This is a genomic window from Variovorax sp. RA8, from assembly GCF_901827175.1.
Classification (GTDB): Bacteria; Pseudomonadota; Gammaproteobacteria; order Burkholderiales; family Burkholderiaceae_C; genus Variovorax.
The window spans coordinates 5312560-5534545 of the sequence record NZ_LR594662.1; the positions used below are offsets into that span (position 1 = coordinate 5312560).

At 67.1% G+C, this 221986-nt stretch carries 219 protein-coding genes, 2 tRNA genes and 5 pseudogenes (2 of these 226 running past the window's edge); 109 read left to right on the plus strand and 117 right to left on the minus strand.

Annotated features, from left to right (window positions below):
- The 4 genes from E5P3_RS25325 to E5P3_RS25340 form a co-directional block, all read left to right on the plus strand.
- Positions 1 to 376: the 3' portion of an ABC transporter ATP-binding protein gene (locus E5P3_RS25325; RefSeq protein ID WP_162588477.1), read on the plus strand. It extends 611 nt beyond the left edge of the window; 376 of the gene's 987 nt are visible here — the last part of the coding sequence; its start codon lies off the left edge, out of view; the stop codon is at positions 374 to 376.
- A complete protein-coding gene (locus E5P3_RS25330) occupies positions 373 to 1179 on the plus strand; it encodes an ATP-binding cassette domain-containing protein (RefSeq protein WP_232073302.1) in 807 nt (268 codons plus the stop codon). The genes E5P3_RS25325 and E5P3_RS25330 overlap by 4 nt, the downstream gene beginning before the upstream one ends.
- 86 nt (positions 1180 to 1265) lie before the next feature.
- A complete protein-coding gene (locus E5P3_RS25335) occupies positions 1266 to 2759 on the plus strand; it encodes an ABC transporter substrate-binding protein (RefSeq protein ID WP_162588478.1) in 1494 nt (497 codons plus the stop codon).
- Between the two features lie 2 nt (positions 2760 to 2761).
- Complete coding sequence (locus E5P3_RS25340) at positions 2762 to 4162, plus strand: amidase (protein ID WP_162588479.1); 1401 nt, start codon at positions 2762 to 2764, stop codon at positions 4160 to 4162.
- Between the two features lie 14 nt (positions 4163 to 4176).
- Here E5P3_RS25340 and E5P3_RS25345 read toward each other — a convergent pair whose 3' ends face one another.
- On the minus strand, positions 4177 to 5040 hold the full coding sequence (locus E5P3_RS25345) for a LysR family transcriptional regulator (protein WP_162588480.1): 864 nt from the start codon (positions 5038 to 5040) through the stop codon (positions 4177 to 4179).
- Between the two features lie 106 nt (positions 5041 to 5146).
- Here E5P3_RS25345 and E5P3_RS25350 point away from each other — a divergent pair, with 106 nt between their 5' ends.
- The gene (locus E5P3_RS25350; protein ID WP_162588481.1) at positions 5147 to 5545 is read left to right on the plus strand and encodes a tautomerase family protein; all 399 of its coding nucleotides are present in this window, start codon (positions 5147 to 5149) and stop codon (positions 5543 to 5545) included.
- A gap of 53 nt (positions 5546 to 5598) precedes the next feature.
- Here the strand turns inward: E5P3_RS25350 and E5P3_RS25355 are convergent, their stop codons facing one another.
- Positions 5599 to 6126, minus strand: a complete 528-nt coding sequence (locus tag E5P3_RS25355; protein WP_162588482.1) for a hypothetical protein — start codon at positions 6124 to 6126, stop codon at positions 5599 to 5601.
- Between the two features lie 194 nt (positions 6127 to 6320).
- On the opposite strand from E5P3_RS25355, the gene E5P3_RS25360 reads away from it, so the two are divergent.
- Positions 6321 to 7694 carry a tetratricopeptide repeat protein gene (locus E5P3_RS25360; RefSeq protein WP_162588483.1) on the plus strand — a complete coding sequence of 458 codons (1374 nt, stop codon included), beginning with the start codon at positions 6321 to 6323 and terminating at the stop codon, positions 7692 to 7694.
- A gap of 14 nt (positions 7695 to 7708) precedes the next feature.
- On the opposite strand, the gene E5P3_RS25365 is transcribed toward E5P3_RS25360, so the two are convergent.
- Positions 7709 to 8071: an SPW repeat protein gene (locus E5P3_RS25365; protein WP_162588484.1), complete on the minus strand. Its 363-nt coding sequence runs from the start codon at positions 8069 to 8071 to the stop codon at positions 7709 to 7711.
- A gap of 149 nt (positions 8072 to 8220) precedes the next feature.
- Here E5P3_RS25365 and E5P3_RS25370 point away from each other — a divergent pair, with 149 nt between their 5' ends.
- Positions 8221 to 11223 carry a transglycosylase domain-containing protein gene (locus tag E5P3_RS25370; RefSeq protein ID WP_162588485.1) on the plus strand — a complete coding sequence of 1001 codons (3003 nt, stop codon included), beginning with the start codon at positions 8221 to 8223 and terminating at the stop codon, positions 11221 to 11223.
- Positions 11224 to 11279: 56 nt separating this feature from the next.
- Here E5P3_RS25370 and E5P3_RS25375 read toward each other — a convergent pair whose 3' ends face one another.
- On the minus strand, positions 11280 to 11951 hold the full coding sequence (locus tag E5P3_RS25375) for a histidine phosphatase family protein (protein ID WP_162588486.1): 672 nt from the start codon (positions 11949 to 11951) through the stop codon (positions 11280 to 11282).
- A gap of 82 nt (positions 11952 to 12033) precedes the next feature.
- Here E5P3_RS25375 and E5P3_RS25380 point away from each other — a divergent pair, with 82 nt between their 5' ends.
- The 12 genes and pseudogenes from E5P3_RS25380 to E5P3_RS25435 all read left to right on the plus strand — a co-directional run bounded on the left by E5P3_RS25380 (position 12034) and on the right by E5P3_RS25435 (position 30359).
- The gene (locus E5P3_RS25380; RefSeq protein ID WP_232073303.1) at positions 12034 to 12738 is read left to right on the plus strand and encodes an alpha/beta fold hydrolase; all 705 of its coding nucleotides are present in this window, start codon (positions 12034 to 12036) and stop codon (positions 12736 to 12738) included.
- Positions 12739 to 12975: 237 nt separating this feature from the next.
- The gene (gene aceE, locus E5P3_RS25385) at positions 12976 to 15648 is read left to right on the plus strand and encodes a pyruvate dehydrogenase (acetyl-transferring), homodimeric type (RefSeq protein ID WP_162588488.1); all 2673 of its coding nucleotides are present in this window, start codon (positions 12976 to 12978) and stop codon (positions 15646 to 15648) included.
- Positions 15557 to 16945, plus strand: a pseudogene (locus E5P3_RS25390) (dihydrolipoyllysine-residue acetyltransferase); the annotation flags it as partial. The gene aceE and the pseudogene E5P3_RS25390, both read left to right, overlap by 92 nt.
- Positions 16946 to 16958: 13 nt before the next feature.
- Positions 16959 to 18728 carry a dihydrolipoyl dehydrogenase gene (lpdA, locus tag E5P3_RS25395; protein ID WP_162588490.1) on the plus strand — a complete coding sequence of 590 codons (1770 nt, stop codon included), beginning with the start codon at positions 16959 to 16961 and terminating at the stop codon, positions 18726 to 18728.
- 9 nt (positions 18729 to 18737) lie between these two features.
- Positions 18738 to 19532 (plus strand): alpha/beta fold hydrolase, encoded by a 795-nt coding sequence (locus E5P3_RS25400; RefSeq protein WP_162588491.1) that lies wholly within the window; start codon positions 18738 to 18740, stop codon positions 19530 to 19532.
- 39 nt (positions 19533 to 19571) lie between these two features.
- Positions 19572 to 21854: an NADP-dependent malic enzyme gene (locus E5P3_RS25405; protein WP_162588492.1), complete on the plus strand. Its 2283-nt coding sequence runs from the start codon at positions 19572 to 19574 to the stop codon at positions 21852 to 21854.
- Positions 21855 to 21891: 37 nt separating this feature from the next.
- The gene (locus E5P3_RS25410; RefSeq protein WP_162588493.1) at positions 21892 to 23235 is read left to right on the plus strand and encodes a dicarboxylate/amino acid:cation symporter; all 1344 of its coding nucleotides are present in this window, start codon (positions 21892 to 21894) and stop codon (positions 23233 to 23235) included.
- Positions 23236 to 23267: 32 nt separating this feature from the next.
- A complete protein-coding gene (locus E5P3_RS25415) occupies positions 23268 to 24602 on the plus strand; it encodes an NAD(P)/FAD-dependent oxidoreductase (protein ID WP_162588494.1) in 1335 nt (444 codons plus the stop codon).
- A gap of 195 nt (positions 24603 to 24797) precedes the next feature.
- Positions 24798 to 25982, plus strand: a complete 1185-nt coding sequence (locus E5P3_RS25420) for an acetyl-CoA C-acetyltransferase (protein ID WP_162588495.1) — start codon at positions 24798 to 24800, stop codon at positions 25980 to 25982.
- Between the two features lie 176 nt (positions 25983 to 26158).
- On the plus strand, positions 26159 to 26911 hold the full coding sequence (gene phbB / locus E5P3_RS25425; RefSeq protein ID WP_162588496.1) for an acetoacetyl-CoA reductase: 753 nt from the start codon (positions 26159 to 26161) through the stop codon (positions 26909 to 26911).
- A gap of 251 nt (positions 26912 to 27162) precedes the next feature.
- Entirely contained in the window at positions 27163 to 28998 is a 1836-nt protein-coding gene (locus E5P3_RS25430; RefSeq protein WP_162589861.1) for a sensor histidine kinase, read from the plus strand.
- Positions 28995 to 30359 carry a sigma-54-dependent transcriptional regulator gene (locus tag E5P3_RS25435; RefSeq protein ID WP_162588497.1) on the plus strand — a complete coding sequence of 455 codons (1365 nt, stop codon included), beginning with the start codon at positions 28995 to 28997 and terminating at the stop codon, positions 30357 to 30359. Before E5P3_RS25430 ends, E5P3_RS25435 begins: the two co-directional genes overlap by 4 nt.
- Before the next feature lie 44 nt (positions 30360 to 30403).
- On the opposite strand, the gene pcp is transcribed toward E5P3_RS25435, so the two are convergent.
- The 8 genes from pcp to E5P3_RS25475 all read right to left on the minus strand — a co-directional run bounded on the left by pcp (position 30404) and on the right by E5P3_RS25475 (position 37651).
- Positions 30404 to 31057, minus strand: coding sequence for a pyroglutamyl-peptidase I (pcp, locus tag E5P3_RS25440; RefSeq protein ID WP_162588498.1), 654 nt, complete (start codon positions 31055 to 31057; stop codon positions 30404 to 30406).
- Positions 31058 to 31072: 15 nt separating this feature from the next.
- Positions 31073 to 31813 (minus strand): 5-oxoprolinase subunit PxpA, encoded by a 741-nt coding sequence (pxpA, locus tag E5P3_RS25445; protein WP_162588499.1) that lies wholly within the window; start codon positions 31811 to 31813, stop codon positions 31073 to 31075.
- Entirely contained in the window at positions 31803 to 32822 is a 1020-nt protein-coding gene (locus E5P3_RS25450) for a biotin-dependent carboxyltransferase family protein (RefSeq protein WP_232073305.1), read from the minus strand. Before E5P3_RS25450 ends, pxpA begins: the two co-directional genes overlap by 11 nt.
- 20 nt (positions 32823 to 32842) lie before the next feature.
- Positions 32843 to 33499 (minus strand): 5-oxoprolinase subunit PxpB, encoded by a 657-nt coding sequence (gene pxpB / locus E5P3_RS25455; RefSeq protein ID WP_162588501.1) that lies wholly within the window; start codon positions 33497 to 33499, stop codon positions 32843 to 32845.
- Positions 33496 to 33999 carry a pantetheine-phosphate adenylyltransferase gene (gene coaD / locus E5P3_RS25460; RefSeq protein ID WP_162588502.1) on the minus strand — a complete coding sequence of 168 codons (504 nt, stop codon included), beginning with the start codon at positions 33997 to 33999 and terminating at the stop codon, positions 33496 to 33498. Before coaD ends, pxpB begins: the two co-directional genes overlap by 4 nt.
- 44 nt (positions 34000 to 34043) lie before the next feature.
- Positions 34044 to 34697: an RsmD family RNA methyltransferase gene (locus E5P3_RS25465; protein ID WP_162588503.1), complete on the minus strand. Its 654-nt coding sequence runs from the start codon at positions 34695 to 34697 to the stop codon at positions 34044 to 34046.
- Between the two features lie 120 nt (positions 34698 to 34817).
- On the minus strand, positions 34818 to 36167 hold the full coding sequence (locus E5P3_RS25470; RefSeq protein WP_162588504.1) for a M16 family metallopeptidase: 1350 nt from the start codon (positions 36165 to 36167) through the stop codon (positions 34818 to 34820).
- A gap of 20 nt (positions 36168 to 36187) precedes the next feature.
- A complete protein-coding gene (locus E5P3_RS25475) occupies positions 36188 to 37651 on the minus strand; it encodes a M16 family metallopeptidase (protein WP_162588505.1) in 1464 nt (487 codons plus the stop codon).
- A 29-nt stretch (positions 37652 to 37680) separates the two neighbouring features.
- Between E5P3_RS25475 and ftsY the strand changes: the two genes are divergently transcribed.
- The 3 genes from ftsY (at position 37681) to rpoH (ending at position 40537) form a co-directional block, all read left to right on the plus strand.
- Complete coding sequence (gene ftsY / locus E5P3_RS25480; protein WP_162588506.1) at positions 37681 to 38916, plus strand: signal recognition particle-docking protein FtsY; 1236 nt, start codon at positions 37681 to 37683, stop codon at positions 38914 to 38916.
- Between the two features lie 61 nt (positions 38917 to 38977).
- Positions 38978 to 39439 (plus strand): Mpo1 family 2-hydroxy fatty acid dioxygenase, encoded by a 462-nt coding sequence (locus E5P3_RS25485; RefSeq protein ID WP_162588507.1) that lies wholly within the window; start codon positions 38978 to 38980, stop codon positions 39437 to 39439.
- Between the two features lie 162 nt (positions 39440 to 39601).
- On the plus strand, positions 39602 to 40537 hold the full coding sequence (gene rpoH, locus E5P3_RS25490; protein ID WP_162588508.1) for an RNA polymerase sigma factor RpoH: 936 nt from the start codon (positions 39602 to 39604) through the stop codon (positions 40535 to 40537).
- Between the two features lie 85 nt (positions 40538 to 40622).
- Here rpoH and E5P3_RS25495 read toward each other — a convergent pair whose 3' ends face one another.
- Genes E5P3_RS25495 through E5P3_RS25515 form a run of 5 tightly spaced genes read right to left on the minus strand, consistent with a single transcriptional unit; the run spans position 40623 to position 44737 of the window.
- Positions 40623 to 41231 carry an SCO family protein gene (locus tag E5P3_RS25495; protein WP_174263099.1) on the minus strand — a complete coding sequence of 203 codons (609 nt, stop codon included), beginning with the start codon at positions 41229 to 41231 and terminating at the stop codon, positions 40623 to 40625.
- 8 nt (positions 41232 to 41239) lie between these two features.
- On the minus strand, positions 41240 to 42145 hold the full coding sequence (gene cyoE / locus E5P3_RS25500; RefSeq protein WP_162588510.1) for a heme o synthase: 906 nt from the start codon (positions 42143 to 42145) through the stop codon (positions 41240 to 41242).
- Entirely contained in the window at positions 42142 to 43338 is a 1197-nt protein-coding gene (locus tag E5P3_RS25505) for a COX15/CtaA family protein (protein WP_162588511.1), read from the minus strand. The genes cyoE and E5P3_RS25505 overlap by 4 nt, the downstream gene beginning before the upstream one ends.
- 21 nt (positions 43339 to 43359) lie before the next feature.
- Positions 43360 to 44085: a hypothetical protein gene (locus tag E5P3_RS25510; RefSeq protein WP_174263100.1), complete on the minus strand. Its 726-nt coding sequence runs from the start codon at positions 44083 to 44085 to the stop codon at positions 43360 to 43362.
- Complete coding sequence (locus tag E5P3_RS25515; RefSeq protein ID WP_162589864.1) at positions 44024 to 44737, minus strand: SURF1 family protein; 714 nt, start codon at positions 44735 to 44737, stop codon at positions 44024 to 44026. The genes E5P3_RS25510 and E5P3_RS25515 overlap by 62 nt, the downstream gene beginning before the upstream one ends.
- A 114-nt stretch (positions 44738 to 44851) precedes the next feature.
- On the opposite strand from E5P3_RS25515, the gene E5P3_RS25520 reads away from it, so the two are divergent.
- Complete coding sequence (locus tag E5P3_RS25520) at positions 44852 to 45073, plus strand: twin transmembrane helix small protein (protein ID WP_174263101.1); 222 nt, start codon at positions 44852 to 44854, stop codon at positions 45071 to 45073.
- A gap of 68 nt (positions 45074 to 45141) precedes the next feature.
- Here the strand turns inward: E5P3_RS25520 and E5P3_RS25525 are convergent, their stop codons facing one another.
- The 8 genes from E5P3_RS25525 to E5P3_RS25555 form a co-directional block, all read right to left on the minus strand.
- Positions 45142 to 46023, minus strand: a complete 882-nt coding sequence (locus tag E5P3_RS25525; RefSeq protein WP_162588513.1) for a cytochrome c oxidase subunit 3 — start codon at positions 46021 to 46023, stop codon at positions 45142 to 45144.
- Positions 46024 to 46077: 54 nt separating this feature from the next.
- A complete protein-coding gene (locus E5P3_RS25530) occupies positions 46078 to 46293 on the minus strand; it encodes a DUF2970 domain-containing protein (protein ID WP_232073307.1) in 216 nt (71 codons plus the stop codon).
- Positions 46290 to 46922, minus strand: a complete 633-nt coding sequence (locus tag E5P3_RS25535) for a cytochrome c oxidase assembly protein (protein WP_162588514.1) — start codon at positions 46920 to 46922, stop codon at positions 46290 to 46292. Before E5P3_RS25535 ends, E5P3_RS25530 begins: the two co-directional genes overlap by 4 nt.
- Before the next feature lie 7 nt (positions 46923 to 46929).
- Positions 46930 to 47040: a cytochrome oxidase small assembly protein gene (locus E5P3_RS35890; RefSeq protein ID WP_219910073.1), complete on the minus strand. Its 111-nt coding sequence runs from the start codon at positions 47038 to 47040 to the stop codon at positions 46930 to 46932.
- Positions 47041 to 47052: 12 nt separating this feature from the next.
- Positions 47053 to 48690: a cytochrome c oxidase subunit I gene (ctaD, locus tag E5P3_RS25540; RefSeq protein WP_162588515.1), complete on the minus strand. Its 1638-nt coding sequence runs from the start codon at positions 48688 to 48690 to the stop codon at positions 47053 to 47055.
- 51 nt (positions 48691 to 48741) lie between these two features.
- On the minus strand, positions 48742 to 49920 hold the full coding sequence (coxB, locus tag E5P3_RS25545) for a cytochrome c oxidase subunit II (protein ID WP_162588516.1): 1179 nt from the start codon (positions 49918 to 49920) through the stop codon (positions 48742 to 48744).
- 64 nt (positions 49921 to 49984) lie between these two features.
- Entirely contained in the window at positions 49985 to 50461 is a 477-nt protein-coding gene (locus E5P3_RS25550; RefSeq protein ID WP_162588517.1) for a DUF2244 domain-containing protein, read from the minus strand.
- Positions 50462 to 50644: 183 nt separating this feature from the next.
- Entirely contained in the window at positions 50645 to 51595 is a 951-nt protein-coding gene (locus E5P3_RS25555) for a biotin synthase (RefSeq protein WP_162588518.1), read from the minus strand.
- 22 nt (positions 51596 to 51617) lie between these two features.
- Here E5P3_RS25555 and E5P3_RS25560 point away from each other — a divergent pair, with 22 nt between their 5' ends.
- Both E5P3_RS25560 and trmL read left to right on the plus strand, forming a co-directional pair.
- On the plus strand, positions 51618 to 52352 hold the full coding sequence (locus tag E5P3_RS25560) for a ComF family protein (RefSeq protein WP_162588519.1): 735 nt from the start codon (positions 51618 to 51620) through the stop codon (positions 52350 to 52352).
- 13 nt (positions 52353 to 52365) lie between these two features.
- Positions 52366 to 52827: a tRNA (uridine(34)/cytosine(34)/5-carboxymethylaminomethyluridine(34)-2'-O)-methyltransferase TrmL gene (trmL, locus tag E5P3_RS25565; RefSeq protein ID WP_162588520.1), complete on the plus strand. Its 462-nt coding sequence runs from the start codon at positions 52366 to 52368 to the stop codon at positions 52825 to 52827.
- A 23-nt stretch (positions 52828 to 52850) separates the two neighbouring features.
- Here trmL and E5P3_RS25570 read toward each other — a convergent pair whose 3' ends face one another.
- Together E5P3_RS25570 and E5P3_RS25575 are read right to left on the minus strand one after the other, a co-directional pair.
- Positions 52851 to 53309: a MaoC family dehydratase gene (locus E5P3_RS25570; RefSeq protein WP_162588521.1), complete on the minus strand. Its 459-nt coding sequence runs from the start codon at positions 53307 to 53309 to the stop codon at positions 52851 to 52853.
- A 145-nt stretch (positions 53310 to 53454) separates the two neighbouring features.
- Positions 53455 to 54075, minus strand: coding sequence for a ParA family protein (locus tag E5P3_RS25575; protein ID WP_162588522.1), 621 nt, complete (start codon positions 54073 to 54075; stop codon positions 53455 to 53457).
- Positions 54076 to 54158: 83 nt separating this feature from the next.
- Between E5P3_RS25575 and kefF the strand changes: the two genes are divergently transcribed.
- Positions 54159 to 54803 carry a glutathione-regulated potassium-efflux system oxidoreductase KefF gene (gene kefF, locus E5P3_RS25580; protein ID WP_162588523.1) on the plus strand — a complete coding sequence of 215 codons (645 nt, stop codon included), beginning with the start codon at positions 54159 to 54161 and terminating at the stop codon, positions 54801 to 54803.
- Complete coding sequence (kefC, locus tag E5P3_RS25585; protein ID WP_162588524.1) at positions 54803 to 56653, plus strand: glutathione-regulated potassium-efflux system protein KefC; 1851 nt, start codon at positions 54803 to 54805, stop codon at positions 56651 to 56653. Before kefF ends, kefC begins: the two co-directional genes overlap by 1 nt.
- Before the next feature lie 56 nt (positions 56654 to 56709).
- Here kefC and E5P3_RS25590 read toward each other — a convergent pair whose 3' ends face one another.
- Positions 56710 to 57576, minus strand: a complete 867-nt coding sequence (locus E5P3_RS25590) for an amidohydrolase family protein (protein ID WP_162588525.1) — start codon at positions 57574 to 57576, stop codon at positions 56710 to 56712.
- A gap of 117 nt (positions 57577 to 57693) precedes the next feature.
- On the opposite strand from E5P3_RS25590, the gene E5P3_RS25595 reads away from it, so the two are divergent.
- Genes E5P3_RS25595 through E5P3_RS25625 form a run of 7 tightly spaced genes read left to right on the plus strand, consistent with a single transcriptional unit; the run spans position 57694 to position 66112 of the window.
- Positions 57694 to 58470 (plus strand): crotonase/enoyl-CoA hydratase family protein, encoded by a 777-nt coding sequence (locus E5P3_RS25595; protein WP_162588526.1) that lies wholly within the window; start codon positions 57694 to 57696, stop codon positions 58468 to 58470.
- Complete coding sequence (locus tag E5P3_RS25600) at positions 58467 to 60335, plus strand: feruloyl-CoA synthase (RefSeq protein WP_162588527.1); 1869 nt, start codon at positions 58467 to 58469, stop codon at positions 60333 to 60335. Before E5P3_RS25595 ends, E5P3_RS25600 begins: the two co-directional genes overlap by 4 nt.
- Positions 60332 to 61096, plus strand: coding sequence for an SDR family NAD(P)-dependent oxidoreductase (locus E5P3_RS25605; RefSeq protein ID WP_162588528.1), 765 nt, complete (start codon positions 60332 to 60334; stop codon positions 61094 to 61096). The genes E5P3_RS25600 and E5P3_RS25605 overlap by 4 nt, the downstream gene beginning before the upstream one ends.
- Before the next feature lie 50 nt (positions 61097 to 61146).
- Positions 61147 to 62136, plus strand: a complete 990-nt coding sequence (locus E5P3_RS25610; protein ID WP_162588529.1) for a tripartite tricarboxylate transporter substrate-binding protein — start codon at positions 61147 to 61149, stop codon at positions 62134 to 62136.
- Positions 62133 to 63854, plus strand: coding sequence for a tannase/feruloyl esterase family alpha/beta hydrolase (locus tag E5P3_RS25615; RefSeq protein ID WP_443083267.1), 1722 nt, complete (start codon positions 62133 to 62135; stop codon positions 63852 to 63854). The genes E5P3_RS25610 and E5P3_RS25615 overlap by 4 nt, the downstream gene beginning before the upstream one ends.
- Positions 63851 to 65578, plus strand: coding sequence for an acyl-CoA dehydrogenase family protein (locus tag E5P3_RS25620; protein WP_162588530.1), 1728 nt, complete (start codon positions 63851 to 63853; stop codon positions 65576 to 65578). Before E5P3_RS25615 ends, E5P3_RS25620 begins: the two co-directional genes overlap by 4 nt.
- 48 nt (positions 65579 to 65626) lie before the next feature.
- On the plus strand, positions 65627 to 66112 hold the full coding sequence (locus E5P3_RS25625; protein ID WP_162588531.1) for a MarR family winged helix-turn-helix transcriptional regulator: 486 nt from the start codon (positions 65627 to 65629) through the stop codon (positions 66110 to 66112).
- A gap of 31 nt (positions 66113 to 66143) precedes the next feature.
- On the opposite strand, the gene E5P3_RS25630 is transcribed toward E5P3_RS25625, so the two are convergent.
- The 4 genes from E5P3_RS25630 to E5P3_RS25645 form a co-directional block, all read right to left on the minus strand.
- Positions 66144 to 66512, minus strand: coding sequence for a hypothetical protein (locus E5P3_RS25630; RefSeq protein ID WP_162588532.1), 369 nt, complete (start codon positions 66510 to 66512; stop codon positions 66144 to 66146).
- A gap of 29 nt (positions 66513 to 66541) precedes the next feature.
- On the minus strand, positions 66542 to 66760 hold the full coding sequence (locus E5P3_RS25635) for a hypothetical protein (RefSeq protein ID WP_162588533.1): 219 nt from the start codon (positions 66758 to 66760) through the stop codon (positions 66542 to 66544).
- An 86-nt stretch (positions 66761 to 66846) separates the two neighbouring features.
- Positions 66847 to 67608, minus strand: coding sequence for a sulfite exporter TauE/SafE family protein (locus E5P3_RS25640; protein WP_162588534.1), 762 nt, complete (start codon positions 67606 to 67608; stop codon positions 66847 to 66849).
- 141 nt (positions 67609 to 67749) lie between these two features.
- The gene (locus tag E5P3_RS25645) at positions 67750 to 68976 is read right to left on the minus strand and encodes an RtcB family protein (RefSeq protein WP_162588535.1); all 1227 of its coding nucleotides are present in this window, start codon (positions 68974 to 68976) and stop codon (positions 67750 to 67752) included.
- A gap of 49 nt (positions 68977 to 69025) precedes the next feature.
- On the opposite strand from E5P3_RS25645, the gene E5P3_RS25650 reads away from it, so the two are divergent.
- A complete protein-coding gene (locus E5P3_RS25650; RefSeq protein WP_162588536.1) occupies positions 69026 to 69958 on the plus strand; it encodes an ornithine cyclodeaminase family protein in 933 nt (310 codons plus the stop codon).
- A 66-nt stretch (positions 69959 to 70024) separates the two neighbouring features.
- Here E5P3_RS25650 and pcaF read toward each other — a convergent pair whose 3' ends face one another.
- Genes pcaF through E5P3_RS25665 form a run of 3 tightly spaced genes read right to left on the minus strand, consistent with a single transcriptional unit; the run spans position 70025 to position 72605 of the window.
- A complete protein-coding gene (gene pcaF / locus E5P3_RS25655; protein ID WP_162588537.1) occupies positions 70025 to 71230 on the minus strand; it encodes a 3-oxoadipyl-CoA thiolase in 1206 nt (401 codons plus the stop codon).
- A 26-nt stretch (positions 71231 to 71256) separates the two neighbouring features.
- Complete coding sequence (locus E5P3_RS25660) at positions 71257 to 71901, minus strand: 3-oxoacid CoA-transferase subunit B (protein ID WP_174263162.1); 645 nt, start codon at positions 71899 to 71901, stop codon at positions 71257 to 71259.
- A gap of 2 nt (positions 71902 to 71903) precedes the next feature.
- Positions 71904 to 72605, minus strand: a complete 702-nt coding sequence (locus tag E5P3_RS25665) for a 3-oxoacid CoA-transferase subunit A (protein ID WP_162588539.1) — start codon at positions 72603 to 72605, stop codon at positions 71904 to 71906.
- A gap of 149 nt (positions 72606 to 72754) precedes the next feature.
- Here E5P3_RS25665 and E5P3_RS25670 point away from each other — a divergent pair, with 149 nt between their 5' ends.
- The 4 genes from E5P3_RS25670 to E5P3_RS25685 all read left to right on the plus strand — a co-directional run bounded on the left by E5P3_RS25670 (position 72755) and on the right by E5P3_RS25685 (position 75882).
- Positions 72755 to 73537, plus strand: coding sequence for an IclR family transcriptional regulator domain-containing protein (locus E5P3_RS25670; RefSeq protein ID WP_162588540.1), 783 nt, complete (start codon positions 72755 to 72757; stop codon positions 73535 to 73537).
- Positions 73538 to 73832: 295 nt separating this feature from the next.
- On the plus strand, positions 73833 to 74282 hold the full coding sequence (locus E5P3_RS25675; protein WP_162588541.1) for a hypothetical protein: 450 nt from the start codon (positions 73833 to 73835) through the stop codon (positions 74280 to 74282).
- 1 nt (position 74283) lies between these two features.
- Positions 74284 to 74616: a hypothetical protein gene (locus E5P3_RS35895; protein ID WP_232073309.1), complete on the plus strand. Its 333-nt coding sequence runs from the start codon at positions 74284 to 74286 to the stop codon at positions 74614 to 74616.
- A 261-nt stretch (positions 74617 to 74877) separates the two neighbouring features.
- Positions 74878 to 75882: a PRC-barrel domain-containing protein gene (locus tag E5P3_RS25685; protein ID WP_162588543.1), complete on the plus strand. Its 1005-nt coding sequence runs from the start codon at positions 74878 to 74880 to the stop codon at positions 75880 to 75882.
- 606 nt (positions 75883 to 76488) lie between these two features.
- Here the strand turns inward: E5P3_RS25685 and E5P3_RS25690 are convergent.
- The 4 genes from E5P3_RS25690 to E5P3_RS25705 all read right to left on the minus strand — a co-directional run bounded on the left by E5P3_RS25690 (position 76489) and on the right by E5P3_RS25705 (position 79795).
- A complete protein-coding gene (locus E5P3_RS25690; protein WP_162588544.1) occupies positions 76489 to 77724 on the minus strand; it encodes an NAD(P)/FAD-dependent oxidoreductase in 1236 nt (411 codons plus the stop codon).
- Positions 77725 to 77809: 85 nt separating this feature from the next.
- Positions 77810 to 78175, minus strand: a complete 366-nt coding sequence (locus tag E5P3_RS25695) for an HU family DNA-binding protein (RefSeq protein ID WP_162588545.1) — start codon at positions 78173 to 78175, stop codon at positions 77810 to 77812.
- Between the two features lie 149 nt (positions 78176 to 78324).
- Positions 78325 to 78897, minus strand: a complete 573-nt coding sequence (locus E5P3_RS25700; RefSeq protein WP_162588546.1) for an RBBP9/YdeN family alpha/beta hydrolase — start codon at positions 78895 to 78897, stop codon at positions 78325 to 78327.
- Between the two features lie 46 nt (positions 78898 to 78943).
- Entirely contained in the window at positions 78944 to 79795 is an 852-nt protein-coding gene (locus tag E5P3_RS25705; RefSeq protein ID WP_197894026.1) for a TauD/TfdA dioxygenase family protein, read from the minus strand.
- 185 nt (positions 79796 to 79980) lie between these two features.
- On the opposite strand from E5P3_RS25705, the gene E5P3_RS25710 reads away from it, so the two are divergent.
- The 3 genes from E5P3_RS25710 (at position 79981) to E5P3_RS25720 (ending at position 83254) form a co-directional block, all read left to right on the plus strand.
- On the plus strand, positions 79981 to 81012 hold the full coding sequence (locus E5P3_RS25710) for an AraC family transcriptional regulator (RefSeq protein ID WP_162588548.1): 1032 nt from the start codon (positions 79981 to 79983) through the stop codon (positions 81010 to 81012).
- Positions 81013 to 81184: 172 nt separating this feature from the next.
- Positions 81185 to 82243: a 3-keto-5-aminohexanoate cleavage protein gene (locus tag E5P3_RS25715; protein WP_162588549.1), complete on the plus strand. Its 1059-nt coding sequence runs from the start codon at positions 81185 to 81187 to the stop codon at positions 82241 to 82243.
- An 18-nt stretch (positions 82244 to 82261) separates the two neighbouring features.
- Entirely contained in the window at positions 82262 to 83254 is a 993-nt protein-coding gene (locus tag E5P3_RS25720) for a Bug family tripartite tricarboxylate transporter substrate binding protein (protein WP_162588550.1), read from the plus strand.
- 32 nt (positions 83255 to 83286) lie between these two features.
- Here E5P3_RS25720 and E5P3_RS25725 read toward each other — a convergent pair whose 3' ends face one another.
- Complete coding sequence (locus E5P3_RS25725) at positions 83287 to 84057, minus strand: IclR family transcriptional regulator domain-containing protein (RefSeq protein WP_269473994.1); 771 nt, start codon at positions 84055 to 84057, stop codon at positions 83287 to 83289.
- Positions 84058 to 84176: 119 nt separating this feature from the next.
- Here E5P3_RS25725 and E5P3_RS25730 point away from each other — a divergent pair, with 119 nt between their 5' ends.
- Both E5P3_RS25730 and E5P3_RS25735 read left to right on the plus strand, forming a co-directional pair.
- On the plus strand, positions 84177 to 85151 hold the full coding sequence (locus E5P3_RS25730) for a Bug family tripartite tricarboxylate transporter substrate binding protein (RefSeq protein ID WP_162588552.1): 975 nt from the start codon (positions 84177 to 84179) through the stop codon (positions 85149 to 85151).
- A 34-nt stretch (positions 85152 to 85185) separates the two neighbouring features.
- A complete protein-coding gene (locus E5P3_RS25735; protein WP_162588553.1) occupies positions 85186 to 86094 on the plus strand; it encodes a fumarylacetoacetate hydrolase family protein in 909 nt (302 codons plus the stop codon).
- Positions 86095 to 86159: 65 nt separating this feature from the next.
- Here E5P3_RS25735 and E5P3_RS25740 read toward each other — a convergent pair whose 3' ends face one another.
- On the minus strand, positions 86160 to 87155 hold the full coding sequence (locus tag E5P3_RS25740; protein ID WP_162588554.1) for a Bug family tripartite tricarboxylate transporter substrate binding protein: 996 nt from the start codon (positions 87153 to 87155) through the stop codon (positions 86160 to 86162).
- A 31-nt stretch (positions 87156 to 87186) separates the two neighbouring features.
- On the minus strand, positions 87187 to 88029 hold the full coding sequence (locus E5P3_RS25745; RefSeq protein WP_162588555.1) for a TauD/TfdA dioxygenase family protein: 843 nt from the start codon (positions 88027 to 88029) through the stop codon (positions 87187 to 87189).
- Positions 88030 to 88239: 210 nt separating this feature from the next.
- Here E5P3_RS25745 and E5P3_RS25750 point away from each other — a divergent pair, with 210 nt between their 5' ends.
- Positions 88240 to 89259 (plus strand): AraC family transcriptional regulator, encoded by a 1020-nt coding sequence (locus E5P3_RS25750; RefSeq protein ID WP_162588556.1) that lies wholly within the window; start codon positions 88240 to 88242, stop codon positions 89257 to 89259.
- Here the strand turns inward: E5P3_RS25750 and E5P3_RS25755 are convergent.
- The 6 genes and pseudogenes from E5P3_RS25755 to E5P3_RS35905 form a co-directional block, all read right to left on the minus strand.
- Positions 89256 to 90812 (minus strand): acetolactate synthase large subunit, encoded by a 1557-nt coding sequence (locus E5P3_RS25755; RefSeq protein ID WP_162588557.1) that lies wholly within the window; start codon positions 90810 to 90812, stop codon positions 89256 to 89258. The two genes, E5P3_RS25750 and E5P3_RS25755, sit on opposite strands and share 4 nt — an antisense overlap.
- An 18-nt stretch (positions 90813 to 90830) precedes the next feature.
- Positions 90831 to 91889, minus strand: a complete 1059-nt coding sequence (locus tag E5P3_RS25760; protein ID WP_162588558.1) for a 3-keto-5-aminohexanoate cleavage protein — start codon at positions 91887 to 91889, stop codon at positions 90831 to 90833.
- Positions 91890 to 92051: 162 nt separating this feature from the next.
- Positions 92052 to 92999: a universal stress protein gene (locus E5P3_RS25765; protein WP_162588559.1), complete on the minus strand. Its 948-nt coding sequence runs from the start codon at positions 92997 to 92999 to the stop codon at positions 92052 to 92054.
- A gap of 111 nt (positions 93000 to 93110) precedes the next feature.
- The gene (locus E5P3_RS36200) at positions 93111 to 93233 is read right to left on the minus strand and encodes a hypothetical protein (protein ID WP_269474012.1); all 123 of its coding nucleotides are present in this window, start codon (positions 93231 to 93233) and stop codon (positions 93111 to 93113) included.
- A gap of 79 nt (positions 93234 to 93312) precedes the next feature.
- Positions 93313 to 93597: pseudogene (locus E5P3_RS35900) on the minus strand (integrase); the annotation flags it as partial.
- 208 nt (positions 93598 to 93805) lie between these two features.
- Positions 93806 to 94071 (minus strand): annotated as a pseudogene (locus tag E5P3_RS35905) (hypothetical protein).
- Positions 94072 to 94392: 321 nt separating this feature from the next.
- Between E5P3_RS35905 and E5P3_RS25770 the strand changes: the two are divergent.
- A complete protein-coding gene (locus tag E5P3_RS25770) occupies positions 94393 to 95010 on the plus strand; it encodes a YdeI/OmpD-associated family protein (protein ID WP_162588560.1) in 618 nt (205 codons plus the stop codon).
- A gap of 261 nt (positions 95011 to 95271) precedes the next feature.
- Positions 95272 to 95346 (plus strand): annotated as a pseudogene (locus E5P3_RS25775) (glutathione S-transferase family protein); the annotation flags it as partial.
- A gap of 484 nt (positions 95347 to 95830) precedes the next feature.
- Here the strand turns inward: E5P3_RS25775 and E5P3_RS25780 are convergent.
- The 5 genes and pseudogenes from E5P3_RS25780 to E5P3_RS25800 form a co-directional block, all read right to left on the minus strand.
- Positions 95831 to 96520: an alpha/beta hydrolase-fold protein gene (locus E5P3_RS25780; protein WP_162588561.1), complete on the minus strand. Its 690-nt coding sequence runs from the start codon at positions 96518 to 96520 to the stop codon at positions 95831 to 95833.
- 796 nt (positions 96521 to 97316) lie between these two features.
- The gene (gene alr / locus E5P3_RS25785; protein WP_162588562.1) at positions 97317 to 98399 is read right to left on the minus strand and encodes an alanine racemase; all 1083 of its coding nucleotides are present in this window, start codon (positions 98397 to 98399) and stop codon (positions 97317 to 97319) included.
- Positions 98396 to 99706 (minus strand): annotated as a pseudogene (locus tag E5P3_RS25790) (D-amino acid dehydrogenase); the annotation flags it as partial. The gene alr and the pseudogene E5P3_RS25790, both read right to left, overlap by 4 nt.
- A gap of 244 nt (positions 99707 to 99950) precedes the next feature.
- Positions 99951 to 101468 (minus strand): CoA-acylating methylmalonate-semialdehyde dehydrogenase, encoded by a 1518-nt coding sequence (locus E5P3_RS25795; protein ID WP_162588564.1) that lies wholly within the window; start codon positions 101466 to 101468, stop codon positions 99951 to 99953.
- 50 nt (positions 101469 to 101518) lie between these two features.
- Entirely contained in the window at positions 101519 to 102868 is a 1350-nt protein-coding gene (locus E5P3_RS25800) for an aspartate aminotransferase family protein (protein WP_162588565.1), read from the minus strand.
- A 104-nt stretch (positions 102869 to 102972) separates the two neighbouring features.
- Between E5P3_RS25800 and E5P3_RS25805 the strand changes: the two genes are divergently transcribed.
- Entirely contained in the window at positions 102973 to 103917 is a 945-nt protein-coding gene (locus E5P3_RS25805; RefSeq protein ID WP_162588566.1) for a LysR family transcriptional regulator, read from the plus strand.
- 106 nt (positions 103918 to 104023) lie between these two features.
- Here the strand turns inward: E5P3_RS25805 and E5P3_RS25810 are convergent, their stop codons facing one another.
- A complete protein-coding gene (locus E5P3_RS25810; protein ID WP_162588567.1) occupies positions 104024 to 104311 on the minus strand; it encodes an alanine racemase C-terminal domain-containing protein in 288 nt (95 codons plus the stop codon).
- A gap of 158 nt (positions 104312 to 104469) precedes the next feature.
- On the minus strand, positions 104470 to 105282 hold the full coding sequence (locus E5P3_RS25815) for an IclR family transcriptional regulator (RefSeq protein ID WP_162588568.1): 813 nt from the start codon (positions 105280 to 105282) through the stop codon (positions 104470 to 104472).
- Between the two features lie 85 nt (positions 105283 to 105367).
- Between E5P3_RS25815 and E5P3_RS25820 the strand changes: the two genes are divergently transcribed.
- The 4 genes from E5P3_RS25820 (at position 105368) to E5P3_RS25835 (ending at position 109407) form a co-directional block, all read left to right on the plus strand.
- Positions 105368 to 107431, plus strand: a complete 2064-nt coding sequence (locus E5P3_RS25820) for a metallophosphoesterase (protein WP_162588569.1) — start codon at positions 105368 to 105370, stop codon at positions 107429 to 107431.
- A 22-nt stretch (positions 107432 to 107453) separates the two neighbouring features.
- The gene (locus E5P3_RS25825) at positions 107454 to 108425 is read left to right on the plus strand and encodes a Bug family tripartite tricarboxylate transporter substrate binding protein (protein ID WP_232073311.1); all 972 of its coding nucleotides are present in this window, start codon (positions 107454 to 107456) and stop codon (positions 108423 to 108425) included.
- 401 nt (positions 108426 to 108826) lie between these two features.
- Positions 108827 to 109237: a YidH family protein gene (locus tag E5P3_RS25830; protein WP_162588570.1), complete on the plus strand. Its 411-nt coding sequence runs from the start codon at positions 108827 to 108829 to the stop codon at positions 109235 to 109237.
- The gene (locus tag E5P3_RS25835) at positions 109189 to 109407 is read left to right on the plus strand and encodes a DUF202 domain-containing protein (protein WP_162588571.1); all 219 of its coding nucleotides are present in this window, start codon (positions 109189 to 109191) and stop codon (positions 109405 to 109407) included. The genes E5P3_RS25830 and E5P3_RS25835 overlap by 49 nt, the downstream gene beginning before the upstream one ends.
- A 588-nt stretch (positions 109408 to 109995) precedes the next feature.
- Here the strand turns inward: E5P3_RS25835 and E5P3_RS25840 are convergent.
- Positions 109996 to 111444 carry an IS1182 family transposase gene (locus tag E5P3_RS25840; RefSeq protein ID WP_162588572.1) on the minus strand — a complete coding sequence of 483 codons (1449 nt, stop codon included), beginning with the start codon at positions 111442 to 111444 and terminating at the stop codon, positions 109996 to 109998.
- 591 nt (positions 111445 to 112035) lie between these two features.
- Here E5P3_RS25840 and E5P3_RS25845 point away from each other — a divergent pair.
- Positions 112036 to 112314 (plus strand): hypothetical protein, encoded by a 279-nt coding sequence (locus E5P3_RS25845; RefSeq protein ID WP_162588573.1) that lies wholly within the window; start codon positions 112036 to 112038, stop codon positions 112312 to 112314.
- Between the two features lie 600 nt (positions 112315 to 112914).
- On the opposite strand, the gene E5P3_RS25850 is transcribed toward E5P3_RS25845, so the two are convergent.
- On the minus strand, positions 112915 to 113226 hold the full coding sequence (locus E5P3_RS25850; protein ID WP_162588574.1) for a polyhydroxyalkanoic acid system family protein: 312 nt from the start codon (positions 113224 to 113226) through the stop codon (positions 112915 to 112917).
- A gap of 630 nt (positions 113227 to 113856) precedes the next feature.
- Here E5P3_RS25850 and E5P3_RS36510 point away from each other — a divergent pair.
- From E5P3_RS36510 to E5P3_RS25895, 10 genes are all read left to right on the plus strand, one after another.
- Positions 113857 to 114066: a hypothetical protein gene (locus E5P3_RS36510; protein WP_162588575.1), complete on the plus strand. Its 210-nt coding sequence runs from the start codon at positions 113857 to 113859 to the stop codon at positions 114064 to 114066.
- 117 nt (positions 114067 to 114183) lie between these two features.
- Positions 114184 to 114534, plus strand: a complete 351-nt coding sequence (locus tag E5P3_RS25855) for an RNA recognition motif domain-containing protein (protein WP_162588576.1) — start codon at positions 114184 to 114186, stop codon at positions 114532 to 114534.
- A 563-nt stretch (positions 114535 to 115097) separates the two neighbouring features.
- Complete coding sequence (locus E5P3_RS25860) at positions 115098 to 116048, plus strand: MurR/RpiR family transcriptional regulator (protein WP_162588577.1); 951 nt, start codon at positions 115098 to 115100, stop codon at positions 116046 to 116048.
- Positions 116045 to 117001: an isoaspartyl peptidase/L-asparaginase family protein gene (locus E5P3_RS25865; RefSeq protein WP_162588578.1), complete on the plus strand. Its 957-nt coding sequence runs from the start codon at positions 116045 to 116047 to the stop codon at positions 116999 to 117001. The genes E5P3_RS25860 and E5P3_RS25865 overlap by 4 nt, the downstream gene beginning before the upstream one ends.
- The gene (locus E5P3_RS25870; protein ID WP_162588579.1) at positions 116998 to 118896 is read left to right on the plus strand and encodes a dipeptide ABC transporter ATP-binding protein; all 1899 of its coding nucleotides are present in this window, start codon (positions 116998 to 117000) and stop codon (positions 118894 to 118896) included. Before E5P3_RS25865 ends, E5P3_RS25870 begins: the two co-directional genes overlap by 4 nt.
- A gap of 21 nt (positions 118897 to 118917) precedes the next feature.
- Positions 118918 to 120453, plus strand: a complete 1536-nt coding sequence (gene gsiB, locus E5P3_RS25875; RefSeq protein ID WP_162588580.1) for a glutathione ABC transporter substrate-binding protein GsiB — start codon at positions 118918 to 118920, stop codon at positions 120451 to 120453.
- Between the two features lie 19 nt (positions 120454 to 120472).
- Complete coding sequence (gene gsiC / locus E5P3_RS25880) at positions 120473 to 121393, plus strand: glutathione ABC transporter permease GsiC (RefSeq protein WP_162588581.1); 921 nt, start codon at positions 120473 to 120475, stop codon at positions 121391 to 121393.
- A gap of 24 nt (positions 121394 to 121417) precedes the next feature.
- On the plus strand, positions 121418 to 122350 hold the full coding sequence (gsiD, locus tag E5P3_RS25885; RefSeq protein WP_232073313.1) for a glutathione ABC transporter permease GsiD: 933 nt from the start codon (positions 121418 to 121420) through the stop codon (positions 122348 to 122350).
- A gap of 11 nt (positions 122351 to 122361) precedes the next feature.
- On the plus strand, positions 122362 to 123471 hold the full coding sequence (locus E5P3_RS25890; RefSeq protein ID WP_162588582.1) for a DmpA family aminopeptidase: 1110 nt from the start codon (positions 122362 to 122364) through the stop codon (positions 123469 to 123471).
- Complete coding sequence (locus tag E5P3_RS25895) at positions 123468 to 124286, plus strand: M55 family metallopeptidase (RefSeq protein WP_162588583.1); 819 nt, start codon at positions 123468 to 123470, stop codon at positions 124284 to 124286. Before E5P3_RS25890 ends, E5P3_RS25895 begins: the two co-directional genes overlap by 4 nt.
- Positions 124287 to 124336: 50 nt before the next feature.
- Here E5P3_RS25895 and E5P3_RS36515 read toward each other — a convergent pair whose 3' ends face one another.
- From E5P3_RS36515 to E5P3_RS36530, 8 genes are all read right to left on the minus strand, one after another.
- Positions 124337 to 124669: an energy transducer TonB gene (locus E5P3_RS36515; RefSeq protein ID WP_162588584.1), complete on the minus strand. Its 333-nt coding sequence runs from the start codon at positions 124667 to 124669 to the stop codon at positions 124337 to 124339.
- 719 nt (positions 124670 to 125388) lie between these two features.
- Positions 125389 to 125979 carry a hypothetical protein gene (locus E5P3_RS25905; protein WP_162588585.1) on the minus strand — a complete coding sequence of 197 codons (591 nt, stop codon included), beginning with the start codon at positions 125977 to 125979 and terminating at the stop codon, positions 125389 to 125391.
- Positions 125980 to 126025: 46 nt separating this feature from the next.
- Entirely contained in the window at positions 126026 to 126208 is a 183-nt protein-coding gene (locus E5P3_RS36520) for an HNH/endonuclease VII fold putative polymorphic toxin (RefSeq protein ID WP_197893984.1), read from the minus strand.
- The gene (locus E5P3_RS25915) at positions 126205 to 127002 is read right to left on the minus strand and encodes a DUF6531 domain-containing protein (protein WP_197893985.1); all 798 of its coding nucleotides are present in this window, start codon (positions 127000 to 127002) and stop codon (positions 126205 to 126207) included. Before E5P3_RS25915 ends, E5P3_RS36520 begins: the two co-directional genes overlap by 4 nt.
- Complete coding sequence (locus E5P3_RS36525) at positions 126906 to 127409, minus strand: trypsin-like peptidase domain-containing protein (protein WP_443083268.1); 504 nt, start codon at positions 127407 to 127409, stop codon at positions 126906 to 126908. The genes E5P3_RS25915 and E5P3_RS36525 overlap by 97 nt, the downstream gene beginning before the upstream one ends.
- Positions 127410 to 127628: 219 nt before the next feature.
- Entirely contained in the window at positions 127629 to 128186 is a 558-nt protein-coding gene (locus E5P3_RS25920) for a hypothetical protein (protein ID WP_162588586.1), read from the minus strand.
- The gene (locus E5P3_RS25925; RefSeq protein WP_162588587.1) at positions 128174 to 128656 is read right to left on the minus strand and encodes a hypothetical protein; all 483 of its coding nucleotides are present in this window, start codon (positions 128654 to 128656) and stop codon (positions 128174 to 128176) included. The genes E5P3_RS25920 and E5P3_RS25925 overlap by 13 nt, the downstream gene beginning before the upstream one ends.
- Positions 128657 to 128727: 71 nt before the next feature.
- The gene (locus E5P3_RS36530) at positions 128728 to 128859 is read right to left on the minus strand and encodes an RHS repeat domain-containing protein (RefSeq protein ID WP_197893986.1); all 132 of its coding nucleotides are present in this window, start codon (positions 128857 to 128859) and stop codon (positions 128728 to 128730) included.
- 515 nt (positions 128860 to 129374) lie between these two features.
- On the opposite strand from E5P3_RS36530, the gene E5P3_RS25935 reads away from it, so the two are divergent.
- Positions 129375 to 130088, plus strand: coding sequence for an autoinducer binding domain-containing protein (locus E5P3_RS25935; protein ID WP_197893987.1), 714 nt, complete (start codon positions 129375 to 129377; stop codon positions 130086 to 130088).
- A 37-nt stretch (positions 130089 to 130125) separates the two neighbouring features.
- On the opposite strand, the gene E5P3_RS25940 is transcribed toward E5P3_RS25935, so the two are convergent.
- Positions 130126 to 130398: a hypothetical protein gene (locus tag E5P3_RS25940; RefSeq protein WP_162588589.1), complete on the minus strand. Its 273-nt coding sequence runs from the start codon at positions 130396 to 130398 to the stop codon at positions 130126 to 130128.
- Between the two features lie 440 nt (positions 130399 to 130838).
- Here E5P3_RS25940 and E5P3_RS25945 point away from each other — a divergent pair, with 440 nt between their 5' ends.
- Positions 130839 to 131264 carry a nuclear transport factor 2 family protein gene (locus E5P3_RS25945; RefSeq protein WP_162588590.1) on the plus strand — a complete coding sequence of 142 codons (426 nt, stop codon included), beginning with the start codon at positions 130839 to 130841 and terminating at the stop codon, positions 131262 to 131264.
- A 236-nt stretch (positions 131265 to 131500) separates the two neighbouring features.
- Here the strand turns inward: E5P3_RS25945 and E5P3_RS25950 are convergent, their stop codons facing one another.
- From E5P3_RS25950 to E5P3_RS26015, 14 genes are all read right to left on the minus strand, one after another.
- On the minus strand, positions 131501 to 132544 hold the full coding sequence (locus E5P3_RS25950; RefSeq protein WP_197893988.1) for a branched-chain amino acid ABC transporter permease: 1044 nt from the start codon (positions 132542 to 132544) through the stop codon (positions 131501 to 131503).
- Positions 132545 to 132608: 64 nt separating this feature from the next.
- A complete protein-coding gene (locus E5P3_RS25955) occupies positions 132609 to 133469 on the minus strand; it encodes a branched-chain amino acid ABC transporter permease (protein ID WP_162588591.1) in 861 nt (286 codons plus the stop codon).
- A gap of 17 nt (positions 133470 to 133486) precedes the next feature.
- Positions 133487 to 134188, minus strand: a complete 702-nt coding sequence (locus tag E5P3_RS25960) for an ABC transporter ATP-binding protein (protein ID WP_162589873.1) — start codon at positions 134186 to 134188, stop codon at positions 133487 to 133489.
- Positions 134188 to 134907: an ABC transporter ATP-binding protein gene (locus tag E5P3_RS25965; protein WP_162588592.1), complete on the minus strand. Its 720-nt coding sequence runs from the start codon at positions 134905 to 134907 to the stop codon at positions 134188 to 134190. Before E5P3_RS25965 ends, E5P3_RS25960 begins: the two co-directional genes overlap by 1 nt.
- Positions 134904 to 136160: an ABC transporter substrate-binding protein gene (locus E5P3_RS25970; protein WP_162588593.1), complete on the minus strand. Its 1257-nt coding sequence runs from the start codon at positions 136158 to 136160 to the stop codon at positions 134904 to 134906. The genes E5P3_RS25965 and E5P3_RS25970 overlap by 4 nt, the downstream gene beginning before the upstream one ends.
- A gap of 47 nt (positions 136161 to 136207) precedes the next feature.
- Positions 136208 to 137275 (minus strand): maleylacetate reductase, encoded by a 1068-nt coding sequence (locus E5P3_RS25975; protein ID WP_162588594.1) that lies wholly within the window; start codon positions 137273 to 137275, stop codon positions 136208 to 136210.
- A 29-nt stretch (positions 137276 to 137304) separates the two neighbouring features.
- The gene (locus tag E5P3_RS25980) at positions 137305 to 138279 is read right to left on the minus strand and encodes a tripartite tricarboxylate transporter substrate binding protein (RefSeq protein WP_443083269.1); all 975 of its coding nucleotides are present in this window, start codon (positions 138277 to 138279) and stop codon (positions 137305 to 137307) included.
- Between the two features lie 28 nt (positions 138280 to 138307).
- Positions 138308 to 139771, minus strand: coding sequence for an aldehyde dehydrogenase family protein (locus E5P3_RS25985; protein WP_162589874.1), 1464 nt, complete (start codon positions 139769 to 139771; stop codon positions 138308 to 138310).
- 71 nt (positions 139772 to 139842) lie between these two features.
- Positions 139843 to 140319, minus strand: a complete 477-nt coding sequence (locus tag E5P3_RS25990) for a nuclear transport factor 2 family protein (protein ID WP_162588596.1) — start codon at positions 140317 to 140319, stop codon at positions 139843 to 139845.
- Positions 140320 to 140336: 17 nt separating this feature from the next.
- Positions 140337 to 140708: a c-type cytochrome gene (locus E5P3_RS25995; RefSeq protein WP_162588597.1), complete on the minus strand. Its 372-nt coding sequence runs from the start codon at positions 140706 to 140708 to the stop codon at positions 140337 to 140339.
- A complete protein-coding gene (locus E5P3_RS26000) occupies positions 140705 to 142453 on the minus strand; it encodes an FAD-dependent oxidoreductase (RefSeq protein ID WP_162588598.1) in 1749 nt (582 codons plus the stop codon). Before E5P3_RS26000 ends, E5P3_RS25995 begins: the two co-directional genes overlap by 4 nt.
- Positions 142454 to 142525: 72 nt before the next feature.
- Positions 142526 to 143533: a hydroxyquinol 1,2-dioxygenase gene (locus E5P3_RS26005; RefSeq protein ID WP_162588599.1), complete on the minus strand. Its 1008-nt coding sequence runs from the start codon at positions 143531 to 143533 to the stop codon at positions 142526 to 142528.
- 23 nt (positions 143534 to 143556) lie between these two features.
- Complete coding sequence (locus tag E5P3_RS26010) at positions 143557 to 144069, minus strand: hydroxyquinol 1,2-dioxygenase (protein ID WP_162588600.1); 513 nt, start codon at positions 144067 to 144069, stop codon at positions 143557 to 143559.
- A 161-nt stretch (positions 144070 to 144230) separates the two neighbouring features.
- Positions 144231 to 145181: a LysR family transcriptional regulator gene (locus tag E5P3_RS26015; protein ID WP_162588601.1), complete on the minus strand. Its 951-nt coding sequence runs from the start codon at positions 145179 to 145181 to the stop codon at positions 144231 to 144233.
- Positions 145182 to 145242: 61 nt separating this feature from the next.
- On the opposite strand from E5P3_RS26015, the gene E5P3_RS26020 reads away from it, so the two are divergent.
- Positions 145243 to 145677 (plus strand): DUF1841 family protein, encoded by a 435-nt coding sequence (locus E5P3_RS26020; RefSeq protein WP_068677557.1) that lies wholly within the window; start codon positions 145243 to 145245, stop codon positions 145675 to 145677.
- On the opposite strand, the gene E5P3_RS26025 is transcribed toward E5P3_RS26020, so the two are convergent.
- Positions 145653 to 146612: a LysR substrate-binding domain-containing protein gene (locus tag E5P3_RS26025; protein ID WP_162588602.1), complete on the minus strand. Its 960-nt coding sequence runs from the start codon at positions 146610 to 146612 to the stop codon at positions 145653 to 145655. The two genes, E5P3_RS26020 and E5P3_RS26025, sit on opposite strands and share 25 nt — an antisense overlap.
- 102 nt (positions 146613 to 146714) lie before the next feature.
- Between E5P3_RS26025 and pcaH the strand changes: the two genes are divergently transcribed.
- Both pcaH and pcaG read left to right on the plus strand, forming a co-directional pair.
- Positions 146715 to 147446, plus strand: coding sequence for a protocatechuate 3,4-dioxygenase subunit beta (pcaH, locus tag E5P3_RS26030; protein WP_162588603.1), 732 nt, complete (start codon positions 146715 to 146717; stop codon positions 147444 to 147446).
- Between the two features lie 16 nt (positions 147447 to 147462).
- Positions 147463 to 148071, plus strand: coding sequence for a protocatechuate 3,4-dioxygenase subunit alpha (gene pcaG, locus E5P3_RS26035; protein WP_162589875.1), 609 nt, complete (start codon positions 147463 to 147465; stop codon positions 148069 to 148071).
- A 58-nt stretch (positions 148072 to 148129) separates the two neighbouring features.
- Here pcaG and E5P3_RS26040 read toward each other — a convergent pair whose 3' ends face one another.
- Positions 148130 to 148813, minus strand: coding sequence for a c-type cytochrome (locus tag E5P3_RS26040; RefSeq protein WP_162588604.1), 684 nt, complete (start codon positions 148811 to 148813; stop codon positions 148130 to 148132).
- 160 nt (positions 148814 to 148973) lie between these two features.
- Here E5P3_RS26040 and E5P3_RS26045 point away from each other — a divergent pair, with 160 nt between their 5' ends.
- The 16 genes from E5P3_RS26045 (at position 148974) to E5P3_RS26120 (ending at position 165298) form a co-directional block, all read left to right on the plus strand.
- Entirely contained in the window at positions 148974 to 149816 is an 843-nt protein-coding gene (locus E5P3_RS26045) for an AAA family ATPase (RefSeq protein WP_162588605.1), read from the plus strand.
- Complete coding sequence (locus tag E5P3_RS26050; protein ID WP_162588606.1) at positions 149813 to 150058, plus strand: hypothetical protein; 246 nt, start codon at positions 149813 to 149815, stop codon at positions 150056 to 150058. Before E5P3_RS26045 ends, E5P3_RS26050 begins: the two co-directional genes overlap by 4 nt.
- 5 nt (positions 150059 to 150063) lie before the next feature.
- Complete coding sequence (locus E5P3_RS26055) at positions 150064 to 150684, plus strand: GNAT family N-acetyltransferase (RefSeq protein WP_162588607.1); 621 nt, start codon at positions 150064 to 150066, stop codon at positions 150682 to 150684.
- Positions 150678 to 151865 (plus strand): vWA domain-containing protein, encoded by a 1188-nt coding sequence (locus tag E5P3_RS26060; RefSeq protein WP_162588608.1) that lies wholly within the window; start codon positions 150678 to 150680, stop codon positions 151863 to 151865. The genes E5P3_RS26055 and E5P3_RS26060 overlap by 7 nt, the downstream gene beginning before the upstream one ends.
- 156 nt (positions 151866 to 152021) lie before the next feature.
- Positions 152022 to 152939, plus strand: a complete 918-nt coding sequence (locus E5P3_RS26065; RefSeq protein ID WP_162588609.1) for a 2OG-Fe(II) oxygenase — start codon at positions 152022 to 152024, stop codon at positions 152937 to 152939.
- A gap of 60 nt (positions 152940 to 152999) precedes the next feature.
- A complete protein-coding gene (locus tag E5P3_RS26070) occupies positions 153000 to 154895 on the plus strand; it encodes an autotransporter assembly complex protein TamA (RefSeq protein WP_162588610.1) in 1896 nt (631 codons plus the stop codon).
- Between the two features lie 2 nt (positions 154896 to 154897).
- A complete protein-coding gene (locus E5P3_RS26075) occupies positions 154898 to 158941 on the plus strand; it encodes a translocation/assembly module TamB domain-containing protein (protein ID WP_162588611.1) in 4044 nt (1347 codons plus the stop codon).
- Positions 158942 to 158974: 33 nt separating this feature from the next.
- A tRNA-Arg gene (locus tag E5P3_RS26080) sits at positions 158975 to 159049 on the plus strand.
- A 177-nt stretch (positions 159050 to 159226) separates the two neighbouring features.
- Positions 159227 to 160450 carry a tyrosine-type recombinase/integrase gene (locus E5P3_RS26085; protein WP_162588612.1) on the plus strand — a complete coding sequence of 408 codons (1224 nt, stop codon included), beginning with the start codon at positions 159227 to 159229 and terminating at the stop codon, positions 160448 to 160450.
- Positions 160451 to 160581: 131 nt separating this feature from the next.
- Positions 160582 to 161835, plus strand: a complete 1254-nt coding sequence (locus tag E5P3_RS26090) for a hypothetical protein (RefSeq protein WP_162588613.1) — start codon at positions 160582 to 160584, stop codon at positions 161833 to 161835.
- Between the two features lie 142 nt (positions 161836 to 161977).
- Entirely contained in the window at positions 161978 to 162202 is a 225-nt protein-coding gene (locus tag E5P3_RS26095; RefSeq protein WP_162588614.1) for a helix-turn-helix transcriptional regulator, read from the plus strand.
- Between the two features lie 8 nt (positions 162203 to 162210).
- Positions 162211 to 162534, plus strand: coding sequence for a helix-turn-helix domain-containing protein (locus E5P3_RS26100; protein ID WP_162588615.1), 324 nt, complete (start codon positions 162211 to 162213; stop codon positions 162532 to 162534).
- Between the two features lie 580 nt (positions 162535 to 163114).
- Positions 163115 to 163591: a hypothetical protein gene (locus E5P3_RS26105; RefSeq protein ID WP_162588616.1), complete on the plus strand. Its 477-nt coding sequence runs from the start codon at positions 163115 to 163117 to the stop codon at positions 163589 to 163591.
- On the plus strand, positions 163588 to 164196 hold the full coding sequence (locus tag E5P3_RS26110) for a hypothetical protein (protein ID WP_162588617.1): 609 nt from the start codon (positions 163588 to 163590) through the stop codon (positions 164194 to 164196). The genes E5P3_RS26105 and E5P3_RS26110 overlap by 4 nt, the downstream gene beginning before the upstream one ends.
- A gap of 383 nt (positions 164197 to 164579) precedes the next feature.
- Positions 164580 to 165041 carry a hypothetical protein gene (locus E5P3_RS26115; RefSeq protein ID WP_162588618.1) on the plus strand — a complete coding sequence of 154 codons (462 nt, stop codon included), beginning with the start codon at positions 164580 to 164582 and terminating at the stop codon, positions 165039 to 165041.
- Between the two features lie 20 nt (positions 165042 to 165061).
- Positions 165062 to 165298 (plus strand): hypothetical protein, encoded by a 237-nt coding sequence (locus E5P3_RS26120; protein ID WP_162588619.1) that lies wholly within the window; start codon positions 165062 to 165064, stop codon positions 165296 to 165298.
- A 499-nt stretch (positions 165299 to 165797) separates the two neighbouring features.
- Here E5P3_RS26120 and E5P3_RS26125 read toward each other — a convergent pair whose 3' ends face one another.
- Together E5P3_RS26125 and E5P3_RS26130 are read right to left on the minus strand one after the other, a co-directional pair.
- The gene (locus E5P3_RS26125) at positions 165798 to 166043 is read right to left on the minus strand and encodes a hypothetical protein (RefSeq protein ID WP_162588620.1); all 246 of its coding nucleotides are present in this window, start codon (positions 166041 to 166043) and stop codon (positions 165798 to 165800) included.
- 878 nt (positions 166044 to 166921) lie between these two features.
- Positions 166922 to 167698 carry an SOS response-associated peptidase gene (locus E5P3_RS26130; protein WP_162588621.1) on the minus strand — a complete coding sequence of 259 codons (777 nt, stop codon included), beginning with the start codon at positions 167696 to 167698 and terminating at the stop codon, positions 166922 to 166924.
- 243 nt (positions 167699 to 167941) lie between these two features.
- On the opposite strand from E5P3_RS26130, the gene E5P3_RS26135 reads away from it, so the two are divergent.
- From E5P3_RS26135 to E5P3_RS26150, 4 genes are all read left to right on the plus strand, one after another.
- Positions 167942 to 168346 carry a hypothetical protein gene (locus E5P3_RS26135; RefSeq protein WP_162588622.1) on the plus strand — a complete coding sequence of 135 codons (405 nt, stop codon included), beginning with the start codon at positions 167942 to 167944 and terminating at the stop codon, positions 168344 to 168346.
- A gap of 80 nt (positions 168347 to 168426) precedes the next feature.
- Positions 168427 to 168648 (plus strand): hypothetical protein, encoded by a 222-nt coding sequence (locus E5P3_RS26140; protein WP_162588623.1) that lies wholly within the window; start codon positions 168427 to 168429, stop codon positions 168646 to 168648.
- Between the two features lie 378 nt (positions 168649 to 169026).
- Positions 169027 to 169425, plus strand: a complete 399-nt coding sequence (locus E5P3_RS26145; RefSeq protein WP_162588624.1) for a hypothetical protein — start codon at positions 169027 to 169029, stop codon at positions 169423 to 169425.
- 12 nt (positions 169426 to 169437) lie between these two features.
- The gene (locus tag E5P3_RS26150) at positions 169438 to 169716 is read left to right on the plus strand and encodes a hypothetical protein (protein WP_162588625.1); all 279 of its coding nucleotides are present in this window, start codon (positions 169438 to 169440) and stop codon (positions 169714 to 169716) included.
- A gap of 1027 nt (positions 169717 to 170743) precedes the next feature.
- Here E5P3_RS26150 and E5P3_RS26155 read toward each other — a convergent pair.
- The 6 genes from E5P3_RS26155 to E5P3_RS26180 form a co-directional block, all read right to left on the minus strand.
- Positions 170744 to 172351 carry a hypothetical protein gene (locus E5P3_RS26155; RefSeq protein ID WP_162588626.1) on the minus strand — a complete coding sequence of 536 codons (1608 nt, stop codon included), beginning with the start codon at positions 172349 to 172351 and terminating at the stop codon, positions 170744 to 170746.
- 52 nt (positions 172352 to 172403) lie between these two features.
- The gene (locus E5P3_RS26160) at positions 172404 to 172652 is read right to left on the minus strand and encodes a hypothetical protein (protein WP_162588627.1); all 249 of its coding nucleotides are present in this window, start codon (positions 172650 to 172652) and stop codon (positions 172404 to 172406) included.
- Between the two features lie 12 nt (positions 172653 to 172664).
- The gene (locus E5P3_RS26165; protein WP_162588628.1) at positions 172665 to 172895 is read right to left on the minus strand and encodes a hypothetical protein; all 231 of its coding nucleotides are present in this window, start codon (positions 172893 to 172895) and stop codon (positions 172665 to 172667) included.
- Positions 172896 to 172929: 34 nt separating this feature from the next.
- Complete coding sequence (locus tag E5P3_RS26170; RefSeq protein ID WP_162588629.1) at positions 172930 to 173133, minus strand: hypothetical protein; 204 nt, start codon at positions 173131 to 173133, stop codon at positions 172930 to 172932.
- Between the two features lie 80 nt (positions 173134 to 173213).
- Positions 173214 to 173363, minus strand: coding sequence for a glycoside hydrolase family protein (locus tag E5P3_RS35915; RefSeq protein ID WP_232073314.1), 150 nt, complete (start codon positions 173361 to 173363; stop codon positions 173214 to 173216).
- Positions 173364 to 173542: 179 nt separating this feature from the next.
- On the minus strand, positions 173543 to 173743 hold the full coding sequence (locus E5P3_RS26180) for a hypothetical protein (RefSeq protein ID WP_162588630.1): 201 nt from the start codon (positions 173741 to 173743) through the stop codon (positions 173543 to 173545).
- A gap of 320 nt (positions 173744 to 174063) precedes the next feature.
- Between E5P3_RS26180 and E5P3_RS26185 the strand changes: the two genes are divergently transcribed.
- Together E5P3_RS26185 and E5P3_RS26190 are read left to right on the plus strand one after the other, a co-directional pair.
- Positions 174064 to 174399 (plus strand): hypothetical protein, encoded by a 336-nt coding sequence (locus E5P3_RS26185; RefSeq protein ID WP_162588631.1) that lies wholly within the window; start codon positions 174064 to 174066, stop codon positions 174397 to 174399.
- A 355-nt stretch (positions 174400 to 174754) separates the two neighbouring features.
- The gene (locus tag E5P3_RS26190) at positions 174755 to 175837 is read left to right on the plus strand and encodes an NUDIX domain-containing protein (RefSeq protein WP_162588632.1); all 1083 of its coding nucleotides are present in this window, start codon (positions 174755 to 174757) and stop codon (positions 175835 to 175837) included.
- A 33-nt stretch (positions 175838 to 175870) separates the two neighbouring features.
- Here the strand turns inward: E5P3_RS26190 and E5P3_RS26195 are convergent, their stop codons facing one another.
- From E5P3_RS26195 to E5P3_RS26230, 8 genes are all read right to left on the minus strand, one after another.
- Positions 175871 to 176188, minus strand: a complete 318-nt coding sequence (locus tag E5P3_RS26195) for a hypothetical protein (RefSeq protein WP_232073315.1) — start codon at positions 176186 to 176188, stop codon at positions 175871 to 175873.
- 25 nt (positions 176189 to 176213) lie between these two features.
- Positions 176214 to 176657, minus strand: a complete 444-nt coding sequence (locus tag E5P3_RS26200) for a hypothetical protein (protein WP_162588633.1) — start codon at positions 176655 to 176657, stop codon at positions 176214 to 176216.
- Between the two features lie 312 nt (positions 176658 to 176969).
- Positions 176970 to 177713: a lysophospholipid acyltransferase family protein gene (locus tag E5P3_RS26205; protein WP_162588634.1), complete on the minus strand. Its 744-nt coding sequence runs from the start codon at positions 177711 to 177713 to the stop codon at positions 176970 to 176972.
- A gap of 16 nt (positions 177714 to 177729) precedes the next feature.
- Positions 177730 to 179001: a dihydroorotase gene (locus E5P3_RS26210; RefSeq protein WP_162588635.1), complete on the minus strand. Its 1272-nt coding sequence runs from the start codon at positions 178999 to 179001 to the stop codon at positions 177730 to 177732.
- The gene (locus E5P3_RS26215) at positions 178998 to 179960 is read right to left on the minus strand and encodes an aspartate carbamoyltransferase catalytic subunit (RefSeq protein WP_162588636.1); all 963 of its coding nucleotides are present in this window, start codon (positions 179958 to 179960) and stop codon (positions 178998 to 179000) included. The genes E5P3_RS26210 and E5P3_RS26215 overlap by 4 nt, the downstream gene beginning before the upstream one ends.
- The gene (pyrR, locus tag E5P3_RS26220; protein ID WP_162589877.1) at positions 179960 to 180460 is read right to left on the minus strand and encodes a bifunctional pyr operon transcriptional regulator/uracil phosphoribosyltransferase PyrR; all 501 of its coding nucleotides are present in this window, start codon (positions 180458 to 180460) and stop codon (positions 179960 to 179962) included. Before pyrR ends, E5P3_RS26215 begins: the two co-directional genes overlap by 1 nt.
- A 68-nt stretch (positions 180461 to 180528) precedes the next feature.
- Positions 180529 to 180951: a Holliday junction resolvase RuvX gene (gene ruvX / locus E5P3_RS26225; protein ID WP_162588637.1), complete on the minus strand. Its 423-nt coding sequence runs from the start codon at positions 180949 to 180951 to the stop codon at positions 180529 to 180531.
- A gap of 11 nt (positions 180952 to 180962) precedes the next feature.
- A complete protein-coding gene (locus tag E5P3_RS26230) occupies positions 180963 to 181562 on the minus strand; it encodes a YqgE/AlgH family protein (RefSeq protein WP_068683590.1) in 600 nt (199 codons plus the stop codon).
- Here E5P3_RS26230 and E5P3_RS26235 point away from each other — a divergent pair.
- On the plus strand, positions 181561 to 183063 hold the full coding sequence (locus tag E5P3_RS26235) for a cryptochrome/photolyase family protein (RefSeq protein ID WP_162588638.1): 1503 nt from the start codon (positions 181561 to 181563) through the stop codon (positions 183061 to 183063). The two genes, E5P3_RS26230 and E5P3_RS26235, sit on opposite strands and share 2 nt — an antisense overlap.
- A gap of 18 nt (positions 183064 to 183081) precedes the next feature.
- Here E5P3_RS26235 and E5P3_RS26240 read toward each other — a convergent pair whose 3' ends face one another.
- The 6 genes from E5P3_RS26240 to E5P3_RS26265 all read right to left on the minus strand — a co-directional run bounded on the left by E5P3_RS26240 (position 183082) and on the right by E5P3_RS26265 (position 193001).
- Positions 183082 to 189036 carry an Hpt domain-containing protein gene (locus E5P3_RS26240; RefSeq protein ID WP_162588639.1) on the minus strand — a complete coding sequence of 1985 codons (5955 nt, stop codon included), beginning with the start codon at positions 189034 to 189036 and terminating at the stop codon, positions 183082 to 183084.
- 16 nt (positions 189037 to 189052) lie between these two features.
- Entirely contained in the window at positions 189053 to 191392 is a 2340-nt protein-coding gene (locus E5P3_RS26245) for a methyl-accepting chemotaxis protein (protein WP_162588640.1), read from the minus strand.
- Positions 191393 to 191433: 41 nt separating this feature from the next.
- The gene (locus tag E5P3_RS26250; RefSeq protein ID WP_162588641.1) at positions 191434 to 191961 is read right to left on the minus strand and encodes a chemotaxis protein CheW; all 528 of its coding nucleotides are present in this window, start codon (positions 191959 to 191961) and stop codon (positions 191434 to 191436) included.
- Positions 191962 to 191989: 28 nt separating this feature from the next.
- Positions 191990 to 192355, minus strand: coding sequence for a response regulator (locus E5P3_RS26255; RefSeq protein WP_068683498.1), 366 nt, complete (start codon positions 192353 to 192355; stop codon positions 191990 to 191992).
- A complete protein-coding gene (locus E5P3_RS26260) occupies positions 192355 to 192753 on the minus strand; it encodes a response regulator (RefSeq protein WP_068683500.1) in 399 nt (132 codons plus the stop codon). The genes E5P3_RS26255 and E5P3_RS26260 overlap by 1 nt, the downstream gene beginning before the upstream one ends.
- 77 nt (positions 192754 to 192830) lie before the next feature.
- Complete coding sequence (locus E5P3_RS26265) at positions 192831 to 193001, minus strand: rubredoxin (protein WP_088955233.1); 171 nt, start codon at positions 192999 to 193001, stop codon at positions 192831 to 192833.
- A gap of 109 nt (positions 193002 to 193110) precedes the next feature.
- Here E5P3_RS26265 and thiD point away from each other — a divergent pair, with 109 nt between their 5' ends.
- On the plus strand, positions 193111 to 194070 hold the full coding sequence (thiD, locus tag E5P3_RS26270) for a bifunctional hydroxymethylpyrimidine kinase/phosphomethylpyrimidine kinase (protein ID WP_162588642.1): 960 nt from the start codon (positions 193111 to 193113) through the stop codon (positions 194068 to 194070).
- A 149-nt stretch (positions 194071 to 194219) separates the two neighbouring features.
- A complete protein-coding gene (gene hemL / locus E5P3_RS26275) occupies positions 194220 to 195515 on the plus strand; it encodes a glutamate-1-semialdehyde 2,1-aminomutase (RefSeq protein ID WP_162588643.1) in 1296 nt (431 codons plus the stop codon).
- 37 nt (positions 195516 to 195552) lie between these two features.
- Here the strand turns inward: hemL and purH are convergent, their stop codons facing one another.
- From purH to dusB, 3 genes are read right to left on the minus strand one after another with little or no spacing between them, the layout of a single operon-like run.
- Positions 195553 to 197130: a bifunctional phosphoribosylaminoimidazolecarboxamide formyltransferase/IMP cyclohydrolase gene (purH, locus tag E5P3_RS26280; protein ID WP_162588644.1), complete on the minus strand. Its 1578-nt coding sequence runs from the start codon at positions 197128 to 197130 to the stop codon at positions 195553 to 195555.
- A gap of 4 nt (positions 197131 to 197134) precedes the next feature.
- Entirely contained in the window at positions 197135 to 197371 is a 237-nt protein-coding gene (locus E5P3_RS26285) for a Fis family transcriptional regulator (RefSeq protein WP_068683508.1), read from the minus strand.
- Between the two features lie 30 nt (positions 197372 to 197401).
- Positions 197402 to 198460, minus strand: a complete 1059-nt coding sequence (gene dusB / locus E5P3_RS26290) for a tRNA dihydrouridine synthase DusB (protein ID WP_162588645.1) — start codon at positions 198458 to 198460, stop codon at positions 197402 to 197404.
- A 165-nt stretch (positions 198461 to 198625) separates the two neighbouring features.
- Between dusB and E5P3_RS26295 the strand changes: the two genes are divergently transcribed.
- A complete protein-coding gene (locus E5P3_RS26295; RefSeq protein ID WP_162588646.1) occupies positions 198626 to 199096 on the plus strand; it encodes a YqaA family protein in 471 nt (156 codons plus the stop codon).
- A gap of 62 nt (positions 199097 to 199158) precedes the next feature.
- Here the strand turns inward: E5P3_RS26295 and ychF are convergent, their stop codons facing one another.
- Complete coding sequence (ychF, locus tag E5P3_RS26300; RefSeq protein ID WP_162588647.1) at positions 199159 to 200250, minus strand: redox-regulated ATPase YchF; 1092 nt, start codon at positions 200248 to 200250, stop codon at positions 199159 to 199161.
- A 57-nt stretch (positions 200251 to 200307) separates the two neighbouring features.
- The gene (locus E5P3_RS26305; RefSeq protein ID WP_162588648.1) at positions 200308 to 201192 is read right to left on the minus strand and encodes an MOSC domain-containing protein; all 885 of its coding nucleotides are present in this window, start codon (positions 201190 to 201192) and stop codon (positions 200308 to 200310) included.
- Between the two features lie 69 nt (positions 201193 to 201261).
- Between E5P3_RS26305 and E5P3_RS26310 the strand changes: the two genes are divergently transcribed.
- The 4 genes from E5P3_RS26310 (at position 201262) to E5P3_RS26325 (ending at position 205784) form a co-directional block, all read left to right on the plus strand.
- Positions 201262 to 202371, plus strand: a complete 1110-nt coding sequence (locus tag E5P3_RS26310) for an FAD-dependent monooxygenase (protein ID WP_162588649.1) — start codon at positions 201262 to 201264, stop codon at positions 202369 to 202371.
- An 82-nt stretch (positions 202372 to 202453) separates the two neighbouring features.
- Positions 202454 to 203164, plus strand: a complete 711-nt coding sequence (locus E5P3_RS26315; protein WP_162588650.1) for a DsbC family protein — start codon at positions 202454 to 202456, stop codon at positions 203162 to 203164.
- On the plus strand, positions 203164 to 204957 hold the full coding sequence (locus tag E5P3_RS26320) for a M61 family metallopeptidase (protein WP_162588651.1): 1794 nt from the start codon (positions 203164 to 203166) through the stop codon (positions 204955 to 204957). The genes E5P3_RS26315 and E5P3_RS26320 overlap by 1 nt, the downstream gene beginning before the upstream one ends.
- A 47-nt stretch (positions 204958 to 205004) precedes the next feature.
- Positions 205005 to 205784 carry an enoyl-CoA hydratase gene (locus E5P3_RS26325; RefSeq protein WP_162588652.1) on the plus strand — a complete coding sequence of 260 codons (780 nt, stop codon included), beginning with the start codon at positions 205005 to 205007 and terminating at the stop codon, positions 205782 to 205784.
- 1 nt (position 205785) lies between these two features.
- Here the strand turns inward: E5P3_RS26325 and E5P3_RS26330 are convergent, their stop codons facing one another.
- Positions 205786 to 207048, minus strand: a complete 1263-nt coding sequence (locus E5P3_RS26330; protein ID WP_162588653.1) for a hypothetical protein — start codon at positions 207046 to 207048, stop codon at positions 205786 to 205788.
- Positions 207045 to 207713, minus strand: a complete 669-nt coding sequence (locus E5P3_RS26335) for a sigma-70 family RNA polymerase sigma factor (protein ID WP_232073316.1) — start codon at positions 207711 to 207713, stop codon at positions 207045 to 207047. Before E5P3_RS26335 ends, E5P3_RS26330 begins: the two co-directional genes overlap by 4 nt.
- A 134-nt stretch (positions 207714 to 207847) precedes the next feature.
- Between E5P3_RS26335 and E5P3_RS26340 the strand changes: the two genes are divergently transcribed.
- The 3 genes from E5P3_RS26340 (at position 207848) to E5P3_RS26350 (ending at position 210109) form a co-directional block, all read left to right on the plus strand.
- Positions 207848 to 209395, plus strand: a complete 1548-nt coding sequence (locus tag E5P3_RS26340) for a vWA domain-containing protein (protein ID WP_162588654.1) — start codon at positions 207848 to 207850, stop codon at positions 209393 to 209395.
- A gap of 33 nt (positions 209396 to 209428) precedes the next feature.
- A tRNA-Met gene (locus E5P3_RS26345) sits at positions 209429 to 209505 on the plus strand.
- Positions 209506 to 209668: 163 nt separating this feature from the next.
- Positions 209669 to 210109 (plus strand): hypothetical protein, encoded by a 441-nt coding sequence (locus tag E5P3_RS26350; protein WP_162588655.1) that lies wholly within the window; start codon positions 209669 to 209671, stop codon positions 210107 to 210109.
- Positions 210110 to 210167: 58 nt separating this feature from the next.
- Here the strand turns inward: E5P3_RS26350 and E5P3_RS26355 are convergent, their stop codons facing one another.
- A complete protein-coding gene (locus E5P3_RS26355) occupies positions 210168 to 210365 on the minus strand; it encodes a hypothetical protein (RefSeq protein WP_162588656.1) in 198 nt (65 codons plus the stop codon).
- 155 nt (positions 210366 to 210520) lie between these two features.
- Between E5P3_RS26355 and E5P3_RS26360 the strand changes: the two genes are divergently transcribed.
- Complete coding sequence (locus E5P3_RS26360; RefSeq protein ID WP_162588657.1) at positions 210521 to 210727, plus strand: hypothetical protein; 207 nt, start codon at positions 210521 to 210523, stop codon at positions 210725 to 210727.
- Positions 210728 to 210741: 14 nt separating this feature from the next.
- Here the strand turns inward: E5P3_RS26360 and E5P3_RS26365 are convergent, their stop codons facing one another.
- The 4 genes from E5P3_RS26365 to ruvB all read right to left on the minus strand — a co-directional run bounded on the left by E5P3_RS26365 (position 210742) and on the right by ruvB (position 215049).
- Positions 210742 to 211935 carry a glycosyltransferase gene (locus tag E5P3_RS26365; RefSeq protein ID WP_443083298.1) on the minus strand — a complete coding sequence of 398 codons (1194 nt, stop codon included), beginning with the start codon at positions 211933 to 211935 and terminating at the stop codon, positions 210742 to 210744.
- Between the two features lie 116 nt (positions 211936 to 212051).
- A complete protein-coding gene (locus E5P3_RS26370; RefSeq protein WP_162588659.1) occupies positions 212052 to 212930 on the minus strand; it encodes a UDP-2,3-diacylglucosamine diphosphatase in 879 nt (292 codons plus the stop codon).
- Between the two features lie 88 nt (positions 212931 to 213018).
- The gene (dmeF, locus tag E5P3_RS26375) at positions 213019 to 213981 is read right to left on the minus strand and encodes a CDF family Co(II)/Ni(II) efflux transporter DmeF (RefSeq protein WP_162588660.1); all 963 of its coding nucleotides are present in this window, start codon (positions 213979 to 213981) and stop codon (positions 213019 to 213021) included.
- Positions 213982 to 213990: 9 nt separating this feature from the next.
- A complete protein-coding gene (gene ruvB, locus E5P3_RS26380) occupies positions 213991 to 215049 on the minus strand; it encodes a Holliday junction branch migration DNA helicase RuvB (protein WP_162588661.1) in 1059 nt (352 codons plus the stop codon).
- A 108-nt stretch (positions 215050 to 215157) separates the two neighbouring features.
- Here ruvB and E5P3_RS26385 point away from each other — a divergent pair, with 108 nt between their 5' ends.
- The 6 genes from E5P3_RS26385 to E5P3_RS26410 are packed head-to-tail and all read left to right on the plus strand — an operon-like array spanning position 215158 to position 220965.
- Entirely contained in the window at positions 215158 to 215796 is a 639-nt protein-coding gene (locus E5P3_RS26385; RefSeq protein ID WP_162588662.1) for a CDP-alcohol phosphatidyltransferase family protein, read from the plus strand.
- Positions 215793 to 217553, plus strand: coding sequence for a bifunctional alpha/beta hydrolase/class I SAM-dependent methyltransferase (locus tag E5P3_RS26390; protein WP_162588663.1), 1761 nt, complete (start codon positions 215793 to 215795; stop codon positions 217551 to 217553). Before E5P3_RS26385 ends, E5P3_RS26390 begins: the two co-directional genes overlap by 4 nt.
- Positions 217550 to 218878 carry a phosphatase PAP2/dual specificity phosphatase family protein gene (locus tag E5P3_RS26395; protein WP_162588664.1) on the plus strand — a complete coding sequence of 443 codons (1329 nt, stop codon included), beginning with the start codon at positions 217550 to 217552 and terminating at the stop codon, positions 218876 to 218878. The genes E5P3_RS26390 and E5P3_RS26395 overlap by 4 nt, the downstream gene beginning before the upstream one ends.
- Positions 218871 to 219305: a hypothetical protein gene (locus E5P3_RS26400; RefSeq protein ID WP_162588665.1), complete on the plus strand. Its 435-nt coding sequence runs from the start codon at positions 218871 to 218873 to the stop codon at positions 219303 to 219305. Before E5P3_RS26395 ends, E5P3_RS26400 begins: the two co-directional genes overlap by 8 nt.
- 26 nt (positions 219306 to 219331) lie before the next feature.
- The gene (locus E5P3_RS26405) at positions 219332 to 220012 is read left to right on the plus strand and encodes a lysophospholipid acyltransferase family protein (RefSeq protein WP_162588666.1); all 681 of its coding nucleotides are present in this window, start codon (positions 219332 to 219334) and stop codon (positions 220010 to 220012) included.
- The gene (locus tag E5P3_RS26410; RefSeq protein WP_162588667.1) at positions 220012 to 220965 is read left to right on the plus strand and encodes a phosphatidate cytidylyltransferase; all 954 of its coding nucleotides are present in this window, start codon (positions 220012 to 220014) and stop codon (positions 220963 to 220965) included. Before E5P3_RS26405 ends, E5P3_RS26410 begins: the two co-directional genes overlap by 1 nt.
- A 17-nt stretch (positions 220966 to 220982) precedes the next feature.
- Here E5P3_RS26410 and ruvA read toward each other — a convergent pair whose 3' ends face one another.
- Entirely contained in the window at positions 220983 to 221555 is a 573-nt protein-coding gene (gene ruvA, locus E5P3_RS26415) for a Holliday junction branch migration protein RuvA (protein WP_162588668.1), read from the minus strand.
- A gap of 33 nt (positions 221556 to 221588) precedes the next feature.
- Here ruvA and E5P3_RS26420 point away from each other — a divergent pair, with 33 nt between their 5' ends.
- Positions 221589 to 221986, plus strand: the 5' portion of a protein-coding gene (locus E5P3_RS26420; protein ID WP_162588669.1) for a PhoH family protein. Its footprint extends 550 nt past the window's final position; the window shows 398 of its 948 coding nt (coding positions 1-398); its start codon is at positions 221589 to 221591; its stop codon lies beyond the right edge, outside the window.

Consider the following 221986-nt stretch of genomic DNA (forward strand, 5'->3'; position numbering starts at 1 on the left):
GGCGCTGATCCTGATCTCTCACGACCTGGGCGTGATCGCGCAGAACGTCTCGAAGATGCTGGTGATGTACGGCGGCAGCGTGGTCGAGAGCGGACCCACGGCGGCCGTCTTCGCCGAGCGCGCGCATCCCTACACCCAGGGGCTGTTCGCCGCCCGTCCGGCGCTCGGCGCGCCGCGCGGGCTGAAGCTGGCCACCATTCGCGGCAGCGTCCCCGATCTTCTCGACCTGCCGGGCGGATGCCCCTTCGCCGGCCGCTGCCGCTTCACCATCGACGAGTGCCACGCGACGCGGCCGCCGCCCACGCCGATGCCGCACGGCCATGAGGTGCGCTGCATCCGGCTCGCGGATGTGATCGCCGAAGGAGCGCCGGCGTGACAGCATTGCTCGAAGTCACCGACCTGGTGCGCCACTACCAACTGCCGCGCGAACGCCTCTTCGGTCCCCCGCCGACGGTCAAGGCGCTCAACGGCGTGAGCTTCAGCCTGCAGCCGGGCCGCAGCATGGGGATCGTCGGTGAATCCGGCTCAGGCAAGTCGACCATCGCGCGCCTGGTGATGGCGCTCGACACCCCCACGGCAGGCACCGTGAAGCTGCTGGACCGCGACCTCCACGCCCTGTCCGCGGATGCGCTGCGCGCTGCGCGCCGCGACGTGCAGATGGTGTTCCAGGACCCCTACGGCTCGCTGGATCCGCGCCAGACCGTGGCGCGCATCGTCGCCGAGCCGTTGGAGGCGCTGGCCAGGACCAGCCGCGCCGAGCAGCGCGAGCGAGCCGGCGAATCGCTGGCGGCCGTGGGGCTGCGCACGGGCGACCTCGACAAGTACCCGCACGAGTTCTCCGGCGGCCAGCGCCAGCGCATCGCGATCGCCCGCGCGCTGATCACGCGGCCCAAGCTGATCGTCGCCGACGAGCCGGTGAGCGCGCTCGACGTCTCGGTGCAGGCCCAGGTACTGAACCTGATGCAGGAGCTGCAGCAGAAGTTCGGCATCAGCTACCTGCTGATCAGCCACGACCTCGCGGTCGTCAACCACCTGTGCGACGAGGTCTGCGTGCTGCACCGCGGCCTCGTCGTCGAGCGCGGCACGCCGCAGCGCCTGTTCGCGCATGCCGAACATCCCTACACGCAGGCACTGCTGGCCGCCGTGCCGCGCGCCGAGCCCGCGGCGGCACTCCCTTGAGCAGGTGCTTGTCCCGAGCACGCGCCCCCCGCGCATGATGTAACGTCGTATTTCCCCTTCTCAGCTTTTTGCCTGGAGCCTCGACCATGTTGAAACGCCGCACCCTCCTGACCACCGCCGCCCTTGCCACCGTGCCACTCGCCCTGCCGCAGGCGGTGCTGGCCCAGGGGCGCAAGGACGCGTTGGTGATTGGCATGACGCTCGAGCCGCCAGGCCTGGACCCGACCACCGGCGCGGCGTCCGCCATCGCCGAGATCACCCACTACAACATCTACGAGACACTCACCAAGATCAACTCCGACGGCAAGGTCACGCCGCTCCTGGCCGAGAGCTGGGAGGTCTCGCCCGACCTCAGGACCTACACCTTCAAGCTGCGCCGCGGCGTGAAGTTCCAGAATGGCGAGCCGTTCAATGCGCAGGCCGTCAAGTTCTCGTTCGATCGCGCCGGCGCCGAGAAGAGCACGAACAAGGACAAGCGCACCTTTGCCAACCTGAGCACGCAGGTGGTCGACGACAACACCGTGGTGCTGATCAACAAGGAGATCGACCCCGATCTGCCCTTTCTGCTGGGCCAGGCGACCGCCATCATCGTCGAGCCCAAGAGCGTGGACACCAATGCCACGAAGCCCGTCGGCACCGGCCCCTACAAGCTCGACAGCTGGGCCAAGGGCTCCTCGGTCGTGCTGAGCAAGTGGGACGGCTATCGCAATCCGGGCGAGGCCAAGCTCCGGCGTGTCACTTTCCGGTTCATCTCCGACACCGCCGCGCAGGCGGCAGCGCTGATGGCCGGCGATGTCGACGTGTTCAAGCCCATCGGCACGCGCGCGGTGGCCCAGTTCAAGAACAATCCGCAGTTCCAGGTCATCCAGGGCGGCTCGCGCGCCAAGACCATCCTGGCGATCAACAGCAGGAGGAAGCCGCTCGACGACGTGCGCGTGCGCCGCGCCATCCTCGCCGCGATCGACCGCAAGGCGGTGATCGAGGGCGCCGCGGACGGCTTCGGCACGCCCATCGGGAGCCACTACGTGCCCGGCGCGCCCGGCTACGTGGACACCACGGCCATCAACCCCTACGACGTGGAGAAGGCCAAGAAGCTCCTGGCCGAAGCCGGCGTGAAAACGCCGCTCGAACTCACGATGACGCTGCCGCCGCCGCCCTATGCGCGCCAAGGCGGCGAAGTGATCGCGGCCGAGTTGGCCAAGATCGGCATCAACGTGAAGATCCAGAACGTCGAATGGGCCCAATGGCTCAGCAACACCTACGGTGGTGCGCACGACTACGATCTCACCATCGTGTCGCACGTCGAACCCTTCGACCTGGGCAACTATGCCAAGCCGGACTACTACTGGGGCTACGACTCCAAGGAGTTCACGGCGCTCTACGCAAAGATCAAGGCCACCGCCAACGAAGCCGAGCGCAACAAGCTCCTGGGAGAGGCGCAGAAGCTGCTGGCCACCGATGCAGCGAACGGGTTCCTCTACCAGCCCCAATTCCCCGCCGTTGCCAAGAAGGGCGTCAAGGGGCTTTGGAAGGAGATCCCGATCTTCGTCAACGACCTCTCGGCGCTGTCCTGGTCGTGAGCATGCCGCTGAACGACCTGTCGGCCCACGAACTGGTCGGCGCCTATCGGAAGGGCAGCCTCTCCCCGGTCGAGGTCACGCAGGCCGTGCTCGACCACATCGCGCGCTGGGAGCCGAAGCTGCAGGCCACCTGGCTGCTGCGTCCCGAGTCCGCGCTCGAGCAGGCGCGCGCCTCCGAGGCACGCTGGAAGCACGGCGAGCCGCTGGGCCCGCTCGACGGCGTGCCGACCACCATCAAGGAGAACATCGCCACCCGGGGCGACCCGATGCCCGCGGGCACGGCCGCCGTCGAGTTGCGGCCCGCCGTGGCGGACGCTCCGCCGGCCGCCCGGCTGAAGGAAGCGGGCGCGGTGATCGTGTCCAAGACCACGATGCCCGACTACGGGATGCTGTCCTCCGGCCTCTCGAGCTTCCATGCGCTGGCGCGCAATCCCTGGGACCTGACGAAGACGCCAGGCGGCTCGAGCGCCGGCGCTGGCGCCGCCGCAGCGGCCGGCTACGGCCCGCTGCACATCGGCACCGACATCGGCGGGTCGCTCCGGCTGCCGGCCGGCTGGTGCGGCATCTTCACGCTCAAGCCCAGCCTGGGCCGCATTCCGATCGACCCCCCCTACATGGGCCGCGCCGCCGGGCCGATGACGCGCAGCGTCGCCGATGCCGCGCTCATGATGCAGGTGCTGGCCCAGCCCGACGCGCGCGACAGCATGAGCCTGCCGCCCCAGGACATCGCCTGGTCGTCCTTCGAGGTGGGCGCAGAGCATCTGCGCGGCCTGCGCATCGGCCTCCTGCTCGATGCGGGCTGCGGCCTGGCGGTCGATGCCGAGATCCGCGCCGCCGTCGAGGAGGCGGCGCGCCTGTTCGAGCGCGCCGGCGCCGCCATCGAGGTCCTGCAGCCGTTCATGTCGCAGGCCATGCTCGACGGGATGGACCACCTCTGGCGCATGCGCTCCCTGGTGGACATCAATGCCCTGCCCGCGGACCGGCGTGCCAGGGTGCTGCCCTACATCCGCGCATGGGCCGAGAGCGCGGCAGACTTCAGCGGCGAGCACGTATTCCGCGCGTTCAGCCAGTTCCATGTGACGCGCGTGGCGGCGGTGTCCGCCTGCGCGAAGTACGACTACGTGATCTCGCCCACCGCGCCGAACCTGCCCGCGGAGGCCGAACTGCCCTCGCCCACCAACGACCCGCTGCGGCCGCTGGAGCACATCGGCTTCACCGTGCCCTTCAACATGTCCGAGCAGCCGGCCGCCTCGATCAACTGCGGCTACAGCCGCAGCGGCCTGCCGATCGGCCTGCAGATCGCGGGGCAACGCTTCGACGACCTGGGCGTGCTCAAGATCTCGCGCGCCTTCGAGCTGATCCGCGGCCCGCAACGGCCCTGGCCACGGCCGCCTGGCGCCTGACTCGCGCTCGCCCCTCAGACGAGGTGGGAGGCCAGCAGTTCGCGTGCCCGCGTCACGAACTCGGTTTCGCCGCGCCGCGGCGGCAGGAAATGGAAGGCCACGCGCGGCAGCGCCGGTAGCCCGTGCGGCGGCGTCAGGCGCGCCACGCCCTCGCACAGGGAAGATTCATTGAGGCAGGCGACGCCCAGTCCCGCCGCCAGGGCCGACTGAAGACCCGCGACGCCCGAGGCGACATGCGCCACCGCGAAGGGCACGCGCCGCTGCTTCAGCAGCTTGACCGTGAACTGGTGCAGCGAGCAGGTGTCGGGCAGCACCAGCAGCCGCAGCGGCTCGCCGCGCGCAACGCGCAGGCCGGTCGCACCCATCCAGGCGAGCGATTCGCGGCGCAGGGCCGGTGCGTTCGAGGCGGGCGTGCCGCCTTGCCCTGCGATGCGCATCGACAGGCCCACGTCGAACTGCCCCTGCGCGTAGCCCGCCTCGATCGCGCCGATCTTCATGACGCTCACGTGCAGCCGCACCTGCGGGTAGCGCTCGCCGAGCCGGCCCAGCAGCCGCGCCAGCTCGCCCGGCCTGAAGTAGTCGGTCACCGCGAGGCGAAGCTCCCCATGGAGCGTTTCACCGCGAAGGTCGCGCAGGGCCTCGTCCGCGAGCGCCAGCAGGCGCTGCGCATGCCCCAGCAGCCGCGTGCCCGCGACGGTGGGCGCCACGCCGGCCTTGCTGCGCGTCAGCAGCGGCTGGCCGGTGCGCTCCTCCAGCTTGCGCATCTGCTCGCTGACGGCCGATTGCGACAGGAACACCTGCGGCGCGGCGGAGGTCAGGCTGCCCGCCTCTACGACGGCGACGAAGGTCCTGAGCTGCTCCAGGTCGAAGGTCTGCATGGCAACATCCATCAAGGAAACGAATGATATCCATCATATCTTCCCGCTTTTCCGATGGCACGAGCTTTCCCACAATGAAGCCTCGACGATTCGAAAGGAAAACACCATGCCTCATATCGTGATTCATCTCTCCGGCCAGCCCGATGCACAGCTCACGCGCCGCACCGTGGACACGGTGGCCGAGCTGACCCAGAGCGTGCTGGGCAAGAAGCTGCCGGTGATCGCCACCACCGTGCAATACATCGCCGACGATGCCTGGTTCATCGGCGGGCGATCCCTGGCCGAGCTCGGCAAGTCGGCCTTCCACCTGGACATCAGCATCACCGACGAGACCAACACCAAGGCGGAGAAGGCGCGCTACCTGCGCGAGATCTACGGCGCCATGGCGGCGCTGCGGAAGAACCTGCACGAGGTGTCGTACGTGCATCTGATCGATGCGCGCGCTGCAGCCTACGGCTACGGCGGGCTCACGCAGGAGTACCGCCATCAGCAGGCCGGGGTCTAGGCGATCCAGTCTGGCGGGGCACGTGCACGTTGCACGCCCGCTTCCGCAGGCGCTCACCCGAGCAACTCGAGCACCCGGCCTTCGCCCACGAACGATTCGGCCACCAGCATCCGGAATGCCTTGTCGCGCTGGAAGCGCTGTAGTGCGATCGCCGGTCTCATGAACTCGACCTGGAACGTTTGCGCCGTTCCGCGCCTGAACGCTTGCCCCGGCGCCACGATCCAGCGCGCCGAAAAGCCCTCGTTGTCCACCACGAGGACGCAGCGATGCTCGCCTTCGAGGACTGGCGAGTCTTCGGACGGCAGTTGGGGCATGCGCATCGTGAACTCGACGAGGGCATGGGGGTGGAAAGCGCTGCCCGACTCGAAACCCGCCGGCTCGACAGCCACCGGGCGCCGCACCTTGGCAATGAGCCACGCGATGACGTTGCCGATGATCGGCAGCCACAGCAGCATCAACAAGGTGCCGACGTCGCGGGCCGTCGAACCCGGCTCGGACAGCTGTCGCAACAGTGCACCACCCAGGGCCACGCACAGCAGCGCGATGACGATGAACCTGCGCTTGGCCTGGATGCCCGTCATGACGCCGTGCTGCTCACGTCTTCGGTCCCCCCATTGCGATGGCCGGGCCTTGCGGGAAGCCGGTCGGCCCCCTTTCCTTCGATGTGCGGCAGGAATGTCTTTTTCATGGGTGATCGTAGCGCGTCGATGCCACACGCGGCCGCAGGAGTGAGCGGCTCACAGGCAAGGAGCAGATCCTGGGCAAAAATGCGCCCATGCAAGACAGCCTGGGCAACCCCATCACCGTGACCGACCCTGCCGGCCTGCGCGCGGTCAACGACTTCGTCGAGGGCTTCATCGCCTGCGAGGCGCGCGCGGCCGACGTGCTGGCGGCCGCGCAGGACGACAGCCCTCTCGTGCAGGCCTACTGCGCGACGCTGCACCTGTTCGCCGAATCGCGCGATGCCGTGCCCAATGCGCGCCCCTTCCTCGAACGCGCGCGGGCCGGCGCCTCCCACGCCAGCCCGCGCGAGCGGCGCTACATCGAAGCCGTCTCGGCCTGGGCCGAGGGCGACATCGCGCGCGCCATCGCCTTGCACCACGAGCAGGCCCGCGAGCATCCGCGCGACCTGGCCTCGCTCAAGCTGGGGCAGTACCACTGCTTCAACATCGGCGACTGCCCCGGCATGCTGCGGCTCGCGCTGGCGGCGCTGCCGGCCGCGACCGATGTGCCCTACCTGCACGGCATGGCAGCCTTCGGCTACGAGCAATGCCACCTGCTGCGCGAAGCCGAAGCCAGCGCACGCCGCGCGATCGCGATGGAGCGCAAGGAACCCTGGGCCCACCATGCGCTCGGGCATGTGATGCTGACCGAGGGTCGGCTCGCCGAGGGTCTGGACTTCATGCGTGGCGTGAGCGACAGCTGGGTCGGGCTGAACTCCTTCATGGTCACGCACAACTGGTGGCATGTGGCGCTGTTCCTGATCGACCTGGGCCGCGATGCCGAGGCGCTCGCCGTCTACGACGAGCAGGTGTGGGGCGTGGCCAAGGACTACGCGCAGGACCAGATCGGCGCCGTGTCGCTGCTCGCGCGCCTCGCGCTCGCCGATATCGACGTGGGCGAGCGCTGGCAGGCGCTGGCCGGCTATCTGACGCCGCGGCTCGACGACCATGTGCTGCCCTTCCTCGACCTGCAGTACCTCTACGGCCTGGCGCGCGCCGGCCGGCCCGAGGCCGAGCGCCTGCTGCACAACATCGAAATCTTCGCGCCGCGGGCCGCGCCTTCGACGCGAGCCGCCTGGCAGCGCGTGGCGGTACCCGCCGCCCGTGGCCTGCTGGCCCATGCGCGAGGCGACGCCGCCGGCGCCGTCGAGGGGCTGGGCCAAGCGCTGCCGCGCCTGGTGGAAATCGGCGGCAGCCATGCGCAGCGTGACCTCTTCGAGCAGTTGTACCTCGACGCCCTGATCGCCACCGGAACCGCAGCGGCGCTGGCGAGCGCCCAGGGTCTTCTGCAGCAGCAGGTCAACGCCCAGCCGGAATCCCGGCGCCTGCGGCGCCAGGCCGACAAGGTCTACGCATCGCTGGGACTGCCGCAACTGGCGTCCAACGCCATCAGCGAATCACCCAGGCAGTCCTTCCATGCCCAATGAAATCCGGACCGCGCTCAGTGCGCGGCGCGATGCCACCAACGGCTGTATTCCTCGTCGGTCAGCAAAGTCCACGCCGCCAGCACCAGCACCACCAGGCCCGTGATGACCGCGGTGAGCATCGCGTCGGCGTTGCCGTTGAAGCGCAGCACCCAGGGCGACGCCATCAGCCACAGGCCGAGCGCCGCCTCGGTCCACTCCTCCCAGGCGCGGGGAAGCAGCATGGCGCCGAGCGCAGTGGCGATCAGCGCGATGCCGACGATCACCGCGTTGGGCATCGCGGCCGCCTCGCCGGCATAGCCCAGGATCCAGGGCGAAAGAAGCAGCCAGGCACCCAGCGCCCCGTTCACCGGGTCTTGCCAATGTTTCAGTTGGAACATGGTTCGTACCTCCTGCCGGCTGGAACGCCGGTTCTTCTTGGAGCCTTGCACCCGTCGCAGGTTCCGGCCCTCCCGTTCCCAAAATGGCCGCGAAAGGAGCATCATCGAGCCTAGGAACGCACGGTACGGGCTCAACAGCGAGGCAGTTCGTGGCAAGGCTCAAGACGGTCTTCTGGCTTGGCGCGGGGCTCGCCATGTTGGCCGCGCTCGTCGCCTTGACCGTGGACGAGTTCAAGACCTCCAGGCTGCAGTCGGCCTTTTGGCGCGACCTGGGACGCGATGCGCGCTTCAGCCTGGATGCCGGGCCCAGCGACGCCATCCGCTTCCCCCATTCCGGGCCCTACGACGAGCGGCTCGGCTACCGCCAGCTTCCGGAGTTCATCGAGCGCCTGCAGGCCCGCGGCTACGAGGTGACGCAGCAGGCCCGCATGTCGCCGCGGCTGGTCGAGCTGCACGAGCGCGGCCTCTACGGCCCCTACCGCGAGAAGAACCAGGCCGGCCTGACGGTGCGCGACTGCCGCGCGCGGACCCTGTCGCAATCGCGCGTGCCCGAACGCGTGTACGAACGTTTCGAGGACGTGCCGCCGCTGCTGGTGGACGCCCTGCTCTTCGTCGAGGACCGCCACCTGCTGGACACGCAGCCGGCGCAGCGCAATCCCGCGGTCGACCCCGAGCGCTTCGCGAAGGCGACATTCGAGCAGTTGCACCGGGCGCTCGGTGCGCGGCAATCGGCCTCCGGCGGCAGCACGCTGGCCACCCAGATCGAGAAATACCGCCACTCGCCCCAGGGCCGCACCCACTCGATCGGCGACAAGCTGCGGCAGATGGCATCGGCCTCGCTGCGCGCCTACCAGGACGGCGAAGACACGCAGGCGCGCAGGCGCCAGGTCGTGGTCGACTACCTGGACACCGTGCCGCTGGCCGCGCGGCCGGGATTCGGCGAGGTACATGGCCTCGGCGACGGCCTGTGGGCCTGGTACGGGCGCGACCTCGCCGAGGTCAACCGCCTGCTGGCCGACAACGCCGAGGGGGCCGCGCCGTCCGACGAGGCGCTGCGGCGCCAGGCCGAGGCCTTCAAGCAGGCGCTGTCGCTGATGGTCGCGCAGCGCCGGCCTTCGCAGCACCTGCTGGACAAGGGCGAGAGCCTGGGCCGGCTCACCGACAGCTACCTGCGGCTGATGGCCGACGCGGGCGTCATCGCGCCCTCCCTGCGAGACGCGGCATTGCAGGTCTCCCTGCAGAGGTCGGCCGCACGGCAGGCGACGCCTCGGCCCGACTTCGTCGAGCGCAAGGGGCTGAATGCCCTGCGCGGCGAGGTGTCCGCCTTGCTGGAGGTGCCGCGTGCCTACGACCTCGAGCGGCTCGATCTCGAGGTGGAAGGCAGTGTGGACAGCGACGCGCAGGCGATCGCCGCACGGGCGCTGGCCTCGTTGCGCACCCCGGCGGGCGCGAAGGCGGCAGGGCTGTACGGCCATCACCTGCTCGACCCCGGCGACGACCCGAGCCACCTGGTCTACAGCTTCACCCTCTACGAGCGCGGCGCACAGGCAAACCTGCCGCGCATCCAGGCCGACAACATCGACCAGCCCTTCGACGTGAACCAGGGCGCACGCCTGGACCTCGGCTCCACCGCCAAGCTGCGCACGCTGGTGAGCTACCTCGAACTGGTCGCCGAGCTGCACGCACGCTGGGCCGGGCGCGATGCATCCGGCGTCGCCGCGTGGACGCCGAGCAAGCGCGATCCGCTGGGCACCTGGGCGCGCGAATACCTGCTGCGTGCCGGCGACCGCAGCCTCGCCCCGATGCTGGAGGCGGCGATGCAGCGGCGCTACTCGGCAGGCGCGGGCGAGGCCTTCTTCACCGGCGGCGGCCTGCACAGCTTCAGCAATTTCGATCGCACGCGCGGCGGGCCGATGACCGTGCAGGAAGCCTTCAGGCACTCGGTCAACCTGGTGTTCATCCGCGTGATGCGCGACATCGTGCGCCACCGGATGTACGGCGACGAAGCCGTCGGGCGCCAGATGCTGGATGATCCGTCCGACCCGGGCCGGCGGGAGATGCTGGTCCTCTTCGCCGATCGCGAGGGCTCTGCCTATCTGACGCGCTTCCACCGGAAGTACAAGGGCAAGTCGCCCGCCGAGGCCGAAGCACTGCTGCTCAAGGGCGTGCATCCATCGGCACCGCGTCTCGCGAGCGTGCTTTTCACCCTCCAACCCGAGGCCGACGAGGCGCGGCTCGACCAGTGGCTCACCCGCCGCCTCGGGCGCGGTGCAGGCCCGCCGCGCGCGCTGCGTGCGATGCACAACACGTATTCGAGCCTTTCGCTGGCCGACCGCGGCTACGTGGCGCGCGTGCATCCGCTGGAGCTGTGGCTAGTCGGCTACCTGCAGCGCCGTCCCGGCGCGACGCTCACCGAGGTGCTGGACGCGAGCGTGCAGGAACGGCAGGACGCCTACGCATGGCTCTTCAGGACGCGCCACAAGAGCGCACAGGACCGGCGCATCCGCGAGCTGCTCGAGCGCGATGCCTTCGCCCAGATCCATCGCTCATGGCAGCGCCTGGGCTATCCCTTCGCCTCGCTGACTCCCTCGTACGCCAGCGCGATCGGCGCCTCGGGCGACCGGCCGGCAGCGCTGGCCGAGTTGGTCGGCATCCTGGCGAACGACGGCTGGCGGTTGCCGCAGCAGCGGGTAGGCGCGCTGCACTTCGCGCGCGGCATGCCCTACGAGACGCGGCTCGAGCAGCGCGGCCCGGCCCCGCAACAGCTGTTGGCGCCGGAAGTGGCGCGGGTCGCACGTAGCGCATTGGCCGACGTGGTGAACAACGGGACCGCGCGGCGCCTCAAGGATGCCGTGCCGGATGCGACGGGGCGCCCCATCGAGCTCGCCGGCAAGACCGGCACCGGCGACCACCGCTACCAGGTCATCGGACGCGGCGGGCGTGTGATCGCGGAACGCAAGGTCGAACGCACGGCCACCTTCGTCTTCACGCTCGGCGACCGCTATTTCGGCACGCTCGTGGCCTACGTGCGCGAGCCGTACGCAGGGCGCTACCGCTTCACCAGTGCGCTGCCGGTGCAGTTGCTCAAGTCGATGATGCCGCAGCTGCTTCCGGTTCTCCAGCGCGAGGGCTGCGCCACCGATCGCGGCTGACCGGAGCGGCCGTGCGGCTCACTGGAGTACCTTCGCCTTCGGAACGGCCGTGCGGCTCATGACTTGCCCAGATGCCGCCGCTGGTCGTAGTTGGGCTGCGCCGGCATGCCGTCGAGATGAGCGGTATCGGCCCAGTCGACGATCTCGATCTGCGCAGGCGCAGCGGCATCGGCGATGCGGATGCGGTTGAATCCCGCATTGGGGATTGCGCTCTGGCGCGGCCCGTTGAGCCCCAGTCCCTTCGCGGTGCGCCAGACCATGTCGAGCACCCCGCCGTGCGTCACCACCATCACCGTCTGCTGCTCGTGCGCCGCCGCGATGCGGCCCAGCGCGTCGATGATGCGCGCATGAAACTCGCGCGGCGACTCGCCCTCGGGCATGCGGTGGTCCTCGCTGAACTTGAGCCAGTCTTCCCAGGCGCGCGGGTGCAGGCGCTGGATCTCGTCGGCCCGCATGCCCTCGACCAGTCCGAAGTTCTGCTCGCGCAACTCCACCGAACCGACGACGTCGAGTCCGAGCTGCTGCGCCGCCGGCGCTGCCGTCTGCTGCGCTCGCAAGAGGTCGCTGCTGACGAGGTACTGGACCGATTCGCGCGCGAGCCGCAGGCCCAGCCGGCGTGCCTGCTCGTGGCCGGTGTCGTTGAGGGGAACGTCGATGTGGCCCTGGAAGCGCAGCTCGCGATTCCAGTCGGTCTCGCCGTGGCGGATCAGGATGAGTTCTGTGGACATGGGATGAAGCTATTGTCCTCGCAACACATGTCGGCTCGACGGCATGGGGCCGGGCGGCATGCGGATGGCCGAGAATCGGCCCATGCCCTGTCTTGTCCTGTTGCCCGGCCTCGCCTGCGACGAGCGCCTCTGGGAAGCCCAGCTGTCCGCCCTGCCCGCCGGCATCGACGTTCGCGTGAGCGACGTCCACATGCGCCACCCGAGCATCGAGGCCATGGCCGAGGCCGTGCTGCGCGAGCATGAAGGCCCGCTGGTCCTCTGCGGCGCCTCGATGGGCGGCATGATCGCGATGGAGGCCGCGCGCCAGGTGCCCGGGCGCATCGCAGGCCTCGCGCTGCTGGGCACCAATCCGCGGCCCGAGACGCCCGAGATGGTCGAGCTGCGCGCCTCGGCGATCGAGCTCTTCGAGCAGGGCGAGGCGCGCGACGTGATCCAGTTCAATGCGGGCTTCGCCTTCCATCCCAAGCAGGCCGGCGATGCCGCGCTGGTGCGGCGCTATGTGGAGCTCGTGCTCGATGCGGGCGCGCAGCAGCTCATCAGCCAGAACCGTGCGCTGATGGCACGGCCGGACCAGCGTCCCTCGCTCGCGTCGCTGCACTGCCCGGTGCTGGTGGTCTGCGGCGATGCCGATCGCCTGACCCCCCCCGAGTGCTCACAGGAGATCGCGCAGTTGGTGCCGCGGGCCGAGCTCGTGTGGATCGAGAACTGCGGCCACATGCTGACCATGGAGAAGCCTGCCGAGGTCAATGCCGCGCTGATGCCGTGGCTGCAGCGCCTGGTGGCCTGAGGACCCGCGAGCTTTGCAGGGTTTGCCCCAATCACCGGTCCGGTGAATCGGACAGCCGTTTCGCTCCGCATCCGGATCGTCGGCGCAGCGCTCGCCTCATCGCCCCCGGACCCCTCATGAAATCAACCACTTAACGCGCCTTCCTCGCCGCGCCCCGCGTGGCACATCGATTGCTCTGTACCAAGGCCGACCGCGTCGCTCGACACGGGTCATGGGCATGACACAGGAGACAAATCGATGAGCACCATGGGTGACACTGACCCCACGGAAACTGGCGAATGGATCGACGCGCTCGGCGCTGTTCAACAGCATCGCGGCAGCGAGCGCGCGAATTTCATCCTGAATCGCCTCGTCGACGAGGGCCGCCGCGACGGCGTATACGTGCCCCGCTCGCTGAACACCGCCTACAAGAACACCATCCCTCCCGAGAAGGAGGAAAAGTCGCCCGGCAACCGCGAGATCGAACACCGCCTGCGCTCGATCATTCGCTGGAACGCGATGGCGATCATCCTGCGCGCCAACAAGGATTCGTCCGAGCTCGGCGGCCACATCGCGAGCTTCCAGTCGGCGGCCACGCTCTATGACATCGGCTTCGGCCACTTCTGGCATGCCGCCACCGACACGCACGGCGGCGACCTGCTCTTCATCCAGGGCCACAGCTCGCCCGGCATCTATGCGCGCGCATTCCTCGAAGGCCGCCTGAGCGAGCAGCAGTTGCTCAACTACCGCCAGGAGGCCGAGGGCATCGGCATCCCGTCGTACCCGCACCCCTGGCTCATGCCCGACTTCTGGCAGTTCCCCACCGTCTCGATGGGCCTGGGCCCGCTGATGGCGATCTACCAGGCGCGCTTCCTCAAGTACCTGCAGGGGCGCGGCCTCGCCGACACGGCGCCGCGCAAGGTCTGGGCCTTCATGGGCGACGGCGAGATGGACGAGCCCGAATCGCTCGGCGCCATCTCGCTCGCGGGCCGCGAGAGCCTGGACAACCTGGTGTTCGTCATCAACTGCAACCTGCAGCGCCTCGACGGGCCGGTGCGCGGCAACGGCAAGATCGTGCAGGAGCTCGAGAGCGTGTTCCGCGGCGCCGGCTGGAACGTCATCAAGGTCCTCTGGGGCAGCGGCTGGGACGCGCTGCTCGCCAAGGACAGGAGCGGCAAGCTGCTGCAGCGCATGGAAGAGTGCGTCGACGGCGAATACCAGGACTTCAAGAGCAAGAGCGGCGCCTATGTGCGCGAGCACTTCTTCGGCAAGTACGACGAGACCCGCGCGCTGGTTGCCGACATGAGCGACGACGAGATCTGGGGTCTGACGCGCGGCGGCCACGACCCTGAAAAGGTCTTCGCCGCCTACGCTGCGGCCGTCAAGCACAAGGGCCAGCCCACGCTGATCCTGCCCAAGACGGTGAAGGGCTACGGCATGGGCGAATCGGGCGAGGGCCAGATGATCGCGCACCAGGCCAAGAAGATGACGCAGGACGCGCTGCGCGGTTTCCGCGATCGCTTCCAGATCCCGGTGTCCGACGAGGAGCTGCCCGACGTGCCGTTCATCCGGCTCGCCGAAGACAGCCCCGAGATGAAGTACCTGCGCGAGCGCCGCGCCGCCCTCGGCGGCTACCTGCCGCAGCGCCGCCGCAAGTCGACCGCGCTCGAGATTCCGCCGCTGGCCACCTTCGAGCGCCTGCTCAAGGACACCGGCGAGCGCGAGATCTCCACCACCATGGCCTTCGTGCAGATGCTCGGCACGCTGGTGCGCGACAAGGCCATCGGCAAGCACGTGGTGCCCATCGTGCCCGACGAGTCGCGCACCTTCGGCATGGAGGGCATGTTCCGCCAGCTCGGCATCTGGTCCTCGCTCGGCCAGCTCTACAAGCCGCAGGATGCCGACCAGCTCATGTACTACCGCGAGTCGAAGGACGGGCAGGTGCTGCAGGAAGGCATCAACGAGGGCGGCGCGATGTCCAGCTGGATCGTCGCGGCGACCTCGTACAGCACGAACAACGTGCCGATGATCCCGTTCTACATCTACTACTCGATGTTCGGCCTGCAGCGCGTGGGCGATCTGGCCTGGCTGGCCGGCGACATGCGTGCGCGCGGCTTCCTGCTGGGCGGCACCGCGGGACGCACCACGCTCAACGGCGAGGGCCTGCAGCACGAGGACGGCCACAGCCACATCCTGGCCGGGACCATCCCCAACTGCGTCTCGTACGACCCCACCTTCGCCTACGAGGTGGTAGCGATCGTGCGCGACGGCATGCGCCGCATGTACGCCGAGCAGGAGGACGTCTACTACTACATCACCCTGATGAACGAGAACTACCCCCACCCCGCCATGCCCGAGGGCAGCGAGGCGGGCATTCTCAAGGGCCTCTACCAGCTCAGCGACGGCGGCAAGACACCAAAGAAGGGCCAGCGCGTGCAGCTCATGGGCAGCGGCACCATCCTGCGCGAGGTGATGTACGCGGCCGAGTTGCTCAAGAAGGACTTCGGCATCGCAGCCGACGTGTGGAGCGCGACCAGCTACAACGAGCTGCGCCGCGACGGCATGGCCGCCGAGCGCTGGAGCCGGCTGCACCCCACCGAGCCCGCGCACAAGAGCCATGTCGAGCAATGCCTCCAAGGGCACGACGGCCCCGTGATCGCGGCTACCGACTACATGCGCAACTACGCCGACCAGGTGCGCGAGTACGTGCAGGCCGCAGGCCGGCGCTACACGGTGCTGGGCACCGACGGCTTCGGCCGCAGCGACTACCGCCGCAAGCTGCGCCGCTTCTTCGAGGTCGACCGCTGGCACGTCGTGGTGGCCGCGCTCAAGGCGCTGGCCGACGACGGCGTGCTCAAGCCGGCCATCGTTGCCGAGGCGATCGCGAAGTACGGGCTCGATGCCGAGCGCGCCGCCCCCTGGACCGTCTGAGGCACGACAGAACATGAGCAACGCAATCGACATCAAGGTTCCCGACATCGGCGACTTCAGCGATGTGCCCGTCATCGAGATCTTTGTGAAGGTCGGCGACACGGTGAAGGCCGAGGACCCGATCGTCTCGCTCGAATCCGACAAGGCCACGATGGACGTGCCCGCGCCGCTGGCGGGCGTCGTGACCGCCATCGGCGTCAAGATCGGCGACAAGGTCAGCGAGGGCTCGGTGATCCTGTCGCTCGCGACCGGCGATGCCACGGCCGCGACGCCGGCCGCTGCGCCGGCCGCGCCCGCCGCAGCCGCACCCGCACCGGCGCAGGCCGCCGCAGCCGCCGGTGGCGCCATCGACGAAGCCGCCTTCGCACTCGCCTACGCCGGCCCCGCCGTGCGCAAGCTCGCACGCGAGCTCGGTGTCGATCTCGGCAAGGTCGAGGGCACCGGCGACCACGGCCGCATCGTGCGCGCCGACGTCGAGGCCTTTGCGAAGGGCGGCGGTGCAACCGCTGCGCCGGCCGCCGGCAAGACCGCCGCAGCATCCGCCGCCGGTGGCGTGGGCGGCATCGACCTCTTGCCCTGGCCCAAGGTGGACTTCGCCAAGTTCGGGCCGACCGAGCGCCGGGAGCTGCCCCGCATCAAGAAGATCAGCGCAGCCAACCTGCACCGCAACTGGGTCGTCATTCCGCACGTGACGACGCACGACGAGGCCGACATCACAGAGCTCGAGCCCTTCCGCGTGCAGATGAACAAGGAGCTGGAGAAGTCGGGCGTGAAGATCAGCATGCTGCCCTTCATGATGAAGGCAGCCGTCGCCACGCTGAAGAAGTTTCCCGAGTTCAACGCCAGCCTCGACGGCGACGCGCTGGTGCTCAAGAACTACTGGCACATCGGCTTCGCAGCCGACACGCCCAACGGCCTCATGGTGCCGGTGATCCGCGACGTCGACAGGAAGACCGTGCCCGAGATCGCCAAGGAGATGGGCGAGCTCGCCAAGCTCGCGCGCGACGGCAAGCTCAAGCCCGACCAGATGTCGGGCGGCACCTTCACCATCAGCTCGCTCGGCGGCATCGGCGGCATCTACTTCACGCCGATCATCAACGCCCCCGAGGTCGCCATCATGGGCGTGTGCAAGAGCTACTGGAAGCAGCATTCCAGCGACGGCAAGAGCTACGCCTCGCGCCTCACGCTGCCGCTGTCCCTGTCGTGGGACCACCGCGTGATCGACGGCGCCGCCGCCGCGCGCTTCAACGTCCATTTCGCCAACGTGCTCGCCGACCTGCGGCGCGTGCTGTTCTGAAGGAAGCTTCCCAATGGCACAAACCTCGCATTCGGTGGAAGTCAAGGTCCCCGACATCGGCGACTTCAAGGATGTCGCGATCATCGAGCTGCTGGTCAAGCCCGGCGAGGTCATCGCGGTCGATACCGGCCTGGTCATGGTGGAGTCCGACAAGGCCTCGATGGAGATTCCGTCGAGCCATGCGGGCACTGTGAAGGAGCTGAAGGTCGCGCTGGGCGACAAGGTGAGCGAAGGCTCGGTCATCCTGGTGGTCGAAACATCGGCAGCCGGTCCCGCCGTGGCGCCGACCCCTGCGCCCGCACCGGCAGCTGCCGCAGCATCGGTCGCCGCCGCTCCCGCACCCACGGCCGGCAGCTACGCCGGCAAGGCCGACATCGAGTGCGAAGTGCTCGTGCTCGGCGCCGGGCCCGGCGGCTATTCGGCCGCGTTCCGCAGCGCCGACCTCGGCATGAAGACGGTGCTGGTGGAGCGCTACGCCACGCTCGGCGGCGTGTGCCTCAACGTCGGCTGCATCCCCTCGAAGGCGCTGCTGCACACGGCCGGCGTGATGGACGAGGTAAAGCTGCTCGGAAAGCACGGCATCAAGTACGCCGCGCCCGAGGTCGACATCGATGCGCTGCGCAGCTTCAAGGACGGTGTCGTCAAGAAGCTCACCGGCGGCCTGGCAGGCATGGCGAAGGCGCGCAAGGTCGAGGTCATCACCGGTGTCGGCGCCTTCCTCGATCCGCACCACGTCGAGGTGGTTGGCCAGGGCGGCGCGAAGAAAGTGGTGAAGTTCGCCAAGGCCATCATCGCCGCGGGCTCGCAGTCCGTGAAACTGCCCTTCATGCCCGAGGACGAGCGCATCGTCGATTCCACCGGCGCGCTGCTGCTCAAGGGCATTCCGAAGCGCATGCTGGTGGTCGGCGGCGGCATCATCGGGCTGGAGATGGCGACCGTCTACTCGACGCTCGGCACGCGCATCGACGTGGTCGAGATGCTCGACGGCCTCATGCAGGGCGCCGACCGCGACCTCGTCAAGGTGTGGGAGAAGTTCAACACGCCGCGCTTCGACAACGTCATGCTCCAGACCAAGACGGTCGGCGGCAAGGCCACCAAGGCCGGCATCGAAGTCAGCTTCGAAGGCGAGAAGGCACCGAAGGAGCCGCAGGTCTACGACCTGGTGCTCGTGGCCGTGGGCCGCAGCCCCAACGGCAAGAAGATCGCCGCCGACAAGGCCGGCGTGGCCGTCACCGAGCGCGGCTTCATCGATGTCGACAAGCAGATGCGCACCAACGTTCCGCACATCTTCGCCATCGGCGACGTCGTCGGCCAGCCCATGCTCGCCCACAAGGCGGTGCACGAGGCGCACGTGGCGGCCGAGGCGGCGCACGGCGAGGCGGCGTTCTTCGACGCGCGGCAGATTCCCTCGGTGGCCTACACCGATCCCGAGGTTGCCTGGGCCGGCAAGACCGAGGAGCAGTGCAAGGCCGAGGGCCTGAAGATCGGCAAGGCCGTGTTCCCCTGGGCCGCATCGGGCCGTGCCATCGCCAACGGGCGCGACGAGGGCTTCACCAAGCTGATCTTCGACGAGGCCACCCACCGCATTGTCGGCGGCGGCATCGTCGGAACGCATGCGGGCGACCTGATCGGCGAGCTGTGCCTGGCCATCGAGATGGGCTGCGAGCCCGACGACATCGGCAAGACCATCCACCCGCACCCCACGCTCGGTGAATCCATCGGCATGGCGGCCGAGCTCTTCGAGGGCGTCTGCACCGACCTGCCTCCGGTGAAGAAGAAGTAGGCCGCCCGCATGCCGCTAGAACTCGCTTTCGAGGCGCTGGGGTCCGGTCCTCCGGTCGTGATCCTGCATGGTCTGTTCGGTGCCGGACGCAACTGGGTCCATATCGCGCAATCGCTGGCTGCGGACTACCGGGTCTACCTGCCCGACGCGCGCAACCACGGCGCCTCGCCCTGGGCCGAGTCCATGTCGTACGCCGAGATGGCGCACGACGTCCTCGCGCTCATCGAACAGGAGGGGCTGCAGCGGCCCTTCGTCGTCGGCCACAGCATGGGCGGCAAGACGGCGATGACGCTGGCACTCTCGCACCCGCACGCCCTCGGCGGCGTGGCCGTGATCGACATCGCTCCCGAAAGCTACACCGGGCAGTTCTCCTCGTACATGTCGGCCATGCGCAGCCTCGACGCGGCCGGCGCCGCCGGCCGCCGCGAGATCCGCCGGGTACTGGCCGAAAGCCTGAACGCCAATGCGCCGGTCGACTTCATGATGCAGAACCTGCGCAGGGAGCGCGACCGCTTCGACTGGCGGCTCAATCTGCTCGCGACCGGCCTGTGCATGCGTGATCTTTGCGACTTTCCCCCGACGCTGCGCGATGCACGCTACGAAGGACCCGCGCTCTTCATCGCGGGAGCGGAATCCGACTACCTTCAGCCTGCATCCCTGCCGGGCATCCGGGCGCTGTTTCCAGGCGCCGGGCTCGAGCGCATCGCCGATGCCGGCCACTGGGTGCACGCGGACCAGCCGGACGCCCTGCTGCGCGGATTGAACGACTGGCTGCGCGACGCCTGCGCGCTCGCCCAGAACTGATCTTCAGCCACGCCCCTACAGACGAACGGAGACCGCCCCATGTCCGACAAGCTGCGCGAAGCCGCCCTCGACTACCACCGCTATCCCACGCCCGGCAAGATCTCGGTGAACCCGACCAAGCCGATGGCCACGCAGCGAGATCTGGCGCTCGCCTATTCGCCGGGCGTGGCCGACGCCTGCATGGAGATCGCCCGCGACCCGGCGCAGGCCATGCATCTCACCTCGCGCGCCAACCTGGTGGCGGTCATCACCAACGGGACGGCGGTGCTGGGCCTGGGCAATATCGGCGCGCTGGCCGGCAAGCCGGTGATGGAAGGCAAGGCCTGCCTGTTCAAGAAGTTCGCCGGCATCGACGTCTTCGACATAGAACTCGACGAGACCGACCCCGACGCGCTCATCGACACCATCGCGCGCATGGAGCCCACCTTCGGCGGCATCAACCTCGAGGACATCAAGGCGCCCGAGTGCTTCTACATCGAGAAGAAGCTGCGCGAGCGCATGAAGATCCCGGTCTTTCACGACGACCAGCACGGCACCGCCATCGTCGCCGCGGCCGCCATCCTCAACGCGCTGCGGCACGTGAAGAAGGACATCCGCGAGGTGAAGCTGGTGGCCTCGGGCGCCGGCGCGGCGGCACTGGCCTGCCTCGACCTGATCGTGAGCCTCGGCGTGCCGATGCACAACATCTACGTGTCCGACAGCGCGGGCGTGGTCTACACCGGCCGCAAGGAGCAGATGGACCCGAACAAGGCCCGCTATGCGCAGGACACCTCGGCGCGCAAGCTGGCCGACGTCATCGGCGGTGCCGACATCTTCCTCGGACTTTCGGCCGGCGGGGTGCTCAAGCCCGAGATGGTCAAGGAGATGGCGCGCGATCCGATCATCCTCGCGATGGCCAATCCGACGCCGGAGATCCTGCCGGAAGACGCGCTGGCCGCGCGCCCCGACGCCATCCTCGGCACCGGGCGCTCGGACTATCCGAACCAGGTCAACAACGTCCTGTGCTTTCCGTTCATCTTCCGCGGCGCGCTCGACGTGGGCGCGACCACCATCAACGAAGAGATGAAGCTCGCCGCGGTGCGCGCCATCGCCGAGCTCGCGCATGCCGAGATTCCCGAAGTGGTGGCCCAGGCCTATGGCGCGGCCGGCCTGCGGTTCGGCCGCGATTACCTCATCCCGAAGCCCTTCGATCCGCGGCTGATCGAGGCGGTCGCGCCGGCTGTGGCGCAGGCCGCGGTCGACAGCGGCGTGGCGACGCGGCCGATCGCCGACATGAAGGCCTACCGGCAGCGCCTGTCGCAGTTCGTCTACCAGTCGGGCAGCAGCATGCAGCCGCTGTTCGCAGCCGCCAAGCAGTCGCCCAAGCGCGTGGTCTACGCCGAGGGCGAGGACGAACGCGTGCTGCGCGCCGCGCAGGTGGTGGTGGACGAAGGCCTGGCGCGGCCGCTGCTGCTGGGCCGCCCCGAGGTGATCGCCGAGCGCATCGCGCAGTACGGGCTGCGCCTGGCGCCGGGCAGCGATTGCGAGGCAGTCGACCTGCTCGACCCCGCCGTGCACGGCGATGCCGCCGAGGCCTACTACCAGCTCAAGCGCCGCGACGGGGTCTCGCGCCTGGTGGCGCAGACCGAGATGCGCAGCCGCGGCACGCTGCTCGCCGCGATGCTGGTGCGCCAGGGCCGGGCCGACGCCATGCTGTGCGGCACGCTGGGCGGCTACGGCGATCACCTGCGCCACGTGCGAGACGTGATCGGCCTGCGCCCCGGCACCAGGACCATGGCCGCCATGCAGATGCTGATGCTGCCGGGCCGCCAGCTCTTCATCTGCGACACGCACGTCAACCGCGACCCGGATGCGGCGCAGATCGCCGAGATCGCATTGCTCGCGGCGGAGGAGGTGCGCCGCTTCGGCGTGACGCCGAGCGTGGCGCTGCTGTCGCACTCGAACTTCGGCGGCTCCGACGCGGCCTCCGCCGTGAAGATGCGCGAGGCGCTCGCGCTCATCAAGGCGAGCGATCCGCAGCTCGCGGTCGAGGGCGAAATGCGCGGCGACGCGGCGCTTTCCAAGTCGATCCTCGACCACGAGTTCCCGGACTCGGCCCTGGACACCGAAGCCAACGTGCTCATCATGCCCAACGTCGATGCGGCCAACATCTCCTACAACCTGCTGCGCATGGCAGCCGGCAGCGGCATCACGGTGGGCGGCATCCTGCTGGGCGCGGCGCGCTCGGTGCACATCCTCACGCCGTCGTCCACCGTTCGCCGCATCGTCAACATGACGGCGCTGGCGGTGGTCGATGCCGACTCGCACCGCGGCGCGGCCTGACGACACGGCCATGAACTGAATTTTCTAGGAGACCTTCGTGGACCACCAACCCGTATCCAAGCCCTTCTACAAGTCCCTGTACTTCCAGGTCATCACAGCCATCGTCATCGGCGTTCTGCTGGGCCATTTCTATCCACAGACCGGTGCGGCCATGAAGCCGCTGGGCGACGGCTTCATCAAGCTGATCAAGATGATCATCGCGCCGATCATCTTCTGCACGGTGGTGGTCGGCATCGCCGGGATGGAAGACATGAAGAAGGTCGGCAAGACCGGCGGCCTGGCGCTGCTGTACTTCGAGATCGTCAGCACCATCGCGCTGGTCGTCGGGCTGGTCATCATCAACGTCGTGCGGCCTGGGGCGGGCATGAACATCGATGTGAGCCAACTCGACACCAAGGCGATCGCCGCCTATACGGCGCCGGGACAGATGCAGGGCACGGTCGACTTCCTGCTGCATGTGATACCGAGCACGGTGGTCGATGCCTTCGCCAAGGGCGAAATCCTGCAGGTGCTGCTGTTCGCCGTGATGTTCGGCTTCGCGCTGCACAAGTTCGGCGGCCGCGGCACGCTGGTGTTCGACTTCATCGAGAAGTTCTCGCACGTCCTTTTCGTCATCGTCGGCTACATCATGAAGGTGGCGCCGATCGGCGCCTTCGGCGCGATGGCGTTCACGATCGGCAAGTACGGCGTCGGCTCGCTGCTGCAGCTCGGCCAACTGATGGCGACCTTCTACGCCACCTGCCTGCTCTTCATCTTCGTCATCCTCGGCGGCATCGCGCGGGCGCACGGCTTCAGCATCTGGAAGTTCATCAAGTACATCAAGGAAGAGCTCCTGATCGTGCTGGGCACTTCCTCGAGCGAATCCGTGCTGCCGCGCATGATGGCCAAGCTTGAGAACCTGGGTGCCAAGAAGTCGGTGGTCGGCCTGGTCATCCCGACCGGCTACTCGTTCAACCTCGACGGCACCTCGATCTACCTGACGATGGCGGCCGTGTTCATCGCGCAGGCCACCAACACCGACATGACGCTGACGCAGCAGATCACCCTGCTGCTGGTGCTGCTCCTGACGTCCAAGGGCGCCGCCGGCGTGACCGGCAGCGGCTTCATCGTGCTGGCAGCCACCCTGTCGGCCGTGGGGCACGTGCCGGTGGCAGGCCTGGCGCTGATCCTGGGCATCGACCGCTTCATGTCGGAGGCGCGCGCGCTGACCAACCTGATCGGCAATGGCGTCGCCACGGTCGTGGTCGCCAAGTGGACCAATGACCTGGACGCCGCCCGCATGAAGCGCATCCTGGACAACGAGACGCCGGCCGAGGCCGACGCTCCCGAGGCGGTGCTGGACCAGGTCGAGACCCACATGCCCGTGGCCCAGCCGCGCTGAGTCGATCGCATGCCCGGACGGAGCCCCGCACCATGAGCAACCCTGTGCACAGGCACCGAGTCGTCATCGTGGGCGGCGGCGCCGGCGGCCTGGAGCTGGCCACGCGTCTCGGCGATTCACTGGGCAAGCGCGGCATGGCGGACATCACGCTGGTCGACATGCACCGCACCCACGTGTGGAAGCCCAAGCTGCACGAGATCGCCTCGGGCAGCATGGACATGAGCGCGCACGAGGTCGACTACCTGGCGCAGGCGCACTGGCACCGCTTCCGCTTCCGGCTCGGCGAGCTCACGGGCATCGACCGCGAGCGGCGCGAGGTGCACGTGGCGCCCTACATGGATGACGAAGGCCGGCTGGTCACGCCGGCGCGTGCCTTCGGCTACGACACGCTGGTGGTCGCCATCGGCAGCCTCAGCAACGACTTCGGCACGCCCGGCGTGCGCGAGCACGCGCTGCGGCTCGAGTCGAAGGCGGACGCCCAGCGCTTTCACCAGCGCATGGTCAATGCCTGCATCCGCGCGCATGCGCAGACCGTGCCGCTGCGGCCCGAGCAGCTGCACGTGGCGATCATCGGCGCGGGCGCCACCGGCGTGGAGCTGGCCGCCGAGCTGCATCGCACCACGCGCGAGGTCGTCGCCTACGGACTGGACCGCGTGGACGCCGAGAAGGACATCCAGGTCAGCGTGATCGAGGCCGCCGACCGCGTGCTGCCTGCGCTGCCGCCGCGCATGTCGGCCGCCACCGAGGCGCTCCTGCGCAAGCTGGGTGTGGACGTGCACACCTCGGCCAAGGTGGCAGAGGTGCTGCCCGAGGGCGTGCGCCTGGCCGACGGCCGCACGCTGCCGGCCGAGCTGGTGGTGTGGGCCGCGGGCGTGAAGGCGGCCGACTTCATGAAGGACATCTCGGGACTCGAAACCAACCGCAGCAACCAGCTGGCGGTGCTGCCGACGCTGCAGACCACGCGCGATCCCGACATCTTCGCCATCGGCGACTGTGCGGCCTGCGAGTGGCCCGAGGCCAACGGCGGCAAGGGCGGCCTGGTGCCGCCGCGCGCGCAGGCAGCGCACCAGCAGGCCTCGCACGTCGCGGCGCAGATCCGCCGGCGCCTGGGCGGAAAGGCGCTGAAGCCCTACCGCTACCGCGACTTCGGCTCGCTCGTGTCGCTCGGCGAGTTCAGCACCGTGGGCAACATGATGGGCGGCCTGATCGGCGGCAGCCTGATGATCGAAGGGCTGTTCGCGCGGCTCATGTACATGTCGCTCTACAAGATGCACGAGCTGGCGCTGCACGGTGTCGTCAAGGTCTCGCTCGACACGCTCGCCCGCCTGATCACGCGGCGCACCGAACCCCACGTCAAGCTGCACTGAGAAGTCACGCCATGACGCGACCTTCACCCGATTTCGCGGGCTCGTGGCTGCAAGCCTGGCAGCAGAGGCTGTCGCAAGGTCATCTGCACAAGCGCCCGCTGGTCATCTCTGGCCCTACGTGGTCAACGGCTACCTCCAAGAAGCAAGGCCTGGGCCGCTGCCATTTCCTTCACGTCAACCCCCAAGGAGATTCTCATGTCAGACGATATCGTGATCGTTGCCGCGCAACGCACGGCGGTCGGCAAGTTCGGCGGCTCGCTCGCCGGCACGTCCGCCCCCGAGCTGGGCGCGCACGTGGTGAAGGGCCTGCTCGCCAAGGCCGGCGTGCCGGGCGAAGCGGTGTCCGAGGTGATCATGGGCCAGGTACTGGCGGCCGGCTCGGGCCAGAACCCGGCGCGGCAGACGGTCGTCAAGGCGGGGCTGCCGATCGGCGTGCCGGGCCTCACCATCAACAAGGTCTGCGGTTCGGGCCTGAAGGCCGTGATGCTGGCGGCGCAGGCCGTGAAGTGCGGCGACGCCGAGATCGTGGTGGCCGGCGGCCAGGAGAACATGAGCGCCGCGCCGCACGTGCTGCCCAACTCGCGCAACGGCCAGCGAATGGGCGACTGGAAACTGGTCGACACCATGATCGTCGACGGCCTGTGGGACGTCTACAACCGGTACCACATGGGCACCACGGCCGAGAACGTGGCGAAGAAGTACGGCATCACCCGCGAGATGCAGGACGCGCTGGCGCTGGCCTCGCAGCAGAAGGCTGCCGCCGCGCAGGACGCGGGGCGCTTCGACGACGAGATCCTGCCCTTCAGCATTGCGCAGAAGAAAGGCGACCCGATCGTCTTCGCCGCCGACGAGTTCGTGAACCGCAAGACCAATGCCGATGCGCTCGCTGGCCTGCGCCCCGCCTTCGACAAGAGCGGCTCGGTCACGGCCGGCAATGCCTCGGGCCTGAACGACGGCGCGGCCGCGGTGCTGGTGATGTCGGCATCGCGCGCCGCCGCGCTCGGCCTGCAGCCGCTGGCCGTCATCCGCGCCTATGCGAGCGCGGGGCTGGACCCGTCGCTCATGGGCATGGGACCGGTGCCCGCTTCGCAGCTGGCGCTGAAGAAGGCCGGCTGGAAGGCGCAGGACCTCGACCTGATGGAGATCAACGAGGCCTTCGCCGCACAGGCCTGCGCGGTCAACCGCGAGATGGACTGGGACACCAGCCGCATCAACGTCAACGGCGGCGCCATCGCCATCGGCCACCCGATCGGCGCATCCGGCTGCCGCGTGCTGGTGACGCTGCTGCACGAGATGCGCCGCCGCGGCGCGAACAAGGGCCTGGCCTCGCTGTGCATCGGCGGCGGCATGGGCGTGGCGCTGGCGGTAGAGCGGGGTTGACGCCCACCCCCGAAGCGCCTTCGGCGCCTCCCCCTCAAGGGGGCGACACCAGCGGCCGGGCGAAGCCGGTTCCGCGCTGTCTCCCGACCTGATTGCGACAGTTTCGCGCGTTGCAGAGCGCGCACAGCGCAGTGGTTCAAGCGGAATCTTTTTATTTCATGTCAAGGAGAAAGCAGATGAGCGAGAAGCAGCAGAAAGTGGTCCTGGTCACCGGCGGCATGGGCGGCCTGGGCGAGACGATCTCCACCAAGATGGTCGATGCGGGCTACAAGCTCGCGGTGACCTATTCGCCGGGCAACAAGTCGCATGCCGACTGGGTGTCGCAGATGGCGCAGCGCGGCTACGAGATCCTGGCCGTGCCCTGCGACGTGGCGGACTTCGATTCGTGCGTGAGCGCGGTGTCGCAGGTGCAGGAGCGGCTGGGCCCGGTCGACGTCCTGGTCAACAACGCCGGCATCACGCGCGACATGACCTTCAAGAAGATGGATCGCGTCAACTGGGACGCCGTGCTGCGCACCAATCTCGACAGTCTGTTCAACATGAGCAAGCAGGTGGCCGACGGCATGGTGGACCGCGGCTGGGGCCGCATCATCAACGTGTCGTCGGTGAACGGCTCGAAGGGCGCCTTCGGCCAGACCAACTACTCGGCGGCCAAGGCCGGCGTGCATGGCTTCACCAAGGCGCTGGCGCTGGAGGTGGCGAAGAAGGGAGTCACCGTGAACACCATCTCGCCGGGCTACATCGGCACCAAGATGGTCACGGCCATCCCGAAGGAGGTGCTGGACAGCAAGATCCTGCCGCACATTCCCGTGGGCCGCCTCGGCAAGCCCGAGGAAGTGGCGGGCCTGATCATCTACCTCGCCTCGGAAGAGGCGGCGTTCGTGACTGGCGCCAACATCGCCATCAATGGCGGCCAGCATATGCAATGAGCCGACGACCATCGACAAGGACGGCGCGATGGAGCAGGCGGTGCTGGCCAGCCAGCGCGCGCTGCAGCAGCTGGTCGACTGGGCGTGAGCCTGCGCGAGACGCAGCTCAAGAAGGCGCTCACGAGACCTGGCTGGCGCTGGGCGTGGGCATCCCGCTGGTCGCCATGGGTTGGCGGCTGGCTGAACTGACTGACACGCGCCACCGGGCAGCCACCGATGCGGCCCACACGGCCTTGTGCAATAACGCCTTCATGATTCCATGGGAGCCGGCCCGGCGCTTCGATGTGCCTTCTGAGACCGCAAGACGCTGGCGCGGGCTACCGCGGTGGTGCGGCGCGCTGGCACTGGTGGCGCTGGCCGCCGTTGCCGGCCATCAGCTCGCCATGCAGAACGGCCTGGCGCGGCTGCGCGAAGCGGCCGAGCATCGGCTCGACATGCTTGCGACCGGGCTCGATGCCGACCTGGCCCGTTTCGAGTACCTGCCCGCGCTGCTGGAGATGACGCCCATCGTCCCGGCGCTGCTCGGCGCGCCGTCGGATGTGGGCCTGCGCGATGCGGTCAACCGCTATCTCGACGGCGTCAATGCCACCGCGGGCGCCGAGATGCTCTACGTGCTGGACGCCGCCGGCACCTCGCTGGCCGCCTCCGACTGGAACCGGCCGGGCACCACTGTCGGCCAGGACCTGTCGTTCCGGCCCTACGTGATCGATGCGCTGCGGCAAGGCAAGGGCCGCTTCTACGGCGTCGGCATCACCAGCCGCAAGCCCGGCTACTACCTTTCCTACGCCCTGCGCCGCGACCAACCGGCGCGCGGCGTGGTGGCAGTGAAGGTCAATCTCGAGGAGGCCGAGCGCGCCTGGCGCCTGCTGCCGGGCCATGTGATGCTGATCGACCAGCGCGGCGTGGTGATCTTGGCCACCCGCCAGGACCTGAAGTTCCGTCCGCTGCGAGCGCTCGAGTCATTGCAGCGCGCCGAGGTGCAGCGCTCGCGACCCTATGGCGAGGCCGGACTGGAGCCGCTGCAGTGGGTGCAGAAGGAGGCGCTGGCACGCGACGTGCAGATCATCGCGCTCGACGGCGTGGACCAGCTCGCCTCAACGCGCGCGCTGCGCGGGGCGCCCTGGCAGCTGGTGGTCCTGGACGACCTGGCGCCGGTGCGCGTGGGCGCGCGCTACACGGCCATCACGGCGAGCCTGGGCATGGCAGTGGTGCTGCTGATCGCCGTGACGCTGTGGCAGAGGCGCCGCGCCGTGCGCCAGAAGCTGGCCAACCAGGCCGCGCTGCAGGCGGCGCACGACAGCCTCGAATCGACCGTGGTCGCGCGCACCGCGCAGCTGCGCGCGGCCCAGGGCGAGCTGGTGCATGCCGGCAAGATGGCCGCGCTCGGCCAGATGTCGGCCGGCGTGGTGCACGAGCTGAACCAGCCGCTGACGGCCATGCGCACGCTCTCGGAGAGCGCCGCCATCCTGCTCGACAAGAACCGCTTCGACGAGGTGCGCGGCAACCTGCGGCGTATCCGCGGCATGGTCGACCGCCTGGCACGCCTGACCTCGCAGCTCAAGACCTTCGCGCACAAGAGCGAGCTGCAGCTCGCTCCGGTGGCGCTGGCGCAGGCGGTGGCCGATGCGCAGCTCATCGTCGCCGTGGCGGCCAAGAAGAACGCCATCGCCATCGAGCTCGATGTGCAGCCCGCCACCCTCGCCGTGGTGGCCGAGGAGGCGGCGCTGGGCAGCGTGCTTGTGAACCTGATGCGCAACGCCATCGACGCCATGCAGGACTCGCCGCGGCGCACGCTGCGGCTCGAGGCGAGGCAGCAGGAGGGCCGGGTGACCCTGCGCGTGAGCGACACCGGGCCTGGCATTGCGCCGGACATCCTGGCGCGCCTGTTCGAGCCCTTCGTGACCAGCAAGCCGGCGGCCACCGGGCTGGGCCTGGGCCTCGTGATCTCGGCACAATTGGTGCGGGCCATGGACGGCGCGCTGCGTGCGGCCAACCTGCCGCAGGGCGGTGCCTGCTTCGTCGTCGACCTGCCGGTTGCCATCCACAAGGTTCCCAGTCACCGGTTGGAGGGAGTGATCAACAAGTGAGCGACGCTCCCGTCATCCGAGTGCTGCTGGTCGAAGACGACGAGGACGTCCGGCTCAGCACGACGCAGATGCTGACGCTGGCCGGCTTCGAGGTCGACGCCTTCGCGAGCGCGGAGCGCGCGCGTGCGCAGATCAGCTTCGGCGTGCCTGCCGTCGTGGTCAGCGACGTTCGCCTGCCGGGCCTGAGCGGCACCGATTGGCTGCTCGAGCTGCGCAATGCCGATGCCGAACTGCCCGTGATCCTGGTCACCGGCCACGGCCACATCGCCATGGCGGTGCAGGCCATGCGCGAGGGCGCCTACGACTTCATCGAGAAGCCTTTCAGCTCCGAGCGGCTGGTGGCCATCGTGCGTCACGCCATCGAACGCCGGCAGCTCACGCTGCAGGTGCGCGCGCTGCGCGACGCGCTGGAGAACTGGCACGGCATCCAGGCGGTGCTGATCGGCCGCTCGGCTCAGATGCAGCAGGTGCGCCGCACCGTGATGACGTTGGCCGAGACCTCGGCCGATGTGCTGATCTACGGAGAGACCGGGACCGGCAAGGAGCTGGTCGCCCGCTGCCTGCACGAGCACAGCGAGCGGCGCCGCCAGCATTTCGTGCCGCTCAACTGCGGCGGCCTCCCCGAGGCGCTGGCCGAGAGCGAGCTGTTCGGCCACGAGGCCGGCTCCTTCACCAGCGCCAACCGCGTGCGTGTGGGCAAGTTCGAGTACGCCCACGGCGGCACGCTTTTTCTCGACGAGATCGAGAGCATGCCGATGGCGGTGCAGGTCAAGCTGTTGCGTGCCCTGCAGGAGCGCTCGATCGAGCGCATCGGCTCCAACCGGGCCATCCCCTTCGACTGCCGCGTGGTGGCTGCGAGCAAGGAGGACCTCAAGGACCTGAGTGACCGGCAGAAGTTCAGGGCCGACCTGTATTACCGCCTCGGCGTTGCCTTCATCGAGATGCCGCCGCTGCGCGAACGCCGCGAGGACATCCCGCTCCTGTTCGAGCATTTCACGCTGCTGGGGGCCGCGCGCTACGGGCGCGTCGCGCCGATCCTGAGCGGCGCACAGGTCGCCGACCTGATGGCCTACGCCTGGCCCGGCAACGTGCGCGAGCTGCGCAACGTGGCCGACCGCTTCGTTCTCGGCCTGCTGGGCGAGCGCCTGACGCAGGCGCGCGGAACCCCCGAAGGGATGCCCGCGCTGCCGCGCAGCCTGCCGCAGCAGGTCGAGTCGTTCGAGCGGGCGGTGATCGTCGACGCGCTGCGCAAGCACCAGGGCGACCAGTCGGCCACGGCCAACGCCCTGGCGATCGCGCGGCAGACGCTGCACGACAAGCTGCGCAAGCTCGGCATCACCGCGGAAGAATTCAAGTCCTAGTGTGCTGTTGCGTCAATAGCTGCAGCTATGTGCGGGACAGCACACTAGCTCAGTTGGCCACCGGTCTCGCGCACGTCCTCGCGCACCACGAGCGCCGTGGCCACCGCGATGCGCAGCGCAGCGATCACCGTGTCGAGCGCCATGCTCGGCGCGCCGGGAAAACGCGCCGCCTGCTCCGGCAGATAGGGGATGTGAATGAATCCCCCACGCACGCCTGTTGCGACCGGCCGGGTCGCGATGCGATGCATGAGGCCGAAGAAGAGGTGGTTGCAGACGAAGGTGCCGGCGCTGTTCGACACCGCGGCCGGTATGCCGCCCGCGCGCAGGTCGCGCACCATCGCCTTGATCGGCAGCGTCGAGAAGTAGGCCGCCGGCGCGCCCGCCACCACTGGCACATCGATGGGCTGGCAGCCTGCGTTGTCGCAGATTCGGCCGTCGTCGACGTTGATCGCCACGCGCTCGGGCGTGATCTCGCTGCGCCCGCCGGCCTGGCCGATACCTATCACCAGTTGCGGCTGCAACTCGTCGATGGCCGCTCCGAGCTCCCGCAGCGCAGCGCCGAAGACGCAGGAGATGCGGCGGGCCTGCACCATGGCGCCTTCGCAGCGCCAGCCTTGGAGCGCGCGCACTGCTTCCCATGAGGGATTCAATGCGTCCTTGTCGAAGGGCTCGAAGCCCGTCAGCAGCACGTTCGGCACAGGCGGCCCGGACGCTCAGGCCGTCGCAGCGACCGCGATGCCTTCGCTCTCGAGCCGCTCGCGGATGCGGCGCGCAAAGGCCAGCGCATGCGCGCCGTCGCCATGCAGGCAGACGGTCTGTGCGTTGACGCTGACCACCGTGCCGTCGATCGCGGTCACGCGGTGATCGCGCACGAGCGACAGCGTCTGGGCCAGCGACTGCTCTTCGTCCTCTATCAGGGCGCCGGGCCGGCTGCGCGGCACCAGGCTGCCGTCGGGCATGTAGCCGCGGTCGGCGAACACCTCCTCGACCGGCTCCAGCCCCGCGCGCTCGGCGGCGCCGATCATGCCGCTGCCGGCGAGGCCGAAGAAGCGCAGGCCGGGGTCGAAGCGTCGCACCGCCTCGCACAGGGCGTCGGCCAGCACGGGGTCTTTCACCGCCTGGTTGTAGAGCGCGCCGTGCGGCTTGACATGCGCCAGCGTGCCGCCCTCGGCCTTGACGATGGCCGCCAGCGCGCCGACCTGGTAGAGCACGCCCGCGACGATCTCCTCGGGCGGCAGATGCATCTCGCTGCGGCCGAAGTTCTCGCGGTCGGGGAAGCTGGGGTGGGCCCCGATGGCAACGCCGTTGTCCAGCGCCCAGCGCACGCATTGGCGCATGGTCTTCGGGTCGCCCGCATGCCAGCCACAGGCGATGTTGGCGGAGCTCACGAGCTTGAGCAGCGCCTCGTCGTTGGCGCAGCCCTCGCCGAGGTCGGCGTTGAGGTCAATCCGCATGGTGGCTTTCTCCTTCGGCCGGATTGTGCGCCGGCACCGGCCACCCCGCAGCGGCCAGGGCTTGCCCGACCTGCGCGAGGTAACGCCGCTGCCCGGCCCAGGCCTGCAGGGCCGCTGCGGCATCGACTTCGGCGAGGCGCAGGCGGCCGTTGAGCGGCGCTCGGGCGAGCTTCCAGAGATCGGCGCGGATCACGACGCCGATGCGCGGATAGCCGCCGGTGGTCTGGGCATCGCCCATCAGGATGATGGGCTGCCCGGAGGGCGGCACCTGGATCGTGCCGGGAATCACGGCGGAGGACAGCATGTCCGCGTTGCGCTTGCGCTTGAGCTCGGGCCCGTCGAGCCGGTTGCCCATGCGGTTGCTCTGCGGCGTGATGCGCCAGGACGCACTCCACAGCTGCTCGCGCGCAGCGACGGTGAACTGTTCGAACTCGGGGCCCGGCATGACGCGCAGGACGACCGCGCCCTCGCTGTCCTGCTCCCACCCGGGCGCGCGCAGGCCGAAGGCACGCCGCGCCAGGTGCGTCGCATCCAGCTTCGACGCGCCCAGGGGCAGGCGGTCGCCCTTTTTCAACGCACGCCCCAGATGGCCGCCGAAGCCGGCCTTGAGATCGGTGCTGCGCGAGCCGATGACCTGCGGCACGTCGATGCCGCCGGCAACGGCGAGCCAGCTGCGCAGGCCCGCCTTCGCGCTCCATTCGTTCGCAGGTCCGAGCCGGAGCACCTGGCCGGCCTGCACCGGGACGCTCCAGCAGGGCCACAGCGGCGAGCCATCAAGACGGGCTCCGAAGTCGTCGCCCGTCAGCGCGATGCGGGTGGGCGTATCGAAGCGGATCTCGCAGCCGCCCAGGGTGAGCTCGAGGCCGGCCGCGCCGTCGCCGTTGCCCACCAGCCGATTGGCCAGCGCGAGCCCGAGCGCGTCGAGGGCGCCGCCGGGGCAGATGCCCTGCTGCCGGTGGCCATAGCGGCCCAGGTCCTGCACGGAAGCCAGCAGGCCGGGACGCAGCACGGTGAGAGCACCCGCGGCCCTCACAGCTCGGCACTTTCGACGACGAAGCGCACACGGTCGCCCGGACGCAGCAGCGTGGGCTCGGCCGCGCGCGGATCGAAGAGCTCGAGGGGGGTGCGGCCGATCAGCTGCCAGCCGCCGGGCGAGACCAGCGGATAGATGCCGGTCTGCGCCCCGCCGATGCCGACCGAGCGGGCCGGCACCGCCACCCGGGGTTCCGCACGCCGTGGGGTCGCCAGTTCCGGCGGCAAGCCGCCCAGGAAGGCGAAGCCCGGCAGGAAGCCCAGCAGGTAGACCACGTAGTCGGCGTCGCTGTGGCGCCGCACCACCTCGGCCGGCGCCAGCCCGGTGTGCGCCGCCACATCGGCCAGGTCGGGGCCGGCCTCGCCGCCGTAGGCCACGGGGATGCGGATGTCGCGCCCTTCGATCGCCATGCCGGCCAGTTGCGGCCAGGCCGACAGCACCTGCATCTCCAGCTCGGCGGCGTCGACCTCTTCGGGATCGAAAAGAAGGCTCAGGTTGTTCATGCCCGGCAGCACCTCGTGCACGCCGCGCCATTGCAGGGCTTCGTTCGCCAGCGCCCAGATCTGTTGCTGCTGCGCCAGCGTTGCTGGCGCCGGCAGCTCGCACAGCAATGCCGCATCGCCCAGGGCGTGCAGACGCGGCCCGTGCGTCATTCGCGGCCCAGGCTGCGCACCTTGGCCATCAGGCTGTTCTGCACGTTGGGGGAGACGAACTTGTCGACCTCGCCACCGAGCATCGCGATCTCGCGCACGAAGGTGCTGGAGATGAACTGGTACTTGTCGCTGGGCGTGAGGAACACGGTCTCGACATCGGGCATGAGCGAGCGGTTCATGCCGGCGAGCTGGAATTCGTAGTCGAAGTCGGTCACGGCGCGCAGGCCGCGCACCATGGCCTTGCCGCCCCGCGCCACGACGAAATCGCGCAACAGGCCCGAAAAACTCTCCACCGAGACCTGGTCGCTGAAAGGCGCCACCGCATTGCGCGCCATGTCCATGCGCTCCTGCAGCGTGAACAACGCCTTCTTGTGATGGCCGGCGGCCACCGCGACGATGACCTTGGAGAACAGCTGGGTCGCCCGGCGCACCACGTCCTCGTGGCCGAGCGTGATGGGGTCGAAAGTGCCGGGGTACACCGCGATCACGTTGCTGGACATGGTTGCTTCCTCCTGGTGCAGCCGACGCGGCCGATTCCGGCGGATTATGCAGCGGTGTCAGACGCAAGTATCAAGAGATGTGCATGCACCGCGCCGGCCTTGAGGTATCGGAACACGCCGAGGCCGAAGGCTGCGAGCTCTTCGTCGGGCCATCGACGCGCCGCTTCGAGGTAGACCACGCCCTGGGGCCGCAATGCGCGCGCGGCGGCGCGCAGGGCTGGCGCGTAGAGCGCCGTGCTCTCGAAGGGCGGATCGAGGAACACCGCATGCAGACTGCCCGACGCGGCGCGCTCGAGTGCGGTGACGCCGTTGCCGCGCTCGATGCGGACGGCATCGGCTTCCAGCTTTGCTTTCAGCGCCTGGAATTGCGCGACCAGCGCTGCGTCCTGCTCGCACAGCAGCACGGAGGCCGCGCCGCGCGAGGCAGCCTCGAAGCCGAGCGCGCCGGTGCCTGCGAACGCATCGACGCAGTGCCAGTCCGGCAACTCGCCGCCGCTGGCCCCGGCGAGACTGGCGAGCCAATTGAAGAGCGTCTCGCGCACGCGGTCGGGCGTGGGGCGCAGGCCGGGCTTGTCGGCCACGGCCAGGCGCGTGCGTTTCCATCGGCCACCGATGATGCGGACCTCGTTGCGGCGCGCATCGGCCGGCCTGGGGGTCGGCTTCACGGCACGGCTGCGGGCAGGTGTCCGTTTACTCATCGTCGTCGACGCACTGCATCTCGGCTCCGTGGATCTCGCAGTCCACCACATCCTTTGCCATTTTGTCGCTCCTCGTTGCGCTGTGAGGCGAGGATGGTAGCCAAGCGGCGTGCGGCGCCTTCAAGGCCTTCCGCCGACCACCACCGTGACCATGCGATCGGGCTGCAGCTTGCGCGCGAAGGCGGCCTTGACATCGGCCGCGGTGACCGCGTTCATGCGCGCGGTCCAGGTCTCGAGGTAGTCGAGCGGCAGGTCGTTCCACGCGATATTGGACACGTTGCCGAGCAGCTTGCGGTTGCTGTCGAGCAGCAGCGGGAAGCCGCCGATCAGGTTGTCCTTGGCGGCCTTGAGCTCGGCCGCGGTCGGCCCCTCCGCGACGAACCTGGCGAGCACCTCGCGTGAGACCTTCACCGCGTCGGCCGCCTGGTCGGGCCGGGTCTGGAAGCCGATGCGGAACGAGCCCGCGTGCAGGCCCGGCGAGAAGGTGCTGTAGACGCTGTAGGCCAGGCCGCGCTTCTCGCGCACTTCCTCGGTCAGGCGCGAGACGAAGCCGCCGCCGCCGAGGATGTAGTTGCCGACGGTGAGCGCGAAATGGTCGGGGTCGCGGCGTGCGTAGCCCGGCTGGCCGATCCAGACATGGGCCTGGGCCGAGTCGAAAGGCAGGCGCACGTCCTTGGCGGCAGCCAGCGGCGCCACTTCTGCAACGGGGGGCAGCGCGGCGCAGCCGCCAGCCGGCGCTGGCAGGCGCGACAACAGCGTGTTCGCGATCGTCTCCGCCTGCGCGCGCGTGACCGCGCCGACGATGCTGAGCTTGGCGCGGCAGGGCTGGATCAGTTGCTCGTAGCGCTGGCGCATCGCAGCCGTGTCGATGCGCGCCAGCGTGGCCTCGGTCGTGTCCAGTCCGTAGGGGTGGTCGCCGTACACGTTCTGCGAGAAGGTGCGCGCCGCCAGGGTCGCGGGCTTGGTGTTGGCTTCGCGGATCGAGGCGTTGAGGCGCTCGCGCTCGCGCTGCCAAACGTCTTCGGGAAAGGCCGGCTCGCCGATCTCGCGCGCCGCGAGATGCACCGCCTTTTGCAGCAGGGCCGGCTCGGACAGCGTGCGCAACGAGAAGCTCATGCGGTCGGAGCCGGCGCTGGCATCGAAGTCGGCGCCCAGATCGGCCCAGGCCTCGCCCAGCGCATTCTGATCCATGGCGGGATCGCTGCCATTGGCCCGGATTCCTTTCTCGACCATGCCGGCAGTCACGCCGGCCAGCCCGGACTGCGCCGGCGGGTCGCGCCGACTGCCGGCGTCGAAATCGATCTGCACGTCGACGATGGGCAGGGCGTCGGTGGCAGCGAGGTAGACCTTGGCGCCGCTGGGCAATGTCCAGTGCTCGATGGGCACGGCCGCATGCGCTGCAGCGCCGGCCAGCGCCAGTGCCAGGTAGGCCAGGCACCGCAGGGTTCGGATGTTCTTGAAGCTCGACATGGTGGGGCCGCTCCGGGTCTTCAACGCAGGTCGCCCGCCGGCGCCGCGAAGCCGCGCGCGCGGCGTTGGGGATCGGGCGGCAGCGGCCGCAGGGTGGCAGCCGTCAGCTGGTCGTCGCCGAAGTACTTGGCGGCGACCGCCTGCACCTCTTCGGCGGTCACCTTCTGCAGGCGCGCGATGATGCGCGCGCTGGCATCGAGCGGCAGGCCCTGGACCCAGTGGCTGCCGAGCTCGCGCGCCTGCGCCATGACGGAGTCGAGCTTGTAGGTTTCGCTGGCCGTCCACTGGGTCTTGACGCGCGCCAGCTCGGCCGCGCCGATGCCCTCGCGGGCGATCTTCGCCACCTGCTCGCGCAGCGCGGCCTCGACCGCTTCAGGCGTCTTGTCGGCGGCGGGCACGCCGTCGAGCACGAAGATCTGCGGGCCGCGGCCGACGAAGCCCGCGTACGCGCCGGCGGAGTCGGCCACGCGGCCCGGGCCCTGCGTGAGCGCGCGGTCGAGCCGCGCGCCGGGATAGCCGTCGAGCACGGCGGACAGCACCGTCAGTGCATAGGCATCGCTCGCGCCATCGAACTGGTCGGTGGCCGGGATCTGGGGCGCGCGGAAAGCGAGCGACACGTAGGCCTGCTCGGCCGGTGCCTTGAACTCGAGGCGCCGGATGCCGCGCTGCGGCGGCTCGATGCGCGGCTTGCGCTCGGGCATCGCGCGAGCGGGGATACGGCCGTAGTACTTCTCGGCCAGGGCGCGCACCCGCTCCACATCGACGTCGCCCACCACCACGACCGCCGCATTGGCGGGCACGTACCAGCGCTCGAAGAAGGCACGCGCGTCGGCCGGCGTCATGGCGTCGAGGTCGCTCATCCAGCCGACAACGGGACGTCGGTAGGGCGAGGCCGTGAAGATGACGGCGTTCTGCTGCTCGCCGAGCAGGGCGCGCAGCTGGTCGTCGGTGCGCAGGCGGCGCTCTTCCTTGACGACCTCGATCTCGCGCTTGAATTCTTCATCCGCCCACTGGTTGTTGGCGAAGCGGTCGGACTCGAGGGCCATCACCTGCTCCAGCTTGTCGGCCGGGATCTGCTGGTAGTAGCCGGTGTAGTCGCGCGTGGTGAAGGCGTTCTCGCGGCCGCCCAGCGCGGCGACCCGGCGCGAGAACTCGCCGGGCTTGAGCGTCCTGGTGCCCTTGAACATCATGTGCTCGAGCACATGCGCCACGCCCGAGGTGCCGTCGACCTCGTCGAAGGAACCGACCCGCAACCAGAGCATCTGGACCGCCGTCGGCGCGCGCCGGTCGGGCTTGACGATCAGGGTCATGCCATTGGCGAGGGTGAACTGGCGGGCCTGGACCGGCTGGGTGGCCGAGGCAACGGCGGCAGCGGGGGCGTCCGGCGGGGATGTCTGCGCCAAGGCGGCCCCGGCCCAGGGCGCCATCAGCACCGAGGCCAGCACCGCACCAGACGCAGCGCGGCGTGGCGAGGGGTGTTTCATAGAATGGGTCGGATTGTAAAAACGCCCCGATGTTCAGTTTCTTCAAGAAAAAGCCGGCCCCCGACAGCTCTGCGCCGGCGCCTGCGCCTGTCGAGACGCCGGCCGAGCCGCCGGCGCCCGCCAGGTCCGTGTTCTCGCCGTCCAGCTGGTTCGGCACCAAGCCCGTCGAGCCGCCACCCGCGGTGGCCCCTCCCCCCGCTGCGCCTGCTGCCCCTGCAGCGCCCGCACCTTCGCCCAGTGCCGAGGCGCCCGCGCCGGTGCCGGTGCCGGTGCCGGTGCCGGTGCCGGTGCCGGTGCCGGTGCCTGTGCCTGTGCCTGTGCCGGTGCCGGTGCCCGCGGTGGTGCCCGCGGAAGCCGCGCCTCCGGAGCGCAGCGGCTGGCTCGGGAAGCTCAGGACGGGTTTGCGCAAGACCGGCAACAGCATCACCGCCGCCTTCGTCAACGCCCAGATCGACGACGCCCTCTACGAGGAACTCGAAGAAGCCCTGCTGATGGCCGACACGGGCGTGAAGGCCACGGAATACCTGCTGGACGACCTGCGCCGGCGCGTGCGCAGCAACATGGCGACCGAAGCCTCGCAGGTCAAGCTCCTGCTGGCCGACGCCATTGCGGACCTGCTGCGCCCGCTCGAGAAGGAACTGGTGATCGGCGAGCACACGCCCACCGTGATCATGGTGGCGGGCGTCAACGGCGCGGGCAAGACCACCTCGATCGGCAAGCTCACGAAGCACCTTTCCAACGAGGGCGCTTCGGTGCTACTGGCGGCGGCCGACACCTTCCGCGCTGCGGCGCGCGAGCAGCTGCTGGTCTGGGCCGACCGCAACACGGTCGAGATCGTGAGCCAGGAGGGCGGCGATCCGGCCGCCGTGAGCTTCGACGCGGTCAATGCCGGCAAGGCGCGCGGCAAGGACGTGGTGCTGGTCGACACCGCCGGCCGGCTGCCGACCCAGCTGCACCTGATGGACGAGCTCAAGAAGATCAAGCGCGTGGTGGCCCGGGCCGACGCCACGGCGCCGCACGAGGTGCTGCTCGTGATCGACGGCAACACCGGGCAGAACGCCCTGGCCCAGGTCCGGGCCTTCGACGAAGCGCTGGGCCTGACGGGCCTGGTCATCACCAAGCTGGACGGCACTGCCAAGGGCGGCGTGCTGTGCGCGATCGCGCGCGAGCGGCCGATCCCGGTGTATTTCATCGGGGTGGGCGAGAAGCTGGAAGACCTGGAGACCTTCAAGGCCCGGGAGTTCGCGCAGGCCCTGGTGGGATAGCCCGGGTGGTGGCGCTTCTGGCATCATGCTCAGGGGCCGCAGAGCCCGCCAGGAGACCGCCATGCACAGCGCTGCCACGCCCCTGCCGGGCACGGACCGCAAGGTCGACCGCCTGCTCGCCCACTACGGCGAGAGCCACCAGAACCCGACGAACGAGGCGATCCACATGATCGCCATCCCGGCGATCATGCTGAGCATCGTCGGGCTGCTGTACGCCCTGCATCCGTGGGTGGCCTACGCCTTCGTGGCCGCCAGCGCGGTCTACTACCTGTTGCTGCGCTCCGCGAGCTTCGTGATCGCGATGGTCATCTGCATCGCGCTGGCGCTGGCCGCGGTGCATGCGATGGGGGACCTTGTGCTCCCGATTTCCGCCGCCATATTCGTCGTGGCCTGGATCTTCCAGTTCATCGGGCACAAGATCGAGGGCAAGAAGCCCTCCTTCTTCGAAGATATCCAGTACCTGTGGGTCGGCCCGCTGTTCGTGCTGTCCAGGCTCTTCCTGCGCCTGGGCGTCCGCTGGTAACAGTTGATTTCCGGGGCGTCGAGAGGGCGCCGTCCTATTCACAAGGCTCGGCAGAGGGATAGGTTGTGCCTATCCACCCCATTGAAACCCTCGGGGGAACCCTTGGCTTAGCACTCCATCCAACCGAGTGCTAATATGTCCCTGAACGAAGGAGTTTGCCCAATGACAGCAATGTCCGGAGCCCCCGCCAACCAGCTCGCCGTCGCCAATCCCTGGTCGATGGTGCCTTCGCTGGGTAACCTGGACGCCTATATTTCCGCGGCCAATCGCCTCCCCCTGCTGACGCAGGAGGAAGAGCAGCGCTACGCGCGCCAGCTGCGGGACCACAATGACCTGGAAGCCGCCGGTGCCCTGGTGCTTTCGCACCTGCGCCTGGTGATCTCGATTTCCCGCCAGTACCTGGGGTACGGGCTGCCGCACGGCGACCTGATCCAGGAAGGCAATGTCGGCCTGATGAAGGCGGTCAAGCGCTTCGACCCCGACCAGGGCGTGCGCCTGGTCAGCTATGCCATGCACTGGATCAAGGCCGAGATCCACGAGTACATCCTGAAGAACTGGCGCATGGTCAAGGTCGCGACGACCAAGGCCCAGCGCAAGCTGTTCTTCAACCTGCGCTCGATGAAGCAGGGCTTCAAGGCCGGCTCGGCCGACGGCGACACCCACCGCGACACGCTGAGCGCGGACGAGGTTTCCCAGATGGCGAGCCGCCTGAACGTCAAGCGCGAGGAAGTGCTCGAGATGGAAACCCGCATGTCGGGCGGCGACGTGCTGCTCGACCCCAGCCCCTCGGATGACGGCGAGGACGGTTTCGGCCCCATCGCCTACCTTGCGGACGCCTCGCAGGAGCCCACGGCCCAGATCGAATCACGTCAACGCGACCGGCTATCGACCGACGGGATCTCGACAGCCCTGGCGACGCTGGACGATCGCAGCCGCCGCATCGTGGAAGAGCGCTGGCTCAAGGTCAACGACGATGGCTCGGGCGGAATGACCCTGCATGACCTGGCCGCGGTATATGGGGTGAGTGCCGAGCGCATCCGCCAGATCGAATCGGCGGCCATGAAGAAGATGAAGAAGGCGCTGGCGGAATTCGCCTGAGCATCCATCGAAGCCCGGCACCGCCCGGGCTTTTTTGTGGCCTGACCGACCCAACGCTTGGCCGACGCGGCAGCGCGCCTGCGCCTCAGGCGGACTTCAGCAGGGTCTTGAGATCCGACACCATCGCCGGCACGCCCGCGCCGTAGCGGGCGTAGAGCCGCAGCCGGCCCTCGGTGTCGTAGACGAAGCTGGCGGCAGAGTGGTCCATCGAATAGCTGGTCGGCGTCTTGCCCTCGACCTTCTTGTAGTAAACCTTGTAGTCCTTTGCCAGGGCGGGCAGTTGCTCCGGCGTCGGGATCAGCGCGACGAAGCCTGGATCGAAGGCACCCATGTAGGCCTTCATCACAGCCGGCGTATCGCGTTCGGGATCCACCGTGACGAACAGGACCTGCAGCTTGTCGCCGTCGCTACCCAGCTGCTGCTTGACTTGCGCCATCTCGCTCATGGTGGTCGGGCAGACATCGGGGCACTGCGCATAGCCGAAGAACATCACGACGACCTTGCCCTTGAAGTCGGCCAGCGTGCGCTGCTTGCCGTCGGCATCGCTGAGCGTGAAGCCCTTGGCGTAGTCGGCGCCGGTGATGTCGACGGCATTGAAGCTGGGCTTCTTTTCAGAGCAGGCCGCGAGGCCCGTGCCCGCGAGCGCCGCCAGCCCGGTCCAGGCCATCAGTCGAAGTGCGTGGCGCTTGTTCATGGATTGATTCATCGCAGGTAGTGGTCGATCAGCAGCGCGGCAAAGAGCACGCTCAGGTGGATCAGCGAGAAGCGGAAGGTCTTGCGGGCCAGCGTGTCCGAGTAGCTGCGCCATAGTGCGAAGGCATAGCCGGTGAAGCCGATGCTTACGGCCACCGCGACTGCCAGGTAGAGCCAGCCGCTCATGCCGTAGACGAAGGGCATCAGGCAGGCAGCAAACAGGATGAAGGTATAGAGCAGCACCTGCAGCCGCGTGAACTCGTTGCCGTGTGTCACCGGAAGCATCGGCAGGCCCGCCTTGCGGTAATCTTCCACCCGATACAGGGCCAGCGCCCAGAAATGCGGAGGGGTCCACAGGAAGATGATGAGGAAGAGGATCAGCGCCTCGGGGCTCACCTCGCCCGTCATCGCGGCCCAACCCAGCACCGGCGGCATCGCGCCTGAGGCACCGCCGATCACGATGTTCTGCGGGGTCAACGGCTTGAGGATCACGGTATAGATCACCGCATAGCCGACGAAAGTCGCGAAGGTGAGCCACATGGTGAGCGGATTCACCGCGAACCACAGCAGGGCCGAGCCGGCCGCGCACAGCGCCCCGGAGAACAGCAGCGCTTGCCGGTCGCTCAGCTCCCCGCGGGCCGTGGGCCGCCAGGCGGTGCGCTTCATCTTGGCATCGATGCCCTTCTCGACCAGGCAATTGAAGGCCGCCGCAGCGCCGGCGACCAGCCAGATGCCGATGCAGGCCACCACGATGCGCTGCAGCTCGGCCAGGTCGGGCAGGCCTGGCACCGCCAGCACCATGCCGATCAGGGCGCAGAACACGATCAGCTGCACCACGCGCGGCTTCGTCAGCGCATAGAACTGGCGCAGCACGCTGGCCGCGCTGTGGCTGTGGATCGAGGCCGGCGTACTCATTGGATAACCTCCACCCTGCGGACTGCGGTGCCACGAGCCTTCGTGGCGGCAGTCACGGCGCCTTGCGCGCGTCGGCTTTCGCACAGCGCCCACGTCAGCACCACCGCCAGCGCCGCGGCGCCCCCGGTATGCAGCACGGCAGCGACCAGCGGCCAGCCCAGGAGCACATTGCCGAGGCCGGTGGCAAGCTGCAGCAGCGCCAGCCCGGCCAACCATCGGGCCTGCGGATGCAGGGGTGCGACGCGCCGCAGTTGCCAGACCAGCAGGGCGATCGCGACGAACACCAGGTAGGCCATGAGGCGATGCACGTAGTGAATGGCGGTGAGCGCCGCGAAGTCGATGGTCCCGCCGCCGGCGCCCTCGCCCAGCGAGCGCCAGATGTGGAAGGCCTGGGCGAAGTTCATCGGCGGCCACCAGCTGCCCTGGCAGGTCGGGAACTGGGTACACGCCAGGACCGCGTAGTTGGTGCTAACCCAGCCGCCGAGCGCGATCTGCAGCAGCAGCAATGCGCTCACCACGATCAGCAACGTGCGCAATGCCGAGGGAATGGGCGTGGGCTGCCGCTCGGCCGCTGCCTGCCGGTAGCGCACGGCCTGGATGCACAGCAGCGCCAGCAGCACCACGGCGCCGAGCAGGTGCAGCGTGACGATGGCCGGATACAGCTTCCAGGTCACGGTCAACGCTCCGAATGCTCCCTGCAGGCAGACCCACACCAGCGTGCCCGCCGGCCACCAGGCGCTGAGCGGGCGTTCGCGTGCATGTTCCGGATAGCGTTGGTTGCGCCTCGCCACCCAGGTGGCCACGGCCAGCACGAGGATCAGGAAGCCGACGCCCGTTGCCAGGTAGCGATGCACCATCTCCACCCAGGCCTTGCCGTGCGTCACCGGGCCGGTGGGCTGCGCCGCCTCCGCCATGGCAATGTCGTGGCGCGCACCGAAGGGGCTGGCGTTGCCGTAGCAGCCGGGCCAGTCGGGGCAGCCCAGGCCGGAATCGGTCAGGCGCGTGAAGGCGCCGAACAGGGTGAGGTCGAAGGTCAGGAACAGCGTGAGCACGGTCAGCACGTGCAGGCGCCGGGCAGCGCCATGGCCAGCGCCGCGGCGCCAGACCCAGATCAGCGGCCCGAGCGCCAGCAACACGCCGACCGCCAGGAGCCAGGCGATGGGCTTGAGGTCGTAGAGCGAGTTCGTATCCATGCTGTGCGGCGGCCGGCGCGTCTAGCGGCCCGGCTCGTCCCAGGAGGCCGAGGCGCGCAGGAGCCGCTCGAGGTCGCGCTTGGCGCGGCCCGCGCCGGCGGTGTCCATGCGGGCGGGGAAGCGCATCATCCAGTTGCCCATGGGGTCGATGACAAAGAAGTGCTCCGCCAGTGCATAACCGGGTGCGGGCGCGAGCCATTGAGCCAGCTGTGCCGCCGGCACCCGCAGCACGGTCGCGCCATGCAGGCCGTTGTCCAGGCGCGCGGGCACCGGCGCGGCGTCGCTCACCAGCCAGACGCGATCGAGCCGGTCCTTTTCGCGGCCCAGGCTTTCGCGCAGCTGGCGCTGCAGATAGAGCTGCTGTTCGCACAGCGCGTCGCAGCCGGCATCGGCCACCGCGACGAGCAACCACTGGCCCTTCAAGGTGGAGAGACGTACGGGCGCGCCCTCCCGGCTCGTGGCGATCAGCTCGGGCATGGTGCGCTGCGGGTCGATCAGTTCGCCGTAGACACGCCGCCCCTCCGGCCGGATCACGTAGTAGGTGAAGTAGGAGGCGATCACCGGCGCCGCGCAGCACAGCATGACCAGGATCATCTTCCAACGGCCGAAGACCGTGCGCCGGCCCTCGGCGCCATCGAGCGCCTGGCGCGGTGAGGGCATCGAATGCACCGTCAGCCCGAGCGGCTCATCGGCCATGGCGGAGGCGGCGCGCGCTGCGGTAGGGGGCGATGAATTGAAACCAGACATAGAGGATGACGACGAGGGCGGCGAGCCCGAACCACTGGAACGCATAGCCGTAGTGCTTTTCGATGCCCAGCGCGGGGGCCGGCCAGTCGCGCTGCAAGCCCTCGGAGGCCGGGCCGGTCTGCAGCAGCGAGACATCGGTCCGCAGCGGCAGCCCGGTCTGCTCGCGGAAAGCTTCGAGATCGAGATTCTGCCGGATGGGCGAAGACCCCGGCGCCGCGGCGGGCGGCGGGGCTTCCTTGCCCAGTTCGAGCAGGTGGGCCGGGGGCGGTGCGACCCGGGCAACCAGCTCGACCAGGCCGCTCGGCGTCTGGACGGGAGCGAGCTGCGTGCGATCGGTGAAGTTGCGCTGCACCCAGCCCCGCTGCACCAGCACGGTCTTGTTGCTGTCCTCGATGGCAAACGGTGTCAGCACGTAGAAGCCGGGCAGGCCATGCATCTGGCGGTTGTCCAGGTAGACCGTGTGCGGCGCGAGCCACAGGCCGCGCAGCCGCACCGGCCGGTGCATGGCGGAAGTCGCCGGATCGAGCGCGAGGAAATCCTCCTGCTGGAGCGGCGGCAGGGTCTTCCGCATCTCGATTTCGGCCTGCAGCGCCTCCTTCTGCGCGGCGCGCGAAAGCTGCCACCGGCCCAGCGACACCGTGGCCGCGAGCATGATCAGGGCCGCCAGGGTGACCAGCCAGAAGCGCCCGGCGCGCGACTGCCCCGCAGCGGGCCTCGTTCCATCGTTCAAGCCGCGGGAGGGCCGGTGCGGCCGATAATCGGAATCATGAAATACCTTGTCGCCCTGGCCTTCATCGGCATCCTGGCGAGCCTCGGTGTCGCGCTGTTCTTCATGCTGAGGGATGGGCGCGAGGGCCGCGCCAAGAGCGGCGGAATGGTGCGCGCGCTCACCGTTCGGATCGGGCTCTCGGTGGTTTTGTTCCTGTGCCTGCTGCTGGCCTGGAAGCTCGGCTACATCCAGCCGGGAGGGCTGCCCGTCGGCAAGTAGGTCGTGCTCGTTCCACAAGCCCCATGAAAAAAGCGCCTTACGGCGCTTTCTTTTTGTGCCGTGCAAGCTCAAAGCCAGTAGACCAGGAAGTACAGGCCCAGCCAAACCACGTCGACGAAGTGCCAATACCACGCCGCACCCTCGAAGCCGAAGTGGCGCTCCGCCGTGAAATGGCCGGCGCGCAGGCGCAGGGTGATGAACAGCAGCATCAGCATGCCGATGAACACGTGCAGGCCGTGGAAGCCGGTCAGCATGAAGAAGGTAGAGCCGTACGCGCCGGAGCTGAGCTTGAGGTTCAGCTCGGTGTAGAGATGGAAGTACTCGTAGCCCTGCACGCCGAGGAAGATGGCGCCCAGCAGCACGGTCAGCCACATGAAACGGATCGCCTGGGCGCGATGGTTGGCGCGCAGCGCGTGGTGCGCGATGGTCAGCGTGACGCCCGAGCTCAGCAGCAGCGCGGTGTTGATGGTCGGCAGCCAGAAGGGCCCGACCGTCTGGAAGGGCTCGATGATGTCCGCCGGCGAACCGGTGGCGCCCGGCGCAAGCGTTGGCCAAACGGCCTTGAAGTCGGGCCACAGCAAGGCGTTGTCCAGGCTGCCGAGCGTAGGCAGCGCGTGGGTGCGCGCCCACCACAGCGCCGTGAAGAAGGCGCCAAAGAACATCACCTCGGAGAAGATGAACCAGCTCATGCTCCAGCGGAAGGAGAGATCCACCTTGTGGCCGTACTGGCCGCTCTCGCTCTCGCCGATGGCGCGGCGGAACCAGACAAAGAGCGTGGCCAGCCACCACACCATGCCCACCAGCAGCGACCAGGCGCCCCACTGGTGACCGTTGATCCATTGGGCGGCGCCGAAGATCACGAAGAGCAGGCCGATCGACGCCATGACCGGATACGGCGATGGCGAAGGCACGAAGTAGTAGGGCGTGGTGCCGTGGGTGCTTGAACTCATATCAGGTCCTGGTCTCTTCTCTCTCGATTCAAATCTGTGGGGCACTTGCCGCCGTCAGGGTGCGACGACGAACTTCACCAGCAGGATCAGGCCAACCACGAAGAGCACCGCCGCCACCAGCCCGACGACCACGATGTGCAGCGGCGTGAGCTTGGCGATGTCTTCCTGGTAGTCGCTGTTCTTGCGCACGCCAAAGAAGCCCCAGGCCACCGCCTTGACGGTGCGCCACAGGGAGCCTTTCTTGGGCGGCGGTGTCTCGGCCATGATCATGAACGCGGCTCTGCGGCCGGGGCAGGCGTGGCGGCATTGGCCGCCACGGGCGCGGGCGGCGTCTTGCCGCCGACCTCGAAGAAGGTGTACGACAGCGTGATCGTCTTGACGTCCTTGGAGATCTTCGGGTCGATCACGAAGGCGACCGGCCACTGCTTCTTCTCGCCCGCGTCGAGCGTGTACTGGTTGAAGCAGAAGCACTCGAGCTTGTTGAAGTAAGGCGCGGCCTGCTGCGGCGCGTAGCTGGGGATGGCCTGCGCGGCCATGCGGCGGTTCTGCACGTTCTGGAACTCGTACATCACGGTGTTGAGCTCGCCCGGATGGACCTCCATCGAGCGCTGCGCCGGCTTGAAGTCCCAGAGGCCGCGCACGTTGGCGTCGAACTCGACGGTGATGGTGCGGCTGGTGTCGACCTGCGTGTTATCGGGCAGGCGCACGTTCTTGCCGCCGCTGGCGCCGCCCGGCACCTCGAGCTCGGAGAGCGCAAGGATGTTGATGCCGGTCATCTCGCAGATGGCGCGGTACAGCGGCACCAGCGCATAGCCGAACGCGAACATGCCGGCCGCGACCACGGCCAGCTTGCCGACCATGCGGACGTTCTCGCGGCGGATGCGTTGACCGATGCTCATGTGCGATTCAGTGGCCGATCCAGACCATCCGGACGACGAAGCCGATGAAGAACAGCACCGCAATGGAGGCAAGCGTAAGCCCCATGCGCCGGTTGTTCCTCTTCTGTTCAGGCGTCATCGCGCGCATCTCTCAGCCGATCACCTTGGTGGCGGTGGCGTCCAGCTTGGGCGGATTCTCGAACGTGTGGAACGGCGCGGGCGAGGGCACTTCCCACTCCAGCCCCTCGGCCGCTTCCCAGGGCTTCTGCGAAGCCTTCTCGCCCTTGCCCATCATCGTGGGCAGCACGACGAACAAGAAGAAATAGACCTGTGCCAGACCGAAGGCAAACGCGCCGACCGAGGCGACCGCGTTGAAGTCGGCGAACTGCATCGGGTAGTCGGCGTAGCGGCGCGGCATGCCGGCCAGGCCCAGGAAGTGCATGGGGAAGAAGGTGATGTTGAAGGAGATCAGGGACCACCAGAAGTGGATCTTGCCGCGCGTCTCGTCGTACATCACGCCGGTCCACTTGGGCACCCAGTAGTAGAAGCCCGCGAACATCGCGTAGAGCGAGCCGGCCACCAGCACGTAGTGGAAATGGGCGACGACGTAGTAGGTGTCCTGCAGCTGCGTGTCGATGGGTGCGATGGCCAGGATCAGGCCCGTAAAGCCGCCCATGGTGAACACGAAGATGAAGCCCACGGCGAACAGCATCGGGGTCTCGAAGGTCATCGAGCCCTGCCACATGGTGGCGATCCAGTTGAAGATCTTCACCGCCGTCGGCACCGCGATCAGCATGGTCGCGTACATGAAGAACAGCTGGCCGGTCACCGGCATGCCGGTGGTGAACATGTGGTGCGCCCACACGATGAAGGACAGGATCGCGATCGACGAGGTCGCATACACCATCGATGCGTAGCCGAACAGGCGCTTGCGCGAGAAGGCCGGCACGATCTGGCTGATGATGCCGAAGGCCGGCAAGATCATGATGTAGACCTCGGGGTGGCCGAAGAACCAGAAGATGTGCTGGTACATCACCGGGTCGCCGCCGCCCGCGGGGCTGAAGAAGCTGGTGCCGAAGTGGCGGTCGGTCAGCGTCATGGTGATGGCGCCGGCGAGCACGGGCATCACGGCAATCAGCAGGTAGGCGGTGATGAGCCAAGTCCAGCAGAACATCGGCATCTTCATCAGCGTCATGCCTGGGGCGCGCATGTTGAGGATGGTCACGATGATGTTGATCGAGCCCATGATCGACGAGGCGCCCATGATGTGCATCGCGAAGATGCCGGCGTCCATCGAGGGGCCCATCTGCAGCGTGAGCGGCGCGTAGAGCGTCCAGCCTGCCGCGGGTGCGCCGCCGGGCATGAAGAAGGAACCCACCAGCATGATGGCTGCGGGGATGAGCAGCCAGAAGCTGAAGTTGTTCATCCGCGCGAAGGCCATGTCGGAAGCACCGATCTGCAGCGGGATCATCCAGTTCGCGAAGCCTACGAAGGCCGGCATGATCGCGCCGAACACCATGATCAGGCCGTGCATGGTGGTGAACTGGTTGAACAGTTCGGGGTTCACGACCTGCAGGCCGGGCTGGAACAGCTCGGCGCGGATCAGCAGCGCGAGCACGCCGCCCACCATCAGCATGGTGAAGGAGAACAGCAGGTACAGCGTGCCGATGTCCTTGTGGTTGGTGGCGAACACCCAGCGCCGCCAGCCGGTCGGCGCGGCGTGATGTTCGTCGTGGGCATGGTCGCCGTGGCCGGGTGCGTGGCCGTGGGGATCGATGACTGCGCTCATTGTGATATTCCTTGCAAACTCTTCGTCGTGGCGTCGTGGGGCAGCGCCGGCTTACTTGCCGCGCTGCGCCAGCACCTCGGCCGGCTGCACCAGCTGGCCCGTCTTGTTCGACCAGCTGTTCTTGGTGAAGCTCACCACGGCTGCGATGTCGGTGTCGCTCAGCTGCTTCCAGGCCGGCATGGCGCCGTTGTTCGCGCCGTTGAGCACGATGTGGATCTGCTTGTTGTGGTCGGGGTCGACCACGATCGCCGAGCCGTCCAGCGGCTTGATCGGACCAGCGCCCTTGCCGTTGGCCTGGTGGCAGGCCGCGCAGTTGGCCGCATAGACCTTCTCGCCGCGCGCCAGGATCTCGGGCAGGGTCCAGACCTTGCTCGGGTCGTCCTGCTTGGCGGCCGCCTCCTTGCGCTTGCCGTCGACCCACGCCGTGTAGTCGCCCTTCGAGACCACCTTCACGTGGATCGGCATGTAGGCGTGCTCCTTGCCGCAGAGCTCCTGGCATTGGCCGTAGTAGTCGCCCACCTTCTCGGCGCGGAACCACGTGTCGCGCACGAAGCCGGGAATGGCGTCCTGCTTGACGCCCAGCTGCGGCACGGCGAAGGCGTGGATCACGTCGTTGGCGGTGGTGATGATGCGCACCTTGGTATCGACCGGCACCACCATCGGGTTGTCGACCTTCAGCAGATAGTCGTCCGGCACATCGCCCTTGGCGCCGGCGTCCGACATGGCCCGGTGCGAGCTGTCCAGCGTCGAGATGAAGGCCAGGCCCTCGCCCTCGCCCTTGATGTAGTCGTAGCCCCACTTCCACTGGTAGCCGGTGGTCTTGATGGTGAGGTCGGCGTTGGTGGTGTCCTTCTGGGCCACCAGCACCTTGGTGGCCGGCAGCGCCATCAGGATCACGATGATGAACGGCACGATGGTCCAGAGGACTTCGACCACCACCGACTCATGGAAGTTGGCCGCCTTGTGGCCCACCGACTTGCGGTGCTTCCAGATCGAATAGAACATGACCGCGAAGACGGCGATGAAGATCACCGTGCACAGCACCAGCATCACGGTGTGCAGGAAGTGCTGCTCTTCCGCGATCTTGGTGACGCCCACCGGCAGGTTCAGCTGGCGCACCGACGGGCCGCCGGCAAGATCGTTGACTGCATGCGCCGCGCCGCCCCACATCGCGCCGGCCGCCAGCAGCAGATTCGCCGGCCACTTCTTGTTGCACCAATTGCTCTTCATCGTGTTCACTTCTTCAATTTTCAAGTAACCCACCGGTCCCCACGGTCCGCACTGCGCAACCCTTTCAGGCGCCACGCAATGCCATGCGAATCTCGCGCGCCAGCGCCGCTCGCAACTCCGGACGCACATAGCGCCCCACCTTGACCGAACGACCCTGTCCCGAGACCTCGATCAGCGAGCGGTCGCCGAGCTGAGGTTCGACCCGCACCTGGTGCGGCAAGAATTCGGTGCGCTCGTAGTGCCCACCGTTTTCGAGCTCGACCACCAGCCGACCGCCCTGCAGCGCGATGCGCTCGCCGTCGGCGGCGTGGCGCGCATAGAGCAGAAAAGCGAAGCCGACCGCGCCCAACTCCAGCCAGGCGAAGGGCAGCACCAGAGGCGCGCCATGCACCCAGAAGATGGTTCCGATGCCCAGCGAGATCACGCACAGGGACGCGTAGAGCCAGCCTAGCTGGCTCGGCGTCACCGAGCAGTTACGCTTCAGGAACCAGTGGATGTTCTGGCCTGAGACGGTGGCAAAACGAAACACGGAATTCGACACGGGCGAGCGAGTTCAGCAAATCGGTGCGTCGATCGCCGTCAAACCCATGTCCGACAGGCCTCGATCACGGGACAATACCCGGAGTTCACGCAACGGCGGATTGTAGCGGGTGAACAGAAGGGGCCATTCGATGGGCCCCATGCTGCGCACCACGGCATTCACCTTCAGGAGCAACCCGGCGGCTCACTGAGTACCTTCGCCTTCGGAGCGGCCGTGCGGCTCAGCCCCCGGCCGTCCGCGCTGGAGCATCGAACGCATCTCGCGCAGCGAGACCGCGCTTTCGGCCGCCAGGGCCACCCGCGGCGCCGGCTTGAAGGCATGGCCGTAGATGATCTCGAAGGTCAGGGCAATCCGCCCCGCCCCTTCCGCGGACAAGGCCACGTCGGGCAGCGCACGGCGCAGTGCGCGATGCCAGGTCCGGCCTCGCAGCCCGGGAAAGCGCGAGCGATGGAGGTTGCGCCCGAGCGTGCGCAGCTCGGCCAGCGCCGCCTCGGCGCTCGGCCAGGTGAGGACGATGCGCTCCATGTCCATCACCGGCTCCGCGAAGCCTGCGTGGACCAGCATGTCGCCCCAGTCGTGCATGTCGGTGAATTCGTGGCTGGCGGGCGGCCAGCCCTGGCGTTCGTGCAGCACGCGCAGTTCGCGCACGGTGTCCGGGCCGAAGCAGGAGAACATCAGGAAGCCGTCGGTCGCCACCAGACGGTGCCAGCGGGCGATGAGCGCCTGCGGATCGGCCGCCATGTGCAGCGCCATGTTGGCCCACAGCAGGTCCACGCCCTCCTCGGGCGGCGCGTCGAAGCTCGGCCGGGCGCCCTGCCAGCGCCGCGCGCTCCACCAGGGCGCGGCGAGCGCCGCGCGGGTGGGCGCGAGCAGCGTCGGCTCCGGCTCGATCACGAAGGCGGCGGCGTCACGGTAGCGGTGCGCGAGCAATGCATGCGACTCCAGCCCGCCGCGCAACGGGGACCAGTCGGCCCAGTGGCGCGGCTGCGCCTTGATCCACTGGAGACGGTCCTCCATGCGGCGGCCGATCTCCTCGTGCAGCCAGGGCGAACCGCCGGCGGGCGCCAGACGGCCCCAGCGTGCGGCGGCCGCGGCATCGATGGTCGGCGGTCGCTGTGGGGGGGTGATGTCCATCGGGCGCTCAGTATATTGAGGCATGTCCAACCCTTGGCGCGAGCGCCCTTCTCGGCTCTCCTCCCTGCTCTCCTCCGTGCTCGAGCGCGTGCCGAGCCAGTGCGCGGTGTGCCGCGCCTGGCCCTCGCGTCCCGTGTGCGATGCCTGCGTGACGCGCTTCGCCCCGCCCGCCTCGCGCTGCGTCAGCTGTGCCCTGCCGGTGCCGCCGGGCGTGGCCCGGTGCGGCGAGTGCCTCGCCCATCCGCCCCCGCTGGACGCCTGCCTGGCGGCCTGCGCCTATGCCTGGCCCTGGCCCGACTGCATCGCGCAGTTCAAGTTCCAGGGCCGCGCGGGCTGGGCCGCACCGCTGGCGACCCTGCTGCGAAGCGCCCCCTGGGTCGAGCCGGCCCTGGAGCAGGCCGACCTGGTGCTGCCGATGCCGCTGGCGAAAAGCCGGCTGCGCGAGCGCGGCTTCAACCAGGCGCACGAGCTGGCGCGCCGGCTGGCCCCGCAGAAAACCGATCCAGGGCTGCTGTTGCGCACACGGGAAACGCCGCCGCAAAGCGGCCTCGCGCGCGCCGATCGCTTGCGCAACCTGCGTGGCGCCTTCGCGCTCGAGCCGCTGCGCGCAGAGGCCGTGCGCGCGCGGCGAGTCGTGCTGGTGGACGATGTCATGACCAGCGGCGCATCGCTGTTCTCGGCGGCGCAGGTGCTGCGCACCGGCGGGGCCGCACAGGTCACCGCGATCGTGCTGGCAAGGACCGATCCGCCGTCTTGAAGAGAATCGGCCCATGTTCCACATCGTCCTGGTCGAACCCGAGATACCGCCCAACACCGGCAACGTGATCCGGCTGGCCGCCAACACCGGCTGCACCCTGCACCTGGTCGAGCCGCTGGGTTTCTCGATGGACGACCGGCTGCTGCGGCGCGCTGGCCTCGACTACCACGAGTACGCCGAGGTTCGGCGCCATGCCGGCTGGGAGGCGCTGCTGTCGGCCGAGCAGCCCGCGCCGGAGCGGCTGTTCGCGCTCACGACGCGGGGCACGCGCGCTGTCCACGAAGTCGGGTTCCGCCCCGGCGACTGGCTGGTCTTCGGCTCGGAGACGCGCGGCCTCGCGCCGGAACTGCGCGAGCGCTTCCCGGCGCCGCAGCGCCTGCGCCTGCCGATGCGCGAAGGCCAGCGCAGCCTGAACCTGTCGAACGCGGTGGCGGTGACGGTGTTCGAGGCCTGGCGGCAGAACGGCTTCGCCTGAGGAGCCCGGTTGCCGCGCCGCCCTCAGCGGAAGCGGCGCACCACCGATTCGGCGACGCAGGCCGGCTTGGGCGCGCCCTCGAGCTCGATGGTGGTCTCCCAGACCATCTGGACGCCCTCGCCCGCGATCGGCTCGCAGCTCAGCAGCTTCATGCGCCCACGCAGCCGGCCGCCGACCGGTACCGGCGTCATGAAGCGCACGCGGTTGAGCCCGTAGTTCACGCCCATGCGCGACTCGACCACCTCGAAGGCCGACTCGTAGAAGCGCGGCAGCAGCGACAGCGTCAGGAACCCGTGCGCGATCGGCGCGCCGAAGGGCCCGGCCTTGGCGCGTTCCACATCGACGTGGATCCACTGGTGGTCGCCGGTGGCCTCGGCGAACTGGTTGACCTGCTCCTGCGTGACCGTGATCCAGTCGCTCACCGCGACTTCCTGGCCGACGCAAGCGGCGAGGTCCTGCAGGGTCTGGAATGTCTTCTTCATGCTCTCACTCTATCTGGCCAGCGCTTGCGTCGCTGTAGCCGGCGTGACAGTTCGGGGAACACCGCGGAACCGGCTTCGCCGGCCGCTGGTGTTGCTCCCGGTAGGGGGTGGGCGGCTACACGAAGTGAGCCAACCTGGGGGAGAGCTAAGCCTCCAGCCACTGGCGGATGGGCTCCCACTGCTCCAGGTCGCGCTGCACCCGGCCCGGCGCGATGTCATAGAGCGTGAGCCCGCGCGCCGCCAGCTGCACGTAGTTCTGCGTGTCGCGCAGCTCGCCGAGCACCGGCACGCCCAGCCCGGCGACGAACTCCCGCAGGCGCTCGGCCGCCAGCGTGCGGCCGTCGACGCGCATGCCGACCACGCCGACCTGCGTCTTGCCGACATGGCGATTGGCCAGCAGCTTGTCCAGGAAGTCGCGCGTGGCATATATGTCGAAGATGCTGGGCTGCAGCGGCACGAGCACCTTGTCGGCCATCGGCACCACCTCTTTGAGCCGCGCCCCATGCAGGCCCGCCGGCGTGTCGATCACCGCGTGCGTGGTGCCGCGCGGCGGCCGCACCACCGCGCCGTCTTCCGAAGCCTCCCAGCTCCTGATCTCGCGCGCCGCCGGCGTGCGCAGGCCGAGCCACAGCCGGGAGGACTGCTGCCGGTCGATGTCACCCAGCATCACCGCATGGCCGCGGCTCGCGAAATAGCCCGCAATGTTGGTTGCGAGCGTGGATTTGCCGACCCCACCCTTGGGGTTGGCGACCAGGACCACCGGCATGACAGGCTCCTTCCGGGCTGAAGAGACAGGCGCCATGGTAGCCGCGCCCGCCGGCCGTCCGAGTTGCGCTATGTTCGCGCACCATGACCACGACAACACCAAGCCCGGCCCGTTCCGCACGCGGAATCTACCTGCTCGCCGCCCATCCCCATTGGCGCGATTCGCGCGTCAACTGGCAGTTGCTGCAGGCGGCCCGCAGCCTACCCGGCGTCGACGTCAACGACCTCTATTCCAGCTACCCCGACTACGCGATCGACGTCCAGGCCGAGCAGGCCCGCCTGGCCCGCGCCGAGTTGCTGGTGCTCCTGCACCCGATCCAGTGGTATTCGATGCCGGCGCTGCAGAAGCTCTGGCTCGACGATGTGCTGAGCTACGGCTGGGCCTACGGCGGCGGCGGCATGGCGCTGCAGGGCAAGGACTGCTGGCTGGTGGCCACCACCGGCGGGCCCGAGCACAGCTACCACCCGCAGAGCTACAACCGCTACTTCTTCGACGCCTTCCTGCCGCCCTACGAGCAGACCGCCGCCCTCTGCGGCATGCGCTTCCTGCCGCCGCTGCTGTTCCACGGCGCGCGCAGCGCCAGCCCCGAGATGCTCGCGGCGCACATCGATGTCTTCAGGCAGCGCCTCTCGAGCTACCCCGACTGGCCGGAGATGGAGGACATCCCCGAATGCGCCGCCTGCGAAGTCCCGGCCACTGACCGGCCGCTGGAACACGAGGAGGCCTGATGGAACACGCACCGGTCTGGCTCGTCAATTCGCTGATCTACCTGGGCGCCGCCGTGCTGGTGGTGCCGCTGTCGAAGGCGCTCGGCCTCGGCTCGATCATCGGCTATCTCGCGGCCGGCATCGTCATCGGCCCCTGGGGTCTGGGCCTGGTGACCAACGTCACGGACATCCTGCATTTCGCCGAGTTCGGCGTGGTGCTGATGCTGTTCCTGGTCGGCCTCGAGCTGGAGCCCAAGCGCCTGTGGAGCCTGCGCCGGCCGATCTTCGGCTGGGGCACCGCGCAGGTCGTCGCGTGCGCGGCCGTGCTCTTCCTGGCCGGCTGGGCGGGCGGCGCGAGCTGGCGCGTGGCCCTGGTCGCGGCGCTGGGCCTGGCGCTGTCCTCGACCGCCATTGCGCTGCAGGTGCTGGGCGAACGCAACCTGCTGCCGACGCCGAGCGGCCAGGCCGGCTTCTCGATCCTGCTGTTCCAGGACGTGGCGGCGATCCCGATCCTAGCGCTCCTGCCCCTGCTGGCAGTGGGCTCCGAGACCGCGCCGGCCCTCACCGGCGCCGACCGCGCGCTGGAGGGCCTGAAGATCGTCGCGGTCGTCGGCGGCATCGTGCTGGGCGGCCGGCTGGTGCTGCGCCCGCTGCTGCGCTGGATCGCGCGCAGCGACACGCCCGAGATCTTCACCGCCGCCTCGCTGCTGCTGGTGGTGGCGATCGCCGCGCTGATGCAGTTCGCCGGCCTGTCGATGGCACTGGGCGCCTTCCTCGCCGGCGTGCTGCTGGCCGAGAGCGAGTACCGGCGCGAGCTGGAAACCGACATCGAGCCTTTCAAGGGCCTGCTGCTGGGTCTCTTCTTCATCGCGGTCGGCATGAGCATCGACTTCGCCGTGCTGCTGGACCAGCCAGGGCTGATGGCGCTGGTCGTCGTCGGCTTCATGCTGCTGAAGACCGTCGTGATCTTCACGCTCGCGAAGCTGATGGGACTGCCCTACCAGCAGCGGCCGGTGTTCACGCTTTTGCTGGCGCAGGGCGGCGAGTTCGCCTTCGTCGTCTTCCAGGCGGCCGGCCCGCAGGTCCTGCCGGCCGGCGTGGCTTCCTTCCTGATCGGCGCCGTGGCCTTGTCGATGCTGCTGTCGCCGCTGCTGCTGGTGGCGCTCGACAAGTGGGTGCTGCCGCGCTACAGCGACAGGGCGCCCGTCACGATGGAAGAGATCTCCGAGCAGCAGGATGCCAAGGTGCTGATCTGCGGCTTCGGGCGCTACGGCCAGATCCTGGGGCGCATGCTCAGCGCCCAGGGCCTGAAGCTGACCGTGCTGGACCACGACCCCGACACCATCGAGAGCCTGCGCGAGCTCGGCTTCCGCGTCTTCTACGGCGACGCCACCCGGCTCGACCTGCTGCGCACCGCCGGCGCCGGCACGGCCAAGGTGCTGGTGGTGGCGGTGGACGGCGTGGAGCAGTCGCTCGCCATCGTCGACATGGCGCGCGAGCATTTTCCCAACGCGCGCATCATCGCCCGCGCCCGCAACGTGGGCCATCTCTACCAGTTGCTGGACCGCAAGGTGGAATTCGTCGAGCGCGAGCTTTTCGAGTCCTCGCTGCGCAGCGCCCGCTCGGCGCTGGAAGGATTGGGCTGGCCGGCATACGAGGCGCGCGAGGCGGCGATGCGCTTCCGCCGCCGCAACATCGAGCTCATGCATGAGCTCTATCCGCACTACAAGGACCGCGCCAAGCTGATCGCGGTCTCGAAGGAAGGGCGCCAGCAGTTCCAGGAGCAGATCGCGCGCGAACGCGAGGAGCGCAAGCAGCGCTCGGGTCAGGACTGGAACCGGGCGACGGAAAAGGAGGAGCCCGTTCCGTGAAGAATCTCAGCCGGTGCGATCAGCACTGAAAGCAGACATTCGGACCTTCGGCACCCTCAAGCGTCGAGCTTCAGCAGCCGCACCGCATTGCCCTTGAGGATGCCGGGCATCACCTCCGGCTTGAAGCCGGCCTCCTCGAAGTCCTTCATCCACCGGTCGGGCGTGATCAGCGGATAGTCGCTGCCAAAAAGGATGCGGTCCTTCAGCAGCGTGTTGGCATACTGCACCAGTTGCTTCGGGAAGTACTTCGGGCTCCAGCCCGAGAGGTCGATCCAGACGTTGGGCTTGTGCGTCGCCACGCTGAGCGCTTCGTCCTGCCAGGGGAAGCTGGGATGCGCCATGATGATCTGCATGTCGGGGAAATCGATGGCCACGTCGTCCAGGTGCATCGGGTTGCTGTATTCCAGCCTGAGGCCGCCGCCGCAGCGCATGCCCGAGCCGATGCCGCTGTGGCCCGTGTGGAACACCGCCGGCAGCCCGTGCTCGGCGATCACCTCGTAGATCGGCCAGGCCATCCGGTCGTAGGGGTGGTAGCCCTGCACCGTCGGATGGAACTTGAAGCCCTTGACGCCATGCTCCTCGATCAGGCGCCTCGCTTCGCGCGCGCCCATCTTCCCCTTGTGCGGATCGATGCTGGCGAAGGCAATCATGATGTCGCTGTTCTTCTGCGCCGCCTCGGCGATCTCCTCGTTCGGGATGCGGCGCCGGCCGAGGTTCGACTCGGCGTCGACCATGAACATCACCAGGCCGATCTTCCGCTCGCGGTAGTAATCGATGCTCTCCTGGATGGTCGGGCGCCGGCTCGACCGGAAATACTTGTCGGCCGCGCGGTCGTACTCCTCGCCGTAATTGTCGAAAGGATTCCAGCAGCTCACCTCGGCGTGCGTGTGGGTGTCGATCGCGATCAGGTTGCGGTGGTCCATGAGGCTTGTCTCCAGGCTGTGCAGCGACTAAGGGTAAATCCGGGTGCCGAGCCTGTCGACTCGGCTTGAATTAGTTATTTCCAATAACCATAATCGATCATGAAAGGGAGCGCAACCATGACCACCACCACAGACCTGCAACTCGAGCTGCGCGACGAGATCGCCATCATCCGCCTGACGCGCGCCGCCAAGCGCAACGCATTGTCAGATTCCCTCATCCTCGCCCTGCGCGACACCTTCCAGAACCTGCCTTCCACCGTGCGCGCGGCGGTGATCGACGGCGACGGCCCGCACTTCTGCGCCGGCCTCGATCTTTCCGAGCTGAAGGAGCGCGACGCCGGGCAGGGCATGCAGCACTCGCGCCTCTGGCACGCGGCCCTCGATGTCGTGCAAGGCGGGCCGGTGCCGGTGATCGCGGCGCTGCACGGCGCGGTGGTCGGCGGCGGACTCGAGCTCGCAAGCGCCTGCCACATCCGCGTGGCCGACACCACCACCTTCTATGCCCTGCCCGAGGGCTCGCGCGGCATCTTCGTCGGCGGCGGCGGCTCGGTGCGCATCCCCAAGCTGATCGGCACCGCACGCATGATGGACATGATGATGACCGGCCGCGTCTACGACGCCGAGTCGGGCGAGCGCGCCGGCTTCGCGCAGTACCTGGTGGCGGAAGGCGGCTCCTTCGAGAAGGCGTTGGAGCTCGCCCGCAAGGTGGCCGGCAACGCGCCGCTCACCAACTACGCGCTGATGCACGCGCTGCCGCGCATCAGCGAGCAGCCGGCGGACCACGGCTTCTTCACCGAGGCGCTGATCTCCGGCATCGTCCAGAGCGCGCCGGAGGCCAAGGAGCGCGTGCGCGCGTTCCTCGAAGGCCGTGCCGGCAAGGTGACGAAGGAATGAGCACGATGGTCCGCTACCGGCCGCTCGACTTCGGCGTGACGCGCGCCGTGCTGCGCGAAGGCGCGCCCGGCACCCGCTACCTGCGGGCCGACGCCGAACTCGCGCCCTATGCCGAGCGCATGACCGATCGCCTGCGCCACTGGGCCGAAGCCGCGCCCGATCGCACCTTCATCGCCCGCCGCGAGCGCCTGCCCGGCGGCGGCACTGGCGACTGGATCCGCGTCAGCTACGCCGAGGCCCACCGCAAGGCCCGCAGCATCGGCCAGGGCCTGCTCGCGCGCGGCCTGGGCCCCGAGCGCCCCGTCGCGATCCTCAGCGAGAACGGCATCGAGCATGCACTCATGGCCCTGGGCTGCCTCTATGCCGGCGTCCCGTACTGCCCGGTTTCGCCGCCCTATTCGCTGGTGAGCCAGGACTTCGAGAAGCTGCGCCATGTGCTGGACACGCTGACGCCCGGCCTGGTGTTCGCCGCGGACGCCCAGCGCTTCGAACGCGCCATCACGGCCACCGTGCGGGCCGACATCGAGCTGGTGCTCGGCGACGGCGAGGTCGAGGGCCGTCCCGTCACGAGCCTTGCGGACCTGGCCGCCACGCCGGCGACGCCCGCGATCGACGCCGCGATGCAGGCCACCGGCCCCGACACCATCGCCAAGTTCCTCTTCACCTCGGGCTCGACCAAGCTGCCCAAGGCGGTGATCAACACGCACCGCATGTGGTGCGCCAACCAGCAGCAGCTGCGCCAGTCGATCCCGGCGCTGGGCGAGGAACCGCCCGTGCTGGTCGACTGGCTGCCCTGGAACCACACCTTCGGCGGCAATCACAACGTGGGTATCGTGCTGGACAACGGCGGCACGCTCTACATCGACGACGGCAAGCCCACCCCCAGCGGCATGGCGGAGACCCTGCGCAACCTGCGCGAGATCGCGCCCACCATCTACTTCAACGTGCCGACCGGCTTCGAGGCCATCGCCCACGCCATGGAAAGCGATGCGGTGCTGCGCCGCAACCTCCTGTCGCGCGTCAAGATGTTCTTCTACTCGGGCGCCGCGCTGGCGCAGCCGGTGTGGGACAGCCTGCACCGCACGCAGGAGGCCGAGGTCGGCGAACGCATCGTGATGGGCACCGGCCTGGGCATGACCGAATCGGGGCCGTTCGCGCTCTACGTCACCGGCCCCGAGGTCAAATCGGGCGACCTGGGCCTGCCGGCGGCCGGTATCGAGATCAAGCTGATCGACACCGACGGCAAGACCGAGGTGCGCTATCGCGGCCCCAACATCACGCCGGGCTACTGGCGCGCCCCCGAGGCCACGGCCGAGGCCTTCGACGAGGAGGGCTTCTTCTGCACCGGCGACGCAGTGACGTGGATCGACGAGAGCAACATCCACCGCGGCCTGCGCTTCGATGGCCGCATTGCGGAAGACTTCAAGCTCGCCACCGGCACCTTCGTGAGCGTGGGCCCGCTGCGCGCCAGGATCATTGCGGCGGGCGCACCGTACGTGCAGGATGCCGTGCTGACCGGGCTCAACCTCAAGGAGGTCGGCGCGCTGGTCTTCCCGACGCAGAAGGTCCGGGAGCTCGCGGGCCTAGCCGCCGATGCCGGCATGCGCGAGGTCGTCGAGAGCGCCCCGGTGCAGGCCCACTTCCAGCGCGTGCTGGACGAGCTCGCCAAGACCGCCACCGGCAGCGCCAACCGCATCGCACGCCTGCACCTGGAGCACGAGCCGCCCTCCATCGATCGGGGCGAGGTCACCGACAAGGGCTCCATCAACCAGCGCTCCGTACTCAAGCACCGCGCCGATACCGTGGAAGCCTTCCACGCCGGCAGCCTGCCTTTCACGCTCAAACCGCAAGGAGACAAGCCATGAAGATCGAAGCACAAGCCGCGCTGGTCACCGGCGGCGCATCCGGCCTGGGCGAGGCGACCGCGCGCGAGCTCGCCCGGCTGGGCGCCAAGGTCGCCGTACTGGACCTCAATGCCGCTCTTGCGGAGAAAGTGGCAGCCGAGATCGGCGGCGTCGCCTGCCCCTGCGACATCACCGACACCGACAGCGTGAACGCCGCGCTCGACAAGGCCGCCGCCGCGCACGGCCCGGCCCGCATCCTGATGAACGTGGCCGGCATCGGCAGCGCCAAGCGCATTGTCGGCAAGGACGGCAACCCCGCGCCGCTGGAAGACTTCGTGCGGGTCGTCAACGTCAACCTCGTCGGCGCCTACAACATCAGCCGCCTCTATGCGGTGCAGTGCGCGAAGCTCGACCCGCTGGAAGGCGGCGAGCGCGGCGTGATGATGTTCACCGCCTCGGTCGCGGCCTTCGACGGCCAGGTCGGCCAGCAGGCCTACAGCGCCTCGAAGGGCGGCCTGGTCGGCATGACGCTGCCGATGGCGCGCGACCTCGCGCAGCACGGCATCCGCGTGTGCACCATCGCGCCCGGCCTGTTCGCAACGCCGCTGCTGAAGGAGCTGCCCGAGCCGGTGCAGCAATCGCTGGCTGCGTCGATCCCGTTCCCGCCGCGCCTGGGCAAGCCTTCGGAGTTCGCCGAGCTGGCCTGCCACATCGTCACCAACGGGCACCTCAACGGGGAGGTGATCCGGCTCGACGGGGCGTTGCGGATGGCGCCGCGCTGAATACCGGACATCCGGACTTGCGACCCCGAATTCACCAAGGAGACATCGCCATGCAACACCGTCGCCATTTCCTGCACGCCCTGGGCAGCGCTGCCATGCTGGGCAGCCTGTCGCCCCTCTCGGCACTGGCCCAGGCGCTGGACCAGGTCAAGATCATGTACGGGTTCCCGCCCGGCAGCGCCGGCGACAGCGTCGCGCGCCGAGTGGCCGAGAAGCTGGGCGGCACGCCCTACAGCAAGAACCCCGGCTTCGTGGAGAACAAGCCCGGCGCGGGCGGCCGCATCGCCGTGGAGACGCTGAAGAACTCGCCGGCCGATGGCTCGGTCCTCACGCTGGCGCCGGTCTCCGCGCTGGCGGTCTATCCCTACATCTATCCCAAGCTCGCCTACAAGCCAGAAGACGTCACCCAGGTGTCGATCGGCGCCATCATGTTCCACGGCCTGGCGGTGGGGCCGGCGGTGCCGGCCGAGGTGAAGACGCTGAAGGACTTCCTCGCCTGGGCCAAGGCCAACCCGGCGCAGGCCAGCTACGGCTCGCCCGGCGCGGGCTCGATGCCGCACCTGCTGGGCGCGCTGCTCGGCCTGCGCGCGGGCGTGGAACTCAAGCACGTGCCCTACCGCGGCACCGTGCCCAGCATCACCGACCTGGTGGGCGGCCAGATCGCCGCCGCCATGAACCCCAGCGGCGACTACCTGCAGTACATGAAGGCGGGCCGCGTGCGCGTGCTGGCCACCTCCGGCCGCAAGCGCTCGCCCTACCTGCCCGATGTGCCGACCTTCACCGAACTGGGCTACCCGGACGTGACCTCCGAAGAGTGGTTCGGCTTCTACGCCCCTGCGAAGACGCCGCCCGCCACCATCGCCGCCGCCAACGCCGCGATCACCGCGGCGCTGAAGGACAAGTCCGTGATTGACGCCCTGGCCCTCGTCGGCCTGGTGGCGAACGGCAGCACGCCGCAGGAGATGGCGGCCGACCAGAAGGCGGAGTACGAGCGCTGGGGGCCGCTGGTCAAGCAGATCGGCTTCACGGCGGAGTCGTGAGGAGCGCCCGGCCGCCCAGAGGCGGGCTGCGCCTCGGCCTGCTGAGCCTGGCCTCGGCGCTGGCGGCCTGCACTGCATCGGGCCCTGGCGCGCCGATGCCGCAGCTCTCGGCGGCACAGCCCGGTCCACTGCTGTCCTGCACCGACCTCGCAGCCAAGGCCGCGCGGCCGGGCACGGTCTACACCAGCGCGGTCGAAGTCGCTGCCGGTCCCGTCACCGTCGGCAACGCCAGCATCCCAGCGCCTGCGCATTGCCTGGTGCAGGGCCACATGAATGAGCGCCTCAGTACGGTCGATGGCCAGCGTTACGCCATCGGCTTCGAGCTGCGTCTGCCGCGCGCCTGGAACGGCCGCTTCTTCTACCAGGCCAATGGCGGGCTGGACGGCGTGGTGGTGCCGGCGATGGGCGGCATCGGTGGCGGCGGCCCTGCGAGCACCGCCCTGCAGATGGGCTTTGCCGTCATCAGCTCGGATGCCGGCCATGCGGGCTCGATGGGCCCGCGCTTCGGCCTTGATCCGCAGGCGCGGCAGGACTACGGCTACAACGCCGTCGCCCAGCTCACGCCCATGGCCAAGCACCTGATCGCGCAGGCCTATGGCCGCGGCCCGGACCGCTCCTATATCGGCGGCTGCTCCAACGGCGGCCGGCATGCGATGGTGGCGGCTGCCCGTTCGGCGGCGCAGTACGACGGCATCCTGGCCGGCAATCCAGGCTTCCAGTTGCCGAAGGCAGCGGTCGCACAGCTCTACGGCGCGCAGCAGTACGCCAAGGTCGCAAGCGCCACCACGCCCACGGGCCAGCCGGATCTCCAGAGCGCCTTCACGCCGGCGGAGCTGCAGCTGGTGGCCCGCCGCCTGGTCGCGCGCTGCGATGCGCTCGACGGGCTGGCCGACGGCATCGTCTCCGACGTGAAGGCCTGCCAGGCGAGCTTCAGGCTCGACGCCGACGTGCCCACCTGCAGCGGCGCGCGCGACGGCAGCTGCCTGGCACCGGCGCAGAAGACTGCACTTGCCAATGTCTTCGCCGGTGCCCGCAACACCGCCGGCCGAGCCATCTACAGCAGCTTCCCCTTCGACGCCGGCATCGCGGGTGCCAATTGGCGCGAATGGAAATTCGCGAGCCCGGCGACGCGCGACGCCGGCGCCGTGGCCTTCATCTTCGCGACGCCTCCGCTGGCGGAACGGCCGGGCGGCCTGCCCTTCGCGCTGGGCTTCGGCATGGACCGCGATGCGCCGCTGATCGAGGCCACGTCCGGCATCTATCGCGAGTCGGCCATGGCCTTCATGGCCCCGCCGGAGGCCACGAAGCTCGACGCGCTGCGCGCACGCGGCGCCAAGATGATCGTCTACCACGGCACCAGCGATCCGGTCTTCTCTTCCGACGACACCGCCGCCTGGTACGAGCGACTGCAGGCGAACCACGGCGGCAAAGCTTCATCCTTCGCGCGCTACTTCCCGGTCCCCGGCATGAACCATTGCGCAGGCGGCCCGGCCACGGACCAGTTCGACATGCTGAGCGCGTTGGTGGACTGGGTCGAGCAGGGCCGGGCGCCGCAGTTCGTCACCGCCAGCGCGCGCGGCCCGGGCGCCGCGGTGCCCAATGCAGAGATACCGGCCGACTGGTCGCCCCGGCGCACCCGTGCGCTGTGCCCCTATCCGCGCGTCGCGGTCTACACCGGCGGCGACCCCGAGATCGCTTCCAGCTTCGCCTGCCGATGAACTACCAGCCCCATCCGGACGATCAGCGCTTCCTGCTCGACGCCGTGCTCGGCGCCACGCCGCGCCTGCGCGCGCTCGGGCCCTTCGCCGAGTTCGACGACGCGCTCCAGGCGCAGGTGCTCGACGAGGCCGGCAAGTTCGTAGCCGAAGTGGTCGCGCCGCTGAACCGGATCGGCGACGAAACGGGCTGCCGCCTGGCCGGCGGCGAGGTGCTCACGCCCCCCGGCTTCCGCGAGGCCTACCAGGGCCTGGTCGACGGCGGCTGGCTCGCGCTGTCCGCGGCACCCGAGGACGGCGGACAAGGCCTGCCGGCCGTGCTCGAGGCCATCCTCTTCGAGTGGCTGAGCGCGGCCAACCACGGCCTGACGATGGCGCCCGGCCTGCTGCATGGCGCCTACGACTGCATCCGGCACCACGGCAGCGCCGAGTTGCAGCGGGCCTATCTGCCCAAGATCGCCAGCGGCGAATGGCTGGCCACCATGTGCCTGACCGAAGCCCATGCCGGCAGCGACCTGGGCCAGGTCCGCACGCGGGCCCTGCCGCAGCCCGACGGCAGCCTGCGCGTGAGCGGCAGCAAGATCTTCATCTCCGGCGGCGAACACGACCTGACGCCGAACATCGTGCACCTGGTGCTTTGCCGGCTGCCCGGTGCGCCGGCGGGCCCCAAGGGCCTCTCGCTGGCCCTGGTGCCCAAGCTGCTGCCGGATGGCACCCGCAACCCGGTGCACTGCGAGCGCATCGAGGAGAAGATGGGCCTGCACGGCAGCCCCACCTGCGCCATGCGCTTCGACGAGGCCACCGGCTGGCTGGTCGGCGAGCCGAACCGCGGCCTGGCCGCGATGTTCGTGATGATGAATGCAGCGCGCCTGCATGTGGCGCTGCAGGGCATCGGCCTGCTCGACGCCGCCTGGCAGAAGGCCGACGCCTACGCCCGCGAGCGGCGCCAGATGCGCGCGCCCGGCCCGGCGCCGGCCAGCCGCGGCACCGAGGCAGCCGACCTGATCGTCGAGCATCCGGCCGTGCGCCGCCTCCTCGAGACCCAGCGCGCCTGGATCGACGGCGCGCGCCTGCTGGCCTACCGCAGCGCGCTGCAGCTGGACATCGCGCGCCACGATGCCGACCCGGCACGGCGCGAGCGCGCCGAACGCTGGTGCGCGCTGATCACGCCGGTGCTGAAGGCGGCCTGCACGCAGCAGGCCTTCGAGGGCGCGAGCGCCTGCCTGCAGGTCTTCGGCGGCCACGGCTATGTGCGCGAGTGGGGCATCGAGCAGGTGCTGCGCGACGCCCGCGTGACCATGATCTACGAGGGCACCAACCAGATCCAGGCCATCGACCTGGTGGTGCGCAAGCTTGTGCCCGACGGCGGCGCCGGCATGGCGAGCCTGCTGATCGAGCTGCGCGACGAGCTCGATGCCGCGCGCGAGTTCGACGCCGAGGTGCAGCGCCGCTTCGCGCAGCTGCGCTACCTCGGCACCACGATCGCCCTGGCGGCCCAGCGCGACCCGGCCCTGCCCCATGAGGTGGCCGACGACTACCTGCGGGTGGTGGCGCTGTCCCTGCTGGCCTGGGCCTCGGCGCGCATCGCGCATGCCGCGCCGGAGACATCGCGCTGGACGGCGCCCGCGGCGGCCTTCCGCCGATACGTGCTGCCGGAGTTCGAGATGCGGCTCGGCATGGTCAAGCGCGCCTGCGAGGTCGTCATGGCGGCCGACGCCGCCGCATAAGGGGCACGCCCCCTACGTCTGCTGCGCAAAGGCAGTTACCCTCGGCCCATGCCTGTCCCGCGCAAGAAAGCCGCCATCCCCGCAGCCTCCGCCCAGCCCTCGCGCCCGGACCGGCTCGACACCCGCGTGCTCGAAGCCCTGGTGGGCTACAACGCGCGGCGCGCCTGGCTGACGGTGAGCACCGTCTTCGCCGAACGCATGGCGGTCTACGGGCTCAAGCAGGTGGATTTCTCGGTGCTCTCGCTGCTCGCGCACAACCCCGGCGCCACCTCGCGGCAGCTCTGCGCCACCCTGGATATCCTGCCGCCCAACCTGGTGAGCCTGATCTCCGCCATGGACAGCCGTGGCCTCATCGAACGCCGCCCCCATCCCTACGATGGCCGCGCCATCGGCCTGTACCTGACCGCGGCCGGCGAGTCCCTGGTGCGCGACGCTGAGCGCACGGTGGTCGAGCTGGAAGCGGAAGCCAGCGCCAAGCTCACGGCGCGCGAGCGCGAGACGCTGATACGGCTGCTGCAGAAGATCTATCACTGAAGGGGCGCCCCGCCGCGGGCAGCCCGGGGCGTCAGAAGCGCTCCGTCAGCATCAGCACCTGGTGCGCCGCGCCAGCCACCAAGGCGGGGTTCGGGTAATAGAGCTCGCCGTCGATCTCGTTGCGGGAAAAGGCCTTGCGCGCCTCGAAGTAGCGGGTGCGCGCGGCCTCGAACACCTGCCGCCGCCACGAGGGCTGCACCGCCTCCAGGCGAGCCCAGTGCTCGGGGCCGAGCGTCGGGCACAGCGGCACGGGCGCAGCGCGCTCGCGCAGCAGCAGCTCGCGCGCCTCGTGGGTGATCGGGTCGAACACCAGCGCCTTCTCGCGCCGGCGGGCGAGCATGTTGGAAAGAAGGGTTGCCAGGAAAAGGCTCGCCAGGGCCAGCGAGATCGCAAAGTCCATCGGCGGTCAGGAAAATCCGTGGGGCTGCGTCACCAGAATTTCCACCAGGGCGCCGAGGCGGAGGAACGTGCCGGAGGCAGCAGTTGCAGGCCGGAATCGCGAATGCGCCGGCGCTGCTCGGCCTCGAGGGCCTGCGCCATGCGGTGCGCCAGCTGGTCTCCCTGCATGGCGCGGATGCGCCACTCGGCAGCCAGGCTCTGCAGCTCGGAATCCTCGAGCTTGGCGGGCGTGGTCATCGATTCGGACATGTGTGAAATTTTGCACACGCGGCGACGGCGCGGCAATCGTAGAGCTTTGCATTACATGGCCGATAAGGGCCTATGTCATACGCTCCTCACGCTGCCAGGAATCCATCCCAGCTCAGCTTGATGCCGGTCAAAAGCATACCGAGGTACACAAAGCGGTAGAACCAGACCGCGTCGATCCGGCGCGCGATCCGGACGCCGAGCCGAACGCCCAACGGCGCGATCGGCAGCAGCACCAGCGAGGTCGCCATGTTGCGCCAGTCGAGCAGTCCGAGCCATGCGTAGGGGATCCACTTGCTCAGGTTCACCACGAAGAAGAAATAGGCCAGCGTCGCGGTATAGACCATCGGCCTTAGGCGCAGCGGAATCACGTAGGCATTCACCGGCGGGCCGCCCGCATGCGCAATGAAGCTGGTGAAGCCGCCGATGGCGGTCAGAACGGCACCCGTGACCTTCGACGGCGGCGGCGCATCCGCGCGCGGCGGGAAGAGCACACGCTGCGCCAGGAACAGCAGCGTGAAAACGCCGACGATGCCCGCCACCGCGTGCGCGGGCAGCACCCGGAACAGCACCGTGCCGACCAGCGTACCGACCAGGCCGAAGGGAATCAGGAAATACAGCAGCGAGCGATCGAAGTCGCGCCGGAAGGCGGCGATGCCCAGCAGGTCCATCAGCAGCAGCACCGGCATCAGGATCGCCGCCGCCTGCGGCACGGTGACCGCCAGGGCCAGCACGGGCACTGCCAGCGAACCGAAGCCGGCGCCGAAGCCGCTCTTGCTGACGCCGAGCATGAGCACGGCGGGAACCGCGACCGCATAGAAATACCAGTCGCTGATGATGAGGGATGCCATGAAGACGCAGGAAATGGAGGAAAGCCGCCTTGCGCGGCACCGGTGAGCGTAGCAGGCTGCTTTAGGGCGTCGACTCTTCAAACGACGTGAACTCGCGCAAATAGAGTTCCGTCTGCTTCAAGAGACCTTGCGGCAAATGCCCTACCCCTTGACACACACCACCTGCCTGAGTGTGTACACCACGTCCACCAGGTCCTTCTGCGCCTCCATCACAGCGTCAATGTCCTTGTAGGCCATCGGGATCTCGTCGATCACGTCGGCATCCTTGCGGCACTCGACGCCTTCAGTCGCGGCGATCTGGTCGGCCACGGTGTAGAGCTTCTTCGCCTTGGTTCGGCTCATCTTGCGACCCGCACCGTGGCTGCAGCTCATGAAGCTCTCCGGGTTGCCCTTGCCGCGCACGATGTAGCTCTTGGCGCCCATGCTGCCTGGGATGATCCCCAGTTCGCCGGCCTTCGCGCTCACCGCGCCCTTGCGGGTCACGAGCACATCCTGGCCGAAGTGCGTCTCGCGCTGCACGTAGTTGTGGTGGCAGTTCACCGCTTCCACGTGGGCCTCGAAGGGCCTGCCGATCACCTTGCGCACGACCGCAACCACGCGCTGCATCATCACCTCCCGATTGGCACGCGCGAACCTCTGGGCCCAGCCCACCGCACGCACATAGTCGCCGAAGTACCTCGCGCCTTCCTCGAAATACGCCAGGTCGACATCGGGCAGGTTGCGCTGGTGCTGCTCGGCGTCCTTCCTGGCGAGCTCGATGAAGTGCGTGCCGATGGCATTGCCCACGCCGCGCGAACCCGAGTGCAGCATGAACCACACCGAACCCGCCTCGTCGAGGCAGACCTCGATGAAGTGATTGCCCGTACCCAGCGTACCCAGGTGCTTGTGGTTGTTGGTGTTCTTCAGACGCGGGTAGTCCTCGCAGATCGCCTCGAACTCATCGACCAGCGTTGCCCAGGCGGCATCGGTCTCGTCCGGCGGCGTTTCCCATGCGCCCTTGTCGCGGCCCATGCGCTTGGGGTTGCTTCCGTGCGGCACGGCCTTCTCGATCGCCGAGCGCAGCGGGCCCAGGTTGTCGGGCAGGTCGTTGGCATGCAGCGTGGTCTTGCACGCCATCATTCCGCAGCCGATGTCCACGCCCACGGCGGCCGGGATGATGGCCTTGAAGGTCGGGATCACCGAACCGACGGTCGCGCCGATACCGTAGTGCACGTCGGGCATGGCCGCGATGTGCCTGAACACGATGGGCAGGCGCGCCGCGTTCTCGAGCTGCTTGCGCGCCTCGTCCTCGACGGGCACGCCCCGGGTCCACATCTTCACCGGCACGCCGTTCTCGACCGCGTGCTCTTCATAATTCTTCTGTTGCATGTCTTTCTCCCTTCAGGGCCTCTGCCATTGTCCGCGGCCCGGTTCTTCCATGAAGCATCTCGACGCCCAGACCACGCGCTCCGCCTTGGATCTCGATCGGCTGATCCCGGCGCTGCGCACCGCCTTCGCGGGCGATACCACGGTGCCCGCCCGCCATGTCCACACCGTCGAGGCCGGCGCCGACCGCGGCACGGTGCTGATCATGCCGGCCTGGAACGAGGCCGGCTACCTCGGCATCAAGACCATCAACATCTTTCCCGGCAACGGCGCCCGCGGGCTGCCCGGGCTGCACGCCACCTATGTGCTCTACGACGCGCACACCGGCGTGCCGTTGGCGACGATGGACGGCAACGAAATCACCGCGCACCGGACGGCGGGGGCGTCGGCGCTGGGCGCATCCTTTCTCGCGCGCACGGACGCGCGGCGCCTGCTGGTGCTGGGCACCGGCCGCGTCGCGCGCCTGCTGCCGGCAGCGCATGCGAGCGTGCGCGCGATCGAGGAGGTCCAGGTTTGGAACCACCGCCCCGAGGGGGCGCAAGCCCTGGCAACCCAATGGCGCAGCGAAGGCTGGAACGCGCAGCCCGCGGCCGATCTGGAAGCCGCCGTGCGCGCCGCGGACATCGTGAGCTGCGCCACCCTCGCGACTTCGCCCCTGGTGAAGGGAGAATGGCTCGCGCCGGGCTCGCACCTGGACCTGATCGGCAGCTTCACGCCTCAGATGCGCGAGGCCGACCCGGCCTGCTTTGCCGGCGCGCGGACCTTCGTCGATACCGAGGAGGCCTTGCTGAAGGCCGGCGACCTGCTCGAAGCGATGGCGGCCGGCACCCTGTCGCGCGACGCGGTGCAGGCCACGCTGGCCGACCTGTGCAAGGGCCGGCACGCGGGGCGCGCGAACGGCGCCGAGCGAACAGTCTTCAAGGCCGTCGGCAGCGCGCTCGAAGACCTCGCGGCCGCCACGCTGGTGTGGCAGGCCGCGTCCTAGCACCCTCGCCCGCGAGCGCCACCTTCAGGCGGGCGACGCGTCAGCTCCCGCCCGGGGCGCGTCCGGTCAGACCCGTTCGAGGATGACCGCGATGCCTTGGCCCACGCCAATGCACATGGTGCACAGCGCATAGCGCCCGCCGCCCTTGTGCAGCTGGTTGACCGCCGTGGTCGCCAGCCGCGCGCCGCTGGCGCCCAGCGGGTGGCCCAGCGCGATCGCGCCGCCGTTGATGTTGACGCGCGCGTCGTCGTCCTTCAGGCCGAGCAGGCGCAGCACCGCCAGGCCCTGCGCGGCGAAGGCCTCGTTGAGCTCGATCACGTCGATCTGGTCGAGCTTCAGGCCTGTGAGCTTCAGCACCTTCTCGGTGGCCGGCGCCGGGCCGATGCCCATCACGCGCGGCGGCACGCCGGCGGTGGCCATGCCCACCACGCGGGCGCGCGGCGTCAGGCCGTACTTCGCGGCGCTCGCCTCGTCGGCCAGCAGCAGCGCGCAGGCGCCGTCGTTCACGCCGCTGGCATTGCCGGCCGTCACCGTACCGTCGGGGCGCACCACGCCCTTGAGCTTGGCGAGCGCTTCCAGGCTGGTGTCGCGCGGATGCTCGTCCTTGTTCACGACGACCGGGTCGCCCTTCTTCTGCGGCACGAGCACCGGCACGATCTCGGCATCGAAGAAGCCCGACTTCTGCGCCGCGACCGCGCGCTGCTGCGAGGCCAGCGCCATGCGGTCCTGGGCCTCGCGCTCGATCTTGTAGTCGGTCGCCACGTTCTCGGCCGTCTCGGGCATGGAATCGACGCCGTACTGCGCCTTCATCAGCTTGTTGACGAAGCGCCAGCCGATGGTGGTGTCGTACACCGCGTTGCTGCGGCTGAAGGCGCTCTCGGCCTTTGGCATCACGAAGGGAGCGCGGCTCATGCTCTCCACGCCGCCCGCGATCATCAGCCCGGCCTCGCCGGCCTTGATGGCACGCGCCGCGCTGCCCACGGCATCGAGGCCCGAGCCGCACAGCCGGTTGATGGTGGCGCCACCCAGTTCCAGCGGCAGGCCCGCCAGCAGCGCCGACATGCGCGCCACGTTGCGGTTGTCCTCGCCGGCCTGGTTGGCGCAGCCGTACAGCACGTCGGTCACGGCCTGCCAGTCGACTTCCTTGTTGCGTTCCATCAGCGCCTTGAGCGGCACGGCGCCGAGGTCGTCGGCGCGCACGCTCGAGAGGGAGCCGCCGTAGCGACCGAAGGGGGTGCGAACTGCGTCGCAGATGAAGGCTTGGGTGGTCATGGTGTGTCTCTGGTTGAACGGGGGTGTCAGACAGCGATCGGCAGGCCGACCAGCTTCTCCAGCTCGGCATGCTCGAGGCCCTCGACCTTGTCGATGAGCTTCAGGCCCGCGGGCGTGCATTCGAGCGTGGCAAGGTCGGAATACACGCGCTTCACGCAGCCGATGCCGGTCAGCGGATAGGTGCACTGCGCGACGATCTTGCTCTCGCCCTTCTTGGTGAGCAAGTCCATCATGACCCAGGTCTGCCTGGCGCCGATGGCCAGGTCCATGGCGCCGCCCACCGCGGGGATCGCGCCCGCCTCGCCGGTGCTCCAGTTGGCCAGGTCGCCGGTGGCGGAGACCTGGAAGGCGCCCAGCACGCAGATGTCCAGGTGCCCGCCGCGCATCATGGCGAAGCTGTCGGCGTGGTGGAAGTACGCGCCGCCCGGAAGGAGCGTGACCGGCTGCTTCCCGGCGTTGATGAGGTCGTAGTCCTCCTCGCCCGCGGCCGGCGCGGGGCCCATGCCGAGGATGCCGTTCTCGCTGTGCAGGATGACCTCGCGGCCGGCCGGCAGGTGGTTGGCCACCAGCGTGGGCTGGCCGATGCCGAGGTTGACGACGGCGCCGTCGAAGATGTCCTGCGCGACCCGCGCTGCGAGCTGGTCCTTGGTGCGGCGTTGGTAATTGCTCATGGTCATGCTGCCTTCTTGAAACCGCCGGCCTGGGTTGCCACGCGGTCGATCTTGACGATGCTGCTGACGAAGATGCCCGGGGTGACGATAGCCTCGGGGTCCATCTCGCCGAGCTCCACGATCTCGTGCACCGTGGCAATGGTGCGTTCGGAAGCCATCGCCATCACGGGCCCGAAGTTGCGCGCCGCCTTGCGGTACACCAGGTTGCCCCAGCGGTCGCCCTGCTCGGCCTTGATCAGCGCCACATCGCCGCGGATCGGGTACTCCAGCACGTACTGCTTGCCGTCGATCATGCGCGTCTCGCGCTCGCCGGCCAGCTCTGTGCCATAGCCCGTGGGGCAGAAGAAGGCACCGACGCCCGCGCCGGCCGCGCGGATGCGCTCGGCCAGGTTGCCCTGCGGCACCAGCTCCAGCTCCAGCTTGCCGGAGCGGTAGAGCTCGTCGAACACATAGCTGTCGGCCTGGCGCGGGAAGCTGCAGATGATCTTGCGCACCCGCCCGGCCTTGAGCAGCGCGGCCAGCCCGGTGTCGCCGTTGCCGGCGTTGTTGTTGACGACGGTGAGCTCCTTGGCGCCCTGCTCGATCAGGCCGTCGATCAGCTCGTTGGGAATGCCGGCGGTGCCGAAGCCGCCGATGAGGACCGTGGCGCCGTCGGGGATGCCGGCCATGGCATCGGCGATCGAGCGGGCGATCTTGTTGATCATTGAATCTGTCTCCGGGGTAAGGGAAAAGCCGAAAGCCTCGGCTTCAGGCATGGAGCACAATGTTCCCGATTGTTCGCATATCGAACATGTGTTCGTATAATGAATTCTAGAGAAGATCGCTCCACATGGCAACCCGCACGACAACCCACATGGCAACCCGGAAGAAGCCCGCCGCCCCCACGCCCGGCGACAGCTACGTGCAGTCCTTCGCCCGCGGGCTGCAGGTCATCCGCTCCTTCAGCGAGCGTGCGCCGCGCCAGACGCTCAGCGAGGTCGCGGCCGCCACCGGCCTCACCCGCGCCGGCGCTCGCCGCATCCTGCTCACGCTGCAGACCCTGGGCTACGTCCAGTCCGACGGCAAGCAGTTCGCGCTGACGCCGCGCATCCTCGACCTGGGCTTCGCCTACCTGTCGTCCATGCCGATCTGGAACCGCGCCGAGCCGGTGATGGAGGCGCTGGTGCAGCAGGTGCAGGAGTCGTGCTCGGCGGCGGTGCTCGACGACACCGACATCGTCTACGTGCTGCGCGTGCCCACGCACAAGATCATGCGCATCAGCCTGGGCATCGGCTCGCGCCTGCCGGCGTGGTGCACCTCCATGGGCCGGCTGCTGCTGGCCGACCTGGACGACGACGCGCTGCGCGCGCGCCTCGAGGCGTCGAGCATCGCCCCGCTCACGCGCCACACGCTGACCGACATCGACGCGCTCTTCGCCAAGGTGCAGCAGGCCCGGCGCCAGCGCTGGTGCCTGGTGAACCAGGAGCTGGAGGAAGGACTGGTCTCCATCGCCGCGCCCATCGTCGACCGCGGCGGACGCATGGTGGCCGCGCTCAACATCAGCGGGCAGGCCAATCGCACGAGCCCGAAGGTGATGCAGGAGACGATGCTGCCGGCGCTGATGGGGGCGGCGCAGGAAATCTCGCGGCTGCTCTAGTCGGGCACGGACTCCGCCCCTCGGGTGAACCCGCGCCAGCGCTGACCCTTTCGCGCCAGGAGGCGCGGACGATTCCGTTCGTGAGGCGAAGCACGCGCCGCAGAGAAGTAGTTGGCGCCCTCGTTCGCGCCCGAGACTTCTCTCGGCATTGCGTTCCGCGACCTCGCCACGCGGCTGTCGCCGCTCCTGATTCCCGAACGCCTCGGGAATACCCCGATCGCCGCATGCGCAGATAGCCAGAACCGCCGACGCCGCCGCGCCTCCAACTCTTTTTCACGGCAGAAAGGAGTTGATCATGAAAGCGCTTTCCGTGACGAAACTCTGCAGCATGGCCTGCGTTGCGCTGGCCTGCGCATCGGCATCGGCGCTGACCCGCACGAGCTTCGGCGAGGGACGAGCCGCCGTCTCCGGCGGCGTTGGTGATCTCGAGCAAAGCAGGCTCAAGGACGAGCGCAATCAATACAGCCTGTGGGCCGTCACGGCTGCGCGCGGCTCGGGCGCCTACTTGTCGGATGTCCGCATCCAGATCACCGACCGGACCGGTCGGACGGTTTACACCGGCACGCTTGACGGCCCCTGGCTGATGGTGGACCTTCCGCGCGGCAGCTATACCGTAGAAGCACGCTTCCAGAATCAAGCGCAGCGCAAGACCACCACGATCGATTCGGATCGGGACCGGCACCAGATGGTCTTCCATTTCGATGCGCCGGCAGAGAGACTGTCGGGCGCGCAAGCCTCCAAGTAGCTTGAGGACATCCTGGGCGCAGGCACCTGGCCCGGCGACCGGCGGCAGTGCTGGTGCTGGTGCTGGTGCTGGTGCTGGTGCTGGTGCTGAGGCGAGCAGCCTCACCCTGATCGGGCCGGTGGAGATGCTGAAAATCAACATTCCCGGGGGCCTCTGGATCAACTGGAGCAGCGCGGCGGTGGGCCCGAATGCGACGGCAACCACCTTCGACTACGAGCATTTCCAGAACCGCACCGCCGTGCTGCGTCCTGGCCGACAGGTCCCTGATCTCGACGACCGCAAGCTCGGCCAGTTCGAGGACATCCATTCAGCACGCATCGCATGCAAGTCATGATTCAGGGGTGGGTTTAACCTGCTGTGGCGACGCGGTGCGCGCAGGCAATCTCCCGCGGCTCCTCTTCGTCCTGTCACCACGATTGGCCGGAAGTGTGCTTCCACGGCATTGAACACCACGCGCAAACGCCGCAGCGCCACAACCGGTGACTGGTGCCGAGGAGGCGTGATCTGTCCTACAGACCCAGGCTCGAAATGCCGACGAACTGGCGTTGAGCGCAAACCTCCAACAAGACCATCCACCCACTCCAAGGAGACTCAGATGAACCGCTTCTCTCTTGCCCTCCTTCACGCCGCGCTGGTGCCGGCACTCGCCGTCGGGCTGGCGGCCCCTGCATCTGCCCAGAGCGGCAAGAGCGACGCGCCCTCGGCGAGCGCCGCCGGTTCGACCCAGGCGACGCAAGGCTACCGCGCATTGCGCGCCAGCAAGCTGATTGACAAGAGCGTTCGCGGTGTCGATGGCAAGAACATCGGCCAGATCCGCGATCTGATCGTCAACATGAACACAGGCGACGTGCGCTACGCCATGCTGGAATTCGACCCCGGCATCTTCAAGGCCGAGCAGTTGTTCGCAGTGCCGACCAAGGAGTTGCGACTGGCGGCCGACGGCGACGACCTGAGCTACAACATGTCCAAGGAGCGCCTGGAGCGCGCCAGCGTCAACAAGGCTGACTGGAACACCGCGCTCAAGGATCGCCGCTACATCGACCGGGTCGACAAAGCCTACGGCGTCATGCAGCCGTCGCGCGATGCCCGGGCGTTTCGCGCCAGCGAGCTGATCGGCAAGGACGTCATGAGCCGCGACGGCAAGGACATCGGCGACATCAAGGACCTTGTCATCAACATGGCGACAGGCAAGGTGCACTACGCCGCGCTCGCCTTCGACCCGTCTTGGGCGGCTCCCGAAGAACTCTATGCGTTTCCGCTGAAGGCCTTCAACCTGACCGCCGACAAGGACGAACTGGTGCTCGATGTGGACAAGTCGAAGATCCAGGCCATGAAGAAGTTCGATGCCCAGCGCTGGGCCAACCTGAACGATCGCGTGTGGGTGGCCGACGTGGATCACTACCTGATCACGGTCACCGGCACGGCCGATTCGCCCGCGACAGTGTTTGCCCGCCTGGACGACGACAAGAACGGGGTCCTGAGCGAGACCGAAGCCAAGGGCAACACCGGCGTGCGCAGCGCGTGGACGCAGTTGGACAAGAACAGCGACGGCAAGGTCAGCCGCAGCGAGTTCACCTCCAACTACAAGATGGAGCGCTGAACACGGGCTCGCCTTGAGCGGTGCCTGCCTCCGGCGTCTAACCATCAACGCCGCGCGTGCGCGACAAAGCAATCGGGCGCGGCGCGGTCTTTGGAGCGGGCTCCGCCTCCGACCATGCAGGCGACCAGCGCCTGCACGACCGGGGCGTGCCGCGCCGGAAGGCGGATGGAACCACTTCAGACTATTGCCGTACCAGAGGACGGAACACCATGAAGACAGTACAACTCGTCAGGGCCGCCACCCTCGTCGCGCTGTGTCCCGGCTTGGCTGCTCAACCCGTGCCGCGGGCTCATGACCCTGCGCCGCCGGCGCCGGTGGCATCTGCTCCCGCTCCCGCTTCCGCTCCCTCAGGGGACCCCGGCATTGTGAAAACACCCCCGGCTCATGTCGACCCCGAATCCATCAATCGGCCACCGCCGCGAGTGGACCCCGGGATGATCGAGAAGCCGCCAACGGCCAGGAAGCCAGTGGATCGCGGCGCGATGCCGAAGGCGGGGCCGTCCGGTGGGCACGACTGCCCGGGCCCGGCCGAGCGCTGCAAACGGGACTCGGCGCGATAAGGACACCTGCTGCTGCTGCGCACCCGGCAGATCGACGAGCCCCTGATCAGAACCGCGATGGCAGGAATGCAGCCGGGTCGACGAGAGGCGTCGTCCCCTCGATCATCTCGGCAATCAGGCGACCACTGACCGGGCCCAGGGTGAAGCCTTGGTGCCCATGACCGAAGTTGAACCACAGCCCCGGATGCTTCGGCGCCGGCCCGATCACCGGCTTCATGTCCGCCGTGCAGGGGCGGTTGCCCAGCCACGGCTCGGCCTCGACCGGCTCCGGCAGGTCGATCAGCTCGCGCGCTGCCCGCTCGGCCTTGTCGAGCTGCACCGGCGTCGAAGGCGCCCCGATGCGGGCAAACTCCGCCCCCGTCGTGAGGCGCATGCCGCGCGACATCGGCACGATCACGAAGCCGCGTTCTGCGTCCAGCAGCGGGAGCCGCAAGCCCGGACCGCCCCGGTAGTGGCGGTGGTATCCGCGCTTGACGAAAAGCGGCAGCTTGTACCCGAGCGTGGAGGTCAACTCGCCAGCCCAGGGGCCCAGCGCGACGACGGCGTGGCGTGCGACCAGCGGACCGGCCGCGGACTGCACTTGCCATCCGCCCGCAATGCGCGTCAGGCTCGCGGCGTTGCCTTCGGCCAGGTGGCCGCCGAGCGCGATGAATCTATTGACGTAGTGTTCCACCAGCGCTCCGGGATCGCTCACCGACCACGGGTCCAGCCAGTGCAGCGCGCCGGCCAGCCGTGCGCGAAGACCGGGCTCCGCCCGCGACAACGCCTCACCGTCCAGCAGTGCGTGCCGCACACCGTAGCGCTCTTGAAGTTGGACGGCCCGCGACGCAGCGCCGTCCATCGCCGCCTGGCTGTGAAAGGCCATCCGAAAGCCTTCCTTGCGCACGAGGGCGCCCGCGCCAGACTCGGTGATGAGCGCCTGGTGCTCGGTCAGGCAGTGTTCGATCAGGCGGCTGTAGTCGCGGGCGATGGGCGCGTAGCGCGGTGTGGCCGAGGCATGCCAGTACCGCGCCAGTGGCGACATGACCGATGGCAGGGCGCCAAGGTGGTAGTTGACATCCATGCCTCGCTTGAAGGCGACGTTGAGAACCGCCAACCAGTCGCGAGGAAATGCGTAGGGTTCGACGGCCTCGCGCTGGATGATCCCCGCGTTGCCGTAGGACGTCTCGCGGCCAGGCGCTCGCCGGTCGACCAATGCGACGGAATGCCCACGCAGGGCCAGTTGCAGGGCGGTGCTCGCGCCGACCATGCCCGCACCCAGTACCAATACATCAGTGACCATTGCACGCGCCCCAGAAAAAAGCCGCCCGGTGGGCGGCTCCGGTACAGCATGGCCTGCCCTGCGCAGGACCGGCCATCGCCGTGGCTTACTTCTTCTTGGCTGCCGCCTTCTTCGCCGGCGCAGCCTTCTTCACCGCAGGTTTCGCTGCAGCCTTCTCGGCCTTGCGCTTGGCGGCCTTCGGGTCGATGGCGGCCTTGAAGGCGGCGCCGGCCACGAACTTCGGCACCTTGGTCGCCGCGATCTTGATCTTCGTGCCTGCCTGGGGGTTGAAGCCGGAGCGCGCCGCGCGGGCGACCTGCTTGAAAGTGCCGAAGCCGACGAGCTGGACAGGGTCGTCCTTCTTCACGGCATTGACGATGGAGCTGGTGACTGTTTCGAGCACGCGCGCGGCCTCGGCCTTGCTCAGGTTGTGGGCGGTGGCGATCTTCTCGACCAGTTCGATGCGATTCATTCAGATTCCTTGGATTTAGAGATGCGCCGCGTTGCCTGCGGCGACCCCGGCCGATGCCGGCGCCGGCGGAGTTTACCGGGTGTCCACTCCTGGGGGCACCAGCGGGAGCCGCCGACGCCTTGCGGAACTCCCGCCCTCGCCACGAAAGATCAGGACTCCAGGGACTGCATGAATCGCTCCGCCAACGGCCACTCGCCATAGCCCGACGCCGGATTGATATGGCCCACCGCTCCCACGTTGACCAGTTCGCTGCCCCAGTCCTTCGCCATCTGGGTGACGCGGTCGAGGGTGCCGAGCGGATCGTTGGTGCTGGCGGCCACGATGCTGCGGAAGGGCAGCGGGCGCCGGGGTACCGGCAGCCAGCCATTCGCCTGCAGGACATCCAGGGTCGGATAGCCCGCCGGAAGCGGCGACTCGAAATCCGGCGGCGCTGCCAACAACGCGCCCTCGAGCTTCCGGGTGTGCTTTTGCGCCCAATGCACCATCATGATGACGCCGGCGCTGTGCGCGACGACCATGAGGGGGCCTTCGATGGCCTCGATGGCCTGCTGGACCGCCGAAACGCGCGCCGTGCAACTCAGCTTGTCGGTCTCCAGCGGCGGCACGGAGACGACCTTGCGCACGGAAGACAGCTTGCGCTCCAGGCACGTTTGCCAGTGGTCCTCGACATGGTCGCGCAGGCCGGGAACGATCAGGATCGTTGCTTGTCGCGTGGCGTTCATCGGGTGGGTTCTTTCCTCGAAGTTCGTGTCGTTCGTGTCGGCCGTTTCAGTACGGCGCGTCACCGACGATGGCCGTGCGCTCCATCTTGCGGTGGCACGGCGGGTAGTCCATCACTGCGTAGTGCTGCGTGGAGCGGTTGTCCCAGAACGCCACGCTGTTCTTCTTCCAACGAAAGCGCACCTGGTACTCGGGGATGAGGGCCTGGCTGACAAGGAAGTTGAGCAGGTGACTGGCGCCCGGCGACTTGTCCAGGCCGAAGCGCACGTTGTCCGGCGTATTGAAATTGGTGAAATGCGTGGTGAAGCTGCCATTGACGAACAGCACCTTCTCGCCGGTTTCGGGATGGGTGCGGACCACCGGGTGCTCGGCGTCCGGGTACTGCGCCTTCAGCGCAAGGCGCTTATCGATCGGCATGGCCGCGCCAAAGCTCGACTCGATGCTGTGCCGCGCGCGCAGCGGCGCGATCTTCGCCTTGACGTCCTCGGGCAGCTGCCGATACGCCTCCACCATGTTGACCCACATGGTGTCGCCGCCCACAGGCGGGCATTCGACACAGCGCAGCACGCAGCCCAGCGGTGGCTTCTCGCGCCAGGTGGCATCGGTGTGCCAGGAATTCTCGTGACGTTCGGGCGGACTCTCGGGAGTCTTGTAGATCTGGACCAGCCCCGGATGGTCGGGATGGCTGCCCACCACCGGGTGGTCCTCCAGCTCGCCGAAGCGGCGCGCAAAGGCCACGTGCTGGGCGCGCGTGATGTCCTGGTCGCGAAAGAACACGACGCGATGCTCCAGCAGCAGCGCCCGGATCTCGGCCATCAGCAGGTCATCCTCCGCCGCCGCGCCCAGGTTGACGTTGCCGAGCTCGGCGCCGATCGAACAGGTGAGTGGCTCGACGTGGATCGAGTTGCCCAGGGAGGTCGCGCGGACCACGGCGGGCGCCGGTTTGATCTCTTGCGTCATGAGGCTTGTCTCCTGTTGTCGAATGCGCGTTGATGCCTCGGAGTGTGGTTGTGTCGGGCTTCTCTCGCTTGACAATGCATGACTGGCACTTATCCTTCGATGCCAATTCCCATCCCGCTTCTCCGATGTCGTCACTGGTCCGCGCTGCGTGCCTCACCAACTACAGCGAGGTCGCGCGTGCCGGTGGCCTGGACCCCGCCCGGATGCTTCTTGACGCGGGCCTCAGCCCGAGCGTGCTGCACGAGCCGGACCTCATGATCCCGGTCGAGTGCGCCGGGCAACTGCTGCAGGCGTCCGCGATCATGTCGGGCAACGAGAGCTTCGGTCTGTGCATGGCCGAATCGCGACGGCTGTCCAACCTCGGCGCGGTCGGGATGCTGATCCGCGACCAGGCCACGTTGCGCGACTCGCTCGACGTGCTGATGCGCTACCAGCTCCTGCTCAATGGCTCGCTGTCGCTGATGATCGAGGAGCGCGCCGGCGTGGTCGTTCTCCGTGAGGAGGTCAAGGCCGGCAACGCGCAGCAGCCCACGCGCCAGAGAATCGAGCTGGCCCTCGGCGTGATGCTGCGGTTGATGCGCCAGTTTCTCGGGGCCGACTGGCAGCCGCGGCGCGTGTGCTTCGAGCACCCGGCACCGCGCGATGCCAGCGTGCATCACCGGCTGTTCGGCCATTGCGTCGAGTTCGACTCCGACTTCAACTGCATCGTCTGCGCGAAGACCGACCTCGATGCCCGCAACCCGTCCGCCGATCCGGCGATGGCGCGCTACGCGCAGCAGCTGCTCGACGCCTCTGCCATGCCGCAGAGATCCACCATGCTCGAGGACGTGCGGCGGACGATCCTGCTGCTGCTGCCCAGTGGGCGCTGCACCATCGAACAGGTGGCCGAGCACCTGGGCGTGGCGGGCCGCACGGTCCAGCGCAGGCTCGCGGAACAGGGGCAGGACTTCTCCTCGATGGTGAACGGGATCCGCAAGGAGCTCGCCACGCGCCATGTCATCGAGAGCGACCGTCCGTTGACCGAGGTGGCGATGCTCCTCGGCTTTTCCGCGCCGAGCGCACTCTCGCGCTGGTACCAGGCGCAGTTCGGTTGCAGCGCCAAGGAGAGCCGGGCTGCCCGCGCCGCCCGGCAGCGCGGGCAACGCGAAGCGCGATGACTTTGCGCGTCGCGCAGGCGTAGCCGGCCGGCACCGCCCGGAAGGGGCGGACCGATGTCATGAAAAGCCAAGTACGAGGCATGCAATGTCAAGCATGGGCGCGATGACGGGGAGATGATTTGCCGCGTCGGTTCGCCCCCGTGCTCGCATTTCAACTTGGAGACCCATCAACATGAACTTCCTCGACGGCCACCTGTATCCCGAGAACCAGCAGCCGCTGATCATTACGGCCGCTCCCTATGCACCGGGCTGGATTCCCTCAGACTTCCCGGAAGATATCCCGGTCACGATGGAAGACCAGATCCAGAAGGCGGTGGACTGCTACGAAGCCGGCGCCACCGTGCTGCATCTGCATGTGCGGGAAGCCGACGGCAAGGGCAGCAAGCGCCTGTCCATGTTCAACGAGCTGATCGCCGGGGTGCGCGCCCGCGTGCCGGAAATGGTCATCCAGGTGGGGGGTTCCATCAGCTTCGCGCCGGAAGACGATGGCGCGGCTGCCAAGTGGCTGAGCGACGACACGCGGCACATGCTGGCCGAACTCACGCCCAAGCCCGACCAGGTGACGGTCACCGTCAACACGACGCAGATGAACGTGACGGAGCATGCAGGCATCGACGACTTCAAGGGCGTTTCGCGCGGCTTCCCGCACCTCTACAGCACCTACAGGGACATGATCGTTCCCTCGAACCCCAGCTGGGCCGAGGAACACATCCGGCGCCTGTCGGCCGCGGGAATCCAGAGTGCGTTCCAGTGCTACAACATCAACAGCTTCGAGACGATCGAGCGGATGATTCGCCGCGGCGTCTACAAGGGACCGCTGGTGATGAACTGGGTGGCCATCAGCGGCGGCATGGACCAGGCGAACATCTACAACCTGGCCAACTTCCTGCGCGCCGCGCCCGATGGTTCGGTGATCACGGTGGAGAGCTCGGTGCTCAACGTGCTGCCCGTGAACATGATCGGCATGGCCCTGGGCCTGCATGTGCGCTGCGGCATCGAGGACGTGCTCTGGAACCAGACCCGCACCGGCAAGATGAGCTCCGTCGAGCAGATCAGGCAACTGGTGCGCATCGCCGGCGAACTCGGCCGCCCTATCGCGACAGCGCAGCAGGCACGGGACATCTTGAAGCTCGACGTCTTCTACGAGACTGCGGACGAGACGCTTCGGGAAAACGGCTTCGCGCCCAACCGCAACGGGGGCACCCAGGGCTTCCTGCGCAAGCCGATCTGAACCCCTGGGGGAATTGACATGGTTTCAAAGTTCCTGACACGGCGAACTCTCACGATCGCTGCCCTGTCCTGGGCGGCAGCACTTCCGCCTGCGCTGGCACAGCAATGGCCCGACAAGCCCATCCGGCTCATCGTGCCCGCGCCGCCCGGCGGCGTCTCCGACCTGGTGGCTCGATTGCTCGCCGAACAGCTGCGGCCGAACCTGGGCCAGACCGTGCTGGTGGAGAACAAGCCAGGCGGCTCGGCCGTGGTGGCCGAGCGGGCCGTGATGGCGGCCCCCGCCGACGGCCACACCTGGATGGTGGGGCCGTCGAGCATCATGTCCGACATCCCCCTGGTCGTGAAGACGCCGTACGACGTGTTCAAGACCTTCACCTACGTCGCAGAAGCCAGCAGCATGATCCACGTGCTGGTCGCCAACGCGGGCTTTCCGCCCAACACCATCAAGGAAGTGCTCGACTACGCCAAGCACAACCCCCGATCGGTCAGCGTAGCGAACCACGGTGCCGGCACACGCTCCAACCTCATGGGCGAAATGCTGAGGGAAAAGAGCGGCAACGACATGCTGATCGTTCCGTACAAGGGCTCGGCGCCCATCCTGGTCGACCTGCTGGGAAACCAGGTTCAGATGACCTTCGAAGTCGTGAGCAACGTCGTGCCGCACATCAGGAGCGGCAAGCTCAAGGCCTATGCGGTCGCCTCGTCGACGCGCTCCCAGCACCTGCCCGACGTGCCGAGTTTCGGCGAACTGGGGTTGCCCGATTTCGTCCTTCCTCACGCGAGCGTCGGTGTCTTCGTCTTGAGCAGCACGCCCAGGCCGATCGTCGATCGAATCCAGAGCGAGATGGCAAAAGTCGTACGCACACCGAAGTTCCGCGCAGCGCTGGCCGCCCAAGGCCTGGACTTTCCGCAGGATGCCTCGTTGGACCAGCTTCGGCAGACCTTGGATTCGACCACGGCGCACAACCAGGCCATCATCAGGAAGCTCCAGCTCAAGATCGCGCCTGAGTGAGGCTTCCGCATCCGAATGCGAATCGTGACCGCTCAGCCTGTCGAACCGGCAAGCTTGGTGGTCTGGGCCGCGCTCGAGATTTCGGCGGCCGCGGCCTTCATCAGCTTGAGATAGCGCGACGCTGCTTCCTTTGGCGTCATCACCGACGCGATGAAGGTGATGTTGAGACACGCGATGACACGCTCATCGAGCATGAGCGGCACAGCAATCGCCGAAGTCTTCGCGACAAATTCGTTCCGTCGCTCGCCATAACCTTGCCGCCGCGTGAATGCAAGAACACCGTTGATGATGCGCGGCTGCTTGGCTTGGGCATCTTCCGGTGCCGAGGACGCACGCAGGTTGCTCAGAATGAGGTCACGCTCGCCTGCGGGGCAATACGCAAGATACGCCTTGCCCGTCGCGGTGAGAAGCATAGGCAGCCTTGTTCCCACAGTGATGCCATCGATAGTCATCGGGCTCCGGCGTCGCGTGGTCTCGCGCAGGTACATCGCGTTGTCCTGAAACACGGCCAGGTCGGTTGGCCAGACCACCTGCTGCTGGAGTCGCTCAAGGACCGGACTGGCCACCTGCAGCATCCAATCCTCTTCCTTGTAACCCTCGCTGAGAGAGCGAACGAGCGCGGTGAGGTCGTAGCGTTCGGGATTCTCGCGGCGGCGCACGTATCCGTCCGCGACCAGCGACTCGAAGATCCGGTAGATCGCCTGTCGAGAGATGCGCGTAGCGGCAGCGATCTCGGCAACGCTCGAGCCGTTGCGTTGGTTCAAGGTGCGCAGCACCAGCAGTGTTCTTTCGGTTCCCCGCACATGTGCCTCGCATTGCTGTCCGGTAGCCGGACAAAGTCGAAATAAATTCGCTTGATTCTAGGTCGCACTCGTAGCATCCGACTCGCCTGAGCAATTCAAACCAACGAGACGGAGACATCATGAAACTGCTACTGCGCGCCGTCGCTGCGCTTGTCGTCACGGCAGGCAGCCTGACCCTGGCCCTTGCACAGTCATTTCCGACGAAGCCGGTTCGACTCATCGTGCCGTATCCCGCCGGCGGAGCCACCGACTTCTTCGCACGGACCGTCTTTGGCAAAGTGGGCGAGGTCCTCGGCCAGCCCATCGTGATCGAGAACAGGCCAGGTGCCGGAACAACCATCGGCTCCGAGCTGGTGGCAAAAAGCCCACCGGATGGGTACACCCTGCTCATTGGAGACATGGGTACCTACGCCCTGAACGCTTCCCTGTACAAGAACCTGAAGTTCGACCCGCAGAAGAGCTTTGCGCCTGTCAGCCTCACGGGACGCTTCCAGATGCTGCTGGTGGTCAACAAGGCCACCATGCCAGCCAGCACCCTCGCAGAGTTCCTGGCCTACGCGCGCGCCAACCCGGGCAAGGTCAACTACGCCGCGCCAGGCCCGGGCAGTCCATTGCATGTCGCCATGGACCTGTTCAAACAGCGTGCGGGTTTGAACCTCGTGGCGGTCCCGTACAAGGGCGGAGGCGACGCCATCAACGACTTGCTCAGTGGCCAGGTGCAGGCGATGTTCCTGGACATTGCCACCGCACAAGCGCAGTTGAAGGGCGGGCGCATTCGCGCTCTCGGCATCGCAAGCGACCGCCGCAATCCCGCGATGCCCGATATACCCACGATTGCGGAGAGCGGCGTGCCAGGCTACGTGGCCTACGCCTGGCAAGGATTTGTCGCACCCGCCGGCACACCTGCGGACGTCATAGCGAAGCTGAACACTGCCTTCGCCACGGCCATGCAGGACGCCGACATCCGTCGCAAGCTGGCCGAGGCCGCAGTTGATCCGTTGACGGGAACCCCGGAGCAGTTCGCCAGCTACATGGCGGCGGAGACCTCCCGCTGGGCTTCTGTCATCAAAGCCAGCAACATCTCGCTCGACTGAGCAATACCACTGAAAGGCACGAAACATGCGACTCTTGAGCTACGGCGACTTCGGCCGCGAGCGCGCGGGCTTCCTGGACGGGGACCGCGTCTTCGACCTGGAAGCAGCGATGGCGCGCATCGGCTGCATGAGGCCGGTCAGTGACACGCGGCTATTCCTGGAACAGCAGGAATGGCGTGCAACTCTCGAACGCGCCTGGGACGCACGCGCCTCGATACCGTCGGTCGCAATCGACAACGTCCGGCTCGGAGCGCCTGTGCCCGTGCCGCGCAAGCTCCTGATTGCCGGCGCCAACACGTACACGCACATTGCAGAGGCCGGGGCGGTGCTGAAGGACCCCAATCCCCCACGCAAACCGATGATTCTCGCGAAAGCTACGTCAAGCCTCTGCGGGTGCGCCGACGATGTCATCCATCCTCCAGAGACGACGAAACTCGACTACGAGGTCGAACTGGGCGTCGTCATCGGCAGGACCGCACGGCGCATCAAGGAGCCGGACGTCAAGAGCTACGTGGCGGGCTTCAGCGTCATCAATGAGATGTCGGCGCGCGACCAACAACTTGCGGAGCACGAGTCCAACCCCTTCTTCCGGGTGCATTTCATGGGGAAGAGCTTCGACACGTTCAATCCCATGGGGCCGCACCTGGTGACAGTGGACGAGTTCGAATGGAACAAGCCGTTGCGGATGAAGACGTCCGTTGATGGTCAGATCCGCCAGGAAAACGACACGCGCGACCTTGTCTACGGCGTCGAGCAGCTGGTGTCGTACATCACGCAGTTCATGACGCTCTTTCCAGGTGATGTCATTGCCACGGGGTCGCCGGCCGGCGTGGCGTGCTTCATGAATCCCCCCCAGTTTCTGAAGCCGGGCCAGACCGTGCGCTGCGAGATCGAGGGTATCGGCTTCGTCGAGAATCGAATCACGGCAGAACGCTTGAGCTGACGGTCTCGCCATAGGGAATGCCGGCCGCCATCAGGCGCACCGGCAGAAGCCCAGGCCTGCAGCCTTTACTCCGGCTGGTAGTCGATGGATTTCAACAGCGCAGCCTGCTGCTCATAGGCCTGCTTCAGCTCCGCCATCATCTCTTCCGAAGTCTCGGAACTGCCCTGCTCCATGCCCATTTCCTTGATTCGGCTCTTCACCGTGTCCCGCTTGAAATAGGCCAGCGTCAACTCGCGGACCTTCTGCTGGACCGCCGCAGGAACATCGGGGCGAGACCACACGGCGAACCAGCCTGCTTGTGCCAGCTGCGGGTAGCCCAGCTCCTTGAAAGTGGGCACCTCGGGCAACGCGGCGATCCGCGTCGGATAGTTCACCGCGATCGCCTTGATCTTTCCGGCCTTGATCAGCGGCAGCGAGGTGGTCACCCCATCGAACATCAACGGCACGTGGCCGCCCATGACATCGGTCAGCGCCGGGGGAGACCCCTTGTAGCCCACATGATTCATCTGCATGTGCGTGAGCTTCCCGAGCAGCATGCCCGAGGTGTGGCCCTTCATTCCCGTCGCGTAGGAGGCGAAGCTGACGCCGTCCTTTCGAGACTTGCCGTACTCCACGACCTGCTGCAGGTTGGAGATGGGAAGGTTCTTGTTGGCGACCAGAATCAGCCCGGTGCGGCTGAGCTGGGCCAGCGGCTTCAGGTCCGCAAAAGGCTTGTAGTGAACCTTGTAGGCCAGCGGCGTTTCGCTCACGGCACCGCCCTGGATGACCAGGAGGGTGTGGCCGTCCTTGCCGTTGGCCATCAGATCGCTGATCGCCAGCGCGCCGGCGGCACCGGGCTTGGATTCGACGATGACGGGCTTGCCCAGGTCCTGCATGCCCTCCATCAGCAGCCGCGCCAACGCGTCGGCACTGCCGCCGGCAGGCCCGGCCACCACCAGGCGAATCGGCTTGGTGGGCCAGGCCTGCTGGGCCTGGACCTCTGCCGTCCACCCCAGCACACCCATGCCGACCGCCAGGGCGAGTCCACGCCACCACAAGTAGTCCTGCTTCTTCACGTTCATCTCTGTCTCCTCGATTGCTGCGCTTGCGCGCTTAGAAAGGCTTGTCGCCGATGATGGCCGTGCGCTCCATTTTTCGGGGCGCCGGCCAGTAGTCCTGGACCGCGTAGTGCTGCGTGCAGCGGTTGTCCCACATGGCCACGCTGTTGGGCTTCCAGCGGAACCGGACCTGGTACTCGGGAATGGCCGCCTGGCTGGTCAGGTAGTTGAGCAGCAGGCTGGCGCCCGGTGTCTTGTCCTGGCCGTAGCGCACGTTGTCCGGCGTGTGGTAGTTGGCGAAGTGGGTTGCGAACCCACAGGCGTACAGGATCTTTTCTCCGGTCTCCGGATGGGTGCGCACCACGGGGTGCTCCACCATCGGATGCTCCATCCCGAGTGCCCGGCGCTTTTCGTCCGGCATGGCGGCACCGAACGAGTGCTCGATGCTGCACTTCACCTTCAGGCCATCGATCTTCTTCTTGATGTCGTCCGGCAGGTGGCTGTAAGCCTCCACCATGTTGACCCAGATGGTGTCGCCCCCTACCGGCGGGCATTCGATGCAGCGCAGCACGCACCCCATGGGCGGTGCCTCGCGCCACTGGCCATCGGTGTGAAAGCTGTTCTCGTAGTTCTCGCGCTTGTCGCTGCGGTAGATCTGAACCAGCCCCGGATAGTCCGGATCGCTGCCGGCCACGGGATGGTCCTCCAGCTCCCCGAAGTGGCGGGCAAAGGCCACGTGCTCGGCCCGCGTGATTTCCTGGTCGCGGAAGAACAGCACCTTGTGCCGCAGCAGCAAGGCATGGATCTCGTTGGCCAGGCCCGCGTCGCGCGACGCATCGCCCAGGTGCACGCCCGACACTTCCGCACCGATGGTGCACGTCAATGGCTCGACTTTCATTGCCTGTTCCTTGGATGGTGAAGACCGATGTCCCCGCGGCTCTCGAGATTCAATGCATCATGCGGCGCGTGTCGGCTGGAGGAATTCTCGGACGACACGGTGCAAGCGGCTTGACCGATCACGACACCCACTTACCCAGTCACGCCTGGTACTAACGCCATTGACCACCCTGCGCAGCGTGGCTATACGTCAGGGCCTGGACTCGCCACCATGACGCCCCGCATCCGAAGCATCAGCCTGAACAAGTACTCCAAGGTCGCGCAAGAACTCGGCATCGATCCGCTGCGCATGCTCCGGCAGGCAGGCCTGGACCACGGCTGCCTGAACTCGCCCGACCTGCTGGTGCCCGAGACCGCCTTCGCCCAGCTGCTGGAGGCCTCTTCGGCGCAAGCCGGCAACGCATCGCTCGGCTTGCTCATGGGTTCGTGCTGGCGGCTGTCGGACTTCGGGCAGATCAGCCTGCTTCTGCAGCACCAGGCGAGCCTCGCCACGCTTCTGCAGACGCTCAAGGACTATCACCACCTGCTCAGCACCACCATCACCACGCAGACGGTGACGCAAGGGGGAATCTCCGTCATCCAGCTCCACCTGGACACCGAGCGGGAGACGCCTGGGCGCCACCCCATGGAGCTGGGCATCACGGCCTTGCTGAGCCTTTGCCGCCATCAGCTGGGGAAGGGCTGGAAGCCCGTCGGCGTGCATTTCTCGCACGCGCCGCCCGCGAGCACGGCCCATCACCGCCGCGTGCTCGGCAACGACATCGTGTTTGCCTCGGACTTCGACGGCATCGTGCTGACAACGCAAGACCTGCAGGCGCTCGACCCGGAGCACGACAGCAACATGGAGGGGCACGCGCGGCATTTGATCGACATGCACGCGCCCGACAGATCGCCCAAGTCCATCGAGCAGCAGGCGCGAAGCGCCATCCAGTCACTGTTGCCGCACGGGCGCCACAGCATCGCCCAGGTGGCCAGCGCGCTGGGCTGCACATCGCGCTCGCTCCAGCGCCAGCTGGAGAACAGCAGCACCAGCTTTCAGGAGACCCTGGACGACGTGCGCAGGCAGGTCGCCGTCCGCGCACTGAAGAACCCGCAGCTCTCGGTCAGCGAGGCCGCCGCGCTTGCCGGCTTTGCGGAAAACAGCTCCTTCACCCGGTGGTTCAGCAAGCATTTCGAACAAAGCCCGAGCGGTTGGCGCCAGCAGCACCTTTCCGTGGCCGCTAGAGGCTAGAGAATTGCTTCGATGAGCGTCGGCCCCGGCGTGCCGTAGGAGCGCACGAGCGCCTGGGCCAGCGATTCGAGGTCGCCGGCCCTGGTGGCGTTCACACCCATGCCCCTGGCCAGGCTCGACCAGTCCAGTGCGGGCCGCTCGAGCGACAGCATGTCGCGCGCCCGAACGCCCGGCGTTCCAGCGCCGACCGCCGCAAGCTCGCCCCGCAGGATGCCGTAGGCGCGGTTCACGAAGATCACGACCGTGACCTTCAGGTTTTCGCGCGCCATGGTCCAGAGCGATTGCAGCGTGTACATCCCGCTGCCGTCGCCTTCGAGCGCAAGCACCCGGCGCTCCGGAGCGGCCATCGCCGCCCCCACCGCGGCGGACAGGGCAAAGCCGATCGCGCCGCCGCAGCTGGTCAACCAATCATGCGGGGCGGCCTGCGCGGTCAGCGCATCGAAGCCCCGCCCGGTGGTCATCGCCTCCTCGACGACGATCGCCTGCGCAGGCAGCGTTGCCGCCAGCGTCCGGCCGATCCCTTCGGGGCTCAACGCGCCGGCGAGGGGCGCCTGCGTGTCTTGCTCGGCCACGTTGGCCGGCGCAAGACGACTTGCCCCCAGCGCGTCGCACAGGGCCGAGAGCGCGTCCTCCGGGATGTCTTCGGGCGTCGAGAGCGTCAGGAATTCACACGCCGGCGCCGACAGCCGCCCTGGCTTGTTCGGATATGCGAAGAACGCGACCGGCGCCTTGGCGCCGACGAGGACGATTCGCTTGAACTTCGCCAGCGCCGCCAGGCCGGCATCGACGGCGTAAGGCAGGCGCGGCACGACGACGCGTCCGGCGCCACGCTCCAGCCGCGCGGCATAGAACTCCGCACGCAGCGCGCAGCCCGTGGCCGCGGCGATCCGGCCTGCGAGGTTCGTGCATGACGTGCGCAGCGCGCGATCGCCGAGAAGCAGCAGGGTGGACCGAGGATCGTCACGCAGTGCCTTGACGATCCGGTCCAGATCATGCGGGTCCTGCGGGGCCGGCTGGGGCGGTGCCTCCCTGGCCGTCCGCTGGCCACTGGTGACTTCGGACCACCCCACATTCGCCGGAAGAATGAGCGTGGCGATCCGCCCGGGGCGCGCATTCGCCTGGCGCACCGCCTCGGCGCCATCGGACGCGATGTCATCGACGGTCGGGCTCGTGCGGACCCACTGGGACATCGAGTCCGCAATGGCGTGGATGTCGGACGTGAGCGGCGCGTCCAGCTTCAGGTGGTCGACGGCATGGTCGCCGACGATATTGACGATGCCGGATCGCGCCTTCTTCGCGTTGTGGAGATTGGCAAGTCCGTTGCCCAGCCCGGGACCCAGATGGAGCAATGTGGCCGCCGGGCGATCCGCGATCCGGTAGTAGCCATCGGCTGCCCCGGTGACCACGGTCTCGTGCAGGCCCAGTACGCAGCGCATGCCCTCGATCTTGTCGAGCGCGGCGACGAAGTGCATCTCCGAGGTGCCGGGGTTCGTAAAGCACACATCGACCTTGTTGTCGATGAGCGTGTGTACAAGCTGCTCGGCACCGTTCACTGGAAATCCTTTTGAAGTTCAGGCGGCCTTGCGCAGGAAGCCCTGGTTGCCGCCGTTGCGGTTGGGGGCGAAGCCGTTGGCCTGCAGGCTTTCATCCACGGTATCGTAGAACACGCCGATCTTGCTGATTTCGCGCGCCTGCCGGGCCGTGGCGATCTCGCGGCCGAACTCGCGCGAGATGCGCACCAGCTGCTCGATCTGCGACACCGTGCTCGCCTTGGCCGTGCGCGACTGGTTCCACAGGACGTCTTCGGTGCCGCAGCGCACATGCAGGCCCATCGCAATGCCCATCATGTTGATCGGCAGCACGTTGCGAACCGAGCTTTCGACCGTCAGCACCGCACCGTCGGGCACGGCACGCACGATATTGGCCAGGTTGTAGATGTTGGGCGCATCCATGCCGCCACTGATGGCGACCCAGTTCATGACCAGCGGACCCTTGTAGACGCCACGGCGCATCAGGCGCTCCACCGACTCGAAGCTGTTGATGTTGTAGCACTGGAAGGCGCTCTGGATGCCCGCCGCGGTCAGCCGGCGGATGTGCTCCTCGACCCAGCCGGGCTGGGAGGGCACCGTCATTTCCTTGTAGGCATTGAAGATGGCGGGGATCTCCCGGGAGGTGCCCTGGAAGTCGGCCAGCTCCGCATGCTCGGTCACGTTCATCTGCGAGGTGTTCACCGTCACCGTGACCTGGTCGGGCTTGGGGTCGAGCTCGGCCAGCATGTGGCGCGTGTCGTCGCTCAGCCACTTCGCGGCGGCGCCCTCCGATTCCGGCGCAAAGCTGATCGAGCCGCCCACCTGGATCACCATCTCGGGCACGGCCTTGCGCACGCCGGCGATCAGTTCGTTGAACTTGGACAGGCGCTTGGAGCCCTTGCCGTCGAGCTCGCGCACGTGCAGGTGCAGCACTGTCGCGCCGGCGTTGTAGCAGTCCACCGCCTTCTGGATCTGCGCTTCCATCGTGACGGGAATGTCTTCCGGGAAGTCGGAGGGCAGCCAGCCCGGCGCATAGGGAGCAGCCGTGATGATGAGCGGCTGCTGGTTCTCGGGGAACAGGTGTCCGTCGAGGAAATTCATTGCTCAGTCTCCGGTGAGTAGTGGACCACCAAGGACATCCCGCGTGGGCGGCGTGAGGATTCCGAGGGCGCATTCACTGTAGGACGGGCAGGCAGAAGGCCGCTTGCCGGATCGCGCCGCCCGTTTGGCATTTCGCGCCAACCCACCGGCCGTGAAGCGACATCACCCACCCAGGGGTCGCATCGTCCGCGGGCGCTGTTCGAGCCGGCGCACGGCGGCGGCCCGCGTTGCAGCCTCGACGTCGTGAGGCACCACCAGAACGTCGATGGAGGCATGGCGCAGGACGCGCTGCGCCACGCTTCCGAACAAGAAGTCCGACAGCGCGGAGGCCGGATGCTTGCCCACCACAATGAGATCGGCGCCACTGTGCTGCTGCTGCACGATGGCCTGGCGCGCGGGGTCGCCATGCCCGATGGCCGAGTACACGCGGTTGCGGCGCGCGTCGGTCGAATCCGTCAGCCGGAACATCCTGCCCTGGGCATAGCGCCTGCATTCCTGCCGGTACGCCTTGATGGCCTGGTCCGAGACCTCCGCATACCGGAGCTTGCCCTCGTTGGCCGTGCTGATGGCGTGGAACAGTTCCACCTGCGCAGACTTGCCGAGCGCGAAGGCCGCCCCGATCAAACGGCGCGATGCCTCCGAGAAGTCCACCGCGACGAGCAAGCGCCGATAGGCCGCCTGTGCCGGTCCGGCTGCCTGGCTCACCACCAGGACGGCCCGGCGCGCCGCCCGCAGGAGCCGCTCCACGGGCTGGCCGCGCAGGAAGGACCGCAGCGAACGTTCGCGGCTCGCGCCCGCGACGACCAGGTCGGCACACCGCGCCGCATTCGCAACATCGTCGTCGGTGTTGAAGGTCCGGCTCACGGTGCGCACGTCGATCCCGTGGCGCTGGCGCAGTTGCAGTGCGTGGTGGGACAGCCGGCATGCGGCATCGGGGCAAGGAAGTTCGCCGGCCGGGGCCACATACATGAGCTTCAGCGTCGCGCCATGCTCGGCGGCCAGTTGCGCCGCGCGGGAGAGGACGGCATCCGTGCCGACTGAGAAATCGGTGATGGCGAGAATCGAGTCAAGGTCGGTGAGCGTGCGCTCGCCGTGAATCGTTGCATGCATTGACGCACTCCATTCGTGCGGCGCCTGTGCATGAAGGCGACCGCGGACGCGCGGGACTTGTGCCCGGCGGTGAATGGTTGCGCTGAAGAGGGAAGGAGCGGACCGCCGGGCTCAGTGATCTGCGGGCGTCTGCTTGCGACGCACCGCTGCGAGCCTGCGCGCCCGAACGGTTGCGGCGGCAACGAGCAGTGCCGCCGCTGCGGCGTGGGCCAGGATGAGGGTGGTGGTCAGCATGCGGCCAGTCTAGAGTGCGGGTCTGGATCGGGCAAGCAATGACCTCAGGGTTCTTGCCAGATAGCGGCTCAGGCACTTGCGTGATCTCGAACTGAACCGGTCTTTGGGTGGTCTTCCGCTGCATGACCATCGCACGATTCGAAACCCGATCCCCGTGGCAAACGTCCCGAACGCGCAAAGCGACAAGGTCACAGTCGCGCAGCTTGCTGTCGAACCCAAGATTGAACAATGCAAGGTCCCGAATGCGCTTCGCCATCTGCAAGTGCGTACGTATGGACCAAACTTCCTTCGCTTTGAGCGGCGCCTTCTGGCCAATCAGCTTTCCCTTGTTCGATGGCCCACTGGTACTGACGTGCGTTTCCATGATGCACTCCTTCTCGAAAGGACGACATTGGCCATCCCTCCAATGAGGCCGCAGCCACCCGCGGCTGCCCACTGGAGCCATGAACTATTTGGATGCTATGGAGCAGAGAGGCCTAGTGCTTGCAAAGGGCCGCGCCGCCTGATCGACCCGATCAGCGGATTGACTGCCTTCGACCAACAGCAGTCCTTCGACCCTGTCCGCAGCGAGCCTACTGCCCCACGACCGACCAGCCTGCCTGTTGGTTCGACTTATCGTTTTCGTACTCCCACCGCGTGCCGCAGGCGTCGCAGCGGTAGCTGGTGACGGTGACTGTGTGCCCCCCCTGTCACCATCGCTGCGCTCCACCTTGCGACTGGACATCTGAACAAGTTCGGCGTGCCCGGGCGCGCGGCGCCAGTTGCGCTGGATTCCGGCGCACGACGCGCAGAGCACCATCTTTTTTAGTTCGTCTCTTCGATTGAACTCATTCGGCATGCGGCTTGTGCTCTCTCTATCGGTCGACCATTCAAACGACCCATGTTAGCAACACATCAGTTCCGCTGCCCGGCCAAATCGCACGAGCCCCCGAAGGCAGAATGCGGCCAAGACCAGCCGGTTATGGCCGACTCCTCGCTGGCACCGCGGCCGATGCCGAGGCGCAGGCGCGTAGGGTAGCGCGATCGAACGCCGTCGTGTGAGCTGCGCGATTGCCGCGCGGGCTCTGGCCAGGCCGGCCTTTCTAGGCCGTGACAATGCACCAAGGCCCATGCCGCGGTGCAGCGAATTGCGCTGGCTCGCTGCGGCACACTCCATGCGATGCCTGCCGCCAAATCCGCCATCCAACCCGACTCCTCCCCGACCTTGTTCAAGAGTGCCAAGGCTTTCGAGACCTGGCTGAAGAAGAATCACGCCACCTCCGACGGCCTCTGGCTCAAGATCGCCAAGCGGGGCGCCAATGAACCCAGCGTCACCTACCCCGAGGCGGTGGAGATCGCGCTCTGTTGGGGCTGGATCGACGGCCAGAAGAAAGGCTTCGACGACCAGCACTTTCTCCAGCGCTTCACGCCGCGGCGCGCGCGCAGCATTTGGTCGAAGATCAACGTCGACAAGGTCGCGGCGCTCATCGAGGCGGGCCGCATGCAGGCGCCGGGCTACGCGCAGATCGAGGCCGCCAAGGCCGACGGACGCTGGGCGCAGGCCTACGACGGAGCGCGCACGTCGGCGGTGCCGGAGGACCTGTTGGCGGCGCTTGAAGCCGAGCCGAGGGCCAAGGCCTTCTTTGCAACGATCAACGCGGCCAATCGCTACGCGGTGCTGTGGCGAATACAGACGGCCGTGAAGGCCGAGACGCGCGCCAGACGCATCGCCCAATTGGTGGAGAAGCTCGCGCGCGGCGAGACCATCCACATCTTCAAGCCCAGTGCCAAGGCATGACCGCGAGGCTCACGCGTGGTCTCCTGGGCCACAGCTCTTGAAGCGCGGCCACGGGGCTTCACCGGATGCCACCGACGGTCTCGGGACTTCCTTCGGAACCAACTTTCAGGTCGAGACAGATGTCGAACATTGGGCTCGAGAGCCTCACTGCTCGCCAGCGGCCAGGACCGGTCTTTCGACTAACGAGTCCAATCCTGATTGCACTAGCGCACAGCCCCTTCCTGCAGAGCGATGATCCGCGGCGACGAAAGGACACTCACGATGACCATCACCATCACCGCTTTTGAACGGTCGCCCGGCGGCGGCAAGGGTCTGGCGCGCGACACGCGCGTCCGCTAGGCGCTGGAGCAAGTCGGCCTGCCCTACGAGGTGCGTCTGGTGTCCTTCCGCCTTGGCCGCCTAAGTCGCTCGCGGAGAAGCGCGGGCGGCCTAACAGCGGGCGTTCGCGGCGCAACTGGCGATCAACGCCACCCCCTTACCGGCGGGCTGACGGGACGTCGTGCCGGCGCGGACGAAGCCATGCACAGCCGTCGCCCTGGCCGCCGCGGGCGAGCCGTTCAAGGGTTCGCAGGACGCTCACGGACGACGAGAAGACGTGCTAGCCGAGCCGAAGCTTGTCGAACCACCTCTTCGGGTGCGTGTTTCAAGCGAGCTGAACCGAGCATAGATTGCGCTGGACCAGTCGAGGCGGCAGGACCGGACCTTCGCTTCGAGCCCTTGACAGCGGCGTTTCCTCCGACGCTTTGAGTCCATACGAAAGATGCACTGGCGCGTAGCGGCGCTCGACGAACTTCGGCAGGCCTTCGGAGCGGATTGACGTTTAGGGCGGAGCGGTCGAGCAGCGCGGCAGGTCCGAGGCTGCCAGCATGCGTTGCCATAGGCCCAGCCACGGATCCCAGTCATGACCGCCTGGAGCGGTGAACACCCGGGCCGGCGGCAACGCCTCAGCCAGCGCGCGTTGTTCGGGGGCGAAGCGATCCGAGAGACCGTAGCCCAGGTAGACCGGCGGCCGCGGTGGCGCCTCGCCGACGCGCACAAGCTGCTGCACGCTGCGCCAGGCTTGCGGACCGATCTCGCTGTCGGGCAGCGGCCCCTGCGGTGCCTGCCAATGCAGCAGGCCGCCGTCCCGAATGACCGCCGGCATGGCCTCAAGTTCGCCAAGGTAGGGCGCGAGCGCCAGCACGCCTGCGATCTCGCCCGGATGCGCATCGGCATACAACAGCGCGCCCAAACCGCCCAGTGAAATGCCGGCCATCCAGATCGACGAAAAGACCGCCTCCTGCGCGGGAGCGACGACATCGATGCGCAGCCGCTCGAGAATGCCGCTGCCCTTGTAATAGCCCACATGCGCGTCTACCAATAGCACGTCGACGGCGAGGCCGGTCGCTTGGACAGCGGCCACGAACCCTTGCTGGTTCAGCTCGCGAATCGTCATGCCGCGGCCAGGAAGAATGACCAGCAGCGTACGGACTTGCGCGGCGCACGGGCTCTTGAACAGCCGTGTCGGCATCGGGACGACAGCGTCGCGCGGGATGTAGCCGCAGCCTGGCAGGCCGGATGCGCCGAGGGCGGCGGCGATCGCGCCCCAGGCGCCGAAGCACCTGCGTGTCGGACGAAATGTGGGCACCACGCCAACGGTAGCAGAAAGATGGCTTTGAGTACCGTCGCCGCGAAGATCGGATCGTTCGCGGCGATGTTTATGACAACATGCGGCTCCGAGGATCGTAGTAATGGCAGCGCGGGTGGGGCGGTCTGGGCAGAATTCGGCCAGTACCGGGCATCCGCCGCGATGTTCCGTTACGTCATTGAGCCTTAACAAATGGAGTAGCGCATGCAGCGTGTAAAACCACAGGGGACCCCTTGAGCTTCCTGTCGGTTGTCATCGTGACTGCCCCAGAGTTCGTCCGTTTTGACTTTCTGGCTGAAGCTGACCAGATGACCCTACCCCGGCTTTTGCCGAACTCCAGCACGGCCTCGAACCACTGGAGGCCGAAGGGACAACCGATGCAGTCGCGCTTCGCGCCTTGCTGGCTTCGGCGAAGGCGGCCTACGACCAGGGCGACAACGTCAGCGGCGCACACCTGTTGCAAGAGTTCGAAGAACTCGCCTTCCCGGGGCAACCTCGGTTAGGCACCAACGGCTGCTTCGGAGAAATCTGTACACCGGTATGGGCCCGATCCGGCGGTTCGGGCGCGCGACTGGAAACGACTGCTTGTTGTAGCGCGAACAGTCATGTTATTGCGACGGGTCCCGCTGCCGCTGAGCGCCCTGGACGGACATCGCCACTGCGGGCGTTGATCAAGTCGCTAAGTCGTCGCGCTCGCGTTGTCATAGATCCTCGGCACCCGTTGGACGTGGCACAGCAATTCGTACCCGATCGTTCCGACCGCGGATGCGACGTCATTGACCGGAATGTTCCTGCCCCAGAGCTCGACCTTGCTCCCCACTCCCTCGCTCGGAAAGTCCGTCAGATCGATGGTCAGCATGTCCATCGAGACCCGGCCGACGATCTGAGCCCGGTGTGTCCCGGCCATCACCGGCGTTCCCGGCGGCACCGTGCGTGGGTATCCATCTGCGTAGCCGATTGCCACCAGGCCAATTCTCCGCCGCGTGGCGGCGACGTAGTGCGCGCCGTAGCCGAGCGCATCACCCTCTTCAAGCTCGCGCACGGCGAAGACCTCGCTTTCCAACGTCATGACTGGCGAAAGTGCGCTCGGATTCCCTGGAAGCGGATCGGCGCCGTAGAGCAGGATCCCGGGTCGGGACCAGTCGCGACGGGCCGCAGGCCAGGCAAGAAGACCGGCAGAGTTGGCAAGACTTCGTTCGGCCGAGATCCCGGCAGTCGCGCTGTCGAAAGCTGCGATTTGTCTTGTCGTGGCTTGTGACTCAGGTTCGTCCGCCCTGGCAAAGTGCGTCATGAGCGTCATGCGCGACACCGCCTCGCAGCTTTGCAGGCGCTGTGCGAGCGCTTTGGCTTGTGTGAGCGGGAATCCAGCCCGACGCATGCCGCTGTCGAACTTGAGCCATGCATGGATGCCCTGGATCTGCGAAGGCGCTTGTTCCAGGGCACTCAGCTGCTCTTCTTGGTGAACCGCAACCCAGCAGTGGTGTGCATGCGCTTCGACGAGCTCTGCGCGCGTGAAGCAGCCTTCGAGGACCAGAATCGGGCCTCCGATGCCGGCGTGCCGCAGTTGAATCGCTTCGTCCAGAAATGCGACTGCAAACCCATCCGCCGCCGACTCGAGCGCTCGTGCGCACGCGACGGCACCGTGCCCATAGGCGTTCGCCTTGAGCACCGCGAGGGCTCGGCCACCATGAAGCTCCCGGGCCAAGCGGTAGTTCCTTCGCAGCGCCTGAACATCGATCAGCGCACGGCTTGGGCGGCTCATGACGGGACACCGGCAGGCTGTCGCGCGGGCAAGCGCGCGGCGCTTGCGTAGCGATCCATCGCCAGCCCGTGGGTGCTGATCTCGGGCCTACGCCCCATCACCAGGTCCGATACCAGCTTGCCACTGCCACAGGCCATGGTCCAACCCAAGGTGCCGTGTCCGGTGTTGAGGAAAAGGTTGGCCAGCGGCGTGGCGCCAATGATCGGCGTGCTGTCCGGCGTCATCGGGCGAAGGCCGGTCCAGAAGCTGGCTGCCGGAAGGTCGCCACCCGGAAACAGCTCGCCCACCACCTTCTCGAGCGTGGCGCGGCGGCGCGGGTTGAGTCGCAGATCGAAGCCACCCAGTTCGGCCATTCCGCCGACGCGGATGCGGTTGTCGAAGCGCGTCACCGCGATCTTGTATGTCTCGTCCAGTACGGTCGACTGCGGCGCCAGACTGGGGTCAAGCAGCGGCACCGTGAGTGAGTAGCCCTTGACTGGGTAAACCGGAATGTCCAGCTCCAGCTGTGCCAGTGCGGAACGCGAATAGCTTCCGAATGCGAGCACATAGCGGTCCGCGGTCATCACCTTGCCGTCCATACGAACGCCAACGATACGACCGCCCTTCTTCAGCAACTGCTCGACTATCGCGCCGAATCGGAAGTTGACGCCAAGACCCCGCGCAAGGTCTCCCAACCGGTTCGTGAACAGGTGGCAATCGCCCGTTTCGTCGTTGGGCAGATGCAGCCCACCAACCAAGCCCTTTCCGGTCTTGGCGAGGGCAGGCTCGACGCGAGCGAGGCCACCCCGGTCCAACAGCTCGTAAGGAACGCCGCATTCCTGAAGCACGGCGATGTCACGCTCGACGGCGTTGAGCTGCTGCTGCTTGCGAAAAAGTTGCAGCGTGCCGCCCGTGCGCTGCTCGTACTGGATGCCTGTCTCGGCCCGGAGCGCGCGCAGGCAGTCGCGGCTGTACTCGGCCACCCGCATCATCCGCTCCTTGTTCACTGCATAGCGATTGGGCGAGCAGTTGCGCAGCATCTGTGCCATCCAACGTAACTGGAAGAGCGTGCCGTCGGGGCGAATGGCAAGCGGCGCATGCTCAGGCTGCAGCATCCACTTCATCGCCTTCAGCGGAATGCCAGGAGCGGCCCAAGGCGTCGAGTAGCCGGGCGACACCTGCCCAGCGTTGCCAAAGCTGGTCTCCTGCCCCACGCCCTCCTGGCGGTCAAGCACGGTGACCTCGGCGCCTGAGCGTGCAAGGTAGTAGGCCGTGGTGGTGCCGATGACGCCGCCGCCGAGAACAAGAACTTTCATAGTAGAAATTGCAGGAGTTGTTGTTTCGAACGTTCGCCAAACTCGTTTGGGACTGGTCTAGAAGATTCCATTGTTCTTCGGTCGTAACCGGGGCGAGTGAGGCGCCATCTCACGCGATTCCTTGGGCGCCTGACAATTTCTTGTTCAGCACGATCACACCTACGTTCTAGCCCTTGGGCGGCTTAGCTGTCAGCGCCCGTGCGATGGGTGGCGCGCTGTCTCGCGCAGAGCGCTAAACCAACCGCGTCGACTCGCCTTACTTCGCCGTCGGCATCACGAACTCCGCACCCTTGCCGATGCTCTCGGGCCACCGCTGCATGATCGATTTCTGCTTGGTGTAGAAGCGCACGCCTTCCTCGCCGTAGGCGTGCATGTCGCCGAACAGTGAACGCTTCCAGCCACCGAAGCCGTGCCAGGCCATGGGCACCGGGATGGGCACGTTGATGCCAACCATGCCGACCTGGATGCGCCGCGAGAACTCACGCGCCACGTTGCCATCGCGGGTGAAGCAGGCCACGCCGTTGCCGAACTCGTGGGCGTTGACGAGGTCCACCGCCTCCTTGAGGTCGTGCACGCGCACGCACGAGAGCACCGGGCCGAAGATTTCCTCCTTGTAGATGCGCATCTCCGGCGTCACGTGGTCGAACAGCGTGCCGCCGAGCCAGAACCCGTCGTCGCAACCCTCGCCAGCCCGGTGGCTCTCGAACGCCCGGCCGTCGACCAGGAGATGCGCGCCATCCGTCACGCCTTGCTCGATGCAGCCCGTGATCCGCTGGTGCGCGGCGCGCGTGACGATGGGTCCCATCTCGGCGGCCAGGTTCTCGCCATCCAGCACCTTGAGCGTCCGGGTTCGCTCGACCAGCTTGGGCAACAGCCGGTCGGCCACGTCACCGACCAGGACGGCGACGCTGATGGCCATGCAGCGTTCGCCAGCGGAGCCGTAGCCGGCGCCGATCAACGCGTCGACGGCCTGGTCGATGTCCGCGTCCGGCATCACCACCATGTGGTTCTTCGCGCCGCCCAGGGCCTGCACGCGCTTGCCGTGGCGCGCGCCCGTCTCGTAGATGTAGTTGGCGATCGGTGTCGAGCCGACGAAGCTGATGGCCTTGACGTCGGGATGCACCAGCAGCGCGCCGACCGCTTCCTTGTCGCCCTGCACCACGTTGAACACGCCGTCCGGCAGGCCGGCCTGCTTGAGCAGTTCGGCCATGCGCAGCGCCGGGCTCGGGTCGGTCGGGCTGGGCTTGAGGATGAAGGTGTTGCCCGCGGCGATGGCCACCGGGAACATCCACATCGGCACCATCACCGGGAAGTTGAACGGCGTGATGCCGGCGACCACGCCGAGCGGCTGGCGCATCGTCCAGTTGTCGATGCCGGTGGAGACCTGGTCGGTGTAGTCGCCCTTGAGCAGTTGCGGGATGCCGCAGGCGAATTCGACGATGTCGATGCCGCGCGAGACTTCGCCCTGCGCGTCGGTGAAGACCTTGCCGTGCTCGGCCGTGATGAGGTGTGCCAGCTCGTCGCGGTGCCGGTTCAGGAGTTCGAGGAATTTGAAGAGCACCCGCGCGCGGCGGATCGGCGGCGTGTCCGCCCAGGCGGGAAAGGCTTTCTGTGCCGCGACGACGGCGGCATCGACCTGCTCGACGCCGGCCAGGCCGGCGCGGCCGGTGAGCGTTCCCGACGCCGGATTGAAGACGTCCTGGGTGCGTCCCGAGGTGTTGGCGACGACACTGCCCTGGATGAAATGATCGATGGCGACTGGCGTGTTTTTCATGATGACTCCGTGCCTCTGTCGAGGCGGGATGAAATGGATGGGAAGCTTGATCAGGGCTGCTCTGCGAGCGCATCCGCCAAAGCGTTGACCAGCGCATCGATCTGCGCCGGCTCGGAGACGAATGGCGGAGCGAGCTGGATCGTGTCCCCGCCGAAGCGCACGTAGAAGCCCTTCCGCCAGCAGCGCATGGCGATTTCATACGGCCGGCGCGCCGGTTCACCCGGATAGGGTGAGATGGTCAGGCCGGCGGCCAGGCCGATGTTGCGGATGTCGACGACGTGCTTCGAGCCCTTGAGGCTGTGGACGGCTCGCTCGAAGTGCGACGAAAGCGTGCGCACCCTCGCCAGCATGCCTTCCTGCTGGAGCACGTCGATCGTGGCCAGCGCCGCGGCGCATGCGAGGGGATGCGCGGAGTAGGTGTATCCGTGCGGAAGCTCCACGTTGTATTTCGCGCCGGCCGTCTCCATGAAGGTGTCGTAGATCTCGGAGTTGACCACCACACCACCCATGGGGACGACACCGTTGGTCACCTGCTTGGCGAAGTTGACTATGTCGGGTGTGACTCCGAAGGCCTCCGCGCCGGACCACGCCCCAACACGGCCGAAGCCCGTGATGACCTCGTCGAAGATGAGCAGGATGTTGTTCTGGGTGCAGATGTCCCGAAGGCGCTTCAGGTAGCCGACGGGCGGCACGACGACACCGGCGGAACCGGAGAAGGGCTCGACGATGACCGCGGCGATGTTCGACGCGTCGTGCAGCGCGATCAGGTCCAGCAAGCGGTTGGCCAGCGCTTCGCCGCCTTCCTGCGGCATTCCCTTGTGGAAGGAGCCCGCTGCGGGCTGGGTGTGCGGCAGGTGGTCGGCCTCCACGGCTTGGCCGAAGGTCTTCCGGTTGCCGCCGATGCCCCCGACGGAGATGCCTCCGAAGTTCACGCCGTGGTAGCCCTTCTCGCGACCGATCAGGCGCGTCTTGCTGGCCTGGCCCTTGGCCCGCCAGTAGGCGCGGGCCATCTTGAGCGAGGTGTCGGCAGCCTCGGAGCCGGAGCCGACGAAGAACACGTGGTCCAGGCCGGCAGGCATCTTCTCGACGATTCGTTCGGCCAGTTGGAAGGCGAGCGGCTGGCCGAAGTGGAATGGCGGCGCGTAGTCCAAGCGAGCGACCTGCTGGCTCACGGCGGCGACGATCTCCGGACGCCCGTGACCCAACCCGCACGTCCAGAGGCCGGAAAGGCCGTCGAAGATCCTGCGACCGTCGGCATCGGTGTAGTAGCAGCCCTGCGCCTCGACCAGCAGCCGCGGGTCTTTCTTGAATTCCCGGTTCGCGCTGAACGGCATCCAATGTGCATCGAGCTGCGCCTGGGTCAGGGGCTGGAATTTGTTCGGAATGTCGTTGAGCTTCATGGCAGGGCCGCAGTGGAGTTGAAACAGCCACGATGATCCTGAGCTACTTCGTTCCAGTAAACTGCCACGTGAGCCGCTTCACGTGCTAAGGATTGAAACTTTATATGGTCAAGAAGGCGCTCCTCGGCCAGGTCAGCGACTCCGAGATCCGGCTGCTCAGGATCTTCAAGGCCGTCGTGGACTGCGGCGGCCTGGCGGCGGCCGAACTCGAACTCAACATCGGTCGCTCGACCATCAGCCGCCACATCAAGGACCTGGAGGAGCGGCTGGCGCTCATCCTGTGTCGGCGCGGTCGCGCGGGGTTCGCCCTGACGCCGGATGGCAAGCGCGTCTACGCCGGGGCGGTGGAAGTGCTGGGCGCCATCGAGTCGTTCCGCACGGATGTGCAGGAGATGCACGCCGAACTCACCGGCACTCTGTCGATCGGCCTCTTCGACAAGACCGTCTCGAATCCGCAGGCCCGCATCGGCGAGGCGATCCGCGGCTTCAGGAGACAGGCGCCCGACGTGATGTTGGACGTGATGGTCGGAACGCTCGGCGACATCGAGACCGGCGTGATCGACGGCCGGCTCCACGCCGGCGTGATTCCGGCGCATCGCGAGTCCGAGAGCCTGAACTATCTCCCGCTGTTCGACGAGACCATGTACCTCTATTGCGGGCGGCAGCATCCCTTGTGGGATGTGCGGCACGAGGACCTCGACTGGAGCGAGCTCCAAGACTACGACTACGCCGGGCTTGGCTTCCATTCGCCGAACATGGAGGCATCCCACCGATTCGCGCTGCGGCGGAAGGCCACCGTCAGCGACCAGGAAGCCATCGCCACCCTGGTCCTGTCGGGGTGCTACCTGGGCTTCCTGCCCGACCACTACGCCCGGACCTTCGTCGCCGATGGATCGATCAAGCGCGTCGCACATCCCGAATGCACGTACACGGTCCGCTTCGTGGCGATCTCGCGGCGCTCGCAGTCCGAAGGGCGGCTGGCGTCGACCTTTCTCGAGGTGCTGGCCCGGTCCCACGCAGATCAGTTGCTGCGAGCGCGCGAGGCATGAGGGCTTCGAAGGTTCGCGACGGCTCAGCCGACATAGACCTTCGGGATCCGCTGCACTCGACAAAGCAATTCCTACGCGATGGTCTTCGAGGCGGTGGCGACCTGATTCACCGGTATCGACTTGCCCAGCAACTCGACGCGGCTTCCGATCCCCTCGGAAGGGAGGTGGACAGGTCCACCGACATCATGTTCATGGAGGCCCTTCCGACGATGCGCGAGCGATGCTGCCGACCGTGACCGGCGTGCTCGGCGATCCCGCGCAGGTAGCCGTCCGCATAGCCGACCGCCACCATTTCAATCCGGAAAGGCGCGTCGGTCACGAATCGACCGCCGTAGCCGACGAACTCGCCCGCGGGAAGATCGCGCACCGCCAACACCTCGCTCTCGAGCGACATCACCGAAACAGTCCGGCGTCGACGTCGTCGTTCAACGGCGTAGCGCCGTAGAGCAGATGCCTGGCCTTGCGCACGCGCGGCGTGCGTGGTGGTCAGATCGAAGTTCAGCCGGGTGCCTACGCTGTTATCGGCGCTTAGAGGCAGGCACGACGTAGGGCCTAGTGCCCCATGCGCTGCTCCATGCGCCTCACGAGCTCGAGCAGCCGGGGACCAAGATCCTGATCAAGCTGCTCCCGGGTCGTTGAATAGCTCGGCACAGTCAGATTGACTGCCAACCAGAGACCGCCGACCGGGTGGCGTAGCGGTACTGCGACGGCCGCGAGGGTGGACCGCCATTCCCCCGCCACCGTACAGAAGCCCTTGGTGACGATTTCCTCATAGGCTGCAGACAGGCCGGAACTGTAGTTGCGCCACTCCTCCGGCAAGGCCTGCGAAAGATGCTGCTCCAAGAGCCGCCGTTCCTCGATGGGGTGCGCATACAGCAGCGCCCGCCCCATAGCGGTGCGAAGCAGCGGGCGAGTCGATCCGATTCCGGGGTTCGTGGAGTTCGTTTCCTTCCATTGGGAAGTCTCCACGTAGACCACTTGCAAGCGATCGCGCGCACCCACGGAGATTGGTCCTCGGGCGTACTTTGCAAGTTCGAGCATGTCATCCGCCGCAGCTTGTCGAATGGTCAACTGGGACAGCAGCGGGTAGCCCAAGGACAGAACAGCAGGGCCTAGTAGGTACTTGCCCGTGAGCTTGTCCCTGCGCAAGTAGCCGAGGCCGATCAGCGTGAAAGCCAGCCTCGAGACCGTCGGTTTCGTCAGGCCCAGCCTCAGCGCGATGTCCCTGTTGCTCAGCCACGGCTCGCCGGCGCTGAAGCACCCAAGCACCGCCAAGCCGTTTGCGAGGGTCGAGGCAAAGGACGGATGCGACTCCAACGCGCCGCTGTCCAGCGCGCCGGGGTCAAGGTGGTTTTCGTTGGGCATCTCAGTTTCGGTTTCCAGAAAAGGATTGACAGGTGCGGATTGTGCGGCGACTATGCCGGACCGTTATTTTGATTGATGTTCCATTATGTTGACCGCAAAGCATCCCATTCGCCTGTTGGAAAACCCTGCAACGGGTGCGAAGCCACTCTTCTCGTTCGTCGTCGTAGCAGACACGCACGTAAATGAGGCCGACGGCGTGTCGAGTTCGCCTTGCGAGACCAATCGGCTGGCCAATGACCGCGCTCGCTTCGTCTTTCACGACATCTCCGCAATGGACCCTCCCCCAGCGTTCGTACTTCACCTCGGGGACATCGTGCATCCGGTGCCCTCGCTGCCCACTTTTGCGCAAGCCGTGGAGTGCTTCAAGGAAATCGCCTCCCCACTGCAAGTGCCCCTGCACGTGGCGCCGGGAAATCATGATGTCGGAGACAAGAAGATCGACTGGATGCCGGCGGACCAAGTCTGCGACGACTACCTCGCCACGTATCGCGAGGCGTTCGGGCCGGACTTCTACTGCTTCGACCACCAGGGTACGCGTTTCATCGCCATTAACTCACTGCTCGTCAATTCCGGCCTGGACGACGAAGCGCGGCAGCGCGAATGGGTGCAAGAGCAGATCGATTCGGCCGGCGGCCAGCGAGTCTTTCTCTTCATGCACTACCCGCCCTATGTCCTCGCCGAGGACGAGCGGGGCAGCTACGACAACATCGACGAGCCAGGCCGCACATGGCTGGTTGAGCAGATGAAGCACCCGAGCGTCGAGGCCGTGTTCGCTGGCCATGTGCACAACTTCTGGTACGACCGTGTTGGCACCGCCGATTACTACATGCTGCCGTCGACGGCGTTCCTGCGGCACGACCTTACGGAGTTCTACCGGGTGGGCCCCGCGGTGGAGTACGGGCGAGGGGATGCCGAGAAGTTTGGATATTTCGTCGTAGATGTCTACCCGCGCGGCCATGTCGCCCATTCGATCCGCACCCATGGCAGGCGCATGGGCTCGGCCGACTCCGCGCCGACGCCCGCGCCCAGCTTCTCATCGCATCCTGCCATGTCGAGCTTCGACGCGGTGGGCGCAGAACTAAGGCATCCCTGGACGGAGTGTCAGCAAATTGCGGCAACCGGCGGTGTTCAGGAGTTTGGGCGCAAATGGGCGCGCAATGACTACCCTTTCCTGGCGCTGTGGGAGATGGGCGCAAGGCTCTCCAAAGTCCCCGACTTGGACTTCCAGGATCTACAGGCGCGCTCGCGCATGCAACTGCTCGCGCGCATGGGCCATCGCTACGTACTGACGAGCCTCGGCCGACCGCCGGCTCTCAGCCGCGCCGATGCCGAGGAAGCGGGGGTCTGCGCGCTCGAGGTCAACGCCACTTGGCAGACCCTTGCGAAAAACCAGTTGGCGCTTGCCAGTAGCAGGCAAGAGAGCGGCGCACAACTGTTTTTCTCAAAGATCCATACGTTCGACGAGACTCACTTCGACGGTAAGCACTTCAACCACTTCGTCAAGGCAGGCTTCGTCCTCCGAGAGCTTCCCGACGAACTCGGACGTATCCGCGCCGCGCTTGCCGCATCAACGATCGACGGGATCACGGTGCGCGTGGAGGCCACCGAGGATTTGGTGGGCACCGGACTTGCCCTGATCACCCTGGCAGAGGAGCTACAGATGCCGATCCTCGTGTCCCTCAAAACCAGTGGCCCGAACCTGGCGACTGCCCGCGCCGATGATCACGATTTCGCGGCCAGAGTCGCCCAGGCAATGCTGCTTTCCAAGGGGTCGAGCCGGCTGCGCTTCGTGTTCGACACGTTCATGGATGTGGATCGCGGCTACTTCCCGCGTCAGGCGTTCATCGACCGCCGGTATGACCCGCGGCCGGGCGCGCAGGTCTATACCGCGCTGAACGCTACGCTTTCGCATCTGCGCTCAGTGGATCTGTCCGCGTGCAGCCACGGGCTTCTCGGCACCACGGGTGGCCAATACGTCTCGCTCTTGCACGCCCCCCGTAAGGCGCTCGAACCCCAGCTGCGTGAGCTGCCTCCATCCGCACGGGTGCACGACCTGCTCGGGGGTAGCCGCGCGTCGCGCGACGATGCCCTTGGCCTTCTGGCACAACTGCCACCGCAGTCCGAGGCGCTTCTTTTGACGATCCACTAACCCAAACCCCATGGAGAGCCCGATGCAATTCCGTCCTTTCGTATCCCAGATTGTCCTGGCAAGCATGACCGTTCTCGCCACAGCAGCTCACGCCGACTACCCAGACAAGCCAGTGAAGATGCTGGTGGGCTATGCGCCCGGTGGAGCCACGGACATCGTCGCGCGTGTGCTGGGAGCCAGCCTGTCCAAAGCATGGGGACAGTCGGTCATCGTTGAGAACAAGCCGGGTGCGAGCGGCATGCTAGCGGGCGAACAGACGGTACATGCGCCTGCCGACGGGTATACGCTGCTGCTCGGCTACACGCCAGAGGTATCCATCAACAAGTTGGTTTTCCGCTCCATGCGCTACGACCCGCTTACGGACCTCACGCCCGTCGCCCTCGTCGCCGTCGCGCCACTGGTCCTAGTCGCCGGCCCCAAGAATCCCATCAGCGACTTCAAAACACTGATGACCTCCAAGGGCCGGGCCACGCCTCTGAGCTACGGATCGCCGGGCGTCGGCGGCCAGCAGCACATGGCAGGCGAGATGCTGGGAAAGGCGACGGGCCTGCCCGTGCTCCACGTTCCGTACCGCGGCACCTCGCTCGCGGTGACCGACTTGGTGGGCGGTCAGATCGACCTCTTCTTCGCCACTACGCCACCGCTGTTGCAGCAGATCAAGTCCGGGAGGCTCAAACCCATTCTGGTGGCGGGCGAGAAGCGCGAGCGGCTCTTGCCCGATACACCTACAGCCGTCGAGCTGGGACTGCCGGAACTGCAGCTTATCAATTGGTTTGGCGTATTCGGCCCGAAAGGGATGTCAGCCGCCTTGCAGGACAAGGTCGCCAAAGACGTCCTAACGGCCCTTAGCGACGACAAGCTTATCAAGCACCTCGAGGACCAGGGGCTGACAGCGCGTCCGATGCAAGGGAAGCAGTTTCGTACGTTCATCACCGAGGAGATGACGAAGTACAAGGGGATCGTGGAGCGGACCGGGATCACCGCGGACCAGTAGCCCGGGCTGAGATACATCATCACCCGCATGCGAAACACCGTTGCCGCGAACACGCGATTCTCATCCGGGACCGGTTCGATGGTGGATGAAAGCGTTGCATGGGTGACTGCTTGGTGCCCAAAGTGCGATCGACGCATGGAGCGAACCCCAAGATCACGCCCCCCGCCTGAGTTGCCATCGTGTCGGATCTGCAAACAATCATCTGTGTCATCTTGACGATGAGGGACGCCGCAGCCGGGGGAACCGTCACTGAGACGGAATGAGTGGGAACAATCTCAATCCCGGGCAATCGACGCCTACAGAACCGCACGCTGAACATTTGCTCGAACCCTCGTGATCGACAAGACACGTGCGACAGCCCCTCACGCTCCGAAATTCGGCATGACCAACACGCGCGAGCCATGAACCACGATCATTCCGACAATCAACTGCATGCCCAGCATGCGCGGGAACCTGCTGCATGGCGAACGACGGGCGAAGAGCCGGACTACCGGTTCACCCTCGCCAACGAACGCACCTTCCTCGCGAGGATCCGGACGACGCTTGCAGTCCTGGCGGCTGGCGTTCTGCTGGACCAGTTCTCCACGAAGCTGCACCCTCACCTGGTGGTCGCGCTCGTGGCCGGTGCGCTCTGCGTGCTCGCGGCCATGCTGAGCACGATGGCCTATCAGCGCTGGCGACACAACGAGATCTCGATGCGCCACAAGTCGCCGTTGCCGCACTCGAGCATCCTTGCTTGGCTGACCGGGACGATCCTCGCCACATGCACCGCGCTCGCGGCGCTTATCACGGCCTCGACCATCGGGTTCTGATCGTGAGAGCCCCTCCACCCAGGGATCCCGGCCTGCAGCCGGAACGCACGACACTGTCCTGGACGGGCACTGCTTCGGGTTTGTTGCTCAACGGGGTGCTCAACCTCCGCGCGGGCTATGTGAGTGAGTCGGCGCCTATCGTGAGTCTGTCATGTCATGCATGCTGCTGATCGCGGCGGCCGCGACCTTCGGACTCGGTCGGCGCCGGCGACTTCTGTTGATTGCGGGACAGTCCGCCGCACCCCGTAAGTGCGACCGCGGCGAAGGCGGTAATGGGGGCGTGCCTGTTGGCCACGTTAACGGGCCTTTGGTCAGTCGCCGTTAGCCACGCTTTCCGAGGATGACCCCGCATCCCTGCGGGCGCCCGGCGCGCGGGGGTGTCCCCGACTAGCAGGTGCATTGGCAAACGTCACTCAAGGTGCTCTCCACTGGCATGCTGACCATGAACGGGCGCGCCGAGATGAGCGGCCCGCTGTGGATCGCTGAAGTTCTCGTTTCTCTGGCACTCCTCCGTGATTCGACCGCCGCGGTTGAATGACTGCTACGTGCTTTAGGATCCGACATTCGAAAGAGGTCGCGCGAAGGACTGCTGCTGGCCGAGGTCGTGTGCAAACGGCTCTTGACTCGCGAGTATGCCGGCCATGCGGCGCTGTGGTCGTCATCGGCGCCACGGAGTCATCGAGTGGTCCCGTCGCACAGACAGCGGTTTGCCTCGGGGCAGAGTCGCTGCGCAAACTGCGAAGGGCACTTGAAGAGGCTCACGCCCCCACCAGCCTGACCGCCTTCATCGTTCTGGCAATACCCAGGATCGCGATCACCCGCTTCAGGTTGTATGCCAGCACGTGCAGACTCATCTCAGTGTTCACGTGCTCCAGCTTCTTCGTCAGGAAGTGCGTCCAGCCCATCCAGTGCTTGAGTGTTCCGAACACGTGCTCCACGGTGCACCTTCTCAGCGTCATCGCGACAGGCTTGCGGTCCAGGCGTTGCTGGACGCGCTCAAGCACCTCTTCGTGCTCCCAGCGACGGATGCGGCGATAGTCGCCGGTCGTACACTGCTTTTTCAATGGGCATGAGGGACAGGCACTGGTCCAATAGAGACGCGCTTGGAGGCCATTTCGCTCGAGCGTGCTGAACCTGTAGATGGCCCGTTCGCCCGCAGGGCACTGATACTCGTCGGCCTTCGCGATGTAGATGAAGTCGCTCTTGTCGAAGCGGCCTTCGGCCTTGGCGCCCGAGGTCATCGGCTTTGGCACGTAGGTCGTGATGCCTGCGTCCTCGCAGGCCTTGAGCTCCGTGCCGTTGAAGTAGCCGCGGTCGGCAAGGGCCTGTAGCCTGGTCTTGCCCATCGCCTCGCGTGCAGCCTTGGCCATGTTGCTGAGCTGCGCGCGGTCGTTGCCCTCGTTGGTGACCTCGTGCGCCACTATCAGGTGGTGCCTGGCGTCGACCGCCGCCTGAACGTTGTAGCCCACCAGGCCGGAGCCCTTGGCTTGCGAGTTCATCGAACGCGCATCAGGATCGGTGAGCGAGCGTTGCCCATCAGGCTCCTTCTTCAATTCTTCCTTGGTGCGATCGAGCTGCTTCATCTGCTCGCGCAGCTTCTTGATCTTCTCCGTCAACCGCTCGGTCTTGGCCTCTACCTCCGCCGGCTGCGTGCGGTCGGCTGTCTCCAGTGCATCGAGGTAGCGCTGGATGCTCTGCTCGATCTGCCGCTGACGCGCGTCGATCTTGCCCGCGGTGAAGTTGCGATCGCGGCTGTTGACCGCTTTGAACTTGCTGCCGTCGATGGCCACGATGGCATGAGAGAACAACTTGAGGTCGCGGCACAGACCGACGAAGCGGCGGCAAACGTTGCGAATACCGGTTCCGTTATCGTGGCGGAAGTCGGCGATGGTCTTGAAGTCCGGGGCGAGCCGGCCGGTGAGCCACATCAGCTCGACGTTGCGCTGCGCCTCGCGCTCCAGGCGCCGGCTCGATTGGATACGGTTCAGGTAGCCGTAGATGTAGAGCTTCAGCAGGACCGAGGGGTGGTACGAAGGTCGGCCGGTGGCTGCCGGATCGACGCCTTCAAAACCCAGTGCATGCAGATCCAGTTCCTCGACGAAGGCATCGACAACCCGCACCGGGTTGTCTTCGCCTATATAGTCGTCAAGGCACTCTGGCAGCAGAGTGACCTGCTGTCGATCCTCGCCTTCGATGAATCGCTTCATGTGGCTGCCCTTCAGTAGCGTTGCCACAATCTAGGCGAGCACCGTCACCTATTCAACCCGTTTTCACACAGGCTCGGCCGTCACTTGCCGTCTGCCCTAATGGCCGCGACCTTGTACACCGCGTCATTCTTGTCGTAGGTCGTCCAAGTTCAGCGTTGCGCTCCACGCTCAAAGGAGCTCTGCCAGCTTCAAACGACACAGCGCCGAAGAACTCGGAAGTCGAACGGTCAAGGTCGGTCTTTGCAAACACGCAACGCGCCTTGACGGAAGCTCGAGATAACGGTCGACAACTTTGGACATGACCACCGAGGCCACGAACTCGGAAGGCCAGACCGGCTCCTGCCGCGCCTGCGTCAAGCCCTGCGAGCATCCATGAACGTCAAAATGTAATACAAATTGACTAGTTCAATATCGCGGCCGTTAAATGGCCAAGGCCACCCACCTCGCCCTGGCCTGAAACCACCAATGAGACCCGCATGAACTTCGTCGACTGGTGTGTGAACCTCCAAGCCAGACTGGCAACTTTGGCGCGTAGCAATCAGACTTTCAAAGTTCCAATCTGAGCGGGTGCCTGCTCAAAGGAGAGATGACATGCCCAAAGTAGTAATCACAGCGCAGATTGAAGACCCGGACAAGTGGGAGAAGGGCTTCCGGACCCACGGTCCGCTTTTCAGGAGCCAAACCGTAACCAAGCCAATTAGTTTCGCGACCATCGCAGGCAATCAAGTCGCGGTGTGCGCCGAGCCCGATGACTTGGACGCGTTCATGAAGGGCATGGATTCCCCCGCGACGGCGGAAGCCATGGCCTTCGATGGCGTAAAGAGAGAGACCGTCAAAATATTCGTCCTGGACAAGGAATTCAAGGTCTAGTGAGCGTCTCGCGCGAGATATTGAACACGCGCTCGCCGTTGGGCATCGCCATCGTGCCGGGACGCTCCGCGCGGGCGGTTGTGCAAAGCGGCACCTGCGCCTCAGGTTGCGGACTGGATGCCGTGCGCGTAGCAGCCGCTTGCCATCCTCAAGTTTGAGGAGCCGTCTCGCGTGGGGCGCGCCTCGCAGTGCGCGTCGCATGAGATTGCGGCATGCGCTCCGATGTTGTCCTGCCGCGTTCAGGCATCGTCCTTCTCCGGCTCCTGACACGCCAAAGTCCATCCTCCTTGCCGTGGCTGTACTGACCTTCGGAAACCGCCTAGCGGAAGTTGATGGCTCCCGACTCGTAGGGAATCCCGGCGATGGTGAGGTCGGCTTCGATGCTCATGCCTTGGCGTTGACAGGGCGGTTTGGCGGGCGGTCTGGAAGGTCCGGTGTTGGCCGACTGTTGCCCGCCGTGTGGTTGGCGCACTGCTTCGGGAGTGGCCAGGATTGTGCTTCGTCGGAGCTGCTCGCCACCGTCACGGCCCTAGAAGCGCTAGTCCCGACCTAGCGGCACCGCCATAGTTGCCTTCAGATGCCAGGTGGCCGTTGCAGGAACTATTTCCTCGTCAGCAGCAGTTGACCCACTTTTTGCAGTCTTTCCTTGAGGCCGCCTGCGATCACGCGGAGGACACCAGGCAACTCGATTTCCATCACTACGGCGGCGTCGAGCACGTCGATGACACCGGAGACCGTCTGACCCAGCGCCGCGACGCTGAAAATGAGCCGGTCACCATCCCAGCGCTCGCTGCGGGCCCCGCTGCTGCCCGGCAACGGGTTGATGATCTTAGCGAAACCGGCCTCGATGCGGCGTCGGGCCTCTGCGCGACCGAGCTCATGTGGAACGCTAATGATGATGGGCGACGCCATGGGAACTAGCGTGCCGCGAATCGTCGCGCTGGGCAAGGGCTTGCAGCAGGCGATTGGCCGGCGGGCCGCCGAATGCGACTTGATTGCTGGCTAGGACGTCCACCCGTCCCCGCTCCCCGGCGTTGCGCAGGCGGGCACTAAATACCGGGCGCTAGAAGCCGCTGCCCTTGGTTTCCGCCTTCTGCGACGCGCCGCTGATGATGTGGCGGGCAGCCGTCCCTAGGTTAGGCCAGCTGTAGTCCGTTCGAGCATCGGGTCAGGGCGGCCCGTCCGTAGCACGATTCCACAACCGGACAGCCCGCCGTTGGCAAACGCGAGCTCGATCCGAGGAAGCGCTCTGTAGGTCGTGGCGCCTCCGGAGTGGCACCCCTTAAGACCAAAAAGAATGTCAGTGAATCCCTAAATAACGGGCAATGATATAATGGGGTTGTTGCAGTCACGGCGCTTGATCGTCAGTTGCCGCAGCGCCTGCTCAGGGGCGGGAATCCGCCCCATGCAGGTCCGCGTTTTGCGACCTTTGTCGCCCTGTTGGTCTGTAGAGCTGCAGCCAACTGAGTTCCTAGATGGCTCGCGCAGGTTGATTCAAGCCTGCGATCCTGAATGAATTAGATTCCAAAAACCGCCATTGCCATGGGCAAGTACGTCGTTTCGCCCGCGACACAGCAGACCGATTGTGGCCGCTTTCGCGCCTCCTTCTCGCTCCATCGTTCTCAGGGTAACGGCAGCTACTGTCGAGTATTCCGTTTTGACAAACCCTTTGCCTCGCGCGAAGCCGCCCGGCTTTTCGCAGTCACACAGGGTTGGCTTCAAACGTGCATGCCCCACCCTCCTACGTGCTGATGATCTGCTGCCGCAGATCCCATTTTCCCTTGCCAGTTGCTGCGGACTCCCGCTCCGCACAGCCGACTCCCAACGGCGCGACACCCGTTGCGCACTTCTTTCAGAAAGGCTCTTTCCATGAGCACCAAAATCTACGTGGGCAACCTGCCCTACTCCGTGACCGATTCCAGCCTTGAAAGCAACTTTGCCGAGTTTGGCAATGTCTCTTCGGCCAAGGTCATGATGGACCGTGAAACCGGCCGCTCCAAGGGCTTCGGCTTTGTGGAAATGGCTTCTGCCGAAGTCGCCCAAGCCGCGATCAACGGTCTGAACGGCATGACCGTCGATGGACGCTCGATTGTCGTGAACCTCGCCCGCCCCCGCGAAGAGCGTGGCGGCGCAGGTGGCTACAGCGCGGCTGGTTACAGTACAGCAAGGCGCTCGGACATTGGCTATGGCACGGGTGGTTACGGCGGTGGTCGCTACTGAGGCCAGTAACATCTTCTAAAACAAAACGGCTCTCTTGAGCCGTTTTTTTTGGCCGACCTTCGCCGGGTGCTGGCTCACTAACGTAGTCGGATGGCCCAAATTTCCTTGAGCCTGAAGGGAGTCTTGTGCCCGACAAGCTTGCCCTTGTTCCACGGCTCTCGATGACTCGTAGTTGCTTCCATGATGAGCGCCTATATGGGATTGAAGCTTCAGTCTGCGCCGACGGTGATCACGACAGGCCGCGAGATTCTTCCGCGGGGGGCGGGGCGATTTGGGGAGGTTGACCTTCACCCGGCGGACATTCAGCGCCAATGTCTGGAGGAACTGCATCGCAAACAGCGCCGAGTTCAACGCGATGGTGACCGAAACCCGCGCCCTGCTATCGCTCTACGCCGAGTTGGGGCGCCGACTCGCGACGCACGAAGTCAGCGCCGCCGATCAGACATGGCCCGCAGCTTGCTAAACCCAAGCCAATGATCGAAAATTTTCTTCCCTTGCACCACAATGTAATTTTCTTTACATCCCCCGCACCCTGAACGGGCGAGTACCCCACAACCCACCGCATGCCGGCTACCCCCGCAGCCACCACCGTCGCCCAGCGCATCGCCCAGGCCTTGCCGCAGCTGACCCCCTCGCACCGCCAGGTGGCCGACTACGTGCTCGAGCGCCCGCTGCAGGTCGCCACCTTGCCCATCGACGAGCTGGCCGCTGCCGTCGGCGTCTCGGTAGCCACCGCCAACCGCTTCGCCCGCGCGCTGGGCTTCGACGGCTACGCCAGTTTCCGCGCCGAGCTGGTGCGCGGCTTCGAGCCGCTGGTGGCCCCCGTCGAGCGCCTGCGCGGCAACCTGGCCCGCCCCTCGACGGTGGCCGAGGTGTTCGCGATGGCCCTGGAAGAAAGCCAGGACAACATCGGCGCAACACGCCAGGCCCTGGACCCCGCCTCCTGCGAGGCCGCGGTAGCTCGCGTGCTGGGCGCCCGCACGGTCTTCATCGCCGGCTTCGGCGCCAGCGCCTGGCTGGCCGGGCTGCTGCATCATGGGCTGGATGCCTACTGCGCCGACGTGCGCCTGCTGTCCTCGGTCAGCGGCGTCACGCATGGCGCGCGCGCCCTGTCGCGCGGCGGGCCGCAGGACCTGCTGGTGGCGCTGACCTTCCCGCGCTACCTGACCGATACCGTGGCGCTGACCGGCCTCGCGCGCAGCCAGGGCGTCGGCGTGCTGGCACTGACCGACCGGCCCAGCTCGCCGATCGCGCCGCTGGCCGATGTCACCCTCTACGCGCAGACCGAAACCCGGTATCGTCCCAATTGCGAGACCAGCGTGCTGGCGCTGATCGAGGCCCTGACCAGTGCAGTGGCCCTGCGCGCCCCGCAGGCCTACCAGGCCGCAAGCAAGGTGGTGCATGCCGTGATGCCCTGGCTGCACGGCGCGCAGGGCCTGCGGACCGCGAACACGCCGAGAATGAAGCAGAGGCCGGCGCCGCGCGCGCCAGCCGGAAAGAAGAAGCCCCGATGAGAACGACACCCGTCATTGCCATCCACGGCGGCGCCGGCACGATCAGCGCCGCAGCGCTGGACGCCGGCGCAGCGCAGGCCTACCACGAGGCGCTGCGCGCCATCGTGCAAGCCGGCCAGGCGCTGCTGCTGGGTGGCGCCTCCGCGCTCGACGCGGTCTGCCTCGCGGTCGAGATGCTGGAGGAATGCCCGCTCTTCAATGCCGGCCGCGGCGCGGTGTTCACCCACGCGGGCACGCACGAGCTCGACGCGGCCGTGATGAACGGTGCCGACCTGCGCGCCGGCGCGATCGCCTGCGTGAGCCGCATCCGCCGCCCGGTGCGCGCCGCGCGTGCGGTGATGGAGGACGGCGCCCACGTGCTGCTGGTCGGCGCAGGCGCCGAGGACTTCGCGCGCGAGCGCGGGCTGGAGATGGTGGACCCGGCCTGGTTCTCCACCGAGGCGCGGCGCGCCCAGCTGGAACGCGCGCAGGCCGCCGGCCGCGTCGCGCTCGACCACGACGGCACGGCGAACACCGGCGCGCCGCTGGACGAGGGCCGCAAGTTCGGCACCGTCGGCGCCGTCGCGCTCGACATGCAAGGCCACCTCGCGGCCGCCACGTCCACCGGCGGCATGACCAACAAGCGCGTCGGCCGCGTCGGCGATTCGCCGCTGATCGGCGCCGGCACCTATGCCGATGACAAGCGCGCCGCCGTGTCGTGCACCGGCAGCGGCGAGATGTTCATCCGCGCGGCCGCAGCGTATGACGTCTGCGCGCGCATGCGCTATGCGGGCCAGTCGCTGGCGCAGGCGGCGCAGGCGGTGGTGATGCAGTCGCTGCCGTCGATCGGCGGCAGCGGCGGGCTGATCGCGGTCGATCGCAACGGCAACGTCTGCATGCCCTTCAACACCGATGGCATGTACCGCGGCCATGCGCGCGGCACTGAGGCGCCGCAGACCGCCATCCACCGATGAGCGCGATCGTTTCGCCTTCTTCCGCGGCCGGCACTGCCATGCAGATGCCCGAGCAGCGCGTGCTCGAGGTCGACGGGCTCACCGTGCGCTTCGCGACCTCCGAACGCACCGTCGATGCGGTGCGCAAGCTGAGCTTCCACGTCGACCGCGGCGAGACGCTCGCCATCGTCGGCGAATCGGGTTCGGGCAAGTCGGTCACCTCGCTCGCGCTGATGCGGCTGGTCGAATACGGCGGCGGCCACATCCTCGAGGGCCGCATGAGGTTCAGGCGCCGCGACGGCCGCGTGCTCGACCTGGCCAAGGCAACGGATGCCACCATGCGCGGCATCCGCGGCGCCGACATCGCGATGATCTTCCAGGAGCCGATGACATCGCTGAACCCGGTGTTCACCGCCAGCGACCAGATCGCGGAAGCCATCGCCATCCACCAGGGCAAGGACCGCGCCGCATCGCGCGCGGAGGCGCTGCGCATGCTGGAGCTGGTGCGCATCCCCGAGGCGCGCAGCGTGCTGCAGCGCTACCCGCACCAGCTCTCCGGCGGCATGCGCCAGCGCGTGATGATCGCGATGGCGCTGTCGTGCCGGCCCTCGCTGCTGATCGCGGACGAGCCCACCACCGCGCTCGACGTCACCATCCAGGCGCAGATCCTGCAGCTCATCCGCGAGCTGCAGGCCGAGATGCACATGGGCGTGGTCTTCATCACGCATGACATGGGCGTGGTGGCCGAGGTGGCCGACCGCGTGCTCGTGATGTACCGCGGCGACAAGGCCGAGGCCGGGCAGTCGGAGCAGATCTTCGCGGCGCCGCAGCACCCGTACACGCGCGCCCTGCTCTCCGCCGTGCCGCAGCTGGGCGCGATGCGCGGCACCGAGCTGCCGGCGCGCTTCGAGCTGCTGCAGGTGGATGCGGCGGGCGTCAGCGTGAGCGACCGCAGCCCGCAGGACACGGTGCGCTACGACGTGCCGCCGATCCTGCGGGTGAAGAACCTGGTGACGCGCTTCGACCTCAAGAGCGGGCTGTTCGGCCGCGTCACGCGCCGGGTGCATGCGGTGGAAGGCATCAGCTTCGACCTGCGTGCGGGCGAGACGCTGGCGCTGGTGGGCGAGTCGGGCTGCGGCAAGTCGACCACCGGCCGCTCGCTGCTGCGCCTGGTCGACAGCCAGGGCGGCGAGATCGAGTTCAAGGGCCGCAACGTGCTGGCGCTGCCACAGGGCGAGCTGCAGGCGCTGCGGCGCGACATCCAGTTCATCTTCCAGGACCCCTTCGCGTCGCTGGACCCGCGCCTCACGGTGGGCTTCTCGATCATGGAGCCGCTGCTGGTGCACCGCGTCGCCAAGGGCGCCGAGGCACAGGCGCGGGTGCGCTGGCTGCTGGAGAAGGTGGGGCTGCCGGCCGACTACGCGCAGCGCTACCCGCACGAGTTCTCCGGCGGCCAGCGCCAGCGCATCGCGATCGCGCGCGCGCTCGCGCTCGACCCGAAGGTGGTGGTGGCGGACGAGTCGGTCTCGGCGCTGGATGTGTCGATCCAGGCGCAGATCGTCAACCTGATGCTCGACCTGCAGCGCGAGCTGGGCGTAGCTTTTCTCTTCATCTCGCACGACATGGCGGTGGTGGAGCGCATCAGCCACCGCGTGGCGGTGATGTACCTGGGCCAGATCGTCGAGATGGGTCCACGCCGCGCCATCTTCGAGAACCCGCAGCATGCCTACACGAAGCGGCTGATGGCCGCGGTGCCGGTGGCCGACCCGACGCGGCGCACGCAGAAGCGCCCGCTGCTGCAGGGCGAGGTGCCGAGCCCGGTGCACCCGGTGGGCTACGAGCCTTCGGTAGCGCCGCTGGTCGAGGTGGGCCCGGGGCATTTCGTGGCGCGGCATCCGATTGCCGGCGATTTTTAGTTTTTTCAAAGGAGTCTTCGCATGAACAAGCGTCTTACCCGAATCGCAGCCGCCCTCGCGCTGGCCGGTCTCGCCCTGTCGGCGCAGGCGGCCAAGGACGTGGTCGTGGCCGTGCAGTCCAACTTCACCACCACCGATCCCTACGACGCCAACGACACGCTCTCGCAGGCAGTGGCCAAGTCCTTCTACCAGGGGCTCTACGGCTTCGACAAGGACATGAAGATGGTGCCGGTGCTGGCCACCGGCCACACCGTGAGCAAGGACGGGCTGGTGTACACCGTCAAGCTGCGCACCGGTGTCCAGTTCCACGACGGCACGCCCTTCAACGCCGAAGCCGTGAAGGCGACCTTCGACCGCGTGACCAACCCGGACAACAAGCTCAAGCGCTACAACCTCTACAAGAACATCGCCAAGACCGAGGCGGTCGATGCGAGCACGGTGCGCTTCACGCTGACCGAGCCCTTCTCGCCCTTCATCAACACGCTCGCCCACCCGTCGGGCGTGATCATCTCGCCGGCCGCGCTGGCCAAGTTCGGCAGCAAGGGCATCGCGCAGAACCCCGTGGGCACCGGCCCGTTCAAGTTCGTCGAGTGGAAGTCCACCGACTACCTGAAGGTCGCCAAGTTCGACGGCTACTGGAAGAAGGGCTATCCGAAGGTCGACACGATCACCTTCCGGCCGGTGGTCGACAACAACACGCGCGCCGCGATGATGCAGACCAACGAGGCGCACTTCGCCTTCCCGATGCCGCCGGAAGCCGCCGAGACCCTGAAGGGCAAGCCCAGCCTGGAGGTGACCAGCTCGCCCTCGATCATTCATCGATACATCTCGATGAACACGCAGCAGAAGCCTTTCGACAACCCGAAGGTGCGCCAGGCCATCAACTATGCGATCAACAAGGAAGCACTGGTCAAGGTGGCGTTCTCGGGCTATGCCATCCCGGCGGAGGGCGTGCTGCCCAAGGGCATCGATGGCGCGTCGAAGCTCGGCCCCTGGCCCTACGACCCGGCCAAGGCGCGCGAGCTGCTGAAGGAGGCCGGCTACCCGAACGGCTTCGAGAGCACGCTCTGGTCGGCCTACAACTACACGACGGCGCAGAAGGTGATCCAGTTCGTGCAGCAGCAGCTGGCGCAGGTCGGCATCAAGGTACAGGTGCAGGCGCTGGAGGCCGGGCAGCGCGTGGAGCGCGTCGAGAGCGCGCAAGACCCGGCCACCGCGCCGGTGCGCATGTACTACGTGGGCTGGTCCTCGTCCACCGGCGAGGCCGACTGGGCGATGCGCCCGCTGCTGGCGTCCGAATCGTTCCCGCCGCGCCTCTTCAACACCGCGTACTACAAGAACGACGAGGTCGATGCCGACATCAAGAAGGCGCTGGTCACCACCGACCCGGCCGCCAAGGCCAAGATCTACGCCGACGCGCAAAAGCGCATCTGGGACGACGCGCCGTGGGCCTTCCTCGTGACGGAGCAGCTGTTGTCGGTGCGGGCGCGCAACCTGACGGGCTTCTACGTGATTCCGGACGGCAGCTTCAACTTCGACGACGTCGAGCTGAAGTGATCCTGCACGCGGCACGTTCATGACCCAGTACGTCCTCAAGCGCCTGCTGGGCCTCTTGCCGACACTGCTGATCGTGGCGGTGCTGGTGTTCCTGTTCGTCCACATGCTGCCCGGCGACCCGGCGCGGCTGGCGGCCGGGCCGGACGCCAGCCCCGAGACGGTGGCGCTGGTGCGCGCGGACCTCGGCCTCGACAAGCCGATGCCGCAGCAGTTCCTCAACTTCTTCACCAACATGCTGCAGGGCGACTTCGGCCGCTCGCTGCGTTCGAAGCGGCCGGTGTCCACCGAGATCGCCGAGCGCTTCATGCCCACGCTGCTGCTCACCCTTACCAGCATGGCCTGGGCGGTGGTCTTCGGCATGGCGATCGGCATCACCTCGGCCGTGTACCGCAACCAGTGGCCCGACCGGATCGGCATGACGCTGGCGGTCTCGGGCATTTCCTTCCCGGCCTTTGCGCTGGGGATGCTGCTGATGCAGATCTTCTCGGTGCAGCTCGGCTGGCTGCCCACGGTGGGCGCCGATTCGTGGCGCCACTACATCCTGCCCTCGATCACGCTGGGCGCCGCGGTGGCGGCGGTGATGGCGCGCTTCACCCGCGCCTCCTTCGTCGAGGTGATCCAGGAGGATTTCGTGCGCACCGCGCGCGCCAAGGGCGTGTCGGAGAAGTGGGTGGTGCTCAAGCACTGCCTGCGCAACGCGCTGATCCCGGTGGTCACGATGATGGGGCTGCAGTTCGGCTTCCTGCTGGGCGGCTCGATCGTGGTCGAGGCGGTGTTCAACTGGCCGGGCCTCGGGCGCCTGCTGGTGGATGCGGTCGACATGCGCGACTACCCGGTGATCCAGACGCTGGTGCTGCTGTTCTCGCTGGAGTTCATCCTGATCAACCTGGTGGTGGATGTGATGTACGGCTTCATCAACCCCACCATTCGCTACAAGTGACGCACGTGACGCACGTGACAGACGATGAGCACCCCTCCCGCTGAACCCATCCCCGCCGTGGCCGAGCAGCCGATCGACGCCACTGCCGCAGTCGCCGCGTCCTCGCGCGTGCGCACGCCCTGGACGGAGTTCTGGCGCAAGTTCCGCATGCAGCATGTCGCGATGGGCGCGGGCATCTTCGTGCTGCTGCTGGTGGCCGTGGCCATCCTCGCGCCCTGGATCGTGCCGTACGACGCCGAGAACTTCTTCGACTACGACAAGCTCAACACCGGCCCCTCGGCGGCCCACTGGTTCGGGGTCGATCCGCTGGGGCGCGACATCTTCAGCCGCATCCTGATGGGCGCACGCATCTCGCTGGCCACGGGCTTCCTCTCGGTGGTGCTGGGCGCCATCGTGGGGACCGCGCTGGGCCTGCTGGCCGGCTACTACGGCGGCTGGTGGGACCGCATCGTGATGCGAATTTCCGACGTGCTCTTCGCCTTCCCCGGCATCCTGCTGGCGCTGGGCGTGGTCGCCATCCTCGGCAGCAGCATGACGAACGTGGTGGTGGCGGTGTCGGTGTTCAGCGTGCCGGCCTTCGCGCGGCTGGTGCGCGGCAACACGCTGGCACTGAAGAACCTCACCTATATCGAGGCCACGCGCAGCATCGGCGCGAGCGACAGCACCATCCTGCTGCGCCACATCCTGCCGGGCACCATCTCGTCCATCGTCGTGTACTTCACGATGCGGCTGGGCACTTCGATCATCACGGCGGCCAGCCTCAGCTTTCTGGGCATGGGCGCACAGCCGCCGATGCCCGAATGGGGCGCGATGCTGAACGAGGCGCGCGCGGACATGGTCAACGCGCCGCACGTGGCGCTGTTTCCGTCGCTGGCGATCTTCTTCACGGTGCTGGCCTTCAACCTGCTGGGGGATGGGCTGCGCGACGCACTCGATCCCAAGATCGACCGCCTGTAGGGGCCGTAGCCATGGCGCCTGCCATTCCGCGCATCGGCGCCCTGCCCTCCGGCCGCCGCGACGCCATCACCGATGTGGCCGGCGTCACGGTGGGCCATTGCACGCTCGACGAGGGAGACGTGCAGACCGGCGTGACGGTGGTGTGCCCGCATGCGGGCGACCCTTACCTGCAGCGCGTGCCGGCGGGTGTCGCGGTGATCAACGGCTTCGGCAAGAGCGTGGGGTTGGTGCAGGTGGAGGAGCTCGGCGTGCTCGAGACGCCGATCGCGCTGACCAACACCTTCTCGGCGCCGACCGTGGCCGAGGCGCAGATTCGCGACTGCATCGCGATGGATCCGGAATGCGGGCGCAGCCTGCCCAGTGTCAATCCGCTGGTCTTCGAGTGCAACGACGGCTTCCTCAATGACATGCAACGCATGGCCGTGCGCGGGCATCACTACCTGCAGGCCCGGGCCGCGGCCGGCGAGGAGGTCCCTCAGGGCTCGGTCGGCGCGGGCCGGGGCATGTCGTGCTTCGCGCTCAAGGGCGGCATCGGCACGGCGTCGCGCCGCGTGTCGGCGCCCGGTGCCGGGTTGCACACGGTGGGCGCGCTGGTGCTGGCCAACTATGGCCTGCTGCCCAACCTGGTGATCGCCGGCCGCGCGGTCGGTGCGCGGCTGGCGACGCAGGTGGCGACCCAGCTGGCCGGAGCTATGCCGGCGGCCGACCCCGAGAAGGGCTCGATCATCATGCTGATCGCCACCGACGCGCCGCTCGACGCCCGCCAGCTGCGCCGCCTGGCGCTGCGCGCCGGCGCGGGCCTGGCGCGCACCGGCTCGGTTTTCGGCCATGGCAGCGGCGACATCGCGCTGGCTTTCTCGACCGCCTACACGCTGCCGCAGCGCCGCGAGCAGCCGATGCCCGCGGTCGCCCTGCTGCACGACGCGCTGCTCGACGGCCTGTTCCAGGCCACGGCCGATAGCGTGGAGCAGGCGATTCTGCATGCGCTGTGGCACGCCGAGTCCATCACCGGGCGCGACGGCCATGTGCGCCCGGCGCTCACCGAACTGCTGCGCGACTGGCCGTCCGACGCGTTCGCCCCATCCGACGATCCGCACGGCCCCCACGACCCGCACTCATGAAAATCCTGATCTCCGTCGACATCGAAGGCGTGGCCGGCGTCTTCCATTCCCAGCAGACGCGGGCCGGCAATCCCGAGTACGAGCGTGCGCGCCGGCTGATGACCGAGGAGGCTAACGCCGCGATCGCGGGCGCCTTCGACGGCGGGGCCACCGAGGTCTGGGTGAACGACTCGCACGGCGACTTCCGCAACATGCCGCCGGACTTGCTCGATGCGCGCGCCCAGGTGATCCAGGGCAAGCCGCGCTACCTGAGCATGGTGGCGGGCGTGGAGCTCGGCATGGAGGGGGTCTGCATGATCGGCTACCACTCGCGCGCCGGCGGCAGTGGCATCCTGGCCCACACCATCAACAGCTTTGCCTTCGCGGGCGTCGAGATCGGCGGCCAGGCGCTCGGCGAAGCCGGCCTGTACGGCGCGTTGGCCGGCGAGTACGGGGTGCCGGTGCTGATGGCGAGCGGCGACGACGTCTTCATCGCGGAGAACCGGGCGCTCTTCCCGCACGCCACCTTCGTGCAGACCAAGCGCGCCACGGGGCAGACCAGCGGCGTCTCGCTCTCGCCGGCGCAGTCCTGCGCTGCGATACGCGAAGGCGTGGCGGCGGCGCTGGCCGCGCGCGCGCAGCCGAGTCCGCTGCTGCTCGCCAAGCCATTGGCCGTCACCCTGCGGACCCAGACGCCCGCAATGGCCGACTTGTTCTGCCAGTGGCCTGCCTTCGAGCGCAGCGCGCCGACCGAGCTTCGCTTCGCCGCGCCTTCGGTGGAAGCGGCGGTGCGCATGCTCAATTGCTGCTCGGCGATGTCGGCGATGCTGCGCTGACGGCGCCGGCGAGGCAGGGAAACGCCGGGCGTGGACCTGTCCGCCCTTGTTTACTGCGAAGGTGCCGGGACCTCCGGAGGCTCCAGTTTGAAAGTAATTGGCTGACGAAGCCGCACCTTGACCGGTACGCCACGATAGGTGTGCGGTCGGAATTTCCATTGATTGAGGGCACTGACTGCCGCGTCTGCCAGCAGCTTGGGGGACTCTCCGATGATGGTTGTGCGCGCAACGTTTCCGCGCTCGTCGACTTCCATTTCGACAAGGACTCGTCCTTGAACGCCTGCTTGCCTTGCCTCGCGTGGGTACGGGGATGGTACGGCGTGCAGGACTCGAGTTGGCTGATCCAGTCCAAGCGCACCCTCCTCCGAGGTGGAGTCCTTCATAAGGGCTGCTACAGCTTGTTCGTAGCTCAGGCTCGGCGAACCTCCTATCGAATACGTCGGAGGCTTGGTTGCACAGCCAAACAGAACGAAAGTAGAGACGACAAGAGAGAAAGTCTCATGCGGGTTTGCACAGATTTATGGGTGATGTAGGCAACTGCACGCAAGCACGTCCCGTGTTGAGCAATGGATTACCGCAAACTGAGCGTTTCCCAACGCGGCCCGAGCAGATCTCCGCAATCCCAGCGTATGAATTCCAGTTCAAGCAAACGGCCGTTCTCGTCGGCGTGAAGCAGCACCAGACAGCTCGGTGTTGTCACTGTCAAGCATTCTTCCCTCAACGCCGAAGGGATGCTGTCCACGGTACGGAGGTCGGTCGTATCCGGCGATGTTGAGCACGACGCGAGATCCGTCGGGAGTAGCGGGGGCTGCAGAGGCCTTTTGTAGATCCTGAAGGAGTTGCGCGCGTTCACTTTTGCCAAGCCCGCTAGCCAAGTTGGCTATCAGCGTTCTCTCATCATCAGTCAGTGAGCGCATGTTCATTTCACCGGAAAGAGTGTTCCGACGTTTACTGTGCAGCTAGGCAGCAGGCGAGCACGATATTCCACTTCGTACTCGGCTCGCTCCTCAAATTGCCGTCGCAATCCACCCTTTCCCCAGAGCTCGCGATCACGCGAGCATTGTTAGCGGCATCGCTGCACGGTGGATACGCGAGAACGCGGCTACGATGGGCTCTTTCGAAAAAGTGCATTGACAACAGGCGGGCAACCCAGAGCTAAAAGCCCCCGCTCAAGATCATCGAATTCACCAATTCGCTTGAGCAACAATGCATCAGCTGCAACTAAGTGGTTGATGATCTCGGAGTCAGACGATAGGTCTCCAGTCCAGCCAAGCTCAAGCAAAGTATGACGAGGAAGATCTCTGGGCAAAGCAACCAGATAGGCGCAGTGCTCTTTTAGCAGAAATTGGGCAACATCTTCGGCAGCCAACTCGGACAGTCTTGCCGCTCCAAAGAACTTCAATTTCCCTTCAGACTGCATCATCACTTCTTCACTCGATTGAATGTCATCTGGTACTTTCAACCCTCTGGCGCGCAATGCGCCCCAAAGCTTGTAGTAGCGGACAACTCTCGTATCTGGCTGCCAAACCCGCGTCCCTGCGAGCAACCAAAGTTCGCTGCAGGGAAGCTCCTTTTTCACCAAAGCGAGCACATGGTTCAACACTGCCAGAAGCGCTTTATGGGGTGGGGCCTCGTCAGCAACCCAACTCGCGCCGGCCAAAGCAGTTGACGGGCGAGTTTGAGTCAGATTCATGACGTTGTTCTCCGTGAAGAGATCTTCCGTCCTACTCACTCTAATATTAGTAGTCATAGTGATTTCCCTCCGGACCATTGAAATGAGGACCACGATTCTGCGGATTTCCGACTCCGAAATTGTGGCCGCCAGCGTCGTCTCGGATTCTTACCGTTGTTGTACCTCCACCTTGGGCAGGAACTTGGTACTCGTAGATCCGGCCTGGCTGAGCAGCGTTACTCCTATTCACATTGGGCAGGACTTGACTCGGCTGCTGACTTGTGGGAACGCCCGCCTGTCTCTTGGCTTCATTGAAGGCGCCACTTCGACCTGCTCCCTGCGGCGTGAAGCTTTGTGGGCGCGCCCCTGGGTGACGACGACGGTGTTGTCGATGAGCTGGTCGCCGAACCAGCGCTGGCCGAGGGTGGCCGCCACGAGCTTGGCGAGCGGGCGTGCCGGATCCATCAGGAGGTCGAAGGAGGCCTTGTGCTCGACGATGGTGCCGTCGGCATCCAGGGCGGAGTCCTCGCCCATGGCCTGGAAGCCATCGGAGTTGACGGCTGTGGTGGCGTTGAAGTTGTGGGTCCAGCCCTCGCCGAGAGGGCCGTTCTGGTTGCGCAGGCCGGAGCTGTACAGGCGCTGGAAGCCCAGGCTCTGGGGGAAGGCGCCGATGCCGACGTTGAGGTCCTCGTGGTTGTAGAGGAAGTGGCCCTGGACCATGTCGATGGGGTCGCCGAGGAGTTGCAGACCTGCCTGGATGAGGCTGAGAGGTTCTCGGGATGCGGGGACCAGGATCTCTGCGAGGGTCCCCGCTGACTGCTCGTACGTGGAGTAGCCGCCCGACAGGCCATTGCTGATGATCGCGCCCAGGTAGAGGCCCGAGCCCACGGTGAAGTAACCCGCACCCGCCCAGCTGTTCTCGGCGATGTCGCAGCGCGCTGGCAGGATCAGGCGCAGGCCTGAGGAAAGATAGCTGCTGAAGTTGGCCAGGTGGGCACTGCATCCCACGAGGTTGGGCTGCACGGCGCTGGCGTAGTTGAACACGCACTTACGAAGAGATCGCTAGCCCATACCTCCATGCCACGCCTATCCAACGCGGTCACTCGAGCGCCCTGCCGGATGGAAGACGTGCTGCCGGAAGTCGCCACTGGCTCGGGAAGTGCACCTGCGGTCTGGAGCAGGCAAACGTTCCTGTCTTCGTCTGCAGCCACCAACGAGGCCAGCGTCGTTCCTTGGCTGTAGCTCACCGAGTACGAATTCGCGCCAGCAAGACGGTGGCAGACCGTAGCGATCTGGCGGGGGCCAACAATGACACCCTGAAAACTCGCGGCAGCGCCAGCGGAGATCGATACCGTGGCGTCGGAAGCAGCGCGAAGTGCAGCATTCAATTCGGCTGCATCTGCGCTCACTGCAGCTGCGGCTGACATGGCAATAATAATGAATATTTTCATATTTATTTGAAGGAATGCACACAAGCGTCGCACGCATTGATGGCATCACCGGGAATTCGTAAATTCCCCAGATAGTTGCCGACCGCTCTCCCCCTGAGGGCCAAAAAAATCGCCAGATGTCGGGTGTCACATGAACATCGAATTGTCAGTTCACACATGTGCATTCAGTATGGCGCAGCCTAAAAATTTGCCGTCAAAATAAAAACAGCAGAGCCATCTTCACGTGAATGAGTAGTTGCTTAGCAAAATCGTGAGAAATTCTGCGCCAAAGCTTTCCACTAACTCGACGTCCCGTGCAGTTCGCCGCAAGAGCCAGCTAGAAATGTCTTCTTTGCTGAAAAAACTATCTCTTACAGCTTTTATGCTATCTAAGGCCTGGGGGGAATCGATGGCGAAAACGCCAACATCAACAGGACGACTTTGATAAACGATCCATCTCTGTTTTGCATCCAAAAATGCCATCCCATCAACATCACCTCCATCGCGAAGGGCTTTACCAAGCCCACTGATCTCAACGGGCCAGTCTGCGCTCGGGTCCAAGCGCGCCAAGAGAGATCGACTCGAACTAGCGAATACCTCCACTTCAAGCTCTTCGCCGAAGCATGCAACAGCGACTTCCCGGATTGCGGAAATCATCGGCTTAGACGAGCTGATGTCCGCGTCGAAAAATAGATATTTTTTGAATCGCTTGACCAGGATCTGTTCTGGAAGCTTTGCCGCTTGAACGATTACGTCGATTAGTTTATCTGCCGATTTGTCTGTTGTTACACTCTGCATATCACTTCCCCAGAAAGCGTAGCTTGGTAATGATTGTGTCGAGAACTGAAACGGAAGCCGACGGTGGCGAAGGTGACCGGGGGCATGTTGGCGCGCAGCACGCCGGGGGCGGGGGCGAATTCGCTGGTGGTGCCTGCAGCGCCGGCACCGCGGGCAGAGACATTGGCCTCTTTGGCGCCGTCCTTGACGGCTTCGCGCCGCACGGGGTCCTTGGCGGTGGGCAGGTCGATCGGCTGGTAGCGCAGCGCGGGCTGGCCGCTGGCGAAGCTCAACGAGCTCCCCGAGCCTGATGTATTGCCGGAGGAAGAGCGCTGGCTGATCGTGGCCTTGGCAACGGGAACGCCGAGGGCAACGGAAGGCGGCGCAGCCTTGCGTGCAACGCCGCCCTGGATCTGTGCAGCAGCGATGCCGCCCGCAAGCGATGTGGCAACGGCCACGGCAACGGCGCACGCGCGCGCGAGCTTGGACATGGGAACTCCCTGGGGCTTCTTATTGGAGAACTGGCTGCACGCACCTGGGCGTGCAGCGGGGAACCGGCCGGCTAAGACGAGGTGGCCGCGACCGAGGTGCGATTGCCTGCGGCGTCGTAGCTGTAGGTGATGGTGGTGGTGGCGCTGCCGTCGCTGTAGACAGCACTGGCCAGGCGGCCCAGTGCGTCGTAGCTGTAGCTCACGGAACCCGCATGAGCGGGAAGGCCTGCGAGCGCGGCGGCGCACAGGCAAGCGGCAAGGACTGTGCGGCACAGGGTCCGAGTCGACACATGGCGATCGGGTGGCATCGATGCGCGCGATGCACACGCTGGCAATGCAGCGGGATTTTTATTCATGGGGGACTCCCTGCTTTTGATGCGGCCGAACTGTAGTCGAGCCGAGCGCAAACAAAAACTCGCTTTTTGTCGCGCAATCTTCATGCGCGATCACTCGCGGACGGACTCCCGGATCGGTAGTCGATACCGATAAAACTTCCGTCTGAATTGCATGGACGCTCCCGCCTCGGTATCTTCGCGCCACCAAAAAACAGGGAGGACCTGAACGATGGCTGGCTCCGGCCCGCTGTCGTTCCTTGTCATGCGAAATCGCTTGCACGCACAGGCCACGAAGACGTGGCACATCGCCTTGACGGGCGCACCATCAGCCGGGCAAGCTGCCCCGCTTCCTTCCATCGATCCGCGAGTGCATGAGGCCAGGCGTGCAGACATGGGCTGAAGACCTCCTGGCGGCCTTCGATCGCTCCCGCGACGAGGAACAGATATTCGCGCTGGTGCTCGCCGAGGCGAACCAACTGGGATTCGAGCATTGCGCCTACGGCCTGCGCGCGCCGCTGCCCCTCACCAATCCCAAGGTCGTCAAGCTCGACAACCATCCGCCGGCATGGCGCCGCCGCTACGAGGAAGCCGGCTACCTGGCCCTCGACCCCACGGTGCGGCACGCGCGACACAGCCGCACGCCGATCATCTGGAGCGATGCGCTGTTCGCCGACGTCCCCGCCATGTGGGCGGAAGCGCGCTCATTCGGTCTGTGCCATGGGTGGGCCCAGTCGAGCCTGGACAGCCACGGCGTCGGCGGCATGCTCACACTGTCGCGATCGACACCGCCGCTCACCGCGAATGAACTGCACGCGAAAGAGGTACGCATGCGATGGCTGGCCCATGCCTCCCACCTGGCGTTCTCCCGTGTGCTCGTCCCGCGAATGAACCAGTCGCCCGAGACACCGCTGACGGAGCGCGAGATCGAGATTCTCAGATGGACGGCCGACGGAAAGACCACCCAGGAAACCTCGCGCATCCTCCGGATCTCGATCGACACCGTGAACTATCACGTGAAGAACGCCATCTCCAAGCTGAGATCGGCCAACAAGACCGCTGCCACGGTGCGGGCGGCCATGCTGGGCCTGCTGGGCTGACGCACAAGGCGCCGGAATCAGGCGTCGAGGCGCCGCCTCATTGCACGAACATCAGGGCCAGCCGCTGTGCGGCATGCTCCGCATCGCCCAGCGCGTCGTCGGCCGTGCTGCGCAGTTCGGCGCAGACGTGGACGACGCGCTCCTGCGAGGCCTCGCGGATCTTCACCACGCCCGACCAGCCCCGCTGGTGCCGCTCGCAATCCAGCAGCATGGTCTGGCCGTGCGCGTGCGCGAAGACGGCAAGGCGCTGGCGCCGTCTCGCGGGCCGGCGCCAGATGCGGAAGCAGGAGCTCAACAGGGTGGTGATCATGACGGGCCTCGGGGAGGGGCGGTAAGGCCATTGAACGCCCGCGAGCCGGTGCGCGGAAGTGCCGGAAGTCACGCCACGCCCCCTGAACGCATGGAAGCCGGCAAAGCGTGCAAAAAGCACGGCATTCAGTGGCCTGCCTGCGACATGTCCACCGCGCGCGTCGGCCGGGGCGCCCGCCAGACGAAGAAGGCGAACCCCGGGAACACGAGCGCGACGGTCAACATGAACTGGTGGGTCGCCAGCATCACGCTCCGCCCCTGAACCGGGGAGTCGAGCGCCTGGCGCGCCGCATCCGGCGACGCGCAGCATCGTGGCATCTGTCCAATGGCCGATTGCGGTTGCCGACGAAGCCGGCGCAAGATGCGCGGATCGTCAGTCGCCGGCGGGTCCGCGCGGGGACCGCCTTTCCGTCGAAGAAGACCGTAGAACCGGAGGCACTCATGACCGAGGAAGAAACCAACAACGTGGCGCTGCTCAAGAGGGGCTATGCGCTCTGGAACCAGTCCAAGGCCAGCTGCGAGGGCGTCTCATGCTGGATGACGCTGCTCTCGGATGACGTGCAGTGGCGCTCGCTGGCTGCAGGCGCTCCCGGCATGGAATTCACCCGGGCCTGCCGCTCGAAGGACGAGGTGCAGCGCTATTTCGAGGAGCTGGGCAAGGACTGGGAATTGCTCAGCTACAGCGCGGACGAATTCATCGCGCAGGGCGATCGCGTCGTGATGCTGGGCAGCTGCGAATGGAAGCACCGCGGCACCGGCAAGATCATGAAGTCGCCCAAGGCCGACGTGCATCGCCTTCGCGATGGCAAGGTCGTGGACTTCATGGAGTTCTACGACTCCATCGCCGGGCAAGCCGCGGCAACGTAGAGGTGAAACCTGGACGCGAGGCGGCGAAGGCCGAGCTCTCCGATCCGTCCGGCACCACCTCCGTCACCGAGGTCGCGCTCGACAAGGGCTTCGCGCACCTGGCAGCGGCGGCGCTAGCCGGGCTGGCATCAGCTCGGCCGCTCTCGCTGGAAAGCCGCCTCGTCCGCAGCGGGCTGCCGCGGTTCGTCATGCGGCCTGGAGCGTTTGACGAACACGCTCCGAGCGCAAAGATGCCCTCAATGCGCCGATGTGCGCATGCCCCCCACCAGCACCCTCTGCGTCGGAAACAGCGACCACCCCCAGCGCTGCTGCGCATACCCCCACAGCCCTTGCTTGAAGAAGATCGTCACGACGATCGCCAGCAACCCGAGTCCGAGCAGATACCAGGTCCCATAGTCGCTCAGGAACTTGTTGAGCGCCCAGAAGATCAGCGCCCCCACCAGCGGCCCCTCGATGCGGCCGATGCCGCCGATCACCACCATGAAGATCGCGAAGGCGGTCCAGTTGACGCTGAAGGCCGCATCGGGGCTGATGCGCAGGTTGCCGACGAAATAGAGCGCGCCGGCCAGCCCCGCGCCGAAGGCCGCGACGACATACACGGCCAGTTTCATCCGCAGCACAGGGATGCCCTGCGATTCTGCCGCCACCTCGTTGTCGCGGATCGCGAGCAGTGCCAGGCCGCGCTTGCTGCGCAGGAACAGGTAGACCAGCGCGACGGCCGCCACCACGCAGGCCAGGGCCATCCAGTAGGTGACGCTCTCGCGCGTTGCCTTCTCGATGCCGCGCAGCGCGGTCAGCGTCGTGCCCGATCCGCCGCCGACAGCCGACACGTTGGCGAAGCTGAGGCGGAACACCTCCGCGATGACCCAGGTGCCGATGGCGAAGTAGCCGCCCGAAAGCCGGAACGCGACGAAGGAAACCGGCACCGCGACCAGGGCCGCGGCCAGTGCGCCCAGCGGAATGGCAATGAAGGGATTCACGCCCGCGAAGTTGCCCAGCATGAGCATCACGTAGCCGCCGAAGCCGAAGAAGGCCTGCTGCCCGATGCTGACCATGCCGCCATAGCCAGCCAGCAGGTTCCACATGATCGCGAAGATGAGGTAGCAGGCGATCTCGACGAACTCGCGCATCCAGCTCGATTCGCCCCAGAAGGGCAGCGTGGCGGCGAGCAGGGCGAGTGCGACTGCCGCGCCCAGCGCGGCGCGGCTCGCGGCGGTGCTGCGCACCACATCGAATGCCGCGGGCGTGGCGCTCGCAGCGTGGGGTGGGTTCCGGGTCAATGGACTACCTTCGCCTTCGGCTACGGTGCTATTCGCCTTCGGAACGGCCGTGCGTCTCATGGCATCAACCTCGCGTCTTGGGGAACAGCCCCTGCGGCCGGAACACCAGCACGATCAGGAACACGATGTGGCCGACCCAGATGCCCCAGCCCGGGTCGAGCCGGAAGCCGATCTGCTGCGTGATGCCAAGGATCATTGCGCCGGCCAGCGTGCCCCAGAAGGAGCCCATGCCGCCGATGATCACGGCCTCGAAGGCGAACAGAAGCAGCAGCGGCCCGTCCGAGGGCGAGACCGTGGTGCGCATGCCCTGAAGCGCGCCGGCAACGGCGATCAGCACGAAGGCGATCGCGGTGGCGAAAGCGTAGACCTTCTTCGCGTCCAGCCCCATCAGCTCGGCGATCTCTCGGTCGTCCGACACGGCACGGAAGGAGCGCCCGAGCGCGGTGCGCGCGAACAGCCATTGCAGGCCCGCGGTTGCGGCGACCGCGATGGCGAGGATCACCAGCGGCAGCACGCCCAGCGAGAGCGAGTCGCCGAGGGCCAGGCCCAGCGTGTTGAGGCCGTCGGTCTCGATCGATCGCGGGTCGGCCGAGAACAGCTCCAGCAGGAGGTTCTGGATCACGATCGAGAGCCCGAAGGTCACGACCAGCGAGGGCAGCGGGTCCTTGCCCAGCGTGCCGTTGAGCACGTAGCGCTGCAGCGCGTAGCCGAAGCCGAAGGCCAGCGGCAGCACCGCCAGCGCCACCGCGAAGGGCGCGCCACCCGCCAGCGTGGTGCCGGCGACCACGGCAAAGGCGCCGAGGATGATGAAGTCGCCCTGCGCGGTATTGGTCAGGCGCATGACGCCGAACATCAGCGACTGGCCCAGCGCGAAGAGCGTGTAGAGGCCGCCGAGGAGGACGCCCTGGAGGACGGTTTCGATCATGGTGCCGCTCCTGGATGCTAGACGCCGAAATAGGCCTGCGAGATCTGCTCGCGCGACAGCACGTCGGAGCGGCCGGTGAGCGAGACGCGGCCCTCCTGCAGGCAGTAGATGCGGTGCGACACGCGCTGGGCCATGGTCACGTCCTGCTCGACGATGGCCACCGTCATGCCCTCGGCGGTGATCGCGGGCATGGCGGCGTAGATCTCGCGGATCACGATCGGCGCCAGGCCCAGCGAGAGCTCGTCGCACAGGAGCAGTTCGGGGTTGCTCATCAGCGCGCGGCCGAGCGCGACCATCTGCTGCTGCCCGCCCGACAGCGCGGTGCCGGGATCGTGGCGCTTCTGGGCGAGGATGGGAAAGAGCCCATAGAGGCGCTGCAGGTTCCACGGGCCCTTGCGGCCGGCGAGGCCGCCGATCAGCAGGTTCTCCTCGACGCTGAGGCTGGGAAAGAGGCGGCGGCCCTCGGGCACCATCGCGAGGCCGCGCTTGACGATCTCGCCGGGCGGCAGGCTGCCGATCGCCTCGCCCTTGAAGCGCACCGCCTCGCGCGGGGCGCGCACCAGGCCCGTCAGGCACTTGAGCAGCGTGGACTTGCCCGCGCCGTTGGCGCCGATGATCGCGACCAGCTCGCCCTGGGCGAGGGAGACGTCGACGCCGAAGAGGGCCTGGGCGTCGCCGTAAAAGGCCTGGAGGGCGTGGGCTTCGAGCAGCGCGCCCATCATGCTTCCATCCCCATGTACACCCGCCGCACCTCCGCATCGCTCATCACCGCCCGCGGCTCCCCCTCCGCCAGCTTCTGCCCGAAGTTGATGACGAACAGCCGATCAGCCAGCGACAGCAGCGCATGCACCACGTGCTCGATCCAGATCATGGTCACGCCGCGTGCCTTGATCCGCTTCAGCTCATCCACCAACTGCCTGGCCTCGGGCTCGGTCAAGCCGCCTGCGATCTCGTCCAGCAGCAGCAGCTTCGGCCGCGTCGCGAGCGCGCGCGCCAGCTCGAGGCGCTTGCGGTCCAGCAGCGTCAGCCCGCCGGCCGGCTTGTTGGCATGCGCCATCAGCCCCGTCTCGGCCAGGACCTCGTGCGCGGTCTGCCACGCTTCGCGCTCGCGCTGTCCGCCGCCGAAGCACGCGGCCGTGACCAGGTTCTCGAACACGCTCATGTTCCCGAAGGGCTGCGGCACCTGGTAGCTGCGGCCGATGCCGGCATGGCAGCGCTGGTGCGGCTCGAGGCCGGTGACGTCGCGCCCTTCGTACTCCACCCGCCCGGCATCGACACGCACGTCGCCAGAGATCAGGTTGAACAGCGTGGTCTTGCCTGCGCCGTTCGGTCCGAGGATGCCCAGCGTCTCGCCCTCGGCCACCGAGAGCGTGATGTCATCCGTGACCTTGAGCGCGCCATAGGACTTGCGCACGCCATGCAGCGCGAGAAGGCTCATGACAGCAGCTGCAGCTTGCCGGGGGCCGGGATGTTCGTCGCGGCCTCGTTGTTGACGATGGTCAGCTCGACTTTGTACTTCTGGCCCTTGTTCCACTGGCCGAGCACCAGCGGCGTCTTGCTCACGTTCTTGAACGGGCCCTGCCCGCCCCACTTCACCGGGCCGACCACCGTGTCGAGCGAAGTCGCCGCGACCGCGTCGCGCACGTCGCCCGCCTTGATCGACCTGGCGCGCGAGAGCGCATTCGCCGCCACCTCGAACAGCGCATGCGCAAAGCCGATCGGCTGCGTCCACTGCTTCTTCGTGCCGGCCTCGTAGGCCTCGGCGAGCGACTTGGCGCTCTGCTTGGTCAGGCTCGACGTGAAGGGATGGGAAGGACTCCACCACACCTCGGTGGACAGGCCATGGCCCAGTTCGCCCAGCGCCTCGATCGCGCCGGGGAACAGCAGCGCCTTGCCCAGCGTGATCACCTTGGGCCTGAAACCCTGCTGCCGCGCCTGCGTGAGGAAAGTCTTGGCATCCGGCGGGATCACCACGCCGGTCACGATCTCGACGTTGTCGCGCTTGAAGGCCGCGATCTGCGCGCTGAAGTCCTGCGTGCCGTTCTGGAAGCGGCCCGGGTCGGTGAGCGTGAAGCCCATCTGCGACAACGGCTTCGGGAAGCCGAGTTCCTTGTCGCCCCAGGCGTTGCCGTCGCCGTCGTTGGGAAAGAGCCCGCCCACCTTCTTGTTGGTGCTGACGGTCTTCCAGCCATTGGTGAAGTTGGCGATGACGTCTTCCAGCCCCCAGAAGAGGTGGTAGGTCCAGGCAAAGCCCTTGGCCGGATCGCCCTTGCGGCCGAAGAACCAGGGCTGCCACGGCACCACGCTCGATACGCACGGCACCTCGTTGAGTTCGCAGGCGTCGCTCACCGGGTTGGCGGTCTCGGGCGTGCCGGCGGTCAGCACCAGCGCCACCTTGTCCTTGAGGATCAGGTCGTTGGCCACCTCGCCCGCGCGGTTGGGGTTGGACTGGCTGTCCTTGAGCACGATCTGCACCGCGTACTTCTTGCCGCCGACGCCGATGCCGTCCTTGAAGGCGGTCTTCATCTGCTCGATGACCCACCTGTCGGCCTCGCCGAAGGGCGCGAGCGGGCCGGTCTGCGGCGAGACATAGCCGATCTTGAGCGTGTCGGCGGCGAACACCAGCGGCGCGGCGCCGCCGGCGGCCAGGGCGGCCGCGGCCTGGGTGAACTGTCTGCGATTGAGGGTCATGGTGGTCTCCTTCTTCGTTGTCTGCCTGCACAAAACCAAGGTGGATGTCAGCCGGGTGGAGCGCCCACGTAGGCGCGCTGCAGCAGCGCACGGATCGCATCGCGCTCGGCCGGGCCGAAGGGGCGCGGGTTCCAGTAAGGGTTGCTCACCGCGAGCTCGGCGGCGCGGTCCAGGTCGGCTTCCTTCATGCCGATGTCCTTCAGCGCGATGGGCGCGCCGTTGTCGCGTGCCAGGGCATGCAGGCCTTCGGCTGCGTTCGCAGTGCCGAGCGCGCCTGCGATGCGCTGCATCGCGTGCGGCGCCGCTTCGGCATTGAAGGCGATCGCATGCGGCAGCACCACCGTGTGCACCTCCGCATGCGGCAGGTTGAAGCTGCCGCCGAGCGTGTGGCACAGCTTGTGGTGCAACGCCATGCCCACATTGCCCAGCACGGTGCCGCACAGCCAGGCGCCGTACAGCGCATCGGACCTCGCCTCGATGTCCTCGGGGCTGCGCCGGATCGCCGGCAGCGCCCGCGCGATCGCCGCGATGCCCTCCTCGGCCATCAGGTCCATCACCGGATTGCTGTCCTGCGCGTAAAGGCCTTCGGCGGCGTGCGCGATGGCGTTGATGCCGCTGGTGACGGAAAGGCCCACGGGCAGGCTGCGCGAGAGCTCGGGGTCATAGATCACGGTGCGCGGCAGCACCCGCGGGTCCTTGCCGGTCTTCTTGAGGCCGGCCTCGGTCAGGCCGTAGATGGGTGTCATCTCGCTGCCGGCGTAGGTGGTGGGGATGGCGAGGATCGGCAGGCCCGAGTCGAGCGCAATGGCCTTGCCCAGGCCGGTGGTGGAGCCCCCGCCGATGGCCACGGCGCAGTCGGCGCCGAGCTGGCGCGCGACCTCGCGGGCCTCGCGCGCGGTCTCGATCGGCACATGCATCACGGCGCGGTCGAAGATGCCCGCGGCCTGCGCGCCGAGCAGCTCGGCCACGCGTTCGGCCTGCCCGCGCTGCTCGGGCGTGGACAGCACCAGCGCACGCCGCGCCCCCAGCGACTCGATCTCGCGGCCCAGATGGGCGAGGCTGCCGGCGCCGAAGACCACGCGCTGCGGCTGGCTGGTGTAGATGAAGTCTCGCATCGTCCTGGCCTCTGTTTGCTTGCGATTGGCTATTCCAGGCTCAGGTTGCGCTGGCGCACGAGCCTTGTCCACTTGTCCTGCTCCGTCCGCAGCGCGGAGGCGAACTGCTCGGGCGTGCTCGCGATGCCGGTCAGGCCCTGCTCGCGCAGCCGCTGGTCGAAGGCAGGATCGGTCACGATCTTGCGTATCTCGGCCTGCAGCCGGTCGACCACCGCGCGGGGGGTGCCCGCCGGGGCCAGCATGCCGACCCAGGAGTTGACCTGGAAGTCGCGATAGCCGCTCTCGGCCACGGTGGGCGTATCGGCATAGGCGGGCACGCGCTGCGCGCCGGTCTGCGCCAGCGCGCGCAGCTTGCCGGCCTTCACATGGGGCCGCGCCAGAACCGCAGAGAGGAACATCATCTCGACCTGCCCGCCCAGCAGGTCCTGCTGCGCGGGGCCGCCGCCGCGGTAGGGAATGTGGGTGACGAAGGTGCCGGTCTGCGCCTTGAAGAGCTCGGCGGTCAGGTGGTTGCTCGAGCCGGGCCCGACGCTCGCGTAGTTGAGCTGGCCGGGCTTGTTCTTGAGCAGGCCGACGAAGCTCTTGAAGTCGCTGGCCGACACCTTGGGATTGACCACCAGCACCAGCGGATTGCTCGCGATCTGCGTCACGGGCTGGAGGTCCTTCGCAATGTCGAAGCTGAGCTTGGGATAGACCAGCGGATAAGTGGCATAGCTGTCGAACACCATCAGCAGCGTATGGCCGTCGGGCGCGGCCTTGGCGACTTCTGCCGAAGCCACGGTGCCGCCGGCGCCGCCGCGGTTGTCGATGATGACCGGCTGCCCCAGTGCGGCCTGCAGCCGCGGCTGCAGCTGCCTTGCCACGGTGTCGACGATGCCGCCGGGCGGGAAGGCCACGACCACGCGCACCGGCTTGCTGGGCCAGGGCTGCTGGGCCTGTGCAGCGCCTGCGGCCGCAAGGGCCAGGCTGCACGCGGCGAGGACTCGAACTGCAAGTGAAGTCACGTTCATTCTTCTTTCCAGGGTTGGCTGTTCAGCGCACGAAGTGCGGCGGAATCTGCGCGTCGACATTGACCCAGACGCTCTTGACCTGGGTGTACTCGCGCATCGCGTCGAAGCCCATCTCGCGGCCGTAGCCGCTCTGGCCAACGCCGCCGAAGGGCGAGCCCGGGTTCACGCGTTTGTAGCTGTTGATCCAGACCATGCCTGCGTGCAGGTCGCGTGCAAGCTTGTGGGCGCGCTGGAGATCGGTGGTCCACAAGCCGCTGCCGAGGCCATAGTCGGTGCCGTTGGCGATCCGCAGCGCCTCCTCGTCGTCCTTGAAGGTGAGCACGGTGACGAAGGGACCGAAGACCTCTTCCTGTGCCACGCGGTCCCGGAAGGACTTGGCACGCACCACCGTCGGCTCGACATAGCAGCCACCGCCCAGGTCGCCGCCGGGCGACTTGCCGCCGGCGAGCACCTCGCCGCCCTCGCCTTTCGCGACCTCGACGTAGCTCAGCACGCGCTCGCGATGCTGGGCACTGGTCAGCGGGCCCATCTCGGTGGCGTCGTCGAGCGGGTTGCCCAGGCGGATCGATTGCGCCAGCGGGATGAACTTGTCGAGGAAGGCCTCCGCAATCCTCTCGTGCAGCATCAGGCGCGAGCCCGCGATGCAGGCCTGCCCCTGGTTGTGGAAGATGGCCCACGCGCTGCCGTTGATGGCGGCCTGCAGGTGGGCGTCCTCGAACACGATGTTGGGCCCCTTGCCGCCGAGCTCCAGCTGCACCTTCTTGAGGTTGCCGGCGCTGGCCTGGACGATGCGCCTTCCCGTGGCAGTGCTGCCGGTGAAGGCGATCTTGGCGATCTCCGGATGCTCGGCGATGTACTGGCCCGCGACACTGCCCAGGCCCGGCAGCATGTTGACCACGCCTTCGGGCATGCCGGCCTCGGCCATCAGCTCGACGATCTTGAGCGAGGAGAGTGGCGTGATCTCGGCCGGCTTCATCACGATGCAGTTGCCGGCCGCGAGCGCGGGCGCCATTTTCCAGCTGGTGAACATCAGCGGGAAGTTCCACGGCACCACCTGGCCGACGATGCCGACCGGCTCGCGCAAGGTGTAGTTGAGGAAGCCCGCCTCCACCGGAATGGTCTCGCCCTGGAACTTGTCGGCCATGCCGCCGAAGTAGCGGAAGCAGGCTGCGGTGCGCGGCACGTCGAGGCGGCGCGAGTCGCGCACGGGGTGGCCGGTGTCCAGCGACTCCAGCCGCGCCAGCTCCTCGGTGTTGGCTTCGATCAGGTCGGCGAGCTTCAGCAGGATGCGGCCCCGATCGGCCGCGGCCACGCGGCTCCAGGCAGGGAAGGCGCGCTTGGCCGCGGCGACCGCCTTGTCGACGTCGGCCTTGCCCGCCAACGCCACCTCGGCGATGGTCGAGTTGTCGTGCGGGTTGAGGGTGGCGAGTGTCTCGCCGGACTCGGCATCGACGAAGCGGCCATCGATGAAGAGCTGGTGGCGGATCGGCGTCTTGAGGCCGGCAGCCTGCTGGATGTCTGCAAGATTCATGATGAGAAGCACTCCCTGTGCAAGGTTCAGCTGTTAGCGGCCTTGCCGGCCAGCCAGGGGTAGCGCGCAGTGTCCTTGCCGGCGTAGTCGGGATCGAGGTAGATGAAGCAGCGCTGGATCAGGAAGTCGCGCACCTCGAACACGTCGCACCAGCGGCCCGCGCCCCACTCGGGCACGCCGGCACGCCAAGGACCGTCGGCGTGCTCTCCGTAGCTTGTGCCTTCGCAGGCGAACAGGTCGGTGCCGGTGAAGATCCAGTTGAAGCCTGCGTAGTCGTGGCGGATGGACTTGCCGCGGCTGCCGACTTCGCCGAAGAGCTTGCCGATCTCGTCCTTGCCATTCGCCAGGCCCCACTTCGGGAAGTAGACCTGCGCATCGCTGGCGAACAGGTCGAGGATGGAGCCGCCGGTGGAAGTGACGCCGCCGTTGTCGTAGGCCTTGAGGTATTCGAGCGCCACCGACTTGCGTTGCTCGTCGGTCATGGTTTGACGGGTGAGGGCCATGGTGAATCTCCTTTTCTTCACTTGAGTGACTGCATGTAGTCGATGAGCGCGGTGCGCTTCTTCGGGTCGTCCTGGAAATAGGCCATCGTGCTGCCCGGCGCGACGGCCTGGGTGTCGGCGAGCCATTTGTCGAGCAGCGCGCGGTCCCAGGTCTTGCCCTTCATCGCGTCGAGGTACTGCTTCGAGTAGGTGAAGCCGGGGCTGGCCGCGGCGGGCTTGCCGAGCAGGCCATAGAGATTGGGGCCGACGCCGTTCGGCTCGCCCTTGCCGAAGCTGTGGCATTGCGTGCACGCCGACTGCGCGAGGCGCTGGCCGGGGGACTGCGCTTGCGCGAGGCTGGCGGCCAGCGCGAGGACGGCAGCGAGCGGGAACAGGAGCGAACGCTTCATGCGGCGCTCCTGCCCTCGGCATGGGCCGCGTTCGCCGCGCGGTAGGCGAAGGCGATGATCGGGCCCAGCGTCGCGCCGCCGGCCCAGTAGGCGCGGCCCGAGGCCGAGGCCACGCAATTGCCGACGCCGTAGAGGCCGGGGATCGGCTGCTCGCGGGCGTCGAGCACGCGGCCGTTCGTGTCGGTCTTGGGGCCGCCCTTGGTGTCCAGCGTGCCGGCCACGACGAGTGCCGCGTAGTACGGGCCGGCATCGGCCAGCGGCCACATCGTGGGGTTGCTGCGGTCAGGCTCGGACTTCACGTCGCCGTTGAACAGTTGCTCCACGATGCGCTCGCCGCGGTGAAAGTCCAGGTCCTTGCCGGTCTTGGCGAACTGGTTGAAGCGCGCGATGGCCGCCTGCAGGTTGGGCAGGAACTCGGGCGCGAGCCGCGCGCCACCGATGGCGCTCGCGTACCTGGCGAAGCGCTCGTCGATGCCGCGCGCCAGCTCGGCCAGCGTCGCGCCCTTGATCACGTGGCGGTCGTCGGTGCCGGGCGGCACGATCAGCCGGCCGTACTCCGCGCTGGCCGAGTGCTGCTGCGCGCGCTGGTCCCATATTGCGATGCGCACGAGATTGGGGTACTCGGCCTTGGCGCCGTCCCACTCGAAGAAGGTCTGCGCCAACTCGTTGTACTGCAGCTTCTCGTTGACGTTGCGCTGGCCGTACTTGTTGACGAAGAGCATGGAATCGCCCGCCACCGAGAACATGCCGGAGATGGAGCCGTCCTTCGCGATGGCCTTCTCCAGCGGGATCGGACAGGTCCAGGCGTAGTTCATGTTGCGCAGCTGCGCGCCCAATGCGCCGGCGATCGGCACGAAGTCGCCTTCGTTGCTGGGCGCCGCGCAGCCGCCGAAGATGGGGCCATTGAGGAAGTTCCTGCGCAGCTCCACGTTGTGGGTGAAGCCACCGGTGGCAAAGATCACGGCCTTGCGCGCACGCAGGCGCACGGTGGCGTCGAGCTCGTCCTTGGCCTCGACGCCGATCACGCGGCCGCTCTTGTCCTGCAGGATCTTCGTGACGCGCATGCCGGTGCGGATCGGGATGCCGTCCTGCCTGGCCTTGGTCGACAAGGTGCGCACCGCCACCAGGCCGCCGTCGGACATGCTGGGGATCGCGTCCTTGGGCACCAGCACGCGTCCCTTGGGCGCCTTGTTCTCGGGCAGCTCGGCGAAGTAGTCGGGCACGTCGGCCACGTGGCGATACGGCAGCGCGCCCCTGGACGCCAGCAGCTCGGCCGCGGGCGAGGCGCTGTCGTAGAAGGCGGAGCACATGTCGTACTCCCACTGCGTGAAGCCGTACCGCGGATGGTTCGGGTCGTAGCCCTGCGGGTTGGACAGGCGCGCCACGTACTTCAGGAAGTCGGGCTTGGGGTCGGCGATGCCGGCCTTCTTCATGGCCTCGTTGTTCGGCACCCAGTACCAGAAGGCGGCCTTGGCGGTGGTGCCGCCGATGCTGCCGGCTTTCTCCAGGATCACCGCGCTGTTGCCTTGCCAGCGCGCGAACAGCGCCGAGGCCAGGCCGCCCGCGCCGCTGCCGGCGACCACGATGTCGTAGGTGGCGTCGAATGCGGGGGCCGTCGCTGCGTCGGCCTCTTGCGATGCGAGCCCCAGGGTCGCTGCCGCGACGGCGGCCGAGCCTGCGCCCGCTTGCTGCATGAATCGCCGGCGCGAGTTGGCCCCGGCATCGGACCGGATACGGTCTGCCATTTGTTGTCTCCTCAAGAAGAAGGAAGCGAAGCTCAGAAGGACGCGCCCGCAAGTGCGGCGCGTTATCGCCTGTTAAAAGCTCACCGGGATCTCGGGGCTCTCGCCCTTCTGGATCTCGTAGACGAGGCTCGGCGAGCCGTTCTCCCACACCAGCAGCATCGAGCGCTTGGGGCTGAAGCCCTGGTGGCGGCAGTAGGCAGGCATGGCGGCCATGTCGCCGGCCTTCATGATCACGCGGGCCATGGGGCGGCCGGTGTTCTTGTCGCCGCAGTCCCAGTGGATCTCGTCGGTCATCTGGAAGAACCATTCGACGCGGTCGTTGCCGTGGATGATCGGCAGGATGTGCTCCTCGGTGGTCGGGCACATGAAGCTGTGCTTGACGACCGAGGTGAAGCTCGGGTTCCATGTGACCTGCGAGCGGCTCAGGAAGCCGAACAGGTTGAAGGCATGGACTTCATTCTCGAAGCCGGGCTCGGGATGCAGCTCGGGCTGGCCCTGCGGCACATCGGCGAAGGCACGGTTCACCGGCGCGCCGGTGTCGTCGCTGCGCAGCCGGAGGTCGTCCTTCAGGCCCACGCAGCGCTTGGCGAGTTCGCGGGCGCGGGTGATCTTGGCAGTGTTGTTGCCCTTCTTGCGGCCGTAGGGCGAGCCGGTTTCCTGCGGTGCCGAGAACGGGTCGAAGCTCTCATTGGTCCAGTCGTCGAGCATGGCCTCGAAGGTGGCGCGGATCTGGGCAGTGGGGAAGTTCTCCAGCAGGTCGATGCCGGCTTCCTTCATGGTGCCGTTGTAGCTGCCGGCGTAAAGGTCGACCGATTGGTAGTGGTTGACGGTGCCGACCACGTCGTCGAAGTTGACCCAGCCGTAGAAGAAGCCCCAGGCGACGTCGCGCATCAGGGCGCGCAGGTAGTTGCCGACGTCCATGGTGTGGCTCATCGGACGGCCGTCCTTGGTCTTCCAGGTGATGTGGGCGAAGTACTCGTCGCGGCGGAAGCCGAAGCTGCCTAGCGTGAATTGCTTGTAGCCGAGCGAGGCATCGGGCTGGGACGCGATGACGTTGGCGAGCTCTGCGGGTGCGTTCATGGTTGGACTCCTCGGGGTTCGGTTCAGTGGGTCTGGCAGATGTCGGCCCACTTCTCGATGGAGAGATCGCCCTTGCAGGTCTGCAGCACGATCACGCCGGGCTCGCCGACGCTGCGGAACTGGTAGGCGGTGTTCTTCGGCAGCAGGCCCTGGTGGCCGCGCGTGAGCTTCATCCAGCCCATCTTCTTTCCCTTGGGTTCGCCCTTGACGAACACCGCGCCGTTCTTCTCTTCATCGCCGACGGCCTGGGCGGCGTCCAGCTTGACCAGGTGCACTTCGACCTCGCCGTCCATGACGAGCGCAAACTCGTCGTGCGCGCAGGTGTACCAGGGCGAGCTGCCTTCGGCGCGCAGCGTCTCCAGCACGTAGATCTGGTTCTGGCCGAACACGACCTTCTCATAGGGCTTGCTCTTGCTCGCGATGTCGAAGCAGTTGGACATCGCGTAGTGCTTGACGTCGTCGTCGATGGGCTCGACGTGACCCTTCTCGTAGCTCTTGAGCGAGCCGAAGCGGGTCTGGTAGGCGGTGGCGGTCATGGGCTTGTCTCCTTCGGTCATCGGGCAGCGCCGTGCTGCGATGGATGAACTGTAGGAAGCCGGGTGCATCTGCGGTAGGCCTTGGATGCGGGCCGCATTGTTCGGTGGATGCGGTCAATCGGCAGGGTTTTCCCTGGATTGGCCACGCGAAACGAACGAGGCTAGGCGTCGGTAATCAGGTCGGCGGGAAGCAGTCCCTGCTCGACCATGGCCGCGTCCCAGGGCGCCACCCGCGTGAACGCCGCCGTGATGTGCTCGATGAAGAGCTTGAGCTTGAAGGCGTTGCGCGAAGTCTCCGCGTAGACCGCGCTGAGCGAGAACGAGGACAGCTGGTGCTCAGGCAGCACCACCTGCAGTTGCCCCTGCAGGATCGGATCGCCCGCCACCAGCGTCGGCAGGCACACGATGCCGGCGTGCTCCAGCGCATATTCGCGCAGCAGGTGCACGCTGTTCGTCAGCAGGGCCGCAGTCATGTAGATCGTCACCTGCTCGCCTGCGTGATGGAAGGTCCACCGGTCGCGGCTCGGATAGCCCGAGTAGAGGCCGAGCCGATGCTTGTGCAGGTCGCGCGGCGTCTGCGGCACGCCGTTGGCGCGCAGGTACTCGGGCGTGGCGCAGAACACGCGGCGCACGGGGAACAGCGGGCGCGAGATCAGCTCGGTGGAAGCGGCCGGAAAGATCTGCAACGCGCAGTCCACGCCTGCCTTGACCGGATCGACCACCGCGTCGCTCACGATCAACTCGAGGTGGATGTCGGGGTAGCTGGCCTGGAAGGCGCGCAGCACCGAGGCCAGGTGGCCCAGCACGAAGCCGGTGAGCGCATGGATCCGCAGGACGCCGGTCGGTCCCGCACGTGCGCCGCGCATCTGGTCCATGACGTCGTGGGCCCGGCCCACGAGCTCGGTGCAGTCGCGCAGGAAGGCCTGCCCGACATCGCTGAGCCGCACCACGCGCGTGCTGCGGTGGAACAGCGGCGCGCCCACGTGCTCTTCGAGTTGCTTCACCCGCGCGGTGACTACCGACTTGGCTACGCGCATCTGCCGGGCGGCCTCGGCGAAGCTCTGCGTCTGCGCAACCCGGACGAATGTCTCTATGTTTTCAAGTCGGTCCATGGCCCGCAATGTAGCGGCCGCACGCGGCGTGCGGCCTTGGGGGCGGTGCTAACCTCGGCCCATGTTCAATCCCACCCAAGAGGAAGTGCGTCGCTTCTTCTGCGATGTCTACGCGAAGAGCCGGCAGGGCCTGCCGATGGAGGCACTGGAGATCATCGCCAGCCGCTGGATCGACGAGCACCCCGAGTACCACGCCGAACTGGTCGACGCCGAGGCTGCGGTGGCGCGCGTCTACGACGGCGCCGACGGACGCGAGAACCCCTTCCTGCATCTCTCGATGCACCTGTCGATCAGCGAGCAGTGCTCCATCGACCAGCCGCGCGGCATCCGCCAGGCGGTCGAGCTGTTGGCCGCGCGGCGCGACTCGCTGCTCGACGCGCACCACGAGGCGATGGAGTGCCTCGGTCAGATGATGTGGGAGAGCCAGCGCGCCGGCCGTCCACCCGACGGCGAGGCCTACGTGGCCTGCGTTCAGCGGCGCGCCACGCGCGTCTGAGCCGCGCCGCTGTCGCGCAGCAGCGGGATCAGCGCCTCGCGCGCGGCCGAGGGCTCGGCGTCGGTGCGCAGCAGAAGGCCTACCGGCTCCTCGGTGCCCGCAGTGTCGACCGCCAGGCGCACCAGCTGGCCACTGGCGAGGTCGTCGCGGGCAGCGCCGATGGGCGTGAACCACACGGCGTCCGAACGCAGCAGCAGCGCCCGAGCGACCGAGAGATCCAGCGTCTGCGTCCCATGCGCAGGCAGGCGCAGGCCCAGGCCCGACAGGAAACTCTCGGTATGGTGGCGCGGGATCGTGCCCTCGCCGTAGATCACCAGCGGATAGCGCAGCACGTCCTGCACCGAAGGCGCGGCCTCGGACAAGGGATGGCCCGCGCGCACGACCAGGGCGAGGGGCTCGGTGTAGAGCAGCTCGAAGGTGAGGCCGGCCATCAGCTGCGGGTCGCTCATGCGGCCGGCCACGAGGTCCAGCTCGCCGGCGCGCAGCGCATCGAGCAAGGGCCCGTTGGCGCCGGTCTGCACCTGCACTTGCACCAGGGGCAGTCGCTCGCGCAGCGCGGCCAGCGCCGCCGGCAGGAGGGAGGGCGCCACGCTGGGCAGCGCGCCGATGCGCAGGCGCTGCAGGCGCTCGCCCGAAGCCGGCATCAGGGCCTCGGCGCTGGCCTCGAGCGCCTCGAGCACGCGCAGCGCGTGCGCGAGCAACTGCTCGCCCGCGACGGTGAAGCCCTGGATCCCGCGCCGCCCCGCGCTGCCGCGCTCCACCAGCCGGGCGCCGGCCAGGGCTTCGAGCTCGGCCAGGGTCTTGGACACCGCCGGCTGGCTCAGCGCCAGCCGCTCGGCCGCGCGCGCCAGATGGCGCTCCTGCGCCACTGCCACCAGGCAGCGCAGGTGCCGCAGCTGCACATTGCGCAGGAAGATGTCTGGCGTGGCGACCATTCAATTACCTTTGCTTATGAAAAATCGCAAGAACGTCAATTTACATCAGCAACGCGCATGAATAGAGTGGATGCCATTCCCACGAACTCCGGAGACAAGTTCATGAGCTCTTCCGCTCCCCCTACCGGCGCGCTGCCCACCCTGACGCCGCGCGACTGGGCCAGCCATCCCTCCTACGTCTATTCCGGCTACAAGTCGACCGCCAAGCGCGGGCCGCAGCAGCCGCTGATCCCGCTGAAGGCCTCGCTGGGCGAGCTGCACCAGCCGGTGTACGGCCATAGCAGCATCCGCGAGTTCGACAACGACCTCACCCGCAACGCGCGCAGGAACGGCGAGCCGCTGGGCGAGCGCATGATCCTCACCGGCCAGGTGCTCGACGAGCGCCGCCGCCCGGTGCGCAACACGCTGGTGGAGCTGTGGCAGGCCAACGCCTGCGGCCGCTACGTGCACAAGGTGGACCAGCACGATGCGCCGCTGGACCCGAACTTCCTCGGTGCCGGCCGCTGCCTGACCGACAACGAGGGCCGCTACCGCTTCCTCACCATCAAGCCGGGCGCCTATCCGTGGGGCAACCATCCCAACGCCTGGCGGCCGCAGCACATCCACCTGTCGCTGTTCGGTGAGCACTTCGCCAGCCGGCTGGTGACGCAGATGTACTTCCCGGGCGACCCGCTGCTGCAGTACGACCCGATGATCACTGGCACGCCGGAGAAGGTGCGCAACCGGCTGATCGCCGATTTCAGCCTCGACGTCACCGAAGAGGGCTATGCGCTCGGCTACGTGTTCGACATGGTGCTGCGCGGCGCCGACGAGACGCCTTTCGAAAACCGCTGAAGCCCAGGAGACACGCATCATGATGAGCGCACTCGAAACCAACTTCGGCCAGACCCCTTCGCAGACGGTCGGCCCCTACTTCGCGTACGGCCTCGCGGCCACCCAGTACGGCTACGACTTCGACCAGCCCTTCGACGCCGTGCTCGCACTCGACAACGCGCGCGGCGAGCGCATCCGCGTCGAGGGCCGGGTGATCGACGGCGACGGCAAGCCGATCGACGACGCGCTGGTGGAGATCAGCCAGCCCGACGGCACCGGTGCCTATCCGCAGTCGGTGGAGGACGCGCAGGCCATCGGCTTCCGCGCCTTCGGCCGCGTGGGCACCGGCACCGATGCGCAGAAGCGCTTCGTGTTCCATACCGTCAAGCCCGGCGCCGAATCGCCCGGCGAAGCGCCGCATGTCAACGTGATCGTGCTGATGCGCGGCATGCTGCTGCACGCGTTCACGCGCATCTACTTCAGCGACGAGGCAAAGGCGAACGCCGAGGACAAGGTGCTGGCCAGCGTGCCGGCGCAGCGGCGGCAGACGCTGGTGGCGCAGCGCAGCGAGACGGGTGGACAGGTCACGTACCGCCTCGACATCCACATGCAGGGGCCGAACGAGACGGTGTTCTTCGACGTATAGACAAGAAAAAAACCAAAGCCCGCGTTCAGCGGGCTTTGCTTCTTGTGGGGGGCGCTTCTTATTTCGCGTGGTGGATGCGCGATTCCGGCACCGTCTTGAGCTCGCCGGGCAGCGAACTGATGTAGCTCGCCAGTTCCTTCAGCTCTGCGTTGCTGAACTTCTTGGCCTGCTGGCTCATCACGCCGTTGGAGCGGCCGATCTGCAGGTTCTTCTCGGTCTTGTAGGACTTGAGGGCGACGTACAGATAGTCGGCATGCTGGCCGGCCAGCTTGGCGACGGTGCCGTCGTTCGGCGTGTTGAAGTTGGCACCATGGCACTTGGTGCAGGCGTTGTCCTTGTCGCGCGAGATGAGGGCCTGCACGCGCTCGCTGGGCTGCGAGGCAGCCGCGGCCGGCGGTGCATCGCCTTCCTGCACGCCGAGTTGGCTGTAGTAGGCCGCGAGATCGGCGATGTCCTGCTCGCTCAGCGAGTCGGCAATGGCGCGCATGGTGGGGTGCTTGCGGTCGCCGCCCTTGTAGGCCGTGAGGGCCGAGACGATGTAGGTGGCGCTCTGGCCCGCGATCATCGGAACCTTGTGAACTTCAGGAAAGCTGGCTTGGTAGCCAATGATGCCGTGGCAGCCGACGCACATCGCCACCTTCTTCGAGCCGTTTTCGGCATTGCCCGTGATCTTCTGGGCTTGGGCGGAGACCGTCACGCAAGCGACAGCGAGGGCAAATACCGTGGACAACAACTTGTTCATTTTGCGCGCACAATCTCGTGGAGAACTGGTTTTCAAGTCAACATTTGATTATATGCGGGGGCTCGCGGCAGTCCCGTGCGTGAGGCACTCGGGCGTTGCGCGACGCAGATGAATGGAATGTTGGGTCCTTCATCCACCCCCTCTCTGCTCTACGCCATCCATGAAATTCAAGGGCTCCGACAACTACGTCGCCACACAGGATCTGATGCTCGCGGTCAACGCGTCCATCGCGCTCAAGCGCCCGCTGCTCGTCAAGGGCGAGCCCGGCACCGGCAAGACGATGCTCGCGGAAGAGGTGGCCGGCTCGCTCGGGCTGCCGCTGCTGCAGTGGCACATCAAGTCGACCACCAAGGCTCAGCAGGGCCTCTACGAGTACGACGCGGTGAGCCGCCTGCGCGACTCGCAGCTGGGCGACGAGCGCGTGAAGGACATCCACAACTACATCGTCAAGGGCGTGCTGTGGCAGGCCTTCACCGCCGATGAGCCGGTGGCGCTGCTGATCGACGAGATCGACAAGGCAGACATCGAATTCCCGAACGACCTGCTGCGCGAGCTCGACCGCATGGAGTTCTACTGCTACGAGACGCGCGAGCTGGTCCAAGCGAGGCACCGGCCGGTCGTCTTCATCACCTCCAACAACGAGAAGGAGCTGCCCGACGCCTTCCTGCGCCGCTGTTTCTTCCACTACATCAAGTTCCCCGATGCCGAGACCATGAAGAGCATCGTGGCGGTGCACTTCCCAGGCCTCAAGCAGGAGCTGCTGGCCTCGGCGATGAAGACCTTCTACGACGTGCGCAACCTGCCCGGCCTGAAGAAGAAGCCTTCCACCTCCGAACTGCTGGACTGGCTCAAGCTGCTGGTGGCCGAGGACATCCCGCTCGAGGCGCTGCAGAGCAAGGACGACAAGGTCGCCGTGCCGCCGCTGGTGGGCGCGCTGCTCAAGAACGAGCAGGACGTGACTCTGTTCGAGAAGCTGGTGTTCATGCAACGCCACAATCGATGAGCGAAGCCCGGCCGTCCACCCGCCAGTTGCTGTTGCTGGGTCTCGTGCAGGCTGTGCTGTTCGTCGTGGGCGCGGTGCTAGGTCGCTGGCTCGGCCTGGCCCTCGGGCTCGATGCCTTCGGTCCCGGCGGCTACAGCAACAACGCGATCTTCGGCATCCTGCTGATCGGCCTGGGCGGCGGCGCCGGCGCGCAGCTTGCGCGGGCATGGTTCACGAGAAGGTACGGTTCACCGAGGAGTTAGCGAAGATGGCATTCGTCGAGCCGGTCACCCTGAGGTCGCGGGGCGTCGCGCTGGTGCCGCTGGCGCTGGCGCACGAAGAGGGCCTGCGCGCCGCGGCCGCCGACGGCGAGCTTTGGAAGATCCGGGTCACCTCGGTGCCGGAACCGCAGGGCACGCGCGGCTACATCGAGGCAGCGCTCGCAGCCCGCGAGGCGGGCCACCGCTTCGCCTTCGCCGTGACCGACGAGGCGAGTGGCGCGGTGCTCGGGTCGACCAGCTTTCACGACATCCTGCCCGCGGTGAAGCGGGTCGAGATCGGCTACACCTGGTACGCCCGGCGCTGCCAGCGCACGCACGTCAACACCACCTGCAAGCTGCTGATGATGACGCACGCCTTCGAGACGCTGGGCTGCCACGTGGTGGGCTGGCGCACCGACAACTTCAACCACGCCTCGCAGCGCGCCATCGAGCGCCTGGGCGCACGCAAGGACGGCGTGATCCGCGGCCACGCGCTGCGCCGCGACGGCACCATCCGCGATACCGTGATGTACAGCCTGCGCTCGGGCGAGTGGCCCGAAGTGCGGGCCCAGCTGCTGTACCTGCTGGACAAGCCGCGTCCCGAAAACCGGAGTGATTCGCCATGCTGATCGACTTCTTCTACACCCTGCGCTCGGCCAAGCTGCCGGTGTCCGTCAAGGAATACCTGAGCCTGCTGGAGGCGTTGCAGGCCGACGTGGTCGGCCCGAACTCGGAGGACGCCTTCGGGCTCGACGACTTCTACTACCTCTCGCGCACCGCTCTGGTGAAGGACGAGAAGCACTACGACAAGTTCGACCGCGCCTTCGCCGCCTACTTCAAGGGCGTGGAGCTGGTGACGGACTTCACCAAGGAAGTGCCGCTCGACTGGCTGCGAAAGACGCTGGAGCGCGAGTTCACGGCCGAGGAGAAGGCAAAGATCGAGAAGATGGGCTGGGACGAGCTCATGGAGACGCTCAAGAAGCGTTTCGAGGAGCAGAAGGAGCGCCACGAAGGTGGCAGCAAGTGGATCGGCACCGGCGGCACCTCGCCCTTCGGCCACGGCGGCTACAACCCGCAGGGCATCCGCATCGGCGGCGCAGGCAAGAACAAGAGCGCGGTCAAGGTGTGGGACCAGCGCGCCTACAAGGACTACGACGACAGCCAGGAGCTGGGCACGCGCAACATCAAGATCGCGCTGCGGCGGCTGCGCAAGTTCGCGCGCGAGGGCCACGAGGACGAGCTGGACCTGGACGAGACGATCCACAAGACGGCGGCCAACGCCGGCTACCTCGACATCAAGATGCGGCCCGAGCGCCACAACAACGTGAAGGTGCTGCTGCTGATGGACGTGGGGGGCACGATGGACGAGCACATCCAGCGCGTCGAGGAGCTGTTCTCCGCCGTCAAGACCGAGTTCAAGCACCTGGAGTTCTATTACTTCCACAACTGCGTCTACGACTTTATGTGGAAGAACAACCGGCGGCGCTTCTCCGAGAAGTTCGCCACCTGGGACATCATTCGGAAGTACAACAAGGACTACAAGCTGATCTTCGTCGGCGACGCGACCATGAGTCCCTACGAGATCCTGCAGCCGGGGGGCAGCGTTGAATACAACAACGAGGAGGCCGGCGCCGAGTGGATCCAGCGGCTGACCCACACCTTTCCGAAGTTCGCCTGGATCAACCCCGAGCCGCAGGGGGTCTGGCAGTACCGCCAAAGTATCGCGGTCATGCAACAACTCGTATCCCACCGCATGTATCCGCTCACCCTCAAGGGCCTCGAAGAAGCCATGCGGCTGCTTTCAAAGTAGGCGCCCTACGACGTCAGGCATAGCTTCTCGGGACGTTACGTCCGGAAAGAATGCGAAAAAAGTTGTCACAGCGCCGAGACCTAGGGTTACATTTAACACCTAAGGATTCAAATAAGGCGCCTTGTTGACACGGCGCCTTGCTGGAGGTGTTGCGCCATGTCTGCCGTACTTTCGCTGCCGCTCGAGTCGCCGGTTCTTGAGCAACCGCTGCCGCCGGAGGTGCCGGAAAAGCTGTTCCCGCCCAGCGACTACGTGAGCATCCGCGGCGTGCGCCTGCCGCGAACCGAACTCGTCGACCGCTCCCTTTTCTCGGCGGCACAGCGGGATCGGCTGCGCAACGCGCTGATGGCCGCCTCGCCCTTCCCGCACCTGGTGCTGGAGAATCTGTTCAATCCGGCGCTGCTGGAACTGGTGGCCGAGGAATTCGACGCCCAGCCCGGCACCTCATGGACCGAGGTCAAGAGCCGCTACGAGTCGACCCGCCGTTCGGTGCTCGGTCCGTCGCTGGGCCCGGCGACACAGCTCTACTTCGACATCATCCATGCCGGCTGGTTCATCGACTGGCTTTCCTCGCTGACTGGCGTGCCCTACCTGCTGGCCGACCCCAAGCTGTTCGGCGGCGGGCTGCACGAGAGCCGTACCGGCGCGACCTTTGCCGTGCACCGCGACTTCAATCGCCACCGCCACCTGGGGCTGAAGAACGAGATGGTCTTCATCACTTATCTCAACAAGGGATGGAGCCCGGACTGGGGCTCCGGCCTGGAGCTCTGGGACAAGAAGCACGACCGCTGCGTCACCACCGTGCAGCCCGAATTCGGCCGCACCATCCTGCTGCCGCATGGCCCGATCAGCTACCACGGCCATACCAAGCCGCTGCAGGCGCCGGACGGCCGCCCGCGCCGCTCGGTCGCCGCCTATTACTACAGCAGCCCGCTGGCCGGCAAGCAGCACGGCGACGAATCGGCCTCGGTCTTCATGAAGACGCATCGCGTGGACCGGGTCAAGGCGGTCGCGCGCATGATCACGCCGCCGGTGGTCTGGCTGCTGGCACGGAAGGTCACCGGCCGCGCCTGAGCGGCAGGCCGCGGCTCCCGCCTACGGGGCCCGTGCCGGGCATGCTGTCAGAATGGCCGCATGCTCAGGGTGTTTCGGTCACTCGCGCCGGCGTGGATGCCGGCGTTTTTTTGTGCAGGCCTCCTTCTGCTGCTGCAGGGCTGCAGCCTGCTGCCGAAGAGCGAGCCGGCCGGGGCCGAGACGGGCGCCCGGCCCGTGGGCGGCGACAAGCCGGCCGGCACGCGCGAGGCCTTCAGCGTCGCGGTGCAGGCGCCCGACACGGTGCGCGAGTACCTCGAGCGCCACCTGGAAATCCAGCGCTATCGCCAGATCGACGACCTTGGCGCCACCGAGCTGTCGCGCCTCATGGTGGCCGCCGAAGGCAATGCGCGCGAGCTGCTCGCGACCCTGGGCTATTTCGCGCCCGCGCTCACGCTGGAGCTCAAGGAGACGCCCGCAGCCAAGGCACCGCGCGAGGTGCGCATCACGGTCGATCCCGGCGAGCCCACGCGGGTGCGCCAGGTGCAGATCGACTTCAGTGGAGCAATTGCGGCCGATGCCACCGCCGCGGGCCAGCGCGAGGCGATCCGCAACGACTGGCCGCTGCGCGCGGGGCAGACCTTCACCCAGCTCGGCTGGGACAACGCCAAGTCGGCCGCGCTGCGCAGCCTGACGGCCAAGCGCTTCCCGACCGGCAGCGTGGCGCTGAGCCGCGCGGAGATCGACGCCGATCGCGGCGAGGCCAGTCTGCGCGTCGACTACCAATCGGGCCCGGCCTACCGCTTCGGCCCGATGGAGGTGCGCGGCAGCGAGCGCTACGACGCCGACGCTGCGCGCCGCATCGCCCGCGTGCCCACCGGCAGCGACTATGACCAGCAGAAACTGCTCGATGCGCAGCAGCGCCTGGCCAGCAGCGGTTACTACGATTCGGTCTTCCTGACGCTCGACACCGACGGCAGCAACCCGCTCTGGGCGCCGGTGATCGCCCAGGTGCGCGAGGCGCCACTGCAGAAGGTGGTGCTGGGGGTCGGCTTCACCACCGACAGCGGGCCACGGCTGTCGCTGGACCACATTCACAACCGCATGCCCTTGCTGGGCTGGCGCGCTGTCTCCAAGCTGTCGGTCGACCGCGAAACCAAGTCGCTGGGCACCGAGTGGAACGCCGTGCCCGACGACAAGGGCTGGCGCCGGTTCGGTGCAGGCCAACTCAAGAGCGAGACCTCCGGCAGCTACAAGGTCGACAGCGGGCGGCTGCGCGGCGGCCTGGCCAAGTCGAGCGACCACATCGACTACAACTACTTCCTGCAGTACGACTATGCGACGAACCGCGGGATCAACGCCCCGCCGTCGGCCTCGGCGCTGTCCGTGAATTGGGGCTGGACGGGGCGCTATTTCGACGACCCCGGCGTGCCGACGCGCGGCCACGGACTGGCGCTGGAACTCGGCGCCGGCTACACGCTGACAGGCGAACACCTGCCCTTCACGCGCATCTACGGCCGCTGGCTCGGCATCGTGCCGCTCGACTGGGGCTCCACGGGCGACAGTGCCAGTGCGGCGCGCAGCAGCCGACTCCAATTGCGTGCGGAGGCAGGCGCCTTGACCGCCAAGCAGAGCGCGCAAATCCCCGCCACCCTGATGTTTCTGACCGGCGGCGACACCACGGTGCGCGGCTACGGCTATCGCCAGATCGGCACCGAGCGCGCCGACGGCCAGATCATCGCCGGGCGCTACATGACCGTGGCCAGCGTCGAGTGGCAGCGGCCCTTCGTCTACCGCGGCAAGCTGACCGAGTGGGAGAGCGCGGTCTTCATCGATGCCGGCGCGGTTGCCGACCGGCCCGGCGACCTCAAGACCAAGGTAGGCATCGGCGTGGGCGCGCGCTGGCGCAGCCCGGTGGGACCGGTGCAGGCCGATCTGGCCTATGGCGTCGACACGAAGAAGTTCAGGCTGCACCTGCGGCTGGGCTTCACGTTCTGACCATGAACCCGGACGCGCAGACCTCCGCCCCTGCGCTCGCGCGTTCGCGCGGCCGGCGAGTCGTGCGCGCCCTTGCATGGAGCCTGCTCGGCCTGATCCTGCTGGTAGGCGTGCTCACGGCTGGCGCCTGGTGGTGGCTGGGCTCGAACCAATCGCTGGCCTTCGCGCTGGCGCGGGCGGCGCGCTACCTGCCGGCCGGCCAGACCCTGGAGAGCCGCGAGGTCAGCGGCTCGCTGCGCGCTGGCGGCCGCATCGGCTGGCTACGCTGGCAGAGCGAAAGCCTGGTAGTGGAAGTGCACGAGGCCACCATCGGCTGGCAGCTGGCGCCTCTGCTGAAGCGCAAGGTTCAGCTCGGCGAAGTGCACGCGGCGCAACTGCTGATCGAGCGCCGCGGGCCAGTGGAGAACAAGCCGCCGGAGCCCCTGGCGCCGATCGTGCTGCCGGTGGAAGTCGAGCTTCCGTTTCGCATCGACACGCTGCGCTGGGCCGGCCCTCCCGCGCTCCAGGCGGACCAACTGGCAGGCAGCTATCGCTATGCCGGCAACGAGCATCGGCTCGTGGTCGAGGGCGTGGACATCGCCGAGGGCCACTACGGCGCGCGGGTCACGCTGCAAGGCGCGGCACCGATGGCCCTCGATGCTGCGCTCGAGGGCCGCGTGCGCGCGCCGCTGGCCGAAGGCCGCGGCATCGAGGTGCTGGCCGAGGCCACCGCCAAAGGCACGCTCGCGACGGCCGATGCCCGGCTGGCCGTGGCAGCCCAGCTCAAGCCGGCGGATCCCGGCGCTGCAGCGCCGATGGAGGCGCAGTTGCAGGCCAACATTGCGCCCTGGCAGCCGCAGCCGGTGATCGACGCCGGGGCGCAGTTGCAGAACCTCGACGTGGCTCTGCTGTGGCCCGGAGCGCCGAGCACGCTGCTGAACGGCGAGATCGAGGCCGGACCCGACAGCAGCGCGCCCCCCGGCAGCACGGTGTGGCGGGCTCGCGCCGACGTCCGCAACGCGAAGCCCGGCCCGTGGGACAGCGGCCAGCTGCCGGTCGAGCAGGTCCAGGCCCGCGCCAGCTTCGATGGCAGTACCTGGACGCTACCCGAGGCCACGGTGCGCGCCGGCGGCGGCCGCATCGAGGCCGAGGGCCGCTGGAGCCCCGCGTCTGCGCCCTGGCAGGCGCGCGCGCGGGTGCGCGGCGTGCGCCCCGGGGCGCTGCACAGCGAGCTGGCCGGCGCGCCGGTGAGCGGCAATGTCACCGCCGAGCAACGCGGCCCGGCGCTGCTCTTCGATCTCGCGCTGCAGGCCGAGGGCGGTGCCGGCAGCAAGGCGCTGCAGGGCCTGCGCCTCGACCGCGCATTGGCACGCGGCCAGTGGCAATCCGAGGTGCTGGACCTGCGCACGCTGCGCATCGACGCAGCGAACGCGAGCCTCGAAGGCAAGCTGCAGGTGAACGTCGCCGAGCAGGCCGGCAACGGCGACCTGAAGCTCGTGGTGCCCGGCGGCAGCGTACAACTGCAGGGCCGCATCGCTGCGGCCAGTGGCGGCGGCGAGCTCCGGGCCCGCGTCGACGAGGCAGCCACCCTGCAACGCTGGGTGGAAAGCCTGCCCGAGCTCTCGGCCGTGTTCGCGGGCAGCAGCGCCCAAGGCCGCGCCCAGCTCGACGCGTCATGGAAAGGCGGTTGGCAGGCGGTGCAGCGGCGGTTGCAGAACGCGAGTACGCCGGCCCCCCGCGGCAGCGCCGAGCCGACCCTCGAGGCTACCCTCTCGGCCCCTCGCCTGGCGCTCCGGCTGCCACCACCTGCCAACGGTCCGGCGACCGAGATCCAGCTGCGCGAGCTGCGTGCCGAGCTGGCCGGCAGCCTCGCCCAAGCCACGCTGACACTGAAGGGCGAAGCCAGCAGCGGGACGCAGAAGCTCAGCCTCGACGCACGCGCCAGCGGTGGCCTGGAACGCGCGAAACAATGGCGTGCCTCGATCGCCAGCCTGCGGCTGCAGGCGCAAGACAGCCAGCGCCCCGGACCGTGGACGCTGGAACTGGAACGCGCCCTCGTCATCGCCCTGAAGAGCGGTGATGCGGGCCACCTCGAGGTGGAGGCCTCGGCCGCCAGCGCCGCGCTGCACGGCCCGGTGCCGGGCGCCGTGCGCATCGACTGGGAGCCGCTGCGCTACAGCCACAGCGGGACCGCGCCGGACCGTGCCTTCCGGCTGCGTTCGCAGGGTCGCTTGCGAGGCCTGCCGATGGCCTGGGCCGAGGCAGTGGGCGGCAGCGCGTCGCTGGCCGAGATGGGCATCAGCGGCGACCTGCTGTTCGACGGCGACTGGGACATCGACGCCGGCGACACGCTGCGCGCCCGCGCCCGGCTCGCGCGCGCCAGCGGCGACATTCGCGTACAGGCTGGCGAGGCCGCGCTGGTCACCCGCATCGAAAGCCGCGGAACCGGCGCCGCGAGCGAGCGCAAGATGAATGCCGCGACAGAAGGCCCCAGCACGCCGGCCGGCCTGCGCCAGGCCGAACTGGGCCTCGCCGCCGAGGGCAACACCGTGCGCGCCAGCCTGACCTGGGACAGCGAACGCGCCGGCCAGATCCGCGCCGAGGCCAGCACGCAAGTGCTGCAGCGCGCCGAGGGCTGGCAATGGGCACCGGATGCTCCGCTCGCAGGACGGGTGACGGCGCGGCTGCCCAATCTCGGGGTCTGGTCGATGCTGGCGCCTCCCGGCTGGCGCGTGGCCGGCACCCTGGAGGCCGAAGCCGCGCTCTCGGGCAACCGCGCGTTGCCGCGCTGGAACGGCACGCTGTCGGCCGACCAGCTCGCGCTGCGCGCGCTGGTCGAGGGACTGGACCTGCGCGACGGGCGGCTGCGTGCCTCGCTGACCGGGCAGCGCATCGAGATCACGGAATTCACCCTCAAGGGCGGCGCGGGCAGCAGCACCCGCATCCCGGGGCAGAGCGGCAACCTCAGCACTGCGGCCAGCGAGGCCGCCAGCGGCGGCGGCACGCTGTCGGCGCGCGGGGAGCTGAGTTGGGGCGCGGCACCGGCCAGCGGCACCGGCATCCGCATGGCCATGCAGGCCCAACTGCGCGCGCTGCGCGTGCTGGTGCGCACCGATCGCCAGGTCACGCTGTCAGGCGACCTGCAGGCGCGCCTCGACGGCGGCCAGTTCAACGTGCGCGGCAATCTCAAGACCGACAGGGCAGTGATCATCCTGCCCGACGAGAGCGCGCCCAGCCTGGGCAGCGACGTCGTGGTGCACTCGGCCGCCAAGGACCGCGAGGCGGCCGAGGCCGCACAGCGCCGCACGGCCAGCGAGGACGCGCAGGCCGCCAAGGCGCAGACCGCGAAGCCGCCGGATATCGCCGTCGAGCTCGACCTCGGCGAGGATTTCGCGGTGCAGGGGCGCGGCCTGACGACGCGGCTCGAAGGCAAGCTCGAGATCCGCAGCACCGCCCTGAACGCGCCGCCGCGCATCACCGGTGAGGTGCGCACCGTCAAGGGTCAGTACCGCGCCTACGGCCAGCGGTTGGACGTCGAGACCGGGATCGCCCGCTTCAATGGCCCCTACGACAATCCGGCGCTCGACATCCTCGCGATCCGGCCCAACATCTCGCAGCGTGCCGGCGTGCAGATCACCGGCAGCGCGCAATCGCCGCGCGTGCGCCTGTATTCGGAGCCGGCGTTGTCCGACGCGGAGACGCTGTCGTGGGTGGTGCTGGGTCGCGCGTCGGCCACCAGCGGCGGGGAATCGCTGCTGCTGCAGCAGGCTGCGCTGGCACTGCTGGGCCGGCTCGGATCGGGCAGTTCCGGCGGCGGGCTCGCGAGCCGCTTCGGGCTGGACGAGATCGGCTTCAAAGGCCCGGGCAGCGGCGGCGACGTGCGCGAGTCGGCCGTCACGGTGGGCAAGCGCTTGTCGAAGGATTTCTATCTGACCTACGAGCGCAGCCTCTCGGGCACGCTGGGCAGCCTGTTCATCTTCTACGACCTCACGCGCAGGCTGACACTGCGCGGCCAGGCCGGTCAGCAAAGCGGCATCGACCTGATCTACACGGTGAAATACGATTGAGGCCGCCGAGCTGTTAAAGTCGCCGCCGCCTCCGTCCTCGTAGTTCAATGGATAGAACGGGGTCCTCCTAAGACTCAGATACAGGTTCGATTCCTGTCGAGGGCACCAAGAGACTGAATCAGGGCCTCTTACCAAACAACAGAAACCCGCACGCTCCCCAGCGTAGCGGGTTTTTCTTTGCGTCGCGTCGGCTCACGGCGTAGCATCCCATGTCGGTACTTTTCAGGTACTTGTGCAGGTATCTACCGAAGTTCAGCAACTGAAGTACCGACAGCAAGGGCAACAATGGCACTCACCGACACGTTTGTTAGGCAGGTCAAACACAAAGGCGCAGAGATCGGCGAACGCTACGCTGACGGCGGCGGCATGTACCTGCGCGTTAAGGCGGCAGGCAAGTACTGGCGGATGGACTACCGCATGAACGGCAAGGCCAAGACCCTGGCTTTGGGCGTCTACCCGGACGTGTCGCTTGCTGAGGCCCGCCAACGGCGCGAGAAGGCCCGGAAGGAATTGGCACACGGGATCGATCCCAGCACCGCCAAGAGGGAGCAAAAGCAGGCTCGCATGGAGGCAGCAGGCAATACCTTTGAGTTGGTTGCGCGAGAATGGCTCACCAAAACGGCGGGGAAGCGCCAGCCGATCACTCAGCTCAAGGTAAAGACGTGGCTGGAGAAGGACGTTTTCCCCTTCATCGGGAAGCTACCTATCTCCACCATCGGGCCGCGCGATGTGCTGGAGCGGGTGGTTCGCAAGTTGGAGGCGCGAGGGGCTATCGACACCGCGCACCGCGTGAAGCAGCTCTGCGGGCAGGTGTTCCGGTTCGCCGTGGTGTCCGGGCTGGCAGAGCGCGACGTAACCGCCGACCTCAGGGAAGCCCTGGCGGTGAAGGCCGGCAAGCATTTCGCAGCCATCACCGAACCCAAGCAGGTTGGCGACCTGATGCGCTCGATCTACGCCTACAGCGGCCATCCCACCACGGTGGCGGCTCTGAAGCTCTCCCCGCTGGTGTTTGTCCGTCCCGGCGAACTGCGCGCCGCAGAATGGACCGAGATCGACCTTGACGCGGCTGAGTGGCGCATCCCTGGCGCGAAGATGAAGATGGGCGTTGACCACATAGTGCCGCTGTCCACCCAGGCACTGGAGATCCTGCGCGGCATACACCCAATCACCGGGCACGGCCGCTACGTCTTTCCCAGCATCAGGACAGGTGAACGGCCAATGAGCGAGAACACCATTAACGCGGCCTTGCGCGGGATGGGCTATAGCGCCCAGGTTCACACCGCCCACGGGTTCCGGGCGACCGCGCGCACGATCATGGACGAAGTGCTTGGAGAGCGCGTGGACTTCATCGAGCACCAACTGTCACACATGGTCAAGGATGCGAACGGCCGGGCCTACAACCGCACCGCGCACCTGCCGTCCCGCCGCGAGATGATGCAGCGGTGGGCCGACTATCTGGACAAGGTGCGCATTGGCGCGGATGTAATACCGATCAACCGGGCCGCGTAATAGCAGCTGGCCCCAAGGCCCGGGAGCAGCAAAGCATAGTCATCAGTTTCGCCAGCCCTAGGCTGATCCCCGAAAACCCGTTTCCCTGACGGGCTGGGCTGGCGTTCTTATCAGGGTGCGCGAGGGGCGCGATGGAAGACGAATCGAACTATCTCCGTTGGCTTGAAGTTTCTGAAAACAAGCCGATCAAGTTTGAAGACTTAGCTCACCTGATTGCTGATGCCATGTGGCCGGACGGAGGCGCTGATGATGATCGGGCGCACTACGGCGTCGCGCGAATTGCGCTCGAAAAAGAGCTGAGGACAGCAGCAGAGGGGGGAGAACTGTTGCCTCGCAATGCCTCTACGCTAAAGAGAGAAAGCTTTCTGGTCGGAGCTGCGCTTGGCAGAACAGTCGTCCTTCCTCAAGACCTCGGAACATACTTACGTAAGCGTGGAGGCATCGGGCTTCGATTGATTCCGCATGGATGCGGACCTAACCACTGGACTATTGAACATGCTGCAGCAGCCATAGCAGCGCAGGAAGGTTGGCATGCTGGCTCGCGCGATGCCCTGCGCGCGCGGATGATGGAGGCCGCCGCCAAAGGCGAGTTGGTCATCCGCGATCCACAGACAACCTTGCCATATCGTCCTGAGCGCGTTCGCGAATTTTGGGAAATTTTGACGCCGGCCGATGTCAATGCATGGCTCCAGGCGCAAGGCGCGCCGTATCGTTGGAATGTGCTGACCGACCTGGAAGCCCAAGATGCGTTCGCCAAGTTCGACCCCTTGCAAGCTCGATACGACGATGAGCGATCCAACCAGAAATACGCCGTGGCATGGTGGAATAGCGCGCTCAAGGCGTCGATGTGGTGGGAGCTAAAGAGCATCAAGCCCCGGGAGGCAGCAATGCTACTTTGCGGGCTAAATCCCCACGGACGGGAGGCGACTGGAGAGGCGTTAGCGCCAGAGGGCGAGCCCAGCGCAGACGACTACAAGACCCTGCTTCGATACTTCGACGACGAAGCACAGGATGCTCAGGCGCGCACGCTGCAGCAATGGCTTGACTTCGCAACTAGGAAAGGCTTGAGCCATCATTCGTGGATCGACGAGTGGTTGGAAGCCATGCCGACAGCCCGTGCTAGTTCCGGTGCGTCTGCTACGGAGCCGGCTGGCCGCGCCGGAAGCGCCGTCTGGACCAAGGAGCGCAAGGAAGAGGCTCGCGCTATGTTGGAGCGGCTGCAGGGCCAAGGTCTGAAGAACTACGCCGCAACTACCGCCAAGGCCTTTGGCGTGAGCGGCTCTCGCCTGCGCGAGGTGTTGAAAGACAAGAAGGAAAAAGGCACGCCCAAGAAGCTCAACAATTCCGCGTTCACTTGGCGCCGCAGCTCTACAAAAGAGAGGTAGGACCGTCCCGCATGGGGTTGCGACCTGGCAGTCGAACCCAAATGAAGCATGCATCCGCAGGAGGATTGCGTTTGCTCGCAATAGGTGTTGCGCCTTCAGGCTTCGCCCCATCGTGCCACGGCACATTTTTAAGGGGCGTCAAGTGTCACAGAGGGTTATCCGGGTCGCGGAAATCGCGACAACCAAACAGAAAGCCGGGTTGCTGCCCGTCAGTCCTGCAACCATCTGGCGTTGGGTGCGCGAAGGGAAGTTTCCCAAGCCATTCAAGCTCGGTGATTCCGTCACGGTGTGGGAAGCCGCAGCCGTCGAAGGTTTCATTGCGAACCGCTCTAACGGCAGCGCGTTTTCCGGGGAGCGGGAATCATGAAGAAGCCCATGAAGACGAAAGCCCCGGCCGGTGGTGCGGCGGGGGCTCTCAGGAAACATCAAACGCAACTGAAGTTTAGCGACGAGTCCACGGAGACGGAAGCGCAACGCGAGCGCATCGTGCAGGCTCTTCGCCGTCGCCCTCAGACGAGTTATGACCTTCGCCGGATGGGCTGCTATCAGGCGCCTGCGCGGGTGAAGGAGCTACGCGACCGCTTCGGCTTTGTGATCGAGACCACGCGCATCACCTTGGTAGATCGCGACGGTTTCAGCCATCCGCGTGCTGCCCTCTACACGCTGGTCTCAGAGCCACATGGCGAACGGCCGCAATAGTGGCAGGAAGGGCGATTCAGGGCGCGATTCAGGCGGGTTTGTAGCCCTGCCCTGGTCCGTGCTCGATAGCCCCGCCTACGCCGATTTAAGCCATCCTGCCCGGTCGCTGCTTTGGGAGATCGCCCGGCAGTTCGTGCGTGACAACAACGGGCGACTTTTGGCGAGCCGCGAACACTTGGCCGCCCGGGGATGGAGATCGGCCGATGTGATCCAGCGCGCCAAGGAGGCGCTGCTCGCAGCCGGCTTCATCTACGAGACGGTCAAGGGCCATCGTCCGAACAAGGCAAGTTGGTACGCGGTGACATGGCGTGCGCTCGACAAGCTGCCCGGGTATGACGAAGGAGCAGCCGCAGGGTTCGTTCGAGGCGCTTACCAACGACCTGCCAAAAACGCAGTGCTTAGTCCGTCTCGCGGAACAGAGAGGCGCCCCATAGCTCCGTCTTACGGAACAGGGAGACCGTCCCCTGTTCCGTCTCACGGAGCTATCAAGACCACTTTTGAACGTTCCCCTGTTCCGTCTCACGGACACCATCTAGATATGCCATCTGTTGCAGTCGGAACCACTCATTGAAAGAGCATCATGAACCTCATGAAAGAAGAGATCCCGCACCTGAACATCGAAGTTTTGGCTGACGGCATCATCAGGCTTGAGAACGAATCGATGGGGGACAACTACGTCGTCGATGTTCATCCGATCCACCTGCGCCTGATGGCCGAAAGAATGGGACTTGTCCGCGAAGTGTCTGCATCGGGTGCGGAACTGCTGCGCGACCTCGACCGCTACAAGCGCGCGCTGCTGATGATCCGTGATCGCGCCGAGCAACTGCATCAAAACATCTTAGGCCTGTCGCAGCTCGGAAACGAAAAAATGGGCACCGAGGTGGCGCAATCGGCCGCGCTCGCCAATATGGCCGATCACATCTGCATCGAGTTTGAAAACGACTTCACACCGGAGCCGCCGCAACTCTCCAAGCTGCCCAAAACCGGAGGGCCTTCGCCACAGAACGCGAGCCCACCGGTTCCGCCCGCTCAGTTGGAACTCGGGGGCACACAATGAGCAAGGCAACAAAGGTGCCCTCGGCCGCGAAGCAACATGACCCGAAGATTCTGCAACTTGTCCAAAACCCTGAGGAGACGATGGCGCAGACGGTGGGCCGCATTGCTTCTGATCCTGCCGTCAACGCCGGCAGCGTCATGCAGTCGTTCGGGAATCATCTGGGGGATGAAGTGAGCCTCATGAGCATGATCGATGTGATTCAAAGCACCACACAGCGCGTCAAGGACGGCGACCTGTCGGACCTGGAAGCGATGTTGGTTTCGCAGGCCACTGCACTTCAGACGATCTTCACCAACCTCGCAAGGCGAGCACAGGCGCAGCAATACCAGCGCAACCTGGAAGCATTTCTAGGGCTGGCCCTGAAGGCGCAGGCACAGAGCCGGGCGACCATATCGGCGCTGGTGGATTTGAAGTACCCACGAACCACCGTGATCGCCAAGCAAGCCAACGTCGCCAACGGGCCGCAGCAGGTGAACAATGGCCTGCCGACTGCGGCCAACACCGGAACGAAGAGCTCGACAGTCGGAACTGATCCGCATCTGGAAGCCGTGGGAAAAGGCGACTGGGCCGACAAGCCCCGCAGGAAAAGCCAAGGTCTCCCGTAATGCGTACACCGGGGGACATTGGCTCCAACTGCGCAACATCGCCAAGGCGATGAAAGGGATGCTGAAAGAACGGGAGAGAGTGGACTAGTTTAGGGCCGTGTGGCACCCCGCTTTACGACCGTTCGCTGTAGAACTTCGGGCAAACCTAGAAGGCTACTAGCCACACTCGCGCAAGCGGGCAGACCCATCTTTGGACGCCGATGTCGAGGCCTAAGGCCCCGGTCGGCAAATTTGAGGAGGCCTCCGATACCCAAAAATTCACGGAAGGTTCACACGCTTTCTGCCGTGAGCATCAGACAACCACTGTCTCCCCTCGGCGGATGGCATGATCCCCAGAACACACAATCGGAGAAGAGGGAATGAGGCAACCTGGAATCGCCACAATGCTCGCCATGTTTGCTTGCCTACATGCTCAAGCCGCGGACCCGCCAAAGCTTGGCGACATTCCCGGATCATGGGCCCGATTTCAGGTTTCCGACTTCAAAGGCGATAAGGCGATGGTCGCTCAGATCGAAAGAGCCGACTGGTGGAAGAACTGTGCGGCGTGGGGCGTGGAAGCTCGCAAAAAGGGGACGACGCGGCGGCGACTAGCGTTGCAGTACTTTCTCGATGAACAGAAGTACATCAACAACCTTGACCTTGCCTCGGTTCATGGGAAAGTTCCTGAAATCGGAATGACGACGTGCGGCGCTTACGCGCTGTTAGGTCTTCCAAACGCAGTAAACGTTACGAAGGGGTCTTACGGCACGCACGTTCAGCATGTGTGGTCCGATCGCCGCGTGTACGTTTACACGCGCAGCAAGAACGATGAAGGGAACGCTCTGGTGAGCTCTGTCCAATATTGAACGACCACGGCCCCCCAGAAATGAAAAGGTTCTTCAAGTGGTCAGCGATCGTCGTCAGCGCCTTGATCGCGCTCGCGTTCCTCCACCATTCACCCGCCCTAACGAAGTACTTCGTGGTGCTGACAGGCATCGTCGTCTACTGCTTTTGGCAGCTCTCCAAGCAGATTCAGGCCAATCATGAGGCCATGGTCCGGCGCACTGACGTGCTTTTCAAGCTGGCCCGGGGAAGCGCCGGGCTTGATAAAGAAGATCTGTGATCCGCGCCCTCCTCTGCCTGACGCTCCTGCTCCCGCCGCTTGCTGACGCTCGCGTCCCCCGTGACCGCAAGAGGTCAGAGCCTTCAGGTACGAGATCCCCTGCCCTAAGCCTTGTGCGCTGGAGGGGCAGACAAGCGCTGGAACATGCAGTGGATCACCAGGGAGGACCACCGGTTCAAGACGCTGGTGGATGTGAGGAATGCAGGCGGCGCCAGGCTGGAACCTATTAGCCCTGCGTGGCACGCATTGAGGCGTCTGCCTACGCTGTGACGGAATGCCTTCCCTATAGGGATACTCCTGATCCTCCTCCGCAGCTAATCCAGCCCGCCCCGAGCGGGCTTTTTTACGCCTAGCGCTCACCTTCCATCTTTGCAATCACCGCTTGAACTCCACCGGCCGGCACGCGACATGCCTGACCTGCGCTTGGTCGGGTTGGGTCTGCTAGACCATACCGGTCGGCCTTCCGACCTAGCGCCGACGGCGGTTGCGCCTGCTGCGACTAGCTGCCGTTCCTAGACTTCCAGTCTTCCACCCAGGCCATGCATTTCACGCGTAGTTTGGCGACCAGGATTGTCCTGCTCACGTATGCCTTGGCCAGCAGCAGCTTGCAGCAAAACTCGCCTTTCCGATGCACCTCGGCGAACCCGCCTTGGCCAATGCTCTCGGAGGTGCGAGGGAACACGTAGTACTTGAAATCCCAATCCTCGCCGAAAGAGGAACTCCGAACCAATTCGTTGTCATCCATGGTTGCGCTCGAGCTGCGAGCGTGGCACCAGGATCGATGATTGGCGCGGGCAGAGCCTGACTCTGCTCCCTGCACGTTCGTGGCTTTGTAGGCAAACGCCCTTCAGAGCAGTGGGGGTTCCTCGGGCGGTGGCACCTTCGCTGGGCGCGTGCCGCTTTGCGATATTCGAATTTCCATTGGGGAACCGGGTTGTCCATGGCGGTTCCTGGAAGATCACATGAGCCGCAGCCTCCGGGATGGGGCGGCTACGCTAGGCTGGCCGCGATTTATTCATCCTGAATCGCGTTGCGAAACTCGCCCCTTGCGACCTCCGCAGGGTCGCGCCCGTTCAGTGCAGGCCACAGCCCCAATCCCCAGTCCAACATGTCGTTGTATACCGCTCGCCCTTCAGTAAGACGCAACATCTCAGCAGCAAATTTCTCGGCCCACTCAACCATCAATCCCCCCAATTCGGCGACGATGATGCACCAGCGCGCCCTGCGGTGCGCTCGCGAGGTTATTCCGGTTATTGGGGCTGTTCACGGTCCAGTCTGGTGCGGGTTTGTTCACCTTGAAAGCTTGTGGACGGCCTCTACCATGAGCACGCGCACCAACTTCAGGACGACGGCTTCAGCTAACGGGCACACTTGCGCAGGGAGAGCGGCCATGGCAACTAGCGGTTCAGTCATCGTTGCAGGCGCGACCACTTCTTCGGACGTCGCATTCGGGAACCTGTTCGATCTAGCGGCGCTACGAAGCGGCATGGGCCATGCCGAGGTCTGCGAGGCCTGCAACACCATCAACTTGGGTGCCGCACGTACCTGCAAAGCTTGTTCCCACAGGTTGCCCGCCTACTATGCCGCAAGGGATGCCATCCATTTGCCCACCGGGGATAAAAGCTAGAACAGCGAAGGCTCCTCGGGCGCAGGCGGCTCCTTCAGCTTCGCGCGTTCCGGCTTGGGCTTCGGTGCGCGCGGCGGGTCAGGTGGCGCCGGGCTGGCGTCGAAAATCTCGGCCGGGGCGAGCTTGAGCAACTGCTGGGCCTGCTCGACGGTGCCCTCAAGCCACTGGTCGAAGTTCGCGGCCTCGATCGGGATCACGCTGCGCTTGTCTTGGCGTTCCAGCGGCAACACCAGCCCGGTCTTCGGGTCTACCTCAGGCTTGTGCATGCGGCCCATTAGGGGGTGCCCGTCGGCATTGATCGTCAGCATGGTGTAGCTCTCGAACTCGTCGCCTGTGGCCTTGTCGATCCAGACACTCCACAGGCCGGCCAGGCCCCAGGGCTGCCCGTCGGCGCGCCGGAAGCGCCACCACTCGCACCGCGGGAACGGCTGCTCGTGCGGTCCCCAGTACGGTTCATCGAAGCTGGCGGCCGGGATGATGCAGCGCTGGCCACGCTTCCACGGCTCCTTGTAGCTGGCCTTCTCCGCAAGCTCCTCGCTGCGCGCGTTGTTCGTCGGGTACTTGAGCTTCGGCTCCTTGGCGAACCAGGGGATCAGGCCCCACTGACCCACGGCGAGCTCGCGCTGGTAGCCCGCAGCGTCGCGCCGGCGCCGAATGAAGGGGCCAGGAGCGCGCGGGAAGATGTCGCGCACCCATAGCGGGATCTGCCGCGCGGCGACGTGCCAGAAGCGTTCGATCTCCTTGACCTCGGGGCTCTCGTACCGATTGCACATGGGCCGGAATGTAGCGGCTCAGAAAGGGGTCGGCTGAACGGGATCAAGCCATGCAACAGCCGCGGCATCCGGCGGGAGTGCTCGCAGCCGGTCGTCCCGCCAGAGATCGGCCGCCACCTCTTCGAGGAGCAGCGGGTCCACAGTGCGCCACCGCTGCTGCAGCCGGTGCGCACAGGCGGCAATCCAAATTTCGGCAGTCATCTCAGCCATGGATATACTGTACGCCCATCCAGTATTATCTGCATGTTCGCGATCGTTTACCGCTGTCGTCGAGAAGGACAACCGCTGCACCGCGATGACATCGAGGCAGACCCCGCGCACGGCGATTTGCAGGTGTACCGTAAAGGGATGAAGCGCGTGGCCGTGCTGCTGGGCCAAGATCGAGAAAGCTATGTGCTGCCGCTGCTGGACAAGGTGAGGCTGCTCGCGATCAACGAGTGTGGCGTGCTGCTCACCGGGATCGAGATCTACCCCACCCGCGGAGCCAAGGGCACGGGCCCCATGTACCCACAGACCTGGTGGTGCGAGACCAATCCCAAGGCGCGGCCCCTTGCGAACCCTGCAGATGCGCGTCGGCGCGAGCGTGAACGGCAGGCCCGTGAGGTCGGCACGTCCCTCCTTCGACGGCCAACGAGACGCGACAAGTAGAACCCAAACCTTCCTGCCGATCCCCGCCCAACCATCCTGCGTATGCCGTCTTGGCTCGGCCGCGAGGAGTAGCATGCTTCATGGAAGACGAAAACTCAGACCCGGTGGGCAGGCATCCCGAGGAGGTCTTCGCGGACTTGGCCACTGAGTACGGGTTGATCTCAAAGGGCGAGACGATCAGCCTTTCCTTGTGGCAGTACACCATGGCCATCGTCGAGCTATGTGCCTCGATAGGCGACCGATACGATCAGACTGGTTTGAACGCCGGTGAAGAGATTAGGGCCGTCTACGGAGAGCCGTAGGCCGGCTGCAAGCCGATCCGCAGACCCCCCTGACGAGGGCGCCTAGCCATGGACGCCCCGTAGGCAAGCCCACCCCAAGGCTTGTCACTTCAACTTTTGTCGGTACTTGTGTCGGTATCTTTTCTAACAGGCCCGGCAAAACGTCGCATTCATGCGGGTTGCAGCCTCCTTTTCGATTCCTGTCGAGGCACCAGCAAGTTGTTGATTGTTAAGAGATTTCCCGCTCGCCGGGACGGCGCCGGGACAAACTCTCGTGACGAATAGCGTGAACCCGTTCACTGAACGTACCTGCCCGCATGCGGCAAGCAGTTCAACATCCGCACATGGAAGATCAAAGCAGGTAAAGGGAAAACCTGCTCGCGGCGATGCAACGGCACGTTGAATTTCTCGCGCGCATGGGGATGGGAGCCGTGGTCCGCAGAAGAGAACGATCTAGTTGGACGACTGGCCAACGACGGGCTTAGAGACAGGGAGATCGGCGCGCTTTTAAACAGGCCGCTCGTGATCGTTGCTCAAAAGCGTCGTGCGCAAGGCCTCGGACATCTCCTCTCGATTCCATGGTCCCAGAGCGAAGTTGAACTTCTGCGAGACCTCAGCAACATCTTCACTAAGACAGAGATTGCCACGTTGCTCGATAGGACGCCCCGTGCGGTTGCAAACAAGCTTGAGAGGCTGGGTATCAAGCGCCCTGCCTCGTTTTACATCGCGATCGGGATGCCGCATGTTGCCTACCCGCCGGAACTCAGAGAAGGAATCGCCTTGCAAAAGCAACTCTAAAGAAGATCAAGGATGAAGAACATCGAGGCGCTGAGAGAGCACCTTTTCAAGCAGCTTGAAGTCCTAGACGATCCGAACGCAAAACCCGATTTCGATCGCCTTCGAGCGGTCTGCGCGGTGGCCGATCGCATCATCGATACAGCTCGCATCGAGGTCCAGCTTGCCGCCGTGATGAAGGGGGCGCTTGAGGTTCCCTTTTTAGAGACCCAGGCCGGCGAGCGTCCGGCGAACGACCCTCCGCAGCTTCCCCCGCTTGGCCAGACCCCGATGGAACGCGCCGCGGCCGGGTAATACTATCGCTTCTCACCGCTTGAACCCCTCAGGCCGAATCTCACCCCTTGAACACATATTGCCCGCACCTACATTGCCGCTGAGAGCGGGCAGCGCGCGACGCTCTCATGCCAGCCCCCTAGAACTGCCAAGTCGAAAGGAGTCAGAAAATGGCACTGGAGCTCTTACGTGAACTGGCGGCGCAACGGTTGCCGATCACCATCAGGGATCCCATCCTGGTCGATCGAATCCGCTTACTCCGACGAACCGAATGCATCGCCGCACTCACCTCGCCGATCGGGTCCGAGCATCCGTTTGCGACGGTACTGTGTGTAACCAAGAGGGGCCGAGAGGCTCTAAAACTAGCGAGCAAAGAGGATCACGAGTCGCGGTCGCGGCGTCCGTCAGCCCAGCTTTCGCATCGAGCGGGCTCGAAGGCCTCGCACAAGGTACAATGGCCCACTCGCTCACGACCGAGCGGGTCACCGTTTCTCACGGCGGAAAGTCGATCAATGTTGCCACCGACAAGAAAACTACTGGGCGACACTGCATCTCAAAGCACGTAGCGTGGACCGCGTAAGAGTTCACGACCACACATCGAAGCCCGCCGATCGCGGGCTTTTTCACGCCCGGCGTTCACTCGTCCATCTTTGCAATCACCGCCTGAACCTCTCCGTGGGCTCGAAAGGCGCACCCGCGGTCATCTCCCGCACAGGCTATAGCGCTTGGCTGATTGAGCGGCCAGGCAGGCGAACCGAAAATAGAAGCACGGTTTCGGCACACCTACCGGCAATCCGAGACTGCGAGGGCCCTCCGAACGAACGAAAGTTGGCGGAGGGCCCTTCGTTATCTTCGCTGCGTGCGTTGTTGGTCGGGTACTTGAGCTTCGGCTCCTTCGCGAACCAGGGGATCAGGCCCCACTGGCCCACCACGAGCTCGCGCTCGTAGCCTGCAGCAAGTCCGTGTTCGGCTCCGAAATGCGCTTGGTCGGCCTGGAGAGGGTCGATGGCGCCTGGGTGCTCCAGGAATGGAACTGCGAGGTCTCAACCTAAGGCAGCGGCGCCTCTCGCTGCCACATCACCGACGTGCCTGCGAAATCCGCGTGCTTGGCCCCTGCCATCGACTTGATCTTCTGCCCATCGAAGGCAAGCACACGCACAGTGCCATAGGCAGCGCTGCTGCCCTTCAGATCCACGTTCTTGACGGCATCGGGCCCGAAGGTAATCGGCCAGGCGGTCCACAGCGGTGATCCCACGTCGCGCGCCGAGTGCGTGCGCAGCGTCACCCCGCGCCCCGGGAACCACGTATCCGCGTACTTCTGGCTGAGTTCGTCGGAGGAGATCCAGCCCGCGGCCGGGCCCATCACCACGATGAAGTGCTTCACCTGCCCACTGGTGCCGGGCCCCTCCGCTGCCAGGACATCGGTCATGGCATCGCGCACGGCGCGTTCTGCGGCCGTGGCGGTGACCTGGTCCTGGTTGTGGCCCACGCTCACGGCGGTTAGGCCGAAGGCGCAAGCGGCCACCAGCAGCGCCCAGAGATGCGCGCGTCGCGCAGGAAAGGCGCGGCCCACCACCCATAGCACCAGCGCCGCCGCCCCGGCCACATACAGCGGCACCCAGAGCTGATGCAGCATGCGCCAGCGAGTGCCCGGGCCCCACACCACAGACACCGATTCCACGGCGACGGTGGGCGCGACGAGGCACAGCGCCACCATGATGATGTCTCGCGTGCTCCTGGCCGGCCTGGCGCCCTCCGCTGGCAGCTTCGGCATCAGCAGGTACACGCCGACTGCCAGCGCCAGCATGTTCGCCACCAGCATGGGATGGGCCAGGGGGCGAGGCGCCCACCAGAACAGGAACACAGGGAAGTCGGGATGCCATACGCCGGCGGCGATCGACTGCAGCAGGCCCGGCAGCGTGAAGGTGGTCTGGTAATACTGCGCCATCGTCGGCGACGAGGCGGTGCGCCAGATCAGCATGAAGACGGCGAAGACGCCAAGGAAGGGGATCGTGTCCTTCAGCGCTTTCACCAGGCGCGCGCGCAGGCCAGGACCGGCTGACACGAACGAGAGGTATGCAACGGCCAGGACGGCGCCGATCTGCAGCGTATAGCTGGCCAGGGCGACGAACCACAGCACCACCGAGGCGCCGTACCAGTGGACCGAGCCGGTGCGCAGGTAGTGCGTGAAGGCCCAGACGCACAGCAGCGACATCGACAGCGCGCCGATGAAGTTCCAGTAGATCAGGTCGCCGTAGCCGTTGGCCATGAAGATGGCGCAAAGGATGCCCACAGCGAGCGCGAAGGTGCGCGGGCCGAGCTGGCGCAGCAGCAGGTATGCCGAGGCACCGCACAGCAGGCTCATCAGGTAGCGGGCGAACAGCAGGCCGTTCTCGCGCCAGAGGATCAGCGGCTTGAATGCGATGTACCACCAGGGCGAGACCGGGTTGCGGTCGTTGGTCCCCCAGAACATGCGGGCGATCTCGGAGCCCTTGCCGGTCTGCAGCCAGCTGAGCCAGTTGCGATCCTCGCCCATGGGCCAGACGTTGAATCCGAGGGGATAGCCCATCTTCTGCATGACACGCAGGCCCACCAGGAACAGCAGCCAGGCCGCCGCGATGCGCGCGATGTCCTGCGCGCTTTCGTTCTTTCGCATTACTCCACTCCGGGCCACAGTGGCGGGCCGCAAGAGGAGGACTATAAGGGGCTCACCGCGGCCAGGCTTCGATCAGCGCGGCCCGCTTAGAGCGCTCGCACCCGTAGGCGCCGATCCACTCCATGGTCCAGTGCACAAGGTCTTTTGCTGTCGCGGCCTCCGGCATGTCGCCAGGCTTAGGGTAGCCCGTCACCAGCGCCACAGGAGGCGGGTCGATCTTCGCGGGCGCACGCGGCTGCATAGTTGAGCAGCCGGCCAGCAGATGGAGACAGAGGGCAAGAGGCAAGGTTTTGGGCGGCATGGTCGAGTTCCTTCACGATGCGGGTGATGTAGCGGGTCCGAACGATGATTTGCGCCGCCTCCTTGCGCTCTGCACGCCAGCGCGGCCGCGGTTGGCCTCGCGCTGGAGCTCGGCGCGCGCTTGGTACTCGGCCTGAGCGCGGGCATAGCCGGCCCGGTCAGCGTCGTGCAGAATCTTCCAGGCGCCAGCGGCGAGCGCCAGCAGCACCAGGGCGACAGCCATGAGCTTGGCAGTGAGGCTCATTGCTTCCGCCAGGGGCAGTTCACCGCGTGGTGCCCTACTCGCCCGCAGAAGCAGCAGGCGTCGCTGGTGGCATCAGCGCCTTCTGCGCCACGTTGGCCACGAAGTAGCCAGCCGTGACGCTGCCCCGAATCGTGAGCAATCCAGCTTGGTCGAGCAGCCCGAACCAGCGCATTGCCGGCGCCATCATGAGCAGGTAGCAGGCGATGCCGAACTTGCGGCTTGCCAGTTTGGCGGTCATGTCGTTCATGCGATGCACAGCCCATATTCAGCCTCGCGGCGGTTGACAAGGCCTGGCAGTTGCTTGCCGCCGGCGTAGACTCAGCGCTTTAGCTCGGCGCACCACTCAAGCGGCTGTGCACCGGCGTTGGCCTTCTGGACGAGCGTTGAGCCGCATAACTTGCCGCGACCTACGTTAAACGTGAAGCTCAGCAGGGCCACCTTTTGCCCGTCGGTCAGCGGGATCTGCACGCAATCGAGATCGTCGGCATGCTTGGGTCGCGGTAGGTGCGCAGCAACGTGCCCTCGTGTGTGGCAACGAAGGCGGCTGCAGCGGCGGCGACAACACCAATCTTCGCTGCGAGCCGAGCCTTTGAGCTCATTGCAAATCGCCCGGCCTGGTGAACTTGCCTTCAGCCCAGCGCTCAGCTTCACTCCCCATTCGCGTCGCCGGCCCCCGCTGTCACCACCAATGCCCCAGCCGCATCAAAGGCCAAGCCCTTGAGCGCACGAGTCACCGCATTGGGGAGAACGGGGCTCGCTGGATCGCCGGCGGGGAATCGCAGGCTGTTGTCCAGAGTCAACCCTTTGTCCTGGATCATCATCACGACCCGGTCGAAATCACGGTTCACGATGGGCTGCCCGACACGCTTCAGCCTCTGTCGGGAAGCCTGCGCAGGCTACGCCGAATCTCACGGCGGCACGTCGAATTGGAGCCACCACGACGAGAAAAACAAGCGGTGACTCCTGCATGTGAATGTGCCGTAACGTGGGCCGCGTAAGTGCCCACGACCAATCCTCCGACGCCCGCCCAGCGCGGGCTTTTTCACGCCGATCTGAACCTGGACGACTCGCGTGAACGCTCCATCGCATGTGAAAACTTCACATTTCGCATCATTTTTTCTATATATTGGTACGCCCCTGTATGCCGAGGTCCTCCAAGGAGCGTGCGATGGAGTCGGATTTTCATCTTCACAAGGTCCAAGTGCTCAGTCCGAAGGCTGCAAAGATTGCATTGCGGATGCTGGATGCCGATCCCGACATTCCCGTCGAATCAATCCTGGCGCTACGGCCGGCCTTGGTCGAGCGTTGCACTAAAGCTGAGCCTTTCGGGACCACCGACTGGATGACGATTGCCGCGATCGATCGCCCGGCTATTCGGCGAGTTGCCGGGCTCTTCGAAAGCCGCGAACAACGGCACGCTCGACTCTGGGTCACAAGCCTGCGCCAAGCCACCCAGAAAGCCCCGCGATCCGAGCCTGCCGACACCGCGCATCACTCACTTTGAAGAGCGCTCTCGACGAGGCCGCCACGACTGCACCAGATCCGGATCAGCGGCGCTCGTGAAAGGCCTGTGACGACAGGCGTCTTCTGTTGCCGCGCTTCTTGCGGTGGTTCATTATCGGCGCCGGCACCGCGCAGCCTCGTTGACGCGAGAATGGGTGCGACTTCTGTCGAGCGAGTCGAAGAACCCCCCAGAACTCTGGAGCACACCGACAACATCGACCCGGACCAGTCCATCGATAAGCGCGCGCGTCGAGAACCGCCGTTTCCACTGGATGTTCGCCCTCGGGCGGCTGGCGTGCGAGCTGTGGTGGATTCGTCGGCCTGCGATGTCCTCGACCGAAACGAAGCCCATTCCCATGACCGCACGACTTTCCGCCCCGCACGAGCGCGCCGTCCTAATCGGCCGCTTCCAGCCCTTCCATAACGCGCACCACGCCCTGCTGCGAAAGGCGCTGGACGCGGCGTCGCGCGTGGTGGTGGTGATCGGATCGGCCTTCCAGGCACGATCGCCGAAGAACCCCTTCACCTGGCAGGAACGCGCGGAAATGATCCGCCTGGCCCTCGCCGAGGCCGACCGCCCGCGCTTGCTCTTCGTGCCGATGCGCGACCACGTCGACGAGGAGCGCTGGTTCGCCGAGGTGCGCTTGGCAATCGATGCGGCGCTCGCCGCGAAGGGTGCGGCGCCTGCAACGGCCGACTCGACGGTGCTCGTCGGCCATGTGAAGGACGCCACGCGCGACTACCTGCACGGCTTCGAGGGCTGGACGCTGCAGACCGCCGAACGCGTCCACAGCGCAAGCGCGGCCACCGTGCGCGGTGCGATCTTCGGCGGTGCAAAGGAGGCGCCCGAGATACTGGCACGCGCGGTGCCCGCCGGCACGCTCGCCTTCTTGCGCCCCTGGATGGCGACACCGCTGCATGCGGCGCTGGCGCAGGAATGGGAGCTCCTGCGCCAACATGACGCGGCATGGTCGGTGGCGCCCTACCCGGTGGTGCTGGTCACGGTGGACTGCGTCGTGAAGTGCAGCGAACACGTGCTGCTGATTCGCCGCGGCCATTCACCCGGGAAGGGGCTGCACGCCTTGCCGGGCGGCTTCCTGGAACTGCGCGAGACCACTCTGCAGTCGGCGCTGCGCGAGCTCGAGGAGGAAACGCACCTGGCGCTGCCGGCCGCCGAACTGCTCGCCTGCCTCGCCCGCACGGAAGTGTTCGATCGACCTGATCGCAGCCAGCGCGGCCGCACGATCACCCACGGCCACTTCTTCGACCTGGGCGACCGGCATCCGCTGCCTGCCGTACGCGCGGACGACGACGCGGCTGCTGCGGAGTGGATCCCTATTACCGCCCTGCTGGGCCTGGAAGACCGGCTGCTGGACGATCACTTCCAGATGCTCGACCATTTCCTGGGCCTCCTGCCGCGCCCCGCCATTGACGCTTGAGGCGTCCTCTGGGCCGCGGCAAAGGCACGGGCGCTAGCCGCAGCGTATGCCCACCACGCGGCCGTTCGGCTCGATGTCGACGATCAGCCGTGCGGCATCGAAAGGTGTGTCGGGGTCGGTCGCCAGCACGAGGCGTGCTCGGCGGGCTCCCGTGCGCATGCGCATTTCCTCCAGCAGTGGAGCGGTGATGCGCCGGCCGAGCCCGAAGCGGGCACGCGCCGCGGTGCAGCGCGCAGGCGCGTCGACAAAGGCCGGCGGTGGCCGGGCTTCCGATGAGAGTGGCCGCGGCTCGCCGCGGAACTGGCAGCCGCCCAATATGACGAGCGACAGCAGAAGCAGCGCGCGGTACACAGGCAGCCCCGTCCGCGTCCGGGCCTCACAGCCGGTGCATGAGGTGGCCGTCGGCTTGGTCGCTGGCCGCGCCCCCTGCGGCCGATCGGACCTTGTTGGCGTGCTTGCGGACGCTCAGGACCACCACCGCCCACAGTACCACCTGCATGATCACGAAATGAACCAGCAGGGTCGGAACGTCCACCCGTCCCGCCGGGGCCTGCATCGTCGCAACGGCCAGGAAGAAGAAGGCCAGAATGCAAAAAGGCCGGAACCAATGCGACCTGCGTACATGCGCAAGGCGCAGGATCCAGGGAACGCCGGGGAAGCGCCGAAGTCGACGGCCCTGGGCCTCAGCCTCCTGCAGAAAAGGAACGATGAGAAAGTTGATGGCAATCAACAGAAGAAGCGTGTCCATGAGCTCGTCCAGTCGCTGAATAGGCGCGAATGATGCCGACCGCTGGCCCGAGCGAGAGGTGCGCTGCAACAATTGGTGAGATTCACCGGACGACGGCGCGCAAGAGCGGGAAATGATTCACGCGGCGAGGCGTTTCGATGCATTCAGCAGCTCGATCCGGTCCTGCTGTAGGCCACGACCCACGCCGGCGCATTGCCTTCTCCGGCAGGAGAGGAGTGGACCCGCGTCTAAGCTGCATGAACTGCAAACGCCAAGGTCTTCTGATCTTGCGAGAGCATCCTCCTGTACAGACAGCTCGACAGTTTCCTCCTCCCCGGCGCCCATGGCGCCGTTGCACAGCGCCCTGCGGGGCGCTGTTTTTTTGGGATGGCGACAGCCGCTGCCTCAGTGCGTCTCCCGCCACAAGGCCTGCACGTCCGCATGCAGCGACAGCGCCCAGGCCCGCCGGTCGCGGCCCCACGAGGGCTGAGGCTTTCCGAATCGCACGATTGCGAGGAGCGGCGGCGCCTTCAGCACCTTCCATAGCGAGGTAGGGAGGTTGTCCTCGCCGATGTAGCGCGGCGCCAGGCTGATCTCGCCAGTGGCGGCGTCGGCGAAGCGCAGGGCCATCGGCTGCACGGGCGCTCCCGATGAAATGGCGGCCTGCAGCAGGTTGGCATGGAAAGGGAGCACGGTGTTGCCGTCGCCGGTGGTGCCCTCTGGAAACACCGCGATCACGTCGCCCTCGCTGAGCGCCTCGGTCATGCTGTGCACCACGCGCAGCGCGTCGCGCCGGCGCTCGCGCTCGATATAAAGGGTGCCGGCGCCATTGGCCAAGGTACCGACCAGCGGCCAGTACTGGACGTTCGCCTTGGAGACGAAGCGCACGTGCCGCGCGGCGTGGACGGTGATGATGTCCAGCCACGACACATGATTGCTCACCACCAGGAGCGGCCCGCCCTGGGGCGGCGTGCCCTGCACCACGAGGCGGATGCCCATGATCGCGAGCATTCGCGCCGCCCAGGCCTGCACTCGCTGCTCGCGCTCGGCCTGGGAGAGCTTGGGGAACTTGGTGCGGATGGCCCACCAGCCGACATGCGCGTGAGCCAGCGCACGTATGAGCTTCAGGAACGCGGACAAGGACTGCATCGGGCGGCGATCGACCTCAACCGTGGACGATCCGCCCGCCGACCAGCGTGTGGCGCGGCTTGCCGCGCAAGGCATACCCGCCGAAGGGCGTGTGCTTGCCCTGGCTGCGCAGCGACTCGGGTAGGACCTGCCATTCGAGCGCGGGGTCGACGACGCAGACATCCGCCACCCCGCCCGGTGCCAATCGCCCTGCTTCGGTGGCCCCGATCAGCCGGGCGGGGGCAGCAGTCACCACTTCGATCGCGCGCAGCAGCCCCGCGCCGCTCTGCTCGCCCCACTGCAGCGCCAGCGGCAGCAGCAGTTCGAGCCCCGTTGCGCCCGGCTCGCTCTCGGCGAAGGGCAGGGTCTTGGCGTCGGCCTCGACCGGCGTGTGGTCGGACACCAGCGCGTCGATGGTGCCGTCGGCCAGCGCGGCCGAGAGTGCATCTCGGTCGCGCTGCTGGCGCAGCGGCGGATTGAGGCGAGCACGGCTGTCGAAGTAGCCGATGTCGGTGTCGGCCAGGTGCAGCGAGTTGATGCTGAGGTCGCAGGTGAGCGGCAACCCTTCGGCCTTCGCCGCACGCACCAGCGCCACGCCGGGCGCGCTCGAGAGGCGACACACGTGCACGCGCGCGTCGGTGGCACGCATCAGCTCGATGATGGTGAAGAGCGCGATGGTCTCCGCCGCCACCGGCACGCCAGACAGGCCCAGCCGGGTGGCGAGCGGACCGCTGGCGGCCACGCCGTGCCCGAGGTCGCGGTCCTGCGGCCGCAGCCACACGGTGTAGCCGAAGGTGCTGGCGTACAGCAGCGCGCGCTGCAGCACCTGCGTGTTGCTCAAGGGAACATCGGCCTGGCTGAAACCGATGCACCCGGCCTCGGTGAGCTCGGCCATCTCGGTCAGTACCTCGCCCTTCAGGCCACGTGTCAGCGCGCCCAGTGGGAACAGCCGGGCACTCTGCATTTTCTCGGCGCGGAACTTGAGCATCTCGACCAGGCCCGGCTCGTCGAGCACGGGATCGGTGTCGGGCGGGCAGACCAGGCTGGTCACGCCGCCGGCCGCGGCCGCGGCCATCTCGCTTTCCAGCATGCGCTCGTGCTCGTAGCCGGGCTCGCGCAAGCGCGCAGCCAGATCGACAAGGCCGGGCAAGACCAGGCAGCCTTGCGCATCGAGCGTGCGTTCGGGCTCGAAGTCGGCCGGTGTGCCGCCGATGGCGAGCACCTTGCCGTTGGCGATGGCCACGTCGGCCTGCTTGTCGAGCGCGGTGGCCGGATCGATGACCCGTCCGTTGGTGATCAGGGTTCTCATGCTTCGTTACCTGCCACGATGCTCATCACGGCCATGCGCACGGCAATTCCAAAAGTGACCTGAGGCAGGATCACGCTCTGCTGCCCGTCGACGACCGCCGAGTCGATCTCGACCCCGCGGTTGATGGGCCCCGGATGCATCACGATCGCATCGGGCTTGGCAAACTGCAGCTTCCCGGGCGTGAGGCCGTAGGTCTTGAAGAACTCCTGCGACGAGGGCAGCAGCGCCCCGCTCATGCGCTCGTTCTGGAGCCGCAGCATGATGATCACGTCGCAGTCCCGGATGCCTTCTTCGAGCGTGTGGCACACCCGCACGCCCATCTCTGCCATGTCGCGCGGCACCAGGGTCTTGGGGCCGACCACCCGGACTTCGGCGCAGCCCAGGGTGGTGAGCGCGTGGATGTCGGAGCGCGCCACGCGCGAGTGCAGCACGTCGCCCACGATCGCCACCGTGAGGTTGGCGAAATCCTTCTTGTAGTGACGGATCGTGTACATGTCGAGCAGGCCCTGGGTCGGGTGCGCGTGGCGGCCGTCGCCGGCATTCACCACATGCACGTGGGGCGCCACGTGCTGTGCGATCAGGTAGGGCGCACCCGATTCGCTGTGCCGCACGACGAACAGGTCGGCCGCCATCGCGCTCAGGTTGGCGATGGTGTCGAGCAGCGACTCGCCCTTGCTCGCGGAGGAGCGCGCGATGTCGAGATTGATCACGTCCGCCGACAGCCGCTTGGCGGCGATCTCGAAAGTGGTGCGGGTGCGCGTGGAGTTCTCGAAGAAGAGGTTGAACACGCTCTTGCCGCGCAGCAGCGGCACCTTCTTCACCTCGCGGTCGCTCACGCTGGTGAAATTGGCGGCGGTATCGAGGATCTGCGTGAGGATGGACTTGGGCAGGCCCTCGATGGACAGCAGGTGGATCAGCTCGCCGTTCTTGTTGAGTTGGGGGTTGCGTTTGTAAAGCATCAGGCTTGCTCCACCTGGAAGCTGAAAACCCCCTTGTCGTCGCGCGCAAGTGCGAGCGACTGCGCTGCCGGCAGTTCGAGCCGCGCGGCCGCGAAGTCCGCCGCCACGGGCAGCTCGCGACCGCCGCGATCGACCAGCACCGCCAGCCGCACGCAGCCCGGCCGACCGAAGTCGAACAGCTCGTTGAGCACCGCGCGGATGGTACGGCCGGTGTAGAGGACGTCGTCGAGCAGCAGCACGTCGGCGCCGTTCACATCGAAGGGCAGCGAGGTCTGGGCGCTCGCGGCCATGCCGCGGCGTGCAAAGTCGTCGCGGTGCATGGCCGAAGAGATGATGCCGGGCGCGCCGGTCAGACCCAGGTCCTTCTGGAGCCGCTCGACCAGCCAGGCGCCGCCGGACGTGACGCCGACCAGGCGCGTGTCCGGGCGCATCAGGGGCCTCACGCCGGCAAGCAGCTGGAGATAGAGCGCCTCGGCATTCGGCCCTCCCTTGCCCGGCACTGGCGTGTCCTCGCTGCCCCCATGGGCGCTCGCCCCGGGGGACGGCCCTTCGTTGCTCGGAATCGTATTCACGGGAGGGTCCTCAGAAACTGTTCAAGGATGATGCAGGCCGAGGCTGCGTCGGCGTCGCGTGCGCCGGCGGCCAGGGCCTCTGTCGTGCTGTAGCGTTCGTCGACTTCGTAGACCGGGAGACGAAAGCGCCCCCTCAGTTGCCGGACGAAGCGCTGGGCGGCACGGGTGTTGTCGTGCGCCGCGCCGTCGGGGTGATAGGGCACTCCCACCACGAGCGCGTCGGGCTGCCACTCTCGGATGCGGGCTTCGACCTGAGCGAAGCGGGCGTCGCCCTCGGCCTTGATCGTGGCCTGCGGCGTGGCGCTGCGCAGCAGCCGATTGCCGCTCGCGACGCCGGTGCGCTTCTGCCCGAAGTCGAAGGCCAGGAAGCTTTGGAAATGGGGAGGAACGGAAGCAGGAGGGGCAGCGCTGTCGGGCATTGCCTCAACCCTCATGCATGCCCCGCTTCGGGCGACAGCGTCCAGGCCTGAAGGCCCAGCAGCGACAAGGCCTTGTCGTAACGCTGCTCGATGGGTGTGTCGAAGATCACCGCCGGGTCGGCGCCCACGGTGAGCCAGCTGTTCTCTGCCAGCTCGGATTCCAGCTGGCCCTCGCCCCAGGCGGCATAGCCCAGCGAGACCAGCACCTTGCGCGGGCCGGCGCCGGTTGCCAGGGCCTCCAGCACATCCTTGGAAGTGGTCATCTCCAGGCCGCCAGGAATGGTCATGGTCGAGGCATAGACCGACTCGTTCGGTTTCTCGCCTTCCCCGAACACCGCCTCGTGCAGCACGAACCCGCGCTCGGTCTGCACCGGGCCGCCCTGGAACACCGGAGCACTGCCGAGTTCGGGGCGCGCCAGGCGCAGCTCGATCTTCTCGAACAGTACGCCGAGATTGATGTCGCTGGGCTTGTTGATCACGAGGCCGAGCGCGCCGCGCTCGCTGTGCTCGCAGAGGTAAACCACGCTGCGGCTGAAGGCCTTGTCCGTCAGACCCGGCATCGCAATCAGGAAATGATGCGTAAGGTTCATCGGGGCAGAATCGAGGGCCATGCCGCCGATTTTACTGGCCGTTGACAAGACCTACGCCAAGGGCCTCATGTGGTTCCGCCGCGACCTGCGGGTAGACGACAACGCGGCCCTCTACCACGCGCTGCGCGCCTGCCGGCAGCTGCTCTGCGTCTTCGTGTTCGACCGGGCGATCCTCGATGCGCTGCCGCGCGCGGACCGGCGCGTGGAATTCATCCGCGAATCGCTGGTCGAGCTGGAGGCAGAGCTGCGCACCCTCGGCGGCGGACTGATCGTGCGCCATGCGGTGGCGGAGGAAGAGATCGCACCGCTTGCGCGCGCCTTGGAGGTGCAGGCGGTGTTCGCGAACCGCGACGACGAGCCCGCAGCGCTGGCGCGGGACGCGAAGGTCCTGGGAGCGCTGGCCAACGGCGGCATCAGCTTCCACACCTACAAGGACCAGGCCATCTTCGAGCGCGATGAGGTGCTGACGAAGACCGGCCAGCCCTACACCGTCTTCACCCCCTACAAGCGCGCCTGGCTGGCCAAGGTGGATGCCTTCTACCTCAAGCCCTATCCGGTGCGCAGCCACACCGACGCGCTGGCGCCCGCGGCGGGAGACTTTCGCTCGCCGGTCCCGAGGCTGACCGAGATCGGCTTCGAGAGTAGCAACCTCTCCGAACTGGAGATCCCGACCGGCAGCCGAGGCGGCGCGGCGCTCTTCGAGGACTTCTTCCAGCGCATCGACCGATACCATCAGGCTCGCGACTACCCGGCCGTGCGCGGGCCCAGCTACCTCGGCGTACACCTGCGCTTCGGCACCGTCTCCGTCCGGCAGCTCGCGGGCGTGGCGCACCAATTGGCGCTGCAAGGCGATGCCGGCGCGTCGACCTGGCTGGGAGAGCTGATCTGGCGCGACTTCTTCTTCCAGGTGCTCGCGCATCACCCGCAGATCGGCGAAGGCAAGAGCTTCAGGCCGGAATACGACCGTATCCAGTGGCACCACGGCAAGCACGCCGACATGCTCTTCGACGCTTGGTGCTGCGGACGCACCGGCTATCCGTTGGTCGACGCCGCCATGGCGCAGATCAACCAGAGCGGCTACATGCACAACCGCCTGCGCATGGTCGTGGCCAGCTTCCTGTGCAAGAACCTCGGCCTGGACTGGCGGCGCGGCGAGCGCTACTTCGCGCTGCAGCTCAACGACTTCGAGCTGGCGTCGAACAACGGCAACTGGCAGTGGGCCAGTTCCAGCGGCTGCGATGCGCAGCCCTACTTCCGGATCTTCAACCCCGTCACGCAGAGCGAGCGTTTCGACCCGGAAGGGAAGTTCATCCGCCGCTACCTGCCGCAGCTTGCAAAGCTGCCCGGCACGAGCATCCACGCGCCGTGGACCGTGGCACCGCTGGAGCTGGAAGCGGCTGGGGTGCGGCTGGGCGACAACTATCCGGAGCCGATCGTCGACCACGCCGAGGCGCGGGCGCGCACGCTGCAGCGCTATGCAGTCGTGCGGGAGGCGAAGAGTGGAAGGAAGGGCCGCGCCTGAGGTGCCGCCCGACCCCGCTCAGGCCGCCATGGCCTGCTGCGGTGCCTCGGCGCTGGTGTAGTGCCGCACCAGCCGCAGGAGTTCGTCTTCCGCGTAGGGCTTGCCGAGATAGTGGTTGACGCCAAGCGCGCGCGCATGATCGTGGTGCTTTTCCGCGATGCGCGAGGTGATCATGATGATCGGTAGGTCGGCCAGGGAGGCGTCGGCGCGGATGTTGCGCGCGAGGTCGAAGCCATCCATGCGCGGCATCTCGATGTCCGACAACACCACCGAGGGCCGCTCCTGCTGCAGGCGCTCGAGCGCCTGCAGGCCATCGGCCGCCAGCGACACGCGATAGCCCTCGCGTTGCAGCAGGCGCTGCGTGACGCGGCGCACGGTGATCGAGTCGTCGACCACCAGCACCAGCGGGATCTGCGGCGGTGCCGCCTGGGTCACCACGGCATCCGCGCCGCGCATCGAGGCAGCGGCCGATGCGCCGCTGGCCTGGAACTGCCGCGCCTGCTCGCCATGCACCGCGGCCAACGCGACGGGGTTGTAGATCAGCGCGACCGCACCGGAAGCCAGCACCGAGATGCCGGCCATGCCCGGCAGCCGCGAGAGCTGCGGACCGAGGTTCTTGACCACTACTTCCTGGTTGCCCAGCACTTCGTCCACATGCAAGGCCACCCGCTGGGCCGCGCTTCGCACGATGACGATGGTGTTGGTCTTGGCCATCCCGCGCTCGCTGCGCGCGGACGACTGCAGCAGCGCACCGGCCCAGAAGAAGGGCACCTGCTCGCCGCCGAACGAATAGCGCTGCTCAAGGTATGCGGTCTCGAGCTCGGAGGCACCGGCGCGCTGCACGAGTTCCACCAGGTTCGACGGCACGCCGATCGACGTGGCGCCGGCACGCAGCATGACCACGTGCGTCACCGCCGTGGTCAACGGCAGCACCAACTTGAACTGCGTGCCCTCGCCCGGCTTGCTCTGGATCTCGATGCGGCCGCCGAGCGCCGCGACCTGCGCGCGCACCACGTCCATGCCGATCCCGCGGCCGGCCAGTTCGGACACTTGCTCGGCGGTCGAGAAGCCGGGGGTGAAGATCAGCTCGGCCGCCTCGTCCTCGTTCGGATGGTGATCCGCGGCGATCAGGCCCAGCGCGCGAGCACGCTCGACGATGCGACGGTGGTTGAGCCCCGCGCCGTCGTCGCGGAAGCTCACCGAAACGTCGTTGCCCTCGTGGTGCAGTTCGATGGCGATCAGGCCGTTCGGTTCCTTGCCGGCCTTCTCGCGCGCCGCCGCATCTTCGATGCCGTGTGCGACACAGTTGCGCAGCAGGTGCTCGAAGGCAGGCGTCATGCGGTCCAGCACGCCACGGTCCATCTCGATGCTGCCGCCGACGATGTCCAGGCGCACCTGCTTGCCAGTGTCTTTGGAGGCCTGCCGCACCACGCGGTAGAGGCGCTCGGAAATGCCCTCGAACTCCACCATGCGCGTGCGCAGCAGCCCGCGCTGCAGCTCGCGCGTTTGGCGGGCCTGTGCGCTGAGGTCGTCTTCCGTGGCCTGCACGGTCTTCTGCAGCGTGCGCTGCACGGTCGCCACGTCGTTGACGGACTCCGCCATCATCCGCGTGAGCTCCTGCACGCGCGTGAACCGGTCGAACTCGAGCGGATCGAAGCCCTGCTGCGAATCCTTGGCCTGGGCCAGGCGCGACTGCATCTGGCTCTCGGCCTGCACCTCGATGTCGCGCAGCTGCTGGCGCAGGCGGTCGAGGTTGCCGGTCAGATCGCCGAGCGAGCTGCGCAGTTGGCCCAACTCGGCCTCCAGGCGCGAGCGGGTGATGATGACCTCGCCGGCTTGCGCCACCAGGCGGTCGAGCAGGTGGGTACGGATACGCACCGCCTGGCTGGACAATGGGCGCAGCGGCGTGAGCGCCGAAGGGGAAGGCAGCGCCACTGCGGAGCGCGGCGCTTGTTCGTCGGGTCCGCCATCCGCAGGCGCGACGAACTCGGCAGCGGCTTCCGTCTCCGTCGCTTCCTGACCTGCTTCGGCGGCGGGCGCCACGGCAACGGCCCGCTTCGCCAGCTCGCTCTGCATCGCATCATCGGCGGCGCGCAGCGCATCGAAGGTGGCCTGCAGCGCGTCGAAGCGCGCCAGCAGCTGCTCGACGGCACCGCGCTCGGCCCCCTCTGCGCCGATGGCCTCGATCTCGGACTCCATGCGGTGCGCGCGCTCGCCCAGGCGCATGGCGCCGGCCAGCCGGGCACTGCCCTTGAGCGTGTGCAGCGTGCGCAACGTCGCGGCGCGCGGGGCCGGGTCGTCCAGGTGCTGCGACCATTCGCGCAGCGCGCCACCCAGTTGCGGCAGCAGCTCGGCCGCCTCCTCCTCGAAGATCGGGAACAGGTCGACGTCGACCGCATCGGCCACGTCGATCGCATCCTCGCCCTCGTCGAGCGCCACATCGGCGCCGCCGGGACGCATTACAGCGGCTGCGGCCGCGACCGTCTCGCCGATCTCGAGGGGCATCGGCGATTCCGCCACCTCGCGCAGTGCGCGCAACGTCGCGGCGGCAGGCTCCTTGAGGAAGCCGGCCGCGAACTGGTGCAACAGGCGCCGCAGTTCCTCCGCCGCGGCCATCAGCACTGCGCCCTGTGCCGGCGTGCCGCCGCGGCCCTGCATGTACAGGTGCTGCAGCGCGGCCTCGAAGGAACGCGCCATGTCCGACAGGCCCTGGAAGCCGACGGTCGAAGAGCTGCCCGCCAGCGAATGAGCCAGGTTGATGGCGGATTCCGGCACCTGCCGGTGCGATTCGAGCGCCCATTCGCCGACTTCGTTGGCCAGTTGCCGCGACCACTCGTCGGCCTCGACGAGATACACGTTGTAGAGCGCGATGCCGATGCGCAGCGGGCCGATCACCTTGACCTGGTCGTCGACGCCAGCCACCGACAGCATCTCCGCCGGCACGGCTTCCTCGAACGCAGGGGCGGCGACGGACGGCTCGGGCAAGGGTTGGGGTTCGGGCTCCGGCTTGATACGCGGCTCGCCGAATGCTTCTTCGGGTGCGGAATCCAGGCGCAGTTCCAGCGAAAGTTCCGGCAAGGGCTCGTGCCGGGGCTCTTCCTCCACCGATGCTTCTTTCAGCAGGGGAACGGGAAGCACATCGGGCTCAGGGGCGACGGCGGGCTCGGCCGCCGGGGCGGGCAGCGAAGGCTCGATGCTCGCCTGCGCGGTTTCGAGGAAGTCGATCTCTTCCAGCTCGGCCGGCAGCTGCGGCTCTTCCAGCGGCGGCTTCGACCGGTCGTCGAAGTCGAGGAAATCGGTCGACGCGAAATCGTCGTCGGCAGTGGGCGGATGCGCCTGCACCTCGGCGCTCGCGGGTTCGGCCTCGGCGGCGCGCGGCGCTTCTGCGGGTGCATCGAAAGTCAACGGCCCCAGCTCCAGGTCGGGCAGTTCCGGCAGAGGCAGCGGCTCGGGCTGCGGCAACGGTTCAGGCTGCGCCTCGGGCGCCGCCTTGACGTCGGCCATGGTCTCCTCGGCTGCGATGTGGCGCGCCGCCGCGACCAGGGTATCGGGGTCGGCCATGGGCGCGTGCGGCGCGATCGGCTCGCCGGTGCGCAAGGACTCCGCGATACTGCGGAATGGCGCGGATTGCCAGCCGTGCGGCTCGTTGGCGGCGATGGCCTCGACCCATTTCGCGAAATCGGTCAGCGCGCGGCGCGTGCCGGCAAGCAGTTCCGGCGTGGCCGGGCGCTGGTCGGCCAGCCAGGTATTAAGCACCTGTTCGAAGGACCAGGCGGCCTCGCCGAAGTCCATCAGCCCGACCATGCGCGAGCTGCCCTTGAGGGTGTGGAAGGCTCGGCGCAGCACAGTCAGCTCGCCGCTGTCGTCCGGGCGCGAGCCGAGCGCCGAGACCGCGGCCAGGCCATTGTGTAGCACCTCGCGGGCCTCATCGAGGAAGATGTTCTGGAGATCGTCCTCTTCCAGCTCCCGCACTTCGGTATCGGGCAAGGCTTCCAGCGGTGCCGGGCCGGTGATCTTGGCAGTCCAGCTCGCGCTCGGGCGGCTGACTTCCTCGATCGGTGGCGGCGGCGCCTTGCGCGCCGGCGTCGCCAGAGCGGCGAGCTTGGCCGCGATCTGGGCATCGACCTCCTCGACGCTGAGCACGGTTTCGGTGACCGAGACCGGTCCGGAGGCCGAGGCGAAGGAGGCCGGCGCCGCCGCTTCGGACGCGGCTGCCTCGGCAGCCTGGCGGCCCATCAGGGGCTTGAGCTCGCCGGCGTCGGCGTCGAACACGAACAGGCGTTTCGCGAGTGCTGGCTGGTAGCTCAGCATGTCGATGAGGAAGCCGAGCGCGCCCAGGTTGTTGCCGAGCGGGTCGAAGTCGGTGGCGTCGCTGGCGGATGCCTCCACGGCCAACAGGCGATCGACGTTCTCGCGCATGCGTTGCACGGTCTGGGCCGCCTGGTCGAGCCCGAGCACCGAGAACACGCCCTTCATCTGCAGCAGCTGCGTCGGCACCGTGCGCAACAGGCCTTTCTCGGTCGGCCGGCGGAAGAACTGGTCGAGCGACTTCTCGAGCTCGCTCAAGTGACTGCGCAGCTCGCCGACCACGGTGCCCATGGTCTGGCGGTCGCTCACGCGGCGGTACAGCTCCTCCATCCAAGGCTCGAGCGGCTCCGAACGGCCACCTTCACGCGCGCGCTCGATGCGCCCGGCCAACTGGACGGTACGCGCTGTGAGCTGGCGATCATGCGGGTCGAGGTCCTCGAAGGCGGCCTCGAGGTAGAGCACCGAGGTCGCGACCTCCATCGCCAACTCGGTGCCTGGCGGCCGGCCCGAACGCATCGAGGCGTCGACCGCGTTGTTCAAGGCCTGCACCATCGGCAGGCTGGGCGGATGCAACTTCTGCAGCGACTCGCCGAGCTGCGCGAACGTGTCGGCCACCTGACGCGTGCGCGTGACGTCACCGCCCGAGAGCGCCGACCACATTTCCTTCGCTGTCTCGATTCGCTTGCGCGCCTGCATCAGTACCTGCGGTTCGAAGCGGCCGAACTGCTCGATCGTGTAGTCGACCTTCTGCTCGTTGGCCACGCCCCAGGCAACCCGCACCGCGCGCAGCGTGGCTGCCTCGTCGCGTGGACCCGGCACGGCCTGCGCGCAGAAGAACAGCAGGTCCTGCCCAAGACGGTCGGAAACGGTGTTGTCGCCGCGCGCCAAGGTGGCGTATTGCAGCAGCACGCGGGAGGCGGCGCGCTTGACGTGGGCGTCGGCGGGGATCAATGCCAGCGCCAGCGCCTCGAAGAAGCCGGCCGCCAGCGTCCAGAAGCTGGCCACGCGCGGCAGCGAGGCGCCGCGGCCCAGGCTCAGGCACAGGGCCTGAAGCCGACGCGCGGCCTGGTCGTCGCCGTTCTTGACGATCTTGAGCACCTCGCGGTCAAGCTTGGAACGCACCGCGGGGTCGTACACCATCGCCGTCTGAGTGGGCGAGGGCTTGATCTCGGCCCAGCGCCAATTCATGTCCCAGAGGTCGGCCGGATGGACGCGCTCATTGCCCACAAGCTCGAGCACATCGCGATACTGCGGGAACAGCGCCACCGAGGACACGGTCTTGCCTGCCAGCTGCGCGTTGAGGAAGTCGGCGACAGCGAAGCCCGCCCGGTCGATCTTCTGGGCCGCGGCTTCGGTGCAGCGCCCCGGCTCGGAGACGAAGCTCTGGACGGCGAACTCCATCGCCCCCAGCACCAGCGCGGGGGCCGGGTGCCCCACCATCTGCAGCGCGCCGACGGCCTGGTGCAACTGCTGCCTGGCCAGGCGCAGCGGTGCCGTATCGGCTTCGGCGCTGCCGCTGCTCTCTCGCGCGAAGCGCTTCAGCGTCCTGCTGGCGTTGTCGAGCGACTTCTGGATCTCTCCGAGCACCCAGGCCAGTGGCCCGAGATCTTCATGGGCCGGCGCGGGACCGGCTTTTGGGGCGGTGGCGGGGCTTTGGATCGACACGTTGGATGCTCGGGGTTCAGGCAATCTTGAAGCGGGCCACCGACTGGCGCAGTTCCTCGGCCATGTGCGAGAGCTCGCGCACCTGCTGGGCCGTGGTCCGCGTGCCTTCGCCAGTCTGCTCGGTCACGGCGAAGATGTGCTGGATGTTGGCGGCGACCACGTTGGCCGAATCGGCTTCGCGCGATGCGGACTGCGAGATCTGCTCGATCAGGTCGGCCAGCCGGCGCGACACGCGGTCGATCTCGGACAGCGCAGTACCGGCGTTGTCGGAGAGCTTGGCCCCCTCGACCACGCCCTGCGTGGAGCGCTCCATGGCGCCGACTGCGTCCTGCGTGTCGGTCTGAATGGCCTTCACCAGCGCCGAGATCTGGCGCGTGGCGTCGGCGGAGCGCTCTGCCAGACGCTGCACTTCTTCCGCCACCACCGAGAAGCCGCGGCCGGCTTCGCCGGCGGACGCAGCCTGGATGGCGGCGTTCAGGGCCAGCACGTTGGTCTGCTCGGTAATGTCCGAGATCAGCTCGGTGATTTCGCCGATCTCCTGGGACGATTCGCCAAGGCGCTTGATCCGCTTGGAGGTTTCCTGGATCTGGTCGCGGATCGAATTCATGCCGCCGATCGCGTTCTGCACCGCCTGCAGGCCGGAGGACGCAGCCTGCAGCGACTGGCGCGCCACCGTGGCCGATTCCTGCGCCTGGGATGAGACGCCGTTGATGCGCTCCGCCATGGTCAGCACCGACTGGCCGGTCTCGCGGATCTCGCGAAGCTGCTCGGTGGACGCCGCCAGCAGCTCGGTCGAGGTGCTTTCCACCTGCGAGGTGGTCTGCGCCACGCGAGTGGCCGTGTTCTGCACGTTACCCACCAGCAAGCGCAGTTCCTCCACCGTGTAGTTCACCGAGTCGGCGATGGCGCCGGTGATGTCCTCGGTCACGGTAGCTTCCTGGGTCAGGTCGCCCTCCGCCACGGTCTGCAGTTCATTCATGAGCCGCAAGATCGCAGCCTGGTTGGCGGCATTGACGCGACCGGCGTCCTCGCTGGCGCGCTCGGCGGCGATCCGCTCGCGTTCGGCGGCCAGCGCCCGCTCGCGGCCCTCTCGCACCTGCACGAAGCCGATCGCACCGGCGAGCGCCAGGGCGGCCAGCGACAGTACGAAGAGCATCACCACCGTGCCGGCGCCGAGGCCGGTGCGAGCCGAGAGCTTCTCCTGCAGGTCGCTGAGCGAGGTGCGCAGCGGCTCGCTATCGGCCAGGATCGCGGCCTGCGCCTCACGTGCGGCCACCAGGCCCTGGAGGTTCCCGAGAATGGCGCCAGCCTGCGTCCGGGTCTGCTCGTAGGTCTTGAGGATCGTCTCGAGCTGCTGACGCGTCTGCGGGTCGCGTGTGCCAGGCAGGCGCTGCTGTGCATTGCCTTCGAGCAGGCCGCGGGTGACCTCCTGGAAGGTGTTCAGGTCCTTGCCCAGCAGGAACACGGCATCGGGGCTCACGCCCTCGACCGTCAGGAATTCGTTGGCCGACTTGCCAATGCGCTGCGTCAGCATCACCAGCTGGCCTGCGGCCGAGATTTCGGGCAGAGTCGCGTTCTGCTGCATCTTCAGCGAGGCCACCGTCTCGGTCATTTCGAGGAGGTCCGAGGACTGGCGGTTGATATCGCGCAGCGCGGTGCCGACCTGCGTCAGGATCTTCTGTTGCGCCAACACAGCCTTGGCGCTCTTGTCGGCACGCTCGACCAGCGGGTTGATCTTGGCGAGCTCGGCGTCGTACTGGGAGCCCACGCGCTCCAGCTTGAGCGCGTCGTCACCGTTGGTCAGGCCCTGCACACGGCGCGTCAGATCGTCCGAGCTCTCCTTCACCTCCGTGAATGCCGGCACGTTGCCCACCAGGGCCTGCGATACCGACTTGGCCAGGCGCTGCGATTGCATCAGCGATTGGCCGGTGGCAGCCACCTGCTGCGCCAACCGTTCGGCGCGCAGGATGGCGGAGCCGGCCACCAGCAACAGCAGGAGCACCACGGCCGCGAGCACGATCGCCAGCACGCGCTGCTGGCGCGCGGGATTGGAGCGCAGCGAGCCTCCGCCGGCAGCCGGCTCAGAGGGCGCGGCGCCGGGGCTTTCGGCCAGGACGGGGTCATTGTCGATCGCGGCGGCCGGGGATTGGTCGTTGGCAGCGTCCATGGCGAGAACCACCGTCTCGGGTGCCGCATCGGGCGTTGAATCGCGTCGGATTCGCACCGTCTTCTCCTCGGGCGGTTGCAAGGTGTCGCCGCCGTCCATCGACAACGTCGACCCGCTGTCGACACGCACAGTGACGTTGTCGCCACCCGCAGGCAGGAATTTCTTGAACTTGTCGGCGATCGAGCTCACGGTCGGTCCTTCAGGTAAGTGGTCGGTGCAAGGCGCTGCGCTCAGGCGCCGATACTCAAAAATTGCGGTTGCTGCGACAGCGCCTGCAGGTTGATTTCCTGCCAGCGCTCACCGGTCGCGTCGGTGTAGGCGTGCCCCAGCCAGGCAGGGGCGTCGCCGTCCGGCGCCTCCGATGCGGTGAAGGCTTCCACGCCGCGCAGACCCACCAAGCGGTCGATCAGCAGCGCGCAGTTGACTTCCAGCATTTCATTGAGCGCCACCAAGCGCGACTGAGCGCGCGCCGCCTCGCTGCCAGCGGGGGCCTCTCCGGAAGCGAAGGTGGACAGTTGCACGATGCCGTACAAGCCGCCGCGCAAGTTGGCGACGCCCAGGAACCAGGGCTGTGCGTACGGCACCGCCTGCGGCGGGGTCCACGGAAAGATCTCGCCGGCATGCCCGAGCGGAAACAGGTACTTCGCTTCGCCCGCCTCCACGGCGAGCCAGGAGGCGGACACGCCCGAAGTGCGCGCCGCCTGCAGGCGACTGGCGAGCCGGGACTGGAAAGCGCGTAGAGCGTCGCGGTTGGCCATGTACGAGGAGGAAGAAAAAGCCTCGCGGTCAGGCCAGCGCGCTGATCTTGGCAATCAGCTCGGCCGCATTGACCGGCTTGACGATGTAGTCGCGAGCGCCCTGCCGCATGCCCCAGAGCCGGTCGGTCTCCTGGTTCTTGCTGGTGCACATGATGATGGGCACCGACGCGTACTGCGGGTTGCGCGCGATCGCGCGTGTGAGCTGGAAGCCGTTCTGACCCGGCATCACGATGTCCATGAGGATCAGGTCGGGCTGCTCTTCCTCGAGGCGGCGCATGGCGTCCTCCGCGTTCTCGGCGGTCTTTACCGAGAAGCCGTTCTTCTGGAGAAGATCGGTCAGGAAGATCAACTCCGTCTTGGAGTCGTCGACCACGAGCACTTTGCGAATAGCCATTACTGCACTTCCTGCGAAACGACGCCGAACTGCTGCACGGCCTGCAGCAGCTGGTCTTTGGTGAAGGGTTTGGTGAGGTAGTCCTGGGAGCCGACCATACGGCCGCGCGCCTTGTCGAATACGCCGTCCTTGGAGGACAGCATCACGACCGGCACACTGGAGAAGTGGGCGTTGCGCTTGATGATGGCGCAGGTCTGGTAGCCGTCGAGACGCGGCATGAGAATGTCGCAGAAGATCAGGTGCGGCTTGTGGTCGTTGACCTTCGACAGCGCATCGAAACCGTCCTCCGCCAGCAGCACCTCATGGCCGCCCTGCTTGAGGAAGATTTCGGCACTGCGCCGGATGGTGTTGCTGTCGTCGATGACGAGAACCTTGTAACCGGATCCATTCGAGCTCATTCTCGCCGCTCCTTTGTGACACTCTAAGACCGAAACGCCCCTTATGGGGCGCAAGAAGCACGGCCCTGTGCCATGCTTCAGATTTCAACCATCTCGAAGTCTTCCTTGCGCGCCCCGCATTCGGGACAGGTCCAATTCATCGGAACATCTGCCCATGCCGTGCCTGGCGCAATACCATCTTCGGGCACCCCCACCGATTCGTCATAGATCCACCCGCAAATCAGGCACATCCAGGTTTTCGTGTTCATCGCAGCTTAAAGTCCCTGTTCATAGAATGCAACGATCGTATCCAGACGTATCAAAAAATCGCGTGATAAGCGTCTCGGATACGCCACCATTTGGTAGGCCCTGCTGCACATGACAACTTACTTATTACCAATGGAGCAAGGCTACAAAGTGAGCGATCTTACCGACCCCACCAGCGACGAAGTCAGCGCGGAGAGCGAACCGACCCTGCCCTGCGTTCTGGTCTTCAACGCGAGCGATCCCAGCGGTGCCGGCGGCCTTGCCTGCGACGCGGTGGCCATTGCCTCGGTCGGCGCTCACATGCTGCCGGTCGTGACCGGTGCCTATGCGCGCGACACCTCCGAGATCTTCGACCACTTTCCCTTCGATGAGGAGGCCGTCGCCGAACAGGCGCGCACGATCCTGGAGGACGTGGAGGTCCAGCTGATCAAGGTGGGCTTCGTGGGCTCTCCGGAGAACCTGAGCACCGTGGCCGAGACCGCGACCGACTACCCCGAAGTACCCGTGGTCGCCTACATGCCCAACCTGTCCTGGTGGGAGGACACGCAGATCGAGGCCTATCTCGACGCCTTCCGCGAGCTGGTGTTGCCGCAGACCACCGTGCTGGTCGGCAATCACAGCACGCTGTGGCGCTGGCTGCTGCCGGACTGGGCCGGCGAACGTCCGCCCAGCGCGCGCGACATCGCACGCGCTGCGGGCGAGATGGGCGTGCCCTACACGCTGGTGACGGGGATGGTGCTGCCCGACCAGTACTTCGACAACGTCCTGGCCTCCCCGCAATCCGTGCTCGCCAGCGAGAAGTACGAGCGGCTCGACGCCGTGTTCGCCGGCGCCGGCGACACGCTCTCCGCCGCGCTGGCTGCACTCCTGGCCAGCGGCACCGACCTGGCCGCTGCCGCCACCGAGGCGCTGAGCTACATGGACCGCTGCCTGGATGCGGGTTTTCGCCCCGGCATGGGCCATGTATTGCCCGACCGGCTCTTCTGGGCCCAGCCCGAGGAGGAAGAGGAGAATGACGACCCCCTCTCACCCATTGATCTCGCCCTGCCGCCACACGACACCCGACACTAGTTGAACTCGCCCCCAGGCTGGCTCATGTCGCGAGCCGCCCCCGCCGGGGGAGACATCAGCGGCCCGGCAGAGGTGGTTTCGCGGTGTCCCCCAACGGGCCCGGCTCCGACGGGCGCGGGACGCACTCACTCAGAACTCGCTGACGCCCCATGCAAAACACCGATCCCAACGACACCCTCTTCGAGCGCGCCCGCGCCGTGATTCCTGGCGGCGTGAACTCGCCGGTACGCGCCTTCCGGGCCGTCGGCGGCACGCCGCGCTTCGTAAAGCGCGCCCAGGGCGCCTATTTCTGGGACGCGGCCGATCGACGCTACATCGACTACATCGGCTCCTGGGGCCCGATGATCCTGGGCCACGGCCACCCTGCGGTGGTCGAGGCGGTGCAGCGCGCCGTGACCGATGGCTTCTCCTTCGGCGCACCGACCGAGCGCGAGATCGAACTCGCCGAAGCCATGCTCGCGCTCGTGCCTTCGATGGAGATGGTGCGCCTCGTGAGTTCGGGTACCGAGGCCGCGATGAGCGCGCTGCGCCTGGCGCGCGGCGCCACGGGCCGCAAGTACATCATCAAGTTCGAGGGCTGCTACCACGGCCATGCCGATGCATTGCTGGTCAAGGCGGGCTCCGGCCTCGCGACCTTCGGCAACCCGACCTCGGCCGGCGTACCGCCCGAGGTGGTGCAGCACACGCTGGTGCTCGAATACAACAACCTCGCGCAGTTGGAGGAGGCCTTCACGCTTCACGGCCACGAGATCGCGGCCCTGATGATCGAGGCCATCGCGGGCAACATGAACTTCGTGCGCGCGAGTGCGGCTTTCGCGCAGCGCTGCCGCGAGCTATGTACGCAGCATGGCGCGCTACTGGTGTTCGACGAAGTCATGACCGGCTTCCGCGTGGGCCTGCACGGCGCCCAGGGCGTGCTGGGGGTGCGGCCCGACCTCACGGTGCTGGGCAAGGTCATCGGCGGCGGCATGCCGCTCGCGGCCTTCGGCGGCCCGCGCGCGATCATGGAGCAGCTGGCGCCGCTGGGCCCGGTCTACCAGGCCGGCACGCTCTCGGGCAACCCGGTGGCCACGGCCTGCGGCCTCGCCACGCTGAAGGAGGTGGCACGGCCAGGCTTCTTCGACGCGCTGTCACGAAAGACCCGCACGCTGGTCGACGGCCTGAAGGCGGCGGCGCAGGCGGAAGGCGTCCCCTTCAGCGCCGACAGCGAAGGCGGCATGTTCGGCTTCTTCCTGCTCGAGCAACTTCCGCAGAACTACACCCAGGTCATGGTCACGGACAGCGCAAGATTCAACACGCTCTTCCACGGGCTCCTGGCACGCGGCGTCTACATCGCGCCGGCGCTCTATGAGGCGGGCTTCGTGAGCGCGGCCCACAGTGACGAGGATCTCGCAGCCACCATCGAGGCAGCACGCGCCATCTTCAAGACCTTGCCGCGCGCATGACCTCCAGCTGAAGTACCGCTGCTCTGATTGAGTCCGCTCAGTGCCGGAAATGGCGAACGCCTGAGAACACCATTGCCACGCCGCGCTCGTCCGCGGCATCGATCACCTCTTGATCGCGCATCGAACCGCCGGGCTGGATCACGCAGCCCGCCCCGGCATCGACTACCACGTCCAATCCGTCGCGGAACGGGAAGAAGGCATCGCTGGCCACCGCCGTGCCCGACAGCGACAGGCCCGCGTGCTGCGCCTTGATGCTCGCGATGCGCGCCGAATCGAGGCGGCTCATCTGACCCGCACCCACGCCCATGGTCATGCCGTCGGCGCAGAACACGATGGCGTTGCTCTTGACGTACTTCGCGACCTTCCAGGCGAACAGAAGATCCTGCAACTGCTGCGGCGTTGGCTGCTTCTTCGTCACCACCTTGAGCTCGTCGATCGACAGCTCGCGGTTGTCCGCCGTCTGCATGAGCAACCCGGAGCCGATACGCTTGACGTCCACCAGGTTACGGCCTTGTTCCCAGGCCGTCTTGCCGCCCGGGGGTAGCGCGATCTCCAGGATGCGGACGTTGACCTTGCTCTTGAACACCTCCAGCGCCTCGGGCGCATAGCCGGGCGCCATCAGCACCTCGACGAACTGCTTGGACACAGCCTCCGCAGCGGCGCGGTCCAGCGGCCGGTTGAAGGCAATGATGCCGCCGAAGGCCGAGGTGGGGTCGGTCTTGAAGGCCTTGGCGTAGGCCTCGTGTGCGTCTTTTCCGATCGCCACGCCGCAGGGGTTCGCATGCTTGACGATCACGCAGGCCGGGGTATCGAAGCTCTTCACGCATTCCCAGGCCGCGTCGGCGTCGGCGATGTTGTTGTAGCTGAGCTCCTTGCCCTGTAGCTGCTTCGCGCTGACCAGCGAACCGGGCGCCGGGTACAGGTCGCGATAGAAGGCGGCCTGCTGATGGGGGTTCTCGCCGTAGCGCAGGTCCTGCAGCTTGATGAACCGGCCGTTGCTCTGTGCCGGGAACAGCGCATGCGTGCCGTCGTCCTGCAGGCCCGAGAGATAGTCGCTGATCGCGCCGTCGTACTGGCTGATGCGGTTGAAGGCCGCTACCGAGAACGCGAACTTCGTCTTCTGGCTGAGCTGGCCTTCGGCCTTCAGTTCGGCAAGCGCCTGCGAATATTGCGAGGCGTCCGTCAGAACGCCCACGTCCTTCCAGTTCTTCGCGGCGCTGCGCACCATGGCAGGCCCGCCGATGTCGATGTTCTCGATCGCGTCCTCGAGCGTGCAGCCAGGCTTGGCGACAGTGGCCTCGAAGGGATAGAGATTGACCACCAGCAGATCGATGGTGTCGATGCCCTGCTGCGCGAGCGCCGCCATGTGGGCGGGCACATCGCGACGCGCCAGCAGGCCACCGTGCACCTTGGGGTGTAGTGTCTTCACCCGGCCGTCGAGCATCTCGGGAAAGCCGGTGAGCTCTGCCACCTCGGTGACGGGCAGGCCGGCATCGGCCAGCAACTTGGCGGTGCCGCCGGTGGACAGCAGCCGGATGTCCAGCGCATGCAGGGCTTGCGCGAATTCGAGGATGCCGGTCTTGTCGGAGACGGAAATCAGTGCAGTCAGTGCCATGTGGCTATTTCAGGAGTTTGTGTTCGACCAGCTTCTTGCGCAGCGTGTTGCGGTTCAGGCCCAGCCATTGAGCGGCCTTGGACTGGTTGCCCTCGGCCCGCGTCATCACGACGTCGAGCAAGGGCTTCTCGACCACGCGCACCAGCATGTCGTACATGCCGTCGGGTTCGGTGCCACGCAGATCGCGGAAGTAGCTGTCCAGGCTGCTTCGCACGCAGTCTTCGATGTGTTTTTTGCTCATGGCCCTCTGCTCTTCTTTTCGTTGTTCATTTCATGCCAACGCGTCCGCCTGCTCATCGCTGGGCGTTCGCGCGCTGCCGCCTTCGTTGGGCGGAATGCGGTCCATCTGCGCCGCCAGCACATCGAAGAAGTCCGCGACAGCGCGCCACTGCGCCTCGCAATCCTCGATGGCATTTATCTCGCTGCGGAACCGCTCGCCGCCCGGCAGGTCGCGCACGTACCAGCCAATGTGCTTGCGCGCGGTGCGCACGCCGCTGTAGTCGCCGTAGAGCGCGTAGTGCTGCTGCAGGTGGTCGAGCATCAGGCGCCGCACCTCGGCCACCAGCGGCGGGGCGAGATGCGTGCCGGTCCCGAGGAAGTGCGCGATCTCGCGAAAGATCCAGGGCCGCCCCTGCGCTGCGCGGCCGACCATCAGCGCATCGGCGCCAGTGAGCGCCAGCACATCGCGCGCCTTCTCGGGCGAGTCGATGTCGCCGTTGGCGGCCACCGGCACGCGCACCGCCGACTTGACCGCGGCGATGGTGTCGTACTCGGCCTCGCCCCTGTAGCCCTGCTCGCGCGTGCGGCCATGTACCGTGAGCATGCGTACGCCGGCATCTTCGAAGCGCCGTGCCAGCGCGACGGCGTTGCGGTGGTCTTCGTCCCAACCCGTGCGCATCTTGAGCGTGACCGGCACGCCGTGCGGCGCCGCAGCACGAACCACTGCTTCGACGATCTCGAGTGCCAGCGGCTCGTCGCGCATCAATGCGGAGCCGGCCCACTTGTTGCAGACCTTCTTGGCCGGGCAGCCCATGTTGATGTCGATGATCTGCGCGCCACGCTCGATGTTGTACTGCGCGGCCTCGGCCATCATGGCGGCATCGGTGCCGGCGATCTGGACCGCAATGGGTCCCGGCTCGCCCTCATGGTTGGCGCGGCGCGAGGTCTTGAGCGAGTTCCACAGTTCTTTGCGCGAGGTAACCATCTCGCTCACGGCATAACCGGCACCAAGTTCGCGGCACAACATGCGGAAAGGCCGGTCGGTCACGCCCGCCATGGGTGCGACGAACAGGCGGTTCTCCAGCACGATGTTGCCGATCTGCAGGGTCATGGAGGAAGTGGCGAGCGCCGGGGGCTGCTGAAAAATGAGGCACGATTGTAGCGGTGCCGCGAAGCGGCCGCTGCAACGATTTGCACTTTTGCCGGTGCGGTAGCCAACGCTTCGATCTATACGCTAGCCCCGCATATGGCCGCTTCTTTCTATACTGCGGCGCACATGCAAGCCTGGCTCGACTCTTCACTTGCGCTTCTTGCGCTGCCTCAATTCGGGCTAAGCACGCTTTTCGTCGCCGCCTTCATATCGGCCACATTGCTGCCGGTCGGCTCGGAGCCAGCGCTCTTCGGCCTGCTCAAGCTCAACCCCGAATTGTTCTGGCCAGCCGTCGGCGTTGCCACAGCGGGCAACACGCTCGGCGGCATCGTGGATTGGTGGATCGGCTACGGCGCGCACAAGGTGGCCGACAAGTACTCGCACTCCAAGCACCACATGCGCGTGCTGAACTGGCTCGAGAAGCTCGGTCCCAAGGCCTGCCTGCTGAGCTGGTTGCCGATCGTCGGCGACCCGCTCTGCGCCGTCGCGGGCTGGCTGCAGCTTTCCTTCTGGCCCTGCGTGATCTATATGGCGATCGGCAAGTTCGCGCGCTACGTCTCGATGACGGTGGCGCTGCTCTACATCTGGCCGAACTGAGCCGCACGGGCGCTCAGCTCAGCAAGCCGCACGGCTGTCGAGGAAATAGACAGTGATCCTGTTCAGGCGCTGAACAGGAAGTTCATCACGTCCCCATCCTTGACGACGTACTCCTTCCCTTCCGCCCGCATCTTTCCGGCATCCTTCGCGCCCTGCTCGCCCTTGTAGGCGATGTAGTCGGCGAACGAAATGGTCTGCGCGCGGATGTAGCCCTTCTCGAAGTCGGTATGAATCACACCGGCCGCCTGCGGGCCGGTGTCGCCGATGTGGATCGTCCAGGCGCGCACCTCCTTCACGCCGGCGGTGAAGTAGGTCTGCAGGCCCAGCAGCTTGTAGGCGGCGCGGATCAAGCGGTTGAGGCCGGGCTCGTCCTGGCCAATCTCGGCGAGGAACATCTTCTTGTCCTCCTCGTCCATGTCGGCCAGTTCGGATTCGATCTTGGCGCTGATGGCGACCACCGGCGCGTCCTGGGCCGCCGCGTACTCGCGCAGCCGGTCCAGGAAGGGGTTGTTCTCGAACCCGTCCTCGGCCACGTTGCCGACGAACATCGCAGGCTTCGCGGTGATGAGCGAGAACTGCTTGATCAGCGGCTTGTCTTCCTTGCTGAACTCGACCGTGCGCACCGGCTTGTTGTCGTTGAGCGCAGCCTGGCATTTCTCGAGCAGGGCCACCAGCTTGATGGCCTCCTTGTCGCCCGAGCGCGCGGTCTTGGTATGGCGCTGCAGTGCCTTCTCGACGGTGGCCAGGTCGGCCAGGCACAGCTCGGTCTGGATCACCTCGATGTCGGAGATGGGGTCGACCTTGCCGGCGACATGGACAACGTTGTCGTCCTCGAAGCAGCGCACCACATTGACGATGGCGTCGGTTTCGCGGATGTGGGCCAGGAACTGGTTGCCCAGGCCTTCGCCCTTGCTGGCGCCGGCCACCAGGCCTGCGATGTCGACGAACTCGACGATGGCCGGCACGACGCGCTCCGGCTTCACGATCTCGGCCAGCTGGGCGAGCCGCGAATCGGGCACCTCGACGACGCCGACGTTGGGCTCGATGGTGCAGAAGGGATAGTTCTCGGCCGCGATGCCAGCCTTGGTCAAGGCGTTGAAAAGGGTGGACTTGCCGACGTTGGGCAGGCCGACGATGCCGCACTGGAGACTCATGGCGGGACTTTCAGGATGCTTTGGGGAAGCGCGGATTTTAGGCGCGCCGCTTCACCCTCACTCGAAGCGCAGGTTGGCGCCGACCGGCTGCCCGCGCCGCAACATGTGCTCGATGCCCTCGAGCACGATCGCGTTCATGCCGAAAGTGATGGCGCCGGCGACGCGCGGATCGGCGCGGTAGGTCCGCAGCATGTCGCCCACCTCGGGGCTGCTGTCGGCCGTGGCCGGGTCGATGTCGGGAATCGGGCAGCGCGTGCAGGGCTTCACCGGCTGCAGGCGTGCGTCGCCCTCGCCGGTGCGCACATGCAGCAGCTCCACACGGTCCTCGTCGTGCGCCTCGAGCCCGGCCAGCACGATGTTGGGGCGGAAGCGTTCGATGCCGACCGCCGCGTGGCCCCGCGCGGCGAGTCGCGCATTGAGTTCGCCCAGCGATCCCTCGCTCGCCACCAGCAGCGGATAGCCATCGGCAAACTGGTTCTGCGCCTCGATGCCGCCGGTCCACTTCAGGCTCGACAGCCGCTTGTGCTCGGGGTCGAAGCGCACCAGCCGCAGCTTCTGCGGACGACCGGGCTGCGACAGGAAGTCGCTGAACCATTGGGCCGCGATGTCGCCCATGTCGTAAGCGGCCACTTCGTCATTCCAGACCCGCACGCGCACCGGCTGCTCGACCCGGTCGAACGCAATGTGCAGCGCCAGCATGCCGGGCGCGCGCAGCACCATCTCCGAGTGCTTCATCTGTGGACGGATCAGCGCCATGCGCGGCAGCTCGCGCTGGGTGACGAACTCGCCATCGGCGTCGACCACCATCCAGGCGCGATCGAATTCCAGTCCGGTTTCGGTAAGCAGCGCCTCGGGCAGCTCGACGCCGGCGCAGGATTTGATCGGATAGACGAAGAGGCGGGCGATGGTCGCCTGCAGGTCGAAATTGGACGGAGCGGTCACGGGCGAATCCTTGGCTGAAGCGGGCGATTGTCCCGCACGTCGGCCGCATCGGCCTCCTACAATGCCCCGATGGCTCTTCCTCCCGAGGTTTGCATTCGCGGCGCCGGCATCGTCGGCCGAACGCTGGCGTTGCTGCTGGCGCGCGAGCGCGTCCGCGTCGCGCTGGTGGCGCCCGCAGCAGCGGCTGAAAAGGAGGACGTCCGCGCCTATGCCCTCAACGCGGCCTCGAAGGCCTTGCTCGAGACCCTGCGCGGCTGGCCCGATGCGCCGCATGCCACGCCGGTGCGCGAAATGCTGGTACATGGCGACGAAGGTGGCCGCGTGCAGTTCCATGCGGCGCGGCAGAAGGTGGAGGCGCTGGCCTGGATCGTCGACGTGCCGGCGCTGGAGCAGCAGCTCGCCGACGCCGTTCGCTTCCAGTCCCGCATCGAAGTCGTGGCCGAGCCTGTGCAGTCGCCGCTCACGGTGGTCTGCGAAGGCCGCATCAGCGCCACCCGCGAGACGCTCGGCGTGCGCTATGAGGTCACGCGCTATCCGCAGCACGCGATCGCCGCCCGCCTGGTGGCCGACGAGCCGCACGACGGTGCCGCGCGCCAATGGTTCAACGACCGGGGCGAGGTGTTCGCGCTGCTGCCGATGAGCGGCAAGCAGCTCGCGCTGGTGTGGTCGGTCGATCAGTTCCGCGCACCGGAGCTGCTCGCGCTGACGGCCGAGCAGTTCAACGCCGCCTTGCACGAGGCCAGCCACGGTGCGCTGGGCGCGGTGCGCCTGGTCAGCGAGCGCGCGTCCTGGCCGCTGCAGCGCGCCATCGCAGACCGTTGGACTGGCCGGCTCGCCGACGGCAACGCCTGGGCGCTGGCCGGCGACGCGGCGCACACGGTGCATCCACTGGCGGGCCAGGGCCTCAACCTGGGCCTGGCCGATGCCGCGGCGCTGGCGAATGTCATCAAGGACCGCGACTACTGGCGCAGCGTGGGCGACGCCCGGCTGCTGCGCGCCTACGAACGCTCGCGCCGGGCCGAGGTATTGGCCATGAGCCTCGCCACCGACGGCCTGCAGCAGCTTTTCGCGCACAGCGCCGACCCGCTGCCGGCCCTGCGCAACTGGGGCATGCGCGGCTTCGACCGCACGCGGCTCATCAAGAACTGGGTCGCCAAGCAGGCCATGGGCTTGGCATGAGCCGCACGGCCGCTCCGAAGGCGAATAGCACCGCAGCCGAACGCGAAGGTACCCACTGAATTCCGCAAGCAAGACCACCACCATGAAATCCGCATCCGTTCTTCTTGCCGCGCTCGCATTCGGCTGCAGCCTGGGCGCCACGGCCGGCGAAGCCGAGATCCGCCAGAACCTGGCCGCGCGCATCCCGCAGTTCGCCAAGATCGACGAGATCCGCAAGGCACCGATGCCGGGGCTCTACGAAGTGCGCATCAACGGCTTCGAGATCTTCTACACCGACGAGCAGGGCAACTACCTGCTGCAGGGCAACCTGATCGATGTCAAGGCGCGGCGCAACCTGACCGAGGAGCGCGTCGAGAAGCTCAGCGAGGTCGCCTTCGACAAGCTGCCCGTGAAGGACGCCTTCAAGATCGTGCGCGGCAACGGCAAGCGCAAGCTCGCGGTCTTCGAGGATCCGAACTGCGGCTATTGCAAGCAGTTCGAGCGCGACCTGACCAAGGTCGACAACGTGACGATCCATCTCTTCCTCTATCCGGTGCTGGGCCCGGACTCGGTGACCAAGTCGCGCAACATCTGGTGCGCCAAGGACAAGGCCAAGGCCTGGGCCGACTGGATGCAGCGCGGCATCACGCCCGAGACGGCCGAGTGCGATACCGCCGCGCTCACGCGCAACCGCGAGTTCGGCCAGAAGTACAACATCACCGGCACGCCCACGTTGATCTTCAGCGACGGCACGCGCGCCCCCGGAGCGATTCCGGCCGCGCAGGTCGAGAAGCAACTCGCCGCGATCAACTGATGGTCGCGGCGGCCATCCACTACCGCGTCGAATGCGCGGACCGCAACGCGCACCTGTTCGCCATCACGCTTCGCATCGAACGGCCTGACGCGGGTCAGCGCGTCTCCCTGCCGGTGTGGATCCCGGGCAGCTACCTGGTGCGCGAGTTCTCGAAGAACCTGCAGCAGCTGCAGGCCAGCCAGGGCCGGCGCAAGCCGGCCGTGCAGCAGCTCGACAAGCACAGCTGGCAGATCGACTGCACACCGGACAAGCCGCTGGAACTGCGCTACCAGGTCTGCGCGTACGACAACTCGGTGCGCACCGCCTGGCTGGACAGCGCGCGGGCCTTCTTCAACGGCACCAGCCTCTGCCTGCGCGTCGAGGGCCAGGCCGACGGGCCGCATGCGATCGAGATCGTCTCACCCGCGCTCCAGCCGGACGAGGAACGCTGGTCCTGCGCCACGGCCCTGAAGCCCGTCAAGACCGACCGCCAGGGCTTCGGCAGCTACCTTGCCGCCGGCTACGACGAGCTCGCCGACAGCCCGGTCGAGATGGGCGCCTTCTGGAGCGCCGAGTTCGAGGCCTGCGGCGTGCCGCACCGCTTCGTGGTCGCGGGCGCACCGCCCTCCTTCGACGGCGAGCGCCTGATCGCCGACACGCGCGCCATCTGCGAGACGCAGATGCGCTTCTGGCACGGCGCCAAGGTCGGCAAGCGCGGTGGGCCGAAGCCGCCGCACGACCGCTACGTCTTCATGCTCAACGCGGTGGACGACGGCTACGGCGGCCTCGAGCATCGCCATTCGACGGCGCTGATCTGCACGCGGCGCGACTTGCCGCAGCACGGACTCAAGAAGCAGGGTGATGGCTACACCACCCTGCTGGGCCTGGTCAGCCACGAATATTTCCATACCTGGAACGTGAAGCGCCTGCGCCCTGCCGAGTTCGAACACTACGACTACGGCCAGGAGAACTACACGCAGCTCCTGTGGCTCTTCGAGGGCTTCACCAGCTACTACGACGACCTGCTGCTTCGCCGCGCCGGCCATCTGGATGACGCGGGCTACCTGCGCCTGCTCAACAAGACCGCCAACCAGGTGCTGCAGGCGCCGGGCCGTCATGTTCAGTCGGTGGCGCAAGCGAGCTTCGATGCCTGGGTCAAGTACTACCGACAGGACGAGCAGACTGCCAACACCACCATCAGCTACTACACCAAGGGCGCGCTGGTCGCCCTGTGCTTCGACCTGACTCTGCGCGCCGAAGGCGGCGGCTCGCTCGACGACGTGATGCGGCTGATGTGGAAGCGCAGCGGCGGCGGGCCCGTGGCCGAGGCCGACTTTGCCGCCGCGCTGGAAACCGTCGGGGGCCGTTCCTTCTCGGACGAGATCGCGCGCTGGGTTCATTCGACCGAGGAGCTGCCGCTGGTTGAGCTGCTGAGCCGGCACGGTATCGCCTCGAACGACGATCCGTCCCAGCGCGCGCAGGAACTGGGCATGCGCGTGGCGGAGTCGGGCGGCAGCGTGCAGGTCAAGATGGTGTTGCGCGGCGGCGCGGCCGAGCAGGCCGGCTTCTCGGCCAACGACGAGTGGATCGGCATCGAGCTGGCCGCTGCCAAGGGCCGTCCGGCACAGGGCTGGCGCATCGCGCGGCTCGATGACCTCGCGCTCTACCTCGGCGCGCTCAAGAAGATCACCGCGCTGGTGGCGCGCGACCGGCGCCTTCTGCGGTTGCCGCTCACGCTGCCCACCGGCGTGACGACCTTGCGGCTGGCCGTGCAGGATGCTGCCAAGCTCGCGCGGTGGCTGGCACCGCAGTAAAAACGGCGACGAGCCGCTCCCGATTTGTTCCCTTCAAGGAGATCCTCATGAGCTACGAGAACATCGAAGTCCGTACCGAGGCCGGCAAGGTCGGCATCGTGACGCTGAACCGGCCCAAGGCCCTGAACGCGCTCAACGACGCGCTGATGACCGAGCTCGGCGACGCGCTCAAGGCCTTCGACGCCGACCCGGCCGTCGGCTGCATCATCGTGACCGGCAGCGAACGCGCCTTCGCCGCGGGCGCGGACATCGGCGCCATGGCGAGCTATAGCTTCGTCGACGTCTACAAGGGCGACTACATCACGCGCAACTGGGAAACCATCCGAAGCGTGCGCAAGCCGGTGATCGCGGCGGTGAGCGGCTTCGCGCTCGGCGGCGGCTGCGAGCTGGCGATGATGTGCGACTTCATCATCGCGGCCGACAACGCGAAGTTCGGCCAGCCGGAAATCAAACTCGGCGTGATCCCGGGCGCCGGCGGCACGCAGCGCCTGCCACGCGCCGTGGGCAAGGCCAAGGCCATGGACATGGCGCTGACCGGCCGCATGATGGATGCGGCCGAGGCCGAGCGCTCGGGCCTGGTGAGCCGCGTCGTCCCGTATGACAAGCTGATGGACGAGGCGCTCGGCGCGGCGCTCGTGATCGCCGACTTCTCGCAGGTGGCGGTGATGGCCGCCAAGGAGTCGGTCAATCGCGCCTTCGAAAGCGGCCTGGCGGACGGCGTGATGTTCGAGCGCCGGCTCTTCCACGCGCTCTTCGCCACCACCGACCAGAAGGAAGGCATGGACGCCTTCGTCAACAAGCGCAAGCCAGCCTTCAAGCACGAATGAACTAGCGGGGCGGTGCCGCGGGCGGCACCGTCTCGGACTCGGCCGGCTGGTGCGGCGCCAGCTTCAACTGCAACTGGGGCGGCGACGCAGGCTGCACCGGGTGCTCCACGGCCCTTTGCAAGGCCTCGCGCAAGGCTGCCACCGATCCCGGCGAGGGCGTACCCGTCGACGCCGCCCCGCGCCCCTCACGCCAGCGCACCTGGCTGCGCCCCAATTCGAAGGTTGCCATCACATCGCCGTTGCTGCGCTCCAGCGTGACACGCCATTCCGGCGCGCCCGCCAACGGTTGGGCGCCGACCGCCGAGATCGCGGCCGATCCCAGCAGGGCGTTGAGGTCCTGCGCCTCCGAACGCGACAGGCTGCGGCTGGCGCCGCCTCGCTGCGTGATGGTGAGGCGGCTCCATTGCGAGAGCGCGGAGAAACTGGGCAGTTCGGGCGATCCGGTGCGCGCGGGTGGCGCCGCAGCGGCGCGCAGCTCGCGCGCGGGCTCGGCGGCATCACGGACAGCCCCGGGCGCGGCCGGAGGTGCCACGGGTGCGGCAGGCGCCGCCGCAGCGGGCGCAGGCGCGGATTGGCCCGCGGGTGCAGGGGCCTCTTTCTTCCCAGGCTCCTTCGCGGCTGCGCCGGCCGATGCGGACAGTGCCGCCTTGTCGGCTTGCCGCCGAGCCAGCTCGGAAGGCGCGTGAGCGAGCACAGGGCGTTCCGCCGAGAGGGGGGGGCGAGCGCCTTGCGCCGGGGTCGGCACCGGGGTCGGTTCCGTTGCCGCCTGCGGCGCAGGAGCCGGGCCGCCCGGGATGTCCTGGCTTGAGGGCAACGCCCGTTCTGTCGTCGGAGGTGGGAAGGCGGGCGCTGGCGCAGGCGCAGCCGACGGCGGGGGGGCCGGCGCGGCCGGGGCCTCGCTGCGCTGCGCTGGCGCGCGGACCAGTGCCTCGCCATCGGGACGCACGCCGGGCACGGGCTCGCGTTGCCAGAGCACCGCGATCAGCACGCCGACCAGCACAGTCGCAAAGGCGGCGTTCCAGGGCAGGCGGCCACCACCCTCCTGGCCGCCACCGATGCCCAACAGCCGCTGCCACCAGGGCCGAGCGGGCTCGGGCGCGCCGGGCGCCGCGAAAGGCATCACCGCCTCGTGCGCGTGGTCGAGGATCGCCTTGCGCAGGCGCCAATTCGGCGCCACCGTGTGATCCGGCGCATGCAGAAGTGCGCGCCGCAGCGCCTCGTCGCGGAGGTCGCCGGTGCTGTTGTCGTCCGTCGTGCTGCTCATGGGCGACGCTCCAGCACCGTCAGGTAGCGCTCCATGCAGGCGCGCAGCTTCTTGAGCCCGTAGCGCAGGCGGCTGCGCACGGTTTCGAAATTGATATCCAGCGTCTGCGCCATCAGCTCGACCGTGAAGCCATCCTCGTGGTGAAGCAGGAAGGCCGAGCGTTGCTCGTCCGGCAGCTCATCGAGGCAAGCCAGCAGACGGCGGCCGGCGGCGCGCCAGAAGGCCAACTCCTCGGCCGACGGATGGGCGGCATCGGAAGGTGTCCCGCCCCCGTTCAGCAAACCGCGGCTGAACAGGCGCGCCGCCTCGAGGCCGTCGCCGTCCTCGTCATGGGCGTAGAAGGTGACTTCGCGCCCGCTCAGGCGCAGCCGGTCCATGGCCAGGTTGTGCGCGATCGTGAAGGCCCAGGTGCGCCAGCTCGCGCCCTGCGGCGAGAAGCTTTGCCGGGCCGCGATGATGCGCATCCAGGTCTCCTGGAAGACCTCCTCGACCTCCGCTGCGAGCCGAACGCCCATGAGGCGCCGCACGAAGCGGAGCAACGCGCTCTCGTGACGCGCGTAGAGCGTGTCGAACGCACCGGTGTCGCCGTCGGCGTAGGCAAGCATCAACTGGTCGTCCGGCATCGTGGCGTGGAGCGCGGGGTTCGCGGCGGGTGGCGCAAGCATCGGCAGATTTTCACCTCTCGTTCTACGAACGGCGGCGATGGCCGGGGTTAGCGATAGCGCAAAAATACGCGGCGCGCTAACCCGCGGCGGCGGCGCCCGCCGTATCAGCTTGCATCCCACAACCGGAGCTGCTGATGATTCCTCGCCCTTCCCGACTTGTCCAACGCTCGGCCGCGGCGCTGCTGTGTGCCCAGCTCCTGCTCAGCGCCTGCAGCGCCACCGAAATCGCACCTGGGCTCGCGCATTGGCCCACGCCGGCGCCCCAACCCGAACCGCCGATCTTTCCTTCGCCACACTGGCCGGCCCGGGTGGTGGCACGCACGGTGCCGAACTTCCAGGCGCCCTCGGCCGCCCATTGCGCGCGGCCGGTGCAGACGTCGGAGACGCCGGGCCGCATGGCGGGCCAGCGCGACGAAGCGACGGTCACGGGCGGCTCCGGCGCAGCCCCCTCCCGCTTGGCGCGCGAGGAGCGGGTCCGCCGCATCTCGCCCGGCGAGGCTTCGGCCGACGCCGCAGCCGCCATGCCGGCCCCCGCCAGCCCGCCGGCGCGCGCCGCCAAGGAGGCGCTGGCGGCCGAAGCCGAGGCGGCGCCGCGCTTCGCGCCGCCCGCGCCCACCCCGCAGCTCACCCAGCGCCCACGTCCGGCGCAGGAGATCGTCACCGCCGGCATGGTTGACGACAATGCTGACTTCGCGGCCTACCTGCAATTCCGCCAGCGCACCCAGGTGGCCCATCGCGAACGCGAGGTGAGGGAGCGCTACCTGCTGCAGGTACGCAACCGGCGCGGCGACCCCGTACCCGATGCCGAGGTCGCGGTCCAGGCCGCGAGCGGCGCCGCCATGTGGGCACGCACTGACGCGGCCGGCCGCGCGTGGCTGCATCCCCAAGCCTTCGATCCCTCGGGCAGCGCGGTCTACGAAGTAGCCGTGCGCAAGAGCGACCACCAAGGCACGGCCTTCCTGCACCGTGGACAGAAGAGCGCCGTCGAGCTGGTGCTCAACGAGGCTGCGGCCCCGCAGCGGGCCCGGCTCGACCTGGTCTTCCTGATCGATGCCACCGGCTCCATGGGCGACGAGATCGGCAAGCTCAAGGCCAGCCTGCGCAGCATCGCCAACGAGGTGGCCCGCCTGCCGATCCGGCCCGACACCTGCTTCGGCCTGGTGGCCTACCGCGACCGCGGCGACGAATTCCTGGTGCGCCGGCATGACTTCACCAACGACCTGGGCGCCTTCCAGTCCGTGCTCGACGCGCTGCAGGCGAATGCCGGCGGCGACTACCCGGAGGCGATGAACGAGGCGCTGCACGAGGCCGTGCACCGGCTGAGCTGGCGCGGCACCGGCGCGACGCGCCTGGTGGTGCTGCTGGCCGACGCCCCGCCGCATCTGGACTACGGCGGGCCCCAGTACGACGAGGACATGATGGCTGCGCTGGGGAAAGGCATCAAGGTGTTCAGCGTCGGCGCGAGCGGGCTGGACAAGCAGGGCGAGTACATCCAGCGGCAGATCGCCCAGTACACCGGCGGACGCTTCGTGTTCCTGACCTACCGGGAGGCGAGCAACCCGGCCAGCGGCCCCGGCCGCGAGACGACACACGACGTGAGCAACTATTCGGTGCAGACGCTGGATCGGCTGATCGTGCGGCTGGTCAGCGAGGAGCTGGCGAAACTGCCCAGGGGCGGTTGAGGCTGCGTCAAGCCGGGTTATAATTTTGGGCTCGGCTCTTTAGCTCAGTCGGTTAGAGCGATGGAATCATAATCCACAGGTCCGCGGTTCGAGTCCGTGAAGAGCCACCACCCGTAAGAAAAGCCTGCTATCAGATCGATAGCAGGCTTTTTTTCTTTGCGGCGCGCGGGTGCGGGGTGCTGCGCCTCCGGCTTGATCCGGCACGCGCCATGCGCCCTGTCCGACAAGTTTCTATCTCCTGGCCTGCACCATCGTCGTTTGCCGGAGGCCGCGATGGATTCCCCCACTGCCGTACACAAGAGCTATCAGCGATTCTTTGCCTGGACCTTCGTGATGGCCACGGTGCTGGCCTTCGTGCTCGTCTGGGTCGAGCTCGCCTTTTTCCCCTCGCCGGCGCCGCCGCCCATGACCGTGCGACCGACTGCCGGCGGTTTCGAGATGCATGACCTGCAGCTTCTGCTTACCGTGGCCGCACTGATCGCGGCCTTTGTATCGCTGGGGGGACTCATCGTGACCACGCCGCTGGCTTGGCTCGACCGCCGAAAGGCCCGCGCTCGCGCCGCCCTGGAACTCGCCTTCAAGCGGCAGGACCACATCAACTGGCTCGCAGCGGAGCGCACTGACAGCTGGCTGGTGCCGGATCGGCGCCCCCCACCCATGCGTCGGCACCGACCCGGCCCGGCTGCGCGGCGAGTCCATGGCAGCGCCCATTGACCGGCAGCCATGAAAAAGCCCGCTGAGAGCGGGCTCGGGGGGTCCTGGGCTGGCCGGACTATTCCTGGGGACGGAACGCGCTGAGAAACTCGGCGGTCTTGTCCGCCGGCCGCCAAGTCGCCGTCACTGGGGCGGGCGTGCCCGCGCCGCTCACATTGCCGGACGGCGCCGTCGACGCGGTGCCATTGCTGTTGCAGGCGCTCAAGCAGAGCGCCAGGGCAAGGCCCGCGATCGCCATCCACGCTGTCTTCTTCATATCGGGCTCCTCGGATCCGCCCCGCGACGCGGGCTGCTGGCAACCGATGCTAACCCTATTATTTAAACATAAGTTCTCTTTTCTCAAGAAAACTTAGAAATCGGTATTACTTTTTTGCGCGGCGCCGATGTTACGGTGTAGCTACTATGTACTACATGATTTTTCGTCGATCGCGGAATGCAGAACGGCCCGAGGACGAGGCCGAGGCCAACGACAGCAGCAGACTCGCGCCGCTGAACCCTGCCCACCTGACACACGAACCGGTACGCCGACGCTGGTCCTGGATCCGCTTCGCAGCCGGCGCCGCGGTGGGCGTCCTGGTGGTCGAGGCCTTCAGGCTGGGCCTCCTCCGACTCCCTTGAGAGACAGATAGTCGTCAGTGCTGCGCGGGCGCCGGAGATAGTTCCGGGATTCGCGCCTCGCCGCCCACCCGCGCTTCGGCCCGCGCCAGGATGGTCTGCAGAATGTCCGGTATCTCGAATACCGCCCGGTTGTGCACTTTGCGCGTCGCGGCAAGGTAAAGGTCGAGATCGCGCACCAGCTCCTCGACCGCCTCGGGCACCTTGGCATAGCTGGAGCGAACCAAACCCACGCCCTGCTCCCGCACCCACTGGGCGTTGTAGCGCTCCTGGGGCAGCGTCCAGCTGTTGCACACCACGATCACCGGCAGATGCAACTGCACCGCCTCGCTCACGCTGCCGGGCCCCGGCTTGCCGATGAAGAAGTCGGACAGCTGCATGTAGTGGGCGACATCCGGCGTGAAGCCCAGCACCAGCCGCGGCGCCTGCGCCGGCAGCGCACGCAGCGCCTTGGCCAGCGATTCGTTGTGGCCACACGCCAGGATCAGCTGCATGTCGGGCAGGCGCCTGGCGATGCCGATCATGGCCTTCGAGCCCTGCCCGCCGAACAGCACCAGGCCGGTCGGCCGGTCCGGATCCAGGCCGAGGCGGCGACGCTCCTCGGCGCGATCGATCGGCCTGGTCTCATAGAAGGCCGAGCGGATCATCATCCCCGAGGTCGCATGGATGCGATCCTCCGCGTAGCCGGCCGCCCGCGCCTGCTGCACGGCCTTGGGCGAGCCGCAGACGAAGTACTGGTCCTGCCCCTTCTCGATCCAGAAGTGGGGCGGATGATCGGCCAGGTCGGTCAGCACCGTCACATAAGGCACGCCCGGCAATGCCGTCGCCACCGATTCGTAGAGAGAGCGGTTGAAGTTGGGGATCAGCGAGACCACCATGTCGGGTTCGGTCGCCAGCCAGTGCTGCTGCAGCGGTCGTACCAGCTTGGGCTTGGCCCAGCGGATCACCGCCTGCAGGACCTTGAGCTCGTGCGTCAGTCCCAGCGTCCAGCCGCGGGCGAGCCGCTTGTTGTAGACGTCTTCCGGGTCCATGCCGGTCAGCTTGCGAAAGCCGTCGTTCGGATCGAGTACCTCGCGCAGGTTGACCAGGCGCACGGTCCACGGCAGGCCTGCGCGATGGATCGCGGCCTCCAGCGCCAGGGCCGACGCGCGGTGCCCGCCGCCGGCGTTGAAGTACACCAGGTCGACGGTTCGGTGGGCCGCGGGAGGCAGAGTCGTCAAGGGGGCGAGCGTCGCCGAATGAACTCCCCCAGGGCTTGTCACTTCGTGTGGTGCGCGCACCCCGTCCTGAAGGAGGGAGCGAGCGCCTTCGGGCGGCCGGGCGGCGCTCATGCGTGCGCCGGCGCGCGCCGCGAAGCAGCACGGCCGGCCCGCGCCGTGGCGGGCATGTGCTGGGCCCAGTGCAGGATCTCGAGCCTCCCGTCGGCATGTTCGGCCAGCGCCGTGAGGCTCTCGACCCAGTCGCCGTCGTTGGCGTAGAGGATGCCGTCGACGTCACGCAGCTCGGCATGGTGGATGTGGCCGCAGACCACGCCCTGCACGCCGCGCTTGCGCGCCTCGCGTGCCACGGCGCTCTCGAAATCGCCCACATAGCTGACCGCGCGCTTGACCTTCAGCTTCAGGTACTTCGACAGCGACCAGTAGGGCAGCCCCATGCGCGCGCGCAGCGAGTTGAGGTGGCGGTTGAGCTTGAGCGTGAACTCGTAGAGCGAATCGCCCACATAGGCCAGCCACTTCGCACACTGGATCACGCCGTCGAACAGGTCGCCGTGCATGATCCAGAGCTTGCGGCCGTCGGCGGTCTCGTGGATCCATTCCTCGGCCACGTCGATGCCGCCGAAGTTGTGGTGCAGGTACTTGCGCGCGAACTCGTCGTGGTTGCCCGGGATGAAGATCACGCGCGTGCCCTTGCGCGCCTTGCGCAGGAGCTTCTGGATCACGTCGTTGTGCGGCTGCGGCCAGTACCAGTGGCGGCGCAACTGCCAGCCATCGATGATGTCGCCGACCAGGAACAGCGTCTCGCACTCGGTGTGCTTCAGGAAATCGAGCAGTGCCTTGGCCTGGCAACCGGGCGTGCCCAGGTGCAGGTCGGAGATCCAGAGCGTCCTGTAGCGCTGCGAGGGACGCGAGACGTCGTCCTCCTCCGCGCCCAGGGAGGCGTCGGCCGTGTCGTGCCATGCACGGAGAAAGGCATCATCGCGTTGCATGGGGGGTCATCGTCGCCAAGGCCGATGACGCCGCCGTGGCGACGAGGTGAAGCTTCGATGACAGGGCCGCGTCCGTCGCGGCGAAGCGTCACGCAGCTGGGTGACAGCGGTGGATCTCGATGGTCGAGTGCCTGATTTCCTCGTGCATCTCGAAGGTGGCTCGCACCTCGTCGGGCGTCAGCGTTGACGAATGCGTGACAACGCTGAGCGCGCAGGCGTAGGCGCCCTGGCCCACGCGCCACACGTGCAGGTCGGCGATGCGGGTGTGCGAATCCGCAAGGGCCTGCTCGACGCCGTCGCGGATCTCCTCGACCACCGGATGATCCATCTCGCGGTCCAGCAGCACCTTGGCAGTATCGACCAGCAGACCGCGCGCCCAGCTCGCAACCAGCACCGCGCCGACGATGCCCATCGCCGGGTCGAGCCAGGCCCACCCGTAGAGCCAGCCGCCGGCCAGCGCGACGATGGCGAGCACCGAGGTCGCGGCGTCGGCCACCACATGCAGGTAGGCGGAGCGCAGGTTGAGGTCGTGGCCATGGCCATGACTGTGCGCATGCCCGTCATGGTGGGGCTCGTGGCCATGATCATGGTGGTGATGGGCGCCGCCGAGCAGCCACGCGCATAGCAGGTTGACCGCCAGCCCCAGCACCGCCACCACGATCGCCTCCTGGTACCGAATGGCGGCCGGCGCCCACAGTCGTTCGACAGAGCCGACCACCATCAGCACCGCAACGCCGAGCAGGAACAGCGCGCTGGCGAAGCCGCCCAGCACCTCGATCTTCCAGGTGCCGAAGGCGAAGCGCCGGTCGCCGGCGTAGCGCCGCGCCGCGGCGTAGGCGAAGGCGCTGAGCCCGATTGCCACCGCGTGCGAACTCATGTGCCAGCCGTCGGCCAGGAGCGCCATCGAGTTGAACCACCACCCGGCGCCGATCTCGAGCACCATCGCGGCCCCGGTGATCCACATCACCAGCCGCGTGCTGCGCTCCGCGGCCCGGTTGTCGTCCTGGAAACGGTGCTCGTGCTGCCAGCCGCTCAGGTCATGGGTGTGCATGGGACACCTTCAGTTGCCGAACATGTCGCCGCCCTCGCGCTGCGGCGCCGCGACGCCCAGGTGCCGGTAGGCCGCAAGGGTGGCGATGCGCCCGCGCGGCGTGCGCTGCAGATAGCCCTGCTGGATCAGGTACGGCTCGATCACGTCCTCGATCGTGCCCGGCTCCTCGCCGATGCTGGCCGCGATGTTGTCCAGCCCGACCGGGCCGCCATCGAATCGGTGGATCACCGCCTCCAGCAGCTTGCGGTCCATCAGGTCGAAGCCCTGCGGATCGACGTCGAGCATGGCCAGTGCCTTGTGCGCCAGCGCCTCGGTGATGCGGCCGTCGCCCTTGACCTGCGCGTAGTCGCGCACCCGGCGCAGCAGGCGGTTGGCGATGCGCGGCGTGCCACGCGAGCGGCGCGCGATCTCCAGGCCGCCGGCGTCGTCCGTCGGCACGGAGAGCAGGCCGGCGCTTCGGCGCACGATGCGCGCCAGTTCCTCGGCCGTGTAGAACTCCAGCCGCGCCACGATGCCGAAGCGGTCGCGCAGCGGGTTGGTCAGCATGCCCGCACGCGTGGTGGCGCCGACCAGGGTGAAAGGCTGCAGGTCCAGCTTGATGCTGCGGGCGGCCGGGCCTTCGCCGATCATGATGTCGATCTGGTAGTCCTCCAGCGCGGGGTAGAGGATTTCCTCCACCACCGGCGAGAGCCGGTGGATCTCGTCGATGAAGAGCACGTCGTTGCGCTCGAGGTTGGTCAGCAGCGCGGCCAGGTCCTTCGGCTTCTCGAGCACCGGGCCGGAGGTCTGGCGCAGGTTGACGCCGAGCTCGGCCGCGATGATGTGCGACAGCGTGGTCTTGCCCAGGCCCGGCGGGCCGAAGAGCAGCACGTGGTCGAGCGCCTCGGCGCGGTGCCGCGCCGCGCCGATGAAGATCTCCAGCTGCTCGCGCACCTTGACCTGCCCCACGTAGTCGTCGAGCAGCTTGGGGCGCAGCGCCCGCTCGATCGCCTCTTCGTTGGGCGAGGCCGGTGCGGCGGAGACCACGCGTTGCGGGGCCGGGGCGAAATCGTCGGTCTGGATGGTCATGGCGTAGGCTGGACGGACAGTTTAGTCGGCCGAACGGCATGCCGAGGGTTGGCGCAGGGCTGCCGCCGTACGCCCCTGCGGCAGAATGCGCCACCGAGGAGGGTGAGCGTGTCCATCTACGAGCTGAAGCCGCGATTCCAGGCCCTGCTGCGCCCGCTGGTGGGGCGCCTGCATGCCATGGGCGTGACGGCCAACCAGGTCACTGTCGCGGCCTGCGTCGTCTCGGTCGCGCTCGGCCTGTGGCTCTTCTTCGCCGCGCCTTCCGCGGCCGCCTTCGCGCTGATCCCGCTGTGGATGTTCCTGCGCATGGCCTTCAACGCCATCGACGGCATGCTGGCGCGCGAACACGGCCAGCAAAGCGCGCTCGGCGCCTTTCTCAACGAGCTGACCGACGTGCTCTCGGACGCGGCGCTCTACCTGCCCTTCGCGCTGGTCGCGCCCTTCAGCCCCTTCTGGGTCGGCGCCGTGATCGTGCTGGCGGGGCTTTCCGAATTCACCGGCGCGCTGGGCCCCACCGTGGGCGCCTCGCGCCGGTACGACGGCCCGCTCGGCAAGAGCGACCGCGCCTTCGTGTTCGGCGCGCTGGGCCTGTACGTCGCGCTCGGCGGGCCGCTGCCGGCCTGGAGCGCCGGGCTCATGCCGCTGCTGGCAGTGCTGGTGGCGTGGACCATCGTCAATCGCATCCGCCGCGCGCTGGCCGAGGCCGGCGCCGCATCGCACAGCCGAGGAGACCCGACCCGATCATGAGCGACACCCGTGTGCCACAAGAACATCAATTCCAGACACACGACGGCGTCTCGCTGTTCTACCGGCACTGGCCCGCGACCGGTGGCGCGCGGCGCGGCGCGGTCGTGCTGTTCCACCGCGGCCACGAACACGGTGCGCGCATGGCCCACCTGGTGGACGAGTTGGAACTGCCCGATTTCGACTTCTTCGCCTGGGACGCCCGCGGCCACGGCCGGTCGCCGGGCCAGCGCGGTTTCAGCCCCGGTTTCGCGACCTCAGTGCGCGACGTGCAGACCTTCATCGAGCACATCGGCAGCGCCCACGGCGTGGCGCCCGAAGACATCCACGTGATCGCGCAGAGCGTGGGCGCGGTGCTGGTCGCCACCTGGGCCCACGACTACGCGCCCAAGGTGCGGGGGCTCACCCTCGCCTCGCCGGCCTTCCGGGTGAAGCTCTACGTGCCCTTCGCGCGCCCCGGGCTCGCGCTCATGCACAAGCTGCGCGGGCTCTTCTTCGTCACCAGCTACGTGAAGGCAAAGTTCCTCACGCACGATCCCGAGCGCATCGCCAGCTACGAGAACGACCCGCTGATCTCGCGGCCGATCGCGGTCAACATCCTGCTGGGCCTCTACGAGGCCGCCGAGCGCGTGGTCGCGGACGCCAGCGCGATCACGCTGCCGACGCAGCTGCTGATCTCCGGCGCCGACTGGGTCGTGCATCACCAGCCCCAGCACGACTTCTTCGACCGGCTCGGCAGCGCCGTGAAGCGCAAGCTGGAGCTGCCCGGCTTCTTCCACGACACGCTGGGCGAAAAGAACCGGGGCCCGGCCGTGAAGGCCATCCGCGACTTCGTGCTGGAACTGTTCGACCAGGCGCCGCCGCGGGTGGACCTGCGCGCCGCCCACCTGAGCGGCGCGACCGCCGACGAATCGCGCGCGCTGGCCGAGCCGCTGCCCGCGCTGTCGCCGCGCGGTGCCTACTGGGCGCTCACGCGGACCAGCCTGCGCTTCGGCGGCCTGCTGTCGCGCGGCGTCAGGCTCGGCCACGACACGGGTTTCGACTCGGGCAGCACGCTGGATTACGTCTATCGCAACCAGGCGCAAGGCGCCGGCCCGCTGGGCCGGATGATCGATCGCACTTACCTCGATTCCATCGGCTGGCGCGGCATCCGCCAGCGCAAGCTGCACGTCGAGGAACTGCTGCGCAAGGCCATGGAGCTGCTGGCCGAACAGCACCGCGAGGTGCGCCTGATGGACATCGCCGCCGGCCATGGCCGTTATGTGCTCGACGCCGTGCTGGCCAGCCCCGTCAAGGCCGGCTCGATCCTGCTGCGCGACTACAGCGACATCAACGTGCGCGACGGCCGTGCGCTGATCGCCGAGAAGGCGCTGCAGGGCAGCGCGCAGTTCGTCCAGGCCGATGCCTTCGACCGCGCGAGCCTGGCGAGCGTGACACCGCGGCCCACGCTCGCGGTGGTTTCGGGCCTGTACGAGCTCTTTCCCGACAACGAGATGGTGAGCCGCTCGCTGGCCGGCGTGGGCGACGCGGTCGAGGACGGCGGCTACCTGGTCTACACCGGCCAGCCCTGGCATCCGCAGCTGGAAATGATCGCGCGCGCCCTCACCAGCCACCGCCAGGGCCAGGCCTGGGTGATGCGCCGGCGCACGCAGGCCGAGATGGACCAGTTGGTCGAGTCCGCGGGCTTTCGCAAGATCGACCAGCGCATCGACGAGTGGGGGATCTTCACCGTCTCGCTCGCGGTGCGCTCGGGGCAATGAGCGCCGCACGTCCGCGCCCATGGAAGCGCGCCGCCGCCTGGCTGGCGCTGCTGGGTCCGCTCTTCTACGCCAGCTACGGCTTCGCGAACTGGTGGGCCTCGACCCGCGCCCAGGTGCCGGTACTGGTCTTCGAGTGGGAGCGCAGCCTGCCCTTCTGGCCCTGGACCATCTTTCCCTACTGGACCATCAACGCCTTCTACGCGCTCTCGCTCTTCCTCGCGCGCGACCGCCATGTGCTGGACCGCCATGCGGCACGGTTGCTGACGGCGCAGGCGGTGGCGGTGGCCTGCTTCATCCTCTGGCCGCTGCGCTTCAGCTTCGGCCAGCCCTCCGTCGAGGGCGCGCCGGCCTTCCTGTTCAATGCGCTGCGCGGCTTCGACCAGCCCTTCAACCAGGCGCCCTCGCTGCACATCGCGCTGGCCGTGATCCTGTGGGACTCTTACCGGCGCCTGATCCATGCGCAATGGGCGCGCATCGTGCTGCACCTCTGGACCTTCGCGATCTGCGCCTCGGTGCTCACCACTTGGCAGCATCATTTCATCGACATCCCGACCGGCGCGCTGATGGGCTTGGTCTGCGTGTGGCTCTGGCCGCTGGAGCGCGTGGTGGCCCTGCCGCGTGCGTGGCGGCTCACGCGCGACCCGCAGCGCTGGAAGCTGGCGGGCTGCTACGCCGCCGGGGCCCTGCTCTTCCTCGCCGTGGCGCTGAGCCTACAGGGCGCGTCGTTGTGGCTGGCCTGGCCGGCTGCGGCCCTGGCAGGAGTGGCGCTGAACTATGCGGGCTTCGGCGCACGCGGCTTCCGGATGGATGGCCACGGCCGCATGCACTGGAGCGCACGCTGGCTGTTCGCGCCCTATCGCCTCGGCGCCGCTCTCAGTGCCCGGCTCTGGACGCGCGGCCTTCCGGCGTCGGTGGAGGTCGCGCCGGGCCTGCGACTGGGCCGGCGGCCCAGCCTGGCCGAATGGGAGGCCGCAGGCCGCCCGCGCCTGCTCGGCCTGTGCGCCGAGCTCCAATTGCCGCCGGTGCCCGGCGCCCGCTGCGTGCCGATGCTGGACCTCGTGCTGCCGGGAGCCGCGCAATTGCGCCGCGCAGCCGTCGTGATCGAAGGGCTGCGCGACAGCGGGCAGCCGGTCTGGGTCTGCTGCGCGCTGGGCTTCTCGCGCAGCGCCGCCTCGGTGGTTGCCTGGCTCGGCCTGCACGGTGCGGACTCCACACTGGCCGCGGCGCACGCGGCGGTACGCCAGGCGCGACCCCAGATTGTGCTGCGCGCAGGCTGGCTCGCCCTCCTGGACCAGCTGACTTCCGGGAAAGCACACCATGAATGAAGACGACCGCGCCCTGTGCGCCACCACCGCCGGCCTGCTCCGGGCCGGCGCCGCGCTGGCCCTGTGGGGCCTCGCGCTCTCCCTCATTTCGGGTCTGGTGCTGGCGCTGACCGGACGCTCCCTGCCTTCGGCCACCTGGGCAGCCTTCGCCGTCGTCGCGTTGATCGGCTTGCCCGAGCGCTACCTGGCCATGCGCGTGCGGCTCGACGCAGCGCTGTTCGACGGGCTGGCAAGGAGCACGATTGCCTCCGGCCCCGCCATGGACCGCGCGCTCGCGACGCTCGGCCTGCGCCGCCGCGCGGACGGCACGCGGCCCCTGGCCGACCGCGTGCTCGGCGCCCGGCAGCTGATGCAGCGCCACGGCATCGCCGTGATCGCGCAGACGATCGTCTTCGCCATGGCGCTCGCGATGCAGGACTGGCGTTGAGCCATGGGTCGCAAGGAGCCCCGTCCATGAGTTCTTCCGCTCCCGGCCTGCCGCGCCAGGCGGCCGCCGTCGTCTCGGCCTGGCTGATCGTGCTCTTCGCCAAGCTGCTGACCGGCGTGCGCGCCATCTGGAGTGGCACCGGCCCCAAGGCCGAGCAGACCCTCTACTTCGCCAACCACACCAGCCACGGCGACTTCGTGCTGCTGTGGGCCACGCTGCCGCCTGACCTGCGGGCGCTCACGCGTCCCGTGGCCGGACAGGACTACTGGGAGGCCTCGGCCCTGCGCCGCTTCATCGGCAGGGACGTATTCAACGCATTGATGATCCGGCGCGACGGCAGCGCCGTACCCGGCAACGAGGCCCTCAACCCGGTCGAGCAGATGACCGAGGCGCTGCAGGCCGGGGACTCGCTGATCATGTTTCCCGAGGGCACCCGCAACATCGGCGAGGAGGTCCTGCTGCCGCTCAAGAGCGGCCTGTACCACCTGGCGCGTGCCTGCCCGCAGGTGCGGCTGGTGCCGGTGTGGATCGAGAACCTCAAGCGCGTGCTGCCCAAGGGAACGCTGGTGCCGGTGCCGCTGGCCTGCACGGTGCGCTACGGCACGCCGATCGCGCTGGCCCAGGGCGAGGACAAGGCGGCGTTCATCGCACGCGCTCGTGCCGCCATGCTGGACCTGCGGCCCGAATACGACCGTGCAGAGGACTGATGACCGTGACCGCCTCCCCCCATGCCACCTGGATGCTGTTCGGCGGCGTCGCCGCCGTCCTGATCCTCGCCTCGGCCGTCGGCGCGCTGCTCAAATGGCGCGTCGCGCAGGGCCAGCCCCATTCCGTGATCGACAACCTCAACGCGCGCGTCAACGCCTGGTGGGTGATGGTCGCCGTGATCGGCCTGGCCTTCGCCCTCGGCAAGGGCGGGGTGATCGTCCTGTTCTACCTGATCTCCTTCTACGCGCTGCGCGAGTTCATGAGCCTGGCCTACACGCGCCGCGGCGACCACCATGCGATCGCGGTGGCCTTCTTCGTCGCGCTGCCGGTGCAGTACTTCCTGATCTGGATCGAGTGGTACGGGCTCTATGCGATCTTCATTCCGGTCTACGCCTTCCTCGTGCTGCCCATCCTCGCGGCGGTGGGCGCCGACACCAAGCGCTTCCTGGAGCGCACGTCCAAGGTGCAGTGGGGGCTGATGATCTGCGTGTTCTGCATCAGCCATGTGCCCGCGCTGCTGACGCTGCCGATCCCCGGCTTCGAGGGCCGCAACCTGCTCCTGATCGCCTTCCTCGTGATCGTGGTGCAGGGCAGCGACGTGCTGCAGTACGTGTGGGGCAAGCTCTTCGGCAAGCGCAAGGTGGCACCCGAGCTCTCGCCGTCGAAGACCTGGGAAGGCCTGGTCGGCGGCGTCGCCAGCGCCACGGCGCTGGGCGCGTCGCTCTACTGGGCCACGCCCTTCAACCCGTGGCAGGCGGCGCTGATGGCGCTCACCATCTGCGTGATGGGCTTCTTCGGCGGCCTGGTGATGTCGGCCATCAAGCGCGACCGCGGCGTCAAGGACTGGGGCACCATGATCGAAGGCCACGGCGGCATGCTCGACCGGCTCGACTCGGTGATCTTCGCTGCGCCGATCTACTTTCATGCGCTGCGGTTCTGGTGGACCCCGTAGCGGTCCGGGCGAGCGCCCTACTTCGCCAGTGCCTTCAGCGCGAGCTTGATGCCTTCCCCCACCGCCACGTCCTTCGGCAGCGCCTTGAGCGCCGCCGCCGCCTCGCGGTCGCTGTAGCCCAGCGCGAGCAGCGCCTGAAGGATGTCGGCCTGCGCATCGGTGGCGGCATGCGCGGGTGCGCCGATGTCGGCGCCCAGCTTGCCCTTGAGCTCGAGCAGGAGGCGCTCGGCCGTCTTCTTGCCGATGCCCGGGATCTTCACCAGCCGCCCCGCTTCCTGCAGCGTGACGGCCTGCGACAGCTCTCCCACGCTCATGCCGCTCAGAAGGCCCAGCGCCGTGCGCGGCCCGACGCCGGAGATCTTGATCAGCTGGCGGAAGGCGGCGCGCTCCTCTGCGGTCCCGAAGCCGTAGAGGATCTGCGCGTCCTCGCGCACCACGAAGTGCGTCAGCAGCGAGACGCGCTCACCCGTCGGGGGCAGGTTGTAGAAAGTGCTCATCGGCACGTCGACCTCGTAGCCGACGCCGTTGCAGTCCACCACCACCTGGGGCGGGTTGCGCTCGGCCAGGATGCCGGTGAGTTTGCCTATCATGGGTGCCCTTTTCGCTTTTGAAATGAAATCCGCGTGATTCTGCGACACACCTTCGCCCCGCCCAACAACACCCGCCTGAGCCACCTCTGCGGGCCGCTGGATGGGCACCTGCGGCGCATCGAGGAGGCGCTGGACGTCAAGGTCGCGCACCGGCACGAGCAGTTCAAGGTCGAAGGCCACAAGGAAAACGCGCAGCGCGCGATGGACGTGCTGCAGGCGCTCTACGAGATTGCCCAGCGCCCCATCGACGCGGCCGTGGTGCAGCTCACGCTCGCCGGCGACAGCACGCTGGAAGAGTCCGAGGACGGCTCCGTCAAGCTCGCCACGCGGCGCACCGACCTGCGCGCACGCACGCCCAACCAGAGCGTCTACCTGCACAACATCGCCGAGCACGACATCACGCTGGGCATCGGCCCGGCCGGCACCGGCAA

What these genes read in the sequence shown, in the direction of transcription:
- pxpA (WP_162588499.1), bottom strand. Translation starts at nt 31,813, where the DNA reads ATGCGGATTGACCTCAACGCCGACCTCGGCGAGGGCTGCGCCAACGAC.
- E5P3_RS26260 (WP_068683500.1), bottom strand. Translation starts at nt 192,753, where the DNA reads ATGAGCTCGAATGGATCCGGTTACAAGGTTCTCGTCATCGACGACAGC.
- E5P3_RS26105 (WP_162588616.1), top strand. Translation starts at nt 163,115, where the DNA reads ATGAACCTCATGAAAGAAGAGATCCCGCACCTGAACATCGAAGTTTTG.
- E5P3_RS25970 (WP_162588593.1), bottom strand. Translation starts at nt 136,160, where the DNA reads ATGACCCTCAATCGCAGACAGTTCACCCAGGCCGCGGCCGCCCTGGCC.
- E5P3_RS26060 (WP_162588608.1), top strand. Translation starts at nt 150,678, where the DNA reads ATGCTGATCGACTTCTTCTACACCCTGCGCTCGGCCAAGCTGCCGGTG.
- E5P3_RS25720 (WP_162588550.1), top strand. Translation starts at nt 82,262, where the DNA reads ATGGTTTCAAAGTTCCTGACACGGCGAACTCTCACGATCGCTGCCCTG.
- E5P3_RS26010 (WP_162588600.1), bottom strand. Translation starts at nt 144,069, where the DNA reads ATGACCGCCACCGCCTACCAGACCCGCTTCGGCTCGCTCAAGAGCTAC.
- E5P3_RS25805 (WP_162588566.1), top strand. Translation starts at nt 102,973, where the DNA reads ATGGTCAAGAAGGCGCTCCTCGGCCAGGTCAGCGACTCCGAGATCCGG.
- E5P3_RS25745 (WP_162588555.1), bottom strand. Translation starts at nt 88,029, where the DNA reads ATGAAAGTCGAGCCATTGACGTGCACCATCGGTGCGGAAGTGTCGGGC.
- E5P3_RS26340 (WP_162588654.1), top strand. Translation starts at nt 207,848, where the DNA reads ATGATTCCTCGCCCTTCCCGACTTGTCCAACGCTCGGCCGCGGCGCTG.
- alr (WP_162588562.1), bottom strand. Translation starts at nt 98,399, where the DNA reads ATGAGCCGCCCAAGCCGTGCGCTGATCGATGTTCAGGCGCTGCGAAGG.
- dmeF (WP_162588660.1), bottom strand. Translation starts at nt 213,981, where the DNA reads ATGCACACCCATGACCTGAGCGGCTGGCAGCACGAGCACCGTTTCCAG.
- E5P3_RS25890 (WP_162588582.1), top strand. Translation starts at nt 122,362, where the DNA reads ATGGCGCCTGCCATTCCGCGCATCGGCGCCCTGCCCTCCGGCCGCCGC.
- E5P3_RS26100 (WP_162588615.1), top strand. Translation starts at nt 162,211, where the DNA reads ATGAAGACGAAAGCCCCGGCCGGTGGTGCGGCGGGGGCTCTCAGGAAA.
- ctaD (WP_162588515.1), bottom strand. Translation starts at nt 48,690, where the DNA reads ATGAGCGCAGTCATCGATCCCCACGGCCACGCACCCGGCCACGGCGAC.
- E5P3_RS25430 (WP_162589861.1), top strand. Translation starts at nt 27,163, where the DNA reads ATGATTCCATGGGAGCCGGCCCGGCGCTTCGATGTGCCTTCTGAGACC.
- E5P3_RS26000 (WP_162588598.1), bottom strand. Translation starts at nt 142,453, where the DNA reads ATGGCAGACCGTATCCGGTCCGATGCCGGGGCCAACTCGCGCCGGCGA.
- E5P3_RS25505 (WP_162588511.1), bottom strand. Translation starts at nt 43,338, where the DNA reads ATGGATACGAACTCGCTCTACGACCTCAAGCCCATCGCCTGGCTCCTG.
- E5P3_RS26315 (WP_162588650.1), top strand. Translation starts at nt 202,454, where the DNA reads ATGAAATCCGCATCCGTTCTTCTTGCCGCGCTCGCATTCGGCTGCAGC.
- E5P3_RS25380 (WP_232073303.1), top strand. Translation starts at nt 12,034, where the DNA reads ATGCCCTGTCTTGTCCTGTTGCCCGGCCTCGCCTGCGACGAGCGCCTC.
- E5P3_RS25555 (WP_162588518.1), bottom strand. Translation starts at nt 51,595, where the DNA reads ATGGACATCACCCCCCCACAGCGACCGCCGACCATCGATGCCGCGGCC.
- ruvB (WP_162588661.1), bottom strand. Translation starts at nt 215,049, where the DNA reads ATGACCATCCAGACCGACGATTTCGCCCCGGCCCCGCAACGCGTGGTC.
- E5P3_RS25990 (WP_162588596.1), bottom strand. Translation starts at nt 140,319, where the DNA reads ATGGCCCTCACCCGTCAAACCATGACCGACGAGCAACGCAAGTCGGTG.
- E5P3_RS25975 (WP_162588594.1), bottom strand. Translation starts at nt 137,275, where the DNA reads ATGCGAGACTTCATCTACACCAGCCAGCCGCAGCGCGTGGTCTTCGGC.
- E5P3_RS26130 (WP_162588621.1), bottom strand. Translation starts at nt 167,698, where the DNA reads ATGTGCAATCGGTACGAGAGCCCCGAGGTCAAGGAGATCGAACGCTTC.
- E5P3_RS25700 (WP_162588546.1), bottom strand. Translation starts at nt 78,897, where the DNA reads ATGAACGCCACGCGACAAGCAACGATCCTGATCGTTCCCGGCCTGCGC.
- E5P3_RS25675 (WP_162588541.1), top strand. Translation starts at nt 73,833, where the DNA reads ATGAAAGCGCTTTCCGTGACGAAACTCTGCAGCATGGCCTGCGTTGCG.
- E5P3_RS26165 (WP_162588628.1), bottom strand. Translation starts at nt 172,895, where the DNA reads ATGAGCCTCACTGCCAAGCTCATGGCTGTCGCCCTGGTGCTGCTGGCG.
- E5P3_RS25620 (WP_162588530.1), top strand. Translation starts at nt 63,851, where the DNA reads ATGAACTACCAGCCCCATCCGGACGATCAGCGCTTCCTGCTCGACGCC.
- E5P3_RS25905 (WP_162588585.1), bottom strand. Translation starts at nt 125,979, where the DNA reads ATGAATCTGACTCAAACTCGCCCGTCAACTGCTTTGGCCGGCGCGAGT.
- E5P3_RS26185 (WP_162588631.1), top strand. Translation starts at nt 174,064, where the DNA reads ATGGAGTCGGATTTTCATCTTCACAAGGTCCAAGTGCTCAGTCCGAAG.
- E5P3_RS25485 (WP_162588507.1), top strand. Translation starts at nt 38,978, where the DNA reads ATGCACAGCGCTGCCACGCCCCTGCCGGGCACGGACCGCAAGGTCGAC.
- E5P3_RS25710 (WP_162588548.1), top strand. Translation starts at nt 79,981, where the DNA reads ATGTCGTCACTGGTCCGCGCTGCGTGCCTCACCAACTACAGCGAGGTC.
- dusB (WP_162588645.1), bottom strand. Translation starts at nt 198,460, where the DNA reads ATGACCCTGCAGATCGGCAACATCGTGCTGGAGAACCGCCTGTTCGTC.
- purH (WP_162588644.1), bottom strand. Translation starts at nt 197,130, where the DNA reads ATGGCACTGACTGCACTGATTTCCGTCTCCGACAAGACCGGCATCCTC.
- E5P3_RS25815 (WP_162588568.1), bottom strand. Translation starts at nt 105,282, where the DNA reads ATGCCCAACGAAAACCACCTTGACCCCGGCGCGCTGGACAGCGGCGCG.
- E5P3_RS25415 (WP_162588494.1), top strand. Translation starts at nt 23,268, where the DNA reads ATGAGCAACCCTGTGCACAGGCACCGAGTCGTCATCGTGGGCGGCGGC.
- E5P3_RS26025 (WP_162588602.1), bottom strand. Translation starts at nt 146,612, where the DNA reads ATGGTCGCCACGCCAGACATCTTCCTGCGCAATGTGCAGCTGCGGCAC.
- E5P3_RS25605 (WP_162588528.1), top strand. Translation starts at nt 60,332, where the DNA reads ATGAAGATCGAAGCACAAGCCGCGCTGGTCACCGGCGGCGCATCCGGC.
- E5P3_RS25895 (WP_162588583.1), top strand. Translation starts at nt 123,468, where the DNA reads ATGAAAATCCTGATCTCCGTCGACATCGAAGGCGTGGCCGGCGTCTTC.
- E5P3_RS26250 (WP_162588641.1), bottom strand. Translation starts at nt 191,961, where the DNA reads ATGGCCAACCGCGACGCTCTACGCGCTTTCCAGTCCCGGCTCGCCAGT.
- pcaF (WP_162588537.1), bottom strand. Translation starts at nt 71,230, where the DNA reads ATGACCACCCAAGCCTTCATCTGCGACGCAGTTCGCACCCCCTTCGGT.
- E5P3_RS25835 (WP_162588571.1), top strand. Translation starts at nt 109,189, where the DNA reads ATGCACCGCGCTCGCGGCGCTTATCACGGCCTCGACCATCGGGTTCTG.
- E5P3_RS25870 (WP_162588579.1), top strand. Translation starts at nt 116,998, where the DNA reads ATGAGCGCGATCGTTTCGCCTTCTTCCGCGGCCGGCACTGCCATGCAG.
- E5P3_RS26155 (WP_162588626.1), bottom strand. Translation starts at nt 172,351, where the DNA reads ATGCGAAAGAACGAAAGCGCGCAGGACATCGCGCGCATCGCGGCGGCC.
- E5P3_RS25635 (WP_162588533.1), bottom strand. Translation starts at nt 66,760, where the DNA reads ATGTCCGAATCGATGACCACGCCCGCCAAGCTCGAGGATTCCGAGCTG.
- E5P3_RS26150 (WP_162588625.1), top strand. Translation starts at nt 169,438, where the DNA reads ATGAAGAACATCGAGGCGCTGAGAGAGCACCTTTTCAAGCAGCTTGAA.
- E5P3_RS25955 (WP_162588591.1), bottom strand. Translation starts at nt 133,469, where the DNA reads ATGATCGAAACCGTCCTCCAGGGCGTCCTCCTCGGCGGCCTCTACACG.
- E5P3_RS26310 (WP_162588649.1), top strand. Translation starts at nt 201,262, where the DNA reads ATGGCTCTTCCTCCCGAGGTTTGCATTCGCGGCGCCGGCATCGTCGGC.
- E5P3_RS25470 (WP_162588504.1), bottom strand. Translation starts at nt 36,167, where the DNA reads ATGTCGAGCTTCAAGAACATCCGAACCCTGCGGTGCCTGGCCTACCTG.
- E5P3_RS25560 (WP_162588519.1), top strand. Translation starts at nt 51,618, where the DNA reads ATGTCCAACCCTTGGCGCGAGCGCCCTTCTCGGCTCTCCTCCCTGCTC.
- E5P3_RS25690 (WP_162588544.1), bottom strand. Translation starts at nt 77,724, where the DNA reads ATGGTCACTGATGTATTGGTACTGGGTGCGGGCATGGTCGGCGCGAGC.
- ychF (WP_162588647.1), bottom strand. Translation starts at nt 200,250, where the DNA reads ATGAGTCTCCAGTGCGGCATCGTCGGCCTGCCCAACGTCGGCAAGTCC.
- E5P3_RS25375 (WP_162588486.1), bottom strand. Translation starts at nt 11,951, where the DNA reads ATGTCCACAGAACTCATCCTGATCCGCCACGGCGAGACCGACTGGAAT.
- E5P3_RS25925 (WP_162588587.1), bottom strand. Translation starts at nt 128,656, where the DNA reads ATGTCCAAGCTCGCGCGCGCGTGCGCCGTTGCCGTGGCCGTTGCCACA.
- E5P3_RS25695 (WP_162588545.1), bottom strand. Translation starts at nt 78,175, where the DNA reads ATGAATCGCATCGAACTGGTCGAGAAGATCGCCACCGCCCACAACCTG.
- E5P3_RS25420 (WP_162588495.1), top strand. Translation starts at nt 24,798, where the DNA reads ATGTCAGACGATATCGTGATCGTTGCCGCGCAACGCACGGCGGTCGGC.
- E5P3_RS25945 (WP_162588590.1), top strand. Translation starts at nt 130,839, where the DNA reads ATGACCGAGGAAGAAACCAACAACGTGGCGCTGCTCAAGAGGGGCTAT.
- E5P3_RS36525 (WP_443083268.1), bottom strand. Translation starts at nt 127,409, where the DNA reads ATGAAAATATTCATTATTATTGCCATGTCAGCCGCAGCTGCAGTGAGC.
- E5P3_RS26350 (WP_162588655.1), top strand. Translation starts at nt 209,669, where the DNA reads ATGGATTCCCCCACTGCCGTACACAAGAGCTATCAGCGATTCTTTGCC.
- coaD (WP_162588502.1), bottom strand. Translation starts at nt 33,999, where the DNA reads ATGTCCAGCAACGTGATCGCGGTGTACCCCGGCACTTTCGACCCCATC.
- E5P3_RS26125 (WP_162588620.1), bottom strand. Translation starts at nt 166,043, where the DNA reads ATGGATGACAACGAATTGGTTCGGAGTTCCTCTTTCGGCGAGGATTGG.
- E5P3_RS26330 (WP_162588653.1), bottom strand. Translation starts at nt 207,048, where the DNA reads ATGAGCAGCACGACGGACGACAACAGCACCGGCGACCTCCGCGACGAG.
- E5P3_RS25765 (WP_162588559.1), bottom strand. Translation starts at nt 92,999, where the DNA reads ATGCATGCAACGATTCACGGCGAGCGCACGCTCACCGACCTTGACTCG.
- E5P3_RS26400 (WP_162588665.1), top strand. Translation starts at nt 218,871, where the DNA reads ATGAATGAAGACGACCGCGCCCTGTGCGCCACCACCGCCGGCCTGCTC.
- E5P3_RS26015 (WP_162588601.1), bottom strand. Translation starts at nt 145,181, where the DNA reads ATGGACCGACTTGAAAACATAGAGACATTCGTCCGGGTTGCGCAGACG.
- E5P3_RS25670 (WP_162588540.1), top strand. Translation starts at nt 72,755, where the DNA reads ATGGCAACCCGGAAGAAGCCCGCCGCCCCCACGCCCGGCGACAGCTAC.
- E5P3_RS26140 (WP_162588623.1), top strand. Translation starts at nt 168,427, where the DNA reads ATGGAAGACGAAAACTCAGACCCGGTGGGCAGGCATCCCGAGGAGGTC.
- E5P3_RS25570 (WP_162588521.1), bottom strand. Translation starts at nt 53,309, where the DNA reads ATGAAGAAGACATTCCAGACCCTGCAGGACCTCGCCGCTTGCGTCGGC.
- gsiD (WP_232073313.1), top strand. Translation starts at nt 121,418, where the DNA reads ATGAGCACCCCTCCCGCTGAACCCATCCCCGCCGTGGCCGAGCAGCCG.
- E5P3_RS26085 (WP_162588612.1), top strand. Translation starts at nt 159,227, where the DNA reads ATGGCACTCACCGACACGTTTGTTAGGCAGGTCAAACACAAAGGCGCA.
- E5P3_RS25810 (WP_162588567.1), bottom strand. Translation starts at nt 104,311, where the DNA reads ATGTCGCTCGAGAGCGAGGTGTTGGCGGTGCGCGATCTTCCCGCGGGC.
- gsiB (WP_162588580.1), top strand. Translation starts at nt 118,918, where the DNA reads ATGAACAAGCGTCTTACCCGAATCGCAGCCGCCCTCGCGCTGGCCGGT.
- ruvX (WP_162588637.1), bottom strand. Translation starts at nt 180,951, where the DNA reads ATGCCCGACAGCGCTGCCCCTCCTGCTTCCGTTCCTCCCCATTTCCAA.
- E5P3_RS25405 (WP_162588492.1), top strand. Translation starts at nt 19,572, where the DNA reads ATGTCCGACAAGCTGCGCGAAGCCGCCCTCGACTACCACCGCTATCCC.
- E5P3_RS25920 (WP_162588586.1), bottom strand. Translation starts at nt 128,186, where the DNA reads ATGCAGAGTGTAACAACAGACAAATCGGCAGATAAACTAATCGACGTA.
- E5P3_RS25800 (WP_162588565.1), bottom strand. Translation starts at nt 102,868, where the DNA reads ATGAAGCTCAACGACATTCCGAACAAATTCCAGCCCCTGACCCAGGCG.
- E5P3_RS25760 (WP_162588558.1), bottom strand. Translation starts at nt 91,889, where the DNA reads ATGAATTTCCTCGACGGACACCTGTTCCCCGAGAACCAGCAGCCGCTC.
- E5P3_RS36200 (WP_269474012.1), bottom strand. Translation starts at nt 93,233, where the DNA reads ATGCTGACCACCACCCTCATCCTGGCCCACGCCGCAGCGGCGGCACTG.
- E5P3_RS26205 (WP_162588634.1), bottom strand. Translation starts at nt 177,713, where the DNA reads ATGCAGTCCTTGTCCGCGTTCCTGAAGCTCATACGTGCGCTGGCTCAC.
- thiD (WP_162588642.1), top strand. Translation starts at nt 193,111, where the DNA reads ATGACAACTTACTTATTACCAATGGAGCAAGGCTACAAAGTGAGCGAT.
- E5P3_RS26395 (WP_162588664.1), top strand. Translation starts at nt 217,550, where the DNA reads ATGAGCGCCGCACGTCCGCGCCCATGGAAGCGCGCCGCCGCCTGGCTG.
- E5P3_RS25360 (WP_162588483.1), top strand. Translation starts at nt 6,321, where the DNA reads ATGCAAGACAGCCTGGGCAACCCCATCACCGTGACCGACCCTGCCGGC.
- E5P3_RS25610 (WP_162588529.1), top strand. Translation starts at nt 61,147, where the DNA reads ATGCAACACCGTCGCCATTTCCTGCACGCCCTGGGCAGCGCTGCCATG.
- E5P3_RS26255 (WP_068683498.1), bottom strand. Translation starts at nt 192,355, where the DNA reads ATGGCTATTCGCAAAGTGCTCGTGGTCGACGACTCCAAGACGGAGTTG.
- E5P3_RS25845 (WP_162588573.1), top strand. Translation starts at nt 112,036, where the DNA reads ATGCCCAAAGTAGTAATCACAGCGCAGATTGAAGACCCGGACAAGTGG.
- E5P3_RS26110 (WP_162588617.1), top strand. Translation starts at nt 163,588, where the DNA reads ATGAGCAAGGCAACAAAGGTGCCCTCGGCCGCGAAGCAACATGACCCG.
- pxpB (WP_162588501.1), bottom strand. Translation starts at nt 33,499, where the DNA reads ATGACGCACGGGCCGCGTCTGCACGCCCTGGGCGATGCGGCATTGCTG.
- E5P3_RS25685 (WP_162588543.1), top strand. Translation starts at nt 74,878, where the DNA reads ATGAACCGCTTCTCTCTTGCCCTCCTTCACGCCGCGCTGGTGCCGGCA.
- E5P3_RS26160 (WP_162588627.1), bottom strand. Translation starts at nt 172,652, where the DNA reads ATGCCGCCCAAAACCTTGCCTCTTGCCCTCTGTCTCCATCTGCTGGCC.
- E5P3_RS25630 (WP_162588532.1), bottom strand. Translation starts at nt 66,512, where the DNA reads ATGGACTTTGCGATCTCGCTGGCCCTGGCGAGCCTTTTCCTGGCAACC.
- E5P3_RS25575 (WP_162588522.1), bottom strand. Translation starts at nt 54,075, where the DNA reads ATGCCGGTGGTCCTGGTCGCCAACCCCAAGGGTGGGGTCGGCAAATCC.
- E5P3_RS25590 (WP_162588525.1), bottom strand. Translation starts at nt 57,576, where the DNA reads ATGGACCACCGCAACCTGATCGCGATCGACACCCACACGCACGCCGAG.
- cyoE (WP_162588510.1), bottom strand. Translation starts at nt 42,145, where the DNA reads ATGAGTACGCCGGCCTCGATCCACAGCCACAGCGCGGCCAGCGTGCTG.
- E5P3_RS26335 (WP_232073316.1), bottom strand. Translation starts at nt 207,713, where the DNA reads ATGCTTGCGCCACCCGCCGCGAACCCCGCGCTCCACGCCACGATGCCG.
- E5P3_RS25780 (WP_162588561.1), bottom strand. Translation starts at nt 96,520, where the DNA reads ATGCCGACACGGCTGTTCAAGAGCCCGTGCGCCGCGCAAGTCCGTACG.
- lpdA (WP_162588490.1), top strand. Translation starts at nt 16,959, where the DNA reads ATGGCACAAACCTCGCATTCGGTGGAAGTCAAGGTCCCCGACATCGGC.
- E5P3_RS26120 (WP_162588619.1), top strand. Translation starts at nt 165,062, where the DNA reads ATGAAAAGGTTCTTCAAGTGGTCAGCGATCGTCGTCAGCGCCTTGATC.
- E5P3_RS25715 (WP_162588549.1), top strand. Translation starts at nt 81,185, where the DNA reads ATGAACTTCCTCGACGGCCACCTGTATCCCGAGAACCAGCAGCCGCTG.
- E5P3_RS25340 (WP_162588479.1), top strand. Translation starts at nt 2,762, where the DNA reads ATGCCGCTGAACGACCTGTCGGCCCACGAACTGGTCGGCGCCTATCGG.
- E5P3_RS25855 (WP_162588576.1), top strand. Translation starts at nt 114,184, where the DNA reads ATGAGCACCAAAATCTACGTGGGCAACCTGCCCTACTCCGTGACCGAT.
- E5P3_RS25345 (WP_162588480.1), bottom strand. Translation starts at nt 5,040, where the DNA reads ATGCAGACCTTCGACCTGGAGCAGCTCAGGACCTTCGTCGCCGTCGTA.
- E5P3_RS25355 (WP_162588482.1), bottom strand. Translation starts at nt 6,126, where the DNA reads ATGACGGGCATCCAGGCCAAGCGCAGGTTCATCGTCATCGCGCTGCTG.
- E5P3_RS25740 (WP_162588554.1), bottom strand. Translation starts at nt 87,155, where the DNA reads ATGAACGTGAAGAAGCAGGACTACTTGTGGTGGCGTGGACTCGCCCTG.
- E5P3_RS26050 (WP_162588606.1), top strand. Translation starts at nt 149,813, where the DNA reads ATGAGCGAAGCCCGGCCGTCCACCCGCCAGTTGCTGTTGCTGGGTCTC.
- E5P3_RS26405 (WP_162588666.1), top strand. Translation starts at nt 219,332, where the DNA reads ATGAGTTCTTCCGCTCCCGGCCTGCCGCGCCAGGCGGCCGCCGTCGTC.
- E5P3_RS26055 (WP_162588607.1), top strand. Translation starts at nt 150,064, where the DNA reads ATGGCATTCGTCGAGCCGGTCACCCTGAGGTCGCGGGGCGTCGCGCTG.
- E5P3_RS26325 (WP_162588652.1), top strand. Translation starts at nt 205,005, where the DNA reads ATGAGCTACGAGAACATCGAAGTCCGTACCGAGGCCGGCAAGGTCGGC.
- E5P3_RS26230 (WP_068683590.1), bottom strand. Translation starts at nt 181,562, where the DNA reads ATGGCCCTCGATTCTGCCCCGATGAACCTTACGCATCATTTCCTGATT.
- E5P3_RS25865 (WP_162588578.1), top strand. Translation starts at nt 116,045, where the DNA reads ATGAGAACGACACCCGTCATTGCCATCCACGGCGGCGCCGGCACGATC.
- E5P3_RS25820 (WP_162588569.1), top strand. Translation starts at nt 105,368, where the DNA reads ATGTTGACCGCAAAGCATCCCATTCGCCTGTTGGAAAACCCTGCAACG.
- E5P3_RS26065 (WP_162588609.1), top strand. Translation starts at nt 152,022, where the DNA reads ATGTCTGCCGTACTTTCGCTGCCGCTCGAGTCGCCGGTTCTTGAGCAA.
- E5P3_RS25645 (WP_162588535.1), bottom strand. Translation starts at nt 68,976, where the DNA reads ATGCAACAGAAGAATTATGAAGAGCACGCGGTCGAGAACGGCGTGCCG.
- E5P3_RS25510 (WP_174263100.1), bottom strand. Translation starts at nt 44,085, where the DNA reads ATGTCTGGTTTCAATTCATCGCCCCCTACCGCAGCGCGCGCCGCCTCC.
- E5P3_RS26210 (WP_162588635.1), bottom strand. Translation starts at nt 179,001, where the DNA reads ATGAGAACCCTGATCACCAACGGACGGGTCATCGATCCGGCCACCGCG.
- E5P3_RS26215 (WP_162588636.1), bottom strand. Translation starts at nt 179,960, where the DNA reads ATGCTTTACAAACGCAACCCCCAACTCAACAAGAACGGCGAGCTGATC.
- E5P3_RS35890 (WP_219910073.1), bottom strand. Translation starts at nt 47,040, where the DNA reads ATGACGCCTGAACAGAAGAGGAACAACCGGCGCATGGGGCTTACGCTT.
- E5P3_RS26115 (WP_162588618.1), top strand. Translation starts at nt 164,580, where the DNA reads ATGCTCGCCATGTTTGCTTGCCTACATGCTCAAGCCGCGGACCCGCCA.
- E5P3_RS26070 (WP_162588610.1), top strand. Translation starts at nt 153,000, where the DNA reads ATGCTCAGGGTGTTTCGGTCACTCGCGCCGGCGTGGATGCCGGCGTTT.
- E5P3_RS25825 (WP_232073311.1), top strand. Translation starts at nt 107,454, where the DNA reads ATGCAATTCCGTCCTTTCGTATCCCAGATTGTCCTGGCAAGCATGACC.
- E5P3_RS25600 (WP_162588527.1), top strand. Translation starts at nt 58,467, where the DNA reads ATGAGCACGATGGTCCGCTACCGGCCGCTCGACTTCGGCGTGACGCGC.
- phbB (WP_162588496.1), top strand. Translation starts at nt 26,159, where the DNA reads ATGAGCGAGAAGCAGCAGAAAGTGGTCCTGGTCACCGGCGGCATGGGC.
- E5P3_RS25595 (WP_162588526.1), top strand. Translation starts at nt 57,694, where the DNA reads ATGACCACCACCACAGACCTGCAACTCGAGCTGCGCGACGAGATCGCC.
- E5P3_RS26370 (WP_162588659.1), bottom strand. Translation starts at nt 212,930, where the DNA reads ATGCAACGCGATGATGCCTTTCTCCGTGCATGGCACGACACGGCCGAC.
- E5P3_RS25650 (WP_162588536.1), top strand. Translation starts at nt 69,026, where the DNA reads ATGAAGCATCTCGACGCCCAGACCACGCGCTCCGCCTTGGATCTCGAT.
- E5P3_RS26235 (WP_162588638.1), top strand. Translation starts at nt 181,561, where the DNA reads ATGCCGCCGATTTTACTGGCCGTTGACAAGACCTACGCCAAGGGCCTC.
- E5P3_RS26285 (WP_068683508.1), bottom strand. Translation starts at nt 197,371, where the DNA reads ATGAGCAAAAAACACATCGAAGACTGCGTGCGAAGCAGCCTGGACAGC.
- E5P3_RS25625 (WP_162588531.1), top strand. Translation starts at nt 65,627, where the DNA reads ATGCCTGTCCCGCGCAAGAAAGCCGCCATCCCCGCAGCCTCCGCCCAG.
- E5P3_RS25960 (WP_162589873.1), bottom strand. Translation starts at nt 134,188, where the DNA reads ATGGGCGCGCTGCTCGAAGCCCACGCCCTCCAGGCCTTTTACGGCGAC.
- ftsY (WP_162588506.1), top strand. Translation starts at nt 37,681, where the DNA reads ATGTTCAGTTTCTTCAAGAAAAAGCCGGCCCCCGACAGCTCTGCGCCG.
- E5P3_RS25860 (WP_162588577.1), top strand. Translation starts at nt 115,098, where the DNA reads ATGCCGGCTACCCCCGCAGCCACCACCGTCGCCCAGCGCATCGCCCAG.
- E5P3_RS26075 (WP_162588611.1), top strand. Translation starts at nt 154,898, where the DNA reads ATGAACCCGGACGCGCAGACCTCCGCCCCTGCGCTCGCGCGTTCGCGC.
- E5P3_RS25525 (WP_162588513.1), bottom strand. Translation starts at nt 46,023, where the DNA reads ATGAGTTCAAGCACCCACGGCACCACGCCCTACTACTTCGTGCCTTCG.
- coxB (WP_162588516.1), bottom strand. Translation starts at nt 49,920, where the DNA reads ATGAAGAGCAATTGGTGCAACAAGAAGTGGCCGGCGAATCTGCTGCTG.
- gsiC (WP_162588581.1), top strand. Translation starts at nt 120,473, where the DNA reads ATGACCCAGTACGTCCTCAAGCGCCTGCTGGGCCTCTTGCCGACACTG.
- E5P3_RS25515 (WP_162589864.1), bottom strand. Translation starts at nt 44,737, where the DNA reads ATGCTCGCGGCCACGGTGTCGCTGGGCCGGTGGCAGCTTTCGCGCGCC.
- E5P3_RS26410 (WP_162588667.1), top strand. Translation starts at nt 220,012, where the DNA reads ATGACCGTGACCGCCTCCCCCCATGCCACCTGGATGCTGTTCGGCGGC.
- E5P3_RS26005 (WP_162588599.1), bottom strand. Translation starts at nt 143,533, where the DNA reads ATGAACGCACCCGCAGAGCTCGCCAACGTCATCGCGTCCCAGCCCGAT.
- E5P3_RS26320 (WP_162588651.1), top strand. Translation starts at nt 203,164, where the DNA reads ATGGTCGCGGCGGCCATCCACTACCGCGTCGAATGCGCGGACCGCAAC.
- E5P3_RS25750 (WP_162588556.1), top strand. Translation starts at nt 88,240, where the DNA reads ATGACGCCCCGCATCCGAAGCATCAGCCTGAACAAGTACTCCAAGGTC.
- E5P3_RS25965 (WP_162588592.1), bottom strand. Translation starts at nt 134,907, where the DNA reads ATGAGCCTTCTCGCGCTGCATGGCGTGCGCAAGTCCTATGGCGCGCTC.
- E5P3_RS25640 (WP_162588534.1), bottom strand. Translation starts at nt 67,608, where the DNA reads ATGGCATCCCTCATCATCAGCGACTGGTATTTCTATGCGGTCGCGGTT.
- E5P3_RS25350 (WP_162588481.1), top strand. Translation starts at nt 5,147, where the DNA reads ATGCCTCATATCGTGATTCATCTCTCCGGCCAGCCCGATGCACAGCTC.
- E5P3_RS25520 (WP_174263101.1), top strand. Translation starts at nt 44,852, where the DNA reads ATGAAATACCTTGTCGCCCTGGCCTTCATCGGCATCCTGGCGAGCCTC.
- E5P3_RS25730 (WP_162588552.1), top strand. Translation starts at nt 84,177, where the DNA reads ATGAAACTGCTACTGCGCGCCGTCGCTGCGCTTGTCGTCACGGCAGGC.
- E5P3_RS25475 (WP_162588505.1), bottom strand. Translation starts at nt 37,651, where the DNA reads ATGAAACACCCCTCGCCACGCCGCGCTGCGTCTGGTGCGGTGCTGGCC.
- E5P3_RS26390 (WP_162588663.1), top strand. Translation starts at nt 215,793, where the DNA reads ATGAGCGACACCCGTGTGCCACAAGAACATCAATTCCAGACACACGAC.
- trmL (WP_162588520.1), top strand. Translation starts at nt 52,366, where the DNA reads ATGTTCCACATCGTCCTGGTCGAACCCGAGATACCGCCCAACACCGGC.
- E5P3_RS25400 (WP_162588491.1), top strand. Translation starts at nt 18,738, where the DNA reads ATGCCGCTAGAACTCGCTTTCGAGGCGCTGGGGTCCGGTCCTCCGGTC.
- E5P3_RS25365 (WP_162588484.1), bottom strand. Translation starts at nt 8,071, where the DNA reads ATGTTCCAACTGAAACATTGGCAAGACCCGGTGAACGGGGCGCTGGGT.
- E5P3_RS36515 (WP_162588584.1), bottom strand. Translation starts at nt 124,669, where the DNA reads ATGAAGGACTCCACCTCGGAGGAGGGTGCGCTTGGACTGGATCAGCCA.
- ruvA (WP_162588668.1), bottom strand. Translation starts at nt 221,555, where the DNA reads ATGATAGGCAAACTCACCGGCATCCTGGCCGAGCGCAACCCGCCCCAG.
- E5P3_RS26020 (WP_068677557.1), top strand. Translation starts at nt 145,243, where the DNA reads ATGTTCAATCCCACCCAAGAGGAAGTGCGTCGCTTCTTCTGCGATGTC.
- kefF (WP_162588523.1), top strand. Translation starts at nt 54,159, where the DNA reads ATGACCACGACAACACCAAGCCCGGCCCGTTCCGCACGCGGAATCTAC.
- E5P3_RS36510 (WP_162588575.1), top strand. Translation starts at nt 113,857, where the DNA reads ATGGGCAAGTACGTCGTTTCGCCCGCGACACAGCAGACCGATTGTGGC.
- E5P3_RS26265 (WP_088955233.1), bottom strand. Translation starts at nt 193,001, where the DNA reads ATGAACACGAAAACCTGGATGTGCCTGATTTGCGGGTGGATCTATGAC.
- E5P3_RS26040 (WP_162588604.1), bottom strand. Translation starts at nt 148,813, where the DNA reads ATGAACAAGTTGTTGTCCACGGTATTTGCCCTCGCTGTCGCTTGCGTG.
- E5P3_RS25995 (WP_162588597.1), bottom strand. Translation starts at nt 140,708, where the DNA reads ATGAAGCGTTCGCTCCTGTTCCCGCTCGCTGCCGTCCTCGCGCTGGCC.
- rpoH (WP_162588508.1), top strand. Translation starts at nt 39,602, where the DNA reads ATGACAGCAATGTCCGGAGCCCCCGCCAACCAGCTCGCCGTCGCCAAT.
- E5P3_RS25795 (WP_162588564.1), bottom strand. Translation starts at nt 101,468, where the DNA reads ATGAAAAACACGCCAGTCGCCATCGATCATTTCATCCAGGGCAGTGTC.
- E5P3_RS25465 (WP_162588503.1), bottom strand. Translation starts at nt 34,697, where the DNA reads ATGAGTAAACGGACACCTGCCCGCAGCCGTGCCGTGAAGCCGACCCCC.
- E5P3_RS26360 (WP_162588657.1), top strand. Translation starts at nt 210,521, where the DNA reads ATGATTTTTCGTCGATCGCGGAATGCAGAACGGCCCGAGGACGAGGCC.
- E5P3_RS26295 (WP_162588646.1), top strand. Translation starts at nt 198,626, where the DNA reads ATGCAAGCCTGGCTCGACTCTTCACTTGCGCTTCTTGCGCTGCCTCAA.
- E5P3_RS25535 (WP_162588514.1), bottom strand. Translation starts at nt 46,922, where the DNA reads ATGAGCATCGGTCAACGCATCCGCCGCGAGAACGTCCGCATGGTCGGC.
- hemL (WP_162588643.1), top strand. Translation starts at nt 194,220, where the DNA reads ATGCAAAACACCGATCCCAACGACACCCTCTTCGAGCGCGCCCGCGCC.
- kefC (WP_162588524.1), top strand. Translation starts at nt 54,803, where the DNA reads ATGGAACACGCACCGGTCTGGCTCGTCAATTCGCTGATCTACCTGGGC.
- E5P3_RS25840 (WP_162588572.1), bottom strand. Translation starts at nt 111,444, where the DNA reads ATGAAGCGATTCATCGAAGGCGAGGATCGACAGCAGGTCACTCTGCTG.
- aceE (WP_162588488.1), top strand. Translation starts at nt 12,976, where the DNA reads ATGAGCACCATGGGTGACACTGACCCCACGGAAACTGGCGAATGGATC.
- E5P3_RS25940 (WP_162588589.1), bottom strand. Translation starts at nt 130,398, where the DNA reads ATGATCACCACCCTGTTGAGCTCCTGCTTCCGCATCTGGCGCCGGCCC.
- E5P3_RS25850 (WP_162588574.1), bottom strand. Translation starts at nt 113,226, where the DNA reads ATGGCGTCGCCCATCATCATTAGCGTTCCACATGAGCTCGGTCGCGCA.
- E5P3_RS25335 (WP_162588478.1), top strand. Translation starts at nt 1,266, where the DNA reads ATGTTGAAACGCCGCACCCTCCTGACCACCGCCGCCCTTGCCACCGTG.
- pcaH (WP_162588603.1), top strand. Translation starts at nt 146,715, where the DNA reads ATGAGCTCTTCCGCTCCCCCTACCGGCGCGCTGCCCACCCTGACGCCG.
- E5P3_RS25830 (WP_162588570.1), top strand. Translation starts at nt 108,827, where the DNA reads ATGAACCACGATCATTCCGACAATCAACTGCATGCCCAGCATGCGCGG.
- E5P3_RS26135 (WP_162588622.1), top strand. Translation starts at nt 167,942, where the DNA reads ATGTTCGCGATCGTTTACCGCTGTCGTCGAGAAGGACAACCGCTGCAC.
- E5P3_RS25665 (WP_162588539.1), bottom strand. Translation starts at nt 72,605, where the DNA reads ATGATCAACAAGATCGCCCGCTCGATCGCCGATGCCATGGCCGGCATC.
- E5P3_RS25495 (WP_174263099.1), bottom strand. Translation starts at nt 41,231, where the DNA reads ATGAACAAGCGCCACGCACTTCGACTGATGGCCTGGACCGGGCTGGCG.
- E5P3_RS26190 (WP_162588632.1), top strand. Translation starts at nt 174,755, where the DNA reads ATGACCGCACGACTTTCCGCCCCGCACGAGCGCGCCGTCCTAATCGGC.
- E5P3_RS25660 (WP_174263162.1), bottom strand. Translation starts at nt 71,901, where the DNA reads ATGAGCAATTACCAACGCCGCACCAAGGACCAGCTCGCAGCGCGGGTC.
- E5P3_RS26045 (WP_162588605.1), top strand. Translation starts at nt 148,974, where the DNA reads ATGAAATTCAAGGGCTCCGACAACTACGTCGCCACACAGGATCTGATG.
- E5P3_RS26090 (WP_162588613.1), top strand. Translation starts at nt 160,582, where the DNA reads ATGGAAGACGAATCGAACTATCTCCGTTGGCTTGAAGTTTCTGAAAAC.
- E5P3_RS26355 (WP_162588656.1), bottom strand. Translation starts at nt 210,365, where the DNA reads ATGAAGAAGACAGCGTGGATGGCGATCGCGGGCCTTGCCCTGGCGCTC.
- E5P3_RS25770 (WP_162588560.1), top strand. Translation starts at nt 94,393, where the DNA reads ATGCCTGCCGCCAAATCCGCCATCCAACCCGACTCCTCCCCGACCTTG.
- E5P3_RS26170 (WP_162588629.1), bottom strand. Translation starts at nt 173,133, where the DNA reads ATGACCGCCAAACTGGCAAGCCGCAAGTTCGGCATCGCCTGCTACCTG.
- E5P3_RS25530 (WP_232073307.1), bottom strand. Translation starts at nt 46,293, where the DNA reads ATGATCATGGCCGAGACACCGCCGCCCAAGAAAGGCTCCCTGTGGCGC.